We start from the raw sequence: 222,953 nt of genomic DNA, 5'->3' as shown, positions 1-222,953 counted from the left end.
GACAATTCGAACCCGGTCACGCCGAGCGCCGCGTTGATCCCGCGCGAACCCTGAAGCGACAGCGGCTGAAGGGTGACCTCGTTGTTGTTGCCGCCGACCAGCAGGTTGGCGCTGCCGCCGACCCCGACAGAGGCTCCGGCCGTCGCGCCGACATAGCGACCCGACAGCGCCCCCAGGGGAGCGCGTGCATAGGGCCCGTAGACGCGCCACGACATCGTGGTGGCGCGGTTCTTCCCGAGATCGATGCCGAAATTGCGGACGATGCCGACATAGCGCTGCGCCGGCCCGCGGCGCGGCGTGAAGGTACAGTTCATCGGCCGCTGCGAGGTGACGACTTGGCCAAGACCGGCCCCGACGTTGCACCTCAGGCGCCCCGCCGGCGATCCGGACTGGGCGGATGCGGCCAAGCCGGAAACCAGAAGGCCGGCTGCCGCGACAATAGCAGCAAGGATCGGCTTCGAAGGCCGCGTGATCATCGGGAAGCTCCTGACATGAAGGTGTCCACCAAACGCCCCACCGAGGGCACAGTTCCGCGCAAGCTGGAACGGGTCAATCTCTGCTGCGTTGTATCTGCCATGAATCATGAAGGGCCGTCAGTCGTGAGTCAGGATCAGGCACCGCCGTTTGTCGTCTCCCTCGGCGGCGAAGCCTTGCCAGCGGCCCCGTTCTGGGAGCTGGAATCCCTGATTTTGCAAGGCTTCGAGCGCGAGCTGGCACTCGACATCCTGGCGGCGCGGCGTTCCGGCGCAGCCCGTCGGGCGCGCCCGGGCGCATGGCCCGGCCCGGCGCAGGCGCCCGGCGCGCTCGCCGCAACAAAGTCCAGGGACCTCGCCGCCGCGGTTGCGGAGGCCTACTGACAGAAGCGACCGGCGGGCGAGCCACGGGGCTTGATGTCGACATGGAGATGGTCGGCATGCGCGGCGTCGGACCCCGGGCCCAGCGCCGTGGCGAAAGCCCCGCAGGCGGATTGCCGGATCGCCGCCAGAAAAGCCTGATGATCCCCTGAAGGCGTGACGGAGACCGAAAGCCGGGCCGGAGCCTCGCCGATCTCGAAGCCGAAGATGTCGAGCGCTCGGCCCGTGGCGTGCTCGCTGAGGGGGCCCCCGGCGCCCCGGTTGCGATGGCGGCACTCATACCCGCCGCCGACCCGCAGAGCCACCAGATCGCGGCCGAAATGGCCTTTGGCGAGGGGCTGGACGGTGGTTTCCAGCCATTGCGCGACCACACCCGCCATCTCGCAGCTGAGGATCGCCGGCGGCTGGAGTTCGATGCGGCGGCGGCCGGGGCCTTCCCCCACCGAGAGCGCCGCGATCTCGACGGGGTCGACCACGAGACAGGCACCGTCGGGACTCGCCGGACGAGGCGTCACACGCAGGTCGGCACCGTGCCGAGCCGTCAGCGCCGCGACGCAGGAGGAGGGCGGACCGGCAGGGTCGGGCACCGGCGGGCGGCTGTCGGCGGGCGCGGCACCGGGCGCCACGTCGGATGGTCGCGGCGGCGGCAGGACGGGGCGCGGCTGCTGTGCCTGGGCCGCAGCCAGGCTCATGGCCAGCCCGAGGACCGCGAACCCCGCGCGGCGGCGCAGGCTGCTGCTGCGACCGGCAAAAATGATCAGATGTCCAACGCAGCGGCGCTCGCGACGGCGAGCGCGGTCGTTCCCGCGAGCGCGAGCGACAGGACCTCCTCGACCGTCGCGCCGAGGGGAACGATGCCGCCGAACAGCGCGACGCTAAGCGACGATGCGCCGATGATCGCGGCGATACAGGTCATCACCATGCCTCATCCTCCCGTCTCGTGGACGACCGGGCCGACCGGTGTCCGCTGGGCGGGCAACGCCGGTCCGGACGGGATGTTCCGCGCGATGGACGGATGGGGCGGGGGCCACGGGCCACTCGTCAGCCTGCGCGTCGCGCGGGCCTTCGGCATGGAAAAGCCCGCGGCACCGGGGCACCGCGGGCTGGAAGACGGGGCGGAGAGGGTGGTCAGGCCGCCTTGCGGCCGGCGCGACGGTCGAAGAACAGGGCCTGGCTGATGGCGGCCTTCACCGCTTCCGGCTGGAAGGGCTTGGTGATCAGGAAGGCGGGCTCGGGCCGGTCGCCGGTGAGCAGGCGCTCCGGATAGGCGGTAATGAAGATCACCGGCACGTCGATGGTGGCGAGGATCTCGTTGACCGCGTCGAGTCCCGAGCTGCCGTCGGCGAGCTGGATGTCCGCCAGGACGAGACCGGGGCGCTTCTTGGCGACGAGCGCGATCGCCTCGCGCTGCGTTCGGGCGACGCCGGTGACGGTGTGGCCGAGCTCCTCGACCATGGTCTCGATGTCGAGCGCGATGATCGGCTCGTCCTCGATGATCAGCACGTCGGTCGCGACCTGCTCCGCGATCTCCTGACCCGCCGTCTGGACGAGGACGGCCGCCTCGGCGGCGGCCACGCCCATGATGGCCCCGACCTCCTCGATCGAGAAGCCTTCGACCGTGCGCAGCAGGAAGGCCTGGCGCGGCCGCGGCGTCAGCGCTTCGAGATTGCGCTCGACGGCGGTGCGGCCGAGGGTGACGGGCGCAGACGGGTCCGCCGTATTGAGCCCGACCGACGACCACAGCGTCAGGAAGGTGCGGTAGAGGCCGATGCGGGGATTGAGGTCACGCGGGAAAGCAGACGGGTCGAGCACGAGCGCTTCGAGCATGGCGACGACATAGGCGTCGCCGCTGGCCTGGGTCCCGGTCAAGGCGCGGGCGAATCGGCGCAGATAGGGCAGATGCGGCGCAATTTCCTTGGCAATCGACATAGAGATGTCCTCTGTAAATGTGCCGGAAATGAGCACCGCCGCCGTCGCGATGACAAGCGATTTATTTTTGAAAAACGGCGGAACCTTTCGTGAGATCGCCTGTTTAAGGGGACTATCCGTGTCGGAATCGCCATCTGGGGGCATCCGCCGGAGGTGTTGACGTATAGGCGCGACTTGCTGGAAAAGCAGGCGCGCGCATCGCACGAGGGCCGAGATGAGCAATGTCGATTCAGCCATGGCCGCGCCGGAGGACGGCGCGGACGCCGATGCCGAGGTCATGCTCGATCCGCGCGTGCAGGAATCGATCGGCCGCTCCCTCAAAGCGCATTACGACGACATCGTGAACGCCCCCGTACCCGACAAGTTTCTGGTGCTGCTCGCTCAGCTCGAGGCAACCGAACGTCGCGCTGCCGGAGCATCAACCGATGAGCTCAACTGAATTCAAGGACGGCCTCATCAAGGAAATTCCCAATCTGCGCGCCTTTGCGGCCTCGCTGTCGGGGTCGATCCAGCTGGCCGACGATCTCGTCCAGGACACGCTGCTGAAGGCCTGGGGCAATTCCGACAAGTTCGAGCCCGGAACCAGCCTGCGCGCCTGGCTCTTCACCATCCTGCGCAACACCTACTACTCGCTCTATCGCAAGCGCGGCCGCGAGGTGCAGGACAGCGAGGGCACCTATGCCGAGCGCATGGCGACGCATGGCAATCAGGAGAGCCATCTCGACCTGGCCGACTTCCGCAAGGCGCTGGCCAAGCTGCCGGAGGAGCAGCGCGAGGTGCTCATCATGGTCGGTGCGACCGGCCTATCCTATGAGGAGACTGCCGAGATCTGCGGCGTCGCCATCGGCACGATCAAGAGCCGGGTGAACCGCGCGCGGACGAAGCTCGCCGAACTGCTGTCGATCGGCAGCCTCGACGATCTCGGGCCGGACCGCCGAAGCGCGGCCGCGATCCAAAGGGTCAGTAGCGAAATCGTCGGAAGCTGATGCGTCTCGCGCGCTTCCCCACGGTCCGGGGACGGCTGCTCGCCCTGCTCGTGGCGATCGCGCTGCCGATTGCCTGCCTCACGGCGCTGGCGGCCGTGACCACCTACCGGACCGTGGTTGCGGCGATCGAACTCTCGCAGTCGCGCACCGCTGACGATTTCGCGGTGCGGACGCGGGTCTGGCACCGCGGGGCGCTGCGCGCGCTCGTCGCCTCGGGGTCGCTGATCGCCAAAGACGGCATCGCCGGCGCGGAGTGCGGAGCGGCGGTTGCGGAGACGCTGCTGCGCATTCCCGGCTACCAGGCGGTTCGGATTGTCCTCGCCGACGGCCGGACCTGCTTCGCCTCGGTCGATCCCGCGCTGACAGAGGCTTCGGTGGCCGCGCTGGCCGCCCAGCAGGCATCGCTGCCGCGCTCGCCCACCCGCACCCGGATCCAGCTTCCTCCGGCCCGTTTCGACCAGGTCAACATCGGCGGAGCCGAGCGGCTCGTCACCCAGGTCCGCATGGAGACCGACGCGGCCCTGCGGGAGGCGATGCTCCTGGCCGACCCAGACCTGCTCGACCAGGTCTTCGAACTCGGCGGCACAAGCGACGGCGTCAACGTCGCACTGGTCTCGCGGGGCGAGGCCGTGATCATGCATCGCCGCGAGCCCAATCCCGACGATCTGTCCTGGCTGCCGGAAGCCGACCGCTTTCCGGTCGAGGACGGGCGCTGGGAGGCGCGCAGCCGCGGGGGCCAGATGCGCGCCTACGCCGCGCGGCTGGTGACGGCGCCCGATCTCTATGTCGTCGCGAGCTTCGGCAATGCCCCCGAACGGGCCGCGCGGATGCAGTTTCTCGCCCTGCTGATCGCGCCGATCCTGACGCTGATCCTGCTCTGCCTCGTCTATCTGCGGGCGATCGACCGCCATTGCGTGCACTGGCTGCGCGGCATCGAAGCCACGGCGCGCGCCCGCTCGACCGAGCCCCATGCGCGGGCCGTCATCGCACCGGACATGCCCAGCGACATCCGCAGCGTCGCCGAAGCCTTCAACACGATGATCGACGAGCAGGAGGTTCGCCAGCGGCGGCTGCAGACGGCGCTCGACGACAACCGCTTCCTGGTGCGCGAGCTCCACCACCGCGTGAAGAACAGCCTCCAGGTGGTCCAGAGCTATATCGGGCTGACCAAGCGGGACTACCGCGACGAGGCCAGGCTCGCCCTGGCCGACGCCGAAACGCGGGTCCATGTGCTGTCGGCGGCCTATCGTTTCACGCTCGCCGACGGCGAGATGCAGCCGGTCCGAGTCGACCTGTTCGTCGAGGACGTGGTGACGATGATCACCAACCTCATCCGGACGCGCGACCAATGGGTCGCGAGCCGCCTCGACACCGATGCCACCCTCTCCGTCGATCGGATCATCCCGCTCGGCTTCCTCGTGGTCGACGTCGCCTCGCGGGTCCTCAGGAGCACGCCGGGGGTCAGCCTGACGATCATCGTGCGCGACATCGACGAAACGACGCTCGAGGTCGCGCTGGAAGCCGACCGCGACATCGCGCCGAGCGCGCCGCCGAAGATGTTCGCCGGACTGGTGGCCCAGATCGAGGCGGTCCAGTCCGCTCAGCCCGAGGGCCGCCGGCTGGGGAGCTGGCGCATCCGGCACGTGTCGTAGGGGAAAGGCGACCGTCCTGCGGAAATTCAGGCCGGGGCGTCGATGGCCTCGATGGTCACGCCGACGCCCAGGCCCAGGAAAGACCCTGTCAGGCCGGTGAAACTGCCCGCAACGGGCGAGGCGTCCTCCGGCACGCGGGCCACCGCCACCCGCAGCAGCTGCCGGTCCGCGACGAGGTCGTTGGTGGGATCGAATTCGACCCAGCCATCGCCCGGGATGAAGACATCGGCCCAGGCATGGGTCAGGCCCACGGTGGAGACCAGCCCGGCCGCGTTGGGCGTGCGGTCGTGGATGTAGCCGGTGACGAAGCGCGCGGCGAAGCCCATGCGGCGGGCCAGCTCGATGAACAGCCAGGCGTAGTCGCGGCAGGATCCCGCCTGGAGGCGCAGCGTGTCGGCAGGGTGCTGGGTTCCCTCGTCATAGCGCAGGGCGTAGCTCAACCCGGCATGGATGGCGTGGGCGAGATCGCGCAGGAGGTGGCCGGAGCCCTGCCCGATGCGGTTGCGAAAATCCGCCAGCCACTGGTCGAGCACATGGTCGGGATCAGCCGCCGCGAGGTCGAGATAAGGCTGCAGGACGGCGCGCTCGCCATCGGTGTAGACGACCCCCGTCATCGCGGCCGCCGCCTCGAGCTCGGTTCGCGGCAACGCAGAGCCGAAGCGCTGCACGACCAGCTCGCTGACGATGTCGAGCTTGTTGGCGGGCGCGTCGAAGTTGGCGATGGCGACGGAGTTGCCATAGGCGTCGTGCATCCAGCGCAGACGGGCCCGTGGCGAGATGGTCAGGGCGGTGTCGACGACCCGCAGGTCGAAGCTGTCGCGCGGTCGCAGCATCAGGCGATGCGGCCCGAACGCCACCGGCCCGCCATAGCGGTAGGTCGTCGAATGTCGAATGCGGAGATACATCGTCGCGTCCTGCTGCGCCCTGCGCCCGTGCAGGAGCGGTCTGCCGATCCAAAAAACAAGCCGCCCGAAGGCGGCTCTTGAGTGAGACACGAGGGAAGTGCCGGTGATCAAACGCGGCAGGGCGGCGCGAGTTCCCGCAGCAGCCCTGATTTCCTTACGTCAGCGCAGAACCGTGCGATCGGCCGATGGCGCCAGCGCCTGCTGGGCGCCGCCGATGGCCCGCTTCGTCACACCGACCGTCCGCTGGGCGGGATCGGCCGCCGCGAGGCGAACACCGGACGGCATCTGGCGGTCGAGCCTGGCCTGCGCGATCGCCGCAAAACTGTTGACGTTGGTCTCCTGAAAGCCGGAGCCGAGCGTGAGGGCGAGGACCGCGGCCCCCATGAATCCGAAGAAAAGGCCGGCGCGCTTGATGGGGGCAAAGCTGTTGTTCAACATCTGTCTCTCCCGACGCCTCGACCGGACAACAACATCCGGCTTCCTGATTGTTAACGCGGCGAGGTCGGGCCGGTTCCATTTCGGCACCCGGCGGCGGATACTTCGTCATCACATCGGCGCGAGCGACGGCGATCAGACCGTGGCGTCATTGGCCGCGTTGCGGTTGCGGAACAGCCGCCACAGCGACTTGCCGAGACGGCGCGAGGTGAGATGCGCGCCGGCCAGCCGCTTTTCGAGCGTGATCTTGCGGTCGTGATAGTCCTCCAGCCCCGGCCGATGTCCGACGCTGATCAACGTCGCCTGCGCCAGTTCCGCGTCGAACAGGCCGAGAAGATGGTTCTGGCTGTCCTCATCGAGGGCCGACGTCGCCTCGTCCATGATGATGATGTCGGGCCTGCGGATGACGAGCCGCGCGAAGGCGACCCGCTGGCGCTCGCCGCCGGAGAGGGTGCGGTCCCATTTGTCCTCGTCGTCGAGGCGGCGGGCGAGATAGCCCAGCCCGCAGCGCCGCAGCGCCGCGACGACGATCTCGTCGGGAACCGGCTTGTCGGCCTCGGGATAGAGCAGGATCGTGCGCAGATCGCCCATCGGGAGATAGGGCTTCTGCGGCACGAAGGCGATCGACTTGCCGCGCGGCACCGCGATGGAGCCCGAGCCCCAGGGCCAGAGGCCGGCGAGCGCGCGGATCAGCGTGCTCTTGCCGGTGCCGCTCTCTCCGACGATCAGCACCTTCTCGCCCAGCCCGATCACGATGGAGGCGTCGGTGATCACCGCCCGGCCGTTGCTGTGGGCGATCGAGAGCCGCTCGAGGTGGATCGCGCCGTCCTCGCTCTCCTTCAGGGTGATGCGGGTCTCGTCCTCCATCACGGTGGCGATGTCGAGACCCTCCAGCGCTTCCTGGAGCTCGTCGACGCGGGTGACGGAGGCGAACCATTCGGCGAGGCGCACGAAGTTGTCGACGAACCAGATCAGCGCGGCCTGGACCGCACTGAAGGCGGCCACCACCTGCATCACCGCCCCCAGGGAGACGTCTCCCGACAGATATTTCGGCGCGATCAGCAGCAGCGGAACGATCGGGAACAGCGCGCCATTGGTGTTCAGGACGATCGCGATCACCCCCTGCTGCCGGATCACCCGCAGCCAGGCGGCGACGACTCGGCCGTAATTCTCGCCGACCGAGTCGCGCTCGTCGGAGTCGCCGCGGATCAGCGCGATGCTCTCGGCATTCTCGCGCAGACGGGTCATCTCGGCACGAAACTGAGCTTCCGCCTCGTTCTTGGCGGCGATCCTGGCCACCAGCGGCCGCCCCGCGACATAGGCCGCCAGCGAGGCGACGGTGGCGTAGCCGATCGCGGCCAGGGCCATATAGCTGGGAATGACGATCTCCGTCCCGGCCAGGGTGAACCGTGCCGAGCCCGCGACATGCCACAGGATCGCAGCGAAGGTCGCCGCCGTGACGGCGGCACTGATCAGCCCGATCGCAAACTCGACCAGCGGCTCGATGGCGAGCCTGACATCCTCCGCGATGCGGTATTCCGGCGCCGCCTGTTCCTTGGCCACGAACTGCAGGCGGTAATAGCGCTGGTCGGCGATCCACCAGCCCGCCAGGCGCCGGGTCAGGTATTCGCGCCAGCGCATCTGCAGCAGCATGCGGCTGATCACCAGCGCCGACAGGGTCAGTGCCGACACCGCCACGAGCAGCGGCAGCCAGGTCGCGATGTGCCAGGCGGCGGCGCTGTCGCGCCGCTCGAGCGCATCGAAGAAGATGCGGCTCCAGGTGTTCACCGCCACCGCCGTGCCGATCTGGGCGGCGACGAAGGACAGGACCAGGATCGTCAGCACCCAGGCGCGGAGCTTCGTTTCGCCGCTCCAGAACGGCAGCGCCGCGGCAAAGAAGCGGCGCATGCGCGACCGCCTGGGAAGGCGCGGCTGGTCTGACATGGGATCGATCTCTCGGAAACGGGCGTAAAGGCTGCGGCGACGCCGTGGCCCGCCCGCACCGCGCCCGGCGCAAGGCGGTCTTCGCTAACGTTCGGGAGCGGCGAGGGTTCCGCATCATCCGCTCATGACAAAAGCGAACGGCTTGCTATGGAGAAAGCGATGGTGCCGCCCCGGCACCCGCTCCGAAGCAGGAGAACCGACGGGACCATGACGGAGAGCGCCCCCTCGAACGGCCGCAACAGCGTGCCCTGCATGGCCTGTCCGCTGCGGGCGAAGCCTGCGTTCAAGGACAAGTCGGACGATGAAATCCGCTTCATCCAGTCGATGAAGATCGAGCATCGCCATCTGCCGGCCGGCGCCGACATCATCCATCCAGGCCAGGAGGATGCCGAACTCTACACGCTGTTCTCAGGCTGGGCCTTCCGTTACCAGCTCCTGCCCGACGGGCGGCGCCAGATCCTGAATTTCCTCCTGCCGGGCGATCTCGTGGGCCTGCAGGCGTCGCTGCTCAGCGCCGCCCAGCACGGCATCGAGGCGCTGACGGAGGTCGAGCTCTGCGTCTTCCCGCGCAAGCGCGTCTGGGACCTGTTCGTGCACATGCCGGCGATGGCCTATGAAGTCGCCTGGCTCGGCTCGCGCGAGGAAAGCCTGATCGACCAGAACCTGACCTCGGTCGGCCAGCGCAACGCCGGCGAACGCATCGCGGCGCTGGTGATCTCGCTGTACCGGCGGGCCGAGACGCTGGGTCTCGTCAGCGACGGCAGCTTCCGGTTTCCGCTCTCCCAGCAGCAGCTCGCCGACGCGCTGGGGCTGTCGCTGGTCCATACCAGCAAGACCTGGTCGCGGCTGCGCAAGGCCGGCCTCTTTTCCACCCGTGAAGGGCGCCTGACGCTCTTGAACCCGCGCCTGACCTCACGCATGGCGCTGCTCTACGAGCGCGAGGTGGCGCCGCGGCCGCTGATCTGAAACGCGGGGGCCGCATCGCGCCTCCCGATCCAGGGCGCAGGCACCTCGGCAACACGCCCGCGGGCGGGGCGGCGGGTGCGTCTGCGAAAGTTCTTGGCGCACACATGCACTTGACCCCATATGTCGCGCAGGTAACGTCTCATTCCCCCCATGGTCTGGCCTTCGGTCCGGCGTCAGAGGTTTCATGTCGCTCCCCTCGTCACGCCGCCCCCTGCAGGGGCCTTCGCTGGCAGCCCGGATCGGGCAGTCCCGCGTCGCCGCGCGAATCGAGGATGAAATGCGCGTGACGGCCGCCGATCTGGTGGACAGCGTGGCCCAGGCCCGGCTGAAGGTCGCCACCGTTCGTTACAAGGTCGAGGACGAGGTCCGCAGCCACACCGAAAAGCTGCGCTCGCGGGTGAGCGAGGCGCGCGCCAAGCTCGGCGACGAAGCGCGCTTCATCAAGTCCTGGATCGACAACCCGTCGCGGACGGGTTCCGTCACGCCCTCGAGCCCCGCCCTGGCGCGGCGCATGGCGTCCTTCGTCGATCCCGCTCTGCCGGGACCGGTGATCGAGATCGGCCCCGGAACGGGTCCTGTCACCGAGGCCCTGATCGAGCGCGGCATCGCCGAGGAGCGGCTGATCCTGGTCGAGTACAGCCCCGATTTCTGCGCCCTGCTGCGGAAACGCTTCCCGCGCGCCACCGTGATCGAGGGGGACGCCTATGCCCTGTCGAAGACGCTGGCGGGCCATCTGAACGACAAGGCGATCGCCGTCGTCTCCAGCCTGCCCCTGTTCAACCAGCCGCCGGCCATGCGCAGCGCCCTGGCGAAAGAGGCCTTCACGCTGCTGATCGACGGCGCGCCCTTCATCCAGTTTACCTATTCGGTGGTCTCGCCGGTGCCGCGCAAGGGCTCGGGGCTTAAGGCCTTCGTCTCCGACTGGGTTCTGCGGAACATCCCGCCGGCTCGCGTCTGGGTCTACCGCCAGCCGGGTTGACGGCAGCCCGTCACGACGCCGGTTCGGCACCGCCGCAGCCGGGCCGCCGCCAAACACACACCCGTTGGTAACGCTTCCCTGCTAACAGCGGGCGGGCGAGGCGTCGGCCATCCGGGCCGTCGCGAAGGGCCTGGCACATGACTGGCGAGACACCGCGGTTCAGCCTGCCACGCTGGCGCCTGACCCGCTGGCTGGCCGATACGGGCCCCGACGTGCCGATGGAGATCCGGTACGCGCTCGTCGCCGGCCTGTTCGGGACGATGCCGATCTTCATCGCCGGCCTCTTCAACACCGTCGCGGTGTCGCTGCTAGTCGCGATCCGGATCCCCACCTGGCCGTTCATCCTGTGGTGCGTCTTCGATATCCTCTGCTGCTCGGCCCGGCTCGTGGTCCTTCTGATCGCCCGGCGTCGGGCCGCACGGCACGAGCCGACGCCGACCGACCTCTACATCCTGCTCGGCGTCGCCTGGGCCGCCGGCATCGGCTTCGGGGCCTTCATCAGCCTGACCAGCGGCGACTGGGTCTCGGCGACCCTGGTCTGCCTCAGCGCGACGGCGATGGTCGGCGGCGTGTGCTTCCGCAATTTCGGCGCCCCCCGCATGGCCGGGGTGATGATCGCCCTGACATTGGGCCCCTGCACCTTCGCGACGCCGTTCCTGGGCGAGCCGATCCTGCTGATCGGCTTCGTGCAGCTGCCCTTCTTCATCTACAGCATGTCCCGGGCGGCCTTCGGCCTCAACAGCATGCTGGTCGCGACCATGCAGGCGGAACGCGAACACGCCTTCCAGGCCAAGCACGACCTGCTCACCGGCCTGCCGAACCGCGTCGGGCTCAACCAGGCGCTCAAGGCCAGCCTGGCGCGCTATGACGGCACGAGGCCGCTGGCGGTGGTCTATCTCGATCTCGACGGCTTCAAGACCATCAACGATACCCATGGTCACAAGGCGGGAGACCGGCTTCTCCAGCTCGTCTCCGACCGCCTGCGCCGGCTGGTGCGCGCCGGCGACCTCGTCGCCCGCATCGGTGGCGACGAATTCATCGTGCTGTCGGAGCAGGTCGGCGGCGGCCCCCTGAAGCGGCTGGGAGACCGGCTCGTGCGCGAGCTCTCGCAACCCTATTCTCTGGACGACCAGGTCCGGGTCACGGTCGGGGCTTCGATCGGCATTGCCCGCGCGCCCGATCACGGGCTCGATCTCGAAAGCCTGATGAGCGCGGCCGACTCGGCGCTCTACCAGGCCAAGTCCGACGGCAAGTCGCGCTGCGTGATCGCGCCGCTGCCGCGCGAAGCCGCCAGCCGCCTGCTCCCTCAGGCGGCACCGCTGTCAACCGTCGCCTGAGGGCGCACTCGGGCCTGCCGTTCCAGCTTCACTCGATCCGGCATTCCCCGGTCGCGGGCGCAAGCCGCCAGACGCGGTCGTCGGGCCGCGCGGGGATCGCGACCGCGCCATCGGCGATCTCCTCCGCGTCATAGGGATTGGGGTTGGCGACGATGTCGCCATTGCGAATGTCGAGCGTGCCCCGCGGGCCCTGCACCAGCCGCCAGCTCCCCGCCTCCCATTCCGGGACGCAGCGCAACCCCTGCCCGCGCGGCCGGCAGAAGCCTCCGAGCTGATAATCGTACCCCGCCCCGGCGTTCACCCGGCGTCGAAGATTGATATAGAGCGCCACGTAGATGCCGCGCGAAGGCTCGGCCCGCCAGGTGTCGGGCAGGTGGACCAGACGAATCCGGGCGACCTTCTGCTGCGGGTGGGCGGCGAGGTGCGCCTCGTCATAGCGGCGCTCCCAGCAGGCGGCACGCGTGGGCGGCAGTTCCTCTGCGAGCGGGCGCGCGCCGGCCGAAGCGAGGCACCAGCCCTGGGCGGCCAGACAGACCATGACGCCGAGCCTCGCCTGCATGGCCCTCTCCCCGCGTTTCGGATCACCCAGAGGATGATCGGCGCAAGCGCGCCGGCGCGCAACGCCCTCCATGAGCTTGACCGAAGCCAGCCGCTCGGGCTTGCTGCGCCCGCGGGCGGAGAACCAACAGCGTGATGGATCTGGCGCGGCTCGTCGTCGACATCGCCGACGAGATGGCGACCCTGACCGAACGGGGCGAGGTCGCGACCTATATCGCGCCGCTCGCCGCCATCGATCCCAAGCGCTTCGGCCTCTGCGTCGTGACCGCCGATGGCGCCGTCCACATGGCCGGCGATGCGCTCGAGCCGTTCTCGATCCAGAGCATCTCGAAGGTCTTCGCGCTGACGCTCGCGCTCGGCAAGATCGGCGAGGCCCTCTGGCAGCGGGTCGGGCGGGAGCCTTCGGGCACGTCGTTCAACTCGATCGTCCAGCTCGAACGCGAGCAGGGCATCCCGCGCAACCCGTTCATCAATGCGGGCGCCCTCGTCGTCGCCGACGTGAACCTGGCCGGCCATGCGCCCCGGATCGCCATCGGGGAATTGCTGCGGTTCGTCCGCCATCTCGCCGACGACGAGACCATCGCGATCGACGAGGCCGTCGCCCGCGCCGAACAGGCCACCGGCTTCCGCAACATCGCGCTCGCCAGCTACATGAAGGCCTTCGGCAATATCCGCCACGCCCCGGAACTGACGCTCGGCGTCTATTTCCACCAATGCGCCATCGCGATGAGCTGCCTGCAGCTCGCCATGGCCGGACGCTATCTGATGCATGGCGGCCTGCTCGAGCGCGGCGGGATGCGCGTGGTGCCGGCCCGCCGCGCCAGGCGCATCAACGCGCTGATGCTGACCTGCGGCCATTACGACGCCTCCGGCGACTTCGCCTTCCGGGTCGGGCTGCCGGGCAAGTCAGGCGTGGGAGGCGGCATCCTCGCCGTCGCGCCGGGGCGGGCCTCGATCGCCGTCTGGTCGCCGGGGCTCAACGCCAACGGCAATTCGCAGCTGGGAACGCTGGCCCTGGAACGCCTCGCCGACGCCACCGGCTGGTCGGTCTTCGGCGCCGGCTGACGGCGCGGGAGCCGCCGAATTCCGTAAGGTTATCAAAACCTTTGCCGGTCCAAGACAATTTTAATGATTGCGACGCAAGCTCCGGGCCAGGATTTTCGGCGAAAGGGTGGTGGGAAACCTGTGCCCTGCCGCAGCGACCAGGATGGTGCCCGTGCAGCTGTTCCCCGCCTCGATCAAGAACTACCTCGTCGCCACGATGGCCTGCCTGTGCATTCCAGGCGTCGGCGCGCTGGGCTACATGGCGAGCCAGTCCTTCGACGAAGTCCGGGAGAACATGCGTCTGGCGACTTTGGTGGAGGCCGACAAGGCGCTCCTCATCGCCGGCAACAGCATCCGTGCCAATCGCGGACAGGCCCAGACCGCGATCCAGGCGGCGGATGATCCCGCGCCGATCATCGCCAAGGTCGAACAGGCGAACCGGAAAGACCTCGACGAGGCCGTCGCGCGGCTGAACGCCACCTCGCTGGCCGACCGCGCCGCCCTGGCCGATGCCGTGGCGCAGCAGCAGAGGGCGACCGACGCCAAGTTCGCGGATCTCCGCGCCGAGGCGGCCAAGCCGAAGGCGCAGCGCAGCCTGCAGGCGACGATGCCCTGGTACAACGGCGTCGGCGACATCGAGAGTGCGCTGGTGAAGGCGGCGGACGCCACCTCGCTGGCCGTGCGCATGTCAGACCCCGTCATGGCCGACCTGCAGAACTTCAAGTCGACCGGCTGGCGCACCCGGTCCTTCTACGGCATCCAGTGCTCGGTGCTGCGGCCGCACATGGCCTCGGGCAAGGCCCTCGAACCGGCCCAGATCCGCAGGCTGGGCGAGCTGCGCGGCGTCTCCGAGGCCAGCATGCAGCAATTGCGGCAGATGGGCGAGCGCAGCGGCGTCAGCGCCGAACTCGTGCGCAAGATCGGCGTCATGGGCAGCGAGATGGACGCGGCCAACAAGACGATGGACTCGCTTTCGGCCAAGCTCGGCCAGGGCACGGCGCCGCTGATCTCGGCGGAAGACTGGACGAGGCTCTGCAACGGCCCCTTCACCTCGATGCTGTCGGCGATCACGCAGTCGCTCGACGACATGGCCACCGCGACACAGGCGAAGCTCGACCAGGCCTGGACGCGGCTGGCGGTGATCGGCGTGCTGCTCGGCCTGCTTCTCGCCCTCTGCGTGGTGAGCTGGCGCGGGGTCCAGAACCGTATCGCCAAGCCCGTCGTGGCGCTGAAATCGGCCCTCGACGTGATGCAGGCCGGCGACTTCTCGCAGCCCATCCCCGCCCCGGCCTCGCCTGACGAGATCGGTGCGCTCAGCGGCGCGCTGGAAGCCTATCGCGAAAACGCCCTGTCGCTGGAGGCCAGCCGGCGCGACCGCGAACTCGCCATGCTGGCCGACAGCCAGCAGGCCGCGAATGTCCAGAGGCTGCTCGGCGAGGTGTCGGTGATCGTCAGTGCCGCCCAGAACGGCGACTTCTCCGGGCGCGCGAGCGTGGGCGACGTCGGCGGTCCGCTCGGCGATCTGGTGTCGGGAATCAACGAGATCAATGCCGTCGTCAACGGCGCCACCAGCGAGTTTTCCGAGGTGCTGCAGGCGATCGCGGCCGGCGACCTGACCCACCGGGTCGACACCGCCTATCGCGGCCGCTTCGCCGATCTGAAGGGCGCGATCAACGACACGGTCGACCGGCTGTCCTCGACGGTCAAGACCATCCAGCTGACCTCGGCCGATGTCGGGCTGGCGGCGCGCGAAATCAACATGGGCGCTGACGACCTCTCCAAGCGCACCGAGGATCAGGCCTCGAGCCTCGAGGAAACCGCGGCGACGACCGAAGAGCTCGCGGCCTCGGTCAAGGCCACCGCCCAGGCCTCGCGCCAGGCCGCCGCGATCGCGACGGAAGCGATGGAAGCCGCCCAGAACGGCGGCGCCATCGCCGGCCAGGCCGTCGACGCCATGGCCCGCATCGAGACCGCCTCGACCAAGATCGCCGACATCATCCGCGTCATCGACGACATCGCCTTCCAGACCAATCTGCTGGCCCTCAACGCAGCCGTCGAGGCCGCCCGGGCCGGCGACGCCGGCAAGGGCTTCGCGGTCGTCGCCTCCGAGGTCCGCACGCTCGCCCAGCGGTCGAGCTCGGCGGCCAAGGACATCTCGGCGCTGATCTCGTCCTCCAACAGCGAGGTCGGCGAGGGCGTGAAGCTCGTCCGCCAGGCCGGCGAGGCGCTGGAGCAGATCCTCAGCGCGTCAAGGAAGGTGGCCTCGACGATCGCGGAGATCTCCGCCGCCTCGGGCGAGCAGGCGAGCGGCATCGACGAGATGAGCCAGGCGGTGGCCCATCTCGACGAGATGACCCAGCAGAACGCGGCTCTGTCGGAACAGAGCGCGGCTTCGGCCGGCTCGCTCTCGGGCAAGATCGCCCAGCTCAACGACCTCGTCGCCGCCTTCAAGACCGGGCCGGACGCGGGCGTGTCGCGCGCCTACCCGCAGCATGGCGGCGCAAGGCGCGCCGCCTGAGGGCGAGCCGCCCCCCGGTGAGGTGGGGCGGTTTCGGCCGGGAAAGTTTCCATCAAGATTCAACAATTACCTTAGGTTAACGCCGCCCTGCTCTACGCGGCCACCGCTTCGGGGGAAGTGATGACGAAAGTTCCTGGCAAAGCGTCGATCAGGACGGTCCTGATCGGGCTGGTCTGCGCGATGGCCTTGGTGAGCAGCGGGCTCGCACTGCAGGGCATCTGGTCCGCGGTGACCCAGTATGGCGTCGCCCAACAGGTGGTCGGCCTGGCGGGCCTGAACAAGAATCTGTTCGACGCGCTCGGGGCCTGGCGGCTCGAACGCGCCTCGATGCAGAGTGCCGTCATCCTGACCAATGACAAAAACCAGTCCTCGATCGACAGCTTCCTGCAGCGTCGGAAAGTCGTCGATGAGGCGATGACGTCGGCCATGGCGACCTTCGCCGCCGCGGGGCGGCCGACACTGGCTGCGGTGCAGAGCGAACTCGCGGCGATCTACAACGACAACCGGGCGGTCCGGGCCGATGTCGAGAAGGATCTCAAGCTGCCGCTCGAGAACCGTGACAAGAAGCTGCCGGACCGGGTCATGAGCGTCGGCGAGACGTTCCTGCAGGTCCTCAACAAGGCCTCCCTCGCGGTCGACAGCGAGATCCGCGCCCTTAATCCGGCCCTGACAGAACTGGTGATGGCCCGCGCCCTCGCCTGGACGACGCGGACCTATGGCGGCACCTCAGCCGTGATGATCAACACGATCGCTGCCCAACAGCGCACCTTCGAGGCCAAGGAGACGCCGCTTGTCCTGAGCAACGATGCGAGCGCGCTGGCGACCTGGCGGGCGCTGCGCGATATGACGGACACCGCCCATACCGATCCGGCGATCAAGACCGCCGTCGCCCGTGCCCATGCGGCCTATTTCACCGGCCCGATCCACCAGATGCGTGAGAGGGTGACGGCGCTGACGACCTCGGGCGGGAAGCCCGACATGACCGTCGATCAGTGGCGCGGTCAGATCGTGCCTGCTCTGGAAACGATCGCGGCCGTGGCCAGCACCGCCCTCGACCAGGCCGTCGAGCGCGCCAACGCAGCCGCACAGGACGCATTCCTGGCGATCGCCAAATACGTCGCCGTCCTGGTCGCCAGCCTCGCGATCGCCGTGGCCGGCTACATCGTCGTGCGCTCCCGCGTCACCAACCCGCTCGCCCAGATGACGACGTCGATGACGCGGCTGGCCGAGGGCGATCTCTCGACGGCGCTGCCGTCGATCACGCGCCGGGACGAGATCGGCGCCATGGCGTCCGCGCTGGCGGTGTTCCGCGACAATCTGGTGAAGATGCGCGATCTGGAAGAGCAGGAGCGCGCAGCGGCAGCGGCGCGCCTGGCCCGGGCGCAGTCGATGGAAGCGGTAGTGTCGGATGTCGGCGAGGTCGTGGCAGCGGCCGCCGCGGGCGACTTCTCGGCGCGGCTGCAGATCGACCATGCCGACGAGCAGATGCAGAAGCTCGTCGCCGGCATCAACGAGATCAACGCCGTGGTCGACGGCGCCACCAGCGAGTTCTCCGACGCGCTGCAGGCGATCGCGGCGGGCGACCTGACCCATCGGGTCGACACCGCCTATCGCGGCCGCTTCGCCGATCTCAAGGGCGCGATCAACGACACGGTCGACCGGCTGTCCTCGACGGTCAAGACGATCCAGGTCACCTCAGCCGATGTCGGACTGGCCGCCCGCGAGATCAACATGGGCGCGGACGATCTGTCGAAGCGCACCGAGGAGCAGGCATCGAGCCTGGAGGAGACGGCGGCGACGACCGAGCAGCTCGCGGCTTCGGTCAAGGCGACCGCGCACGCGTCGCGCCAGGCGGCCAACGTCGCCAATGATGCGATGCAGGCGGCGCAGACCGGCGGCGCCATCGCCGGCCAGGCGGTCGACGCCATGGCCCGCATCGAGAGCGCCTCGACCAAGATCTCGGACATCATCCGCGTCATCGACGACATCGCCTTCCAGACCAATCTGCTGGCGCTGAACGCGGCGGTGGAAGCGGCGCGGGCCGGCGATGCCGGCAAGGGCTTCGCGGTCGTCGCCTCGGAGGTCCGGACCCTGGCGCAGCGTTCGAGCGAGGCCGCCAAGGACATCTCGGCGCTGATCTCCTCGTCGAACAGCGAGGTCGGCGAGGGCGTCAAGCTCGTCCGTCAGGCCGGCGAACAGCTCAGCCAGATTCTGGCAGCCTCCGAGAAGGTCGCGGCCACCATCGCGGAAATCTCGGCGGCTTCCGGCGAACAGGCCAGCGGCATCGACGAGATGAGCCAGGCCGTCGCGCATCTCGACGAGATGACCCAGCAGAACGCGGCGCTGTCGGAACAGAGCGCGGCCTCGGCCGGCTCGCTCTCGGGCAAGATCGCCCAGCTCAACGACCTCGTCGCCGCCTTCAAGACCGGGCCGGACACCGGCCTGTCGCGCGGCTACCCGCAGCATGGCGGCGCAAGGCGCGCCGCCTGAGGGCGAGCCGGCCCACCTTCACGGGAATCGCACGGCGCTGGCGCGATCTCCGTGAAGGCGGATCGCGGACAGGTTGAAGGCGGACAGGACCGGGGCGAGCCATGGGGCGAGACAGCGCCACTGGCACCCAGCGCGAGACAGATCCTTGAACAGGGCGGACTGCCTCTCATCCCGCTGACGGATCAGCCGGGGCGGGAGAGCGGCTGCCTCAGCGTCAGACTGGCGCGAAATGGCAATCGCGAAGGGGGCATCAGCGGGTAGCGTCAACACCCCTGACTGCCACCCGGAACCACGCCTGCCGATGGGCCCCGATCGCTTCTTTCGCCGCTCCGCCGTCACACTCCTCGCCGCCCTCGCGGTCTGCGGACCTCTGGAGCCCCTCGCCCCGCTGCTCGAGGCCGAGGCCGCGACGGCTGTCATCCGGACGCCTCCCGGCGCAGCCGTCCGGCGACCGCCGGTGCGCACCGTCCGGCGCACGGTCGTCGTGGCTCCGGTCAGGCCGGTTCCGGCCGTACGGCCCTGGTACTGGGGCAGCGTCGTCGCCGGGGTGACCATCGGCGCGATCGTGACGGTCGCCGCCGTCAATGCGGTGCCCAAGGCGCCGTCACCCGAACTCTGCTGGTTCTGGAGCGATTCCAGCAAGACCCGCGGCTACTGGAATTACTGCGTCGCGCCGAGGCAGCCATGACAAGCTTCAACGCCCTCCTGCGCGGCGCGCTCGCCGCCGCCGTTCTGGTCGGGACCACCCTCGCGGCCCGCGCAGCCGATATCCCCTCGCCCCGTCAGGAACCGGTGGCTGCCGTGCCGCTCGCGCCGGCGCTGACGTTCAAGGGCGCGGCCTATCTCTGGGCCACCGGCCTCGAGGGCCGGATGCGGACCCTGCCGCCGCTGCCGACGGTCAAGGTCGATATCGGCTTCGATCAGGTCATGAAGAATTTCGACGGCGGCATCATGGGCGCCGGCGAAATCGGCTACGGGCGCTATCTGCTGTTCTTGGATATCATCGCGTCGAAGATCTCGCCGAACAAGACCGTGTACCCGGCGGGCGTCCCGGCCGGCGTCAAGGTCGACAGCGCCTCTTTCATCGGTCTGGCGGCCGTCGGCTACCGGTTCGTGGACACCGACCGCTACAGCCTCGACGGCTTCGCCGGCGTGCGCGGCTTCTCCACCCGGAACACGCTGCGTGTCCAGCTGCTGCCCGGCACCCTCAAGCTGAGCGAGAGCGAGCAATGGGCGGACGCCGTCATCGGCGCCCGGTTCCGGCTCAATCTGACGCCCTCCTGGTATCTGACGACCATCGGCTTCGTCGGGAAGGGAGCCTCCCGCTACGAATGGGACGTGTTCGGGGGCGTCGGATACGTCATCGACGAGCGCTGGTCCGCCTTCGCCGGTTATCGCGCGATGAAGGTCGATTACCGCAACGGGAACTTCATCTTCGACGCGCTCCAGCAGGGCCCGGTCCTCGGACTGACCTCGCGCTTCTGACGCTGCCGCACCGTCAAGGACACCGCCATGATCTGTTCTCCGCTTCGCCTCGCCTGTCTGGCCCTGGCCCTGCTGGCGCCCATCGCCGCGCACGCGCAGACCGCCAGGAAGCCCCATATCCTCTACATCATCGCGGACGATCTCGGCTTTGCCGATGTCGGCTTCCGCAGCCCGGAGATCGCGACACCGACGATCGACCAGTTGGCCCGCGAGGGCGCCGAGCTGCAGCAGTTCTACGTCCAGCCGATGTGCACGCCGACGCGGGCGGCTCTCATGACCGGGCGCTACCCGATGCGCTACGGGCTGCAGAGCTTCGTCATCCTGCCCGAGCAGAGCTATGGCATTCCGCTCGACGAGAAGCTGCTGCCGCAGATCCTGAAGGAAGCGGGCTACAGCACCGCGATCATCGGCAAATGGCATCTCGGCCACGCCGACCGCAAGCTCTGGCCGAAGCAGCGCGGGTTCGACTACCAGTATGGCGCGCTGATCGGCGAGATCGACTACAACACCCACAAGGTGCACGGCGTCACCGACTGGTATCGCAACAACCGCAAGCTCGACGAGCCCGGCTATGTGACCACCCTGCTCGGGAAGGATGCGGTCCGCCATATCCGGCAGCATGATCCGGCCAAGCCGCTGTTCATGTATCTCGCCTTCACGGCGCCCCACACGCCCTTCCAGGCGCCCAAGGCGTATGTCGACCGGTTTGCGTCGATTGCCGATCCGAACCGCCGGACCTATGCGGCGATGATCAATGCCATGGACGAGCAGATCGGCGCCGTGCTGGCCGAACTCTCGCGCAAGGGCATGCGGGAGGACACGCTGGTGATCTTCCACAGCGACAATGGCGGCGTCACCTCGGCGACCTTCGCAGGTCAGATCGAGACGAAGGGCCAGCTGCCGGCCCGCAACACGCCGCTCCGCAACGGCAAGGGCTCGCTGGACGAAGGCGGCACGCGCGCGGTCGCGCTCGCGAACTGGCCCGGCCGGATCAAGCCCGGCAAGGTCGATCAGCCGATGCATGTCGTCGACATGCTGCCCACCCTGGCAGGACGCGCCGGTGCGTCGCTGTCGGGTACAAAGCCGCTCGACGGCGTCGATGTCTGGCAGACGCTCAGCCAGGGCGCGCCCTCGCCGCGGACGGAGATCGTCTACAATGTCGAGATGTTCAGGGCTGCCCTGCGTCAGGGCGACTGGAAGCTGAACCTGCGCGCGACCCTGCCGACGAAGGTCGAGCTCTACAACATCGCGAAAGACCCCGGCGAGACGACCAATCTGGCTGCGGAGAACGCGCCGCTGGTTGCAGCGCTGCAGAAGCGGATCGACGACCTCTCCAAGGAGATGAAGCCCTCCCTGTTCTTCCAGGAGACCTTCAGATCCTATCTCGGGCGGCATGCGCCCGGCCCCGTCTTCCCCAATGACGATGCCTTCTTCACCCAGGGCGACTGACGCTGCTGCGCCAGCGTGGATCGAACGGGTCACAAGTTTCGAATTGCGACGCCACGCAGCATCGGCATGATGTGGACTCGCTCCTTCCCGACGGAAGGAGCGGGTTTTCTGTTCGTCGACGGTCGTCGGAGAGCATCATGTCACGCGCGGCCGCCCGGGCGACCCTTCTGCACATGCTCCCGGGGCATCTCGCGGCCGTTGGGGAGGCCCCGGAACGGGTCCTGAACCGGGCCGGCCTCAGTGTCGAGGATGTCGAAACCGGGCGGATCGTGCCACGCGCCCAGATCCATCACGCCCTCGCACTGGCCGCACGGCATCTGGGTGTCGCCGAACTCGGGCTCGCGCTCGGTGGCAGCGCGGACGCAGCAAAGCTCGGCCCGATCGGGCATGCCCTGGCCGCCGGCCATTCCGCCGAGGCCTGCCTGCAGGCCCACATCGCCGCGATGCCGACCTTGCAGTCGCATGTCACGCTGCAGTTTCTCAAGCAGGGCCCGGACGCCGTCATGATCCACGGGCTGATCGGCGACGACGAGACGGCCTGGCTGCTCTACGAGGGCGCGGCTGCCTTCCATGTCTTCATGCTGCGCCATCTCCTCGGCGCCGACTGGGTGCCTGACAGAGTGGTCTTTCCCCATGCCTGCAAGGGCCGTCGCACGGCCTATGAGGACTGGTTCCAGGCTCCCGTCGCGTTCGGCAGCGGCTCGCAGGTCCGGATCCACATGCAGCGCGCGGCTCTCGCCAGCCCGCTCCGAGCGGCCCACTTCGCTGGCGACATCCCAGGTCCATCGAACGCTGCAGCCAAGGTCGGAACCGTCCGGCTCGGGGCGAGTGAGACCCGGACCGCCGTGGACCGCATCATCCGGTCCAGCCTGCCGGACGGGCCCGCGACACTCCGGCAGGCGGCCGAGATCCTCGGCCAGTCGGCACGCACGGTCCAGAGGCGCCTGGCCGATGACGGCACCGACTACGAAACCCTGGTCGACGACTGCCGGAGGGCGAAGGCGCGGGTGCTTCTCGCGCGGCCCCGTGCCAGCGTGACCGCCGTCGCCATGGAACTGGGCTACTCCGACGCGGCCCATTTCAACCGGGCCTTCCGGCGCTGGGAGGGCGGATCGCCTCAGGATTTTCGCCGGACGCTCAACGGGATGCCGGGCCGGAGCGAACCGTCGCCGGGCTGACGCCCAAGGCGAGCCAGGTCTTCATCCCGCTCGATCGGCTCCGTTCATGTCGCTTCCGCGCCCCGTCGCGCCGGACCCGATGTTGTCCGGTCGCATCACCTTCCGGTTGGGCACGGATGCCGACTGCCCGTCTCCCGACCGAAGCGGCAGAGCGACCCTGTCACGCCCGGACAGGATCCGCCCTCAGGTATCCACGGTCGCGTTCAGCGCGTTGGTCTGGATGAATTCGCGGCGCGGCTCGACGACATCGCCCATCAGCTTGACGAAGAGATCGTCGGCCTCGTCGTTCTGGTCGTTCTTAACCCGCAGCAGCGAGCGGACGTCGCGATCCAGCGTGGTCTCCCAGAGCTGTTCCGGGTTCATCTCGCCCAGGCCTTTGTAGCGCTGCAGCGTGACGCCCTTCTTGCCGATCGCGGTGATGGCTTCGAACAGCCCGGTCGGCCCGTTGACGGCATGGTCGTCGCCCTTGCGGCTGAGGACGCCGGGCCGCGAATAGGCCTCCTGGAGCGAGACCGACGCGGCATCGAGCTTGCGCGCCTCCGCGCTGGCGAGCAGACCGGCATCGACGGTCGCGACCTGCTTGACGCCGCGCACCATGCGCGAGAACTGGAAGCCGCCCTCGGCGACCTTGCCCTCCCAGCCCCGCTCGAGCTCGTCGGAGATCGCGTCGAGACGGGCGGCGACCTTCACCGCGGCAGCCTGGGCCTGCGCCTCGTTCTCCTCGGAGACCGGACGCAGCGCGCCCGCGATCGCCATCTGCTCGACGACCCGCCGGTCATAGCGCGAATGCAGCTGTCCCAGCGTGAAGCGGATGCCGCGCGCCTCCTCGATCAGCCCGCGCAGATCGGAACCGCCACGCTCGACGACGCTCCCGCCCCCGGCCATGCCGGTCTTGAAGACGGCGCCATCGAGCGCGGTCTCGACGAGGTAGTCCTCCAGCGCGCGCTCGTCCTTGAGGTAGACATGGCTCTTGCCGCGGGCCGCCTTGTAGAGCGGCGGCTGGGCGATGAAGAGATGGCCGCGCTCGATCACCTCCGGCATCTGCCGGTAGAAGAAGGTCAGCAGCAGGGTGCGGATGTGGGAGCCGTCCACGTCCGCGTCGGTCATGATGATGATCTTGTGGTAGCGCAGCTTCTCGATGTTGAACTCCTCGCGGCCGATGCCGGCGCCGAGCGCCGTGATCAGCGTGCCGACCTGGTCGGAGGAGAGCATCTTGTCAAAGCGCGCGCGCTCGACGTTGAGGATCTTGCCGCGCAGCGGGAGCACCGCCTGGTATTCACGCGCGCGGCCCTGCTTGGCGGAGCCGCCGGCCGAGTCACCCTCGACGATGAAGAGTTCGGACTTGGCCGGGTCGCGCTCCTGGCAGTCCGCCAGCTTGCCCGGCAGCGAGGCGATGTCGAGCGCGCCCTTGCGGCGGGTCAGGTCGCGGGCCTTGCGGGCGGCCTCGCGGGCAGCCGCAGCCTCGGCGACCTTGCCGACGATGATCTTGGCCTCGTTGGGGTTTTCCTCGAGCCAGGTCGCGAGCGCCTGGTTGACGACGTTCTCGACGACCGGGCGCACCTCGGAGGAGACCAGCTTGTCCTTGGTCTGGGAGGAGAACTTCGGATCCGGGACCTTGACCGAGACGATCGCGGTCAGCCCCTCGCGGCAATCGTCGCCGGTGAGCGAGACCTTCTCCTTCTTGGAGATGCCGGAGCTTTCGGCATAGCCGGTGACCTGGCGCGTCAGCGCGGCGCGGAAACCGGCGAGGTGGGTGCCGCCGTCGCGCTGCGGGATGTTGTTGGTGAAGCAGAGCACGTTCTCGTGGTAGCTGTCGTTCCACCAGAGCGCGACGTCGACGGTGATGCCGTCCTTCTCCGCCGACAGCATGATCGGGGCGGAGACGACCGGTGTCTTGGCGCGGTCGAGATAGCGCACGAAGGCCTCGACGCCGCCCTCATACATCAGCTCCTCGCGCACCACCTCGGCGCGGCGCGCATCGGTCAGCACGATGCGGACGCCGGAGTTGAGGAAGGCGAGCTCGCGCAGGCGATGTTCGAGCGTCTTGTAGTCGAACTCGATCATCGTGAAGGTTTCTTGGGACGGGGTGAAGGTCACCTCCGTGCCGCGCTTGTCGCCGGCCGGCCCGACGACCGCGAGCGGCGCGACCGCATCGCCATGGCGGAACTCCATGAAGTGCTCGTTGCCGCCGCGCCAGATCCGCAGCTTCAGCGAAACCGAGAGCGCATTCACCACGGAGACGCCGACGCCGTGGAGGCCGCCCGAGACCTTGTAGGAATTCTGGTCGAACTTACCGCCGGCATGGAGCTGGGTCATGATGACCTCGGCCGCCGAGATGCCCTCTTCGGTGTGAATATTGGTGGGGATACCGCGCCCGTTGTCGGTCACGGTGACCGATCCTTCGGCGTTCAGCGTCACCGTGACGAGATCGGCATGGCCGGCGAGCGCCTCGTCGATCGCGTTGTCGACGACCTCGTAGACCATGTGATGCAGGCCCGAGCCGTCATCGGTGTCGCCGATATACATGCCCGGGCGCTTGCGCACCGCATCCAAGCCTTTGAGAACCTTGATGGAATCGGCGCCGTAAGCGGCGTCTTCAAGGTCGCGGGCAGCATCGCTCATGTCGTCGTCCTTCAGCGGGCGCGCGGCGCCCGCAGTGATCTTGATTCGTTGGCGCGACTATAGCGCCCGAGTGCGGCTTTTTCACGCGTGTGCGCGCGTACACGCGTGGGGCGGCCCGGATCAAGGGTGGAAGGCGGCGATCGCCTCCAGAAAGGCCTCGCCATACTGGGCCAGCTTGCGCTCGCCGACGCCCTCGATGGCGCGCATCTCCTCCAGCCCCACCGGCCGGGCTCTCGCCATCGCGATCAGCGTGCGATCGGTGAAGATGATGTAGGCGGCCACGCCCTCTTCCCTCGCCAGGGAGAGGCGCAGCTGCCGCAGATGCTCGAACAGCCCGGCAGTGCCCTCGTCGAGGCCGTCGGCACGGGCCTGCTCGCGCCCGGAGCGGCGGCTGCGACGGTCGGCGAAGGGGTCGGCCCGCAGCGCGATCGCCTCGCGCCCGAACAGGATGTCCTCGCCCTTCCCCGTCAGGCAGAAGCCGCCATGCTCGACGCTGGCTTCGGCGAGCGCGCCCGCGGCGAAGAGCTTGCGGGTCAGCGCCGTCCAGGCGCTCTTGGGCTTGTCCTGGCCGACGCCGAAGGTCTTCAGCCCATCATGGTTCTGGCGGCGGATGGCGTCGGTCGCGGTGCCCGTCAGGATGTCGGCGAGATGGGCGGCACCGAAGCGCTGGCCCGAGCGGGCGACGGCCGAGAGCAGCTTGCGCGCATCGAGCGTGGCATCCGTCAGTTCGGGCGCATCCGCCCCGCAGAGATCGCAGCGGATCGGCGCCTTGCCATGCCGGCAGCTTTGCGTCTCCTCGCCGAAATAAGAGAGCAGCGCGCTGCGGCGGCAGAGCGCGGATTCGCACAGCTCGATCATGGCGTTGAGGCGCTTGTGCTCGATGCGGCGGCGCTCGTCGTCGATCGCCTTCTCGTCGATCTGGCGGCGGCGCAGCGCCATGTCGTCGATGCCATAGAGCGTCAGCGTGTCGGCCGGCAGCCCGTCGCGCCCGGCCCGGCCGATCTCCTGGTAGTAGCTCTCGATCGAACCCGGCATGTCGGCATGGACGACGAAGCGGACATCGGGCTTGTTGATGCCCATGCCGAAAGCGATGGTGGCGCAGACCACGACGCCATCCTCCTGCAGGAAGATGTCCTGGTTGCGGTTGCGCAGCCCCTGCTCCATGCCGGCATGATAGGCCAGCGCATTCCAGCCCTTCTCGCGCAAGCCTTCGGCAAGCTTTTCGGTGCGGCCGCGCGACGAGCAGTAGACGATGCCCGAGCCGCCGCGGTGGCTGCGCAGGAACTCGTCGATCTGGCGGCGCGGCTGGTCCTTGGGTGCGAAGGCGAGCTTGAGGTTCGGCCGGTCGAAGGAATGCACCACCAGATGCGGCGGCCGCGGAAAGAGCTGCTGGGCGATGTCCTCGCGCGTCTGCCGGTCGGCTGTCGCGGTCAGCGCCGTCACCGGCACGCCGCCCAGCGCCTCGCGCGTCTTGGCGAGCAGCCGGTATTCGGGCCGGAAATCATGACCCCATTGCGAGACGCAATGGGCTTCGTCGATGGCCAGCCGCGTCACGCCGAGACGACGCAGCCGGCCGACCAGCCCTTCCCCCGCCAGCCGCTCGGGCGAGACGAAGAGCAGGCGCAACTCGCCTGAATTGAGCTTGTCCCAGGCCTCGGCCGCCTCGCTTTCGCTGTTCATCGAGTTCAGCGAGGCGGCCGCGACGCCCGCCCGCGTCAACTGCCCGACCTGGTCGCGCATCAATGCAATCAGGGGCGAAACCACGAGCGTCAGACCGCCCGCGACCAGCGCGGGGAGCTGGTAGCACATCGACTTGCCCGAGCCCGTCGGCATCACAGCGAAGACATCGCGGCCCGCGAGCGCGGCCTCGATCACCTCCCATTGGCCCGGGCGGAAATCATCATAGCCGAAGACGGATTTGAGGATCGCGCGGGCGTCTGATTCGAAGGGCTGCGGCATGGAGAGGGTTTGCCCGAGGCGCGCCCCGATGGCCAGTCCCGCCGGCCGCTCAGCCCGCGTCGCGGATGACCGGCCCGTTGCGCTCGGCGCGAACCTGGGCGATCTCGCCGAGGAACCCGGCGATCGAGCGTTCCAGTTCCTGAGCGCGGCCCAGAGCGGCCTGGACCCGATCATCGGTCTGCGTCGCCAGCGTGGCGGCCTCGCCGGCCAGACCCTCGACGAGCGCCGCATGGCGGGCGATCGCATCGACGCCGAGCGACGACGTCTCGGCCTGTGCCGCGACCAGTTCGATGCGGCCATGCTGATCGGCCGTCGACGCCGCGACGAGGCGAGCGCTCGTCTGCATGGCCAGGACGGTCTGGGCCAGCTGGCCGACGGCCTCGTCGATCGCCTGGCTCGCCGTAACGACCTCCTCGATGCCCTGCCGGATGGTCTCGGTCGCCTGATTGGTCGCGGTCGCGAGCGACTTGACCTCGGCGGCGACCACGGCGAAGCCGCGGCCCGCCTCTCCGGCCCGGGCCGCCTCGATGGTCGCGTTGAGGGCAAGCAGATTGGTCTGCGCCGCGAGGCTGCGGATCAGCTCGACGACATGGCCGATGCGGCTGTTCGCCTGGCGCAGCATGGCGACATTGCCGGCGATCCCCTCGCAACCGGCCTCTGCCTGGTCGGCGGCCCGGCTCGACTGCGCGGTTTCGACCGAGATGTCCGCGCAGGAGGCGCCGAAGGAGCGGGTGGCGGCGACAATCTCCATCACTGATGCGGCCACCTGCTCGGGCCGCCGCTGGGTTTCGGCCACGGCGCGCAGGGTCTGGCCGGCCTTGGCCGACATCTGCGTCGAAAAGCCCGAGACATCGCCCAGGCTGAGCTCGATGGCGGAGATCCGCTCGGCGATGCCGTTGCGAAAGGCCTGCTCGACCTGCCGGAGCCGATCCGCGGTGCGGGCCTCGATCGCCCCGTCGAACTGCGCGATCGAATAGCTCATGTCGGTCAGCATCAGCTTGGCGAAGACCTGCAAGGCCGTGTCGACCTTGCCCCAGCGGCGTTTCCACTTCGCGACGATGACGGGCAGGAAGTGCGAGAAATCGGCCAGGAAGAACAGCGGATAGTCCGACAGCTCGATGCCGTTGCGGTTGGCCCGGGCCACGATGCGCTGCTTGGCGGCGATGTATGCCTCGCCGAATTCCAGCCCGAACAGCAGCCTGTACTTGGTCAGCTCGTCCTGCCGGAGTTCGGGATCCCTCTCGCGCTTGTCGAGCCCTGTCTGGATGCCCTGGAGCTGGTCGATCGACGCGCCGAAATGCGGGGAGAGCACGGCCAGCAAGCGGCTCGCGATCTCCTTCTCCGACGCCGAAAACATCGTCCGTGAAGGCTGCATGGCCGCGATCACTGGCATAAAATGGTTAACCGCCGATCAACCATGACGCCGCGTCCGCCGGGACTTGCACGCTTCAGGCGAGATCCTCGATCCGGCCGGCGGTGACGGCGAGCCGCTGCGACCCCGCCGGCAGATCGGTAAACAACGTCGGGTCGGCGCCTGTCATCCAGACCTGGCAACCGAGCGCCATCAGGCCCTCATAGAGCGCCGCCCGGCGGCGCGGATCGAGATGGGCGGCGATCTCGTCGAGCAGGACGAGGGGTTTAAGCCCGCTCATCGCCGCGACCAGCCGCGCATGGGCCAGGACGAGGCCGATCAGCAGCGCCTTCTGCTCGCCGGTCGAGCCCTGGCCGGCGGGGATGTTCTTGGGACCGTGGCGGACCTCGAGATCGGAGGTCTGCGGGCCGGCGAGCGTGCGCCCGGCGGCGCGGTCGCGGGCCCGGCCCTGGCGCAGCAGGTCGCGATAGCCATCCTCCGCGTCGAGAGCGGCGTGGCGCGCGACCAGGAGGTCGATCTCGCCCGAGAGCGCGATTCCGGCATGGGGGAAGGGCGAGGCCTCGTCGCGGCTCTCGGCGATGATGGCCGAAAGCCTCGCCACCGTCTCGGCGCGGGCGGCGGCCACCGCGACGCCGAGTTCGGCGATCTCGCGCTCGACCGCATCGAGCCACTGCGTCTGGTGCGGGCTCTCCTCGAGGATGCGGTTGCGCGAGCGCAGTGCGCGTTCGAGCGCGTTCGAGCGGGTCGCATGGGCGGGGTCGACCGCCAGCACCAGCCGGTCGAGGAAGCGGCGGCGGTCGCCGGCGGCTCCGCGGAACAGCCCGTCGAGATCCGGCGTCAGCCAGACGACGCGCAGGTGCTCGCTGAAGGCGAGCGCCGAGCCCGCGGACACGCCGTCGATGCGGGCGAGGCGCGCGCGCTTGCCCTCCATGTCGGCCGGACCCAGCCCAACCCCGAGCCGGGCCCCGTCCTGCGCCAATGCCACCGAGACGGCGAAAGCGCCCTCACCCTCCTGGCGGGCCATCTCCGCGAGGTCGGCCCGGCGCAGGCCGCGGCCCGGCGTGAAGAGCGAGAGGGCCTCGAGGATGTTGGTCTTGCCTGCGCCGTTCTCTCCGACGAGCGCAACGATTTGGCCCCCGACCGTGAGATCGAGGGCCTCGTAGGAGCGGAAATCCTGCAGGATCAGGCGCGCGACGGCGGCCACGGCGGGAGAACGCCTAGACGCGCATCGGCATCAGCACATAGAGCGCGGAAGCCCCCTCGCGATCCTGGATGACCGTCGGCGAGCCCGGATCGGCCAGCTTGAGCAGGGCGGTGTCGCCGTCGAGCTGGGCGGCGATGTCCATCAGGTAGCGCGCGTTGAAGCCGATATCGAGCGGGCTCGAATCATAGTCGACCTCGATCTCCTCGGTCGCCGAGCCGGAATCGGGGTTGGTGACCGAGAGCGTCATCCGGCCATCGGCCATGGAAAGCTTCACGGCGCGACCACGCTCCGACGAGATCGTCGAGACGCGATCGACGGAGGCGGCGAAATCGCCCTTGTCGACGGTCAGACGCTTGTCGTTGCCGCTCGGGATGACGCGCTGATAATCGGGGAAGGTGCCGTCGATCAGCTTCGAGGTCAGCACCACCGCGGCGGTGGCGACCCGGATCTTGGTGGCGGAGAGCTCGATCGTGACCTCGCTCTCGCCGTCCTCCAGCAGCTTCTGGATCTCGGCGACAGCCTTGCGCGGCACGATCACGCCGGGCATGCCGACCGAGCCCTGCGGCGCGGCGGTGTCGACGCGGGCGAGGCGGTGGCCGTCGGTCGCCACCGCACGCAGCATCGGGCGGCCGTCGACATCGATGGTGTGGAGATAGATGCCGTTGAGATAGTAGCGCGTCTCCTCGGTCGAGATCGCGAACTGGGTCTTGTCGATCAGGCGCTTGAACTCGCCGGCCGGCAGCCTGAAGCTGTGCGCCATCTCGCCGGCGGTAATGTCGGGGAAATCGCTCTCGGGCAGGGTCTGGAGCTGGAAGCGCGAGCGGCCCGAGCGCAGGACGAGCCCGGTGTCGCCGGTGGTCTCGAGCGAGACCTGGGCCCCGTCGGGGAGCTTGCGGACGATGTCGTAGAGGGTGTGAGCGGGAACCGTGGTGGCGCCCGGCTCGGGCACGTCGGCCGCGACCGTCTCGACCACCTCGATGTCGAGATCGGTCGCCTTCAGCTTCAGCCCCGCCTCCGTCCCGCTCAGCAGCAGGTTCGACAGGATCGGGATCGTGTTCCGGCGCTCCACGACGCGATGCACATGGCCAAGCGACTTCAGCAGGGTGGAGCGTTCGACAGTGACCTTCATTTTCAGTCTTCTGGCGTCTCTGCGCCCGCAGCGAATGCGCGAGCCTCATGAATGGCCCGCGACATTGCCGGAGGCCAGCGCAGGGCGCAAGGGCACCGCGCCGGCAACCACAGCCAAAATGACGCGCTGCGAAAGCCGGTAGCGGGCGCCTTACTCCTGCAGCATGCGCTTGAGGAGATCGACCTCGTCATGCAGCGAGCGATCCTCAGCGATCGCCTTCTCGATCTTGCGGACCGCATGCAGCACCGTGGTGTGATCGCGCCCGCCGAAGCGACGCCCGATCTCCGGCAGGGAGCGCGGCGTCAGCGCCTTGGCCAGATACATCGCGATCTGGCGCGGCTTGACCACGGCGGCCGTACGGCGCTCGGAGAGGATGTCGGCCCGGCTGACATTGTAGCGGGTCGCGACGAGCTTCTGGATGTCCTCGATCTTGACGCGGCGCGGCTCGCGGGTGCGCACCAGATCGCGGATCGCAGCCTCCGCCGTCTCGAGCGAGACCGGCTGGCCCGACAGCGTCGCATGGGCGAGCAGACGGTTGGCGGCGCCATCGAGATCGCGGCCATTGGTGGCGACGACGCGCGCGACATAGGCGATCACGTCCGGATGGACCTGAAAGTTCGGATGGGCCGCCTGCAGGGTCTCCAGCCGGTTCCCGAGAATCTTCGCACGCAGCGCCTCGTCGAGATCGCCGACCTCGACCACGAGGCCGCCGCCGAGCCGCGAGCGGATGCGTTCGTCCAGCGCCTCCAGATCATTCGCCATGCGGTCGCCGGCGACGACGATCTGCTTGCCGGCATCGATCAGCGCGTTGATCGTGTGACCGAACTCCTGCTGGATCGACTTGCCCTGGATGAACTGGACATCGTCCACGACGAGGAGGTCGATGCCCCGCAGCTTCTCCTTGAAGGCGAGCGCGGTCTGCGACTTCAGCGCGGCGACGAAGCCGTACATGAAGCGGTCGGCGGTGAAATAAGCGACGCGCTTGCCCTGGCTGCGCGCCTCCTGGGCGATCGCCTGCAGGAGATGCGTCTTGCCGAGGCCGACACCGGCATGGATGTAGAGCGGATTGTAGGGGCTGCTGCCGGCCGGGGCCGCCGCGATGCGCTCGGCGGCGGCGAAGGCGAGCTGGTTGGACTTGCCGACGATGAACGCCTGGAAGTTCATGCGCCGGTCGAGGCTTGTGCCACAGGCGTCGACGAGATCGCGCTCGCCGGCCTCGGCCGGGGCCGCGCCGGGCTGAACGGGCTTGGGCTCGGCGGCGGGGGCCGGCGCCGGCTGGCGACCGCGCAGCGGCACGATCTCGGCCGGCTGCTGCATCAGCTCGCGGGAGACCGGGCGCACCGACAGAATGATGCCGTTGAGGCCCGGCAGTTCGGCCATGCAGTTGACCCGCAGCCGCTCGGCATAATGCGCCTCCAGCCAGCTCTTGAGGAAGCGTGTCGGGACAGTGAGATAGGCCACGCCGTCGACGATGTTGCCGAGCTCGACGCGCGCAAACCAGCTCGAGAACACATCCTCGCCGAGCTCGGCCCGCAGGCGCCGCCGCACCCGGTCCCAGGCCTCGGCCGAACTCGCCTGCAACGCGACCGCCTCCCGCTCCACCGGCCGGGCCTGCTCCACCGCAACCACCACGCTCAACGCCGACACAACCTCCACCGTTTCGTCCATCCGCCGCCGCTCGAACATCGTCTGCCCCATTTCTTCAGTCATGCCCGCGCCTGATCCGTCCGCCGCGAGGCGAACCGGACCGGAGCTGTTCTTTCCGGTCATGGCTCAGGGTTCCCGCAAACGTGACCGTCCGCGGGCTTCCCCCGATCCAATCTGATCGATTACGCTTTCAAGGCTCGTCGCAGGACGAAACCGCACTTCATCTCAATCTCAGAAGACAAAGAGCCGCATCCTCCAACCTCCGGGTCGCGAGCCAAAGAGCGTTCATCTTGTGGAAACACCGGGTGGCCATCGCTGTCCGTCCGGCGTTGAAAAAGACCTTACAGGGCGCTCTCGAAGGGGGGCAATACGTCCTCTTCGCGATGCCCGAGAGTCACCCCCCGGACGGGCCCTACTGACCAACCGGCAGCCGGCTCGCAATTGGTTGGGGAACTTAAGATTTTCTTCATTCGGACGGGGCAGTCGGGCCCGCGATTCTTTTTTTTTCGCATGCCGGATCGAGTGCCCCGGAGTCGCCGCGATTCCCGAAGGCGCGATGCTTTGCCCGCTAACAGCTTGAGAAATCAGCGCTTTCCCTGCGCGGCTCCAGGGGGCCGCAAGGCCAATTCCGCGCCCTCAAAGGGTAGATAGAGTCAAGCCCGTAAAGGGTCGGAAACGTTGCGGAATCGCCTTGCCGCGGGGGCGTTTTCGACGATCGTTCCGATGTGGCAGAAGCGCAACAAGCCGGCATCGATCCAACGAAAAAGCCCGGCACGAGGCCGGGCTTTTCAGGGTCGAATTCGAACGCTCGCGCGAGCGAGATCAGGAGGCGAGAGCGCCGATCCGATGAGCCAGGCGCGAGACCTTCCGCGAGGCGGTGTTCTTGTGGACGATGCCCTTCTGGGCGGCCCGCATGATCTCCGGCTGAGCGGCCTTCAGAGCTTCGGCAGCGGCGCCCTTGTCGCCGGAGGCGATCGCCTCCTCGACCTTGCGCAGGAAGGTGCGCATCCGCGAGCGGCGCGCCTTGTTGACCTCGGTGCGGCGCTCGATCTTGCGCGTCGCCTTCTTGGCCGACGTCGTATTGGCCATCGGATACGTCCTCGTCTTCTGCATCGCGACCGGGCGCCTGGCATGATGCCGGCGGAACACGATCGCTACCGTGATGGAAATCCGCGAGCGATGGCCAGTGCTTGCGCAGGCCGTCGCGAGTGGGAGGCGTATAGTCGCAAGCTGGCGCGACGTCAACGCGCATTTGCTGGGGAGCCGGCGATTTCAGCCGGCGGGCGCGAGGAAGCGCGCATAGCTGCCGAGATCGACATTGCCGCCGCTGATGATGACGCCGACGCGCTGGCCCGCGACCGGCACGGCACCGGTGAAGGCCGCGGCGGCGGCGAGGCAACCGGTGGGCTCGACGACGAGCTTCATCCGCTCGGCGAAGAAGCGCATCGCATCGACCAGCGCCGCGTCGCTGACGGTGACGATGTCCTCGACCAGCGCCTGGATGATCGGGAAGGTGTAGTCCCCCAGGAACGGCGTCTGGGCGCCGTCGGCGATGGTCTTGGGCACGTCGATGCGGACGATCTTGCCCGAGCGCAGCGATTGCTGGCCGTCATTGCCGGCCTCCGGCTCGACGCCGAAGATGCGGCAGGTCGGGTTCAGCGCCTTGGCCGCGAGCGCGCAGCCGGCGAGCAGCCCGCCCCCGCCGAGGCAGACCAGCAGCATGTCGAGCGGGCCCGCATCCTCGATCAGCTCCTTGGCGGCCGTGCCCTGCCCGGCAATGACGTCGGGATGGTCATAAGGCGGGATCAGCGAGAGGCCGCGCGCCTGCGCCAGCTCGCGGCCGATGGCGAGCCGGTCCTGGGTGTAGCGGTCATAGGTCACGACCTCGGCGCCATAGCCGCGGGTGGCGGCGACCTTCGCCACGGGCGCATCGAGCGGCATGATGATCGTCGTGGGCACGCCGAGCAGCCGGCCGGCATAGGCGATGGCCTGGGCGTGGTTGCCCGAGGAGAAGGCGACGACGCCGGCCTTCTTCTGCTCCGGCGACAGCGCGGCGATGGCGTTGTAGCCGCCGCGGAACTTGAAGGCGCCCATGCGCTGCAGGTTCTCGGGCTTGAAGACGAGATTGGCGCCGGTGCGCTCATTGGCGGTGCGCGAAGTCAGCGCGGGCGTGTGATGGGCGACGCCCTTGAGCCGCGCGGCGGCGGCCTCGACATCGGCATATCCCGGCAGGACGAGACCGTCCGGGCTCTTGATCGTGAGGGTCATGTCGGTCTCAGCTGTTCTTGAAGGCGGGTTTGCGCTTCTCGGCGAAGGCGGCCATGCCTTCCTTCTGGTCGTGGGTGGCGAAGAGCGAGGAGAAGAGCCGGCGCTCGAAGCGCACGCCTTCGGCCAGCGTCACCTCGAAGGCGCGATTGACCGTCTCCTTGGCCATCAGCACGGAAGCCAGCGACTTGGCGGCAATCGAGTCGGCGGCCTTCATGACCTCCGTCATCAGATCGGCGAGCGGCACGATGCGGGCGACGAGCCCGGCGCGCTCGGCCTCGGTGGCGTCCATCATCCGGCCGGTGAGGCAGAGATCCATCGCCTTGGCCTTGCCGACCGCGCGGGTCAGCCGCTGCGTGCCGCCGGCACCCGGGATGACGCCGAGATTGATCTCCGGCTGGCCGAATTTCGCATTGTCGGCCGCGATGATGAAGTCGCACATCATGGCGAGTTCGCAGCCGCCCCCCAGCGCGAAGCCCGCGACCGCGGCGATGATCGGCTTGCGGCGCTGGCCGATCCGGTCCCAGTCGGCGAATTTGTCGTCGAGATAGGTCTCCGGATAGGTGCGATCCTGCATCTCCTTGATGTCGGCGCCGGCGGCGAAGGCCTTCTCCGAGCCGGTCAGGACGATGCAACCGATGCCGGGGTCGCGCTCGAAGCCGTCGAGCGCCGAATTGATCTCGGCGATGAGCTGGCCGTTCAGCGCGTTCAGCGCCTGGGGGCGGTTAAGCGTGACGAGCCCGACCTTGCCCTTCGTTTCGACGAGAATGGTCTCGTAAGCCATGGCGCCCTCCCGGATCTGCTCTGCGGGCAAGAGGTTTAGCCGGGCGCGCAGGCAGGGTCCATGCGCAGGATCGCACGGCGCGGTCGACGGAACGCGCCGCGCCAGCAGGGCGGGCGGCCTAGCGGCGCGGCAGCCCGGGCGGCGGAGCGGGGTTGGCCCAGCCGAGTGCGACCATGCGGCCGATCAGGCCGGGCGGGGCCCGGCGCGGGTCGCCGATGGTCCGAAGCGTCGCCTTGAGCTTCGCGATGCCCTGATCCATGCCGGTCGCGAGACGCTGGCCTGCGTTCTTGGGCAGGCGGTTGGTCGCGGCGAAGAGGATCTTGCGGTTGCGCGGCCCCAGCATGGTCTCGATGTCGGCGGCGACCTCCTCACAGAAGCGCTGCCGCCAACCGCGCTGGTCGTCCTTGAGACGGTATCCCGACCATCCGCGGTCGGGCTGGCCGGCCTTGTCGAGGGAACGGAATTCGGCCGCGCCGGCATAGGCGTCCATGCCGACGGGCCGCATGACGTTGTGCTGCAGACACAACCCCACATTGCCGGGATTGGTCAGGCGGCGCAGCCCCGGGTTGACCACCGGTTGATTGCTGAAGTCGAAGCGATCGTCATTGCCGTTGAAGGCATCGATGGCGAGGATCGCGCCGAGCTTTTCGAGCCCGCCCGGCGCCGTCAGCGCCGCCGCGATCGCACGGACGCCGCTCTTGTTGGCTTTGTCACGCGCCTCGGCGGCCGCGCCTTCCAGATTGATCAGGCCTTCGAAGAAGTTCGTCTTGACCCAGCTCACCCCGCCCGCAGGCTGCAGATCCCTCTCGAGGTCGTCGAGAGCGGTGTAATCCCCCCCGCCAAAGGGGTTCTCGTCGCCCTTCTCGCCTGCGACGAAGCGGGCGATCTCCCTGAGTTCGTTCGGCGTCAGGGGCCGCGTCGCCATCGTCCGGTCGACGGCCCGCATGTTGCGCAGCGCATGGACCATGTTGCGCGGATCATTGGGTTGGGGGGTGTTGTCACGCTTGACCACGATCTTCTCGATCGCGCCGACCAGGAGATAGACCGGGCGGTGCGTATCGAGCTTCTTCACGGCAAAGATGTCGTCGGCCATGATCTGGCCATTGACGTTCAAGCTCATTGTCCGCCCCCCATCACCGCCGATATCTGTGTCGCGGTCCGTGGAGTAAACTACACAGAAGCCACCAGCGATGTCTCGCAGGGAACAGCCGGTTCATCCGGCCGCCATGTTCACACATCTGTATTGTATCAGCCGACGAAATAACGTTTCCGGAAGCGCATTCCCCTGCGGCTTCAGAGACGAGAACCGAACCTCCAACTGCGTCATCCGGTCGGCACAGGGGGGTCATGGATCCGGCAGGGGGCCGAGCGCGTATTGTCGGGACAGCCACCGATCCCGCCGGAGGATTCCCTGATGCGCGCCCCGATCATCGCCCTCCTCGCCGGGCTCCTGCTCGCCGGCTGTGCTTCAGCGGGTCTCCAGAGCAGCAGTGCGCCGCAGCCCGCCAAGCCGGTCGCGGTCGAGCGGCTCTATACCGGGCTCTGGCATGAATTCGCGCGACGGCCGATGGCTCTGACCGATGGCTGCGTTTTCGCGACGACCGCCTACAGGCGCGACGCGCAGGGTCGGATCGATGTGCTCGATTCCTGCCGGATGGGAACGCTCGCGGGAGAGCTCAAGACGATCGGCGGGCCGGGCGAGATCCTCGACCCCGGCACCAATGCGAAGCTGCGCGTGACCTACACGCTCTTCGGCGTCGTGCCGATCGTGCGCGACTACTGGATCCTCGACCGCGCCCAGGACTACAGCTGGTTCATCTCGGCCGATCCGACCTTCACCTATCTCTACATCTTCGTGCGCGACCCGAAGATGAGCCCGGCGCTGCGCCGCCAGCTCGTCCAGCGCGCCGCCGCGCTCGGCTATGACGTGTCGAAGCTGGAATATCCGGAGTTGCCCCGGCGCTGAGGCCGGCCCTGCGCTTGGTCTCAGCGCCGCGGCGCGCGAGGCTGGCAGGTCTCGCAATAGAAGGTCGAGCGGCCGGACTGGACCAGCCGGGTGACGAGGCTGCCGCAGCCCGGCGCGGTGCAGGGCTGCCCCTCGCGGTCATAGACCTTGAAGCGGTGCTGGAAATAGCCGAGCGAGCCGTCGGCATGGGCGAAGTCGCGCAGGGTCGAGCCGCCCGACCGGATCGCCTCCTCCAGAACCTCGCGGATGATCTGCGCCAGCGCATGCGCCGCGGGGCGCGGCCGGCCGGTCGGCGTGGCGATCGAGCCGGCCTCGGCCTCAGGATGGAGGCCGGCGCGAAACAGCGCCTCGCAGACATAGATATTGCCCAAGCCGGCGACGAGGCGCTGGTCGAGGAGGGCCGCTTTCAGCGGCGCGAACTTGCCCGCGAAGAGCCGGGCCAGCGTCTCGCCGGAAAGCTCGTTGCCGAGCGGCTCGATGCCCATGCCGGCGAAGTGTTTGCAGGTCTCAAGCTCCTGGCGCGGCAAGAGATCCATGAAGCCGAAGCGACGGACATCGTTATAGGTGATGCGGGCCCCCGACCCCATGTGGAAGACGACATGGTCGTGGATCAGATGCCGGCCGATCTCGTTGTAATAGGCCCCCGGCTCGACCGGCGGGGTGCCTGGCGCCTCGACGACGAAGCGCCCGCTCATGCCCAGATGCATGATCAGCGCCTGCCCGTCGTCGAGATCGGCGATCAGATATTTCGCGCGGCGCGACAGGGCCTCGACGCGCCGGCCGGTGAGGCGCGCGGCGAAACGCTCCGGCAGCGGAAAGCGCAGATCCGGCCGGTTCTGCTCGACCCGCTGCAGCGTCTCGCCCAGCATGGCGGGCTCCAGCCCGCGCCGGACGGTCTCGACCTCGGGAAGCTCGGGCATTTCACTCACTCTCCGGTCGGCCTGCGTCGAGAGGGGCCGCGACAAGCCCCGCTCGTTTGGCTATGCATCGCCCCAGGCAAAGACAAGACAGATTGCACAGGATCGGACCGATCGTGACAGCAGCTTCCGACACCACCCATTTCGGTTTCGAGACCGTGCCGCTGGCCGAGAAGCAGGCCAAGGTCGACGACGTCTTCCACAAGGTCGCCGGCCGCTACGATCTGATGAACGACCTGATGTCGGCGGGGCTGCACCGGGCCTGGAAGAGCGCGCTGCTGACCGCCATCAACCCGCCGAAGGACCGGCCCTTCCGCCATCTCGACGTGGCCGGCGGGACCGGCGACGTCGCCTTCTCGGTGCTGGAGGCCGGCGGACCGCAGACGCAGGTCACGGTGCTCGACATCAACGCGGAGATGCTGAGCGTCGGGCGCGACCGGGCGGCCAAGCGCTTCCCCGACGACGACCGCATTGCCTTCGTGCAGGGCAATGCCGAGGCACTCGGCCTGCCCGACAACCATTTCGACGCCTATACGATCGCCTTCGGCATCCGCAACGTGCCGCGCATCGACAAGGCGCTGGCCGAGGCCTACCGGGTGCTCAAGCGCGGCGGGCGGTTCCTCTGCCTCGAATTCAGCCATGTCGACGTGCCCCTGCTGGACAAGGTCTACGAGGCCTATTCCTTCAACGTCATCCCGCCGATGGGGCGGATGGTGACCGGCGAGGCCGAGCCCTACCAGTATCTCGTCGAGTCGATCCGCAAGTTCCCGCGCCCCCAGGCCTTCGCCGGCATGATCGAGGCCGCCGGTTTCCGCCGGGCGAAGTTCACAGCCATGACCGGCGGCGTCGTGGCGCTGCATTCGGGCTGGAAGCTGTGAGGGAGCGCCTCGTGCCGTCCGCAGCCCTCATGGCTGCCCCATGATCTCCTCGCTCTTCCATCTCGCGCGCACCGCCCGCGTCGGCTTCGTTCTGGCGCGCGAGGGGGCGCTCGCCCTGGTCGACCCCTCCGTGCTGCCGCCGCTGGCGCGCGGGCTGATCCGGATCGGGCGGCTGATCGAGCGGCACGAGGCCGGCACCTCGGCGACAAGGCTCGCCGCGGCGCTGACCCGGCTCGGTCCGTCCTATGTGAAGTTCGGGCAGTTCCTGGCGACGCGGCCGGACGTGGTTGGCATGAAGATCGCCTCCGACCTCTCGGCCCTGCAGGACCGGATGCCGCCCTTCCCGATGGCGCAGGCCCGCGCCATCATCGAGGCTGCCCATGGCCGGCCGGTCGAGCAGGTCTTCGCCGCCTTCGGCGAGCCGGTGGCCGCCGCTTCGATTGCTCAGGTCCACCGCGCCCGGCTGAATGATGGCCGCGAGGTCGCGGTGAAGGTGCTGCGGCCGGGCATCCGCGACCGTTTCCAGCGTGATCTCGGCGCGATGCGCTTCGGCGCGGAGCTGGCCGAGCGGCGCTCGGCCGAGGCGCGGCGCCTGCGCTTCACGGGCGTGGTCGAGACGCTGGCGCGCTCGGTGACGATGGAGATGGATCTGCGGCTCGAGGCCGCCGCTCTGTCGGAATTCGCCGAGAACACCAAGGACGACGCCGATTTCCGCGTGCCCCAGCCCGATTGGCAGCTGACCGCACGCGAGATGCTGGTCGACGAGTGGATCGACGGGATCCGGCTGTCGGATGTCGAGGCACTGAAGGCCGCCGGCCATGACCTGCCGGCGCTGGGGCGGATCGTCATCCAGTCCTTCCTGAAGCATGCAATCCGCGACGGCTTCTTCCATGCCGACATGCATCCCGGGAACCTGTTCGTCGATGCGCAGGGCCGGCTGGTTGCGGTCGATGGCGGCATCATGGGGCGGCTCGGCCTGAAAGAGCGGCGCTTCCTCGCCGAGATCCTGCTGGGCTTCATCACCCGCGATTACCGCCGCGTCGCCGAGGTGCATTTCGAGGCCGGCTATGTGCCTGTTCATCACGACGTCGCCGATTTCGCCCAGGCGATCCGCGCCGTCGGCGAGCCCATCCACGACAAGAGCGCCGACCAGATCTCGATGGCGAAGGTGCTGACGCTGCTCTTCGAGATCACCGGCATGTTCGACATGGCGACGCGCACCGAGCTCGTCATGCTGCAGAAGACCATGGTGGTGGTCGAGGGCGTCGCCCGCACGCTCGATCCGCATCTCGACATGTGGAGCACGGCCGAGCCGGTGGTGCGCGACTGGATCACGCAGAATCTCGGCCCGCTCGGCCGGGTTCAGGAAGCCGGGCGCGGGGCCGGTTCCCTGCTGGGAAGCCTGTCGCGCCTGCCGGAGACGGTGACCCGGGCCGAGCGCGTGCTCGGCCAGCTCGAGGACGCCTCGCGCCATGGCTTCTCGCTCGACGAACGCAGCGTGGCCGCGATCGGCCGCGCCGAGGCGCAGCGCAACCGCTGGGGCAACTGGGCGCTCTGGGTCATCGCAGGCCTGCTCGCCTGGGCGGTGCTGGGGTAGGGAGGCAGGCCCCCCGCCATTGCGAGCGTAGCGAAGCAATCCAGCAGTGCACGCTCGGCGTCCCTGGATTGCTTCGTCGCTGCGCTCCTCGCAATGACGGTGGAGCTACCCGCAGTTCGCCCTGTCCGCAGGCATCTCGGCGCCGATCATCCAGTTCGTGCCGAAGCGGTCGCGCAGCATGCCGAAGCGGGGCGCCCAGAAGGTTTCCTCCATCGGCATCTGGATGATCGCGCCCTCGGAGAGGGCGGCAAAGAGGCGCTCGGCCTCGGCGATCTTGGGGACGTTGACGGACACCGAGACGCTGCGCATTGGGCCATCGCTGCGCTCGGGCGGGGCGTCGGAGGCCATCAGCATCTGGCCGTCGAGCTCGAGGCAGGCATGCATGATCTTGTCGACCCAGTGCGCAGCGACATGGGCTTCGGCCGGCGTGCCGCGATGGTCCATCATGGCGACGATCCGGCCGCCGAATATGGTTTCATAGGTGGTGAAGGCCTCGCGGCAGTTGCCGTCGAACATCAGATAGGGGGCGATCTTCATCGGTCTCTCCTGCGGACGGAAGCTGGCGATCAGGCGATGCGGCGGTATTGAGCCGTCATGAACTCGCTCCAGCCGCCTTGGCCGTCGGGCATGAAGGACGCCAGGATGCGGTGATCGGGCGAGACGAGGGTGATGACGTCGCGATAGGGGATGATGGCGCCGTCGCCCATCATGTTCGGGCCCGAGGATTCGAGCGTCAGCACGTTGGCGGCTTCGTCGAGGGTGCCCTCGTAGAGCCAGTGATGCGTCATCATCGAGCCGATGAAGCTGCCGACGAAGCGGCCCTTCGCGGGGTCGAAGCCCAGCGTCATCAAGGTCCTACCGGTCGTGCCGTCGGGCAGCTCGCCCTCGCCTTCGCCGAGCGTCCAGAGCCCGCCGAGCGAGCGCACGGTTTCCCGGCCCTTGGATTTCTGCCGCGGCTGGTCCGGCCCCATGGCACAGTCCATCTCCGAGGTCCATTCGCCGACGAGCTGCTGCAGCCAGTCATGTTCCTTCTGCGGCTTTGCGAACATGGGCATCTCCTCCTCGTAGCCTCGTTCTCGGGCTCGGCTTAAGTTAACTAATCGGTTTAGTAATGGGCGGTGATCTTCGAGTCAAGCCGAGGCCCCTGTCAGCCGCCGGCAGTTGTCACGCGAGGCAGCCCGCGGCTAAAGCTCGTGCGAACGAAAGGACGCTCCCGCCCATGACGTTCGAGACAGCCGCAAATCCCGCCGCCGCGATCGACCGGCTCGAACATCTCTATGGCGAGGCCCGGGCGGCGCTGCGCCGCGACCTGCAGCGCTTCTTCGACACGGGGCAGGCGCCGACGCCCGGCGAGCGCGCGGCTTACCGCTACCCGCTGCTGCGCGTGACCTATGAGCCGTCGCAGCTGCCCGCCGCGACCCGGCGCGGCTATGCCAAGTTCGCGGCGCCCGGCGTCTATTCGACCACGATCACGCAGCCGGCCGAGTTCCGCGCCTATCTGCTCGACCAGCTTCAGCCCCTGGTCGAGGAATACGGCGCGACGATCGAGACCGGCGTCAGTGATCAGGAGATTCCCTACCCCTATGCGCTCGACGGCGGCGACGAACTGGGCCGCGGCAAGGTCACGGCGGCCGAACTCGCCAGGCATTTCCCGACGCCGCTGCTCTCGCTGGTCGGCGACGAGATCGCCGACGGCACCTTCGACATCGTCGAGGGGCAGCCGCGGCCGCTCTCGCTGTTCGACGCGGTGCGGGTGGATTACTCGCTGCGCCGGCTGGTGCACTACACCGGCACCGACTGGCGGGCGGTGCAGCCCTGGGTGCTGCTGACCAACTACCACCGCTATGTCGACCAGTTCGTGCGGCTGGGGCTGGCCGAGATCGAGGCCGGCACGGCACAGGCGCTGGTGACGCCGGGCGGGGTGCGGATCGAGCGCGACGGGATCGATGTCAGCGCGGCGGAACGGGTGATGTCGGCGCCCTGGCACCGCTTCCAGATGCCGGCCTATCACCTGCTGCGCAAGAACGGGCAGGGCGTGACGCTGATCAACATCGGCGTCGGCCCCTCCAACGCCAAGAACATCACCGACCATCTGGCCGTGCTGCGCCCGCATTGCTGGCTGATGGTCGGCCATTGCGGCGGCCTGCGGCAGACGCAGATCATCGGCGACTATGTCCTCGCCCATGCCTATCTGCGCCAGGACGGCATCCTCGACGAGCTGGTGCCGCCGGACGTGCCCGTCCCCGCCCTGGCCGAGGTGCAGGTCGCCCTGCAGGAGGCCGCCGCCGAGGTGACGGGCGAGAAGGGCGACCATCTCAAGAACCGCCTGCGCACCGGAACGGTCGTGACGCAGGACGACCGCAACTGGGAGCTGCGCTGGACCAAGGAGCGCCGGCGGATCAACCTCTCGCGCGCCATCGCGGTCGATATGGAGTCGGGCACGATCGCGGCGCAGGGCTACAGGCTGCGCGTGCCCTACGGCACGCTGCTCTGCGTCTCCGACAAACCGCTGCATGGCGAGATCAAGCTGCCGGGCGCGGCCAACGCCTTCTACGAGCGCGCCGTCAGCGAGCACCTGCGGATCGGACTGGCAGCGCTCGAAAAGCTCAAGAAGGCTGGCTCGACCATCCATTCGCGCAAGCTGCGCAGCTTCGACGAGCCGCCGTTCCGGTAGAGCCCTCGCGATTTCCGAAAATCACGACGTCATCCCGGGCTTGCCCCGGGATCCATCGGAGGGCTCCGGATCTCTAGGATGGATCCCGGAGCGGCGCTGCTGCGCAGCTTGTCCGGGATGACGGCGTGGTTCCGAGGAAACCTAGACCGTGATCCGGTCGATCTCGGCGAGGTCGTCGACCGTCAGCGCCCAGTCGGCCGCCTTCACATTGGCGGCGATCTGCTCGGGCTTGGTCGCACCGGCGATGACGCTGGAGACGACCGGCTGGGCGGCGAGCCAGGAGAAGGCGAGTTCCACCGGCGTCCGGCCCCGCGCCTGGCAGAAATCGGTCAGCGCCTCGATCTTCGTCCAGTTCGCATCGCTGAAGATCTGGTCGGCACGCTCGGGCAGCTTGGTCAGGCGCGCGCCGTCGGGCATGGGGGCGTTGCGCTTGTACTTGCCCGTGAGGGCGCCGTTGGCGAGCGGGAAATAGGGCAGCAGGCCCATGCCGTAGTGCTGAAGCGCGGGGATCAGATCCTTCTCGGCGCCGCGCTTCAGCAGGCTATATTCGTCCTGCGCCGAGGCGAAGCCGGCGAGGCGCAGATCGCGCGCCGTCCAGTGCGCATCCGCAACCTGCCAGGCCGGCATGTTGGAGCAGCCGGTGTAGCGGACCTTTCCTTCAGTCACGAGATCCTCGAGTGCGCGCAGCGTCTCGTCGATCGGGGTCAGCGGGTCGGGCATGTGGAACTGGTAGAGGTCGATCCAGTCGGTCTTCAGCCGCGTCAAGGACTCCTCGACGGCGCTGAGGATGTAGCGGCGCGAGCCACCCTGCCCACCGTGGAACATGGTCATGCCGAACTTCGAGGCCAGCACGATGTCCTTGCGGCGCGCGCCCAAGACCTCGCCGAGCACACGCTCCGAGCCCGCCTTCTCGCCATAGATGTCGGCGGTGTCGAACAGGGTGATGCCATGCTCGATCGCGGCATCGACCACCCGGGCGGCCGCGGCATCGTCGATCCGGCCGCCGAAATTGTTGCAGCCGAGGCCGACGAGGGAGACGCGCAGGCCAGAGCGGCCGAGATTTCGGAACTGCATGGGGCTCTCCTGATCGGGAAGAGCCCAGAGGACCAGAGCCGGCTGGCCGTCACAAGGGCGCAGCGAGGCCTGCACCGCTGCGCCCAACGCAAGACGGGGCGTTCAGTGGGACATCAGGCAGCAGACCGGCGTGGCCTGGATCAGCTCCTGGGTGACGCCGCCGAAGATCCATTCGCGCAGGCGGCTATGCCCATAGGCCCCCGCGACGATCAGATCCGCCCCCTGATGCCGGACCAGATCTGTGATCTCCCCGACGATCGAGCCGGCGCTCCTCGGCCGCAGCACCGCGCGGGCGGCGATGCCGTATTGCGCGAGATAGCCGCAGGCGTCCTGGGCGCCGTCGTCGTCGGGATCGGCACCGACCGCGATCACGGAGACCATCTCCGCCCGGACCAGGAAGGGCAGCGCGTCCTGCAGGGCGCGTCGCGATTCGCGCGTGTCCTTCCAGGCCACCACCACGCTGCGCGCCGCCAGGGTCCCGATACCCGGCGGCACCACCAGGATCGGCCGCCCCAGCTCCATGACGATGTCGCCGGGCGCCACGCCCATCCGCCCCAGTGGCGGATCACCCGGTCCCTGCCGTGCGAGGACGACGAGATCGGCCGCGCGCGACTGGGTCAGGAGGAACGCGCGGGTCTGCTCGATCGCGCTGCGCCATTCGTGCGCGACGCCGTCGGCCGCACTGCGGAAGAGCGCTTCCGCCTTCGCCAGATCCTCGAGCAGGACCGCACGGCCGTTCTCGACCACCACGGCATCGACCATGCCCGCGCTGTCCCCGTAATAGGGCAGCTCGATCTGGTCGGCACCAAGACCGATCAGGCGACAGGAGAGAGCCTTCGCCAGCCTGGCCGCGAAGTGGATCGTGTGTTCGCATCCGGCCCCGAGATGCACCGGCACGAGCAGCGTGCCGATACCCAGGGGCTGGGCCGTCATGAGCGGGGTCGACATGGCTTTCGATCTCCGTGGCGACGCGGCTTCAGGACGCGTCGGCTGCCGCCGACGCCCCGACTGGCCGAATGGTGACGACCCGGTAGGGCAGGAAGTCGCCATCCTGCTCGCGGATCGAGACATATTCCCCCAGCTGGAAGCGATGCCGGTCCAGCTTGTAGCCGAACTCGTCGTCCTCGCTGGAGGCATCGTCATAGTCGATGCCCCAGTTCGCGCCGCCCTCGCCGCCGGCCCGGTGCAGGAGCCAGCCATGGCGGTCGGGCTCGCCGGGACGGAAACGCCGCACGCGGCATTTGTCGCGGGACGCCTGCCATTCCTGCGCGACGAGCCTGCCCTCGGCATCGAGCGGGGCGGTGATCTCGTAGCCGTCGCGGCTGCTGCCTTCGGGCTGCGCCGGGGTGCGCCCCAGATGAAGCGAGATGCGCTGAAGCATGGTGCCATTCCTCCGTCGATCGCCGACGAGGGCACTGTTCCACTAATCGGAGCGCGAAGGATTGATCCAGCGCAAGGGTTCGGCCGCGCATTCGGGCAAGCTGTCGGCAACATCAACCCCCTGGAGGATCCGCCATGCCCCTCTCGATCAAGAGCGTTCTCGTCGGCTTTACCGAGGACGGACGCGGCAATCACAGCTCGGCCGTCGCCTATGCGATCTCGCTGTCGCAGGCCGCCGACGCTCATCTGACCCTGGAGGCCGCCTCGATGCGCTATGCGGTGCCGGGATCGCTGGTCGGTGCCTTCGGTGCCGAGCTGATCGCGCATGAAAACCGCCGCATCAAGGAGCTGGCCGAGGCCTTCGCCGAACAGTCCAAGGGCCGGGCCGACCTCGCCGGCGTCGTCTGCACCGTCGAGACCCCGTCCCTCGTCTTCGCCAGCCTGTGCGACCGGCTGCTCGCCCATGCCCGCGTGCACGACGTCACGGTGCTCGACATGGAGACCGATCCGGTCCAGCGCGACCGCGGGCTGATCGAGGCGGCCCTGTTCGACAGCGGCCGCCCGGTCCTGATCGTGCCGCCGGGCAGCGAGCGCTACGCCGCCAGGCGCATCGTGATCGCCTGGGACGGCGGCGCTTCGGCGGCCCGCGCCGTCGCGGACGCCCTGCCCTTCCTCCAGGAGGCCGAGGAGGTCGAGATCGTGACCGTCACCGGCGAGAAGGATCTCGCCGGCCTGTTGCCCGGCACCGACCTCGCCCCGCATCTGGCGCGGCACGGGATCAAGGTGAGCGTGCGCAACATCGCGCTGGGTGAAGCCGACGTCGCCACCGAGATCCGCCAGGCGGCCGCCGGCTTCGCGGCCGATCTCATCGTCTGCGGCGCCTACAAGCACTCGCGCCTGCGCGAATGGCTGCTCGGCGGCGTGACGCAATCGCTGCTGCACGAATGCACGCTGCCGATCCTGATGAGCCACTGAGCGCGGCAGCTCCCACCCGAAACGATGAAGGGCGGGCCTTCCGGCCCGCCCTTCGGATTCGTCAGGAGCGGCCGGTTCAGGCGACGTCCTGCTTCATCTTCTGCGAGCGCTTGCGCTCGTTGGGGTCGAGGATCGCCTTGCGCAGGCGGATCGACTTCGGCGTGACCTCGACCAGCTCGTCGTCGTCGATCCAGGCCAGCGAACGCTCCAGCGTCATGCGGATCGGCGGGGTCAGGCGCACGGCCTCGTCCTTCGAGGTGGTGCGGATGTTGGTGAGCTTCTTGCCCTTGAGGACGTTCACCTCGAGATCGTTCTCGCGGGTGTGCTCGCCGACGATCATGCCCTGATAGACCTTCCAGCCGGGCTCGATCATCATCGGGCCGCGGTCCTCGAGGTTCCAGAGCGCATAGGCCACGGCCTCGCCGGTCTCCATCGCGATCAGCACGCCGTTGCGGCGGCCGCCGATCTCGCCCTTGTAGGGCATGTAGTCATGGAACAGGCGGTTCATGATCGCGGTGCCGCGGGTGTCGGTCAGGAGTTCGCCCTGATAGCCGATGAGGCCACGCGTCGGAGCATGGAACATCAGGCGCAGGCGATTGCCGCCGGAGGGGCGCATCTCCAGCATGTCGGCCTTGCGCTCGGACATCTTCTGCACGACGACGCCGGAATGCTCCTCGTCGACGTCGATGATGACCTCCTCGATCGGCTCGAGCAGCTGGCCGTTGTCGTCGCGCTTCAGCACGACGCGCGGACGCGAGACGCCGAGCTCGAAGCCCTCGCGGCGCATCTGCTCGATCAGGATGGCGAGCTGGAGTTCGCCGCGGCCGGAGACGATGTAGCTGTCCTTGTCCTTGGCCTCTTCGATCTTCAGCGCGACATTGCCCTCGGCCTCCTTGAACAGGCGGTCGCGGATCACGCGGGTGGTGACCTTGTCGCCCTCGGTGCCCGCCAGCGGCGAGTCGTTGACCATGAAGGTCATCGAGACGGTCGGCGGGTCGATCGGCTGGGCCTTGATCGCGATCTCGACGGACGGGTCGCAGAAGGTGTCGGCGACCGAGCCCTTCACGAGGCCGGCGATGGAGACGATGTCGCCGGGGATCGCTTCCTCGATCGGCGTGCGCTCGAGGCCGCGGAAGGCGAGGATCTTGGTGATGCGCCCGCTCTCGACGAGGCTGCCATCGCCGGAGAGCACCTTGATCTGCTGGTTGGGCTTGGCGGTGCCGGAGACGACGCGGCCGGTGATGATGCGGCCGAGATAGGGATTGGCCTCGAGCAGAGTGCCGAGCATACGGAAGGGCCCTTCCTCGATGCGCGGCTCCGGCACGTGGCTGAGGATGAGGTCGTACATCGGAGCGAGGCCCTGGTCCTGCGGGCCGGCCGGGTCATGGGCCATCCAGCCCTGCTTGCCCGAACCGTAGAGGATCGGGAAATCGAGCTGCTCGTCGGTGGCGTCGAGCGCGGCGAAGAGGTCGAAGACCTCGTTGATGACTTCGGTCACGCGGGCGTCGGGCTTGTCGACCTTGTTGATCGCCACGATCGGGCGCAGGCCGAGCTTCAGGGCCTTGGAGACCACGAACTTGGTCTGCGGCATCGGGCCCTCGGCGGCATCGACCAGCACGATCGCGGAATCGACCATGTTCAGGATGCGCTCGACCTCGCCGCCGAAATCGGCATGGCCCGGGGTGTCGACGATGTTGATGCGGACGTCCTTCCAGACGACCGAGGTCGCCTTGGCGAGGATGGTGATGCCGCGCTCCTTCTCCAGCTCGTTGGAATCCATCACCCGTTCGATCACGCGCTGGTTGTCGCGGTAGGTGCCCGACTGCTGCAGCAGCTTGTCGACGAGCGTGGTCTTGCCGTGGTCGACGTGAGCGATGATGGCGATATTGCGCATGGACATGCGGGAAGGGCCTTTGTCATGGCCACAAGCCGGCGAGGATCAAAGCCCTGCCGGCGCAGCCCGTCTCGAGGAAACTGGAATTCGCTGCGCTGCACATAAACGTTGACGGACGTTTGAGCAACCACGAACGGCCCGACAGCCGGGCGCAGGGTGAATCACTGCTCCGCGCGACGCGCTCAGATCTGGACGGAGGCCGACCTGATCTTGGCCTCGACCACGGCGCGGCTGACCTGATCGAAGACCAGGCGATAGGCGGCGATGGCCGAGGAATCGAGATTGCCCTGCCCGAAATCACCGAGGACCTCGAGCAGGATCGCGTCGGCCTGGGCCCTGTAGCGGTCGAGCGCCTCGACATCCGTGGTGGCGCGGATCTGCGGCAGGATCGCCAGCAGCCGGTCGAGCCCCAGCATCGCCTGCCGGCGCCGGGCCGCGCTCTCGCGCCCGAGCAGGCCGGCCGCGCCGGTGCCCAGCAGCGAGAGCGCCATCACGCCGAGATAGAACCAGTCGCCATAGCGCTCGAAGAAGGTCTTCTGCTCGCCATCGATGAAGGCGGCCGCGCCACTATGGACCGGCAGCGGCGCATCCTTGTCGGTGGCCGGCGTTTCCAGCCCCTGGATCTGTGGTAGTTCGGCTGCGAGCGTCACGCGCAGCCCCAGCAGCGCGCTGACCAGATTGCCGACGACGTCGTCGTCGAGATCCTGGGAAGCGACGAGACGCGAGGTGATGGCGATGGTCGGCAGGTTCTCCGACGGGCGCGGCGGGTCGCCGCCGAGCGCTCCGCGCACGATCTCGCCGGTCTCGATGGTGCGGATGCGGGCCGCCAGCGCATCCGCCTCGCGGATCGGGATCAGGACCGGATCCTCCCCCCAGGCCGTGCGCAGGCGCCCGGCCCCGTCCCCGCCGGCCCGCGCGCCGACCGCGTTGACGGTGAAAAAGGCATCGATGCGCCGCTCCTTCGCCGCGGGCACGATTTCGTCCGGCGTCAGCTCGACGATCTGCACATCCTCCGGCCCGACCTCGTACTGGGCCAGCACGAGCTTGAGCAGGGCGATGTTGCCCGGCGGGTTGCGCACAACGCCGACGCGCTTGCCGCGCAGATCGGCGATGCGCCCGATCGCGCTCTCCTTGTCCGTGATCAGGAAGGGGAAGGAGCGGCGGGTGATCAGCGCGGTATCCGCCTTGGCCGGCAGGGCGATGTCGGGCCGGACGATGGCGAGCTCGGCATCGCCGGCATCGACCTTGCGCGCGCTTTCCTCGGAGCCCTCGGTCAGGATCAGCCTGAGGCGGATCTGGGCCTTCTCGCGGTTCAGGCCCTGGACGAAGCCCGCAGCCATGCGGGCATCCTCGGAGCCGAGCGGGCCGACGGCGAGACGCAGCGTCCGCGGCTGGCTGGCGACATAGAAGACGGCCGCAGTGATGCCGGCCAGCGCCAGCAGCCCCGCGAGAATGGTGAAACCGCGCCGCCCCTTGCCGAACAATCGAGTCCGCCCGCCCTGTCGCCGCTTCGCTCCGCCGGCACCGCCTGGCCACGCCAGCATTGCTTCGCCCGTCATCATGTCGCAAGTGCGGCGGCGATCACCTTCGTGTAAAGCCGGGCGGATGTCCGTCCCCGCGCAGCCCCTCACCATCAAGATCTGCGGCCTCTCGACGCCCGAGACGCTGGAGGCCGCGCTGGCGGCCGGGGTCGAGATGGTCGGCCTCGTCTTCCATCCGAAGAGCCCGCGCTTCGTGCCGCCGAAAGAGGCGGCGGTGCTGGCCGCACGGGCGCGCGGCCGTGCCGAGATCGTCGCGCTGATCGTCGACCGCGCCATCGGCGAGGTGACGGAACTCGTCGAGGCCGTCCGGCCGGACTGGCTGCAGCTGCATGGTCGCGAGACGCCCGAGGCGGTGCGCGCCCTCAGGGCCGCGACCGGGCTGCGCGCGATCAAGGCGCTCGGCGTCGCTGACCGGCACGATCTCGCCGCCTTCGCTGCCTATGACGGCATCGCGGACCGCATCCTGCTCGACGCCAAGCCGCCGAAGGACGCCGCCTATCCCGGCGGGCACGGGCGCGCCTTCGACTGGTCGATCCTGGCGGCGCTCGACCGGACTTCGCCCTTCATGCTATCGGGCGGGCTCGATCCGGCGAATGTCGCGCAGGCCATCGCGATGGCACGGCCCTGGGGTGTCGACGTCTCCTCCGGGGTGGAGCGGGCGCCCGGCGTCAAGGATGTCGAGCGGATCAGGGATTTCGTCGTCGCGGCCCGCGCCGCGGCGGCCGCAACAACAGAGGCAGGCCGGACATGAACGCCCCCCAGAACCCGAACACCTACCGCTCCGGCCCCGACGAGAACGGCCGCTTCGGCCTGTTCGGCGGGCGCTTCGTCGCCGAGACGCTGATGCCGCTCGTGCTGTCGCTGGAGCAGGCCTATGAGGCCGCCAAGGTCGATCCCGGCTTCCAGGCCGACATGGCCAGCTATCTCAAGCACTATGTCGGGCGGCCCTCGCCGCTCTATTTCGCCGAGCGCATGACCGAGCACCTCGGCGGCGCGAAGATCTATTTCAAGCGCGACGAGCTCAACCACACCGGCGCGCACAAGGTGAACAACGTGCTCGGCCAGATCCTGCTGGCGCGGCGCATGGGCAAGAAGCGCATCATCGCCGAGACCGGCGCCGGCCAGCACGGTGTCGCCACCGCGACGCTCTGTGCCCGCTTCGGCCTCGAATGTATCGTCTATATGGGCGCCGTCGACGTCGCCCGGCAGGCCAGCAACGTCTTCCGCATGAAGATGCTCGGCGCCAGCGTCGTGCCCGTCCAGTCCGGCACCAAGACGCTCAAGGACGCCATGAACGAGGCGCTGCGCGACTGGGTGACCAATGTCGCGACGACCTTCTACTGCATCGGCACGGCGGCGGGTCCACACCCCTATCCCGCGATGGTACGCGACTTCCAGTCGGTGATCGGCAGCGAGACCCGCGAGCAGATGCTGGAGGCGGAAGGCCGCCTGCCGGACTCGCTGATTGCGGCGATCGGTGGCGGTTCGAATGCGATCGGCCTGTTTCACCCCTTCCTCGACGATCCGAGCGTCAAGATGTGGGGCGTCGAGGCGGCCGGCCACGGCCTCTCGACCGCGCAGCACGCGGCCTCGCTGACCGGCGGCAAGCCCGGAGTCCTCCACGGCAACCGGACCTATCTGCTGATGGACGAGGACGGGCAGATCAAGGACGCCCATTCGATATCGGCAGGCCTCGACTATCCCGGCATCGGCCCGGAGCATGCCTGGCTGCACGACACCGGCCGGGTCACCTACATCTCCGCCACCGATGACGAGGCGCTCTCGGCCTTCCAGCTCTGCTCGAAGCTCGAGGGCATCATCCCCGCGCTGGAGCCGGCCCATGCGCTGGCCAAGGTGATCGAACTCGCCCCGACCCTGCCCAAGGATCACCTGATGGTGATGAATCTCTGCGGGCGCGGCGACAAGGACATCCCGCAGGTTGCCGAGATCCTCGGCGGCATGTGAGCGAAAACGCCCGCTTCGGCGGGAAAATCGCGACCACCCCCTCGACTCATCGCCCCGATCCGGCAACCATGGGTTGTCCCGGCCCTTCCGGCCCGGGACAGTCTCGTCGTTGCGTTGGGCGGAGCCGGGCCGGTGGGGGGCAGCGGTCACGACAGACATCCGGAGTTGCCGGCGCCGGCCTCGGCCGGGCTGCCGGTCGAGATCGCTTTTCTCGCGCGCCACGGCGTCGCGCCGGCCGATCTCGCCACGGTGGCGCGACGCGCCGAACGCGACCGGACCGAGCCCGCCCGCGAGGTTCTCGCCCGCGGGCTGATCGACGAGGAAGGCTTCTACCGCGCGCTGGCGGCCGAGCTCGGCCTGCCCTTCCAGGCCGGCCGCTTCGCCCTGCGCCCGGGCGGCGAGCATGCGGCGATCCTGCGCGGCGGCATCGCGCCCGTTCTCGACGAGCCCTTCGGCCGCCTCCGCTTCATCCTGGCTCCCGAGGGACCGGCTCTGCGCGCCATGCTGGAGGCCGGGCCGCGCCGGCGCGACGACGTCGCCGTGGTGACGCCGCGGCGCTTCAGTGCGGCCTTGCGCGACGCCAATGCCGAGAGGCTCGCGCTGCGCGCCGCCAATCGCGATCTGCCGGGCCTCGCCCGCGACAGCGCCCGCACCGGCTCCAGCCGCGGCCAGCGCATTGCGGCCGCTCTGGCCGCAGCCGCCGCGCTCGCAGGCGCCGTGGTCGCGCCGATCGAGACCTTCTTTGCGGTCGCGCTGCTGCTGGGGCCGCTGTTCCTCGGGTTGATCCTGCTGCGGCTCGGGGCAGCGATCGAGCAGCCGCTGCCCGATCTCTGGCGTCAGCATCGCTGGCGCGTCGACGACAGCCGGCTGCCGGTCTACAGCGTCGCGATCCCGCTCTACCGCGAGGAAAGGGTGCTGGAGCAGATGCTCGGCGCCCTCCACCAGCTCGACTATCCGCCGGCGAAGCTCGACATCCGCCTGCTGATCGAGGCCGATGACACGGGCATGCAGAGTGCGCTCTCGCGGCTGCCCCTGCCGCCGCAGATTGAGGTCACGATCGTGCCGCCCGGGGAACCGCGGACCAAGCCGCGGGCGCTGAACCTCGCCTTGATCGAGGCCCGCGGCACGCTGTTCACGATCTTCGACGCCGAGGACATTCCCGATCCGCAGCAGCTGCGCATGGCGGCGGCGCGCTTCCTGCGCGCGCCGGAGGATCTCGCCTGCCTCCAGGCGCGGCTGGTGATCGACCATCCGGAGGAGGGCCTGCTGCCGGCCCTGTTCGCGCTGGAATATGCCGGGCTGTTCGAGGTGCTGAACCCCGGGCTGCTGCGGGCGGGCCTGCCGATCATGCTGGGCGGCACCTCCAACCATTTCCGCACGCGCGCGCTGCGGGCCGTGGGCGGGTGGGATGCGTGGAATGTGACCGAGGATGCCGATCTCGGCGTCAGGCTGGCGCGGGCCGGCTACCGCATGGGCGACCTGCCCTCGCAGACGCGGGAGGAGGCCCCGCTGACGTTGCGGGCCTGGCTGAAGCAGCGCGCCCGCTGGATCAAGGGCTACATGCAAACGCTGGTGACGCACTCGCGCGCGCCAGTGACGGTGCTGCGCGAGGCGGGGCTGCCGGCCACCTTCGCGTTCCTCTCGCTCGGGCTCGGCACCGTCGTCACCGCGCTGGCCTATCCGGTCTTTGCGATCGCGGCTTTCCTGGCCTGGCGCGAGGGCTCGCTCCTGGCGCCCACGCATGTCTTCGGCAGCGTCACCTCGGCGCTCGCCGTCGGCGTCTGGCTGTTCGGCGCGGTGGCGCTGTTCCTGCCGCCGGCGCTGGGGGCGCTGCGGCGCGGTTCACCGAAGCTCCTGCTGCTGCTCCCGTTGCTGCCGCTCTATTACGGGCTGGTCTGCGTCGCGGCCTGGATGGCGCTGCACGAATACCGCGCGCGCCGTTTCGCCTGGAACAAGACGGCGCATGGCCTGGCGCGGCGTCGCGCGCCGCTGCCGGAGAATGGTGCGCCTACAGGTGACGAAGCCATTCCTGCGCCGCCTGCGCCGGCGGCTGCTCGATGTTGAAGGCGCCGATGAAGCCGCCATCCTTGCCCATGAGATAGACCAGCGCGGTGTGGTCCATCGTGTAGTCGTCGCCCTGGAGCGGGACCTTGCGGGCATAGGCCCGGTAGGCCTTGATCATCGCGTCGATGGCGGGCCGATCGCCGCTCAGGCCGAGGATGCGCGGATCGAAGGAGCCGAGATAGCTCTTCATGATCTCGGGCGTGTCGCGCTCGGGATCGACGGTGACGAAGAGCGCGCGCAGCTTCTCGCCCTTCGGCCCGGCGGCACGCAGCACCTCCGAGATCTCGAAGAGCTTGGTCGGGCAGATGTCCGGGCAATGGGTGAAGCCGAAGAAGACCAGGAAGGGCGCGCCGCGCAGATCCTTGTCGGTCAGCTTCGACCCGTCCTGGGCGACCAGGGTGAAGGGGCCGCCGACGCTGGCGGTGCCAGAGCCGGACTGGCCCTGCCGGCCGGGCGCGAAGGTCAGCACCGCAGCCGCGGCGAGCGCGAGCGCGCCGACGAGAAAGACGACGAGGGGCAGGACGAGACGGCGGTTCACGGCAGGTATCCCGATAGAGGGCGAGGGGCGCCCGGACGGCGGTGCCCGTCAGAAGCAGGCGACGATGGCGGCGATGAGGCCATCGGTGAAAAGACGGTCGCCCTCGCGCCACCAGAGCAGGAGCCCTGCCAGCAGCAGCGTCAGGGCGGCCCCGCACAGGAGCAGGATGCCGAGCCGCGAGGCAGCCGCGTCCTGCGCCCGGTCGGCCTCCGACATCCCGGCTTCGTCACGACTGGTCATGATGACGAGCATACAGACACGGCGCGCCTGCCGGAAGCGGCATCCGTGACGCAGACCCCGCCAGCCTCGCGCCCGAGCCTCAGCGGACGCGCCCGTTTCGGGCCGCCGATCGGAACGAGGCCCGCCGCGTGCCGCGCGGCGGGCCTCTTCTGGACGTCCGCGATCAGGCTGCCTTGGCGACAGCCGCCTTGTTCGCCGGGCCGCCGAGCTGGGTCAGTGCCTTGTCGGTCTTGGTTTCCTCGGCCAGCGTCTCGTCGAGCAGCTTGACCGCATCCGCGTGGCCGAGCTGGGCGGCCCAGGCCTTCAGCGTGCCGTAGCGCGCGATCTCGTAATGCTCCACGGCCTGCGCGGAGGCGACGAGGCCGGCATCGAGCGCCGGGCTGTCGGCGTAGTCCTCCATCACGGCCTTGCCCTCGTCGAGGATGCCGAGAATGGCGTCGCAGGTCTTGCCGCGGGGCGCCTTGCCGATCAGCTCGAAGACCTCGCCGAGGCGCTCGACCTGGCCTTCGGTCTCGGCCTTGTGCGTCTCGAAGGCCTTCTTCAGCTCGGGCGACGTCGCCGCCTTCGCCATCTTGGGCAGGGCCTTCAGGATCTGCTTCTCCGCGTAATAGACGTCCTTGAGCATGTCGTGGAACAGCTCGTCGAGCGGCTTGGGGGTGGACTGCTTGGGATTGGTGGCCATCGCTGTTCTCCGGGGGTTGCCTTGGTCGCCCAACCGCAGAGGACCGGCTCGGTTCCACCCCGATGCGCCAGTTTATTTCCGGAACTCTTCCGAGTGCCCTGCCGTTTCCTTGAGCATCAGCGGCCCATGCCGCCCTGCTCACGGAGATATCCCATGAAGAAGCTGCTCATCGCGACGATGCTCGTCTCGGCGACCTCGTTTGGCGCCATGGCGCAGACCTCGACGACCTCGCCGATGCCCGCGCCGAAGGCGGAAGCCGACAAGAATGCGCCGCTGCCCGGCGCCAACAGCTTCACCGAAGGCCAGGCCAAGAGCCGGCTCGAGGCGAACGGCTATTCCAACGTGACCGAGCTGAAGAAGGACGAGAACGGCATCTGGAAGGGCATGGCGATGCATGCCGGCGCCAAGGTCAACGTCTCCGTCGACTATCGCGGCAATATCGTCCGCAACTGATCCATCCCGTCTTCAACACGTCTTCGGAGGTCCCCATGACCCGCACCATCACCCGTTCCTATGACAGCTACACGATCGCCGCCGAGGTGGTCGAAAAGCTCGAGACCGCCGGCATCCCGGCATCCGACATCAGCCTGGTCGGCCGTAACGAGCGCGGCGAGGAGAGCAATGCCGCCGAGGGCGCCGGCATCGGCGCCGGCGTCGGCGGCGCCGCCGGCCTGCTCGCCGGGCTCGGCATGCTCGCCATTCCCGGCATCGGCCCGGTCGTCGCGGCGGGCTGGCTCGCCGCCACGGCGGCGGGTGCCGTTGCCGGCGCCGCAGCCGGCGGCCTGGTCGGTTCCTTCATGAGCGCCGGCGTCGACGAGGAGGAGGCCCACTACTACGCCGAGACCGTGCGTCGCGGCGGCAGCGTTGTCTCGGTGAAGACGAGCGAGGCCCAGGCCCCGGCCGCCGAGGCGATCATGGACGGCGCCACGCCGATCGACCGCGACGCCCGTCTCGCCCAGTACCGCCAGGAGGGCTGGTCGCGCTTCGACGAGAAGGCCGAGCCCTACCGCGCCACCGCGCCGCTGGTCTGAGCCTCGCGCCCGACCGAACCACAGCCTCCGGGGTCCGCGCCCCGGAGGTTTTTTGTTTCGGGACGCCATGCTGGAGCCGGTCGGCGTTAGATGGCCCGGGCGCCGGCCTTGCGCTGGGCGAAGCCACCGCTACCCTTGCTGCTTGCCAGAACCATCATGAGGGCGCGCCTCATGACGGGGGCAGACAGGCAGGCCGACCCGACGATGACCATCGATGAAGCCGCCTATTTCGACCGCCTGCGTCAGCTTCAGACCGCGGCCTGGCCTGCCGGCATCGCCCGCGAGCCGCATTATCCTCTCGGCGAGACCGCCATCAGCGAGCATCTGCGGGAGTGGGCGCGGCGCCAGCCCGAAAAACCGGCCTGCATCTTCTACGGGCGCGACATCAGCTATCGCGAACTGGACGATCTGAGCGACCGCTTCGCTGCGCTGCTGCATGAGCACGGCGTGGGGCCGGGAGACCGGGTGGCGGTGTACCTGCCGAACTGCCCGCAGTTTATCCTCGCCTTCTTCGGCATCCTCAAGCTCGGCGCGGTGCATGTGCCCGTGAACCCGATGTTTCGCGAGGCCGAACTCGCCTATGAGCTCAACGATACCGGCGCGCGGGCCCTTCTCTGCCTCGACAGCCTGATGCCGCCGCTCCGGCAGGTGCGCGACCGGACACAGGTGGAGGCCGTCTTCGTCACGAGCCTGGCCGAGATGCTGCCCGCGGAGCCGAGCTTTCCGGTGCCGCCGGCGCTGCTGCAGCCGACAATCGCCTGCGACGATGCCATCGACCTGCTGCCGGCCCTGGCCCGGGTGACGGCGCCGGCTCCCGCCTTCGCGCCGGATCTCGATGCGGTCGCGGCGCTGAACTACACCGGCGGCACGACGGGCATGCCGAAGGGCTGCATCCACACCCAGCGCGACATGCTCTACACCGCCGGGACATCCCTGGCGGCGAGTTTCCAGCTGTCGCCCGATGATGTCGTGCTCAATTTCGTGCCGATCTTCTGGATCGCCGGCGAGGATACCGGGCTGCTGTTTCCGCTGGTGGCGGGTGCGACCGTGGTTCTGATGGCGCGCTGGGATGCGGTGGGCTTCATGACGGCGGTCGAACGCCACAAAGCGAGCTTCGCCTATCTTCTGGTCGACAACGCCGTGGAGATCCTCGACCATCCACGGACGCCTTCCTTCGACCTGAGCTCGTTGCGCAAGGTGCGCGTCTCATCCTTCGTGAAGAAGCTCAATCCGGATTTCCGGGCCCGCTGGCGGGCGCTCACCGGGGCCGACATGATCGAAGCCGCCTGGGGGATGACCGAAACCCACACGATGGACACCTTCTCCATCGGCATGCAGCAGGGCGACTTCGATCTCCTGTCGCAGCCGGTCTTCGTCGGGCTGCCGGTGCCGGGGACGGATTTCAAGATCTGCGATTTCGACAGCGGCGCGCTGATGCCGTTGGGCGAGACCGGCGAAATCTGCGTGCGCACGCCCTCGCTCTTCAAGGGCTACTGGAACAAGCCCGAAGCGAGCGCCGAGGCGATCCGCAACGGCTTCCTGCATACGGGCGACATCGGCGTCATCGACGAGCAGGGCTATCTGCACTTTCTCGGGCGCCGCAAGGAGATGCTCAAGGTCAAGGGCATGAGCGTCTTCCCGGCCGAGATCGAGGCCATGCTCGGCCAGCATCCCGACATCGCGGGATCGGGCGTGATCGGACGCGAGGATGCCGAGCGCGGGCAGGTGCCGGTCGCCTTCATCGCGCTGGGCGAACAGGCGGTGGGGCTGGACGAAGACACGCTCTCGGCCTGGTGCCGCGAGCGCATGGCTGGCTACAAGGTGCCCGAAATCCGGCTGGTGAAGGCCCTCCCGATGACGGCCACCGGCAAGGTCAAGAAGGAAGAGTTGCGGGCCCTGCTGTGACGGGCGCGGATTCGCCCGACCTGTCGCCGACAGCGCGTCATCGCAGTTCGTCACCTTTCGGAGCCGAGTTCGACCTCAATGTCACCTTGTCCCGATCCGCAGCCCGAACAGCTTCGGAATGGCAGCCGCTGCGCGCATGGTAGGGCCGGCAACATGGTCGCGCTCCTCTGCCTCTTCGCAACCGATGATGCCCCAGCGCACCAAACGCCCGCCGACGGCCCGGAATGGCTCGGGCGGGAGCGAAGGCAACGTTCGCGTGCAGAGCGGCAAGCCTGCCCAATCGTCTTTGGCCCCAAGGACGAGCGAGGCAAGGCATTGCCCGCCGATATAGGTCGGGTTGACGCCGTGGCCGGAGTAACCGCAGCCATAATGGATGCGGGTTCCTGGCACGGTGCGGAAAAAGGGCAGTCGGTCAGAAGAGACGTCGATGCCCCCGCCCCAGATTTTTGCGATGCCCACATCGCCGAGGCCCGGCAGCAGCCGGCGCAGACCCTTCTCCGCACGCACCGCCGATGCCGTATCGGTCGTCAGGCTTGGATCCGCGGTATTGGCGGCGAAGGCGATCGGGCCTGATCCAGACCCCATCAGCACCCGCCCATCGACTGTCTTGCGGAAATAATGGACGAACATTCGCATGTCGGCGAGTCCCTCATCGCCGTCCCATCCCATTGCCGCGAGCCGATCGGGCGCAGGCTCGGTCATGAGAGCGAAGGAGGAGAAGACGCTGACATGGGCCTTCACGTCGGGTCGTTTCGCGAGTTCGATATTGGTGGCCAGAACGACTTCACGCGCGGTGATCGCGCCGGCTGGCGTACTGATGCGGCTGGGGTCGCCTGAATCGAGGCCGACCATCGGGGTGTTCTCATAAACCGAGATGCCCGCCTCGATCACAGCCTGGCGCAGCGCCCGCGCAAGCCGGGCGGGATGCACGGTCGCACCCTCGGCGAGGTAGACGCCGCCGCGGAAAACCGGCGACCGGCAATATGACGCAACCTGTTCCGGCGTCAGCTCATGGGCGATATCGGGCACGCCGAGCCGCTTTGCGGTCTCCACATACCCCTTGATCTTGGCATCCTGAGCGGGCGAGGCCGAGACTCGAATGCTGGCACCGTCGCGCCACCACACGTCGCGGCCCGGCGCGGTCGCAAATGCGCGGATCGCGTCCTGTGCGCGTGCGCCGGCCCTGGCGACCGCCAGCGCACCGTCGGCGCCGATATTCGCCTCCATCCCCGCCAGCGAGCCCCAATAGCCCGAAACCTTGCCGCCGTTCTTGCCGCTTGCCCCCGACCCGCAACGCCCCGCCTCGATCAACGCAATCGAGAGGTGCGGAGCCCGCTCCTTCAGGGCGAGTGCAGTCCATAGCCCCGTAAAGCCACCTCCGACAATTGCCACATCGACCGCGATCAGGCCCGAAAGCGGCGCCGAATCCGGCCGGCCCTTCTCGGCCTTGAGGGCGTCGCTGAACCACCACGACGGATCCCCAGGGGCAACGCTCGGAAGGCAAGACGATGAGGACATGGCAGACCGGTTGCGCGAGGGAACAGGCAAATGCGGCGAGGTCGTCCCGCCCCAGGCATGCGGCGGGACGAAGTTGGGTGCGGACGATCAGACCAGGGTCTGAACCTGAATCTCGACCAGAACATCGTCTGCGGCCAGGCGCAACCCGACGGAGACCAGAACCTTACCGGCTGAACCCGGCAAACAGGCGACGGCGCAAGAGCGCTCGGTTCGGACAGCCCAAACCAGCCACAGACCCGACCGACCCTGCGACCCAAGCCGCCGATCCAGACGCCATCGCCTCAGAAAGGGGTCTATTCCATCACCCTGTTAAGGCGCACCGCACCTCGTTCGGGAACTGTCCCGCGATCTGATCCTTGCCGGTGCGAGCCTCTGTCATCCGTCCGTCCCTAGACCATTGCGCTTGTCGGTTTCTTGGTCATGCGACCGATGGCTTGTCCTCGAGCAGGCGGCCGGACCACATGCCCTGCGCCACCAGACTCGCGACGGTCGTGACGATGATCTGGCCGGCGAAGCGAGCCAGCCGAGGTGCTGGCCTGTCGGTTCGATATGACATGATCAAGCGCCGCATCGGGACGGGATTGACCAGGGGAGCGGCGCAGAGCCGGCCTTCCCGGAGCTCTTTGTGAATCGGAGCCAACGGGAGGACCGTGACGCCGTGCCCGCTCGTAACAAGGGCCTTCAGCGTCGCGTAGTTGTCCGCCTCGACCTTGATATCAAGAAGAATCCCACACTCCTCGGCGCAGCGTTCGACAATCGAACGCAGCCCGTGCCCGCGGCTCGGCATCAGCATTCGCATCTGCTTGAGCTTGGCGAAGTCGACGGGCTTCTCCATTGAAAGCTCCGAGTCTCGCGGGCCGATCAGGAACAGCGTTTCCTCGAGCAGAGGCTGAATGCGCAGGGCACGGGCCGATTTCGGATCATAGAGAATCGCCGCATCCAGCTCGCCGCGGTTCAGCCAATCCAGCAGATGCCCGGAATAGGCGCTGACGATCCGCAGCGTAGCCTCCGGGTGGGTGTCCCGGAACGCGGCGACCAGCGGTTCGGACAGAATGTCGGACGCGGTGGGTGGCATACCAATCGAGACATGGCCGCGCAGCGAGGCATTCTGATCGCCCACCACCGCTCGGATCTCGTCGAGCTCCGCCATGATCCGCAGGGCATGCCGCAAGACGTCGTGGCCTTGTTCGGTCAGGTTCATGCCGCGTCCGTGCCGATCGAACAGACGCACGCCGAGCTCGTCCTCGAGCAGCCGGACCTGGCGGCTCAGCGCGGGCTGGGCGATGTGCAGTCGGTCAGCCGCCCTCGAAAGGCTGCCGAGTTCGGCGACGTGGATGAGCGTTCTGATCTGGGAAATGTCCATAGCTATCGAATAGCGTGATAGCTGATCGTCAAAAAGGGTCGAGGTCAAAGATCACCCGGCGAGGCTACAAAGGTTGGCATCGGATCTTTCCGCGAGGAGGCGCGCCTTGGCTGCCGCTGACGTCATTCATTCGCCCGGACCTGGCAAAGCCCGCGATTTGGCCATCGACTGGCCGGCGGAGCTATACGACACGCTGAAATTGGCCGGCGTCCGCCACATGTCCTATGTGCCCGACGCAGGCCATTCGACGCTGATCAAGCTCTTCAACGCCGACCCGGACGTCGTCACCAACGTGCTGACGACCGAGGAGGAGGGCGTCGCCATCGCTGCTGGCGCCTGGCTCGGCGGCCAGCGCAGCGTTCTGCTCATGCAGTCTTCCGGGGCCGGCAACTGCATCAACATGCTGTCGCTGCCCGTCCAAGGGCGTTTCCCCTTCCTCACGCTTGTGACGATGCGCGGCGAATGGGCCGAGTTCAATCCGTGGCAGGTGCCGATGGGAAAGGCGACGCAGGCCGCCCTCGAAGCAATCGGTCTTACCGTGCTGCGCGCTGAAACCGGCGAGGATTTGGTCGAGACTGTCGCCCAGGCCGCGACGATGGCCTTCGAGGCCGATCAGCAGATCGCGGTCCTTATCGGCCAGCGCCTGCTCGGCAAGAAGAAGTGGTGAGCATCATGAGCCCTTCGACCATGGACCGCCGCGATGCCGTCAAGATTCTTCTGGATGCGCGCGACGGCGCGCTGGTCGTCACCGGCCTCGGCTCGCCGAGTTACGATGTCCACGCTGCCGGGGACCGCGACGACAACTATTATCTCTGGGGCGCGATGGGCGGGGCGGCCCTTGTCGGCTTGGGCCTCGCGCAGGCCCAGCCCGAGAAGAAGGTGATGGTCATCACCGGCGATGGCGAGCAGCTGATGGCCTTCGGTGCGCTGGCGACCATCGCTGTGGCGGGCCCCAAGAATCTCGACATCATCATCCTCGACAACCAGCATTTCGGGGAAACCGGCATGCAGGCGAGCCATACCGGGCGAGGCATTTCCTTCGACAAGGTGGCCGCCGCCTGCGGGTTCGCCGAAGCGCGCGAGTTGCGGACTCTGGATGAGGTCGCCGCGCTTTGCCCACACCTGCGCGTGCCAGCCGAGGGGCCACGGCTCTTCGTGCTCAAGATCACCGCGGAGAACCTGCCGCGCTCGCTTCCGCCGCGCGATGCCGTCTTCATAAAGAATCGGTTCCGCAGCCATCTCGGAGCCGCTGGATAGTCCTGCGCGCGGACCGACGGAGTTCGCGAGACCGTTCCGGCTGAAGCAAGAGCCGAATGGACAGGTCCATACATGCGAACGACGAAGCCGGGATCCCCTCGCTTCACGAAGCTGTCGTTCTTCGGAAAACTCTGAAGGACCGCTCCGTCTCGGAGGGAGAGGGCCCGGCCCTGCTCAGGATGGCCGCAACGACCTGTGCTCTATCCGAAGAACTGGGGGGTGATCGTCGGAGACGGCCCCTGCTGCGTCAGCCTGATCTCTGGACTGTCGCGATAGGCCACGAGGGCGGGATTGCGGCGGACGAAGAGGCGCAGGGTTACCTCTCGCCTGCTCGTCGCGGCCGCGCTCGGACGTCACCAACGCGCTGTCGCGATTTGCGTCGTTCTCGGGCGCAGCGCAGACCCGAGCATCCCTGAAGGCGAGGGCCGGCTCATGGCCGACCATGATGTCTCGCCTAGGCTGCGGTTGCCTCTTGCACCGCAAGCGCCTGCCAACCCTGCAACTCGCGCCAGTCCGGTTCAAGCTCGGCAAAGCGCGCCAGCCTGAACGACGAGATGTCGGCGAAGCTGCACGCGCCGTCGACGACGAGGTCGCGGATGGCTCGGCCGCTCGCCGGCGAGAGGCCGAAGCCGACGCTGGAGAGCGTCGCGACGACGACGTTTGCCTGCGTATCGAGCCGGTCGATCACCGGGCGGCCGTCGGGCGTGTTCTCGATGACGCCGGCCCAGGAGCGAATGACGCGCGCATGCGCCGCCTTCGGAAACAGCTCCGCAAGCCGCCTTGCCATCGGGCCCATGAGGGGGCTCGTCGGCTTGGCCGGCGTAGCGTTGCCCTCGATCTCGAGCCACTCATGCGGCCCGCCGCCATAGGCGAGGTTACCGCGCAGCGTCTGGCGGCCATAGAGCCCGTTCCCGTCGACGCCGCCATAGGGCATCAGCGGAAGCGGCTCGGTGACGATCATCTCGCAGCGTGCGGAGGCGACCGGCACCTCTTGCCCGAGCAAGCCTGAGAGAACACCCGTCTGGGGCCCGGCGGCGAGCACGAGATGGTCGCAGGCGATAAACCCACGCTGCGTCTCGACGCCGGTGACGCGGCCTCCTTGCGTCCGAAAGCCCGAGACGGCGCAATGCTGCATCACGCGGCCGCCATGGTCCTGCAGCGCCCAGGCATAGGCCTGGAGCGTCCGGTGCGGATTGGCGTGTCCGCCGAAACGGTAGAAATAGCCCCCGATCATGGTGTCGCCGGCCAGCGGCACCAGCTCCTTGATCTGCTTGACGTCGAGCACGTCGGACTGGAAGCCCTGGCGCTCGGCATTGCGCAATGCCCGGCCATAGAGCGCCATTTGTAGCTCGGTTGCTGCCAGCCGGATCCGGCCGCCGCTGAATTCGGTCGGGTAGCCGAGCAGTTCGTCCATCTGTGGCCAGAGCCGCTGCTCCTCGAGAAACAGAGGCGAATGGTGATGGGAACAACCGCCGCCATTGCGGCCCGACGCCTCCCAGCCGATCATGCCTTTGTCGATGACAAGAACATCGACGCCCTCGCGCGCCAGCCACCAACCGGCCGACAGCCCGGTGACGCCGCCGCCGACGATGACGACCGAGGCTCCGCTGGGTTGTTCCATGACTTGCTTCACGGCCTGCCTCACTCGCTCGCGACGGGACCAGCGGCGTCGTTGCCCGCCACCGTATAGAGCGCCGGCACCTCCCAGAACGGGCGCCATTGCGAGTGCATTCCGAACCAGGTGTCCCAGTGCTCGGCCTGCTCCGGCGCTTCGGGAATCTGGCCGGCGACCGAGAGCGGCAGGGGTCGAACAGGGGCCCGGTAACTCGCCAGCGGGATCGAGGAGAGCGGCACGGCCGCGCCCAGGGCCAGCAGAGCCGAGACCTGCTCGCGGCAACGGCGCCCCTGGCAGGGCCCCATGCCGGCCCGCGTCAACCGCTTGACCTGATCGGGGTTGGGCGGCCCGTCGCCAAGCAGGGCAGACAGCGACCGGTCGTTGCGGCGCTCGTCCTGCCAGCCGAGATAACGGGGCGGACGCACTTCGAGGATCTCGCGCGCCGTGACCTCCTCGCATTGGCAGACATGGACCGCCGCGCGCGCCTCGACGACGCTGGCGCGCACCCAGGCGAGCCGGTAGGCGGAGATGTCACATTCCGGCGCTCCAGGGGGCGCCGCTGCGGCCACAGCGCGGCCATCGTCGACACCGCAATCCCGGGCGATGGCGGCGGCGGCGCAGCGACCTTCAGCTTCGGCGATGCTGCGATCGCGCGTCTTGTCGGACCAGAGGCCGGCGGCGTCGCCGACGGCGAAGACGTTGTGCAGACTCGTGCGCTGATCCCCGTCGACGAGCGGAGCATAACCGCCGCGCTCGGGCTGGAAGGCAATCCGGCACCCGAGTGCATCGAGAAGGTCGACGACGGGCGTGGCGCCCACCGCGAGCACGATGCCGTCGCAGGCGAGGCCGCGTTCGGGTCCAAACGCCCGACCCTCGGTATCGACCGTGCTGACCAACGCCGCCTCGACATGATCGCGCCCCGTGGCCTCGCGGACGACATGGCGTGTCAGCAGCTGCGTGCCGCCGGCTTTCAAACGCCCGGCGAGCTCCGGGGAGCCGATGATCTCGTCCGCCTGCTCGACGATCGCCGCGACGACGACACCCGCATCACGCAGCGCAAGCGCCGTCACCAGCGCCTCGGTCGAGGAGCCGAGCATGACGATCCGGCGCGGCTCCAGAGCGCCATAGCGGCCGGCCAGCGCCAGGGCTGCCGTGGCGCCGAAAACGCCGGGCTTCTCCCATCCCGGAAAGGCGAGGCCCATGTCGCGGCGGCCGGTGGCGACGATCACCTGTTGCGCTGCCAGCATCCAGCAGCGCTCATCGTCGTTCAGGCCCGCTACCGTCCCCGGCAACCAGCCCAGGCTCGGACCATTGCTGTAGAGGCCCCAGCAGGCCGTGCCGAGCCTGAGATCGACGCCAGCCTCGAACGCCGCTTCGATCAGCGGTTCGGAGGCGATGAAGGCTTCCATCATGGCGTTGCGATTGCGCGCCTGTGCCGACATGGCCTGGCCGAAATGCAGCGGCACCTCGTCGCCCATCGTCGTGAAGGATACCGGATTTTCATCGACGAGGACGACCGACAGGCCACGCTCGGCCGCTTCGATCGCCGCAGCAAGCCCCGCCGGCCCGGCCCCGATCACCAGAAGCTGGGTGCGCTCCGCAACGGGAAGATCCTTGCCGGCGACGGATTTCGGATCATGGGCTGCCATGGCGTCTTTCGCTGCTCCAGGGTGACGCAGTGTTCCCAGTCGTGGCGCGTGTCATTTGCCGATCAGCGACGGCCTCATGCCGATCTGCGACACGCACCGGCTCGTCAGAGAACCTTGTCGAGAAAAGCCCGGGTCCGCTCCTCCCGGGGGGTGGCGAAGAGATCGCCGGGGGGGCCGTGCTCGACGATCACTCCGCCATCGGTGAAATAGACATGGTCGGCGACCTCGCGGGCAAAGCCCATCTCATGGGTGACGAGGATGCAGGTCATGCCTTCCGCGGCGAGCTCCTGAATGGTCACCAGCACCTCCTTCTTCGTCTCGGGATCGAGAGCGGCGGTGACCTCGTCGAAGAGCATGACCTTCGGGTTCATCGCGAGCGAACGGGCGATGGCGACGCGCTGCTGCTGTCCGCCGGACAATTCGCCTGGATAGGTCGCGAGCTTGTCCGACAGGCCGACCTTGGCGAGAAGCATGCGCGCCCGCGCCTCGACCTCGGCCTTGTCCTGCTTCAGCACGTGCACCGGCGCCATCATGACGTTCTGCAGCGCGGTCTTGTGCGGGAAGAGATTGTATTGCTGGAAGACGATGCCGACGTCGCGCCGCAGCGCGAGCTTGTCGAGGGCCGGGTCGTGGACCTCCCGGCCCGCGACGGTGATCGAGCCCCGGCTGATCGGCACCAGCGCGTTGATGCAACGCAGAAGAGTCGATTTGCCCGAACCGGAAGGGCCGATGATGCAGACCGTCTCGCCGCGCCGCACCGTCAAGGCGACGTCCTTCAGCACCTTCAGCGCACCAAACGCTTTCTCCACGCCCGTGACGACGACGACGGGCTCGCCCAGTTGATGCCGGCTTGCCATGGTCTTTAGGCCTTCACGTTGAAGCGGCGCTCGAGGGACAGCGTCGCCCGCGCGATCGGATAGCAATAGGCGAAGAACATCAGCAGCAGCAGGAGATACATCGGGATCATCAGCTCCGGCCGGCTCTCGGCGACGAGCGCAGCGCGCGTGATCGTGAGGCCGTCCTGGATGCCGACGACCGAGATCAGCGTCGTGGCCATTGTCAGGATGGCGTAGAGGTTCATCCAGGGCGGGATCATCCGCTTGAAGGCCTGCGGGAGGATGATCATCCACATGGTCTGGCGGCGGTTGAACGCCAGCGATTCCGCCGATTCCCACTGGCCCGACGGGATCGAGCGGATCCCGCCGCGCACGATCTCCGACACATTGGCCGCGACCGGGAGCGCCAGGCCGATGATGGCCTTGACCCAGGCGGGGAACGCGATGGTGACGCCCAGGACCCTGAACTCGAAGGGCAGCAGGAACATCGCGTAGAACAGCAGCACCAGCCAGGGCGCGTTGCGGAAGAACTGGGTCAGGCCCCAGGCGGTGCCGCGGACAGGCGCGACGACCGAAACCTGCGCGATGCCGACGAGGACACCGACCACCGTGCCCAACGCCATCGAGAGAAAGCTGATCAGGATATTGAACAGGAAGCCCTGGAAGATCAGCGGAGCCCAGCGCAACAGCACCGTCGTCGCGCTTTCGCCGATGGGGCGGGCCGTCACCTGCGCCAAAGCGAGCGAAGCCGCGAACAGGATGGCGAAGCAGGCCAGGGTCGCCCCGCCGAGGAGGATGGGTGCGGCGAGCCCCGACGGGGCGATGTCGGGCGGGGCTCGATAAGGCAGCAGCACCGGCAGATCGGTCGAGGACGCTCTCATGTCGAGTAGCCCGGGATGCGCATCGCCTTCTCCCAGCGCCCCATCACGAAGACGAGGATCGCCACCAGCAGCACATAGGTGACGAGGAGCACGTTCATCATCTCGCGGACGTTGAAGCTCTCGGACCAGATCTGCGAGGCCGCATAGAGCAGTTCCGGCACGCCGATGGCGTAGGCGAGCGTCGTCGTCTTCACCAGATTGATCAGGTTGTTGTTGAGCGCTGGCAGGCAGATGCGAAAGGCCAGCGGCATCACGACGTGGACATAGAGCTGAAGACGGGTGTAGCCGAGCGACTCGGCGGCCTCGACCGTCGTCGACGGCACGGCCTCGATGCCGGCGCGAAAGATCTCGACATTGAAAGCCCCGGCAAACAGCGAGAAGGCGATGATCGCCCAGCCGGTGCCCGACACCAGCGGCGAGCGCCCGCCGAAGCCGTCCGAGACGGTCGGCAACAGCGTCGCCACAGCGAAATAGAAGAAGGACAGCTGCACCAGAGGCGGCGTGTTGCGGAAGAACTGGACATAGCCCCGCACCACGAACCGAGCGATGCGCGACTTGCTGCCGGCCAGCCAGACGCCGAGCAGACCCAGCGCCAGCGAGGCGGCGATCGCGACGACGCAGATATAGCTCGTCGTCCACAGCCCCGTCAGGAACCGTCCCCGGTCGAGGGCATCGTAGAAGACCGAGAAGTTCAGTCCCTGCGTCTCGTTCAGGCGCTCGAAATAGGCCGCGATCATCGTGAGGAATCCTGAAGACGAGCCGTCATGGTCGGGATTGACCCGACCATCTCGTAAACCAGCGCCTTTTCGTCCTCAGATTCTCGGATCACCGCTGCGCTGCGTCCGAGAATGACGTGAAAACTACGACGCTGACTTCAGCTTCTTGTTGGTCTCGATCAGGTAAGGGCTCTGCTTGATGCCCCATTTGGTCTCGAGTTCGAGCAGCTTGCCGCTCTTGTGCCAATCGGTCGACATCTCCTTGAGAAGCTTGCCGAAGGGGCCGTCCATGTCCTCCAGCCGGATGCCGATGGCCCAGAGCTGCGGGTCCTCGGACACCAGCGGCATTTCGTAATTGGCCCATTTCGGGTCCCCGCCCGACAGCGTCGAGACGATCAGCGTGTCGTCGAACAGGAAGGCGACGCAGTTGTTGCCGGCGAGCGCGTTCAGCGCGTCGGGGACCGACGGGAACACGACCATTTCGGGCGCATACATCTGCGTGACGCGGCGATTGTAATAGGCGCCCTGCACGGCGCAGACCTTGCGGCCCTTCAGATCGTTCCAGGACTTCAGACCGGCGCTCTTGGGTGCCATCACATTGGTCGCGCCCGCGTAGTAGTTGGGCTCGACCATGCCGACGATCTTGCGGCGCTCCGCCGTGTCGCCCATCGTCGCCAGCACCATGTCGATGCGGCCCTGCTTGAGGAATTCCATGCGGTTGGCGGCAATGACGGGCAGCATTTCGAGCTTCACGCCGAGCTTGTCGGCGACGGCCTGCGCCAGGTCGATCTCCAGCCCGACGATCTTGCCGGACGGCTCGAGAAAGCCCCAGGGCTTGTAGTCGTTCTTCACGCCGACGGTGAGGACGCCCTTCTCCTTGACCTTGGCGATGGTGTCCTGGGCGAAAGCGGGCAGAGCGGAGAGGCCGGCTGCACAGGCCAGTGCGATAGCAAGCAGGCGTTTCATGGCTGTTTGTTCCCCGTTTCGTTGATCCCTTAAGGTTCGCGCGCAGGCCGGAGACGAATTGTCGCACAGCGACGGTTTCTTGACGTTCAGCGCCAAACCGGGTCGGCCGATGGCGTGCGTTCGGTGCGCGGCGCGTGGCCGAAGCGCTGACGATAGGCGCGCGAAAAATGGCTGGCACTGGCGAAGCCGCAGGCCAAAGCGATCTCCAGCACCGAGAGTGTCGTCTGACGCAGCAGGTCGCGCGCCCGGTCGAGCCGCAAGCCGAGATAGTGCTCGCCGAGCGAGCGGCCGAGATGCAGCCGGAAGAGTCGCTCGAGCTGTCGCAGCGAGACGCCGGCCGTGCGCGCCAGCTCCTCGCGGCCGACCGGGTTCTCCAGGCTCTGCTCCATGCGGCCGACGACGCGCAGGAGCGGTCCGTGGCTGATGCCGAGGCGCTCGCGCAACGGCATGCGCTGGGGGCCGGCACCCTCGCGCACATGGGTCTGCAGGAACCATTCGCTCACCGCCAGGGCCAGCTCGCTCCCGTGTTCGCGGGCAATGACGGCGTGCATCATGTCGAGCGGCGCCGTGCCGCCGCTGCAGGTCAGACGGTCCCGGTCAATCTCATAGAGCGAGCGACGCAGGTCGAGTTCGGGATAATCCTCGAGAAACGCCGGCGCATGTTCCCAGTGGATCGTGAAGCGATAGCCAGACAGCACATTGGCACGCGCCAGAACGTAAGGCCCGCCTGAGACACCACCGAGCCGGACACCGCGCCTTGCCAGTTGCCGCAGCCAGGAAAAGGTCGGTCCATGCTGGAAGGCCGCGGGATTGCCGCCAGCGCAGACGACGACATAGTCGAAGCGGCCCTCCTCAAGGCCATAATCGGCCTGAATGCTGACGCCGTTCGAAGCCGGCGCGGGGCGCCCGTCGATCGAGACGTGGCTCCACCGATAAAGGTCACGACCCGAGAGCCGGTTGGCGGCACGCAACGGTTCGATCGCCGAAGCATAGGCCAGCAGCGCGAAATCCGGAATCAACAGGAAGCCGACATGGGTCGGCCGCTCCCTGTCGTTCACGGTCAATCGGGTGTCGCTGTCGGTCATGTTGAAGAACCTATGTCCGGCAATCTCCGCGACACAAGGGTCACCACGCATACCGACCTCGCTCTCGTGCGATGCTCCCCTCGACGACGTGGACGCAAACGGAACGCCGATGCGCTATTCCATCTTCTCCCTGGCCGCACAGACGCTGAAGGGCCATCGCGGCTGGACGCCCGCCTGGCGCGACGCCGCGCCCAAGCCCGCCTATGACGTCCTGGTCATCGGCGGCGGCGGTCACGGGCTGGCGACGGCGTATTACCTGGCCAGCCAGCACGGCATCACGAATGTCGCGGTGATCGAGAAGGGCTATATCGGCTCCGGCAATGTCGGCCGTAACACGACGATCATCCGCTCGAACTATCTGCTGTCCGGCAACACACCCTTCTACGAATTGTCCCTGAAGCTCTGGGAGGGGCTGGAGCAGGACATCAATTACAACGCGATGGTCAGCCAGCGCGGCGTGCTGAACCTCTACCATTCCGATGCCCAGCGCGACGCCTTCGCCCGTCGCGGCAATGCGATGCGGCTGGCCGGCGTCGATGCCGAACTGCTCGACCGCGAGCAGGTCCGGGCCATGGTTCCATTCCTCAACTATGGCGATGGCCGCTTCCCAATCCAGGGCGGGCTCCTGCAGAAGCGCGGCGGCTCGGTGCGCCACGATGCCGTCGCCTGGGGCTATGCGCGCGCCGCCGACCGGCGCGGCGTCGACATCATCCAGAATTGCGAAGTCACGGGGCTCTCGATCGAAAACGGCCGTGTCATGGGCGTCGAGACCACACGCGGCCCGATCCGCGCCGGGAAGGTCGCGCTCGCCGTCGCGGGCAACTCATCGCGGCTGGCCGCCATGGCCGGGATGCGCCTGCCGATCGAAAGCCATGTCCTGCAGGCCTTCGTCTCGGAAGGCCTCAAGCCGGTGATCGACACCGTCGTCACCTATGGCGCGGGCCACTTTTACATCAGCCAGTCCGACAAGGGCGGGCTCGTCTTCGGCGGCGATATCGACGGCTACAACTCCTACGCCCAGCGCGGCAACCTGCCGGTGATCGAGGACGTGATGGAATCGGCCATGGCGCTGTGGCCGGGCCTCGGGCGGGTGCGGATGCTGCGGCACTGGGGCGGCGTCATGGACATGTCGATGGACGGCTCCCCGATCATCGACCACACGCCCGTCGAGGGGCTCTATCTGAACGCCGGCTGGTGCTATGGCGGCTTCAAGGCGACGCCGGCCTCAGGCTTCTGCTTCGCGCATCTGATTGCCCGCGACACGCCCCACGCGGTCGCGACCGCCTATCGGCTCGACCGCTTCGCGACCGGGCACGTGATCGACGAAAAGGGCGCCGGCGCCCAGCCCAACCTGCATTGACGGGGCGAAAGTCAGACCCATGCGCATCGCCTGCCCCCATTGCGGCCCCCGCGACGTCCAGGAATTTTCCTATCTCGGCGACGCCACGCCGCAGCGTCCCAACGGGATGGACGCGACCGAGTCCGCCATGGCCGATTATGTCCACCAGCGCGACAACCCTGCCGGCTCTCATCGCGAGCTCTGGTATCACGGTGCCGGCTGCCATGCCTGGCTGGTGGTGACGCGCGACACGCGCACGCATGCCATCGCCGCCGTCGAGACGATGGCGCAAGCCAGAGCGGGAGCGCCCGCATGAGCGCCTCGACCCAACCCTTCCGCCGCGATCAGGGCGGCCTGATCGATCGTAACCGCCCTCTCTCGTTCCACTTCGACGGCCGCAGCCATCAGGGCTTCGAGGGCGATACGCTGGCCTCAGCGCTGCTGGCCAACGGCGTCAGGCTTGTCGGCCGGTCGTTCAAATATCACCGTCCGCGCGGCATCCTCTCGGCTGGCCCCGAGGAGCCCAACGCGCTGGTCGAACTGAGATCGGGCGCGCGGCGCGAACCCAACACGCGCGCGACCGTCACCGAGCTGTTCGAGGGTCTCGAAGCCAGCAGCCAGAACCGCTGGCCCTCGCTCGCCTTCGACCTGCTCTCGGTGAATTCGCTCTTGGGTCCGGCGCTTCAGGCGGGTTTCTACTACAAGACCTTCATGTGGCCGGCCTCCTTCTGGGAGAAGCTCTACGAGCCGCTGATCCGCCGCGCCGCCGGTCTCGGCCGGGCCGCCGGGCTAGAAGATCCCGACCATTACGAAAAGGCCTTCGCCTTCTGCGATGTCCTGGTCATCGGCGGCGGGCCGGCGGGCATCGCTGCGGCCCTGGAGGCTGGTCGCAGTGGCGCCCGCGTCATCATCTGCGACGAGGACAGCCAGTTCGGCGGCCGGCTGCTGGCGGAGCGGCGCGAGATCGACGGCCGGTCCGCCACGGAGTGGCTGAGCGCCGCGCTGGCAGAGCTTGCGAGCCTGCCGGACGTCACGATCATGCCGCGCAGCACGGTCTTCGGCGTCTACGACCATGGCGTCTACGGCGTGGTCGAGCGCGTCACGGATCATTTGGCGGTGCCACCGCCGCATCAGCCAAGGCAGCGCAGCTGGCGCATCACGGCGCGCCGCGCCGTGCTGGCGGCGGGCGCAATCGAGCGGCCGATCGTCTTTGCCGGCAACGATACGCCAGGCGTCATGCTGGCCGGCGCCGTGAGGAGCTATCTCAATCGCTACGGTGTGCTGCCGGGGCGCGAGGCGGTCGTCTTCACCGCAGGCGACGATGGCTGGACGACGGCGCGCGACCTGGCGGCCGCCGGCGCGCGCGTCGCGGCGATCGTCGATCCCCGCGCCGAGCTGGATGCCGGGTTGATGGCGCTGGCCGCGCAAATCGGCGCCCGGGTGTTCGCCGGCAGCGTCGTCTGCGCCGCATCGGGTGGGCGGGCGCTGACCGAGATCGCGATCCGTGATGCCTCCCAGCGCGAGCACAAGCTCGCCTGCGACCTGCTCGCCGTCTCGAACGGCTGGAACCCGACGCTGCACCTGACCTCCCACCAGAACACACGGCCGGTGTGGAACGACGCAATCCACGCTTTCGTGCCAGGCGCGATGCCCGTCGGGCTGAGTGTCGCCGGCAGCGCGGCGGGGCGGTTCTCGCTCGCCGATGCCCTGGCAGACGGCATGAGATTGGGCCGCGAGGCCGCTGCCGACAGTGGCTTCGACAGCGCCGCGGAGCCGGCGTCTCCCAGCACCGATCCGGAGGGACTGGCGATCGCGCCCGTGTGGCGGGTCAAGGGCGGCCGGGGCCGACTTGTCGCGGGCAAGGCCTTCGTCGATTTCCAGAACGACGTGACCGATGCCGATATCGAACTGGCCGCCCGTGAAGGCTTCAAGCCCGTCGAGCATCTCAAGCGCTACACCACGCTGGGCATGGCGACGGACCAGGGCAAGACGTCGAACATCGCCGGCCTCGCCATCATGGCCGAGCAGACCGGCCAGACGATCCCGCAGACCGGCACCACGATTTTCCGCCCGCCCTACACGCCCGTCGCGATCGGGGCGCTTGCCGGCCACCATCGCGGCCGCGACTTCCGGCCGACCCGGCTGAGTCCGACCCATTCCTGGTCGCAGAATCAGGGTGCGGTCTTCATTGAAGCCGGCGCCTGGATGCGGGCACAGTATTATCCCCGGCCCGGCGAGACCGACTGGCTGACCAGCGTCAACCGCGAGGTGCTTGCGGTTCGCAACGGGGTGGGGATCTGCGACGTCTCCACGCTCGGCAAGATCGACATCCAGGGTGCGGATGCCGTCGACTTCCTCGAGCGGGTCTACTGCAACGGCTTCAGGGCCCTGCCGGTCGGCAAAGCCCGCTACGGGCTGATGCTGCGCGAAGACGGCTTCGTGATGGATGACGGCACGACCTCGCGCCTGGCCGAGACCCATTTCCTCATGACCACCACCACCGCCAATGCCGGCAAGGTGATGCAGCATCTCGAATTCTGCCATCAGGTGCTGTGGCCCGAACTCGACGTCCGCCTGGTGTCGGTCTCCGAGCAGTGGGCCCAGGCGGCGATCGCGGGGCCCAAGGCACGGGCGGTGCTGCAGGGCGTCGTCGATACCGAGCACGACATCTGCAACGAGGCCTTCCCCTATCTGGCGGCACGGGCGGTGACCGTCGGTGGCGGAATTCCGGCACGGCTGTTCCGGATCTCGTTTTCGGGCGAACTCGCCTATGAACTCGCCGTTCCCGCCGGTTATGGCGTGGCCATGATGGAAGCCCTGATGGCGGCTGGCGCCGACCATGGCATCACGCCCTATGGCACCGAGGCGCTCGGGGTGATGCGGATCGAGAAGGGCCATGTCGCCGGCAACGAACTGAGCGGCCAGACCACGGCGCGCGATCTCGGGCTCGGCAAGATGATGTCCTCGAAGAAGGATTATCTGGGCCGCCTGATGGCCCAGCGCGCAGCGCTGGTCGAGCCCGATCGACCGATGTTCATCGGCTTCAGGCCGGTCGACGCAAGCCAGCGCCTCCGTGCCGGCGCGCACTTCATCGGTGTCGGCAAGCCTGCGACGATGGAGAACGACGAGGGCTACATGACCTCGGTCGCGTATTCGCCGGTGCTCGGGCACTGGATCGGACTCGGCCTGCTTCGGAACGGGCCGAAGCGCATCGGCGAGCGCATCCGCGCCGTCGATCCGGTGCGGGACGGCGATATCGAGGTCGAAATCTGCACGGCCTGCTTCGTCGATGTGGAAGGGACGCGCCTCCATGGCTGAGCTTGCGACGACATGGCGACCCGCCAGCGCTTGGCACGGCATCCTCGCGGAGGGGCATCTAGGCGCAGAGGCGGCGAACGGAGTGACCGTGACCGCGCGCGAAAACCTCGGCATAGCCAGCCTCATTACCGGCGAGCACGATACGACTGCGCTGGCCGAGGCCATCAAGGCCCGGTTCGGACTTGACCTGCCTAGCACGCCCAGCGCGGCGATGTCGGAGACGCACAGCCTGCTCTGGTCCGGCCCCCGCCAATGGCTGCTGGTCGCCGCCTCCCATGCCCGCTTCACGGAAGACCTGGCGGCATTGTCGGGCCTTTCCGCCGTCGCCGAGCAAAGCCACGGCCGCGCGGTCCTGCGCTTGTCAGGAGCGATGGTCCGCAAGGCGCTGGCCAAGGGCTGCATGCTCGACCTGCATCCCGCCACCTTCCCGGTGGGAATGACAGCGCTGTCCAGCATCGCCTATATCGGCGTGCAACTCTGGCGGATCGAAGACGGCCCCGATGGAGCGGTGTTCGAGATCATGGTCCCGCGCAGCATGGCAGGCAGCTTCTGGTCCTGGTTCTCTGCCTCGGCTGCCGAGTTCGGCTGCCAGATCCAGACGACCGGCCGAGGTTGAGCGCATCGCGTCGCACGCCGCTGGTCTGAGCCTCGCGCCCGACCGAACCACAGCCTTCGGGGTCCGCGCCCCGGAGGTTTTTTCATGCGCAGGGCACGCCAAAACCTTCCGCGGAGTTGTGAGGGAAAGGTCGAGCCGAACATGAAGGGGGATTGGAGCGGGCGATCGGGATCGAACCGACGACATTCAGCTTGGGAAGCTGACGTTCTACCACTGAACTACGCCCGCATGCGTCGCAGCGGCCCGTGAGGCGGCGCGAAGCAGGACGTTCATAGCGCCTGCTGCGGCGGGTGTCATCCGGGAATCGCGGGCGGCGCCGCGCGATGCGCGGTGCCGGGCTCAGTCGTGGAAATGCTTGGAGAGCTTCAGGGCCTGGCCCTGATAGTTCGACTTCAGCCCGGCGCCATAGAGCGCGGCGGGGCGGCTCGCCATCGCCTCATAGACCAGCCGGCCGACGATCTGGCCGTCCTCGATGATGAAGGGCACGTCGCGCGAGCGCACCTCGAGCACGGCGCGCGCACCCTGGCCGCCGGCGCCGCTATGGCCGAAACCAGGATCGAAGAAGCCGGCGTAATGCACGCGAAACTCGCCGACGAGCGCGTCAAAAGGCGTCATCTCCGCGGCATAGTCCGGCGGGACATGGACCGCCTCCTTGGAGGCGAGGATGTAGAACTGGCCGGGATCGAGGATGAGCGCGCGCGAGCCGTCGCTCGGGATCGGCTCCCAGAACTCCGAGGCGCGGTAGGCGCCGACGCGGTCGACGTCGATCAGCGCGGTGTGGTGCTTGCCGCGATAGCCGATCAGCCCGTCGAAGCCGGACAGATCGACGCTGACGGCGACACCGCCCTGGAAGGAGGGCTCGGCCGCCGTGACCAGGGTCTCAGCCCTGTGCAGTTCGCCCAGCGCCCTGTCATCGAGCCTGGTCTCACCGGCGCGGAAGCGGATCTGCGAGAGACGCGAGCCCGAGCGCACCAGCACCGGGAAGGTGCGCGGCGAGATCTCGATGAAGAGCGGCCCCTCGTAGCCGTCTTCGACCAGATCGAATTCGCGGGCGCAATCGGTGATGATGCGGGTGAAGACGTCGAGCCGGCCGGTCGAGCTCTTGGGATTGGCCGCAGCGCGCAGGCCGGCCGGGAGCTTCAGCCCCTCCATCAGCTCGGCGATGTAGACGCAGCCGGTCTCCAGAACCGCGCCGCGGGTCAGGTCGATCTCGTGCAGGGCGAGATCATCCAGCCGGCGCCGGACCGTGCGGTCGGGACCGGGAAGGAAGCTCGCACGGACGCGATAGGCCTTCTCGCCCAGGCGCAGGTCGAGGCTGGCGGGCTGGATCTGGCCCTCGGCCGGCGGATGGGCGAGGCGGATCGCCCCGGCCTCGACGAAGGCGCGGATGCAGTGGTCGGGCTGGATGCCGGGGAGGACGTTCAGCATGCGAAATCCCGGAAGGACAATCGGTCACGCCTAGCGAAGTCGCGTGCCAAGGCCAAGCGCAGACGCCGCGGCGAGGCGGCGGTGGCGCAGGTTGTCCACGCGAGAATGGCGGGCTCCGGCATTGACCCTTGCGCCCCGGCGTCGCTAACAAGTCTGCGGCCCGCCGGGCCGGGCGCATCAGGACGGAGCCGTCGCGATGTATCAGGCTGAGACGCAGGGCGTGCGGGTGACCGCCGTGCCGAGCTTCATGGAGGGTGAATCCTCTCCGGCGCAGGGCCGCTATTTCTGGGCCTATACCATCGAGATCCTCAATCTCTCGGTGCGGACGGTGCAGCTGATGAGCCGGCACTGGTTCATCACCGACGGGCGCGGCGAGGTCCATGAGGTCCGCGGCGAAGGCGTCGTCGGGCAGCAGCCGGTGCTGCGGCCGGGCGAGAGCTACAGCTACACCTCCGGCTGTCCGCTGATGACCCCGGACGGCTCGATGCGCGGCTTCTATGCCATGCTGGCGGAGGACGGCACGATCTTCGATGTCGCGGTGCCGCTGTTTCCGCTCGATTCCCCTTATGTGAAGAAGGTCCTGCATTGACCCTGTCCTCCTCCACGGGCCAGCGCATCGCGCCGCTGGACATGCTCGCCCGGCTCGTCGCCTTCGACACGGTGAGCCACAAATCCAACCTGGAGCTGATCGCCTTCGTCGAGGCCTATCTCGCGGGCTGGGGCGTCTCCTCGATCCGCATCCCGAACGCCACCGGCGACAAGGCGGCGCTGTTTGCCACGATCGGCCCCCAGGACCGGGGCGGCGTGCTGCTGTCGGGGCATACCGATGTCGTGCCGGTCGAGGGCCAGGCCTGGAGCCGCGACCCGTTCACGCTGCACATCGAGGATGGCAAGGCCTATGGCCGCGGCGCGGTCGACATGAAGGGCTTCATCGCGCTGGCCCTCGCACTGGTGCCGGATTTCCTGGCAGCCGATCTCAAGACGCCGATCCACCTGTTCTTCTCCTATGACGAGGAGGTCACCTGCCTCGGCGTCGTCGACGGCATCGCCCGGATGGGCATCGACCTGCCCAGGCCCCGCGCCGTGATCGTCGGCGAGCCGACCTCGCTCGAACTCGCCGACGCGCATAAGGGCATCCGCACCTTCTTCACGACGATCACCGGCGTCGCCGCGCATTCCTCCAAACCGCATCTGGGGGCGAGCGCCGTGCATGGCGGCATCCGGCTCACGGCCGGGCTCGTGGCGATGGCCGACGAGCTGGAGGCCAACCCCGACGGCAGCGGGCGCTTCGACCCGCCCTACGACACCGTCCATGTCGGCAAGTTCCATGGCGGCATCGCCCGCAACATCCTGGCCGATCGCTGCGACCTCTCCTGGGAGGTGCGGACGCTGCCGGGCTCCGATCCGCAGGACGTGCCGGCGCGCTTCGCGGCGCTGTCGCAGGAGGTTCTCGCCCGGATGCGCAAGACGGCGCCTTCGGCTGCCATCGAGACGGTGATGAGCTCGGACGTTCCCGGCCTGGCGCCCGATCCGGGTTCGGAGGCCGAGACGCTGGTGATGCGGCTCGCCGGCCGCAACCGCACCATCGCGGTCGCCTATGCGACAGAGGCCGGGCATTTCCAGCGCGCGGGGCTGCCGACCATCGTCTGCGGTCCCGGCTCGATCGACCAGGCGCATCAGCCCGACGAGTACATCTCGCTGGAGCAGTTCGCCGCGGGCGAGGCCTTCATGCGCAAGCTGATGGCGGAGTGCCGGGGATAGGGCACGCCCGGCGGCGACCTACCCGGCCGCCGCGTCCGCCTCGATCAGCCCGACGAGTTCGTCGAGCGCCGACAGACGGGAGAGGCGCCGGTAGCGCGGCACACCGACCGGCTCCTCGGCATGCTCCAGCGCCCAGGTGAGCTCGTGCGGGATGTGGACGGCCCAGGCGCCGGCGGCAAGGGCCGGCAGAACGTCCGACTTCAGCGAATTGCCGACCATCATCGCGCGCTGCGGGCCGTCGCCATGGCGCTCGAAGATGCGGCGGTAGACCTCCGGCGTCTTGTCGCTGACGATCTCGACGCCGTGGAACAGCTCGCCGAGACCGGACTGCGCCAGCTTGCGCTCCTGGTCGAAGAGATCGCCCTTCGTGATCAGGACGAGGTGGTGGCTGGCGGCGAGCCGTTCCAGCGTCTCGCGCGCCTGCGGCAGGGTCTCGACCGGATGGGCCGCCATCTCGCGGCCGGCGGCGAGGATCTCGCCGATGACGGCAGCCGGGACGGTGCCGTCGGTGATCTCGATCGCGGTCTCGATCATCGAGAGCACGAAGCCCTTGATGCCGAAGCCGTAGAAGGCGAGGTTGCGGCGCTCGGCCTCGAGCAGCCGCCCGGAGATCTCGGCGGCGGCGCCATGGTCGCCGAGCAGGGCGACGAAGCGCTCCTCGGTCAGGCGGAAGAAGCGTTCGTTCTGCCAGAGCGTGTCGTCGGCGTCGAAGCCGATCGTGGTGATGGGGCGCGTCATCGGTCCCGCTCCCTGCGGCCGGCCGGTCAGGCCCCGGCGGACAGGCCGTCCTCGACCTCGCCGGGCGTGAACACATAGCGCCGCGAGCAGAATTCGCAGGTCACGGCGAGCTGCCCGTCATCGGCGACCATCGCGCCGCGGTCTTCCGGGGCGAAGCCCCGGAGCATGCCGAGCACCCGCTCGCGCGAGCAGCGGCAGTCCTCATGGACGAGAACCGGCTCGAAGACGCGGGCGCCGCGCTCGTGGAACAGGCGATAGAGCAGGCGCTCGCTCTCCAGAAGCGGGTCGAGCAGTTCGTGATCCTCGACCGTCTCGACGAGCGAGCGCGCTTCGGCCCAGGCATCGTCGCTGATGCCGTCGGGGTCCGGGGCGGTCAGGATCTCGTGGCCCTGCGGGGCATCCCCGGGGTGGATGTCGGCGGCCCGAAGGCGGTCGACCGAATGCGGCATGAACTGCACGAGCAGGCCGCCGGCCCGCCACTGGCGGCCCTCGCCGGTGACGATCGAGCCGACGCCGAGGCGCACCCGGCTCGGGATCTGCTCCGACTGGCGGAAATACTGGTGCGCCGCCTCCTCGAGGCTCTGGCGCGTCAGCGCCACGACGCCCTGGTAGCGGGTGGTGGCCGAGCCCTGGTCGACCGTCATGGCGAGGTGACCCTCGCCGAGAAGCTCGCCCGTCGAGAGGCGGCCCGCAGCCTCCGCCTCCGCCAGCCGCTCCGCATCGAAATGGGCGACGGCGCGGTAGACATCGGGCGCGTTGAAGTCGACCACGAGCATCGAGATCGGTCCGTCGCTCTTGGTCTGGAGCTGGAAACGGCCCTCGAACTTCAGCGCCGTGCCGAGCAGCACGGTCAGCGCCGCCGCCTCGCCGAGCACGCGCGCCACGGGCTCCGGATAGCCGTGCCGGGCGAGGATCGTGTCGATCGAGGCGCCCAGCCGCACGACGCGGCCGCGCACGTCCAGATCGGGCACGGTGAAGGGGACGACCCGGTCGTCGAGCGCAGCCAAGCCTTCAACCGCGGAATGCCCCGCGCCGCTGTCGGTTCCGTCCATCAGGCGGCAACCCCGCCGAAGCACCAGGCGAGGATGCCCTTCTGCGCATGCAGGCGGTTCTCGGCCTCGTCGAAGACGGCCGATTGCGGGCCGTCCATGACGGCATCGGTGACCTCTTCGCCGCGGCTGGCCGGCAGGCAATGCATGAAGATGGCGTCCTTTTCGGCCCGGCCGAGCAGGCGCTCGTCGACCTGGTAGGGCCGCAGCAGGTTGTGGCGCGTGCCTTCCTCATCGCCCATCGAGACCCAGCAATCGGTGATGACGCAGTCGGAGCCCTCGACCGCCGCTTCCGGCCGCGTGGTCAGGGACAGTTTTGCGCCCTGCTGCTTCGCCCAGGCGAGCAGCGCCGGCGGCGGGGCCAGTTCGGCGGGCGTGGCGATGGCGAGCTCGAAATCGAGCCGGCCGGCGGCGTGGATCCAGGAGGTCAGCACGTTGTTGGTGTCGCCCGTCCAGGCGATGCGCTTGCCCCTGATCGGGCCCTTGCGCTCCTCGAAGGTCATGACATCGGCCATGACCTGGCAGGGATGCTGGCGCTTGGTCAGCCCGTTGATCACCGGGACGGTGGCATGCTGGGCCATCTCGACCACGGCGTCATGGTCGAGCATGCGGATCATGATGGCGTCGACATAGCGCGAGAGCACGCGGGCCGTGTCGGCGATGGTCTCGCGCTCGCCCAGCTCGATCTCGCGACCGGTGACCATCATCGGCGAGCCGCCGAGTTCGCGGATGCCGACGTCGAAGGAGACGCGCGTGCGCAGGCTCGGCTGTTCGAAGACCATGGCGACGACCTTGCCCTCGAGCAGGCGGTCGGCGGCAGCCGCCGGGGTGCGGCGGCGGGCCTTGATCTCCTCGCCGGCGCGCAGGATCGCGCGCAGCTGGGCTTCGGAGAAATCGGAGAGATCGAGGAAATGGCGCGTCACGGGCGCATCCTTCGCTTGCCAGATGGGGGCGTGGCCGGTGCTACTCGGCCGCGGGCCGCTTCAGCGAGGCCTCGACGGCACTCGCCGCGCGGTCGAGACGGGCGACCGCCTCGGCCACATCCGCCTCGCCGATGATCAGCGGCGGGAGCAGGCGCACGACATTGTCGCCGGCGCCGACGACGAGAAGGCCGGCGGCGCGCGCCTCGGTGACGAAATCGGTGTTCGGCGTATGCAGCTTGAGGCCGAGCATCAGGCCCTCGCCGCGGATCTCGGCGATGACCTGCGGGTGCCTGTCCTTGAGCTCGGCCAGCGACTGCTTCAGCCGCAGCGCGATCTGCCCGACCTTCTCGATGAAGCCCGGCGCCAGGACGACGTCCAGCACCGCATTGCCGACGGCCATGGCGAGCGGATTGCCGCCGAAGGTGGTGCCATGCGTGCCGAGCGTCATGCCCGAGGCAGCCTCTTCCGTGGCGAGGCAGGCGCCCATGGGGAAGCCGCCGCCAATGCCCTTGGCGACCGACATGATGTCGGGCGTCACGCCCGAGAGCTCATGGGCGAAGAACTTGCCGGTGCGGCCGACGCCGGTCTGGATCTCGTCGAAGATCAGCAGCAGCCCGCGCTCGTCGCAGAGCGTGCGAAGGCCCCGCAGGCATTGCGGCGGCACCGAGCGCAGCCCGCCCTCGCCCTGGATCGGCTCGATCATGATCGCGGCCGTCTCGTCGGTGATCGCGGCCTCCAGCGCCGCATGGTCGCCGAACGGGACCTGGTCGAAGCCGTCGACCTTGGGGCCGAAGCCCTCGATATACTTCTGCTGGCCGCCGGCCGCGATCGTCGCCAGCGTGCGGCCATGAAAGGCGCCCTCGAAGGTGATGATGCGGTAGCGCTCGGGATGACCCTTCGCGGCATGGTATTTCCGCGCCATCTTGATGGCGGCCTCGTTGGCCTCGGCACCCGAATTGGCGAAGAAGACGCGCTGCGCGAAGGTCGCCTCGCAGAGGCGCCGCGCCAGCTTCTCGCCCTCGGGCATCGTGTAGAGGTTCGAGGTGTGCCAGATCTTGCCGGCCTGGGTCGTCAGCGCCTCGACCAGATGCGGATGGGCGTGGCCGAGCGCATTGACCGCGATGCCGGCGCCGAAATCGAGATAGCGGGTGCCGTCGGCGGTGATCGACCAGGGGCCCTCGCCGCGCTCGAAGGCGACAGGAGCCCGCGCATAGGTCGGCAGGAGAACGGACGGAGCGGCAGAAGCGGAAACAGGGGCAGAGGCCATGGGATGCGATCCTCGCGACGGGCGATGGTGGAAAACGGAGTGCGCCGGACTGAAAACGGTGGTCCGGGCGAGACGGCGCCAGCCTCAGCTGCGCAGCCGCATGCGACCCGGCGACGACGTTATCGTCGCAGCCAGAGTCCGGTTTCTCGTCGCGCCGTCATCCGCATCGATGAAAATGCCCTGATCCGTAAAACATAAGCGCCGCCCGAAAGGGCGGCGGCTTCACATTGCAACTATGCAAAAGGGCATGGCGCCTGTCAATTCCGCCACCCGACGGGGCCACCACCCGGCCGCTGCGGCAGTGTTGCCGAAAGGATTCGGTTTTGCCCGGATTGACGAATCGACTGGGGAAAAGGCGTTTTCGGATTCGCCGACTCTTGTCGCCGAGTCAGAGCATCTTGTAGGGTCTGCCTCGTCAGATACGACATTTCGTGTGGCGACCCCAGTATCCGTCAGTTTCGACTGTAACGGCTTCCGTCTTGCGACGGGCGCCGGGGATATCGGATTCCGCCCCGATCCGCCCAGAGGGTGGTTCCGCCAGGAGCCGTCCGGAGAAGACAGGTGAGCCGATGAACGAAGCCGGAGCATGGACGGAAGAGCGCGTCGAGCTTTTGAAGAAGCTCTGGAGCGACGGGCTCAGCGCCAGCCAGATCGCCGCCGAGCTCGGCAGCGTGACGCGCAACGCCGTGATCGGGAAGGTGCATCGCCTCGGCCTGTCCGGGCGCGCCAAGAACCCGGCCGCCGCGAGCACCCCGCGCACGGCCGCGCCCCGCAAGGCGCCGACGCGCTCGCCCAGCCATCCGATGAGCGGTCCGTCCTCCAACCCGGGCGCGATGACGCGCGGCGCCAATGCGCTCGCGCCGCAATATGCTCCCGAGCCGGAAGCCCAGGCCGAGCCGGCGCCCGCCCCGTCGGAGGATGTGGTGATCCCCTTCTCCGAGCGCGTCACCATCATGGATCTGCGCGAATACATGTGCCGCTGGCCGATGGGCGATCCGACCACGCCGGAATTCCGCTTCTGCGGCGGGCGCTCGCAGACCGGCATGCCCTATTGCAGCTACCATGCGCGCATCGCCTACCAGCCGGCCGCCGACCGCCGCCGCGACCGCAGCAAGGTCCGCGCCTGAACGCAACGCCTGCGTCTGATGCAGAAAAGCCGGCCTCGCGGCCGGCTTTTTCGTTGGGCGAATGTCGCTTCAGCGGTGCTGGCGTCGGCCCAACAGTTCGAGGTGGCGGCTCCAGCGCGAGAGGGCAAAGCAGATCAGCCAGTAGATCGAGCCCGAGAAGACATAGGCCTCCATGTTCATGCCGACCCAGGCGGGGTCGGCCAGCGAGGCCTGGGCGATGCCGAGCAGGTCGAGGATCGAGACCACCAGCACCAGCGTGGTGTTCTTCACCAGCGCGATGAACTCGTTGGTCATCGCCGGCAGCGAGATGCGCAGCGCCTGGGGCAGGATGATCAGCCCGGTCGCCTTCCAGTAGGTCAGGCCGAGCGCAGTCGCGGCCTCGCGCTGGCCGGGCGGCAGCGCCTGCAGGCCGCCGCGCACCGCTTCCGCCATATAGGCGGCGATGACGAGGCCGAGCCCGATGACGGCGCGCGCCAGCCGGTCGATGCCGACGCCGCCGGGCAGGATCAGCGGCAGCAGGAGCGAGGCGAGGAAGATCACCGCGATGATCGGCACGCCGCGCCAGAACTCGATGAAGAGCACGCTGACCAGCCGGACCACCTTCAGCTGCGACTGGCGCCCGAGCGCGAGCAGGATGCCGAGCGGGATCGCGATCAGGCTGGCATAGACCGAGATGAACAGGGTCAGCATCAGCCCGCCCCATTCGCGGGTCTCGACCGGCCGCAGTCCAAAACCACCCGCCAGAAGCCAGATCCCGAGCGGCGGCAGCACGACCAGCGCCGCGACCACCGCCTTCAGCCGCAGCCGTGGCGGCGCGAGAACGATGGCCGCGGTGGCGAGCGCGAAGAGGATGCCGGCGAGATCGGCGCGCCAGCGCTCGCCCTGCGGGTAGAGCCCGTACATGAACTGGCCGAAGCGGGCCTTGACGAAGACCCAGCAGGCGCCGCCGGCCGCGCAATCGGCGCGCGTCGTGCCGGACCAGCTCGCATCGATCAGCGCCCAGCGGATGATCGGGATCGCCAGCCAGGCGATCGCCGCCGCCAGCAGCAGGGTGACGACCGCCGTGGCGGGCGTGCCGAACAGGCGCTGACGCCAGAGTGAAGCGGAGGCTGCGCTCATCGCGTCACCAGGGCGATGCGGGCGTTGTACCAGTTCATGAAGGCCGAGACGGCCAGCCCGATGACGAGATAGACGGCGAGCGTCATCGCGATGATCTCGATCGCCTGGCCGGTGTTGTTGAGCGCCGAGCCCATGAACAGACTGACCACGTCGGGATAGGCGATCGCCGCGCCGAAGGACGAGTTCTTGAGCACGTTGAGATACTGGTTGGTCATCGGCGGGATCATCACGCGCAGGGCCTGCGGGATGGTGACGAGCCGCAGGATGCGCCCCGGGCGCAGGCCGAGCGCGGCGGCGGCCTCGGTCTGGCCGCGCGGCACGGCCTGGATGCCGCCGCGCACGATCTCGGCGATGAAGCCCGCCGTATAGGTGACGAGCGCCGCCAGCAGCGCGACGAATTCGGGGATGATCACGAAGCCGCCGCGGTAGTTGAAGCCGCGCAGCACGGGAACATCCCAGCCCGTCGCGAGGCTCGCCCAGGTCACGGCGAGAACGGGCAGGACCACGACCAGCCCGAGCCCGATCGCCAGAACCGGCGCGTCCTGCCCCGTGCGCTCCTTGCGGCGGCGGGCCCAGGCGGCGACCAGCGCCTGGGCGATCCAGGACAAGAGGATCGCCGCGACCGCCCAGCGGAAGGTCGCGGGCGCCTCGGGCAGCGGGATGGTGAGGCCGCGATTGTTGAGGAAGGCGACGCCGAAGACGCTGACGCTGTCACGCGGCGCCGGCAGGGCGGCGATGACACCGAAATACCAGAACAGCACGAAGAACAGCAGCGGGATGTTGCGAACGAACTCGATATAGGCACCGGCGATCGTCGAGAGCAGCCAGTGCGAGGAGAGCCGCGCGATGCCGACGAGGAAGCCGAGCGCGGTGGCCAGCACCATGGCGACGACGGTGACCAGCATCGTGTTGGCGACGCCGGCCCAGAACAGGTCGAGCACGGTGCTGGAGCGGGTGTAGCCCGTCAGCACGAAGGGCACGTCGATGCCCGAATTGCGCCAGAGGAAGTCGAAGCCCGAGGCGATGCCGGCCTTGACCATGTTCTCCGAGGCGTTGCGCACGAAGAACACCGTCAGGGCCGCGAGCCCGAGCAGCAGCGCGGCCTGATAGACCACGTCGCGCACGCGCTTGTCATTGAGGAGGGCGAGGGCTCTGGTCACGATGCGAGCGTCATCCTGGTCGGGGATGTCATTCCGGGGCTTCGCGAAGCGAAGAACCCGGAACCCATGACCGGGTGATCGCCCGACGCCACCGGCAGTCGAACGACCCAGTCGTGGGTTCCGGGTTCATGCCTGCGGCATGCCCCGGAATGACAGCCCTACTCTCTCATTGGAAGGGCGGGGTGAAGAGCAGGCCGCCCTTGGTCCAGAGCTGGTTCTGGCCGCGCTCGAGCTTCAGCGTCGAGCCCATGCCGACGGTACGCTCGAAGCTCTCGCCGTAATTCCCGACCTGCTTGATGGCGTTGTACATCCAGTCGTTGGACAGGCCCATCATCGCGCCGAAATTGCCCTCGGCGCCGAGCAGGCGGCGGACTTCCGAGTTCTTCGAGCTCGCCTTCATCTGGTCGACATTGGCGGAGGTGACACCCAGCATCTCGGCGGCGATGGTGCCGTTCAGCACCCAGCGCACGATCAGCTGCCAGCGCTCGTCGCCCCAGCGGGTGACCGGACCCTGCGGATCGTTCGAGATCGGCTGGGTCAGGATGATGTGGTCGCCGGGGACCTTGAGCTTGACGCGCTGGCCGGCGAGCGCGCCGACACCGGCGGTGTAGGCGTCGCAGCGGCCGGCGTCATAGGCGGCGATGGCGTCGTCGTTCTTCTGGAAATTGGTGATGGTGACCTTGAGGTTGCGCTCCAGGAACCAGTCGGAGGCGTTCTTCTCCTCGGTCGAGCCGGCGGCGACGCAGACCGAGGCGCCGTCGAGATCGGCCGCGCTCTTGGCGTTGGTCGCCTTGCGGACGATGAAGGTCTGGCCCTCGTAGAAATTGATGCCCTGGAAGTTCAGGCCGAGCGAGGCGTTGCGCGAGAAGGTGATGGTCGAGTTGCGCGAGAGCAGGTCGACCTGGCCCGACTGCAGGATCGGCCAGCGCTGCTGCACCGAGGTCGGCGTGAACTTGACCTTCTTGGCATCGCCGAGGACGGCGGCGGCCAGCGCCTTGCAGTAGTCGACGTCGAGACCGGTCCACTCGCCCTTGTCGTCGGCGAAGGAGAAGCCGGGCAGGCCGAGATGCACGCCGCATTCGATATGGCCGCGGGCCTTGATCGCGTCGAGCGTCGGGCTCGGGGCGAGCTGCTGGGCGCTCGCCACGGAGGCGCTCGCCGCCAGGGCGGCGGTGGCCGCCAGAACTGTCTTCATCATCGTCGTCTCTCCCCCGGGCCCATGCGGCCGTCGGCTTCTCGAAGGGCGCGACTATGCAACAGTCGCGCCGCCAGCGGTAGCGGGTCGATGTCGCTCAAGGCACGGTGCCCCATCGATCTCCGGCAAGCGGACCCCGGATGCCGATGCAGTTGCCCCATGGATCGCGCAGCTGACACATCCACAATTCGTGGTCGATCTTCAATGGGCCGCGGTAAAGGACCGCGCCGGCCGCCTTCAAGCCGGCCAGCGACCTCTCGAAGTCATCCGTCCACCAATAGACGACCGAACCAGCGGCGCCGCTGCCGACCTTGTCGTCGGCGGGAACGATCTCGAGCTGGGTCATCCCGATCTTCAAGAAGGCAAAGCCGGACGGGTAGCTGACCTCAAGCGCAGCATGAGGAAAAGCGTTTCGATACCACGACATACCTTCGTCCATGTCGGAGACGTGGACGAGAACGGCGCATACGCCAGCCTGCAAAGCTATCCTCCGAAGACGGTGTTGAGCTGGCTGCCGACCATGATGAAGGTGGTGCGCTTGGGCACCTCCTTGAGCCGGACCGCCCCGATATAGGTCATCGCCGAGCGCACCCCGCCCATCAGCTCCTGCATCGTGCCCTCGACCGGGCCGCGATAGGGCACCTCGACGGTCTTGCCCTCGGAGGCGCGGTATTTCGCGACGCCGCCGGAATAGCGCTTCATCGCCGTGTCCGAGGACATGCCGTAGAAGGTCATGCCGACCGGGACCCTCTCGCCGTCGCGCTCCTCATAGCGGATGTCGCCCTCGCATTCGTCATGGCCGGCGAGCATGCCGCCGAGCATCATGAAATCGGCGCCGGCGCCGTAGCCCTTGGCGAGGTCGCCCGGCACGGTGACGCCGCCGTCGCCGCAGACCAAACCCTTGAGCCCATGGGCGGCATCGGCGCATTCGATGATCGCCGAGAGCTGCGGATAGCCGACGCCGGTCATCTTGCGGGTGGTGCAGACCGAGCCGGGGCCGATGCCGACCTTGACGATGTCGGCCCCGGCCAGGATCAGCGCCTCGGTCATGTCGCCGGTGACGACATTGCCGGCCATGATCACGGCATCGGGATACTCGTCCCGGGTCGCCTTGACCGTCTCGACGAACTTCTCGGTATAGCCATTGGCGACGTCGAGGCAGATCTTCCCGATCGGCGACTGGGCATGGACGCGCGCGAGCTTGTCATGGTCCGCCTCGGTGGTGCCAAGCGAGAAGAAGGCGTTGGCCGATTCCGGCTCGCGGAAGAAGGCGGCGAGTTCCTCGGGGCCGTAATGCTTGTGCAGCGCCACCATGGCGCCGTGGCGGAACAGGGCGCGCGCCATCTGCATGGTGCCGACCACGTCCATGTTCGCCGCGATCAGCGGAAAACCGGTCCAGTCACGCCCGGTATGGGCGAAGCGCAAGGAGCGGAAGACGTCGACCTCGGCGCGGCTGCCGAGCGTCGAGCGCTTGGGGCGGATCAGGACGTCGCGGAAATCGAGCTTCGGGTCGTTCTCGATGCGCATGGGCGGCTCCTTCGCGTCGGGTCTGCACGCGCGCGAATGAGGCCGGATCGGGCCCGCGTGCGCCGATTCATAACCCCGGCGACGGGCGCCGGGCAATCCGCCGCGTGGCGGCCCTCAGGGCGTCGCCGGCTCGCGGGGAAGGGTGCGGGCGTTCTTGCGGATGGTGTAGAGCGTCGCGCCCACCACGATGCCCGCCCCGATCCAGGTCGAGAGTTCGGGGATCTCGGCGAAGAAGACGAAGCCGGTGAAGCTCGCCAGCAGCAGGCGGCTGAAGTCGAGCGGGGCGAGCGCCGCCGCCTCGCCGACCTGGTAGGCCCGCGTGATCAGCCATTGCCCGGCGGTGCCGAACAGGCTGAGCACGATCAGCCAGAACCATTGCGTGGCATCGGGCGGGACCCACCAGAGCCAGCTCGGGATGGCGAGCGCCGCGATCATCACCATGCCCTGCCAGATCAGGATCGTGTCCGTGCGCTCGGTCGCGGCCAGCATGCGGACACTGACGGTGATGCCGGCATTGAGCAGCGCGCCGGCCACCGCGAGCAGGGCGAAGGCGTCGAGGCCGTCGCCACTCGGCTTCAACATGACGAGCACGCCGAGGAAGCCGATCACGGTCGCGATCCAGCGGCGGGCGTCGACGACCTCCTTCAGCACGATGACGGCGGCGATGGTGACGAAGAGGACCTGGCTGAAGCCGATCGCGGTCGCCTGCGCCAGCGGGATCTGGATGACGGCGGTGAAGCCGCAGAGCATCGCGGTCAGCGTCAGGATGCTGCGGACGATCTGCAGGCCCGGCCGGCGCGTGCGCAGCATCGGCCGCAGGCCGCCGCGCGAGACGCCGAGCAGGACGAGGCTCATCACGATCTGCCGGATGAGCAGGATCTGCACCAGCGGGATCACCCCGCCGACATGCTTGATGGCTCCGACCATCACCGCATAGACCAGCAGCGCCGCCATCATATAGGCCGAGCCGCGCAGATTGGGGCTGGCAGTGCTCCACCAGCGCGTCAGGCGGGCCCGCCCGGAGGGCCGTGCTTCGACCGCGACGATGGCATCGGGAGCGTCGGCCGTCGCGGCGGCTGCGCCGGCCGCCACCGTGTCGGCGACGGATGCGGGAGCCTCGATCTCGACCGAACCGTCGCCATGCGCCAGACGATCTTCGCGCCCGGTCTGCCGTTCTTCGCTCATCGCCCTCGACCGTCGGTCTCGGGCGTCGAGGCCCGGCCGGGTGTTTCCCCGCAAGAGTGATCGGTGAAATCGCGGAGCGGCGCCAGAGCCGGCCGCACATGCCGGGGTTGTGTCGCGGCGATGCGCCGGACAGGCAGACGCGGCATGTCCCGCACGGACTTTCGCGCCCCGCCCCTACGGTCTAGGAGGGCACCGCATCGCCACCACGCCGGAGCCTGCATGTCGGCCGCTTCCCGATCCGCTGTCCAAGGCCTTCGCCCGGCCGTCGCGCCGGGCGTTGCGAGCCGGGCGGACTGCCTGCGGTGAGGACCCTTCTGAGCGATTTCGCCTCGGGCGTGCGGGGGCTGCATCCGGCCCGCTTTCCGTATCGGCGCTTCGCGCTGGCGCTGCTGATCGGCGGGCTGGGTGGCTATCTCTTCGTGCTCATGCGCCTGCCGCTGCCCTGGATGCTGGGCTCGATGGTGGCCTGCACGGCCGCCGCGCTGCTGCGCTGGCCGGTGGCGGCGCCTTCCGTCATCCGCCCGCCGATGACGATGGTCATCGGCGTCATGCTCGGCGCCGGCTTCAAGCCCGAGGTGGTCGCGCAACTGCCGAACTGGCTGCCGACGCTGGCAGGCCTCGTGCTGTTCATGATCGCCTGCGCCGTCGCCTGCGTCGCCTATTTCCGCAAGGTCGCGGGGTTCGACCCCGTCACGGCCTTCTTCGCGGGGATGCCGGGCGGGCTGATCGAGATGGTGACGCTCGGCGAGGAGAAGGGCGGCGACGCGCGCATCATCGCGCTGATCCACTCCGCCCGCATCCTCTTGGTCGTGATGACGCTGCCCTTCATCGTGCAATGGATCGGCGGCGTCCCGATCGGCGGCAACCGCGTGGCCGGGCCCTCCGTCTTCGAGACGCCGCTCCTGGCCGAACTCGTCCTGCTCGCCTGCGGCGTGGCGGGGATCGTGCTGGGCGAGTGGCTGCGGCTGCCGGCGAAGTTCCTGCTCGGGCCGATGATCGTCAGCGCGATCGTCCATGTCTCGGGCCTGAGCGACTCGGTGCCGCCCTTCGAGATCGTCAACGCCGCCCAGCTCATCCTCGGCATCACCATCGGCTGCCGCTTCGTCGGCACGCCGCCACGCACCATCCTGCGCGTGCTCGCCCTGTCCGCCGGGTCGACCGTGATCCTGCTGTCTCTGACGCTCACCTTCGCCTGGCTTGTGGCGAAGGTCTCGGTGCATGGCCACGTGCCGCTGATCCTGGCCTATTCGCCCGGTGGGCTGGCCGAAATGAGCCTGATCGCGCTGGCCCTGCACACGGAGGTGGCCTTCGTGGCGGCTCACCACATCATCCGCGTGTTCCTGGTGATGATCACGGCCGGCCCGCTCTTCGGGCGGACGGTCGGGCGCGGCACCAAGGACGCCCGGAAGGCCGGCGAGACGCAGCCATAGGCGAAGTCCCGGACGCCGGTCCTCCGCGTCACGCCTCGTTGACGACGAAGCCGCGCAGCTTCTGCGCCTGGTCGCCGAGGGCTGCGGTCGCGGTCGCGAGATCGCTCTGGCCGACGGCGCCCTCGCGCAGGACCAGGACGATGTCGTCGGCGACTTCGGCGAAGCGCTGGGCGAGACCATCCGTGCCGACCGCGCCGCCGTCGATGACGATCGGCCCGAAGCGACGTGCCCGGTCGAGGAAGCCGCTCTCGATCTGCTGCGCGGGGACCTGATCGGCCCGGCCGACGCGCGGCAGGAAGAACAGGTCTGTGCCCTCGTCCTGAAGCGCCGCGCGAACCAATCCGACCCGGCCGGTGACGATGTCGTGCAGGCCCGCCGCCGCTTCCGGCGCGAAGACGCGCGTCAGGCTGTCGTCGCCCGCGCCGGCATCGACCAGCATGGCGGGCAGGCCGGCCAGGGCGGCATCGAGGGCGAGATTGAGCGCCAGCGTCGAGGCGCCAGCGTCCGGTCGCAGGCCGAGGATCAGGATCCGGCGCCGGTCGGGCTCGGGGCCCCCTCCGGCGAGCGCCGTCCGCACCGCCCGGACCGCCTTGGCGAAGCCGCCATTGGGCTTGTCGAGCACGTCGACGAGATGGGTCTTGGCCTGGAACACGGAGCGGACTTCACCATCGTCGCGCCGCCAGCGGCGGTGGCGAACGGCCGGCAGGTTTGCCAGCAGCGGCGCAGCGGCCGTGCGCAGCAGGTCGGGGACGCGCTCGGTCTGGCCACCCTGGATCGAGACGAAGCGCCGCCAGCCCGCCTTCGGCGCGGCGGCCGGCGGCACGGGAGAGGCGGCCGGCGGCACGGCCATCAACGACCCGGTCGACGGCTTCGCCTCGGGCGCGGGCGTGGGGCGCCGGTCGCGACGGCCGGCTCCGCGGGCTCGGGGCCCGGCGCGGCGCGGGGCGCGGCAGCGTGCCGAAGAGGGCGAGCCCGAGCGCCAGCGCGACGCCGATCCCACCGCCGGCGACACCGCCGAGCACCGCGAGCGTGCGCCGGCTGATGCCGCTCTTCTCCAGCGGCGGCATCGCCGCGCTGATGACGCGGGCATTGGTCGTGTCGATGCCGGCGAGCTCGCCGGTTTCGCGCGCACGGCGCAGGAAGGCGTCGTAGACGACGCGCGAGGATTCGACCTCGCGCTCCAGTTCGCGCAGCTCGACGGAGGCGCGGCCGGCCGCGTATTGCGTGGCGGTCAGCCGCTCGACGCGCAGCGAGAGCTGGCGCTCGGCCTCGATCGCCCGGTCGAGCTCGACCTTGGCCGAACGCGAGATACGCGACAATTCGTCGGCGATCTGCCGGCGGGCGTCGCGGGTCTGGGCCTGCACGGCGGCGAGCGCCGGGTGGCGGGCGCCGAGCGAGGCCAGAAGATCGGCCTCGCGGGCCAGGGTGGCGCCGAGCTGGGCGCGTAGGGCCGTCATGGTCTGGGAGGCGACGGCCTCGGGAATCGCGCCGGCCTCGATGCCGGCCGGTCGGGCGGCGCTGATCTGGTCGTATTTGGCGCGCGCCTCCGTCAGCCGCGTGCGGGCCGCGACGAGCTGGGCGTTGTTGAGGGTGAGCTGCTCATCGGTCATCGAGCGGCCGGCGCCGACACCGACGATGTTGTTGGCCTCCTTGTAGCGCTCGGTCTTGTCCTCGGCGGTGCGCAGGCGGTTGCGCAATTCCTCGAGACGCGCGGTCAGGGCGTTGGTCGCGCGCTGGGCTGCGTCGGCGCGCACCGTCGCCTGGTTCTCCAGATAGGTCTCGGCGAGCGCATTGGCGATGCGGGCCGCCTTGTCGGCCTCGCGGGCGGTCACCGAAATGTCGATGACGAAGGTCCGCTCGCCACGCCGGACGCTGACATTCTTGTCGAGGACCGCCAGCGCATAGACGAGCCCGTCCCGGGAGGGGGCACCGCGCCCGGGCAGCCACCCCCAGAGCAGCTGCGACAGGCCCGAGCGCGGTGCCTCGCCGCCGAATTCCGGGTCCTTGTCCAGGCCGAGGCTCTGCACGACCGGGGTCTTGATGCTGTCGGAGGCGATGATGCGGGCCTGGCTCTCGAGATAGCTGGTGATCGAGGTCGGGTCGCCGCCGGTGACGTTGGGCGAGACTTCGTTCTGCAGCACGCGCAGGTCGCGCGGGTCGATGAAGAGCTGCGCCGTCGAGACGTATCTCGGCGGAACCATGAGGCTGGCCAGCGCCGCCAGCACGGCGCCGACGACCGCGGCCAGCACGATCAGCCCCTTGCGCGCCCAGAGCGTGCGGGCGAGCCAGACGGGATCCGTCAGACGGGAGACGATCTCGGGGGCGGCGGCGCGCACGACGCGGCGGCGCTCGCGCGGCTGCTGCCCCGGCTCCGGCTCGCTGACGACGGTCTCGGTGGTGAACATGACGCTACGCTTCACTCTTCAGGTCCTCGCCCGCCGATCGCGGGGCCCGAGGCGTCGCCCAAGTCGATGGGTCGCGAGCGACCTCGCGCTGCATCGGTCCGGCGCTGTGTCGGTCCGGTTCAAGCTGTCGCATGGGCCAGGACGGTTCCGTTTCGTTTAGGGTCGCTCAACGCCTCTCGGCTAGGACATCGTGGACGGGCGGTCGCAGGCAGGCACAGGCCGGGCCAGACGACCTCAGAAAGACGCCTGCGTCGCGAAACGGACCCCATGCTGCCAGACCGCGCCGCCATCCTCGCCTACCTCACCATCCTGAGCGGCTCCGCCGGCAGGCTCGTCATCTCCCTTGTCTACTTCCTCATCGTTGCGAATACGTTGACCCTCGGCGATTTTGGGCTGTTCGCGACAGCCTCCGCGACGGGGCTGATCCTGTCGCGGCTGCTGGCCTTCGGATTCGTCTCGCCGGTCTACCGGATCGCCACCGTCAAGCCGCGGCTTCTCGGGGCCTATCTCGCCGGTTTCGCCGGCTTGTCCCTCGCCTCGCTGCCGCTGATCCTGCTCGCCGCGGCGCTGGTCTATGGGCTGCTGTTCGCCGGAAGGCTGGCGATCCTGCCCTTTGCGCTGGTCCTGCTGGCCGAAATCCTGTGCTGGCGGCTGCTCGAGGTCGTCGCCATCGTCAACAACGGGCTGCGGCGCTTCCGTCAGGCGGCGCTGCTCGTCATCATCGGCTCGGCGCTGCGCACGCTGGCGGCCCTGCTGTTCGTCGGCTTCGGGCACCGCAGCCTGGAGATCTGGGCCTTTGCCTATCTGGCGGCGACGATGACGGCGATGGTCGTGGCGCTCGTCTTCTTCCTGCCGCGGGTGCGCCTGCGCTTCGTGCGGCGGCTCTATCCCCGCCGGATGGCCGATGCGGTCTATGCCAGCGCGGCGGAGATCGTGTTCTACGCCCAGGCCGAACTCGACAAGCTCCTGGTGCTGGCGCTCGCCGGCGAGCGCTCGGCCGGGCTCTATGTGATCGCGATGCGGGTGATCGACCTCACCGCCATGCCGATACGCAGCTTCAACCAGATGCTGGTGCAGAAGATCATGACCGAGCGCGGCCTGGCGGGCGGGCCGGGCCGGTTCGCGCTGATCGAATTCGGCATCGCGGCGATCTCGATCGGCGGCCTGGCGGCGGTGATCCTGGCGCTGAAGCCCTTTCCGGGGCTGCTCGGCCGCAATGTTTCGGAGGCCGCCTATCTGTTCCTGCCGATGCTGCTGGTGCCGGCCTTCCGCAACCTCGTCGAATATCACGCCGAGCTGCTCTATGCGCGCGAGCGCACCGGATCGCGCATCGCCCTTTTGTGCGCGATCACCGCGCTGAAGGCGGCGCTGCTGTCCTGGGTCCTGCTGCGGTTTGCCGGCGATGACGGCTGGGCGCCCTGGCTCAACCTGGTGTTCGGGCTGGTCTACGCCCTGTCGGCCGCCGTGACCTACCGGCTGATGGCGCAGGGGCAAGCTGTGCCAGCGGCAGGTCTCAAAAAGCCCTGAGAAGTAGCCCGACGACTCGCCGGCCCGGTCCCGGCGGGATGCGGGAGCCCCATTCCGATCGAATTAGCGGTTCCCACCCTTTCACCTCCTGCTTTAGGGTGCGCCTCCAACGAGTCAGGGGCCGACAATGAACCAGATCGATCTGCAGGGAAGAACCGCCATCGTCACCGGGGGCGCACAGGGCATCGGACGCGCCGTCGCCCAGCGATTCGCCGCCAGCGGCGCCCATGTCGCGATCTGGGATCTCGACGGCGAGCTCGCCGCCAAGACGGCGGCCGAGATCGGCGGGACGGCGACCGGGCTCGGCATCGACGTCACGGATGCGCAGGCCGTGAAGGCCGCGGCCGATGCGCTGGAGGCCAGGCAGGGCAGCGTCGATATCCTCGTCACCAGCGCCGGCATCGCCGGGGCCAATCTCAAGACCTGGGAATATCCGCTCGACGAGTGGGCGCGGGTGATGAAGCTCAATGTCGACGGCACGCTGCATTGCTGCCAGGCGGTGATCCCCGGCATGATCAAGCGCAATTACGGGCGTCTCGTGCTGGTCGCCTCGATCGCCGGCAAGGAGGGCAACCCCAACGCCTCGGCCTATTCGGCCTCGAAGGCGGCCGTGATCGCGCTGACCAAGTCGCTCGGCAAGGAACTCGCGACGCAGGACATCGCGGTCAACTGCATCACGCCCGCCGCCGCCCGCACCCGCATCTTCGACCAGATGACCGAGGAGCATATCGGCTACATGCTCGCCAAGATCCCGCGCGGGCGCTTCCTGCTGCCCGAGGAGGTTGCCTCGATGGTGGCCTTCCTGGCCTCGGCCGAGAACAGCTTCACCACCGGCGGCGTCTTCGACCTGTCGGGCGGCCGGGCGACCTACTAGGACCGATCGATGGCCGCCTCGCTTCCCTCCGCCGCCGTGCTCGGCGCGCGCGCCTTCGCCGCGCTCGAAGGCCTCAACCGCTTCTCCGACGAACCCGGCAAGCTGACGCGGCTCTATCTCTCCCCCGCCCATCGGCAGGCCGCGGAGTGGACGAAGGGCGCGATGGAGGTCGCGGGTCTGACCGCCTTCATCGACGCGGCCGGCTCGGTTCAGGGCCGGCGCGAGGGGCCGGTTCCCGGCGGTCCTTCCGTCATGATCGGCTCCCATATCGACACGGTGAAGGATGGCGGGCGCTTCGACGGCAATCTCGGCGTCGTCGCCGGCATCCTGGTGGCGCAGGCCCTGCGCGACGCCGGCATCGTCCTGCCCTTCGCGCTCGAGGTCGTGGCCTTCGGCGACGAGGAGAATGTCCGCTTCCCGACGCATCTGTCGACCTCCGGGGCGCTGGCGGGCGACTACGATCTGGCCTGGCTGGAGGCGCGCGACGCCGAGGGTGTGCGGCTGTCCGATGCGCTGCTGGCCTTCGGCGGCGATCCCTCCGGCATCGCCGCGCTGGCACGCAGGCGCGGCTCGGTGACCGCCTATCTCGAGCTGCACATCGAGCAGGGCCCTGTGCTCGAGGTCGAGAACGAGCCCGTCGGCATCGTCACCGCGATCAACGCCCAGCGAAAGGCCCGAATCTATGTGGCGGGGGAGGCCGGCCATGCCGGCACCGTGCCGATGGCGCTGCGCAAGGATGCGCTGACGGCGAGCGCCGAAATGGCGCTGGCCGTCGAGGCGATCGCCAGCGCCTATGAGCAGGCCGTCGGCACAGTCGGCGTCTTCCAGGTCGATCCCGGAGCAACCAATGTCGTGCCGGGCAGCGTCGCGTTCACGATCGACATCCGCTGTCCTCGCAACGAGCCGCTGGCGGCGATGGCCGCCGCCATCGAGGCGCGCTTCGGGGAAATCGCGCAGCGGCGCGGCGTCGGGCTGACCATCACGCCCTATGCCAGGGCGGACGCCGTCCCGATGGACCCGGCCTTGCAGGACGCGCTCAGCCTCGGCATCGCCCGCACGGGGGTCAATCCCGCGCCGCGGCGGCTGCCATCGGGCGCTGGGCATGACGCGATGGCGATGGCGGCGCTCTGTCCCTCCGCCATGCTGTTCGTGCGCAACGAGAAGGGCATCAGCCATTCCCCGCTGGAGGCCATGACGGAGGCCGATGCCGGCATCGCGATCCGGGCGCTGCTCGAAACCGTGCTCGAACTGGCGCGGCGCGAAGGCTGATCCTGATCAAGGCCGGGCGCGACACCGCGTGCCATTTCCCCTGTCCGGCCTTAAGCTTAGAAAGCGCGCGCCGCAGGAGGCTGGCGATGGACTACGAGACATTCTTCCGCAAGGAACTGGACGGCCTGCGCCAGGAAGGCCGCTACCGCGTCTTCGCCGATCTCGAGCGCAAGGCGGGCCAGTTCCCGCGCGCGACCTATCATGGCGAGGGTGGCCCGCGGGAGATCACCGTCTGGTGCTCCAACGACTATCTCGGCATGGGCCAGCATCCCGACGTGCTCGCGGCAATGCATGAGGCGCTGGATTCCTGCGGCGCGGGGGCCGGCGGCACGCGCAACATCGGCGGCACGAACCATTACCATGTGCTGCTAGAGCAGGAGCTCGCCGATCTGCACGGCAAGGAAGCCGCGCTCCTGTTCAACTCCGGCTACATGTCGAACTGGGCCTCGCTCGGCACGCTGGCCTCGCGCCTGCCGGGCTGCGTCGTGCTGACGGATGCGCTCAACCACGCCTCGATGATCGAGGGGATCCGCCATTCGCGGGCGGAACGGCACATCTTCGCCCATAACGACCCCGACGATCTCAGACGCAAGCTCGCCGCGCTCGACCCCGCCCGGCCCAAGCTGATCGCCTTCGAGTCGGTCTATTCGATGGATGGCGACATCGCCCCCATCGCGGACTTCTGCGACATCGCCGAGGAATTCGGCGCGATGACCTATATCGACGAGGTCCATGCGGTCGGCCTCTACGGCCCGCGCGGCGGCGGCGTCAGCGAGCGCGATGGCCTCAGCCACCGGCTCGACGTGATCGAGGGCACGCTCGCCAAGGCCTTCGGCGTGATGGGCGGCTACATCGCCGGCTCGGCGGCGCTGTGCGACTATGTCCGCAGCTTCGCCTCGGGCTTCATCTTCTCCAGCTCGCTGCCGCCGCCGGTCGCGGCCGGCGCGCTCGCCGCGATCCGCCATCTCAAGGCCAGCACCACCGAGCGCGAGCGCCATCAGGACCGCGTCGCGACGCTGCGCCAGCGCCTTGACGCCGCCGGGCTGCCGCATCTCGCCAACCCCAGCCATATCGTGCCGGTGATGGTCGGCGACCCCGTGCTGTGCAAGGCGGTCAGCGACGAGCTGCTCGAGCGCTTCGACATCTATGTCCAGCCGATCAACTACCCCACCGTGCCGCGCGGCACCGAGCGGCTGCGGATCACCCCCTCGCCCCTGCATTCCGACGCCGATATTGACCATCTGGTGGCAGGGCTGAGCGCGATCTGGGGACGGGTGGGGCTCAAGCGGGCGGCGTGAATTCCTGCAGCGACGGCAGACCTCCAGCTCAGCCCTCATCCTGAGGAGCGCTCGGTACGAGCGCGTCTCGAAGGATGCTCCAGATGGTGACGGAGCCTCCTGGATCATCCTTCGAGACGCCACTTCGCGGCTCCTCAGGATGAGGGCTGAGGGAATGGCGAGTTGGCCCTTATCGCCCCATGCACTTGATACCGGGCTTCAGCCTGAACATGTTGGCGGCTCCTGTTCACCCGAGGCCGGGCCCGAATCGCAATGCCAGAGACCAGCAACGCCCCCCTGATGCACGCGACCACCATCCTGATGGTGCGCAAGAGCGGGCGGGTCGTCATCGGCGGCGACGGGCAGGTCTCGCTCGGCCAAACCATCATGAAGGGCAATGCCCGCAAGGTGCGCCGCCTCGCCAAGGGCGCGGTGATCGCGGGCTTCGCCGGCGCCACCGCCGACGCCTTCACGCTGTTCGAGCGGCTGGAAACCAAGCTCGAGCAGTACCCCACCCAATTGCTGAGGGCCTGCGTCGAGCTCGCCAAGGACTGGCGCACCGACCGCTATCTGCGCCGGCTGGAGGCGATGCTGCTCGTCGCCGACAAGGAGGTTTCGCTGCTGATCTCGGGCACCGGCGACGTTCTGGAGCCGGAGGCCAGCGAGCATGGTTCGGTGATGGCGATCGGCTCGGGCGGCAACTACGCGCTCTCGGCGGCGCGCGCGCTCATCGATATCGAGGCGGATGCCGAGGCGATCGTGCGCAAGGCGATGAAGATCGCCGGCGACATCTGCGTCTACACGAACCACTCGCTCGTCATCGAGACATTGGACACGCCATGATCGCCGAGCAGGATCTGCAGCAGGCGGTCGCGGACGGCATCATCGACCAGGCTCAGGCCGTGCGGATCGCGCATCTGGCGCGGATGCGGCTGGCCGCGCAGAGTTCGGCCCCGCCGCAGCTGGGCGACAGCGTCAGCGCCGAGGCCGGCCGTGCCATCGATGCCGATGACGAGCGCTTCCGGCTGATCGGCGGCTTCAACGACGTCTTCGTGGCGATCGGCGTCGGCCTGCTGGCCGGCGCGCTGCTCGGATTGTCACGCGTCGTCGGCTTTGGCGATGCCTTTGCGGCGGTGGCGCTCGTCGCGGCCTGGGGGCTGAGCGAAGTCTTCGCCCGGCGGATGCGGCTCGCCCTGCCCTCGATCCTGCTGGCCGTGATGTTCAGTGCGTCGGCGGCCCTGTTGGTAGCCCAGCTCACGGCCGGCCTCAGCCTGCCCTCCCTGCTCTATGGCGGCTGGGTGTTCGCAGCGGCAGCCTTTTCGGGCGCCGCGCTGCTGCACCACTGGCGTTTTCGCGTGCCGGTGGATCTGGCGCTGGTGGCCGGAGGCGGCATCGGCGTGCTGCTCGCCCTGATCTCGGCCATCGCCCCGGCCCAGTCGCAGGCTTACATCAACCCGATCCTTGCGGTTTGCGGCCTGTCGGTCTTCGCGCTCGCGCTGCGGCTCGACATGCGCGACCCGCGCCGCCTGACGCGTCGTTCCGATGCCGCGTTCTGGCTGCATCTGCTCGCGGCCGGGCTGATCGTGCATCCGGTATTCCGGGGCCTGGTCGGCACGGCGGGCGGCTTCGGCACCGCGCAATCCCTGATCATTCTTGGCCTGTTCGCGGCGCTCGGCATCGTCGCGCTCGTCATCGACCGGCGCGCGCTCTTGGTCTCGGCCCTCAGCTATGCTGGCATCGCGGTGGCCTATCTGATCTCCCAGAGCGTCTCTGGCGATCTCAGCCTCCCGCTGGCCCTGCTGGGCCTCGCCATTCTGGTGCTCGCACTCTCCGCCGGCTGGCGGGCCTTGCGCCGGGCCCTGCTGCCGGCCCTGCCGCTGGGCCGCTGGCGCGACCGCTTGCCTCCGGTAGAGCCCGCGTGAGTGCGAAAACCCCCGACGATATCGCCTTCCGCCCGGTCGAGCCCGGCGATCTGCCGATGCTCGCGCGCTGGGTCGCGCAGCCGCACTGGCAGGAATGGTGGGGCGATCCGGAGACCGAAGTTGGCTACATCCGCGACATGATCGAGGGTCGTGACCATACCTGCTCGCCCTTCCTCATCACGCTCGACGGCGAGCCGGCCGGCTACATCCAGGCCTGGCGCGTCGGCCCGCACCAGATCCCCGAATGGACCGCGGAAAGCCCCTGGCTGCTCGAGGTCCCGGCCGAGGCCGTCGGCGTCGATCTCTCGCTGGCCGATGCGCAGCAGCTGTCGCAGGGGATCGGCTCCGCCGCTTTGCGCCGCTTCGCTAACAGCCTCGTCGCGCAGGGCCACGAGACGATCGTGATCGACCCCGACCCCGCCAATGCGCGCGCCGTCGCAGCCTATCGCAAGGCCGGCTTCCGGCCCGTTCGCCATCTCGAAGGGCGCACGCCCGGCGTCCTCATCATGCAGTTCCAGCAGGATTCAGACCTGACATGACCTCTTTCTCCCCCCGCGAGATCGTTTCCGAGCTCGACCGCTTCATCGTCGGCCAGAACGACGCCAAGCGCGCGGTCGCCATCGCTTTGCGCAACCGCTGGCGGCGCCAGCAGCTCGAAGGGCCTCTGCGCGAGGAGGTCTCGCCGAAGAACATCCTGATGATCGGGCCGACCGGCTGCGGCAAGACCGAGATCGCGCGCCGCCTCGCCAAGCTGGCGAATGCGCCTTTCCTCAAGGTCGAGGCGACGAAGTTCACCGAGGTCGGCTATGTCGGCCGCGACGTCGAGTCGATCGTGCGCGACCTCGTCGAGATCGCGATTGCGCTGGTGCGCGAGAACCGGCGCAAGGATGTGCAGGCCAAGGCGCATGTCGCGGCGGAAGAGCGCGTGCTCGATGCGCTGGTCGGCGTCAACGCCAGCCCCGCCACCCGCGACTCCTTCCGCCGGAAACTGCGCGCCAACGAACTCGACGACAAGGAGATCGAGGTCGAGATCGCGGCGGGCTCCGGCTCGTCTGCGCCGATGTTCGAGGTTCCCGGCATGCCCGGCGCCTCGATCGGCGCGATCAACCTCTCCGACATGTTCGGGAAAGCCTTCGGCCAGAAGGGCAAGCCGCGGCGCATCCTGGTGAAGGACGCCTATGGGCCGCTGCTGACGGAAGAGAGCGACAAGCTGATCGACCAGGAAGCGATCGTGCAGGCGGCGATCCGCGAGGTCGAGAACAACGGCATCGTCTTCCTCGACGAGATCGACAAGATCTGCGCCCGCGAGGGCAAGGGCGGCGCCGACGTTTCGCGCGAGGGCGTGCAGCGCGACCTGCTGCCGCTGATCGAGGGCACGACGGTGGCGACCAAGCATGGCGCGGTGAAGAGCGACCATATCCTGTTCATCGCGTCGGGCGCCTTCCACGTCTCGCGCCCATCCGACCTGCTGCCCGAGCTGCAGGGCCGCCTGCCGATCCGCGTCGAACTCTCGCCGCTGGACGTCGACGATTTCCGGCGCATCCTCACGGAAACCGAGGCCAGCCTGATCAAGCAGACGGTGGCGCTGATGGCCACCGAAGAGGTCACGGTCGATTTCACGCCCGACGCCATCGACGCGATCGCGCGCATCGCGGTGGATGTGAATTCGACCGTCGAGAACATCGGCGCGCGCCGGCTGCAGACGGTGATCGAGCGCATTCTCGACGATATTTCCTTCACCGCGCCCGACCGCTCGGGCGAAACGGTGACGATCGATGGTCCTTATGTGCAGTCGCGCATCGGCGATCTCGCCAAGAACGCCGATCTGAGCCGGTTCATCCTGTAACCGGCCGTTGAAGGGAAGGGCGGCGATGCCGGCGGAACCCGCGAAGCTCGCCCGCAACTCGCTCATCGTCGGGCTGGCGACGGTCTTGTCGCGCCTGCTCGGCTTCGCGCGCGACATGCTGATCGCGCGGATGCTGGGCGCCGGGCCGGTGGCGGATGCCTTTCTCGTCGCCTTCCGACTGCCCAACCTGATGCGCCGCGTGCTGGGCGAGGGTGGGCTGAACGCGCCCTTCGTGCCGGTTTATCTCGACCTGCGATCCACGGAGGGCGCGCAAGCCGCACGGCGCTTCGTCGGCGAGGCCTTCGCCTGGCTGGCGCTCGGCGTCGGTGCCGCCACGGGGCTCGGCCTGCTGCTCGCGCCCTGGCTCGTGCTCGCCATCGCGGGCGGCTTCCACGACGCGCCCCAGACGCTGGCGATGGCGACGGCCTATACGCGGATCGCGCTGCCCTTCCTCGCCTTCACGACGCTCGCCTCCCTGCTCGCCGCGGTGCTGAACTCGGAGGGGCGCTTCCTCGTCGCCGCGCTGGCGCCGTCCCTGCTCAACCTCGTGCTGATCGCCGCCCTGATCGTCGCGCTGACGACCGGCATGCCCTCGGCGCAGGGGGCCGCCCTGATCGCGGCTGCGGTCAGCGTCGGCGGTGCGCTGCACCTGCTGATGGTCGCCGTCGCCCTGTGGTATGGCGCCATGCCGCTTGTCCGGCCCCGCCTGCGCTGGTCGCCGGCGATGACGCGGCTGCTGCGCCTCGGCGGCCCCGCCCTGCTGGCGGCCTCGACGTCGCAGCTCGTGCTGCTGGTCTCGACGCAGATCGCGTCCGTGCAGCCCGGTGCCGTCTCCTGGCTCTACTATGCCGACCGCGTCTTCCAGCTGCCGCTCGGCTTCGTCGCGGTGGCGATGGGCGTGGTGCTGCTGCCCGCCATCGCGGTCCGCGAGACCAGCGGCGACGATGCCGGGCGCCGCGAGATGATCGACCGGGCGCTGGTGCTGGGGCTGGCCCTGGCGATTCCGGCCGCGATCGCGCTCGCCTGGCTCGCCGACCCGATCATTTCCGTGCTGTTCGAGCGTGGTCGCTTCACCGAGATCGACCGCATCCGGACGGCCGATGCGATGCAGGCCTTCGCCGCCGGCCTGCCCTTCGCCGTCATTGCCAAGGTCTTCGCCCAGGTCTATTTCGCCCGCCAGACGCCGCGGCTGCCGCTCTATGCCGGGCTGGCGGCGCTCGGCGTCGCGATCCTGGCCGGGCAGGTCGGCGCCCTGCCCATGCCCGCGACCAATGCCGCGGCGGCGGCGAGCCTCGCCTTCGTCACGCAGGCCTGCGTGCTCGGGGGCTTTCTCGTGAGAGACGGGCTGTGGCGGCCGCGCCTGCCCCTGCTCTGGCCGATCCTGGCCGTGATCGCGGCGAGCCTCCTCATGGTGATGGCGCTCATGGCGCTGACGCCCTGGCTCACCGAGAGCCTGTCGACCCAGTCGGCGCTGCTGCGGCGCACCGCCGCGCTGGGCGCCCTGTGCTGCGGCGGCGGCCTCGTCTATGCCGCGGCGGGACGGGCTCTGGGCGCCTTCCGCCTGCGCGAGCTCGGCCGCCTCGGCAAGCCGCTCTGACGGCCTCGGCCAGGCTTGCCCTTGCGCCCCGGGCGGGCTTCGGCCAGAACGCGGCACTCCAGACGACCCCATTCTTGCGGGAGCGCCCCGATGGCGACCTTTCACCAGCGCGTCTTCTCCGGCATGCAGCCGACCGCGACGCTGCATCTCGGCAATTATCTGGGCGCGCTGACCAACTGGGTCGCGATGCAGGAGACGCACGAGTGCATCTACTGCGTCGTCGACATGCACGCGATCACACAAAGCCTCGATGTCTGGGGTGGCCCCGCCGAGTTGACCCGCGCCACGCGCGAAGTCACGGCGGCCTATGTCGCGGCCGGCGTCGATCCCAAGCGCAGCATCATCTTCAACCAGAGCCAGGTGCCACAACACGCGGAACTGGCCTGGATCTTCAACACGGTCGCGCGGCTGGGCTGGCTGAACCGGATGACGCAGTTCAAGGAGAAGGCCGGCAAGGACCGTGAAAACGCCTCTGTTGGCCTCTACGATTACCCTGTCCTGATGGCGGCCGACATCCTGCTCTACAAGGCGACGCATGTGCCCGTCGGAGAGGACCAGAAGCAGCATCTCGAGCTCGCCCGCGACATTGCGCAGAAGTTCAACAACGACTTCGGCGCGCAGATCGCGGAGCGCGGGCTCGGCACGGGCGAGCTCGGCTTCTTCCCGCAGCCCGAGCCGATGATCCAGGGGCCGGCGCCGCGCGTGATGAGCCTGCGCGACGGCACCAAGAAGATGTCGAAGTCCGACGCCTCGGACAATTCGCGCATCAACCTGACCGACGATGCCGAGACCATCGCCCAGAAGATCCGCAAGGCGAAGACCGACCCCGACGCGCTGCCGTCGGAAGAAAAGGGGCTCGAGGGCCGGCCCGAGGCCGAGAACCTCGTCGGCATTTATGCCGGGCTGAACGGCGAGACCAAGGCGCAGGTCCTCGCCCAGTTCGGCGGCGGGCAGTTTTCCGGCTTCAAGGCGGCGCTGGTCGATCTCGCCGTGACCAAGCTCTCGCCGATCGCCGGGGAGATGCGTCGCCTGCTCGCCGATGTCAGGCATATCGACGGCATCCTCGGCGAGGGCGCGCAGCGGGCCGAGGCGATCGCCGCGCCGATCATGCGCGACGTCAAGGACATCGTCGGCTTCGTGCGGCGCGGCTGAGCCTAGCGGCGGGGATCGCGAGCGCGGGCTTGCGCTGACGTTGCGGCGCAGGCCACCATGACCGCTCCCGGAGCGGCGGCAGGGCAGGTTCGATGGTGAAGCGACGGCGGTCCTACGAGACGGGCCATCGGCCGAAATTCCTCGCGGTGGTCGACGATAGCGCCGAATGCGCCAAGGCGATCCGCTTCGCGGCGCGGCGTTGCGCCCGAATCGGCGCCGCCATGGTGCTTCTGGGCGTGGTGAAACCGCCCGAACACGAAACCTGGCTCGGCGTCGGGGCCGTGATGCAGGCGGAGGCCGAGGCCGAAGCGGAAAAGCTGATCGACGTCGCGGTCGAGGCGGTGCGCACCTTCGCCGGGCTCGAGCCCGAGCGCGTCGTGCGCACCGGCGACAAGGCGGACGAGGTCGTCAAGCTGATCGAGGCGGACGAGGACATCTCGCTGCTCGTACTGGCCGCAGGCGCGGGGCGCGACGGGCCGGGGCCACTGGTCAGCGCGCTGGCGGGCAAGTCGGCCGCGAGCTTCCCGATCCCCGTCGCGATCGTGCCCGGCCATCTCGAGGACGAGGAGATCGACGCCCTGGCGTGACGGCCTCCGGCGCGGCCGCCCGGATCACGCTGGAATGATTCGCGGCAGGCGCCTATATCTGCCCCATGGAACGGCGGCCTTGACCCGTCCGGGACCGGAGACTCCAGCATGTTCATCCAGACAGAAGCCACGCCGAACCCCGCCACCCTGAAATTCCTGCCCGGCCGCACCGTCATGCAGGACGGCACGCTGGAGCTGCGCGACTCGGAACAGGCCGAGCGCTCGCCCCTGGCGCAGCGCCTCTTCGGCGTATCCGGCGTGTCCGGGGTCTTCCTCGGTGCCGATTTCATCACCGTGACCAAGGCCGGCGGCGAGTGGCCGCATCTGAAGCCGGCGATCCTCGGCGCGATCATGGAGCATTTCATGTCCGGCGCCCCGGTGCTGGCGAGCGGCTCCCAGGCGGACGTGATCGAGGAGGGCGAGTTCTTCGCACCCGAGGACGCCCAGACCGTCGAGACGATCAAGGATCTGCTGGAGACGCGCATCCGGCCGGCGGTCGCCGGCGACGGCGGCGACATCACCTTCCGCGGCTTCAAGGACGGCACGGTCTATCTCGCGATGAAGGGCTCCTGCTCGGGCTGCCCCTCGTCGACCGCGACGCTGAAGCACGGCATCCAGAACCTGCTGCGCCACTTCCTGCCGGATGTGCGCGAGGTCGAGGCGATTTGATCCGCGTTCCGGCAGCGAGGCCATCAACCCGGAGCGGCGCCGCGGCGCCGCGTCTGCGGGATGATCCGCCTCTTCACTCGCACACTGGGCTCTGATGCGCATTCTCGCGATCGACACCGCGCTCGGCGCCTGCTCGGCCTGCGTTCTGGAGGCTGGCTCGGCCCAGCCGCTCGCGATCGAGCAGATCGCAATGGAGCGTGGCCATGCCGAGGCGCTGATGCCGCTGATCGAGCGCGTGATGAACGCGGTCGAGGGCGGGTTTTCCTCGCTCGACCGCGTCGCCGTGACGGTGGGGCCCGGCAGCTATACCGGCTTGCGGGTCGGCGTCAGCGCGGCGCGCGCCATCGCGCTGGCGGCGAAGATCCCGGCTGTCGGCGTCACCACGCTGGCTGCCTGCGCCGCGCCGCTGGTCGGCCGCGAGACGGGCCGCGTGATCGCCGCGGCGCTCGACGCCAAGCATGGGCAGGTCTGGTTCCAGGCGCTGAGCTCGGAGGGCCGGCCCATCGTCGCGCTGCGCCAGGTCAGCTATCGCGACGCCGCCCGCGCCATCGGGGCCGGGCCGGTCAGCCTCGTCGGCTCGGCCGCGCTCGCCGTCGCCAACGAGGCCTGGGCGATCGGGCTCGACGCGCTGGTGCTCGACGACGCCCGCGCCCCCGACGTCACCTGGGTCGCGCGGCTCGGGCTGATCGCCGACCCCGAGACGGCGCCGCCGCGGCCGCTCTATCTCAAGGCCCCCGAGACGACGCCGCAGGACCGCGCCCGGCTGCCGCGCCGGTAGCGGCACGGCTTCTGTGCAGCCGCAGGACAGCCCCGGCGGCGCCAATGACGCAACAGGACTTGCCAGACGGCCTGACTGTGCCATCAAGCGGCATGGACTGGCTTCGGCGACTTCTCCATCCTCAAGCATGCCCGGTGCGGACCGAGCGCCTCGATGCGCGCCATGCCCGGGACGTGGCCGCCCTGCACGGCGAGGGCGGCTTCGCGCGTGGCTGGGAGCCCGGGGAATGCGCGGCGATGTTGGCCGATGCGGCTGTGGTCACGGATGGCGTCTTCATGGGATCGGCGGCGCGACCGGCCGGTTTCGTGATGTCGCGCCAGGCCGCCGACGAAGCCGAGATTCTCTCGATCGTGGTGGCGCCGGCCCAGCGCGGCCACCGGCTCGGCGCCAGCCTCCTCAGTGCCCATCTGTCGCGCCTGGCGGGCCACGGCGTGACCCAGGTCTTCCTCGAGGTCGAGGACGGCAATGTCGCCGCCGAGCGGCTCTACCGCCATCTCGGTTTCCGCGAGGTCGGACGCCGCAAGGGCTACTATCCCAAATCCGACGGCAGCCGCGCGACCGCGGTCGCCATGCGGCTCGACCTGGCGTGAGCGGAACGGTCCTGGCATGAAGGGGCTCGCTCCCGGCGCGATCCTGCGTCTGACCGCCCTGGCCATGGGCATGGTCGCCCTGATGCCGGTGCAGATGCTGGTGATGCGCGTCGCCCCGTCGCGCGGGGCCGCGATCCCGCGGCTGTTCCACCGGCTGACCTGCCGCTGCCTCGGGGTGCGGCGGCATGTGCGGGGAACGCCTCCACCGGCCGGCAGCAGCGGGCTGATCGTCGCCAACCACGTCTCCTGGCTCGACATCGCCGTGCTCGGGGCCGAGCGCCCGGTCTGCTTCGTCGCCAAGAGCGAGGTCGCGGGCTGGCCGGTGATCGGCTTCCTGGCGAAGCTGCAGCGCACCGTCTTCATCGACCGCTCGCGACGGGCGGCCACGGCCGACGTCGCCGCGCAGATGGGCGAACGGCTCACGGCCGGGGAAGCCGTCGTGCTCTTCGCCGAAGGAACGACGGGCGACGGAACGCGCATCCTGCCGATGCGCTCCTCCCTGCTGGGGGCGGCGCATGAGGCGCTCGGCAAGGGCGACGCCGAATCCGTGGCGGACATCGCCGTCTACCCGCTGACGATCAGCTATACGGGCTTCCACGGCATGGCGGGCGGGCGGGTCGAGCGCGCGACGCTCGCCTGGTATGGCGACACCGAGCTCGCGCCGCATCTGAAGACGGTGCTGCGCGCCGGCGCAATCGATGTCGAGCTCGCCTGGGGCGAGCCGATCGCCATGGGCCGCGCGACCTCCCGCAAGGAGGCGACGCGGCGCGCGGAGGCTACGATCCGCAAGGCGCGGCAGGAGACCGTCAGCGGCCGGCCCGTGGCGTGAGCGGCCCCCTGCCGGGCCAGCGCCGCAACCGACGGCAAGGATCGGGCGGGAGGCCGTTTCCTCGCGGCCCGATCCGGAGTAAGGAAACGGTTTGGAGACCAGACCCGGCGCGATGAAGAAAGTCCACATCAAGTCCTTCGGCTGCCAGATGAACGTCTATGACGGCCAGCGCATGGCCGACATCCTGGGCGAACAGGGCTTCGAGGAAACGGCGACGCCGGAAGGCGCGGACCTGATCCTGCTGAACACCTGCCATATCCGCGACCGGGCGGTGCAGAAGGTCTATACCGAGCTCGGCAAGCTGCGCGATCTGAAGAATGCCCAGACCGCGGAGGGCCAGGAGACGCGCATCGTCGTGGCGGGCTGCGTCGCCCAGGCCGAGGGGGCCGAGATCCAGCGGCGCCAGCCCGCGGTGGATCTCGTCGTCGGCCCGCAGGCCTATCACCGCCTGCCCGAACTGCTCGAGCAGGCGCGCGCGAAGCGCGTCGTCGACACCGACCTGCCGATCGACGACAAGTTCGGCCATCTGCCGGCTCCGCGGCCCCAGGCGATCCGCCGGCGCGGCATCTCGGCCTTCGTCACGGTGCAGGAAGGCTGCGACAAGTTCTGCGCCTTCTGCGTCGTGCCCTATACCCGCGGCGCGGAATTCTCGCGGCCGGTCGCGCAGGTCATGGCCGAGATCGAGCGGCTGGCGGCCTCGGGCGTGCAGGACGTCACGCTGATCGGCCAGAACGTCAATGCCTATCACGGCGAGGGTTCCGACGGGCAGATCTGGGGACTGGCGCGACTGATGCATCGCGTCGCGGAGGTGCCGGGAATCGCCCGGATCCGCTACACGACGAGCCATCCCCGCGACATGGACGACGATCTCATCGCCGCGCACCGGGACCTGCCGCAGGTGATGCCGTTCCTGCATCTGCCGGTGCAGGCCGGCTCCGACCGCATCCTGGCGGCGATGAACCGCAAGCATACGGCCGACGACTACCGGCGGCTGGTCGCCCGGATCCGCGAGGCGCGGCCCGACATCGCCCTCTCCTCCGACTTCATCGTCGGCTTCCCGGGGGAAACGGACGCCGATTTCGAGGCGACGATCGCGCTGGTCGACGAGATCGGCTTCGCGTCGAGCTATTCCTTCAAATACTCGCCCCGCCCGGGCACGCCGGCCGCCGATCTCGGCGAGCAGGTACCAACCGCGCTGATGGACGAGCGGCTGTACCGGCTGCAGGCGCGGATCGAACATCACCGCCAGGCCTTCAACCACGCGATGGTGGGCCGCACGGTCGAAATCCTGCTGGAGCGGGCGGGACGTCACCCCGGCCAGCTTGCGGGAAAGTCGCCCTACCTTCAGGCTGTCCAGATCGAGACGGAGACGAATCAGATCGGCGACCGGGTGCAGGTGGTGATCGAGCGGGCGGGCTCCAACTCGCTCTTCGGCCGCAAGGCCGGGGAGCCGGCGTCGCCCGGGCTGCCGCGCCCGTCGAAGGACATGGCCGCGTGACGGCCCTTCCGCCCCCCTGTCCCGCATCGACGGCCGTCATGGCGATCCCCTGTCATCAGACTGCCAACGTCGCGTCGGCTGATAGGGGCGATTCATCTGCTCAACGACCCGGCCTCACGCTCCTGTCCGGCCGGAACAGGCGCCAGGGAGACGACGCTTTTGGCACAGGCTGACTCGACGAGACCGGAACGGGGCCCGCGGCGCGAGCTGGCGCCGACGCGCATGGACAGTCTGACGCGGGACGGTCTGCCGACGACCGAGGTGCTGCTGTCCTTCGACGACAACCGGCTGGCGAGCCTCGTGTTCGGACATTACGACCAGAACCTGGCGCATCTCGAGCGCCGTCTCGGCGTCGTCATCAGCCCCAATGGCAACCATGCGACGATCAAGGGTCCGCGCGAGACGGCCGAGCAGGCCGGGCGCGTGCTGAAGACACTCTATACGCGGGCGAAAGCAGGGGCTTCGGTGACGCTGGGCGAGGTCGACGGCGCCATCGAGGAGAGCAACGTCCAGCGCTCGCTGTTTCCGGCGGCCGACACCGGCAAGGCGTCCTTCGACGCCATCGTGACGCGCAAGCGCGGCCCCGTCCGGGCGCGCAACGCGGCGCAGGACGCCTATCTGCGCCAGCTCAAGCGCAACGAGCTCGTCCTCGCGGAAGGCCCGGCCGGCACCGGCAAGACCTGGCTCGCCGTCGGCCATGCGGTCTCGCTGATCGAGCAGGGCGTGGTCGAGCGGATGGTGCTGTCGCGGCCGGCGGTGGAGGCCGGCGAGCGGCTCGGCTTCCTGCCCGGCGACATGCGCGAGAAGGTCGACCCCTATCTGCGGCCGATCTACGACGCGCTGAACGACTTCATGGAGGCGCGCCATGTCGAGCGCGCCCTGCAGACCGGCATGATCGAGATCGCGCCGCTCGCCTTCATGCGTGGGCGGACGCTGACCAATGCGGTCGTGCTGCTCGACGAGGCGCAGAATGCGACCTCGGTACAGATGAAGATGTTCCTGACCCGTCTCGGCGAGGGCTCGCGGATGATCATCACCGGCGACCCGACGCAGATCGACCTGCCGCCGGGCCAGCGCTCCGGCCTGATCGAGGCGGTGAAGCTGCTCTCGGGCGTCGAGGGCGTCGGCTATGCGAAGTTCGAGGAGGGCGACGTCGTCCGCCACGACCTCGTGCGCCGCATCGTCATGGCCTATGAGAGCGCGGCCCGGCGCGAGCGCGAGGAACGCGAGGAACGGATGCGCGCGCCCCTGCCCGAGGCGCCGATCGAGAGCGATACCGAGGGCCTGAAGCGCACGCTCTCGCGGGAGCGCCCGCGATGAACGACCGACCTCGCGGGCGGCGTTCGGCGCCGCGACCCGCGACATCGCCCGCCAGCCCGGTGATCGCCCTGAGGGCACAATCGCGGCAATGGCGCGCGCTCGGAGACCTCGCCGCGCTGCGCGCGCGCGCGTCGCAGGCTATCGAGGCCGCGCTGGCGGTCGCGCCCGTCCAGCCTGCGGCGGGCGCCGAACTCAGCCTGCTGCTGACCGATGATCGCCGCATCCGCATCGTCAACCGGGACTGGCGCGGCTTCGACAAGGCGACCAACGTGCTCTCCTTTCCGGCCGCGCCGGCGGACAGGATCGCGGCCAGCCCCGTCCTGGGCGACATCGTCATCGCCTTCGAGACCGTCGCGTCCGAAGCCGAGGCCGAGGGCAAGGCCCTCGCCGACCATTTCAGCCATCTGGTGATCCACGGCCTGCTGCATCTGCTCGGCGAGGATCACGAGACCGACGCCGAGGCGCAGCGCATGGAGGCGCTCGAAGTGGCGGCCCTGGCCCGGCTCGGCATCGCAGACCCCTATGCCGACGGCGACCTCATCGGCGTCCCCGAGGCCGCAGCCTCGCCCGCGCCCGTTTCAACCCCGGACCGACCCCACCGATCATGAGCGACGACAGTCGACAGACCCAGCCCGAAGCCGCCGGACGCGGCCTCTCCCATTGGCTCAGCCATTTCCTTGACAGGCTCGGCCTGCGTGGCGGCGGGACGATCCGCGAGGAAATCACCGACGCCCTGGCCCAGGGCAGCGGCCAGCTCGCCGATCTCAGCGCGCAGGAGCGCGCCATGCTCTCGAACGTGCTGAGCCTGCGGGAGCGGCGCGTGGGCGACGTGATGATCCCCCGCGCCGACATCATCGCGGTGCCGGCGGACGCCACGCTGGACGAGGTGCTGGCCCGGTTTCGCACGGCGGGCCATTCCCGCCTGCCGGTCTTCGACGATTCCCTCGACGACCCCCGCGGCATGGTCCATATCCGCGACTTCCTCGAATTCATCGCCGGCCAGGCTAAGGCCGAGCCGACAGCGGGCCTGTCGGAGCCCGCCTTCCACGATCTCGCGGCGGTCGATCTGACGCGGACGCTGGCCGACACGAAGATCATGCGGCCCGTGCTCTACGTGCCGCCGTCCATGCCGGCGGTCGATCTCCTCGTCCGCATGCAGGCGACGCGGACGCATATCGCCCTGGTGATCGACGAATATGGCGGCACGGACGGGCTCGTCACCATCGAGGATCTGATCGAGATCGTCGTCGGCGACATCGAGGACGAGCATGATCTGGAGGAGGCGCCGACGATCGCGCCCGATGGCGAAGGCCGCTTCACCGCCGATGCCCGCGCGACCCTCGACGAGCTGAAACAGGCGACCGGGATCGATCTGTCGGATGACCCGGTGGCGGAAGACGTCGATACGCTGGGCGGGCTGATCGTCACGCTGGCCGGGCATGTTCCGGCCAAGGGCGAGATCGTCGCGGGTCCGGGCGGGCTCAGCTTCGAGATCCTCGAGGCCGATCAGCGCCGGGTCAAGCGGCTGAGCATCGTCCAGCGGAGCCCGGCCGACGAGGACGGCGACAGACCAGCGGAAACGGGCTGATGGGCTTTGCCAGCCTGGCCGATGGCGTCATTCTCGCCTGGGGATGGCGCCGGCGCGTGATCGCGCTCGCCGCCGGGGCGACCGGCGCGCTCGCGCTGCCTCCGCTCGACCTCTGGCCCCTGATCGTCGTGCCAATGACCGTCGCGGTCTGGCTGATCGACGGCGCCGTGGGCAAAAGCGCGGCCTCGCGGTTCCGCGCCGCGGCGGCGGCGGGGTGGTGGTGGGGCTTCGGCTTCTTCCTGGCCGGGCTGTGGTGGCTGGGCGCCGCCTTTCTCGTCGAAGCCGACAAGTTCGCCTGGGCGATGCCGCTCGGCGTGGTGGCGCTGCCGGCGCTGCTCGCCGTCTTCCCGGCGCTCGCCTTCGGCTGCGCGCGCCTGCTCTGGCCCAGCGGCACCGGCCGGATCCTGATGCTGGCCATCATGCTGTCGCTCAGCGAATGGCTGCGCGGGCATGTGCTGACCGGCTTTCCCTGGAACGTCTACGGCATGATGCTGGCCGGGCAGCCGCAGGTCGCCCAGATCGCCTCGGTGGTCGGCCTCTACGGGTTGACGCTTGTGTCCGTCGCGATCGGGGCCGCGCCTGCGACGCTGGGCACCGCCGAGCGTCCCTGGGCGCGGTGGCGGGCGCCCGTCATCGCGCTTCTCGTGGTAGCGGGGCTGGTCGGCTTCGGCCTGTGGCGCGTGCCGGCCGGGCCCGCACCGCTCGTCGCCGGCGTCAAGCTGCGCCTGATGCAGCCGAACCTGCCCCAGGACGCCAAGTTCAACGCCCGCAACGGCGAGGCGATCCTCAACCAGTATCTCGCGCTCAGTGACCGGGCGACCAGCCCCGCCACGCCGGGCGTCCAGGCGGTGACGCATCTGATCTGGCCGGAATCGGCCTTTCCCTTCCTGCTCGGGCGCACGCCGCAGGCGCTGTCGCGCATCGCGGCACTGCTGCCGCCGAACACGACGCTGATCACCGGGGCCGCCCGCGCCGGCGAACTGCTGCCCGGCGAGAGCCGCCCGCCGATCTTCAACGCGATCCAGGTCGTCGACGACGAGGGCGCGATCGTCTCGAGCTACGACAAGGTGCACCTCGTCCCCTTCGGCGAATATCTGCCGCCGGTGCTGGAACGGCTGATCCGAAGCGTCGGCCTGTCGGAATTCGTCTCGGTGCCCGGCGGCTTCGCGGCAGGCACGCGGCGGCTGCCGCTGGCGATCCGCGGGCTGCCGCCGGCCGCGCCGCTGATCTGCTACGAGGTCGTGTTCCCGGCCGAGGTCGCGCCGCAGGGTCCGCGGGCCGGCTTCATGCTCAACCTGACCAATGACGGGTGGTTCGGCCAGACGAGCGGCCCCTACCAGCATTTCGCCCAGGCCCGGCTCAGGGCGATCGAGGAAGGGTTGCCGCTGGTGCGGGTCGCCAACACCGGCATCTCCGCCGTTACGGACGGCTATGGCCGGGTTCTCGGCAGCCTGCCGCTGGGCCGCGAAGGCGTTCTGGACACGGGCCTGCCGCGGGCGGGGCCCGTCACGCCCTACAGCCGGTTCGGCGACCTCATCTATGCCGCAATGCTCGTGGGATTCTTGCTTCTGTCCCGCGGACTTCGCCGTCACTAATCCCATTTGGAACTTCTAAACCAACACGATAAGGTCCTGGCCTCCGCCGCCTCGAACCAATTGACTGTGCCGGTCCGCGAGATCATGCATCGCAGCCGGCGCCCTAGCCAAGGCCACCATCATGTTGAAGAAAGTCCCGAACCCGATCGACCGTCATGTCGGCAGCCGCGTTCGCATGCAGCGGATGCTGGCCGGCGTGAGCCAGGAGAAGCTCGGCGACGCCTTGGGGCTGACCTTCCAGCAGGTCCAGAAGTACGAGAAGGGCTCGAACCGCATCAGCGCGAGCCGGCTGCAGCAGATCGCCAAGATGCTCGACGTGCCCGTCTCCTTCTTCTTCGAGGGCGCGCCCACGGGCGACATGCCGACCGGGGGCTTTTCCGATTCCGCCGCCAACGCCTATGTCTCTGACTTCATGTCCAGCAGCGAAGGCGTGCAGCTGACCAAAGCCTTCGTGCGCATCAAGAACGCCAAGGTGCGGCGCCGGATCATCGACCTCGTCGAAACACTCGCGGAGGAAGACGGCGCAAACGGCTGATTTTCGGCCCGCGCGCGTTCTGCCTGCCGAACGAGTCTCCCGATAAACGGATTGCTGTGCTTGACGGCGAACGCATCCGCTGCAAAGAGGATGCCGTTTTCCGTCGATCGGCCCCGTCTTCGTGCCGGTCTCCGTCCACCGCTGACCAAGGGCTGCCCGACCGTGTCACGCCAGAATTACCTGTTCACCAGCGAATCCGTCGGCGAAGGCCATCCCGACAAGATCTGCGACCGCATCTCCGACGAGGTCGTGGACCTGTTCTTCAAGGAAGCCGCCAAGGCGGGAATGGACGCCGCCCAGGTGCGCGTCGCCTGCGAGACGCTGGCCACGACCAATCGCGTCGTCATCGCCGGCGAGGTCCGCACCTCGCTCGACGAGAAGGCGATGAAGAGCAAGGTCAAGTCGGTCGCTCGCCGCGCGATCAAGGCGATCGGCTATGAGCAGGACGGCTTCCACTGGAAGAAGTGCAAGATCGACGTGCTCCTGCACGCCCAGTCCGCCGACATCGCCCAGGGCGTCGACGCCTCCGGCAACAAGGACGAGGGTGCCGGCGACCAGGGCATCATGTTCGGCTATGCCTGCCGCGAGACGCCCGAGCTGATGCCGGCGCCGATCTACTACTCGCACAAGATCCTCGAGGTTCTGGCCAAGGCCCGTCACGCCAAGGAAGGCGGCGCCGCCAAGCTCGGCCCCGACGCCAAGAGCCAGGTCACGGTCAAGTACGAGAACGGTAAGCCGGTCGGCGTGACGCAGATCGTGCTCTCGACCCAGCACACCGACGAGAGCCTGTCCTCGGCGGACGTCCGCAAGATCGTCGAGCCCTATATCCGCGCGACCCTGCCCGAGGGCTGGATCTCGAAGGACACGGTCTGGCACGTCAACCCGACCGGCAAGTTCGTCATCGGCGGCCCCGACGGCGACGCCGGCCTGACCGGCCGCAAGATCATCGTCGACACCTATGGCGGCGCGGCGCCCCATGGCGGCGGCGCCTTCTCCGGCAAGGATCCGACCAAGGTCGACCGCTCGGCGGCCTATGCGGCGCGCTACCTCGCCAAGAACGTGGTCGCGGCCAAGCTCGCCGAGCGCTGCACGATCCAGCTCTCCTACGCCATCGGCGTCGCCAAGCCGCTGTCGATCTATGTCGACCTGCACGGCACCGGCAAGGTCGACGAGGCCAAGCTGGAGAAGGTCCTCGGCGAGGTCATGGACCTGACCCCGCGCGGCATCCGCACCCATCTCCAGCTCAACAAGCCGATCTATGCCAAGTCGGCGGCCTATGGCCATTTCGGCCGTAAGGCTGGCCGTGACGGCAGCTTCTCCTGGGAGAAGACCGATCTGGTCGACGCGCTGAAGAAGGCCGTCGCCGCCTGAGCCGCGCGCCTTTGACCAACCGATCGGGCCGGAGCGGATCGCTCCGGCCCTTTTTGTTTGCTAGGGACCCCTCCGACGTCGCCTCGTCGCCCGTCGAAACCGCCGTTCGATCGACCTTCCATCAAGCCAGAAGACCGCCCGATGACCCATGACCACGATCCCGACCGCTCCTTCTTCGGACGGCGCAAGGGCAAGGCGCTCCGCGAGGGCCAGAACAGCCTGATGGAGACGGTGCTGCCCCGGCTGCGCCTGCCCGAGGGCGAGATCGCCGATCTGCACGCGCTGTTCCCGCGGCCCGTCGAGATGGTGCGGCTGGAAATCGGGTTCGGCGGCGGCGAACATCTGCTCCACCGCATGCGGGAGAGCCCGCAGATCGGCTTCATCGGCGTCGAGCCCTTCATCAACGGCATGGCGAAGTTTCTCGCGGTGATCGAACGCGAGGGGCTGACCAACATCCGCATCTGGGACGGCGACGCGGCGCTGATGCTGCCGCGCCTGCCGGCCGGCTCTCTCGATGCGATCGACCTGCTCTATCCCGACCCGTGGCCGAAGCGGCGCCAGCGCAAGCGCCGCTTCGTGTCGGACCGCACGTTGGGGCTGTTCGCGCGAACCCTGCGTCCGGGCGGGCGCTTCCGCTTCGCCAGCGACATCGACGACTATGTCGGCTGGACGCTGGTACGGCTGGCACGTTCGCCGGATTTCGACTGGACCGACGCCCGGGCCGATGACTGGCGCCAGCCTTATCCGGGCTGGATCCGGACCCGCTACGAGGCCAAGGCCGTGGCGGCGGGCCGGGTGCCGAGCTATCTTACGGCTGTGCGTCGCGCATCCTGAGGAAGCCGAGCACGCGCTGCGCGGTCTCCTTGGGGATGGTGCGGAAATGCTGCCGGGCCCGCTGCACCGCGGCATCCGACTTGCCGAAATCCTTGCGCAGCGAGATGAGCGCCGCAACCGTATCCCACGACCAGCCGAGGCCGCGGGCGACGAGCAAAACCGCGTCGCGATCCGGCCCGAGAACGGCCTGTTCGGCCGCGGGCAGGCTCAGCTCCGACAGCACCGCGACGGCGCAGATCGCATGTTCGGCAGCCCCGGCCGCGGCGAAGCGGATGATCGCGGCCTCGTCGAGCTGCTTCGCCTCGTGGAGACGGTTGATCTCCGTCAGCGCCTCGTTGACCGTTTCGAGGTTGCCATGGATCTCCGCGTCTGCGGCGACGGCGCGCGCGCCACGCTCGACCGCGTCCCCGATGGCAGCGGCCATGTCCGGATCGAGGTCGGCGAAGAGGCGGCGCCGGGCCGAGTTCTTCGCCGCAGCCATCAACTGGGCGGCGAGTTCGGCCGGAAGGTCGCTGCGGTCCCCGAGCGCCGTCTGCAGCGCATCGTCCTGGTTGGCGCGCATGACGAGCACGCCCATGCCGTGATGCGAGAAGCGCGCCTTGTGATTGGCGGCGATGGCATGGGTCACCAGCCGCCCGCCGCGCAGGATCAGGAAATCGGTCACCGGCTCGGCGATATCCGCGCGCTCGGTGATGGCGAGCATGTGATCGCGCCCCTTGGCCGCGGAAATGGCGACGAGATCCTGGTCGGTGAGGCGGGGCGAGGCGACCAGGACCGGGCGCGCCACCGCGATCTCGTCCAGCGCGAGCTGGCGGACCACGCCGGCCGGCGCGTTGGGAACCGGGGCGAGCCGCTCGGAGAGCTCGATGCGCGCCCTGAGCTCGATCGCCCGCGACAGCCGGCCGATCACGACGTCGAAGATGCCGACCTGGTCCTCGTCCATCACCGCGGCGGTGCTGAGGAAGAGATCGGTCAGGCGCGACAGAATCTGGGTGCGCTCGTCGGCCGAGCCGCGCACCATCGTGGTCTCGAGATCGCGCAACAGCGAACTGACAGAACTCATACCCAATCCCCGCACACCGCGTCGCGCGTCACCATGGCGCAGAAGGATGACCAGCGGGTTAGCGTGATCCGCGACAGTGCGGCGGGCCTGGCAGGGTCCGGCGGGAAGAACCCTTGCCAGCCGGGCCGATGCGGACTAAATAGCGCGCAACAGCTCTGGTTCCGGTGTAAGCCGATGATCAAGAGCGGGCCGGAAGGCCCGCTCTTTTTTGTTGGCCGCAGCCCTGCCGGGGCCGGAGCATGAGAGCGCGGGCCGAACGGGCCGATGCGGCACCACGCGATCATGCACCATCCTTCGATCGCGGCCGGCTTCACCGGCCGAAGGCAAGGCAGCCAGGGCATGAACGAGCCGAACGCCACGGAACAGGACAGCGACCGGCGCCTCGTCGTCGAGAGCGGCGTCGCGGCGCGCGTCGCCGCGATCATCGAGCCGGCGATCGTCGATCTCGGCTACCGGCTGGTGCGCGTGCGCGTCACCGGCCAGAACGGCTGCACCGTGCAGATCATGGCGGAGCGGCCCGACGGCACGATGAACGTCGAGGGGTGCGAGGAGGTCAGCCAGGCGGTCTCGCCGGCGCTCGACGTCGACGACCCGATCCAGGTGCCCTACCATCTCGAGGTGTCCTCGCCGGGGATCGACCGGCCGCTGGTCCGGGCGGGCGATTTCGCGCGCTGGGCCGGGCATCTCGCCAAGATCGAGACCGAGACCCCGGTCCATGGCCGCAAGCGCTTCCGCGGCATCCTGCGCGGCGTCGAGGGCGAAAACGCCCTGCTCGCGCGCGACGACGCCAAGTCCGAGGAAGAGCGCGACGTCGCGATCCCGATGACGCTGGTCAGCGACGCCCGCCTGGTGCTGACCGATGCGCTGGTCACGGAATCGCTGCGCCGCGGCAAGGCCGGGCTGCCGCCCGAGATGCCGACCGCCGACGAGATCGCCGCGCCGCCCAAGGGCCGGAAGAAATCGCTGGGGCCACGGCCCGACAAGAAGCGCGGACAGACTCCGCCAGACACAACCGAAGAGGAGTGAGCGCCATGGTGGTCGCAGCCAACAGACTCGAATGGCTTCAGATCGCGGACGCCGTCGCCCGCGAGAAATCCATCGACCGGCAGATCGTGCTGGACGCGATGGAGGACGCCATCGCCCGCGCCGCCCGCTCGCGCTACGGCGCCGAGACCGACGTCCATGCCGAGATCAGCACCAAGACCGGCGAACTGCGCCTGGCGCGCCATCTCCAGGTCGTCGACAGCGTCGAGAACCCCGCCGTCGAGATCACCGTCGACGAGGCCAAGCGCCACAACCCGGCCGCCCAGGTCGGCGACGTGATCGCCGATCCGCTGCCGCCCTTCGATTTCGGCCGCATCGCCGCCCAGGCCGCCAAGCAGGTCATCGTGCAGAAGGTGCGCGAGGCCGAGCGCGACCGCCAGTACGACGAGTACAAGGACCGCATCGGCGAGATCGTCAACGGCGCGGTCAAGCGCGTCGAATACGGCAACGTCTTCGTCGATCTCGGCCGCGGCGAGGCGATCATCCGCCGCGACGAGATGATCCCGCGCGAGACCTTCAAGGTCGGCGACCGCGCCCGCGCCTATGTCTATGACGTGCGCCGCGAGCCGCGCGGCCCGCAGATCTTCCTCTCCCGCACCCATCCGCAGTTCATGGCCAAGCTCTTCGGCCAGGAAGTGCCGGAGATCTATGACGGGATCGTCGAGGTGAAGGCCGTCGCCCGCGATCCGGGCTCGCGCGCCAAGATCGCCGTGATCAGCCGCGATTCCTCGATCGACCCCGTCGGCGCCTGCGTCGGCATGCGCGGCTCGCGCGTGCAGGCCGTGGTCGGCGAGTTGCAGGGCGAGAAGATCGACATCATTCCGTGGTCGCCCGACATCGCGACCTTCGTCGTCAACGCGCTGCAGCCGGCGGAAGTCGCCAAGGTCGTGCTCGACGAGGAGGCCGACAAGATCGAGGTCGTCGTCCCCGACGAGCAGCTCTCGCTCGCGATCGGCCGCCGCGGCCAGAACGTGCGCCTGGCCTCGCAGCTCACCGGCTGGGACATCGACATCCTGACCGAGGCCGAGGAGTCCGAGCGGCGCCAGAAGGAATTCGTCAGCCGCACCGACATCTTCATGAACGCCCTGAACGTCGACGAGACGGTCGGCCAGCTGCTCGCCTCGGAAGGTTTCCGCAGCGTCGAGGAGGTCGCCTATGTCGATCTCGCCGAACTGGCCTCGATCGAGGGCTTCGACGAGGAGACGGGTGCGGAGATCCAGTCCCGCGCTCAGGACTATCTGGCCGCGGTCGAGGCCGAGTTCGACGAAAAGCGCCGTGCGCTGGGCGTCGAGGACGCGCTGCGCGAGGTTCCCGGCATCACCACCGCGATGATGGTGGCGCTGGGCGAGAACGACGTGAAGAACGTCGAGGACCTCGCCGGCTGCGCCACCGACGATCTCGTCGGCTGGACCGAGCGCAAGGATGGCGAGACCACGCGTCATTCCGGCTATCTCGACGGTTTCGACCTGTCGCGGCAGGACGCCGAGGCGATCGTCATGGCCGCCCGCGTCCAGGCGGGCTGGGTCGAGGCGCCCGCTGACGACGCCGAGCCGGCCGCCGAGGAGACGGCCGAGGCCTGAGACCGGAGCCCGCGATGAAACCGGCCGCGGCGCGCGGCGCGCGCGAGACGCAACAGGCCCGCAGGGACGGGCCGGAGCGGAGTTGCGTCGTCACGCGGACGGTGAAGTCCCCCGACGACCTGATCCGCTTCGTCGTCGGGCCGGACGGCATGCTCGTGCCGGATCTGCGGCGCAAGCTGCCCGGCCGCGGCGTCTGGGCCAGCCTCAGCGCCGCGACGGTCGCCGAGGCCGTCAAGCGGCGGGCCTTCGAGCGCTCGCTGAAGACGAAGGTCGTCGTCCCGCCCGATTTGGGTGAGATGATCGACGCCCTGATGCTGAAGGACGCGCTTCAGGCGCTGGCAATGGCGAACAAGGCGGGACTGGCCCAGGCCGGGTTCGCCAAGGTCGAGGCGGTGATCGGTTCAGGCCGCTGTGCCGCCGTGATCGAGGCCAGCGACGGCGCCGAGGATGGCCGCCGCAAGATCGCTCAGGCGCTGCGGCGGGCCGAAATCGCGCGGGAGGAAGCCCGGCTGAAGCCACGGAAGGTGCCCGTCGTGGCAATTTTCGCGGCAGCGGATTTGGAATTGGCGTTGGGGCGCGCACATGTGATACATGCGGCGCTTGCTCCGGGACCAGCGGCCGAGGGTTTCCTCTCCCGCTGGCGTCGGCTCGTTCGCTATCGGACGAACGACGCCGGTGCAACCGCCCCGGAGGAGCCGAACGGCTCCGACCCCGCAGGTGACGATTCCGTAGACCATCGAACGACCGAACCGGCTGGACCGAACGCGGCAGGACCGAGCACAGAATGAGCGATACCAAGACCCCGGGCGACAAGACCTTGACCGTCAGCCCTCCGAAGACCCTGACCCTGAAGCGCCCCGTCGAGCAGAGCACTGTCCGGCAGAGCTTCTCGCATGGGCGCTCCAAGCAGGTCGTCGTCGAGGTCAAGCGGCGTGTCGCCGGCCCCGAGGTCAAGGAGCCCGTGGCTCCCCGCGCGCCCGCGCCGCCGGTTCAGCAGGCCGCGCCGCGCCCGGCGCCCGCCGCGCCGACGCCCCCGCCCCGCCCCGCCTCCGGCATGCTGCTGCGCACGCTGTCCGAGGACGAGAAGGAGGCACGCCAGCGTGCTCTCTCCGACTCGCGAGGCCGCGAGGCGGAAGCCCGCCGGATTGCCGAGGACGAAGCCCGTGCCCGTGCGCAGGCCGCCGAGCGCGAGCGCCAGGAGCGCGAAGCCGCGCTCGCCCGCCAGCGCGAGGAAGAAGACCGCCGCCGCCAGGAAGAGGACCGCAAGCGCCGCGCCGAAAGCGCCGCCCGGCAGCGGATGGACGAGCCGCAGGCCCCGCGCCCGCCGCAGCCGCCGCGCGAGTTCACGCCTCCCGCCCCGGCGCAGCCCGAGGCCGGCGCCGCGCCGGCTGCTGGCTATGCCCCGTCGCCGCGCCCGGCCCCGTCCGGCCCGCGTCCCGATTTCGCGCCGCGCACCCCGATGCGCGACGTCGGCGCCCGTCCGCCGCGTCTCGACTCGCGCCCGCCGCGCCTCGACACACCGCGCCCGCCGCGACCGGTCGATGCGACCGCTCCGGCCGAACCCGCCATCACCCGTCCGACGCGCCAGGCGCCCTCGACGGCCACCCCGCGCAGCCGGCCCGACGACGGCGAGGCGAGGCCCGCCTTCCGCCGCCCCGGCGGCTTCGCCGGCGGTCCGCCGCGTGGCGCCCCGGTTCCCGCGCCCAAGACCCCCAAGGTCGGCGAAAAGCCGCGTGGCCGCCTGACCCTGTCGACCGCGACCGGCGGTGACGACGAGCGCACGCGCTCGGTCGCCGCCTTCCGCCGGCGCGTCCAGCGCATGACCGGCCACCGCGCCTCGGACGCGGCGAAGGAGCGCGTGATGCGCGAGGTGATCATCCCCGAGACGATCACCATCCAGGAACTCGCCAACCGCATGACCGAGCGGGGCGTCGACGTCATCCGCCTGCTGATGAAGCAGGGCGCGATGCACAAGATCACCGACGTGATCGACGCCGACACCGCCCAGCTCGTCGCGGAGGAAATGGGCCATACCGTCAAGCGCGTGGCCGAATCCGACGTCGAGGAAGGCCTGTTCGACACGCCCGATACCGATGACACGCTGAGCCAGCGCCCGGCCGTCGTCACGATCATGGGCCATGTCGACCATGGCAAGACCTCGCTGCTCGACGCGATCCGCCAGACGCATGTCGTCACCGGCGAGGCCGGCGGCATCACCCAGCATATCGGCGCCTATCAGGTGAAGACGCCCTCGGGCGCGTTCGTTACCTTCATCGACACGCCGGGCCACGCCGCCTTCACGGCAATGCGCGCCCGTGGCGCCAAGGTCACCGACGTCGTCGTGCTGGTCGTCGCGGCCGATGACGGCGTCATGCCGCAGACGGTCGAGGCCATCAATCATGCCAAGGCCGCGGGTGTTCCGCTGATCGTGGCGATCAACAAGATCGACAAGAACGACGCCAGCCCCGAGCGGGTGCGCGCCGAGCTGCTGCAGTACGAGATTCAGGTCGAGTCGCTCGGCGGCGAGACGCTGGAAATCGAGGTTTCGGCCAAGACCGGCAAGAACCTCGACAAGCTGCTCGAGGCGATCGCGCTGCAGGCCGAACTGCTCGACCTCAAGGCCAATCCGGATCGTCCGGCCGAAGGCACGGTGATCGAGGCCAAGCTCGACCGTGGTCGCGGCCCGGTCGCGACGGTTCTCGTCCAGCGCGGCACGCTGCGCACCGGCGACATCGTCGTGGCGGGTTCCGAATGGGGCCGCGTGCGCGCCCTGATCGGCGACACCGGCGCCCATATCAAGGAGGCTCCGCCCTCGCTGCCGGTCGAGGTTCTCGGCTTCAACGGCACCCCGGAGGCCGGCGACCGCGTCGCGGTCGTCGAGTCGGAGGCGCGGGCCCGCGAGATCACCGATTACCGCGAGCGCCAGAAGCGCGACCGGATCGCCGCCCGCGGCGGCGGATCGGCGGCGGGCCGTTCGCTCGCCGACATGATGCGCGACCTCAAGGAAGGCGCCGGCCGCAAGGAGTTCCCGCTCGTCGTCAAGGGCGACGTGCAGGGCTCGGTCGAGGCCATCGTCGGGACGCTGGAAAAGGTCGGCAACGAGGAGGTGCGCGCCCGCGTGCTGCAGTCGGGCGTCGGCGGCATCACCGAATCCGACATCACGCTCGCCCAGGCTTCGGGCGCCGCCGTGATCGGCTTCAACGTGCGTGCCCACAAGGAAGCGCGCGAAGCGGCCGAACGGGCCGGCGTCGAAATCCGCTACTACAACATCATCTATAACCTCGTGGACGATGTGAAGGCGGCGATGTCGGGCCTGCTGGCCCCGACCCTGCGTGAAACCATGCTCGGCAACGCGCAGATTCTCGAGATCTTCGCGGTTTCGAAGGTCGGCAAGATCGCCGGTTGCCGCGTCACCGACGGCACGATTGAGCGTGGCGCCAATGTCCGCCTGATCCGCGACAACGTCGTGGTCCACGAGGGCAAGCTCGCCCAGCTGAAGCGCTTCAAGGACGACGCCAAGGAAGTGGTGGCCGGCCAGGAGTGCGGCATGTCCTTCGAGAACTACCAGGACATGCGCGCCGGCGACGTGATCGAGTGCTACCGCGTCGAGGAGATCAAGCGCACGCTGTAAGGCGTCCGCTTCGACCCAGGCTGATCATGGCCGGGCTTGCCCGGCCATGATGCTTTTATCGACCGTCCATCCGGTCCGATCCCGGAGAACGAGAACCATGGCAAAACCCGCAAAACCCTCCGGCCCCAACCAGCGCCAGCTGCGCATCGGCGAAGTGATCCGTCATGCGCTGGCGGAGCTTTTGTCGCGCGGCGACATTCATGACGAGGTGCTGGCCAAGCACGTCATCACGGTGCCCGAGGTGCGGCTTTCGACCGATCTGAAGCTCGCGACCTGCTACATCATGCCGCTCGGTGGCGGTGACGTGAAGCCGGTGCTGAAGGCGCTGAACGACCACAAGCGCTATATCCGTGGCGAGATCGCCCACCGCGTGAACCTGAAATTCGCGCCCGATATCCGCTTCCTGCCGGATGAGAGTTTCGCCGAGGCCGAGCGCGTCGACGCCATCCTCTATTCCGACAAGGTGCGCCAGGACATCCTGAAGCAGCCGCTGCGCATCCAGACGGACGAGCAGGACGATGACTGAACCGGCGCCCACAGAAGCCAGCGAGCCGCAGGGCCAGAGCTTTGCACCGCGACCGAAAAAGCGCGACGTGCATGGCTGGGTCGTGCTCGACAAGCCCGTCGGCATGACCTCGACCCATGCGGTGGCGGTCGTGAAGCGCGCCTTCTCGGCGAAGAAGGCCGGCCATGCCGGCACGCTTGATCCGCTCGCCTCGGGCCTGCTGCCGATCGCGCTCGGCGAGGCGACCAAGACCGTTCCCTTCGTCATGGACGGGCGCAAGGCCTACCAGTTCACTGTCGCCTGGGGCACGCAGACCGATACCGACGACACCGAAGGCCGCGTCATCGCGACGGCGGAGACCCGTCCCGAAGAAGAGGCCATCACGGCCCTGCTACCGCAATTCACGGGCACGATCAGCCAGGTCCCGCCGAAGTTCTCCGCCATCAAGATCGCCGGCGAGCGCGCCTATGACCTCGCCCGCGACGGCGAGGACGTCGTCCTGGAGGCGAGGCCTGTGGAGATCGACGCGCTGCGCATCGTCTCGCATTCGCCGGAGACGACGACCTTCGAGGCGGAGTGCGGCAAGGGCACCTATGTGCGCGCGATCGCCCGCGATCTCGGCCTCGCGCTGGGCTGTCTCGGCCATGTCGTGCATCTGCGGCGGACCCGCGTCGGGCCCTTCGCCATCGATGAGGCCGTCTCCGTCGAGACGCTGCGGGAAAGCCCCGAGAGCGCGGCCGCGACCCTGCTGCCGGTCAAGGCGGCGCTGTCCCTGATCCCGGAGGTCGTGGTCCACAAGGATGCGGCGCTGCGTCTGAAGCGGGGCCAGAGCGTGCTGCTGCGCGGACGCGAGGTGCCCATCGAAAGCCCCGCCATCTATGCGACGTCGGGCGGCACCCTGATCGCGATCGGCACGGTCGAGCAGGGCGAGCTGGTGCCGCACCGCGTCTTCAACCTCTGAATTTCCCTCGCGACCGGCGTTTCGAAACGTCGCGTTAACAGCCGAATCGGTATGTGTCGGAGACAACGCTCCGGCACGTCCCGGCCCCAGCCGCGCAAAAACGGCATGGCCGCAGCCAGCTCCGGAGCGGCGGCCGTGGGGAACTCAGCGCCATGCGCGTGACACATTTTCTGATCTGCACCATCGCAGCCGGCGGCGCCGCCATCCTGGCGAGCGGCTTCGTCGCCTATCAACAGCTGCGCTCGCTCTCGACGGCCCAGGAGACGCGCAGTCTCGTCGTCGCCTCGGAGGCCGTCAGCCGCGTGATCGAGCGCGCCGCGATCGAACGCGGCGCCATCACGCAGGTGATCCTGGCGGCCGATCCCGACGGCAAGATCGCCGCCGTCGCCGCCCAGGCCGCACGCGAGACCGATGCGCGCGTCACCCAGATGCAGGCCAGCTTCGCCCAGACCGCGTTCGCGCAGCGCCAGGAGCTCGCCGGCCCCGTCTCGCAGATCGGCCCGCGTCTCGTCGAGGCGCGCCGGCTCGCGGCCGCGGAAGCCGCCAAGGCCCTGCAGCAGCGCGACCCCAAGGCGGCCCAGGCCTTCAGTACCACCGTTCTCGATCTCCTGAACCAGCAGACGGCGCTGCAACGCCAGATCGGCGCGCGGATCGGCGACCTCAACCCCGAGGTCAGCAACACCGTCTCGCTCGGCGAATTCGCCACGACGATGCGCGAGGCGGCCGGCAGCCGCTCGGTCCATTTCACACAATATGTCGGCAGCGGCGTGAAGATGACGCCGGCGGCGGTGTCGCAGGCCGACCGGCTCAGTGGCCGCATCGAGCAGCTCTGGGTCCTGATCGACCAGGCGATCGCCCAGATGGAGGTGACGCCGCAGCTCAAGGCGGCGCTGGCGACCGTCCAGACCGGTTTCCGCGAAGAGGAAGCCAAGACCTATCGCGCCATGTACGAGGCGGCCCGCGACGGCACTCCCGCCGGCATGAGCCTCGCCGACTGGCGGACCTGGACGCAGGCCTCGCTGGCGACCATCCTGCAGATGCGTGACGCCGCCTATCAGCAGGCCACGGTCGAGATCGACGGCGCACTGGCGATGGCCCGCTGGCAGCTCGCCCTCTCGCTCCTCGCGATCCTCGCCGTCACGGCGGTCGTCGTCGCCGTGGTGTTCCTGTTCAACCGTGGCGTGGTCCAGCCGCTCGGAAAGCTCGCCGACTCGGTCGGCCTGATGCTGTCGGGCGCCGACGATGCCCGCATCCCGCCCCGGGTCGGCATGGTGGAGATCGACGCGATCAGCCATGCGCTCGGCGATTTCCAGGCCAATATCCTGCGCATCCGGGCGCTCGAGCAGCAGGAGCAGGCCGCTGCGGCGGCGCGGCTGGCCCGGGCGCAGTCGATGGAAGCCGTGGTGTCGGATGTCGGTGAGGTCGTGGCGGCGGCGGCGGCAGGCGATTTCTCGGCGCGGCTGCAGATCGACCAGGCCGACGAGCAGATGCAGAAGCTCGTCGCCGGCATCAACGAGATCAATGCCGTGGTGGATTCCGCCACCAGCGAGTTCGCCCGCACGCTCTCGGCGGTCGCCGCGGGTGACCTGACGGTGCGGGTCGACGCCGCCTATCGCGGCAAGTTCGCCGAGCTCAAGGGCGCGATCAACGAGACGGTCGAGCGGCTGTCTTCGACGGTCAAGACGATCCAGGTCACCTCGGCCGATGTCGGGCTGGCGGCGCGCGAGATCAACATGGGCGCCGACGATCTGTCGAAGCGCACCGAGGAGCAGGCCTCCTCCCTGGAGGAGACCGCGGCGACGACCGAAGAGCTCGCGGCCTCGGTGAAGGCCTCGGCCCAGGCCTCCCGCGAGGCGGCCTCGATCGCCGACGAGGCGATGAAGGCGGCGCAGACCGGCGGCGCCATCGCCGGGAAGGCTGTCGACGCCATGGCTCGGATCGAGGATGCCTCGACCAAGATCTCGGACATCATCCGCGTCATCGACGACATCGCCTTCCAGACCAACCTGCTGGCGCTCAACGCAGCGGTAGAAGCGGCCCGCGCCGGCGATGCCGGCAAGGGTTTCGCGGTCGTCGCCTCCGAGGTCCGCACCCTGGCGCAGCGCTCCGGCGAGGCGGCCAAGGACATCTCGGCCCTGATCTCGTCCTCCAACACCGAGGTCGGCGAGGGCGTGAAGCTGGTGCGCCAGGCCGGCGAGGCGCTGGAGCAGATCCTCAGCGCCTCCCGCAAGGTCGCCGCCACCATCGCCGACATCTCGGCAGCGTCGGGCGAGCAGGCCAATGGCATCGACGAGATGAGCCAGGCGGTGGCCCATCTCGACGAGATGACCCAGCAGAACGCCGCGCTCGCCGAACAGAGCGCCGCCTCCGCCGGTTCGCTCTCCAACCGCATCGGACAGCTCAACGACCTCGTCGCAGCGTTCAGGACCGGGCCGAATGCCGGTTTCACCAGCAACGCTTCGGCCATGCCGGCGGCAGCCGAACCCGCCCGCCTGCGCCAGCTGGCGGAAGCCGCCTTCGCCCAGACCCGGGCCCAGCCCGCGCGGGCGCAGGCTCCGCGTCCTGCCGCAGCGCCGGCGCGAGCCCCGGCATTGGCGCCTGCCGCGCCGGCCCCGGCCAAGAAGGTCGCCAACAGCCGCGCCAGCGACACCGGCTGGGAAGAGTTCTGAGCGGCTCCTGAGGGGAACGCCGCTCAGCGGCCTCCTTCGAGAGGCCGGGCCTCGTCGAAGTGCCCGGCCCGCTGCGCTGCGAGCGCACGGATGACCATCCTTCTCCGACATCCGCGTGACGTTGCCCGATGACGCGACCCCGGCCGTTGCTCCCGACTCGGGCCACAGCCGGGCGCATCGCGGTTTCGGCCGCAGCGCTGGCATTTGCCGTCATTTCGTGTATACCGCCGCCAACCGGCCTTCTCGGCCGGCTGCGCGACCCCTCCGCGATGAGGCGGATCGCGGGCTTCGGACCCTGCTGGACGACATCCCGGCTGCGGCCCGCCAGATCAACACCCAACCGAAGGATCAGACGATGTCGATCACTGCCGAGCGCAAGACCGCGCTCATGAAGGAGCATGCCACCAAGCCGAACGACACCGGCTCGCCGGAAGTCCAGGTCGCGATCCTCACCGAGCGCATCAACAACCTGACCGGCCACTTCAAGTCGCACACCAAGGACAACCACTCCCGTCGTGGCCTGCTCAAGATGGTCTCGCAGCGTCGTTCGCTGCTCGACTACCTCAAGAGCAAGAGCGAGCCGCGCTACCGCTCGCTGATCGAGAAGCTCGGCATCCGCCGCTGATCGACCGCTGACGCCAACGCCCGGTGCGGTTCCGCTCCGGGCGCTTTCGTTAAAGGGGTTCGCCGCAATGGTGCGGCACAAGCCCCTCTCCAACGCAGCAGCCGCATGGGGCGGCCTGCCGCATGACCCGCCGGGCGCCTCTCGCCCATGGCAGGATCGCCGAGCGCTCGGGCGCGGATCGTGACCGTCCGGAACCGAGCGCTTCGCCGTCTTGCCCATGGGCTTGAGACGCGAAGGCGGGTCGCATCCGATCCGAAAGAAAATCCATGTTCGATGTCCAGACCGAAGAACTGATGTGGGGCGGGCGCAAGCTCGTGCTCGAGACCGGCAAGATCGCCCGCCAGGCCGACGCCGCCGTGCTCGCCACCTATGGCGAGACCGTCGTGCTCGCGACCGTCGTCTCCGCCAAATCGCCGAAGCCGGGGATCGATTTCTTCCCGCTGACCGTGAACTACCAGGAAAAGACCTTCGCCGCCGGCCGCATTCCCGGTGGCTATTTCAAGCGCGAAGGCCGCCCGACCGAGAAGGAGACGCTGGTCTCGCGCCTGATCGACCGGCCGATCCGCCCGCTCTTCGTCGAGGGCTACCGCAACGAGACGCAGGTCGTCTGCACCGTGCTGCAGCATGATCTCGAGAACGACCCCGACATCGTCGCGATGGTCGCCGCCTCCGCCGCCCTGACGCTGTCGGGCGTGCCCTTCACCGGCCCTGTCGGTGCCGCCCGCGTCGGCTATTTCGACGGCGCCTACAAGCTCAACCCGCTGGTCGACGAGATCAAGGAGTCGCAGCTCGACCTCGTCGTCGCCGGCACGCCCGACGCCGTGCTGATGGTCGAGTCGGAAGCCAAGCAGCTCTCCGAGGAGATCATGCTCGGCGCCGTGATGTTCGGCCACAAGCACTTCCAGCCGGTGATCGACGCGATCATCCGCCTGGCCGAGAAGGCCGCCAAGGAGCCGCGCGACTACACGCCGGCCGATAACTCCGCCGTTCTCGACGCCGTGCTCAAGCTGGTCGACGCCGACATCCGTGCCGCCTACCAGATCCGCACCAAGGCCGAGCGCTACAAGGCACTCGATGCCGCCAAGGCCAAGGTCGCCTCGCTGATCTCGGAGACCCCGGATGGCGTCACGACCTTCACCAAGGAGCAGGTCGGCAGCCAGTTCAAGGAGGCGCAGGCCAAGGTCGTGCGCTGGATGATCCTGGACGACAGCATCCGCATCGACGGCCGCGATCTCAAGACGGTCCGCAAGATCGTCGTCGAGGCCGGCATCCTGCCGCGGACCCACGGCTCGGCGCTGTTCACCCGCGGCGAGACCCAGGCGCTGGTCGTGACCACGCTGGGCACCGGCGACGACGAGCAGTTCATCGACTCGCTGGAAGGCACCTACAAGGAGACCTTCCTGCTGCACTACAACTTCCCACCCTATTCGGTGGGTGAAGCCGGCCGCATGGGTTCGCCCGGCCGCCGCGAGATCGGCCATGGCAAGCTCGCCTGGCGTGCGATCCGTCCGATGCTGCCGGCGAAGTCGGAGTTCCCCTACACGATCCGCGTCGTCTCGGAGATCACCGAGTCGAACGGCTCCTCCTCGATGGCCACCGTCTGCGGCACCTCGCTCGCGCTGATGGATGCCGGTGTGCCGCTCAAGGCGCCGGTTGCGGGCATCGCCATGGGCCTGATCCTGGAAGGCAAGCGCTTCGCAGTGCTCTCCGACATCCTGGGTGACGAGGACCATCTCGGCGACATGGACTTCAAGGTCGCGGGGACGGCCGATGGCATTACCTCGCTGCAGATGGACATCAAGATCGCCGGCATCACCGAGGAGATCATGAAGGTCGCCCTCGACCAGGCCAAGGGCGGTCGCGACCACATCCTCAACGAGATGAACAAGGCGCTCGCCACCGCGCGCGGCCAGCTCGGCGAGTATGCCCCGCGCATCGAGACGATGAAGATCCCGGTCGACAAGATCCGCGAAGTCATCGGCTCCGGCGGCAAGGTCATCCGCGAGATCGTCGAGAAGACCGGCGCGAAGGTCAACATCGAGGACGACGGCACCATCAAGATCGCCTCGGCCGACGGCAAGTCGATCGAAGCCGCGATCAAGTGGATCAAGTCGATCGTCTCCGAGGCCGAGCCGGGCATGATCTATGACGGCACGGTCGTGAAGATCATGGAGTTCGGCGCCTTCGTGAACTTCTTCGGCGCCAAGGACGGCCTGGTCCATATCTCGGAGCTCGCCGCCGCGCGCGTCCAGAAGGTCTCGGACGTCGTCAAGGAAGGCGACAAGGTCAAGGTCAAGTTCCTCGGCCAGGACGAGCGCGGCAAGATCCGCCTCTCGATGAAGGTCGTCGACCAGGAGACCGGCGAGGACATCACCGAGAAGCTCAAGGCCCAGCGCGACGCCGAGAAGACCCGCGAGAAGCAGTCGGCCGAGTAAGCCGTCGCCTCTCACGCGATTCACGTGAAACGAGAAGCCCCGCATCAACAGATGCGGGGCTTTTTCGTTGCGGATGACGGAACGGCCGAACGCGCTCGCCTCGGCTGACAGATCGAGCTGATTGTCAGCGTAGCGCTGGCCGCCGCGGCACGATCATCATAGTCTAGACTTATCGGACGCTGCTCCCGGAACCGGACATGACCGCTCACGCCATCACCTCCCTCGACCAGCTCGCGGCGCTCTACCCCAACCCGGTGGTGCCGGCGTCGATCCACAAGGAGATCGACCATGTCGATGCGAACTATGCCGCGCTGATCGCCGCCTCGCCGTTTTTCGTGCTGGCGACCAATGGTCCCGACGGGCTGGATTGTTCACCGCGCGGGGATCAGCCGGGCTTTGTCACGGTCCGGGACGCGAAAACGCTGCTGATTCCCGACCGAAGAGGCAATAACCGACTGGATTCGTTGAAGAATATCCTGTTCGATCCACGAATCGGAATGCTCTTCCTGATCCCCGGTTACGGGGAGACCTTGCGCGTCAACGGAGTCGCGTCGCTTTCCAGCGACCCTGAGTTGTGCAGGCGCTTCGCGATGGCCGGAAAGCTCCCGGCCTGCGTCATCGTGGTCAATGTGGAGAGCGTCTACTTCCAGTGCTCGCGCGCGGTCGTCCGGGCGGAGCTGTGGAACGCCGAGCGGCATGTCGACCGCAGCAGCGTGCCGAGCGCCGGCACGATCCTGCGCGACATCACGGCACGCGATGCCGCGGTCGAGACGTTCGACGGCGAGGCTTACGACAGGGTGCTGCCGGAGCGGGTGAAGGCAACGTTGTATTGAAGAGCGCGGGATCCCCTCTCCTGTAAGGAGAGGGGTAGGGGTGAGGTGTCGACCCTTGGACCCGTTTGCGCGGCATGCGTCAGAGAAGCGGCTGTGAGGTTACGGCCAAGGCGTCAAACGGCCGACCCCTCACCCTGCCCTCTCCCTACGGGAGAGGGTTCCCCGCGCCGGACCCGCAGCGCGGCCGAGCTTTCAGAGCAGCCCTTCGTTCCCAGCGAGCACCTTGAGGTTCACATCCGGCCTTGCGCCGACATGGCTGATGATCTCGGCCGCGGCGAGTGCGCCCAGGCGCAGCGAATCACGCACCTCGCGGCCCGAGGTCAGGCCGAAGAGGAAGCCGGCGGCGAAGAGATCGCCCGCGCCGGTGGCATCGACCAGGCGCTCGATCGGGAAGACGGGCTCCTCGATCACGCCGTCGGGGGTGACCGCCAGCGCGCCCTTCTCCGAGCGGGTGACGACCGCGAGGATGTTCTCCTGCCGCAGCGCCGCCAGCGCATCCTCGAAGGCCGACGCCTGGTAGAGGCTCTTCAGCTCGTGCTCGTTGGCGAAAACGATGTCGACCATGCGGTTGCGGATCAGCCCGACGAACTCATCGCGGTAGCGGTCGACGCAGAAGGAGTCCGACAGGGTGATCGCGACCTTGCCGCCGGCCTTGTGGGCGATCTCGGAGGCCTTGCGGAAGGCGTCCTTGGCCGCCGGCGGATCCCAGAGATAGCCCTCGAGATAGATGATGTCGGCGTTCTCGATCGCCTTCGCATCGACATCGGCGACGCCGAGGCCCTGGCAGGCGCCGAGATAGGTGTTCATCGTGCGCTCGCCATCCGGCGTGACGATGATGAAGGAGCGGGCGGTGGCGGGACCTTCGGTCGCGGCGGGCGTGTCGAAGGCAACGCCGAGCGAGGTCAGGTCATGGCGATAGAGCTTGCCGAGCTCGTCGGCCTTGACCTTGCCGATGAAGGCGCCCTTGCCGCCGAAGGATGCGAGGCCGGCGATGGTGTTGGCAGCCGAGCCACCCGAGATGACCTTGCCGGGCCCCATGGCCGCATAGAGCGATTCGGCGCGGGCCTCGTCGATCAGCGCCATCGCGCCCTTGGTCAGGCCGTGCCTGGCGAGGAAATCCTCTTCCGCCGCCGCGATGACGTCGACGATGGCGTTGCCGAGGGCGAGAACGTCGGTGCGCGTGCTGGTCATGAGAAGCCCGTTGCTGTTCGTCAAAAAGGGGATGTCGGAAGGGAAAGCGGTGGCGTGGCGCGGCCTGTCGCATCCATGGCGGCGCGGGTCAAGCCGCGCCGCGGGGGCGGCTGCGCCGTGCCAAGGCTTCGTCGAGCACCGCCGAGAGGCGCGCGAGGTCGTCGCCGTCGAGATCGCCGATGTCGCGGGCGAGCCGGTTCGCCACGAGGGTCGCCTCGGGCTCGAGGCCGGCGGTATCGATGACGATGCGGGGATGCGACAGATCGGCGAGGCGCACGAGCTCGTCCGCCTCGTCCCAGATCACGCCGAGCACATGGATGACGCCCTGGATCAGGGTGAAGGTCGGGCGGCCGCGCTTGCCGTGCTCGAGGGCCGAGAGATAGGCCGGCGTGACGCCGAGCACGCCGGCCATCTCGGCGAGCGTGATGCCGCGCTGCGCCCGCAGCGCGCGCACGCGCTGTCCGAACGGCGTCACGGCCCGGCCTCGCGGGCGCGGCGGAGCCGGACATAGAGCGCGCCCGAGCCGCCATGGCGGGCCTGCGCCTCCTCGAATCCGACCACGAGCGGGCGCAGGTCGGGCAGCCGCAGCCAGTGCGGCACGACCCGGCGCAGCACGCCGCGCTCCTCGCCGAAGAGCGTCGTGCCGGCCGCGCCCTTGCCCGTGACGACCAGCGCCAGGCGGGTGCCGCGGCCCTGCTCGCGGCGCAGGAAGGCGCGCAGCGCCAGATGAGCCTCGTCCTGCCGCATGCCATGAAGATCGATGACCGCCTCGACGCCCTGCTGGCCGCGCCGGAGCTGTGTCCGCAGCCGGTTCTCGAGCGGCGCCAGCGGCGGCGGGGCAGGCTTGGCGGGGGATGGACGGCCCAGGGCGACGCCCGCCACAGGCTGCGGCTCCTCCGGGAGGGACGGCGGCGTGACAGGCAGGGGTTCCGGCTCGACCGGGGCACGGCCCGGCAGCGGCTTCACGGAGCGCGCCACCTGGCGCCAGAGCGCGAGATCGGCCTCCGACAATGTCCGCCCGCGCCGCGACCGCATCGCTTAAGGCCGGAGGTCGCGCGGCCACAGGACGATGAAGTCGACCGGGTGGCGGATCAGCCCGGCGCGGTGGCCGGCCGCAGCGCCGGAGCCGACGAAGAGATCGAGCCGGGCCGGGCCCAGAATGGCCGATCCCGTATCCTGCGCCAGCATCAGCCGGGACAGCCGCTCCTCGCCACCCGCCTCGCCCGGCACGGTCGCGTCGATCCAGACCGGCAGGCCATAGGGCCAGATGCCACGGTCGATCGCGATGCTGCGCAGCGGCGTCAGCGGCAGGCCCGCGCCGCCGATCGGCCCGCTTTCGGGCGGAAGGTCGTCGCGGCGGGCGAAGAAGACGAAGGAGCGGTTGAGCCGGATCAGGTCGCGGGCGAAATCGGCATCGGCCTTCAGCCGCGCGATCAGCCGGTCCATCGTCATCTGCGCCGGGGGGATGGCCTCGCGCTCGCTCAGCACGCGGCCGAGCGAGGTGTAGGCGTGGCCGTTGCGGCCGGAATAGACCAGCCGCGTCACACGGCCGTCCGGCAGACGGATGCGGCCCGAGCCCTGGACCTGCAGCACGAAGCGATCGACGGGATCGCGCATCCAGAGGATTTCGAGGCCACGCCCGTCCAGCGCGCCTGTCTCGATCGCCGTGCGATCCGGAAAGGGCTCGAGCCCTTTGTCCGTTCGGCGGGCAGCCGACAATCCGGCATCGAGGCCGGGCCATTCGTCTCCGGGCATGCGGGTGACCAGCTCCGGCGGGCGACCGTAGAGCGGAGTCGGGAACGCCGCCGAGCGGGTCAGCGAGCCCTCGAATTCCGGCTCGAAATAGCCAGTCATGAAGCCGGTCGCTCCCGGTGCGGAGCGGATCCGCCAGAAGCCGAACTGCGTCTCAAAGAACTGCCTGGCCGCCTCGGCACTGACCGGGCCGGCGGCCTGGAGACGCCCGGCCTGGGCGCAAGCGGAAAGGAGGGCAGCAGGAACGGGAACGGCGGCGCGCAGAGGCGGCTCGGCCTGGCAGCCTGCGGCGAAGAGCGAGAGGACGATGCGATGATCGTCTCCAGCCCAGCCCGGTACCTGGGCAGGGCTCAGCGGCTCGGCCAAGGCGCCCAGCGGGAGGGGGGGAGGCGTTGTGGCCATCGCGGTCACGGGAGCCACACAGGCGACGAGCAGCGCCAGTGCGAGACCGGCGCCACGGATCACGCCGCGGATTCGGTCGCGACCAGGAGCCAGTTGGGATCGCGGCTGCCGAGCTGGCGCGAGAAGGTCCAGATGTCGTTGACCTCGGACACCGCCTCGGCGCTGCCGTCGACGACCGTGCCCTGGGCATCGCGCGTCACGCTGATCAGCTGCGAGACGAAGGCGATGGTGACCTGGGCGGTCTTGCCCTTGACGTCGACCGCGGTGATGTCGGCCTTGTCGATCGAGACGAAGCTGGACTCGGCCTTCTCGCCGCGCTTCTCGCGATCGGTGATGGCCTGCTCGAAGCCTTCATAGACCTCCTTGGCGAGCAGGCCCTTCAGCATCTTGCGGTCGCCGCGGGCGAAGGCGGTGACGATCGTCTCATAGGCGGCCTTGGCGCCGCCGAGGAACTCACGCGGATCGAAGCCCGGCTCCTGCTTGATGATGCCCTCGATGCCGGCGAGGATCGGCGAGCCTTCCGGCGCGATGTCCTTGAAGCGGTCGGCCACGGGTGCGGCCGCGGCCGGATCATTGGCGGCGCCGGGCAGACGGATGACATTGTCACGGCGCGCATCGGCAGGCGCAGCCTGATCGGGCCGCACCGGCGGCGTCTCGCGGCGGGAAAACGGGTCGGCCGGGGGCTGCTCGCTGCCGGTCTTCTGGCCGAGTACGGAACGCAGCTTCCAGGCGACGAAAACGGCCAGAGCCAGGAAGACCAGAGTCGTCATGTCGAAGGAATTTTGCATCGAAAGCTGACCCGAGGCTCCAGTCGTATTGCAGGACCAGCATCTCCTCGTGGGAGCGCCGTCACGCGTCATATGGTGACCTAGGCTCGTAACATCCACCCCCCTGCTTGTGAAGGCGAGTTCTTGTGCGGCGCTTTGGACCATGATAGCCGACGCCCGCGCCGTTGCGTGAGTGCAGAGCGCAGTCCAAGGCCTCGGACGGGTGCGGACTTCCCGAGACAGCCAGCCAAAAGCGATGGGACCGATGGCCAACGAATTTCCCAACGGCAACGGTGCCGCAGACGCAGCGCCGAGCATGAGCGCCCTGATCCAGTACACCAAGGATTTCTCCTTCGAGAATCCCAAGGCGCCACGCGCACTCGGCCAGCAGCAGGCCCAGGAAGGCCCGCAGATGTCGCTGCAGGTCAACGTCTCCAGCAGCGCGCTGGGCGAGAACGACTATGAGACCGTGCTTCAGCTCGAGGGCAAGGCCGAGCTCAACGGCGAGATGCTGTTCGCCTTCGATCTCAGCTATGGCGGCGTGTTCCGGCTCCTGAACATTCCGCAGGAGCATATCCATCCCGTGCTCGTGATCGACTGCGCCCGCCTGCTCTTCCCGTTCGCCCGCCAGATCATCGCGGAAGCGGTGCAGGGCGGCGGTTTCCCGCCCTTCTATGTGCCGTCGATCGACTTCGCGGCGCTGTATCAGCAGCGCATGCAGGAGTTCCAGGCGCAGCAGGGCGCCCCGCTCGCCTGAAGCGCGACCGACGCCATGACGACCAAGGGCCCCGCGGGGCCCTTTTTCGTTTGCGCCGTCCTGGCATTCCCGACAGGTTTGCCTGACCGGGGTGCCCACCGCTCGCCACCTCCTCTTGAGTCCCGGCGGACGGCTGAACGCTGCCCGTCGATCGTGCCGTTGCCGGAGGACAGATGGACTATCTCATGACGCTCGCCGCCGATCCCACGGTCTGGGCTGCGCTCGGCGCCCTGATCGCCATGGAGGTCGTCCTCGGCATCGACAACCTGATCTTCATCTCGATCCTCACCAACAAGCTGCCGGAGGAGCAGCGCTCGCGCGGGCGCAAGATCGGCATCGGGCTCGCCCTGTTCCTGCGGCTGGCCCTGCTCGGCACGGTCGCGATCATCGTGCAGCTGACGGCGCCGATCTTCTCGGTCTTCGGCAAGGCCTTTTCCTGGCGCGACCTCATCCTGATCGTCGGCGGGCTCTTCCTGGTCTGGAAGGCGACCGTCGAGATCCACCACAAGGTCGATCCCGATCACGGACCGGACGTGTTCGACGGCGGCCGTGCCGCGACCGTCACCTTCGGCGGCGTGATCTTCCAGATCCTGCTGCTCGACCTGGTCTTCTCGATCGATTCGATCATCACCGCGGTGGGCATGACCGACCACATCCCGGTCATGGTCATCGCGGTCCTCGTCTCCGTGCTGGTCATGCTGCTGGCGGCCGACCCGCTGGCGCTGTTCATCGAGCGGAACCCGACCATCGTGATGTTGGCGCTGGGATTCCTGCTGATGATCGGCGGCATGCTGATCGCTGAGGGCTTCGGCGCCCATGTGCCCAAGGGCTATATCTATGCGGCGATGGCGTTCTCGGCGATGGTCGAGGCGCTCAACATGCTGTCGCGCCGAGCGATGCGCCGCAAGGGCGACTGAGGAGGGCGTCAGCCCTCCTCGGCGATGCCGAGATAGCCGCGCCAGAGCTGGTTCTTGCCGAGCGATCGGATGAAGGCCTCGTGGGCGGCGATGGCGGCCTCGTCCAGCCGCGGCTGCAGCGGGCGCTGGCGCTGCGGCCGCTCGATCCGGATCGGCGCCAGGCCGCTGCCTCCGGCCTCCCCGGCCCCCAGCCCCAGCGACGCCTGCTTGCCGCCGATCAGCTCGATATAGACCTCCGCCAGGATCTCGGCGTCGAGCAGCGCGCCGTGGCGGGTGCGGCGGCTGTTGTCGATGCCGTAGCGCGTGCACAGCGCATCGAGGCTGTTGGAGGCGCCCGGATGCTTGCGGCGGGCCATGGAGAGCGTGTCGACGACCAGCGAGGACTCGATCGGCGGCCGGCCGATGCGCTGGAACTCCATGTTCAGGAAGCCGACGTCGAAGGCGGCGTTGTGGATGACCAGCCGCGCGCCGTCGATGAACCCGGCGAACTCGTCGGCGATCGCCGCGAAGATGGGCTGGGGTGCCAGAAAGGCGTCCGACAGGCCATGGACCTTGAAGGCCCCCTCCGACATCGGCCGCTCGGGATTGATGTAGGCGTGGAAGCTGCGCCCCGTCGGGCAGTGGTTGACGAGCTCGACGCAGCCGATCTCGACGACGCGGTCGCCGCCCAGCGCCTCGACGCCGGTGGTCTCGGTATCGAGAACGATCTCACGCATGGTCGTCGGTCCACCCTCGCCCGCCCCGGCCCGGACGCCCGGCGAGCGCGAGCAGGATAGACCCGACCTGCCGGCCCGCCGCCACACCGCCGCGCGACGTGTCCACAATGAAATGGGCGCGCGCGCGCTTCTGCGCATCCGGCATCTGCCGGGCCAGGATCGCGTCGAGCCGCTCGGGGGTCATGCCTGGCCGGGCCAGCACCCGGGCACGCTGGACAGCCTCCGGGGCGCTGACGACGAGGACCGCGTCGCAGCGCGACTCGCCACCCGTCTCCAGCAGCAGCGGCACGTCGAGCACGGCAAGGCCCACCCCCCTTTGCTGGCACCCGTGCAGGAAGCTGGCCTCTTCCTCGCGGACAAGCGGATGGATGATCGCCTCCAGCCGCGCCATCGCCTCCGGCTTGCCCAGCACGGCAGCCGAGAGGCTGACCCGGTCGACCGCGCCATCGCGGACGGCGTCGGGGAAAGCCGCCGCGATCAGGGGAACGGCCCGGCCGCGATAGAGCGCATGGACAGTGGCATCGGCATCATGGACCGGAATGCCGCGCGCCTGAAACAGCGCGGCGGTGGTCGACTTGCCCATGCCGATCGAGCCGGTCAGGCCGAGGATGAAGGTCATGGCGTGCCGCGTCCCGGAGCCCGAGGCGGGCTCGCCCTGCGAATCAGTGGCCGAGGATATCGGCTTCGAGCCGCGCCCGCAGCGCCGGCGTGACGGTCGGCGTCACCCCGAACCAGCGCGCGAAACCCGGAACCGCCTGGTGCAGGAGCATGCCGAGCCCATCGACGGGGATGCCGCCGCGATGCGTCGCCTCGATCAGCAGCGGCGTTTGCAGCGGGACATAGACGATGTCGTCGACGAGGGTTCCCGGGCGCAGGCGCGCGAGATCGATTTCCAGCGGCGGTTGGCCGTGCATGCCGAGCGCCGTCGTGTTGATCACGAGGTCGGCGTCGCCGACGAGCGCGTCGCGCCGTGTCCAGTCGGCCGCTTCGACGCTCCCGCCGAGCGCGGCCGCCAGTTCCTCGGCCCGCGCATGGCTGCGGTTGACGAGGATGATCCGGCCGATGCCGCGACCCTTGAGCCCGAAGGCGATGCCGCGGGCGGCGCCGCCCGCGCCCAGAACCAGCGCCGTCCCGACGCGCCCGTCCCAGCCCGGGGCCGTGGCGTCGAGATGGGCGAGGAAGCCCGAGACGTCGCTGTTGTCGCCGCAGATCCGTTCGCCCTCGCGCCAGAGCGTGTTGACCGCGCCGATGGCGCGCGCGGCATCCGTGGCATGATCCACCAGCGCGAGCATCGCCTCCTTGTGCGGGACGGTGATATTGCCGCCCGTGAACTCGCCCGCACGCAACCTTGCGACGAAGGCCGGCAGATCGGCCGGGGCCACATCGATGCGCTCGTAGCTGCCGGCGAGGCCGTACTCGGCGAGCCAGCTGCCATGGATGAGCGGCGAGCGGGAATGGGCGACAGGATGCCCGAGGACAAAGCAGCGTGGTGTCATGGATCGTCGGACTCAGCGGGCAAGGACGGAGAGATCGCGCAGTGCCGCCAGGACAGGCAGCAGCGGCAGGCCGAGAATGGTGAAATGGTCGCCCTCGATGCGCTCGAAGAACTGCACGCCCAGGCCCTCGATCTGGTAGCCGCCGACGCTGGAGAAAGCCGCATCGCCGACCGTGTCGAGATAGGATTCGATGAAGCCCGGCGTCAGCGGGCGCATGGTGAGCCGGGCGGTCTGGTGACCTTCGGCCAGCACCTTGCCACCCCGCACCAGCGCGAAGGCGCTGTGCAGCTCATGGTCGCGGCCGGCCAGAGCGGCGATCTGCCGCGCCGCCGCGGCACGGTCCGCCGGCTTGTGAAAAGCTTCCCCTGCACAGGCCAGCGTCTGGTCGGCTCCCAGGACCAGCCTGTCCGGCTGCTGTGCCGAGACGGCTGAGGCCTTGGCCTGAGCGAGGGCCAGAGCGATCCGCGCCGCGGGTTCACCGGCAGCCAGCAAGGGCGCTTCGACCGCCCTCTCATCGACCGCCGGCTTCACGGTTTCCACGGGGACACCAGCCGCCATCAGCATGTCGCGCCGGGTGATGCTGCCCGAGGCCAGCACCAACGGTTGAGGCGAGAGCCGGAGGCGGGAACCCGCTATCATGTCGCGATGAACTTCATGCGGTGGTCGCGCAGCAGATCGAGGATCGAGGCAGCCGTCTCCTCGATCGAGCGGCGTGTCACATCGATCACCGGCCAGCCCTTGCGGGCACAGAGCCGGCGCGACTGGGCGACCTCGTCGGCCACCGAGGCCGGGTCGACATAGGGCGTCTCGTCATCGGCCCGCAGCGAGAGAAGCCGGTTCTGGCGGATCTGGACGATACGGTCGGGGCTGGCGACGAGGCCGACGATGAGCGGCTTGCGGACGTGCTCGAGTTCGGCCGGCAACGGCACGTTCGGCACCAGCGGGATGTTGGCAGTCTTGATGCCGCGATTGGCGAGGTAGATCGAGGTCGGCGTCTTCGAGGTCCGGCTGATGCCGACGAGGATGATGTCGGCCGACTCGAGATCGCCGCCGAGCTGGCCGTCGTCGTGCAGCAGCGTGTAGTTCATCGCGTCGATGCGGCGGAAGTACTCAGCGTTCAGCACATGCTGCGCGCCGGGCTTCGGGGCCGAGGCCTGGCCGAGATAGGACTGGAAGAGCGCGAGCACCGGGTTGAGCACCGACAGGCAGGGGCAGCCCAGTTCCCGGCAGAAATTCTCCAGCCGCTGCGACCATTCCGGCTCGACCAGCGTGTAGAGCACGACGCCGGGGGAGGCCTCGATCTCCGCCAGGACGCGGGCGAGCTGCGCCTCCGAACGGACGAGCGGATAGACATGCTCGATCGCGGACACCGTTTCGTACTGCGCTGCAGCGGCGCGGCTGACGGCGATCAGGGTTTCGCCGGTCGCGTCCGACACCAGGTGGAGGTGAAAGTAATTGCGGTGCACGGGGCTCCCCGGGGCGATGGCGCGGTCAGCAACCTCTAGCCCGGCAGGCCGCCAAAGCAAATCGGCCGGCTCTGGGCGCTTCGACGGTGAGCCGGGCCAGGGCGCCGGCCGTTGCGGGTTGCCTGGGGAGCGCTGTGGACAAAACCGTCTCCGGAGGGCGGCGGCGTTAAGGTCTGTATAACCCTAATGATCCGTTAACAGGCCAGAGGCTGTGGGGAGAGGCTGACGTGTTTCACGTGAATCATTTTGCCGCGCCGATGGGCGGTCGCGATTCGCACGGGTTAACAAACCGTTAACGCTGGCCGGGTGGACAGCGCGCCTCGCCTGCCTCAGGCTGGACACCTGTGGACAGGTTGTGGATCGGATTGCGTCGGGCTATCTGCCCCCATCCAAGAGTCAAAAAAGAAGATTCTCTCTCTAGAAATCTATTTAAGAGAGATGGGGGATGGATCGCCGATGAGCCTCACGACACCTGACCAGCCTGCGTTCCTGCGGGCCCTTTCCGGCGAGGCCCTGCCGACACCGCCAATCTGGATGATGCGCCAGGCGGGGCGCTATCTGCCGGAGTACCGTGAGCTCCGCGCCAAGGCCGGCAGCTTCCTTGGCCTCTGCTACAATCCCGAATGGGCTGCCGAGGTCACGCTGCAGCCGATCCGGCGTTTCGGATTCGATGCCGCGATCCTGTTCTCAGACATTCTCGTCGTGCCGCAGGCGCTCGGCCAAAAGCTCTGGTTCGTCGAGGGCGAAGGTCCCCGTCTCGAGCCGGTTGCCGATCGGGAAAGGCTTGCCGAGATCGACAGGCAAGCCGGGCTTTCCGTGCTCGATCCCGTCATCGAGACGGTGCGTCGCGTCCGCGCTTCGCTGCCGAAGGAAACAGCCTTCATCGGGTTCTGTGGTGCGCCCTGGACGGTGGCGACCTATATGGTCGCGGGCCGCGGCACGCCTGACCAGGGGCCAGCCAAGGACCTCTTCACCCGCGACGAAGCGCTGTTCCGGCTGATGATCGACCGGATCGTCGACACCTCGATCGATTATCTCAACGCGCAGATCGAGGCCGGGGTCGATGCCGTGCAGATCTTCGACAGCTGGGCGGGTTCGCTGGGCGAGGCCGATTTCGAGCGCTGGTGCATCGCGCCGACGCGGCGAATCGTCGAGGGCGTGCGGGCCCGGCAGCCTAAGGCGAGGATCATCGGCTTCCCGCGTGGGGCGGGGCGCTTGATTCCGGCCTATGTCCGCGGGACGGGCGTCGATGCCGTCGGCCTCGAATCCGAAATCGATCGTGGTTTCGCCCGCGACAAAATCCAATCGCTCGTGCCGGTCCAGGGCAATCTCGATCCGCTGGTTCTGCGGGCCGGTGGTCCGGAGCTGGAGCGCGAGATTGCGGCTGTGATGGCGGCCTTCGGCAAAGGGCCCTTCGTCTTCAATCTCGGGCACGGCATCCTGCCGGATACGCCAATCGCGCATGTCGAGCGGCTGCTGGCTGCGGTCCGGGGCTGACCGCAGCGGCCATGGCGGAGCAGATGCGCGATGTATGACTGGCTGAAGGCCGTCCACGTTCTGGCGGTGATCTCGTGGATGGCCGGGATGCTCTACCTGCCGCGGCTGATGGTCTACCATGTCGATGCCGCGCCCGGGTCGGTCCAGTCGGAGACCTTCAAGGTCATGGAACGCCGGCTGCTCAAGGGGATCATGAACCCCGCGATGATCGTGACCTGGGTGCTGGGGCTTTACCTCGCCTGGGATGCGTTCGGCTTCAAAGGCGGCTGGCTGCACGGCAAGATCTTGCTCGTCATGCTGCTGTCGGGCGTCCATGGCTACCTCGTCGGACGGGTGCGGGACTTCGCCGAGGATCGCAACACGAAGTCGGGCCGCTTCTACCGGATCATCAACGAGGTGCCGGCCGTGCTGATGGTCGGCATCGTCATTCTCGTCATCGTCAAACCGTTCTGAGACCGATGCGGTTTGCCGCTTGAGCCGGACGGCGTTTCCGGTTATCAGACGGAACGCTTCTCCAGCGTTCTCCCTGTTGTCGATGGTTCGTGAGCCGACTGCCCTGGCAGCCGCTCGTGGCGCTCAACCCCAGCGCCGTCCGTCCGGGCCTGTCGATCATTTCCTTACCGTCCTGGTCCCGGCCTCCTGAGCCGAGACATTTTCGATCCGGGTGCCCCATGCGGGAAATCAAGCTCCAAGACCTCAAGGTCAAGTCGCCGACCGAACTTCTCGCCTTCTCGGAGGGGCTCGAGGTCGAGAACGCCAGCACGATGCGCAAGCAGGAGCTGATGTTCGCGATCCTGAAGCAGCTCGCCGCCCGGGAGACCGAGATCCTCGGCGAGGGCGTCGTCGAGGTGCTGCCGGATGGTTTCGGCTTCCTGCGGTCGCCCGATTCGAACTATCTGCCGGGCCCCGACGACATCTACGTCTCGCCGACGCAGATCCGGAAATTCGGCCTGCGCACCGGCGACACGGTCGAAGGCCCGATCCGCAGCCCGAAGGACGGCGAGCGCTATTTTGCCCTGCTCAAGGTCAACACGATCAATTTCGAGGATCCCGAGCGGATCAAGCACAAGATCAATTTCGACAACCTGACGCCGCTCTATCCTGATGAGCGCCTGCGGCTCGAGGTTGCGGAGCCGGCGAAGAAGGATTTCTCGGCCCGCGTCATCGACATCGTGGCCCCGATCGGCAAGGGCCAGCGCGCCCTGATCGTCGCGCCGCCGCGGACCGGCAAGACCGTCCTGCTGCAGAACATCGCGCAGTCGATCACGACCAACCACCCGGAATGCTACCTCATCGTCCTGCTGATCGACGAGCGCCCGGAAGAGGTCACGGACATGCAGCGCTCGGTCAAGGGCGAGGTCGTGTCCTCGACCTTCGACGAGCCGGCGACCCGCCACGTCCAGGTGGCCGAGATGGTCATCGAGAAGGCCAAGCGCCTGGTCGAACATGGCCGCGACGTGGTGATCCTGCTGGACTCGATCACCCGCCTCGGCCGCGCCTACAACACGGTGGTCCCCTCCTCCGGCAAGGTGCTGACCGGCGGTGTCGACGCCAACGCCTTGCAGCGCCCCAAGCGCTTCTTCGGCGCGGCCCGCAACATCGAGGAGGGCGGCTCGCTGACCATCGTCGCGACCGCGCTGATCGACACCGGCAGCCGCATGGACGAGGTGATCTTCGAGGAGTTCAAGGGCACCGGTAACTCGGAAATCGTGCTGGACCGCAAGGTCTCCGACAAGCGCATCTTCCCGGCGATCGACATCCTCAAGTCGGGCACCCGCAAGGAAGAGCTCATCACGCCGAAGGATGTCCTGGCCAAGACCTATGTCCTGCGCCGCATCCTCAATCCGATGGGCCCGCAGGACGCGATCGAGTTCCTGATGGACAAGCTGCGCCAGACCAAGCAGAACGCCGACTTCTTCGACTCGATGAACACCTGATCCACCCCGGCGGATCGATTCGTATCCGTACTGGATGAAGACGGGTCCGGCATGAGTGCCCTCGATGATCTGCCGACCATCGCGGCGCTGTCGTCGGCGGCCGGTCGCGCCGGTGTCGCCGTGGTCCGGCTGTCGGGATCGCGTGTCCGATTCGCGGTCGAAACAATCGCCGGGAACCTCCCCTTGCCCCGCCGGGCGTCCCTTCGCACGCTGCGCGACCCCGCCGGCGAGGCGATCGACGAGGCGCTCGTCCTGTATTTTCCCGCCCCTGCGAGCTTCACCGGTCAAGACGTCGCCGAGCTCCACATTCATGGTGCCCGGGCCGTATTGGCGCGGCTGCTGCAGGTGTTGTGCGACCTCCCCGGGATCCGTCTGGCGGAGCCGGGCGAATTCACCCGACGTGCCTTCGAGGCCGGAAAGCTCGACCTCAGCGAGGTCGAAGGGCTGATCGACCTGATCGATTCGGAAACGGAATGGCAGCGTCGGCAGGCGCTGCGGCAGATGGACGGCTCGCTGGGCATCGCTGCCGCGAACTGGCGGCGATCGCTGATCGAAGCGATGGCGCTGCTCGAGGCCGAGATCGACTTTTCCGACGAGGCCGACGTCACGGGTCCCCTCATCGAGCGGGCGCTCGGGACGGTCGGCGATGTTCTCGGTCAACTGCGCGAGGCCCTGGGCGGATTTGCCCGAGGTGAGCGCATCCGCGAGGGCTTCGTCGTGGTCCTGGCGGGGCCGCCGAATGCCGGCAAGTCGAGCCTGCTCAACGCGCTGGCGCGCCGCGACGTCGCCATCGTCTCCCCGATTGCCGGAACGACCCGGGACGCGATCGAAGTCCGCCTCGACCTGGCCGGGCTGCCGGTCACGCTGATCGACACAGCCGGGCTCCGCAACAGCACCGATCCCATCGAGGCGGAAGGCGTCCGCCGGGCGCGCGCGCTGGCCGAGAAGGCTGATCTCGTTTTGAGCCTCCGGGCGATCGATTCGGACCCGGACCGGCTTCATGGCGGCGAGGGTGTTATCGCCCTGGCCACCAAGGTCGATCTCGCCGGTCTGGCGAGGCCTGGCGAGGTGGCGGTGTCGGCGCAGACCGGCCAGGGCATCCCGGAACTCTTGACGTTGATGGCCGAGCGCCTCGCCGGGCAAGGCGTGGTCGAGCCCGCGCTTCTGACGCGCGAGCGGCACCGCGTCGCCGTGGGTCAGGCGATCGATGCGCTGGAGCGGGCCGGCTCCGGGCGGCATGACCAGGCCGAACTGCTCGCCGAGGATCTGCGCCTGGCCGTGCGCGCGCTGGAGCGCCTTTTGGGGCGCGTCGACATCGAGGATGTTCTGGATCAGCTCTTCGCAGGCTTCTGCATCGGCAAGTAGGCCGGCAACGACATTGTCGGATAGAGATTGACCCCCCGCCGGGGCTTCGATAGCGACATCTCATGTCGCAGAACCTCATCGAAAGCCGTTACGACGTCATCGTCGTGGGCGGCGGCCATGCCGGCGTCGAGGCGGCCGCGGCGGCGGCCCGCTATGGGGCGCGCACGGCCTTGATCACGCATCGTCTCGACACGATCGGGGTCATGTCCTGCAACCCGGCGATCGGTGGTCTGGGCAAGGGTCATCTCGTGCGCGAGATCGACGCGCTCGACGGCCTGATGGCCAAGGCGGCCGACCGCGGCGGCATCCAGTTCCGCATGCTGAACCGTCGCAAGGGTCCCGCTGTCCGCGGACCGCGCGCCCAGGCCGATCGCAAACTCTACCGCGCGGCGGTGCAGGACCTCGTCTCCGCCCAGGCCAACCTCTCCGTCGTCGCCGGAGACGTCTTCGACCTCGATGTCGCGCATGGCCGGGTCGCCGGCGTTGTCCTCGCCGATGGCCGTCGATTCGGCTGCGGAACAGTCGTGCTGACCACGGGGACCTTCCTCCGGGGCCTGATCCATATCGGCGAGACGCGGATCCCGGCCGGGCGGGTCGACGAGGCGGCCTCCGCCGGGCTGTCTGCCACCCTCGCCCGCCATGACTTCCCGCTCGGCCGGCTGAAGACCGGCACACCGCCGCGGCTCGATGGGCGGACGATCGACTGGGCGGCCCTGGAGATGCAGGCCGGCGACGAACCGCCCGAGCCGTTCTCGGCGCTGACGACGGCGATCACCAATCCCCAGATCGCCTGTGGGATCACGCGGACGACACTGGCGACGCATGAGCTGATCCGGGCCAATCTGCACCGCGCGCCGATGTTCTCGGGGCAGATCGAGGGGCGGGGGCCGCGCTACTGCCCGTCGATCGAGGACAAGGTCGGCCGCTTCGGCGACCGGGACGGGCACCAGATCTTTCTCGAGCCGGAGGGGCTGGACGACGATACCGTCTATCCCAACGGAATCTCGACCTCGCTGCCCGAGGACGTCCAGCGCGGATTGCTGGCGACGATCCCGGGTCTGGAGCGGGCCGTGATGCTGCGCCCAGGCTATGCGATCGAGTATGATTTCGTCGATCCGCGCGCGCTGCGCAATACGCTGGAGACGCGCGCCCTGGGTGGCCTGTTCCTCGCCGGCCAGATCAATGGCACCACCGGCTATGAAGAAGCCGGAGCGCAGGGCCTGCTGGCCGGACTGAACGCGGCACGGATGGCGGGTGGCGCCGAGGCGATCGTGCTGCCACGGACAAGCTCCTATCTCGGTGTCATGGTCGACGACCTCGTCTCCCGTGGCGTTACGGAGCCGTATCGAATGTTCACCTCGCGGGCGGAGTTCCGGCTTTCGCTGCGTGTCGACAACGCCGATGAGCGGCTGACGGCCCTGGGGGCGACGCTGGGCGTGGTCGGTTCGGAACGGCTTGGCGCCTTTGCCGAACGGAACCAGGCCATCAAGGCGCTGACGGCGCGGCTGCAGGCGTTGACGCTCACGCCACGACAGGCCGAAGCGGCCGGGCTGGCGGTCAATCGTGACGGCATCCGCCGCAGCGCCTATCAGATCCTCTCCTATCCCGACATCGGTTTCGAGCGTCTGGCGGCGGTCTGGCCCGAGCTGGGGGATTTCGCTCCCGGGGTGATCGCTCGCGTCACGGCCGATGCGGTCTATTCGGTCTATCTCGACCGCCAGGCCGGGGAGATCGCGGCCTATCAGCGTGACCAGTCGCTGAAAGTGCCGGATGATCTCGATCTTGACGGGATTTCCGGCCTGTCGAACGAGCTGAAGGCGAAGCTCACGGCCGAGAGACCGGCCGACATCGCCCAGGCGGGCCGGATCGAGGGCATGACTCCGGCCGCGTTGACGCTGCTGGCGGCGCATGCCCGCAGGAAACGGACCGAGTCTGTCGCCGTCCCCTGACGGAACTGTTGATAACCACGCCATGACTGTTGATAATTCCGACCGTGCCCGCGCTTTGCGCTTGACGCCTGTTTCACGTGAAACAGAGGAGCGGCTCTCGCTGCTGGTGGCGGAACTCGCGCGCTGGCAGGCGGCCAAGAATCTCGTGTCCAACACGACCCTCGCCGACGTCTGGCTGCGGCATATCGCCGATTCCCTCCAGCTGTTCCGGCTCGCGCCCGATGCCCGAACCTGGCTCGATCTCGGCTCCGGTGGGGGCTTCCCGGGCCTGGTGATCGGAATCTGCCTCGCCGAAGTCGAGGGCGGGCGCATCCATCTGGTCGAGAGCAACAGCCGCAAATGCGCCTTTCTGCGGCATGCCGCGCGCCTAACTGGGGCGCCGGTCACTGTTCATCCGGCTCGGATCGAGGACGTCATCGGGGATTTCACCGGGCGCGTCGACGTGGTGACGGCCCGGGCGCTGGCGCCACTGCCGCAGCTGCTCGACTGGTGCAAAGAGCTGTTGAGAACAGGCACCCTCGGACTGTTTCCGAAGGGACAACATCTAGATGCGGAATTGACGGAGTCGTCCAGATATTGGAAGATTCAGGCCTCAACGGTTTCCTCCGTGACGGATGGGGCCGCCCGGATCCTGATGGTCCGCGCAGCCGAGAAACGGGCCGATCCATGACCGATCTTACGCCAATCCCGATGCCGCGCCGCCCGCGCGTGCTGGCGCTCGCGAATCAGAAGGGCGGCGTCGGCAAGACCACGACGGCCATCAATCTGGGCACGGCCCTGGCTGCGATCGGCGAAAAGGTCCTGATCGTCGATCTCGACCCGCAGGGCAACGCGTCGACCGGGCTGGGCGTCGACCGGCGCAGCCGCAAATCCTCCACCTATGACGTGCTCTGCGGGGATGTCGGGCTCGGCCAGGCGATGCAGGAAACCGCTGTTCCCGGATTGTTCCTGGCGCCCTCGACGTTGGACCTGCTCGGTGTCGAACTCGAGATCGCCTCCTCCAAGGACCGGGCGCACCGGCTGAAGAACGCGATCGACGAGCTGGTCTATGACCAGCGCTGCTCGGACCTGACCTATGTCCTGATCGACTGCCCGCCTTCGCTGAGCCTGATCACCATCAACGCGATGACGGCGTCCGACGCCGTGCTGGTGCCGCTGCAGTGCGAGTTCTTCGCGCTCGAAGGTTTGAGCCAGCTCCTGAAGACCGTCGAGCAGGTTCGGGCGGGTCTCAACCCGCGCCTGATCATCCAGGGCGTCGTGCTGACGATGTACGATCCGCGCAACAACCTGTCAGGCCAGGTCATGGCCGATGTGCGCGAATTCCTCGGCGACAAGGTCTACGAGACAGTGATTCCGCGCAATGTGCGGGTGTCGGAGGCGCCTTCGTACGGGAAACCGGCGCTGCTTTATGATCTGCGCTGCTCGGGCTCGCAGGCCTATCTGAAGCTGGCGTCCGAAGTGATCCGCCGCGAGCGTGCGCTGCGCGCGGCGGCCTGAAGCATTGACCAGAGGTTGAATGATGGCGATGGCCGAAGAACAGGGGCGCTCGCGCCTGGGCCGGGGTCTGGCAGCGCTGATCGGCGATGTCGGCGAGGAGATCGGCGCGCTGGAGCGGGCTCGCGGCCAGCGTCGCGTTCCGGTCGAGTTCCTGCGGCCGAGCGCGCGCAATCCGCGCCGCAGCTTCGCGGAGGAGGATCTCGAGGAGCTGACGGCGTCCGTGCGTGAGCGCGGCATCCTGCAGCCGATCATCGTGCGGGCAATCGTCGGCATGCTTGATGCCTATGAGATCATCGCCGGCGAGCGTCGCTGGCGCGCGGCCCAGCGGGCCGGGCTGCACGATGTCCCTGTCATCCTCGTCGAGGCCGATGATCGCGAGGCGCTCGAAATCGCCATCGTCGAGAACGTGCAGCGCACCGATCTCAACGCGATCGAGGAAGCGGCGGGCTATGAGCAGCTGATCGCCGAGTTCAACTACACGCAGGCCGATCTGGCGCGGGTGATCGGCAAGAGCCGCAGCCATGTCGCCAACACGCTGCGACTGTCGAAGCTGCCGCCGTCCGTCCGGCAGATGGTCAGCGACGGCGCCGTGTCGGCCGGCCATGCCCGTGCGCTGCTTTCCGTTTCGGACCCGGAACTGATGGCGCGCAAGATCGTCGACGAGGGCCTGAGCGTGCGCGACATCGAGCGCATCGTCCAGGAGGAGTCGCGGGGCGAGACCAAGAGCATCTCGAGCAAGCCCAGGGTCGAGAAGGACCCCGATACGCGGGCGGTCGAAAGGGCGCTGGAGGAGGCGCTCGGCCTGTCCGTCTCGATCAGCCACCGCGCCACTGGCAGCGGCGAGGTCAAGATCAGCTACAAGACGCTGGAACAGCTCGACGCGCTCTGCCGCCGCCTGAAGGATTGAACGACTAGTCCCCGCGCCCGGCCACCCGGCCGAGGCGCGCCAGCGTCCACAGCGCCCGCGTCGCGCCGGCCCGGCCGAGATCGCCGTCGCGGCGCGCGGCGAGCGTGGCATTGCCCAGCAGCGTCACCGCCTCCATCAGCTTCGCCGTGCTCCAGGCCGACAGCGCCGCCTCCGTGGTGGCGATGCGCGGATAGGGCAGGCGCATCGCCGCCACCATGTCGCGGGCGCTGCGGCCGGCATCGACCCCCTGCCGGGCCTTCAGCAGCGCCAGAGCGTGCCGCAGCACGGCGCCGAGCATGACGCCGGCATCAAGTCCTTCGCTCGCGAGCTTGGCCTGTGCGAGGTCGAGGACGGGCAGCTTCCCCGCGAAGACGGCGTCGACGGGCATGGCCTGCTCGCGCTGGGCGGTGTCGCCGACGACGGCCTCGATATGCGCCTGCCCGATCGTGGGATCGTCGCCGACATAGAGCAGAAGCTTCTCGATTTCCCGGCGCGAGGTCTGCCGGTCGCCGCCGAGCAGGCCGGCGAGCAGGTCACGGCTGGTCCGGTCGATGCTTTTGCCGGCGGCGCGGACCATCTCGTCGATGATGGTGCCGAGATCGCGCGCGGCGTCGCCATAGCAGGGCACGGCGAGCGCGGTCCGTGCGCGCTCGCAGGCGGTTCGCAGCGGATTGGTGCGCTGGAGATCGCCGGCCTCGACGATGACGATGGCATCCTGCGAGGGGGTGGCCAGGAGCGGCTCGACAGCGGCGAGCAGCATCTTGGCGGTAGGCGAGACGCGGATCGCGCGCCGCCCGCCGAACATTCCAATGGTGTTGGCTTCGTCAACGAGTTTGAGCGGGTCGCCGGCAATCTCGTCGCCGCTCATCCGGACGAGCTGGAAGGCATCCTGCGGATCGTCGACATGGGCCCGGGCGAGGGCCGCGGCGCGCTCCGAGACGAGGCCGGCATCGGGACCGTAGATCAGCACCAGGCGATAGGCGGGGTCCAGCCGGGCGAGCGCGCGGTCCGCCTCATGCGCCTTGATCGAGGCCATGCGGCGTCCTGATCCGCTCAGCCGGCCACGAGGTCGGCGGCGATCTGCCCGCGAATCAGCGTGGCGAGGTTCTTCGCCGCACGAATCTGGGCGTCGCGGGCCGCCCTCACCGTGGCGAAACGCTGCGTCGAGCGCTCATAGGGAGCTCGGACGACATTGCTCCCCCTGGAGACGACCTTTCCGGAAGCCGTATCGGTGAGGGACCATGTCGCCGTCGCGACCAGAATGGCCGAATCGGCCCGGCCGTTGGCGTAGTCGACGGTCACGACCTCGATCGCCTCGGAGATCTGCGTCTGGAAGGTCAGCCTTTTGGCGCGGTCCGGCTCGTTGCCGCCATCGAGCTCGAAGACCAGCTCGTTGCGCAGGTAATGGCCGATCAGCCCCTTGATCTCGGGGACCTGGATCTCCTTGAAGGTGTCCTTGACGCTGCCGCCGGTGATGGAGCGCGTGTTTTCGGCATAGAGGGGCTGGAAACATCCGCCTGCTGCCGCTGCCGCGATCAGGGCCGCGGCGAGCATCAGGCGGGAGCCCCGCAGGGCTCCGGGGCGACCAGTCTCAGAGGACGACATTCACGATTCTCCCGGGAACCACGATGATCTTGCGGATCGCGCGGCCGTCAAGCGCCTTCGCGACGACATCGGATGCGCGCACCAGCGCCTCGACGGCGATGATATCCGCATCGGCTGGCACGGTCACCTCGGCGCGCTTCTTGCCGTTGACCTGCACGGGCAGAACGATGCTGTCGTCCTTCAGCAGCGCGGCCTCCGCGACCGGCCAGGCGGCCTCGCCGGCCAGGCCGATCTGGCCGAGTACCCGCCAGCATTCCTCCGCCAGATGCGGCATCATCGGCGCGACGAGTTGGGTGACCACGACGCCGGCCTCGTGCAGCGCGAAGGCCTGATCCGGCGGCAGGGTGGCGCTTTCGGCTGCCGCATCGAGCGCCTTCCCGATCGCGTTGGTCAGCGTGTAGACATGCGCGATGCAGCGGTTGAAGGCGAGCCGCTCGATATCGTTGCCGACGGCGTCCAGCGCCCTGTGGGTGGCCTTGCGCAGTGTCTGGGCCGCCTCTCCGGTCGCGTCAGGCGCAGTGGCGGCGTTGCCGGTCCGCTCGGCGATCTCGTTCAGCAGACGCCAGAGGCGCTGAACGAAGCGCGCGGCACCCTGCACGCCCTCGTCGGTCCAGATCACGTCGCGGTCCGGCGGCGAATCCGACAGCATGAACCAGCGGGCGGTGTCGGCGCCGTAGGAGGCGATGATGTCGTCGGGATCGACGACGTTCTTCTTCGACTTCGACATCTTCTCGATCGCACCGATCTCGATCGGCTCGCCGGATTCGACATGGAAGCCGCGACGCTCGCTGCCCTCGGTCTCGATGCGGACATCGCCAGGCTCGACCCAGTTGCCGGCCGCGTCGCGATAGGTCTCGTGAACGACCATGCCTTGCGTGAACATGCCGTCGAAGGGCTCGTCCAGCCCGGCATGGCCCGTCGCCTTCATCGCGCGGGTGAAGAAGCGCGAATAGAGCAGGTGCAGGATCGCGTGCTCGACGCCGCCGATATACTGGTCGACCGGCAGGAAGCGGTCGACGACGGCGCGGTCCGTCGGGCTCTCGGTCCGCCAGGGATCGGTGAAGCGGGCGAAATACCAGGACGAATCGACGAAGGTGTCCATCGTGTCGGTTTCGCGCCGGGCGGCCGCGCCGCATTGCGGGCAGGCGACATGCTTCCAGCTCGGGTGATGGTCGAGCGGGTTGCCCGGCCGGTTGAAGGAGACGTCGTCGGGCAGCTTCACCGGCAGGTCGGCATCGGGGACCGGAACCGTTCCGCAGGCGGAACAATGAATGACCGGAATCGGGCAGCCCCAGTAGCGCTGGCGCGAAATGCCCCAGTCGCGCAGGCGGAAATTGACCTTGCGGGCGGCGACCGGGCGATGGCCGCGGCTCTCGCTTTCGAGACGTCGGGCGACCTCCTCCTTGGCCTGCGCAATCGTCAGGCCGTCGAGGAAGCGCGAATTGATCATGCGGCCGTCGTCGACATAAGCCGTGTCGGTGATGACGAAGCTCGCCGGATCGACGCCCTCGGGCGCGACCACCGGCATGTTGCCGAGGCCGTATTTGTTGACGAAGTCGAGGTCGCGCTGGTCATGCGCCGGGCAGCCGAAGATGGCGCCCGTGCCGTACTCCATCAGGATGAAGTTCGCGACATAGACCGGCAGCGTCCAGGACGGATCGAAGGGATGCGCGACGCGCAGGCCCGTGTCGAAGCCGAGCTTCTCGGCCTTGTCGATGTTCTCCTGGGCCGTGCCGGTGCGCTTGCACTCCTCGATGAAGGCCTGCAGCGCCGGATTTTCCGCAGCGGCGGCCTTGGCGAGGGGGTGATCGGGGGCGATGCCGAGGAACTTCGCGCCGAACAGCGTGTCGGGCCGCGTCGTGTAGACCTCGACCTCTTCGGCGCCGAAGGCATTCGATTCGAGCGCGAAACGAACCAGCAGCCCTTCCGAACGGCCGATCCAGTTCTTCTGCATCAGCCGCACCTTGTCGGGCCAGCGGGTCAGACCCTCCAGCGCGTCATGCAGCTCCTGACCGAAGGTCGTGATCTTGAAGAACCACTGCGTCAGCTCGCGGATCTCGACCGGCGCGCCCGAGCGCCAGCCCTTGCCGTCGATGACCTGCTCATTGGCGAGCACGGTCTCGTCGACCGGATCCCAGTTCACCTTCGCCGTCTTGCGGTCGACGAGCCCGGCCTTGAGGAAGTCCAGGAACATCTTCTGCTGGTGGCGGTAATAGGACGGGTCGCAGGTCGCGAGCTCGCGGCTCCAGTCGAGCGAGAGCCCCATGGACTGGAGCTGCGTGCGCATCGCGGCGATGTTGGCGTAGGTCCATTCGCGCGGGTGCACGTTCTTCTGCTTGGCGGCGTTTTCCGCCGGCAGGCCGAAGGCGTCCCACCCCATCGGGTGCAGCACGGCGAAGCCCTTGGCACGCTTGTAGCGCGCGACCACGTCGCCCATCGCGTAGTTGCGGACATGGCCCATATGGATGCGGCCCGACGGGTAGGGAAACATCTCGAGCACGTAGTAGCTCGGCCGCGGGTCGTCGTTGCGCGTCTCGAAGAGCTTGCGCTCCTGCCAGACGGCGCGCCATTTCGGCTCGGATTCCTTGGGATTGTAGCGTTCGACGGCCATGGCAGCGGGCTATTCTTGCATCATCGGAGGTGCCGGGACTAGGACACCATTGAGGCGGCGCGGTCAACGCCGCGCCGGGCATACGAGGGCATGCGATGAGCGATACGGTGAAGCGATGGAGGGAAACCCGGGCGGCGATCGCGCGGGCCGCGCGCGATGTCGAGCGTGATCCCGATTCGGTGGCGCTGATCGCGGTGTCCAAGACAATGCCGGCCGAGGCGATCCTGCCGGTGCTCGAGGCCGGTCAGCGGATCTTCGGCGAGAACTACGTCCAGGAGGCGAAGGCGAAATGGCCGGCGCTGAAAGAGCGTTTTCCCGACGCGCAGGTCCACATGATCGGGCCGCTGCAGTCGAACAAGGCGAGGGAGGCGGTCGAGCTCTTCGACGCGATCCACTCGCTCGACCGCGAGAGCCTCGCCAAGGAGCTGGCCCGCGAGATCGCGCGCAGCGGCCGGGCGCCGACGCTCTATGTCCAGGTCAACACGGGTGACGAGCCGCAGAAGGGCGGCGTCAGCCCCAGCGCGATCGATGCCTTCCTCGAGAGCTGCCGCGTTCATCACGGTCTGGTGATCGAGGGGCTGATGTGCATTCCGCCCGCGGAGGATCCGCCCTCGCCGCATTTCGCGCTGCTGGCGAAGATCGCGGCCCGCCACGGCCTGCGCGGCCTGTCGATGGGCATGAGCGCCGATTACGAGGCGGCGATCCAGCTCGGGGCGACGCATGTCCGCGTCGGCAGCGCCATCTTCGGTGCACGGGGCTGAGGCGTCTATCGTCATTGCGAGCGCAGCGAAGAGATCCCGGCAGCGTCGAGCACTGCATTTCTGGATTGCTTCGCTGCGCTCGCAATGATGGCGCACCGGGCGACTACCGCTTCAGGGGTTCCCCGACGTCGATGCGGTTGCCGTCCGGATCCTCGAAGACGAAGGCGCGCAGGCCATAGTCCTTGTCGCGCAGGCCCTTGACGATGCGCAGGCCGTGGGCCCGGATAATGGCGTGCAGGGTGTCGATGTCCTCGACCAGCATGTGGGCCACAGTGAACGGCGCCGGCCTGTGGTTGCGCTGCAGCGTCAGATGCAGTTCAGCCGCATCGCGCTTCAGGATGACGAAACCGACGGGCTCGCCGTTTTCGAAGGTTTTGCTGAACCCCATCGCGCCGACATAGAAATCGCAGGCGCGCGCCATGTCGCCGACGGCAATGGTGGCGGCGATCCGGCCGAAACGGAGGGTGTCGGAGGGGGTGTCGGTCATGACAGTCTCGAGCTTGGAAACCGTGACGGGTGCGGGACGGTGCCCGCATGGCCGTCGGACGGTGCCTGGAGAGGGTCGAGACGGTGCTCGCAGCCTCCATAATCCGGCGCGACTTATCTGACCAGCATCACGCAGCGCCGTGCCAGCCGGGGCAGGACCTTCGCAAAAACGTGACGTTCGACCGCGACGCAGCCCGCCGTCGGGGTGAAGCCGGGCCGGGCGAGGTGCCAGAAGATCGCGCTGCCGCGCCCGCGCACGACCGGGGCGTCGTTCCAGCCGAGTTCGACGATGACGTCGTAGAGATGGTCCTCGCGGGTCAGCCGTTCCTCGGCTTCGCCGGGCGGGCGGTCGATCAGGCGATTGTAGCGGCGATCCGTCCTATCGTCGCACCAGGCGTCGCGCGGGGCGATCCTGCGCAGCGGCAGCAGGCTGAGCGGGCGGCCGATGCGGTCGGCGCGGTAGAGCACGCGGCGCAGCGGCAGTTCGGCGCGAGGCGTCCGGCCGTCGCCCTCGCGCTTGAGCGTGCCGATGCCGGAGCGGCCCAGCGCGCAGGGAAAGGCCGCGCCACCGGCGACCAGAAAGCCCTTCCTGCGGTCGCGGACCGAGGCGAAGACACGCAGGCTCAAGAGCAGACGGGGGCGTCCTGGAGGCAGGCGGAAGCCTGTCCGATCACGGTTTCTCACGGGAATTCCATTGCGCGTGACTTGCGGTCGCGATTCAGCGGGCTCATGGTAACGCGTCATTTCTCGTGCGAACGATCCCCATGCCCGCCGTGCATCATATCCTTCTGGTCGACGACGACCAGACCCTGCGAGACGCGCTCGCCGAGCAGCTCGCGCTCTATGACGAGTTCAAGCTCTCGACCGCTGGCACGGCCACGGGCGCGGTCAAGGCGGTGCAGGCGGAGCGCATCGACCTCGCCATCATGGATGTCGGCCTGCCCGACATGGACGGGCGCGAGGCGGTGAAGCTGATGCGCAAGAACGGCTTCAAGAGCCCGGTCATCATGCTCACCGGCCAAGGCTCCGACGCCGACACGGTGCTGGGGCTGGAAGCGGGCGCCAACGATTATGTCGTCAAGCCGTTCAAGTTCGCCGTTCTGCTGGCGCGCATCCGCGCGCATCTGCGGCAATATGAGGCGAGCGAGGACGCGGTCTTCCAGGTCGGTCCCTATACGTTCCACCCCGGCTCCAAGCTCCTCGTCAGCGAGAAGGGCTCGAAGACCAAGCTGACCGAGAAGGAAACCGCGATCCTGCGCTTCCTATACCGGGCCGGTCGCAAGCCGATCGCGCGCGAGGTGCTGCTGCAGGAGGTCTGGGGCTACAACAGCCAGGTCACCACCCATACGCTCGAGACGCATATCTACCGGCTGCGCCAGAAGATCGAGCCCGACCCGGGCAATGCCCGCCTGCTGGTGACGGATGCCGGCGGCTACCGGCTCAACCCCTAGGATATGGCCCTCGACGACGACATCGCCCTGCTGGCCCGGCAGCCGCTGCTGGGCCTGATGGAGCGCGATGCGCTGAGGCTGATTGCCTTCGCCGCGGAGAGCCGCATCCTGAGAGCGGGTGACGTGCTGTTTCGCGTCGGCGAGCCGTCGGACGGGGCGGTGCTGGTGATTTCGGGGGCGGTCGCGCTCGACAGTCGCGAGGACGGGCAACCGGCGCAGGAGATCGTCGGCCCCGGCGCCCTGATCGGCGAGATGGCCCTGTTCACGGCCGTCGCACGCCCGGTCACGGCGATCGCCCGCGAGCCGACGCAGGTGATGCGCCTGTCGCGCAGCGTGATGCGCCGCGTCCTGGCCGAATCACCTGGCTCGGCGGAGGCCGTCGCGGCGGCAATCAGCGACAGGCTGCGCGGCTTCGTCGACCAGCTGACGGTTGTGCGGGAGGCCCTGATCGCGATCGATCGGGGCTGAGCTTGCCTCAGAGCTGCAGCGTCGCCGTCACCGGGACATGGTCCGAGGGCCGTTCCCAGCCCCTCGCCTCGCGCAGGAAGGTCACGTCGCGCAGCGTCGGCCTCAGCGCGTCCGACAGCCAGATATGGTCGAGCCGGCGGCCGCGATCCGATGCTTCCCAGTCGGCGGCGCGGTAGCTCCACCAGCTGTAGAGCTTCTCCGGTTCCGGCCGCAGCAGGCGCGCCGCGTCGGTCCAGCCGCCTTCGGAGCGAAGCCGCTCCAGCGTCGTGGTTTCGATCGGGGTGTGGCTGACCACGTCGAGGAGCTGCTTGTGGCTCCAGACATCGTGCTCGTAGGGCGCGATGTTGAGATCGCCGACGAGGATCGCCGGTCGGTCGGTCGGGCGTTTCGCCACGTTCCAGGCGCCGATCTCGTCGAGGAAGGCGAGCTTATGGGCGAATTTCTCGTTCTTCGCGGGGTCGGGGATGTCGCCGCCGGCGGGGATGTAGAAATTGTGGATCGCGATGCCTGCGGCGGCACCGGCGGCGGCATCGAGCACCACGGTCATGTGCCGGGCGTCGTTGCGACCGCACATCGCCATCGCGTCGCGCTCGCTGAAGGGCAGCTTCGAGACGATGGCGACGCCGTTATAGCCCTTCTGCCCGATGAAGGCCTGGTGGACATAGCCCGCCTTCTCGAAGGCCTTGGCCGGGAACTGCTCGTCCGGCGTCTTGGTCTCCTGCAGGCAGAGGATATCGGGCGCATGGCGGCCGAGAAAATCGGTGACCATGCCGATGCGCAGCCTGACCGAGTTGATGTTCCAGCTTGTGACGGTGAGTTGCACTGAGGTCGTCCGGCGAGAAGGGTGCCGGAAACTCATCCGCTGGCGCGCAAAAGGCAAGACGCCCGATCGGGCCCCCGTCCGACGTCAGAGCTTGCGCTGGTAGTCGATCACGAAATTCTTGGCGTCGGGGCGGCGCTGCGTGTCGAGATTGTAGAGCGACACGGTGGTCTCGTAGCCCTGCGGATCGATGACGACCCATTGCCGCAGTACATTCGCCGTCAGATCGAATTTCAGCGCGATCTTCGAGGTTCCGCCCAGCGTCGAGCGATCCTCCAGCCGCAGCGTCAGCACGTCGCCATCGATCGCGGCGCCGGTGATCGTGCCCTCGCGGGCCAGATCCATGCGCTCGCGCACCAGGAACTTCAGCGGGGTCTGGCCGAGGGAGTAGATGTCCTGCGTCGCGAGGCGCTTGTCGCGCACGGCCACGGAGGTGCCGTCCGAGATCACCTCGATCGTGGCGGGCGGCTCGTATTCGAAGCGCATCTTGCCCGGTCGCTGGATATAGATGCGCCCCTCCAGCCGCCGGCCGTCGGCGGCATGCTGGATGAAGTTGCCCTGCAGGGTGGTGAAGCTGTTGAGATAGGCGTTCAGCCGCTCGATCGCCTCCTCGCGGGTCGCGGGCGCACCGGTTTTGGCGCGAACCGGGGCCGAGGCCCGCGTCGTCTCCGTCGCGGGAACGATGGCTGTGCTGGCAGGCTGCGCGACCGGGGCTTCCGCGACGCGCGGCAGCCCCAGGCCCGGCGGCCGGACGGGTGGCAGCGGCAGGGGGCGGCTGGCGGCCGGCCTCGAGACCGCCGGCTTGGGCGGCAGGATCTGGAGGGGCTGTGCCAGCAGCGAAGACGGAAGCGCGACGCAGCCGAGCCATGCCAGCATCGCAGCCTTGGCCCTGGGGGTCGGGATCAACGTCATCGGCAGGCCTTGCTCCATTCTGTCACGGCCGGCCCGTGTCGGACCTGTCGACCGTCGTGGCGGTGGCGCCCTGCTGTCCGGCTGCGCGTCGACCCGGCGCCGGACAGATAACGCAAAGTCATGCCGCAGGTTGCAGCGGCCTGATGGCAATTTGAGGACCGGGACCCGCAACGACAAGGGCTGGCGCGGGCGTCAACCCCGTTTTCAATCCTCGTCTTCCCTGGCCCTGCCGGTTTCGACGAGGATTTCGCGTTTGCCGGCGTGGTTGGCGGGGCCGACGATGCCCTCGTTCTCCATCCGCTCCATGATCGAGGCGGCGCGGTTGTAGCCGATCTGCAGGCGGCGCTGGATGTAGGAGGTCGAGGCCTTCTTGTCCCGCAGCACCACCGCCACCGCCTGGTCGTAAGGGTCCTCGCTCTCGGACTGGCCCATGCCGGTCTTGTCGAAGACCGCGCCGTCCTCGCCCTCAGTGCCGGGCTCTTCCTCCTCGGAGGTGACGGCGTCGAGATATTGCGGCCGGCCTTGCGTCTTGAGATGGGCGACGACCTTCTCGACCTCGGCATCCGAGACGAAGGGGCCGTGGACGCGGGTGATGCGCCCGCCGCCGGCCATGTAGAGCATGTCGCCCTGGCCCAGCAGCTGCTCGGCGCCCATCTCGCCGAGGATCGTGCGTGAGTCGATCTTGCTCGTCACCTGGAAGGAGATGCGCGTCGGGAAATTCGCCTTGATCGTGCCGGTGATGACGTCCACCGACGGGCGCTGCGTCGCCAGCACGACATGGATGCCCGCGGCACGGGCCATCTGGGCGAGGCGCTGGATCGTGCCCTCGATCTCCTTGCCGGCGACCATCATCAGGTCGGCCATCTCGTCGACGATCACGACGATATAGGGCAAGGGCTCGAGGTCCATGACCTCGTCCTCGTAAACAGCCTCGCCGGAATGGCGGTCGAAGCCGGTCTGGACCGTGCGGGTGATGACCTCGCCGGCGGCCTTGGCCTCGACGACGCGGGCGTTGAAGCCGTCGATGTTGCGCACCGAGAGCTTCGACATCTTCTTGTAGCGCTCCTCCATCTCGCGCACCGCCCATTTGAGCGCGACGACCGCCTTCTTCGGATCGGTGACGACGGGGGTGAGCAGATGCGGGATGCCGTCATAGACCGACAGCTCCAGCATCTTGGGATCGACCATGATCAGCCGGCACTGCTCGGGCTTGAGCCGGTAGAGCAGCGACAGGATCATCGTGTTGATCGCCACCGACTTGCCCGAGCCGGTCGTGCCGGCGACCAGGAGATGGGGCATCTTGGCGAGATCGACGATCACCGGCTCGCCGCCGATGGTCTTGCCGAGCCCCAGAGCGAGCTTGTGCTTGGAGCTCTCGAAATCCTGGCTCGCCAGAAGCTCGCGCAGATAGACCGTCTCGCGCTTGGCGTTGGGCAACTCGATGCCGATGGCGTTCTTGCCGGGAATCACCGCCACGCGCGCCGAGATCGCGCTCATCGAGCGCGCAATGTCGTCCGCCAGCGAAATCACGCGGGAGGACTTCGTGCCCGGAGCCGGCTCGAGTTCGTAGAGCGTCACCACAGGGCCGGGGCGCACCTGCGTGATCTCGCCACGCACGCCGAAATCCTCCAGCACGCCCTCGAGCAGTGTCGCGTTCTGTTCGAGCGCGTCGGTCGAGATCGCGTTGGCCGGCAGCTTCCGGGGCTCGGACAGATAGGTCAGGGGCGGCAGCTCGAACTCGTCGCGGTCGAGCAGCGAGGGCTGAGCCTCGCGCTGGATGCGCTTGCCGGGCTTGGGCCCGGGGGCCGGCGCGGTGACGCGCGGCGCGTTGAGGTCGCGCAGGTCGAGCGGCTCGTCGTCGTCGAGGTCGAAGGGCGCGTCGTCGACGGGCGCCGCCCGCGGCCCGCGCAGCGGCGGCAGCGGGGCCGGGGCGAAGGGTGGAACGGTGGGGCGCGCGCCCGCGCCGCCTCGCGCCTCCTCGGCGAACTGGGGCTCGCGGCGGACGCGGCCCGCGGCGGCAAGGGCGCCCGTTCCGGTGGCCGGCGTGCCGGCCCTCTGGGTCGCGGCCTGGGGCGGCTGCGGCAGGCGGCGCAGGATCATGCCGCGCAGGGCCATGGCGCCATGGGCGAGCCAGCCGACGAGGATCACAGCGATGCCGGGCTCGTCATCGCGGCGATCCTCGCTTTCGGACCAGGATTCGTCGGCCTCGTCCTCGTCGAGGACCGGGTCCTCGTCACTGACGAAGCCAAAGCCGGCGGCGGCGGTGACGGCGAGAATGGCGATGCCCGCATAGAGGAAGCCGACGAGCCCGCCGACCGCATTGCCGGCGATGCCGGCGAGGTTGCGCGTGCCGAAGAGGAGGCCGTCGCCGATGACGCCGCCCATGCCGGTGGGCAGCGGCCAGCGCGGCGTCGCGGGCAGGGCGCTTCCGACCGCGGCGGTGGCGGCGACGGCGACGATCCAGAGGCCGAGCTTGAGGGCGCCGCGGTCGAAGATGTGGAAGCGCACGAGCCTGAGCGACCAGACGAGCGGCGGAAACAGCAGGGCGATGACGCCGAGCCCGATGAGCTGCATCAGCAGATCGGCGACCATGGCGCCCGGACGGCCGAGCCAGTTGGCGACGGCGCCGCTGGTGGCATTGTTGAGGCTGGGGTCGTCGACCGACCAGGTCGCCAGCGAGAGGGCCACGGCGGCCATCAGCGCGAGCAGTGCGAGGCCGACCATCTCGCTGGCACGGCGCGACAGGAACTCCCGCACCGGATCGGGCAGGCGGTCCATCAGCGAGGAGGAGCGTCGGATCGTGCGCATGCGGGGTTGGGCCGTCATCCAGGACTGCGGGCCGCGTCGCAACGGCCGATGCGACCACGTTAGGAAGCCGAGGTTAAGACACGCTTAACCTTGGCGACATCGCCCCCGGCCGCCGCCGTCCGCCCATGAAAAATCCCCGGCGGTCGCCCGCCGGGGATGGTGTCGAGAGGGCCGGTTGGGCCCGGCCGTGCGCCTGTCTTCAAGCGTGGTAGGCGCGCTCGCCGTGCTCGGCGATGTCGAGGCCCTCGCGCTCCGCGTCGGGGGCGACGCGCAGGCCGACGACCACGTCGACGATCTTGAACAGGATCAGCGAGCCGACGCCGCTGAAGACCAGCGTGAACAGCACGGCCTTGACCTGAGCCATGAAGGCGGTGCCGAACTCATAGGCACCGACCGCCAGTTCGCCGGGCTTCGAGGCGTAGTCCGGGATGCCCGCGCCGCCGAGATTGACGTTGACGAGAATGCCGGTGGCGAGCGCACCCAGGATGCCGCCGATGCAGTGGATGCCGAAGACGTCGAGCGAGTCGTCGTAGCCGAGCGCGTTCTTCACCGTCGAGCAGAAGACGAAGCAGATCGTGCCGGCGACGAGGCCGAGGATGATGCAGCCCATCGGGCCGGCGAAGCCCGCGGCCGGGGTGACGGCGACGAGGCCGGCGACCGCGCCGGAGACCATGCCGAGCATCGAGGGCTTGCCCTTGACGGCCCATTCCACGAACAGCCAGGCGACGGCCGCGGCGGCGGTGGCGACGAAGGTGTTGACCATCGCCAGGGCGGCGGTGCCGTTGGCCTCGAGGTTCGAGCCGGCGTTGAAGCCGAACCAGCCGACCCAGAGCAGGGCGCCGCCGATCAGGGTCATGGTCAGCGAGTGCGGGGCCATCAGCTCCTTGCCATAGCCGATGCGCTTGCCGATCAGGATGCAGCCGACGAGGCCGGCGATGCCCGCATTGATGTGCACCACGGTGCCGCCGGCGAAGTCGAGCGCGCCCCACTTGAAGAGCATGCCGGCATCGGCGTTGACGGCGTCGAGCGCGGCCTGGGCAGCGGCCTTGCCGTCGGCGCCAGCCTCCGCGAGGGCCTTGGCGGCGTTGCCGACCGCATCCGGGCCGCCCCAGTACCAGACCATGTGGGCCATCGGGAAGTAGATGAAGGTGACCCAGAGGACGGTGAAGAGCAGCAGCGCCGAGAACTTCATGCGCTCGGCGAAGGCGCCGACGATGAGGGCCGGCGTGATGCAGGCGAAGGTCATCTGGAAGGCCAGATAGACATATTCGGGGATGACGACGCCGTTGGAGAAGGTGGCGACGGTGGTGGTGGCGTCGACGCCGCGCAGGAAGGCCTTCGAGAAGCCGCCGACATAGTCGTTCAGGCCGCCGCCATTGGTGAAGGCGAGCGAGTAGCCGAAGATCACCCACATCAGGGCGACGATGCTGACGATCGCGAAGACCTGGGTGAGCACCGAGAGCATGTTCTTGCTGCGGACGAGGCCGCCATAGAACAGGGCGAGGCCCGGGATCGTCATGAGGAAGACCAGGACGGTCGAGCTCATCATGAAGGCGACGTCACCCTTGTTGGGGACGGGAGCGGCGGGCGTCTGGGCGAGCGCGCCGCCGGCGGCGGCCAGCGCCAGCGCGACGAGCCCGACCCGGCTGATGGTCTTGAAATGCATGGTTTGAAACTCCTCGGAAGGATCGCGTGTGATCAGAGGGCGTCGCCGTCGGTCTCGCCGGTGCGGATGCGCACGGCCTTCTCGATCGACGACACGAAGATCTTGCCGTCACCGATCTGGCCGGTGCGGGCGGCTGCCGTGATCGCCTCGATCACCTTGCCGACGAGCTCGTCGGAGACGGCGACCTCGATCTTGATCTTGGGCAGGAAGCTCACGGCGTATTCGGCGCCACGGTAGATCTCGGTATGGCCCTTCTGCCGGCCATAGCCCTTCACCTCGGTCACGGTCAGGCCGTGCACGCCGATGGCGGTGAGCCCGTCGCGCACCTCCTCCAGCTTGAACGGCTTGATGATAGCCATCACGATCTTCATTGTTGGGTTTCCCCGTTCCGCCGCCCGGAAGTCAGCCCCGGCGATCCTGTTGCGCCTCGCGCGCCTGTCATCGCGGCGCGTCGGCGGACGCAATTCAAGGCCCGTGCCAACTGGCGACGAGGGGGCATGGAAACTCGGCATGCAGCGGGAATCGCCGCGCCGGAGTGATTCCGGCGCGGGCAACCTGCCCAGAAATCGAGCGGATGATGAATTTGGAGGCTATTGCCTAAAACGGCGTCAGGCGCGGTCGGGCCGCGGCCGGACCAGGCCCTCCTGCGCGACCGAGGCGACGAGCTGGCCCTGCCGGTCGAAGACCAGCCCGCGCGAGAAGCCGCGCGCGCCCGAGGCCGAGGGGCTGTCCTGCGCATAGAGCAGCCAGTCATCGGCCCGGAACGGCCGGTGGAACCAGAGCGCATGGTCGAGGCTGGCGGCCTGGACCTGCGGATCGAAGACCGTGGTGCCGTGGGCGATCAGGCTCGAATCGAGCAGCATCAGGTCCGAAGCATAGGCGAGCACCGCCTGGTGGATCGCCGGGTCGTCGGGAAGCGGCTGCATCGCCCGGATCCAGACATGGAAGCGCGGCTCCATCGCCTCGCCCGTGCCGGCATAGCGCCGGAGCTCGACCGGGCGGATCTCGATCGGCCGTTCGCGCTGGTAATAGGCGCGGACCGCCTTGGGCATGTTGGGCAGGATATCGCGGCTCATCGCGTCGCGATCGGGCAGATCCTCCGGCGGGGGGACGTCGGGCATCGGCATCTGGTGCTCGTAGCCGGGCTCCTCGACCTGGAAGGAGGCGGACATGGCGAAGATCGCCTCGCCCTTCTGGATCGCCAGCACGCGCCGCGTCGTGAAGGAGCGGCCGTCGCGCAGCCGGTCGACCTCGTAGATGATCGGGATTTCGGGATCGCCGCCGAGGAGGAAATAGGCGTGCAGCGAATGCGGCTGGCGGCCCTCCACCGTCTTGCAGGCGGCGTAGAGCGACTGCGCGATAACCTGCCCGCCGAAGACGCGCGGCCAGCCGACACGGGGGCTGCGACCCCGGAACAGATTGCGCTCGAGCGGCTCGAGGTCGAGGATCGACATCAGGGAGTCGCTGATCTGGGACATGGTCGAACAGGCTCTGGCGGCGGGCGGGTTGACGGTGAAGCCGGCTTGCGCGCACAGCAGCCGCCGGTTCCGCCGCATCAGCACCGACCCGTCCCGGATCGTCAAGGCGGGAGGGGCGCGCGCTCCCGTGGCGATGAGGAGGATGGCGCATGAGCGAGCAGACACGGCCGGGCGAGGCGATCGTCATCGCCGGCGGCGGCATTGCCGGGCTTTCGCTGGCGCTCGCGCTGAAGCAGGTGCTCGGTCGCGCCTTCGCGGTGATCGTCGCCGATCCCGCCTTCGCACGCCCGGCGCGCCCCGATACGCGCGCCTATGCGGTCGCCGCCGCGGCGCAGGTGATGCTCCAGTCGCTCGGCATCTGGGACAAGATCGCGGGTGACGCACAGGCCATGACCGAGATGGTCGTGTCCGACAGCCGCAGCGGCGATGTCGTGCGCCCGGTCTTCCTGACCTTCGACGGCGAGGTCGAGCCGGGGCAGCCCTTCGCCCATATGGTCGGCAGCGGGGCGCTGATCGAAGCGTTGACCGCCGCCTGCCGCGAGGTGGGCGTCGAGCTGCGGGACGAAGGCGTCACGCGCTTCGACAGCGGCGATGCCGGCGTCAGCGTCGCGTTTGCGGGCGGCGAGACGCTGCGGGCCCGGCTGCTGGTCGCGGCCGACGGCGCCCGGTCCCGGTTGCGCGAGCAGGCCGGCATCGGCTGGGTCGGCTGGGATTACGGCCAGTCGGGGCTGGTGGCGACGATCGGCCATGAGCGGCCGCATGGTGGGCGGGCCGTCGAGCATTTCCTGCCCTCGGGCCCCTTCGCGATCTTGCCGCTGAGCGATGGCGGGCGGCTCGGCCATCGCTCCTCGATGGTCTGGAGCGAGCGCAACGAGAATGTGCCGGCGCTGCTCTCGCTCGATGAGGAGGGCATGCTGGCGGAGATCGAGCGGCGCTTCGGGCTGGAACTCGGCGAGATCGCGCTGGAGAGCCCGGTCACGGCGCATCCGCTCGGCTTCGGCGTGGCGCGCCGCTTCGTCGGCGAGCGCCTGGCCCTGCTCGGCGACGCCGCCCATCTGATCCATCCGATCGCCGGCCAGGGCCTCAATCTCGGCCTCAAGGACGTCGCGGCGCTGGCGGAGGTGATCGTCGATGCCGCCCGTCTCGGGCTCGATCCGGGCGCTGCCGACGTGCTGGAAGGCTATGAGCGGGCGCGCCGCTTCGACACGGTGGCGATGGGCGCGGCCACCGACGGGCTCAACCGGCTGTTTTCCAACGACGCGACGCCGCTGCGGCTGGCGCGCGACCTGGGCCTGGGGCTGGTCGACCGGCTGCCGGGGCTGAAGCGCTTCTTCATCCGCGAGGCGGCCGGCGTCGCGGGCGCGCCGCCCCGGCTGCTCCGTGGCGAGGCGCTCTGACGGAAGACCATTGTCCCGTCATGGTCGGCCTTGTGCCGACCATCCCCGTCTTTGCCGGTCTCTTGCGGTGTTCCAGACGTGGATGCTCGGGACAAGCCCGAGCATGACGGCGCGGCTCGACGAGTGGCCGGCCGAGCGACTCACTCGTCCAGCGGACGCGCTTCCTCGGGCAGCATGATCGGGATGCCGTCGCGGATCGGGTAGGCGAGCCTGGCCGCGCGGCTGACCAGCTCCTGCTTCGCGGCGTCATACTCCAGGGTGGTCTTGGTCAGCGGGCAGACGAGGATTTCCAGCAGCTTGGGGTCGATGCGGGTGGCGGTTTCGGTGACGGACTCGGTCATCGCGGGGCTTTCGGTTGGGCGGGCGCTCAGGCGCTCTTGCGGGCAGATCGGCCAGCATGCCGGCCGCCACCATGAGTTTCGGGAGGGACAGGCCCGAGGCGGCGATGGCCTGGACGGTGGTGCGGCAGCGCTCGACGTCGCTGCGGCGCGCCTCCTGCCAGGCGTCGAGGCTCGTGCCGCCGGCCGCGATCTCGCGGGTCAGGCCGGCCTGGGCGTCGAACAGCGTCTCGACGGCGCGTTCGCGGGCGAGACGCTCGTAATCATCGGTGGCGGGAACCGCGGCGGCGGCGGCCGCGAGAGCCGACAGGCCGAAGATCGAATCGACGCCGAAATGAATCGCGGCGACGGAGGCGATGTCGCCGCCGGTCTGCCCGGCGATGTCGACGATCTCGGTCGCCTGGGCCAGGGTCGGCAGGCTGGCGATGCGCGCGGCGAGGGCCGCCGGCACGCCTTCGGCCGTCAGCACGGCGATGCGGGCCTGGCGGGCATGGGCCTGGACCTCCGGCAGGAGCATCTCGAGGGTCTCGGCCAATGCGCTGACGCCGGCGCGGTAATGCGAGACCGTGGCCTCGATCGTGCCCGGCCGCGCCGCGCCGCGCCGCAGGAACCAGCCCATGCGGTCGCGCAGCAGGTCCTGTACGGCGCCATAGAGCCCGAGCTGGATCTTGCCGGGCAGTTTCGCGTCGAGCGCGTCGATCGTGCCGTTGAGCGAGATCAGGTCGAAGGCGTCGCGCGCCACCGCATAGGCGGCGGCGATGGCGGGGATCTCGGCATGGGTGAGCGCCGAGAGCACCGGCACCAGGGTCGGCCCGCCACGGTTGACGATGGCGTTGGCGAGCTGCGTCGCGACGATCTCGCGGCGCAGCTTGTGGCCGGCGATGTCGGAGGCATAGCGCTCGCGCAGCGCCTGCGGGAAATAGCGGATGAGCTCGCTGTTGAGATAGAGGTCGTCGGGAACGTCGGATTCCAGCAGCGCGTCGTGCAAGGCGAGCTTGGCATAGGCGATCAGCACCGCGAGTTCGGGCCGCGTCAGCGCCTCGCCGCGCTTCTCGCGCTCTGCCAGCACGGCGTCGCTCGGCAGGTATTCGACCGCGCGGTCGAGCCGCCCCTGCGCCTCCAGCGTCTGCATCAGGTAACGCAGGCCCGGAGTCGCGCCGGTGCCGCGGGCCTCGGTGAGGGACAGCGCCAGCGTCTGCAGGTAGTTGTTGCGCAGGACGAGGTCACCGACCTCGTCGGTCATCTCCGCCAGCAGCGTGTTGCGGGCCGCTTCCGGCAGGCGGCCGTCCTGGACCGGGCCGGCGAGCGCGATCTTGATGTTGACCTCGACGTCGGAGGTGTTGACGCCGGCGGAGTTGTCGATCGCGTCGGTGTTCAGGCGGATGCCGGCGCGGGCGGCCTCGATGCGGCCGCGCTGGGTGCAGCCGAGATTGGCGCCCTCGCCGATCACACGGGCGCCGACCTCGCCGCCCGTGATGCGGATCGGGTCGTTGGCGCGGTCACCGACCTGCGCGTCGCTCTCGTCGGAGGCGCGGATATAGGTGCCGATGCCGCCGAACCAGAGCAGGTCGACATGCGACTTCAGGATCGCGGTCATCAGCTCCGGCGGCGAAACCTCGGCCTTGGACAGGCCCAGGAGGGCCTGCACGGCCGGCGAGAGCGGGATGCTCTTGGCCTGGCGCGAGAAGACGCCGCCACCGGCTGAGATCAGGCTCTTGTCATAGTCCTGCCAGGAGGAGCGCGGCAGATCGAACAGGCGCTGGCGCTCTGCCAGCGACTTGGCCGGGTCGGGATCGGGATCGAGAAAGATGTCGCGGTGGTCGAAGGCGGCGACGAGCCGGATCGCCGGCGACAGCAGCATGCCATTGCCGAAGACGTCGCCCGACATGTCGCCGACGCCCGCCACGGTGAAGGGCGTCGTCTGGATGTCGATGTCGATCTCGCGGAAATGGCGCTTCACCGCCTCCCAGGCGCCGCGGGCGGTGATGCCCATCTTCTTGTGGTCGTAGCCCTGCGAGCCACCCGAGGCGAAGGCATCGCCGAGCCAGTGGTGCTTCTCCAGCGAGAGCGCGTTGGCGGTGTCGGAGAAGGTCGCCGTGCCCTTGTCGGCGGCGACGACGAGATAGGGATCGTCGCCGTCATGGCGCACGGTGTCGGCCGGCGGAATCACCGTCTCGCCATCGAGATTGTCGGTGAGCTCGAGCAGGGTGCGCACGAAGATGCGGTAGCTCTCGGTGCCCTCGGCGAACCAGGCCGCCCGGTCCGAGGCCGGCGGCAGGTGCTTGGGCACGAAGCCGCCCTTGGCGCCGACGGGCACGATCACCGCGTTCTTGACCTGCTGTGCCTTGACGAGGCCGAGCACCTCGGTGCGGAAATCCTGCGGCCGGTCGGACCAGCGCAGGCCGCCGCGGGCGACCTTGCCGAAGCGCAGATGGATGCCCTCGACGCGCGGCGAATAGACGAAGATCTCGTAGAGCGGGCGCGGCAGCGGCAGCGAATCGACCTTGGCGCAGTCGTACTTGATCGAGATCGTGCCGCGGGGCTGCCCGTCGGGGCCGATCTGGAAGAAATTGGTGCGCAGGGCCGCGTCGATCAGGTTGACGAGGCGGCGCAGGATGCGGTCTTCGTCGAGGCTGCTGACGGCGTCGAGTGCGGTCTCGATCGCCCGGCGCTCGGCCTCCATCCCTGTCCGGCGCTCGGCTTCGGCCAGGCGGGGATCGAACTTCGCGGTGAACAGCGCGACCAGGCCTGCCGCGATCGCGGGATGCCGGGCCAGCGCGTCGGCGATGTAGCCCTGCGCATAGGGCGCCCCGACCTGGCGCAGATAGCGCCCGAGCGCCCGCAGCAGCGAGGCCTCGCGCCAGGCGAGGCCCGCCGCCAGGACGAGCTGGTCGAAGCGGTCCGACTCCGCCAGCCCGCGGAACTGCGCCATCATCGCCGCTTCGAGCGCGGGCCCGAGGCGGGACACGTCGATCTCGCCGTCGTCGGCGCGCTCCAGCGTCATGTCGTGGAGCCAGACGCGGGTGGTGTCGGCGGCTTCGCCGGCGGCCGGCTGCGGCGTGATGTTGTAGGTCCGCTCGTTGACGACGCGGAAGCCCATGTTCTCCAGCACGGGCACGCGGGCCGAGAGCGAGATCGCCGCGCCGCGGGAGAAGACCTTGAGGTTGGCCCGGGTCGCCGGGTCGCCCTCGCGGCGGTAGAGGTCGACGGCCCGCGCGCGCTCGGCCGAGAGCTTCTGCAGCAGGTCGATGTCGGCCAGCGTCTCGGAGGGCGAGAAGCGGTCGCGATAGGCGGCGCCGAAGGCCTCGGCATAGCGCTCGGCCAGCGCGCGGGCGGCGGGCCCGGATCGCTGCGCATCGAGCACGTCCTTCAGGCCGTCGCTCCAGGTCCGCACGATCGCGGTGATGCCGGCTTCCAGCGTGGCCCGGTCGATCTTCGGGGTTTTCCCCTCGTCGCGGCCGATGATGTAGTGGGTGCGGGCGAGCGGCCCCTCCGGATAGGCGGGATAGGCAGCCGAGATCCGGCCCTGGTAGATGCTCGCCAGGAACTCGCCGACGCGGCGGCGCACGCGGGTGTCGTAGCGGTCCTTCGGAATGAAGACGAGGATCGAGACGAAGCGGTCGAACTCGTCAACGCGGGCCAGCGCGCGGATGCGTGGCCGCTCGGTGAGCTGCAGGATGGCGAGCGCGAAGCTTTCCAGCGTCGCACCGTCGATCTGGAAGAGCTCGTCGCGCGGATAGGCATCGAGCACGTTGTAGAGGGCGCGGCCGGAATAGCTCGCCGGATCGAAGCCGATGTTCTTGGCGACGCGGGCGACCTTGAGGCGCAGATAGGGAATGGCGAGCGCGCTGCCGGTGTAGGCGTTCGAGGTCAGCAGGCCGACGATGCGCAATTCGCCGTCGAGCCGCCCGTCCGGCGTGAACAGCTTGACCCCGACATAATCGAGATGGACGCGGCGGTGGACCCGGCTCTTGACGTTCGCCTTGGTGATGATGAGCGCCTGGGGCTTGGCCAGGAAGGCGCGGATCTCCGGCGTGACGGTGACCATCTCGCGGTTCTTGCGGAGCACCTTGACGGCAGGATCGCGCAGGATGCCGAGGCCGGAGCCCTCGATCGGATCGGCCGCCGCATCGCCGTTGGGGAAGCGGTAGGCGCGGATGCCGAGCAGGGTGAAGTTGTCGCCGGCGATCCATTCGAGAAACTGCAGCGCCTCGCCGACCTCGTCTTCCGGCAGTGGCGGCGGATTGGCGCGATAGGCCTGGATCACCTCGGTGATTCGGCCGCGCATCGCGGCCCAGTCCTCGACCGCGAGCCCGACATCGGCATAGACGCGCTCCAGCCCCGCGCAGAGCCGGTCACGTGCCTCGGGCGCATCGATGCGTTCGAGCACGATCTGGATCAGGCTCTCGCGGCGCGTGCCTTCGGGGGCCCGGCCCGCCGCCTCGCCGGCCAGCGAGAGGAAGGCACCGTCGGCGGCGCGGGCGACCGCCAGGATCGGATGCGAGACGAGACGCGGCTCGTAGCCCTGCTCGGCGAGTTCGGACAGCGTCGAATCGAGCAGGAACGGCTTGTTTTCGTTGACGACCTCGAGAATCGTGGCCTGGCGCTGCCGGCCATCGCTGTCGAAGGCCTCGTCCCGCAAGCGGAGATTGATCGCCTGGGGTGCGCGTGGCGCCAGCAGATGCGCATGGGCTGCGGCTGCGGCCCGGGCCAGCATGTCGGCGGGAAGGGCCTCGAGATCCTCGGCGACGGCGCGGCCGTAGAGCAGGCGCGGAAATTCGGGCGGCATCGCTCCGGGATGGTCGGCTGCTGCGCTCTCGATTGCGAAAACGGCGGCAGCCGTCGCATTGGTCACGCGCTTGCCCATGGTCCACCCCTGTTATTTTGTCCCAGCGATGACATAGGCTGGGACGCCTTTCAATTGCGGCGCAGCGCTGGGCGACGACCCGGGCGACACGACAGGACGAACCATGATGGCCAATCATGACAAACCGAAGCCCGGGGAGCGGCCGGCGCCACAGGATGTCGCCCCGCCTGCGATGGCGCTCGATCTGCCGCCGGGGGCGCTTGGCGCGGAGAACCAGGCCTATTTCGACAAGTGCATGGACAAGCTCGGCTTCGTGCCGAACGTGCTCGTGGCCTACGCCCATGACGACGCCAAGCTTTCGGCCTTCGCCGCCTTCTACAACGACCTGATGCTGGCCCCGTCCGGGCTGTCGAAGCTCGAGCGCGAGATGATCGCGGTCGCGGTGTCGAGCGTGAACCGCTGCTATTACTGCCTGACGGCCCATGGCGCCGCGGTGCGGCAGCTCTCGCAGGATCCGGTGCTGGGCGAGCTGATGGCGATGAACCACCGCGCCGCCGATCTGTCGGCGCGCCACCGCGCCATGCTCGACTTCGCGGTCAAGCTGACGGAGACACCCCATCTCGTCGGCGAGAGCGATCGGGAAGGCCTGCGAGCGGTCGGGTTCGGCGAGCGGGACATCTGGGACGTCTCGGCGGTGGCCGCCTTCTACAACATGTCGAACCGTATGGCCTCGGCCGTCGACATGCGCCCCAATGCCGAATATCACCGCCAGGCCCGATGAAACGGGCGGTCGCGACAAAGAAAAACGGCCGGCGCAGGACGCCAGCCGCTGAGTTGGCCTCGATTGAACTGGCCCGGCTCCGCACGATCCGCGGGGGGCTGGGGGGCTGACAAACCGAAGATCGGCGACGCCGGGCCATCGAGGCAACATCGGTATCAGACCCACGCAACAGGGCGGACGCTTGGCCCGATCGCGGCGAAAATGCGGCGCCGCTGACGAAGCCGTGATGGTGGACGGCGCCAGCCGCGCCCCGATCCGGCGCGGTGGGCTGAGCCTTGCCGATTGCTTGCCAGCGTAGCATCGGGCGGGCATCATCGGCTGCGATGCATCGAGGCCGCCACGGCGGCGGCCATCGGGAGGCGCAATGAGCGAGAGCGAGACGCCGCAATCGCAGGCGGCAAACGGGGTCATTCCGTTCCCGGTCGCTGCGAAACCCGCGACGGTCACCTTCGACCGCAAGGAGCTGTCCGAGCTGCTCAATCTCTACGGCCGCATGGTCGCGGCCGGCGAATGGCGCGACTACGCGATCGATTTTCTCAAGGATCAGGCGCAGTTCTCGGTCTATCGCCGCTCGTCGGAGGTGCCGCTCTACCGCATCGTCAAGGATCCCGCGCTGGCCAAGCGCCAGGGCGCCTATTCGGTCGTCGCGGCGACGGGGCTGGTGCTGAAGCGCGGCGCGGAGTTGTCGCGGGTGCTGCGGGTTCTCGACAAGAAGCTCAGCGTCGTCGGCTGATTCGGGGCCGTTCCCTCAGGCCGGCGGCGTGCGGTCGCCCTCGCCGAGGTCCTTCTGCATCAGCATCTGGTCGAGCCAGCGGCCATGCTTGAAGCCGACCTTCTCGGCCACCCCGATCAGGCGGAAGCCGGCGCGCTCGTGCAGGCGCCTTGAGCCGACAGATGCGCCCGTGCCGTCGCCGATCACGGCGATCATCTGGCGGAAGCCGCGGCTCGCGCAGGCCTCCATCAGGGCGGCGAGAAGCGCGCTGCCGGCGCCCTCTTTCTGGGCGTCGGCCGCGATGTAGATCGAGTTCTCGACGGTGGCGCGGTAGGCGGGCCTGGGCCGGTAGGCGCTGGCATAGGCATAGCCGAGCACCCGTCCGTCGCGCTCCGCCACGAGATAGGGGTAGCCGCCGGCCCCGATCGCCTCGAAGCGTTTCAGCATCTCGGCCTCATCGGGGGCTTCCAGCTCCCAGGAGGCCGTGCCGTGACGGACGGCGTGCCCGTAGATCGCGGTGATGGCGGGGATGTCGGCCGATGTGGCGGGGCGGATCGCAGGCGCTGTCATGCCGCGATGTTCCGTGCGCAGGGCCAAAAGGCAAGCTTTCCGGTCGTTTGGTCCGAGGCAGTCTGGACAGGGAGATTAAAAGGGCAGTCCCCGTTCTTCGCAATGTGCGGCTGGCCGTGAAACGCACTCAAGAAGTGGCTCCCGCGAACAGGTCGGTTGCGACGGCTGCCAACGACACTGTGGCCGGGGACCTCTCCCGCCGGGCAGAAGCGGAATGCTTCCTCTCGAATGTGCGGGCAGCCTGAGAGTTCACTTATCTCGGCTCCCGAGCCGCTATGCTGATCAGCGAGGCGCGACGGGAAGCCTTTCGATTTCGCTAGAAAATGAAATAGCTGTCGGTCAGGTTCGACGCGGTCACGCCCTCCAGTGTCGCGAGATGGAAGAGGTTCGCACCGGTCGCAAAGCCGTTTGGATCGACAAAAACCTCGGTATTGGCTCCGTTCTGGAGGACATAGAGGTATCCGGCCGCCCTTGGCGTGTTTCCAAGATAGCCGAACGCGTCGAGCAGCGAGCTGATGTCGATACCATCTCGGCCCGTCGCGGTATTCAAGTCGAAGCCAAAAATCCTGTCGCCGCCATCGAACAGGTTGGAATAGGAGAAAAGGTCGCCCCCGGCCGATGCCGCGCCAAAGGCAGACGCGCCAGAGCCCAGGATGATATCGGCGCCAGCGCCGCCGACGATGAAGTCTGACTCGACACCACCGTTGATCACATCGGCCCCATTGCCGCCATAGATCACGTCGTTGCCAGCACCGCCAAAGATCGTGTCGTTGCCATCATCCCCGTAGAGCGTATCACCCAGGCCGCCCACGTTGGCGTTGTTGCTCTCGCCGCAGATCGTGTCGTTTCCGGCGCCGCCGAAAATGGTATCGCTGCCGAAGAACTGGGTCGCGTTGGCCAGTCCATCGCCGAAAATCACATCGTCGCCATCGCCACCGTTCAGAATGTCGTTGCCGCTCCTTCCATCGATCGCATCCGCGTCGCCCTCGCCCGCGACGATATCGTTGCCGTCATCGGCGATGATGACGTCCGAACCGACGCCACCGAGGATCACATCGTTTCCGCCACCCCCGAAAATCGTGTCGTTCCCGGCTTCGCCATACAGTGCATCGCCGCCATCCGCCCCGAGGCCCGAATCGCCATAAATGGTATCGTTGCCGCCCCCGCCAAAAATCGAGTCGCCCCCGCCCGCGCCCCAGAGCGTATTCGCGATGCTCGATCCGTAAATGATGTTTGCGCCGGTATTTCCAGCAAAGAAATAACCTGAATACCCTTCGATGAAGCGCAGTATTTCAACGGGTGAGCTTTCAGCCATCGAGCCATTGTAGCCGACCCACAACGTATCCAGCCCCGAGGCATCGACGATGGAACTGGGTGCTACGATCACAAAGTAATTGTCATCGCCCGTGCCACCATTCAGCGTGTGTGTGCCGGCCTCCATTGCATAGAGCACATCATCACCGGCGCCGCCGTTCAACGTGTTCGTTCCCGCCCCACCGTTGAGCGCGTCGTTGCCATCGTCGCCATTGAGGACATCCGTTCCACCCTCACCGGCAAGAACGTCATTTCCGACACCACCAAAAAGGCTGTCGTTGCCCTCGCCGCCGATCAGAATGTCGTGCCCGGTATCACCAATGAGGGTATCATTCCCAAGCTGCCCATAGAGAACATCGTTGTCGGCACCGCCATTCAGAGCGTCATTTCCCCCTCCGCCAAAAATGGTGTCGTCTCCACCAAAACCGGCGATGGTGTCGTTGCCGCCGCCCAGCGTGAAAACGTCACCCAAAAACGTCCCGGACAAGATGCGGTCTGCATTTGCGATCAGATTGTCGTTGGACGCGATCCAGTTCAGGACTTGCGTATAATTCGCCCCGGAGAACTGCGCCCCCCATGATGCGGTCGAGACGACACTGACGACGGTTGGCACACCATTCAAATAGTACCAGACCGGTCCGCCCGAATTGCCGCCGTGGATTTCCAGACCAGCAAAACGGATCACGAAATCAACGGGGTCCTCGTAAACGAACCCGACTTCGTTCATCGGATTCCTGTTGTAGACTCCAGGATAGCCCGTGACATTGACGTAGCCAGAGCCAAAATTCGGATCGATGCCCATCCACCCCGTGCGATCGCCAATCGCAACGGAAAGGTTGATCACGGCGTAATCGATTTCGGAACCTGCGAGCCCAGGACCGCCATTGCCAGCAAACAGCAGGCCGTCATTGTCGGGATCAAATCCAGTCCAGTACGACCAGGAGGTCGCGTTGATCGATCCATAGGGTTGCTCGAGCGGACTCGGATCATAAGCTGGAATGACACGAACCGATGTGGCAGCGCCTCCATATCTACCGTCATAAACAACATGCGAAGCGGTCAGCACATCATTGGGGCCAACCAGTACACCGCTTCCTGTGGCGACGGTCCCATTTGGGAATGTACTGACAACGTAAACAACCTGGTTGAATGGGTAGGCGAGATTATTGATTTCGACTTGCGCCATTATTGTACATCCCAGCCTACTGCGCCCTGACTAACCAATCCAAACGCTGCGCCGCCACTTCCGAGGCGGCCGCAAAATCTGCCAACCGAGTATCTTCTGAAATCGTGATGAAAAACAAGTCGCGCCCAGCCAAAAGAAAAGCCCCGGCCGTGAGGCCGGGGCTCGGTGTTTTCGCAGGCCTGCCCCAGGTGAGGGGCGGGCGGCGGCTCACTCCTGCTTGCTGCCGAACAGCGAGAGCAGCATCTGGAACATGTTGATGAAGTTCAGGTAGAGCGACAGCGCGCCGTTCACCGAGAGCTTCGCAGCCTCCTCCGGGTTCATGTCGGAGTAGAGGTACATTTCCTTCAGACGCTGGGTGTCCCAGGCGGTCAGGCCGGCGAAGACCAGCACGCCGATCGCCGAGACGGCGAAGGACAGGGCGCTGGACTGCAGGAAGATGTTGACCACCGAGGCGATCACCAGGCCGATCAGGCCCATGATCAGGAACGAACCCATCGCCGACAGCGACTTCTTGGTGGTGTAGCCGTAGAGGCTCAGCGCACCAAAGGTCGCGGCGGTGATGAAGAACACCTTGGTGATCGACTCACCCGTGTAGACCACGAAGATCGACGACAGCGACACGCCCATCACCGCCGCGAAGGCGAAGAACATGGCCCGCGCCGACGAGGAGCTCATGCTCTCCGCCTTGAACGAGAAGAACAGGATGAAGGCGAGCGGCGCCAGCATCACGACCCACTTCAGCGGGCTGAGATAGAGCGCCTGGCCGAGCGGGGTCAGCGCCGTGACCTTGCCGGTCGGCGAGACACCGGCGATCGCCAGCATGGAGATGCCGATCGCGGCGAGGCCGGTGATGGCCAGGCCGATCGACATGTTGTTGTAGACGCCGAGCATGAACGAGCGCAGGCCCTGATCCATCTCGACGGCGCTGGTCTGCTGTGCGCGGCCGGCACCCCAGACTGGAGCATTGCGGTCGAAGTTGCTCATCGAGCGAGTTTCCCCTGACAGTGATTCCGAAGACGGCCATCGCGTCCGGCGATGCCCTGTCGTCGCGCACAACCGTGGCGATGACGGGAATATGAGGGGGTTTGGCGGTTCTTACAAGGGGGCCACATGGTTAAACGCCGAGCGCCATAGAAACGCGACGCCCGGCTCATGCAAAGTTACAACCCTGTAATGTCTATCCAGAGTCCTTCGCAGCTAGTCATCACAAATTCCGCAGATGAGAAGCCGGCGCTTTCGATAGTATTTTCAGCGTGCCGGCGAGCCCGAACAGGACGGTAACGCCGACGGCCGCAGTCGCGGCCAGTAACGCGCCGGTCGGGTCACTGACGAATTCGATCTTCATCACTTGCGTCACGACGCCCCAGCCGGCGAGAGCGCCTGCGACAACGCCGAACAGCGCCGAGACGAGGCCGATGGCCGCGTATTCAAGGGCGTACGACGAAAGTATGAAGCGCCGCGTGGCGCCCAGCGTCTTCAGGATCATGGCGTCGTAAAGCCGCGCCCTCTGGCCGGCTGCCAAAGCGCCGCCCAGCACCAGCAGGCTCGCGGCGATGGCGAGCCCGGATGCGCCGCGAATGGCGGTGGCGAGCTGGGCGACGATGGTGTTCACCGCCTCCAGCGCGTCCTTCACCCGCACGGCCGTCACGGTCGGGAACTCGACGGCCAGCCGGCGCAGGAGGGTGGCGTCCGTGCCGGCGGGGGCCGCGGCGGTGTCAGCCGCGGGCGTGATCGTGGCGAGGTTGGTATGCGGTGCCCCGGCGAAGGTGTTGGGCGAGAACAGCATCACGAAATTGATGCCGAGCGAGCGCCACTCGACGGTGCGCAGATTGGCGACGCGGGCCGTGATGTTGCGGCCGAGCACGTTGACGGTGAGGCTATCGCCGATCTTCAGGCCGATGCCGGCGGCGATCTGCGCGTCGAAGGACACCAGCGGCTCGCCGCGATGATCGGCCGGCCACCACTCGCCCTGGGCGACACGCGAGCCCTCGGGGATCGCCTGCGCATAGGTGATGCCGCGGTCGCCATCGAGAATCCAGGCGGCCTGTTCGCTCGCCTTGATGTCCTCGGCGCGGACGCCGTTGATCGAGACGATGCGGCCGCGCATCATCGGCACGCGGGTCAGCGTGGCGCCCGGCCGCTCCTGATGGAGCAGCGCGTCGAAGCGGCCGGCCTCCGCATTCGGGATGTCGAGGAAGAAGAAGCTCGGCGCCTTCTCCGGCAGGGACTGGGTCAGCTGCCGGGTCAGGCTGTTGTCGATGAAGGCCAGCGCCGAGAGCAGGGCGACGCCGAGCCCCAGCGACAGCACCAGCGACGGGGTGAGCGCGCCGGGGCGGTGGCTGTTGGCCAGCGCCATGCGCAGCGAGGGGTTCTTCGGCCGCGGCAGCCTACGCGCCAGCGCCATCAGCCCCCAGGAGACGCCGCGCAGCAGCAGGAAGATGCCCGTCATCACGGCGATGTAGATCAGCGCGATGCGACGGTCATAGGCGAAGAGCAGCGCGACGCCGACGAGTCCGGCGACCGCGAGCAGGCAGATGGCGAGATAGATCGCGCGCGGGCGGCGGGCATCAGGCGCGATCTGGTCGCGGAACAGCGCCGAGACAGGGACGTCATGCGCGCGGCCGAGCGGCAGGATGGCGAAGACCAGCGCGGTGAGCAGCCCATAAAGGGCGGCAACGCCGAGTTCACCGGGCGCCAGCGTCGGCTCGAAGGGAACCGGCAGGACGGATTTCAAGGCGGCGCCGAGCGCGAAGGGGGCCGCGGCGCCCAGAGCCAGGCCGATGGCGGTGCCGAGCGCCGCGACGAGCATGACCTCGGTCAGGTGGATCGCGACGACGCGCCCGCCCGTGGCGCCGACCGCCTTCATGGTGGCGAAGTCGAGCTTCTTGGCCTCGACGAAGCGGCGCACCGCATTGGCGACGCCGACGCCGCCGACCAGCAGGGCGGTCAGGCCGACCAGCGTCAGGAACTGGGTGAAGCGTTCGAGATTGCGCTGGAAGCCGGGATTGGCGTTGGCGCGGGAGCGGATCTCCCAGCCGGCATCGCGGGCTTGCGTGCCGGCATCGGCGATCAGGGCCGCGAGAGCGGCATCGCTCGAGGCCTGCGGCGGCAGCGCGACGCGGTAGGTCCAGCGCACCAGGCTTCCGGGCTGGAGCAGGCCGGTGGCGCGCAGCGCCTCCTGCGAGATCAGCAGCCGCGGGCCGAAGCCGACGCCGGCGGCGATCTTGTCGGGCTCGGAGACGAGGTTGGCGCGCAGCTGAACGCGGGCCGAGCCGACGAGGATCGTGTCGCCCGGCTTCAGGTCGAGCCGGCCGAACAGGACGGGATCGGCGACGGCGCCGAAGACGCCGTCGCGCGCCGCAAGCAGATCGGCGACGGGGGCTTTCGGCTCGGTGATCAGTTCGCCGATGCCGGGATAGCCTGCATCCACGGCCTTGATCTCGACGAGCGCCGCGCCCTTGTCGCCGGCATTGGCCATGCCGCGCATGGTGGCGATGGTGGAGACCGTGCCACGGCTGGTGAGGAAGGCCAGTTCCTGCGGCGTCGCCTCGCGGTGGATCAGCCCGAAGGCCGCGTCGCCGCCGAGGATGCGCCGGCCCTCGCGGGAGAGGCCCTCGGTCAGGCCGCGCGAGGCCGAGGCGACGGCGGCGATCGTCATCACACCGAGCGCGAGGCAGGCGATGAAGACGCCGAAGCCGCGAAAGCCGCCGCGCAGGTCGCGCCAGGCGAGGCGCAGCGCCAGCGCAGCCAGCGGGGCGCCGGCCGGAGAGGCGGGAAGCGGTTTGACGGTCCCGTGCATCTCAGAGCGCCGCCACATCCGCCGCGGCCGGGGCGGGGCCGGCGGCCTCGATTCGGCCGGCGCGCAGCCGCACCGTGCGGTCGCACAGGGCCGCCAGCGAGAGGTCGTGCGTGACGAGCACCAGCGTCGCGCCGCGCTCGCGCCGCAGGGCGAAGATCAGATCGACGATCGAGCGCCCGGTGCTCTCGTCGAGATTGCCGGTGGGCTCGTCGGCGACGAGGATGGCGGGGTCCGGCGCGACGGCCCGCGCGATGGCGACGCGCTGCTGCTCGCCGCCCGAGAGCTGGGCCGGGTAATGGTCCATGCGGTCGCCGAGGCCGACATTGCGCAGCTCGGCCTCGGCCCGGGCGAAGGCGTCGCCGACGCCGGCGAGCTCCAGCGGCAGGGCGACGTTCTCGCGGGCCGTCATGGTCGGGACGAGGTGGAAGGACTGGAAGACGATGCCGATATGGCGGCCGCGGAAGACGGCGAGACCGTCCTCGTCGAGGGCGCCGAGATCCTGGCCCGCAACCTTGACGAGGCCGCTGTCGGGCCGTTCCAGACCCGCCATCGTCATCAGCAGCGTCGACTTGCCGGAGCCGGAGGGGCCGACGAGCCCGGTGGCCTGCCCCGCCGCCAGCGACAAAGAAACGCCCTTGAGGATATGGACGCGGGCGGCCGCACGCCCCAAACTAAGCTCGACATCCCGCAATTCGATCGCCGGCTGATCCGTCGGCGGGACGCGCGTATCGCTCATCATCCAATGATCCTGACTTCGAAATCCACCAGCGGCCCTGCTCTCAGCCAAACGCGGCCCGAGCAGGGCAAGCCGTCATGTCGTGCCGCAGAGCCGCGATATGGGCGCGGTCTCGCCCTTGTCCAATCTCTCTGCGCCGCTTTTCTGCTCTGTCTCTCCCTGCTGCCGGTCGCGACCATGGCCCAGACGCCCCCTTCGAACCCCGGTTTCAAGCCGGCGCGGACGCTCAAACTCGTGGCTCTCGGCGACAGTCTGACCGCCGGCTACAATCTTCCGGCCAGCGCCGCCTTTCCGCCGGCGCTGGAGCAGGCGCTGCGGGCCAAGGGCCATGCTGTCGAGATCGTGAACGCCGGCGTCTCCGGCGACACCGTCCAGGGCGGGCTCGAGCGGCTCGACTGGTCGGTGCCTGATGGCACCGACGGCGTCATCCTCGAACTCGGCGCCAACGACGCGCTGCGCGGGCTCGACCCGGCGGTGACGCGCAGGGGTCTGGAGGCCATCATCGCCCGGCTGAAGGCGCGAGGCATCCCGGTGCTGCTCACGGGCATGTATGCTCCGCGCAATCTCGGCACGGAGTATGCAACGCGCTTCGACAGCATCTATCCCGAGCTTGCGAAGGCCCACGGGCTGGTGCTCTACCCCTTCTTCCTGGAGGGCATCGCGGGCGACCGCGTGCTCAACCAGCCCGATCTGCTCCACCCCACGGCCGAGGGCGTCCGCGTCATCGTCCGCAACATCCTGCCCACGGTCGAGCGCTTCCTCGCGACGCTGCCGGCCAAGTCCTGATCCGCGCGGGCGTTTACGCCCGCCCGACCGCCTTCCCCCATCTGCTCGACGCGCGTCCTTCGCCCGCCGCTTCCGGAGTTGCTTCGCCATGGAATATCGTCGTCTCGGCCGCACCGATCTCGAGGTCTCGGTGATCTGCCTGGGAACCATGACCTATGGCGAGCAGAACACCGAGGCCGAGGGCCATGCGCAGATGGACTACGCGCTCGACCAGGGCGTGAACTTCTTCGACACGGCCGAGCTCTACTCGATCCCGCCCAAGGCGGAGACGCAGGGCTCGACGGAGCGGATCCTCGGCAGCTGGTTCAAGGCGCGCGGCAACCGCGACAAGGTCATCCTCGCCTCGAAAGTCTGCGGTCGCGGCGCCAACACCTGGTTCCGCGACGACAAGAGCCCGACGCGTGTGACGCGCAAGCAGATCCGCGAGGCGGTCGAGAAAAGCCTGCAGCGGCTGCAGACGGACTATATCGACCTCTACCAGATCCATTTTCCCGAGCGGCCGATGCCCTGGGGCTCGAACCCGACGCGTTTCTCGAAGGCCGCCTTCGAGCGTCCTGCGGACGAGACGCCGATCGCCGAGCAGCTCGACGCCTTTGCGGAGATCGTGAAGGAGGGCAAGATCCGCCATCTCGGCCTCTCCAACGAGAGCGCCTGGGGCACGATGAGCTTCGTGCGCGACGCCGAAACGCGCGGCGGCCCGCGCGTGCAGTCGATCCAGAATTCCTACAACCTGCTCAACCGCACCTTCGAGACGGCGCTGGCCGAAATCGCCATCCGCGAGGATGTCGGGCTGCTCGCCTATTCGCCGCTCGGCCAGGGCTTCCTGACCGGCAAATATCTCGACGGCGCGCGGCCGGCCGGTGCGCGCACGACGCTGTTCGACCGCGGCCAGCGCTACCAGACTGCGGGCGCCGAGGATGCGATCAAGCGCTACATCGCGCTGGCGCGGGAGAACGGGCTCGACCCGGCGCAGATGGCTCTGGCCTTCGTGAACTCCCGCGCGTTCGTCACCGCCAACATCATCGGCGCGACCTCGATGGAGCAGCTCAAGACCGACATCGCCTCGATCGCGGTCACGCTGTCGCCGGAGGTCGAGGCCGGGATCGACGCGATCCACCAGCTTGTCGGCAATCCCTGCCCCTGATCCGGGCTCGATCGAGGCGCTGCCCTGTCGGGCAGCGCCTGCCCGGCATTTCGTCTCGCCAGAGTCACAAAAAACTGGCACTGATTCGGCATGCCGAGGCTGTTCACAGCGCTTGAGATTCCCGCCGAGGTCGCTTCGGCCCTGACGCCGCATCGGGGCGGGCTGGCCGGGGCGCGCTGGATCGATCCAGCCGACTACCACATCACCCTGCGTTTCCTGGGCGATGTCGACCGGCGCACCGCCAACGATGTCGATGCCTTCCTCGGCGACATCCAGTCCTATCCCTTCGAGGTCACACTGGACGCGCTGGGCACCTTCGGCGGGGACAAGCCGCGCGCGGTCTATGCGCGGGTCCAGCCGACGCCGCGGCTGACCGAGCTCCAGGCCGATCTCGAGCGGCTGATGCGGCGGCTGGGCCTGCCGGCGGAGGGCCGCAAATTCGTGCCGCATGTGACGCTGGCGCGGCTGCGCGACACCTCGCCGCTCGATGTGGCGCATTTCCTCAGCCTGCACCCGATCGTCCGGCCGATCAGCTTCACGGCGCGGCGGCTGGCCTTGATGTCGTCGCGCGATTCGGTCGGCGGCGGGCCCTATGTGCTGGAGGCGGCCTATCCGCTCGGCCCGTCCTATCCGAACCGGCCGATTCGGGCAGACCATCAGCGGAGATGACCATGCCCAAGCGACTCGGCCCCGATGCCCTGCAGGAGGCGCTGACGACGCTGACCGGGTGGAAACTCGTCGAGGGGCGCGAAGCCATGACCAAGCGCTATGTCTTCCGCGATTTCAGCGAGGCCTTCGGCTGGATGACGCGGGTCGCGCTGCTGGCCGAGGCGATGGGTCACCATCCCGAGTGGTTCAACGTCTACCGCACCGTGGAGGTGACGCTGGCAACGCATGATGCGGGCGGGCTGACGGAACTCGACGTCCGCCTCGCCCACGCCATGGATGCGCTGCGCCCGTAGTTTCAGGCGCTATTCACGCCAGCCGCAGGCCCGCAGGGCGGCCAGCATATGCGGCGGCGGCGGCGCCTCGACCCGGATCGGCGGCTTCTTGCGATAGAGCGGCACGGTGACGGAGCGGGCATGAAGCTGCAGGCCCGGCCCGCCCTCGCGCGGGGCATCGCCATAGATCTCGTCGCCCAGCATCGGCCAGCCCGATTCCGCGCAATGGACGCGCAGCTGGTGGGTGCGGCCGGTCAACGGCTCGAGCTCGAGCCAGGCGAGCGGGCCGGCCTCGCCCTGTCCGCGCCCCATCACCCGGTAGCGCGTCTGCGAAGGCAGGCCGTCGGGATCCACCTTCATCCACCAGCCGCGATCGGGTGCGCGCTTGGCCAGCGGCAGGTCGATCAACCCTGACTCGGCGGCCGGGCTGCCCTGCACGATCGCCCAGTAGCTCTTGGCGATTCCGCCGTCGCGGAACATCTGGTTGAGCTCGGCCATGGCGCGGGGATGGCGGCCGAGGATCAGGCAGCCCGACGTGTCCTTGTCGAGCCGGTGTGCGGCTTCGGGCCGGCGCGGCAGGCCGAAGCGCAGCGCGTCGAGATGGTCGGTCAGGACGGGGATGACCCGGCGCTTGGCCTGGGGCCCGCGATGCGAGGGCAGGCCGGCCGGCTTGTCGATGACCAGCATCATGGCGTCGCGGTAGAGCAGCGGAAAGGGCAGTGGCAGCTCGTCGCGCTGCGATCCGGAGGGGTGCGCGCCCGGGCTCGCTTGCGAAATTTCTGGTCGGTCGGGCGTGGTCATGGCATTGCGCTAGCGAAGGCCATCCTGTCGCGCAAGCACGAGCCGTGGCGCGGCAAGGCCACGGGAAGAATGATGAGCGAGAACGAACCGAAGAAGCGCGGCTTCTTTTCGAGACTGTTCGGCAGCGAGCCGGAACCGGCCGCTTTCCCCCCGACGCCGGATGCGGTGCCGCCGGAGGCTCCGCTGGCGGACGCCGCGATCGCGCCCGAGCTGCTGACCGGCGAGGCCGCGCCGCTGCCGATCGCGATGCCGGAGCCGGCTCCCGTACAGGCCGCGTCGGTCCCGAGCGCCCCGGTTCCCGTGCCCGAGCCCAAGCGGAGCTGGTGGCGGCGCCTGACGGAGGGGCTGTCGCGGACCTCCTCGGCGCTCACGACCGGCATCACCGACCTCTTCACCAAGCGCAAGCTCGATGCCGGTACGCTGGAAGACCTCGAGGACATCCTGATCCAGGCCGATCTCGGGCTGGCCACCGCCGCCCGCGTCGCCAAGGCCGTCGGCGATGGACGCTACGACCGGCAGATCGAGCCCTCCGAGGTCAAGGCCATCCTGGCGCGCGAGGTCGAGGCGATCCTGTCGCCGGTCGCCCAGCCGCTGGTGATCGACGCCACGAAAAAGCCGTTCGTGATCCTGATGGTCGGCGTCAACGGCTCCGGCAAGACGACGACGATTGGCAAGCTGGCCGCGAAATTCCGGGCCGAGGGCCGGTCGGTCATGCTAGCGGCAGGTGACACCTTCCGTGCGGCGGCGATCGAGCAGCTCAAGGTCTGGGGCGAGCGCACGGGGGCGGAGGTCGTCTCCGGCAATCAGGGGGCGGACGCCTCGGGGCTCGCCTTCGAGGCGCTGCAGAAGGCGAAAGCCGCAGGCACCGATGTGCTGCTGGTCGACACGGCCGGGCGGCTGCAGAACAAGACCGGGCTGATGGACGAACTCGCCAAGGTTGTCCGCGTTATCCGCAAGCTCGATCCGGAGGCACCGCATGCGGCGCTGCTGGTGCTCGACGCCACCGTCGGGCAGAACGCGCTCAGCCAGGTCGAGGCCTTCGGCGATACGGCCGGCGTCACCGGGCTGGTGATGACCAAGCTCGACGGCACGGCGCGCGGCGGCATCCTGGTGGCGCTGGCGGCGAAATTTGGCCTGCCCGTGCATTTCATCGGCGTCGGCGAGGGTGTCGAGGATCTGGAGCCGTTCTCGGCGCGCGATTTCGCGCGGGCGGTGTCCGGTTTGGACGAAGCGGCGTGACAGCCCGCGGCATGACGCCGCCGGCGCAGACAGGCAGGACGAGATGAGCGACAGCATGGCACAGCCCCCCGCGGCGAAGGGCAGGCCGATCAACCCTCTGCTCAAGCTGGCGCTGGAATTCGGGCCGCTCGCGATCTTCTTCTTCGCCAATTCCTATGGCGACCGGCTGTTCGGCGTCGCCTCCGACCGGCGCATCTTCGTCGCCACCGGCATCTTCATCGTCGCCTCGCTGGTGGCGCTGGCGGCGTCGCGCATCCTGATGGGCTATCTGCCGCGCATGGCGATCGTGAACGCGGTCGTGGTCACCGTCTTCGGCGGGCTGACCATCGCGCTGGACGACGCCTTCTTCATCAAGGTCAAGCCGACCATCGTGAACGCGCTGTTCGGCTGCGTGCTGCTGGGCGGGCTGTATTTCGGCCGCTCGCTTCTGGCGCTGGTGCTGGAATCGGTGATGCAGCTCGACGAGGAGGGCTGGCGCAAGCTGACCCTGCGCTGGGGGCTGTTCTTCTTCGTTCTGGCGGCGCTGAACGAGATCGTCTGGCGCACGCAGACCCAGGATTTCTGGGTCGCCTTCAAGGTCTGGGGCGTGATGCCGCTGACCATGGTCTTCGCGCTCGCCCAGACACCACTGATCCTGAAGCACGAGATCAAGGCGGCGAAGGCAGGCGAATAAGCGCCGCGGCGGGCAGCCTTGCCATATGGCTCTGAAGCTATCATCTCTAGCCAGATGGCGGAGGATGGGTGATGGCCCTGCTGGAGATCGACACCGCGGCGCGCGGCTTCGCGCCGGAACCCATCACCGATGGCGAAGCGGCCGCGATGTTTCGGGCCGCGGTCAACCTGTTCCGGCACTGGCGGCTGACGGACGAGCAGGCTGCCACGCTGCTCGACATGCCGCCCCGCAGCTATGGCCGCTGGAAGGCCGGGCAGATCGGCCGCATCTCGCGCGACGGCAAGGCCAGGCTCTCGAACCTGATGGGCATCCACAAGGCGCTGCGGATCATCTTCCGCGAGCCCCAGCGCGGCTATGACTGGATCCATGCTGCGAACACGGTCTTCGCCGGGCGCTCGGCGCTGCAGGTGATGCTCGGCGGCGAGCTCACCGACCTGATGCGGGTGCGGCGCTATCTCGACGACGAGCGGGGCGGCTGGTGATCGACCCCGGCGGCCTGCCGGTCGCGGCGGTCCACTGGCGCGGGGCGGTGCGGATCATCCGCAGTCTCTTCCCGCCGATCGACCTGTTCGAGGACATCGCCGACCCCGCCGACTGGCCGCTGCTGCTCTCGGCCGAGCAGAAGACCAATCCGCGCCTGATGGAAACGATCGGCCAGCTCGATCTCGTGCCGCCCGAGCGGCGGGTGGCGGGGCCGGGCGCGACCTGGCTGATGGCGCCCTTCACCCATGTCAGCACGGATCGTCCGAGCCGCTTCTCGGCGGGTGCCTTCGGAGTGCTTTATGCCGGGGAGAGCTTCGAGACGGCGCTGTTCGAGACGGTGCATCACCATGCCCGCTTCATGGCGGCGACGCGCCAGCCGCCGGGCTGGACCTCGCAGTTTCGAGAAATCCGGCTCGATATCGCCGCGCAATTGCATGATCTGCGGGGGCCGCAATCGGAGCTCGAGGCGGTCCTGAAGCCGGATGACTATGTCGCCAGCCAGGCGGTGGGGGCGGCGCTGCGGGCAGCCGGCTCGGATGGCGTGGTGTACCCCAGCGTCCGGCATGCGGGCGGGCAATGCGTCGGGTTGTTCTATCCGGATCGCGCCTCGCAACCGGTGCAGGGCCGCCATCTCGACTATCACTGGAACGGCGAGCGCGTGGATCTCTGCCGCGACCGCAGCGCCGGGACGGTCTATCGGATCGTCCCGGAGGATAGGGCGCGCGACGGCTAGCTTCCGGGCTCGCCGCCTATTTCGGGGCCATGCGTAGGGCGCCGTCGAGGCGGATCGCGCTGCCGTTGAGCATGTCGTTCTCGATGATGGTCTTCACCAGCGCGGCATATTCCGCCGGCTTGCCCAGCCGCGAGGGGTGCGGGACGGAGACAGCGAGCGAGGCGCGGGCCTCCTCGGGCAGGCCGTCGAACATCGGCGTCTCGAACAGGCCGGGCATGATCGTCATGACGCGGATGCCGGAGGCGGCGAGTTCGCGCGCGATCGGCAGGGTCATGCCGGCGACGCCCGCCTTCGAGGCGGCATAGGCGGCCTGGCCGATCTGGCCGTCCTCGGCCGCGATGGAGGCGGTGCAGATGAAGACGCCGCGCCCGCCATCGGCGGTGACCGGGTCGAGAGCCGCCAGCGCCGCAGCCGACTTGGCGAGCATCCGGAAGGTGCCGGTCAGGTTGATGGCGAGCGCCTTCTCGAACAGGGCCGTGTCATGCGCGACGAGTTCGCCGGTCTCGCGCTTCTTCGAGACGATGCGGCGCCCGGGCGCGATGCCGGCACAGTTCACCAGGATGCGCGCCACGCCCTGGGCCGCTCGCGCCTTGGCCAGCGCTTCGTCGACCGAGGCCTCGATGGTGACGTCGCAGGGGACGAAGAGGCCGCCGATCTCGGTGGCGACCTTGTCGCCCCGTTCGGCGTTGAGGTCGAACAGCGCGACGCGGGCGCCCTGGGCGGCCAGCATACGGGCCGTGGCCTCGCCGAGGCCCGAGGCCCCGCCGGTGACGATCGCGGCGACGGAGGAATCGATCTGCATGGCGTGTCCCGGGGTCTGATGCGACGCCTCCAGCGTTTAGCGGCGCTGGCTTCATCGTCCAAGGCGGTTTCTTGCACTGCCCGCTGGGCAGACCTCTTGCAGCGGGTTTCGGCGGGGCCACATCTTTCGACATGGCGGGGCCAGCCGTATCGCGGCAGGATGGCGTCCCGCAACGTGCCCTCAGGAGGGGCCAGATGAGCGACGGTTTCACCTCCCGCTTCACGGACGAGGAAATGGCGGCGATCCGCAAGAGCCTGCGCGACGAGGCCCGCTTCGGGGCCGAGTTCCTCGGCCGGCTGAAGCGCGTCGCCCGGCGCATTCCCTTCGCGGAGGACCTCCTGGCCGCCTGGTTCTGCGCCCGCGACCCGGCGACGCCGCGGCGTGTCCGGATGACGCTGCTCGCGGCGCTCGGCTATTTCGTGCTGCCGCTCGATGCGCTGCCCGACATCATGCCGCTGCTCGGCTTCACCGACGATGCGGCGGTGATCGCGGCGGCGCTGGCGGCGGTCGCGAGTTCGATCACGCCCGGCCACCGCGAGAAGGCGAAGCAGACGATGACGGAGCTCTGAGGCTGCGTCACAGCGTCAGGACGATCTTGCCCTGGGCCTTGCGGTCGCCGATGAGCGCATAGGCCTCCGTCCAGCGCTCGAGCGGGATCTCGGCATGGACATGGGCGCGGATCCGGCCCTCCGCGACCCAGCCCAGCAGCCGCTCCATATTGGCGCGCTGGGCGCTCGGCTCGCGCTTGACGAAATCGCCCCAGAAGACGCCGCGCAGGTCGCAGCCCTTCAGCAGCAGCAGGTTGAGCGGGATTTTCGGAATGCCGCCGCCTGCGAAGCCGACGACGAGATAGCGCCCCTCCCAGCCCATCGAGCGGAGAGCCGGCTCGGCGAGGTCGCCGCCGACCGTGTCGTAGAGCACGTCGACGCCGCGGCCCTCGGTGAGGCGGCGCAGCGCGGCGCGGATGTCCTCGCTGCCGTAGTCGATGCCCTCGCCGGCACCGTGCGCGTGGGCAAGGGCCAGCTTCTCCGGCGAGGAGGCGCAGGCGATCACGCGGGCCCCGAGCAGAGCGCCGATCTCGACCGCAGCCAGCCCCGCCCCGCCGGCCGCGCCGAGCACCGCCAGCGTCTCGCCCGGCTTCAGCCCCGCGCGCTGGATCAGCCCGTGCAGCGCGGTGCCATAGGTGACGAAGAGACCCGCCGCCTGCGCGTCGGAGAGCCCGTCCGGGATCGGGATCGCGCTTTCGGCGGGAACCACGACGCGCTCACGCGCGGCGCCATACCCGAGCCAGGCGGCGACGCGCTCGCCGATCCGCCAGCCGGAGACACCCTCGCCCAGCGCGACGACCATGCCGGCGCATTCCGCGCTCGGCGAGAACGGCAGCCCGGGCTTGGTCTGGTAGCGATTCTCGATGATCAGCGTGTCGAAGAAGTTGAGCGCGGCGGCCCTGACCGCGATCGCGATCTCGCCCGGGCCCGGCTGAGGTTCGGGGATGTCGCGGATGACCAGCGTTTCCGCCGGCCCGTGCGTCTCGCAGAGCAATGCCTTCATCGTTCTCCACCTCGGGTGGGGCTCGCGGCCCTCTCGCAGGATTGTGCCATGGGACAGGAGTGTTCGAAATGCGGATGCGGCCGGCGCCGCCATTCGCATTTTCGCCAGGATCGTGGCACTCTATCCGCCTGCCCCAGCCATCGCGCCCGTCAACGGGTGGTAAAGGCAGTGTTAAGATTTTTAATGATTGATGGCGGCCATGATCAGCTCGTTTCTCCGTTCCGGCGCTCCCGCCTCGCGCCGTGTCCTCCTCCTGCCGACGCTGCTCGCGGGCTGCCTCGGCGCCATGGTCCTCGCTTCGGCCGCACAGGCCCAGCAGCAGCAGCGCGGGCGCCCCGCGGCTGCCGCAGCGGCGCCAGCCGCCGCCGGCCAGGGCCAGGCGATGCTGCTTGAGACGGCCGGCAAGTGGCAGGCCTTCTCGTCGCAGCAGGGCCGTTCCAAGGTCTGCTACGCGCTGTCCAAGGCGGAAAGCCGCCTGCCGGCGAATCTCAAGGACGTCGAGGGCCTGCTCTTCGTGGCCACGCGCCCGGCCGAGGGCGTGCGCAACGAGATCAGCTTCGTGATGAATTTCGACCTCAAGGAAGATGTCGAGCATCAGGCCATCATCGGGTCGGAGCGCTATGCGCTCGTCGCCAAGGGCCAGAACATGTGGCTGAAGAACCCGGCCGAAGAGCCGCGCATGCTCGAATCGCTGCGCAAGGGCGCCGGGCTCGAGATCAAGGGCACGTCGAAGCGCGGCAACCCGACCGCCGACAAATACTCTCTCGCCGGCATGAGCCAGACGGTGAAGCGCGCCGAAGACGCCTGCAAATAGGCCGGCGATTTCTCTGGCGCGCGTTCTCGTGCTATGAGCGCGCCCCAATGCGGGACGCCACCGCCCGCCCCGAGCCAGAGTTCCGATGACCTTGACCGTCCTTGAACCCGCCGCCCCGGCGGCCGAACCCGTTTTGCAGCGGCCCTCGCTGGTCGGGCGCACGCGCGCCGGGCTGGCCGAGGCGCTGGCCGAGATCGGTATCCCCGAGAAGGAACGGCGCATGCGCGTCGGCCAGCTCTGGAACTGGATCTATCATTACGGCGTGCGCGATTTCGCGGAGATGACCACGATCGGCAAGGGCTTGCGCGGCGCGCTCGCCGAGCGCTTCACGCTCGATCTGCCGGAGGTCACCGCCGAGCAGATCTCGACCGACGGCACCCGCAAATGGCTGATCCGGATGGCGCCGACCGGCCCGCGCGACCGCGGCGCCGAGATCGAATGCGTCTACATCCCCGAGGTCGACCGCGGCACGCTCTGCGTCTCCAGCCAGGTCGGCTGCACGCTGACCTGCACCTTCTGCCACACCGGCACCCAGCGCCTCGTGCGCAACCTCACAACCGAGGAGATCGTGGCGCAGCTGATGGTGGCGCGCGACCGGCTCGGCGATTTCCCGAATCGGAGTGCGCCGGGCGGCGCCTTCGTGCCCAAGGATGGCGGGCGTTTCGTCTCCAACATCGTCTTCATGGGCATGGGCGAGCCGCTCTACAATTTCGACGGCGTGCGCGACGCCATCGACGTCATTTCCGACAATGAGGGGCTGTCCCTCGGGCGCCGGCGCATCACCGTCTCGACCTCGGGCGTCGTGCCCCAGATCGGCCCGCTCGGCGACGAGATGGGCACGATGCTGGCGATCTCGCTGCATGCGGTGCGCGACGATCTGCGTAACGAGCTGGTTCCGCTGAACAAGAAGTACCCGATCGCCGATCTGCTCGAGGCCTGCCGGACCTATCCCGGCGTCTCGAACGCGAAACGAATTACGTTTGAGTACGTCATGCTCAAGGGCGTCAACGACAGCGACGCCGAGGCGCGCGAGCTGGTGCGGCTGCTCAAGGGCATCCCCGCCAAGATCAACCTGATCCCGTTCAATCCCTGGCCCGGCACCAAATACGAATGCTCGGACTGGGACCGCATCGAGCGCTTCTCCGAAATCGTCTTCCGCGCCGGCTATGCCTCGCCGGTGCGCACGCCGCGCGGCCGCGACATCCTCGCCGCCTGCGGCCAGCTCAAGAGCGAGACCGAGAAGCTCTCCGCCCGGGCCCGGCTGATGCTGGACCAGGACGAGGCGCCCGCGGCGAACGCCGGCTGATCCGATGCTGCGCTGGCTCCTGCTGATTCCGTTCGCGCTGGTGATGGCGATGACGGCGGGCCTCGTCGCGATGATGCTCGCCAGCGTGGTCTCGCCGGGGCTCGCGCTGCTGATCGGCGGCGGCTTCGAGCGCCTGCTCGACGCGCTGTTCGGGCTGGCGGATATGGGCATCGATCCCGGGCCGACCGCCGAGGCCGCCTTCGTGCTGCTCGGCCGGCTGGGCTTTGCGATCATCGTCGCGCCGGTCGTGCTGGTCGCCGTCGCCTGCGAGCTGTTCTCGCTGCGCAGCGGCCTGATCCAGAGCGGGCTGACCGGTCTGCTCGCGGCGCTGCTGCCGCTCGGCATGCTCGGGCTGGCGCGTGCCCCGACGGGAGCCGAGGTGCAGGTGCTCGGCGGGCTCGTGCTGATCGGCGCCGCGACGGGCTTCGTCTATTGGCTGATCGCCGGGCGCAGTGCGGGCGGCGAGCGGCGCGAACCGGTCTGACCGGCAGGGTTGGACCCGGTCTGACCGGGTATGACCAGGGGCTACCGCTCCGCTAGCATGTTGTTTTTTCAGCGAGATCTTCCGGTCGGGCCGAAATTCAGCTTGGCTGCGCCCAGCATGACGCGCGGTTCAGGCAGCGCAGCCCCTCGCTAATCCCCGATCGCGACGCCCTCCCGGCGTCCATCCGCCCCGCCGACGAAGCCCTCCGGCGTCTTGACGATGGCCTGGATGCCCGAGGTCATGTCGATCAGGCGGACCTCATGTCCCTTGGCCTCCAGCGCCGCCTTCCAGCCCTCGGCTTCCGTGCTCTTTTCCAGTTCGGTCGGGCCGTTGCGGCTGCCGAAATTGCCGAGATCGACGGCGGCTTGCGGGTCCATCTTCCAGTCGAGCAGCGCGACCAGCGTCCTGGCGACATAGCCGATGATCTGGCTGCCGCCGGGCGAGCCGACCACGGCGTAGAGCCGGCCGAAGGCGTCGAAGACCAGCGTCGGCGCCATCGAGGAGCGCGGCCGCTTACCCGGCTCGACGCGGTTGGCGACCGGCTTGCCGTCTTCCTCCGGCACGAACGAGAAATCCGTCAGCTCATTGTTGAGCAGGAAGCCGCCCGCTGTCATCAGCCGCGCGCCGAAGCCATCCTCGATCGTCGTGGTCATCGAGACGGCGTTGCCCTGCGCATCGACGACCGAGATGTGGCTGGTGCCATTCTCGATGCCCTCCGAGGGGGCCAGCAGCTGCGCCCGCTTGTTGGGCGGCTCGCCGGCCTTGGCGCGGCCCATCGAGCGTTCGGGGCTGATCAGCCCGGCGCGCGAGCGGATATAGTCGCGGTCGATCAGCCCGGGCAGCGGGATACCGACGAAGGCGGGATCGGCGAGATAGAGGTTGCGGTCGGCGAAAGCGAGGCGCCCGGCCTCCGAAAACCAGTGCGCGGCATCCGCGCCGGCCTGCATGCGGGCGAGATCGCGCGTTTCCAGCATGCCGAGGATCTGTTGCACGGCGACGGCGCCCGAACTCGGCGGGCCCATGCCGCAGAGGCGCCAGACCCGGTAGGTGCCGCAGACGGGCTCGCGCTCCTCGACCCGGTAGGCGGACAGATCGGCTGCCGTCATGTCGCCGGGATTGGTCGTGTGGCCTGTCACGGTCGCGACGATGTCGCGCGCGATCTCGCCCTCGTAGAAGGCGCCCGCGCCGCGTTCGGCCAGCGCGCGCAGCGTCGCGGCGAAGGCCGGGTTGCGAAGGATCGTGCCGACCGCCTTCGCCTGGCCGTCGGCCTCGTAGAAATAGGCGGCGGCGCGGGCGTCCTTCGCCAGATTCTTTTCGCCGGACAAAAGCCCGTTCAGGCGCGGCGAGATCGCAAAGCCGTCTTCCGCCAGCTTGATCGCCGGAGCGAGCACCTTTGGCCAGGGCAGTTTCCCCCAGCGGCGATGCGCCTCCTCCAGCAGCTTGGGCGTGCCGGGAACCCCGACCGAACGCCCGCCGACGACCGCCTCGACGAAGCGCATCGGCTTGCCGTCTTTCCCGATGAAACGGTCGGGTTTCGCCGCGGCGGGCGCCGTCTCGCGCCCGTCGAGCGTGACCACCCGCCGGGCGGCTTCGTCCCAGTGGACGAGGAAAGCGCCGCCGCCGAGGCCGGAACTCTGCGGCTCGACCAGGTTCAGCACGAGCTGGACGGCGATGGCGGCGTCGACCGCGCTGCCGCCGTCGCGCAGGATGTCGCGCCCCGCGGCGGCGGCCAGCGGATTGGCGGCGGCCACCATGAAGCGCTGGGCGGTGGCGGTGGCCTTCGCGATCTTGCCCGTCGCCGCCTCGGGCGCCGGGGCGAGCGGCTGGGCCGTGGCCGGTGCCACCATCAGCAGGAGCAGGGCGCAGGTCAGGATGCGGGGGCGGTGGCCGGGAAACAGGGGCATGGGGCGATCATCCGCTGACGGGTGCTGCCGCCAGCCTAGCGCAACGGCGCGACCGCGCCATCTCCTCGCGCCGCTTGGAGTGGTGCCCTGCCGCGGCTAAGATCGCCCCACGTCTTTGTTTCCCGATCGTGCCAAGGGGGCCCGGCATGTCGCTTTCGTCCGTCTCATCTGTCCGCCGGCCCTTCGCCGTCGCTGCCATGGCCCTGCTCGGGCTGGTCCTGGCCGGCTGCGGCGTCAACAACGTGCCGACGCTGGAGGAAAAGGCCAAGGCGAGCTGGAGCGAGGTGCAGAACCAGTATCAGCGTCGCGCCGACCTGATTCCCAACCTCGTCGAGACGGTGAAGGGCTATGCGGCGCAGGAGCGCGAGGTTCTGACCGCCGTGGTCGAGGCCCGGGCCAAGGCGAGCCAGGTCAAGGTCGATGCCTCGACGATCACCGATCCCGCCAAGTTCAAGGAATATCAGGAGGCGCAGAACCAGCTCAGCGGCGCGCTGGGGCGGCTGCTGGTCACGGTCGAGCGCTATCCCGATCTGAAGTCGAACCAGAACTTCCTGGCGCTCCAGTCCCAGCTCGAAGGCACCGAGAACCGGGTCACCGTGGCGCGGCGCGACTACATCCAGGCGGTCCAGGCCTTCAACACGGAGATCCGCACCTTTCCGGGCGTGATCTGGGCGCGGCTGTTCTGGGGCGCCAAGGCGATGGAGACCTTTGCCGCGACGGCGGGAGCGGAGCGGCCGCCGGCCGTGAAGTTCTGAGGGCGCTCGACGGGGCCGGGCCATGCTGCTGACCCAGCCGTCATGCTCGGGCTCGACCCGAGCATCTCTTGGGAGAGATTCTCGGGTCTTCGCTTCGCTGCGCCCGAGAATGACGGCTGTGTGCCTCGCTCTGCTGACGGCCTTGTTCGGCTCGCTCGCGCTGGCCGCCGATCCGTCCTACCCCGCGCTCTCCGGCCGCATCGTCGATGGCTCGAACCTGATCGCGGCCGAGGCGCGCCAGCGGATCGAGACCAAGCTCAAGGCCCATGAGGACAAGACCTCCGACCAGATCGTCGTCGCGACGGTGCCCTCGCTGCAGGGGCTGAGCATCGAAGACTATGCCAACGGCCTGTTCCGGTTCTGGAAGCTCGGCCAGGCCAAGACCAACAACGGCGTCCTGCTGCTGGTCGCGCCGACCGAGCGCAAGGTCCGCATCGAGGTGGGCTATGGGCTGGAAGGGGCGCTCACCGACGCGCTCTCCAAGGTCATCATCACCACGGCGGTGGCACCGAAGTTCAAGGCGGGCGACTTCGCCGGCGGCATCGAGGGCGGCGTCGACGCGATCGTGACCATCCTCGCCGGCGATGCGGAAGAGTGGCAGCGGCGCGCGAGCGTGCGCAGCGACGAGACATCGTCGGTCGACATCATCGCGATGGTGGTCATGATGGCGCTGGTCCTGATCATCGTCGCCGCCTTCATCCGGGAGTTCGGCGGCACCGACGCGTCGCGCCGGCACCGCCTGCGCAACGGGCGCTGGGTGACGCTGCCGCAAAGCTCCGGCTGGAGCACGGGTTCGGGCGGAAGCTGGAGCTCGGGATCCGGTGGGGGCTCGGGTTCGAGCGGCGGCTTCTCCGGGGGCGGCGGATCATCGGGCGGCGGCGGGGCTTCGGGAGACTGGTGATGGACGAGCAGGACCGGGAGGCGATTGCCGAGGCCGTGCGCGAGGCCGAGGGCCAGACGGCGGGAGAGATCGTCGTCATGATCGACCGGGCGGCGGCGAGCTATCGCATGGTGCCGGTGGCGATGGCGCTGACGCTCTCGCTGCTGGTGCCCTGGCCGCTGCTTGCGATGACGGAAACGAGCGCGCCGCGGATCTTCCTGATCCAGCTCGTCTGCGCCGTGCTGCTGCTGGCGAGCCTGCTCTGGTATGGCCGCGGCGGGCGCTTCGTGCCCGGTTTCGTCAAGCGCCGGCGCGCCCATGACGTCGCGCTGCGCGAATTCACGGCGCGGGGCCTGAGCCGCACGCGGCAGCGGACGGGGGTGCTGCTCTACGTCGCGATCCAGGAGCGCTATGCCGAGATCATCGCCGACAGCGGCATCGACGGCCGGGTCGAGCAGGCGGTCTGGGACGGGATCGTCGAGTCGGTCGTGCTCGCGGGCCGCGAAGACCGGCTGCGCGAGGGGATCGTCACCGCGGTGCGCGCGATCGGCGCCGTCCTGGCGAACCATGCTCCGCGCTCGCCCGACGACGTCGACGAACTGCCGAACAATGTCGTGATCCTGTGAGTGCCGCTCAGCGCGGGCTGCGGGCCGCTGCGAGCACCGCGGACGGCATGACGCCGGATTTGCCCTGACGCTCGGCCTGGACGAGGACGACATAGCTGTCGACCTCGGCCCCCTGCGTGACGGCGATCGGCGCCGTGAGGGTCGCCTGCCGGCCATCCCAATCGCCGATGCGCGTCATGCCGCGCACGACATTGGCATAGGCCACGGTCTTGCCCTGGTTCTCGCCGCGGCCGATCGGCACGGTGACCATCTTTGTCGTGGTCGCAACCCAGACGCCGGCCGTCCGCTCCTGTGCGTCGCCGATCGGGGCGAGGGTCACCACGAGCTGCCCGCTGTCTTCCTTCACCCCGAGCTTCGCGACGAAGCCGCCGCCGGGGGGCTGCTTCGATGCCCGCTCGATCTCGCCGCGGTCGGACCCGACGACATGCGCCGCGCCGTTGATCACGGCCTGGGGGGTGTAGACCTGCCCGTCCCCGCGGGCCTTGGCGTAGTATTTCTGGCGCTTGGCGAAGCTGTCCTTGCCGAGCGTGTCCTTCCAGCCGAGATAGTCCCAGTAGGTCACCGGCAGGGTCAGGGTGATGATGTCCGGCTGCTTCGCCAGATCGACGAAGAGGGCGTCCGCCGGCGGGCAGGACGAGCAGCCCTGGCTGGTGAAGAGCTCGACCACGGCCCGGGGCTGGAGGTCCGGGGCCTGCGCGCGCGCGGTGGCGGCGCCCAGCACGAGCAGGGCGGCAGCGGCGGACAGGAGGGGCGCGGAACGTTTCATGGCTTGAACTCGGCGAGACCTTACATCTCAGGCGTTACCAAAGCGCCCCATTCGTCTCACTTCAAAATCACGTTGCCTTGAAAACAGGGGATGGTGCAACGGCCGGTGCCTCCGCGGCGGCGGCGGCCGAGATCATGTTCGGGCGCCAGCGGCGGTGCATCCAGAGCCATTGCTCGGGATGTTCGCGGACCCAGCCCTCGACCACGGCCGTCATCATCGCCATCGCGCCCTGCACGTCGATCTCGCCCTGCGCATCGCGGGGCAGGTCGAGCGCTGGCGTCAGCTGCAGCCGGAAGCGCTGGTTCGGCAGGCGGATGACGCGCACGCCGTGCACCGGGCATTCGAAGCGGCGCGCGAACTTGCCGAGAATCGGGTTGGTCAGGGCCGGGCGGCCCATGAAGGGCACGACGACGCCTCGGGTGAAGTGCTGGTCGATGAGCATGCCCAGATGACCGTCGCGCTCGAGCACGCCCTGCATGGCGAAGGCGGCGCCCTGTTTGGCGGCGGCGAGCCCGCCCATCGCGCCGGAGCGGATCTCGTGGACGACCGCGGCGATGGCGGGGTCGTTCGGCGCCCGGAAGACGGCGGTCGTGTCGAGATCATAGGCCTGGGCGCAGATCGCCGGCAGTTCCCAATTGGCGAGATGCGCCGAGAAGATCAGGCCGGGCTTCGCGTCGTCCTTCAGCGCGATGAAATGCTCGATGCCCTCGACTTCGACGCGGGAGGGCGCGTCGGGATGGAGGTAATCGTAGTCGAAGAGCGTCTTGAGATGGGCGTATTCGGCGGCGGTGCGGCCGAGATTCTCCCAGGCGCCGCGCGCGATCCGGCGCACCTCGGGCTCGGCCATGCCGGGAAAGGCGGCCCGGATATTGGCCAGCGCGACGCGGTTGACCGGAATCAGCGGGCTCGCCGTGCGCAGCAGCCAGCCGCCGAGGTCGCTCGAGCGCTCGGGGCCAAGCAGGCGCAGGGAGGCGAACAGGGCCCGGATCAGGCCGATCATCACCGCCGCGCCGGCGCGTGCGGCGATTGCTTTCAAGCGTCTCAAGATCGGCCCGGTCCCCACGCGCCCCTGTGGCCGCTGCGGCCGGGCTGGAGCCGCGACTTGCGGCAGGACGGCGGTTTCGTCAAGTTTTCAGCCGAAGCCGCCGGGTTGCGGCCCGTCGGCCCGCCGCGCCGTCAGAAGGTCACGACGACCTTGCCGAAGACCTGCCGGCCCTCGAGGCGCGCCAGTCCCTTCTCGAAATCCTCGAGCGGAAACACCGAATCGATCACCGGCTTCATGCCGGCCGCCATCTTGTCGAGCGACTGGCGGATGTTCTCGATGCGGCAGCCGAAGGAGCCGGTGATGCGGTACTGCTGCTGGAACAGCTGCATCAGGTTGATCGTGGCCGACGCCCCCGAGGTCGCACCGCAGGTGACGAGGCGGCCGCCGCGCTTGAGGCAGAGCAGCGAGCCGTTCCAGGTGTCGGCGCCGACATGCTCGAAGACGACGTCGACGCCTTTCCGCTTCGTCAGGCGGCGGACCTCGCCCTCGAAGCGCTCGGTCTTGTAGTTGACGACGTAGTCGGCGCCGAGCTCGGCGGCCTTGCGGCCCTTCTCGTCGTCGCCGACGGTCGTGTAGACGGTGCAGCCGATCGCCTTGGCCATCAGGATCGCGGCGGTGCCGATGCCGGAGCCGCCGGCATGCACCAGGACTGATTCACCGGGCTCGAGCTTGGCATTGTCGAACAGCATGTGCTGGACCGTGCCGAAGCCGATCGGCGCGCAGGCGGCGTCTTCGAAGGAGACGCCGGCCGGCGCCTTGACGACGAGCCTTGCCGCCTTGTTCAGGTATTCGCGGGCGAAGCCGTCGATATGGAAGCCCATGATCCCGGCGACGTTCTCGCAGAGATTGTCGCGGCCCTCGCGGCAGGCCTTGCAGTGGCCGCAGGTCTCGGCGCCATAGGCGGTAACGGTATCGCCAACGGCGAGCCCGGTGACGCCCTCGCCGACGCAGACGATCTCGCCCGAGGCCTCGACGCCGGCGGCCTGGGGCATCTTGCGCTTGGCGAAGGCCATGCCGCGGAAGCCCCAGACGTCGAGATAGTTCAGCGCGACGGCGCGGATGCGGATCTGGACCTCGCCGGCGGCGGGAGGCGGCGGCGGGTCGATCTCCTCGAGACGGAGGTCGCGGTCGCCGTGAAGTTGAAGTGAACGCATGGGAAGACGGGGTCTCTTTTTCAGTCGCTGCAGCGCGGCGCGGGGTGCCACCGGTCCATCACAGTTCAAGGCAATCTGTTGTTGTGACGGCGCGACAAGGGGTCTGATCAGCGGCTCAGGGACTGTTCGTCGCTGTGCCATGCGGAAAGGCGGTCTGCTCTGGGCTTTTGTGGTGAACCGCATCGACGTAATTTTCGATCGCGGTCGCAATAATCCATTCCGGCGAACGATCCGTTTGAGCAGCCAGTTCTTTTACGATGGCGGCGATCTGAGGCTCCAGCTCGATTGTTATGTCCATAGCACGACTCCTCATGTCGCCATTCCGAGCAGAGCGAAGCCATCACTTCGCGGCCGGAGGCGACTAGATTGCGCCGTAGACACGCTCCCCGCAACGACGGATGCGGGTCATCTCAGCGGTGGACGCCGAGCTGCGCGGTCACGCCGCCGTCGATCGGGATGACCGTGCCGGTGATGTAGGCGGCGGGTTCGCTCATCAGGAAGGCGGCAAGGCCACCGACCTCGTCTGGCCTAGCGAAGCGCCCCGCCGGGATCTGCGCCTGCATCTTGTCGCGATAGGCGGCATAGGGCGCCATCATGTCGGTGTCGACGAAGCCCGGCGCGATGACGTTGACGGTGACGCCGCGCTTGCCGGTCTCGACCGCGAGCGTCTTCGCATAGGAGATCAGCGCGCCCTTGGAGGCGGCGTAAGCCGCGTTGCCGGGGTTGCCGCGCAGCGCCGCGACCGAGCCGATGGCGACGATGCGCCCGGAGCGGGCACGGATCATGGACCGCATCAGACTCTTGGCGAGGCGGGTGAAGGCCCAGAAATTGACCTGCATGGCCGCTTCCGCCTTGTCCTGCGCCATCATCGCGGCGAGCGAATCATAGGGCTGGCCGGCATTGTGGACGAGGCCGAAATAGCTCTCGCCCTCGCGCTCCTCGCAGAAGGCGTCGAGCGCCGCCTTGTCGGAGAGGTCGAGCGGCAGGGCCTGGATGGCGCGGCCGGGATGCGCGGCGGCGATCTCGGCGGCGAGCGCCAGCGCCTGCTCGCCCGAGGCGCGATAGGTGAAGTCGACATTGTGGCCGGCCGCGGCCAGCGCCCGGACGATGGCCGCGCCGACGCCCTTGGCGCCGCCGGTGACGAGAATTTTGGTCATGAGCGGGTGGGCTCCGCGGTCAGGACGAGGCTGGTGTTCTGCCCGCCGAAGCCGAAGGAGTTCGACAGCACCGTCCGCACCCGGGCGTCGCGGGCGACGTTGGGCACCACATCGAGCGCGATCGCGGGATCGGGCGTGACATAGTTGATCGTCGGCGGGATGCGACCATGCGCGATGGTGAGGAAGGAGATCACCGCCTCGACTGCGCCGGCCGCCGTCAGCGTGTGGCCGATCATCGACTTGTTGGACGACATCGGCAGGCGCGCCATGCGCTCGCCGAAGACGGCAGCGCAGCTCATCGCCTCCATCTTGTCGTTCTCCGGCGTCGAGGTGCCGTGGGCGTTGATGTAGTCGACGTCGTCGGGGCTCAGGCCGGCATCGGCCAGCGCATCCTGCATGGCGAGGATGGCGGGCTTGCCGTCCGGGCTAGAGCGGGTGCGGTGGAAGCCGTCGCCGCGCTCGCCGCAGCCGGCGACGATGCCGAGGATGGTCGCCCCGCGCGCCAGGGCGTGGTCGTAGTCCTCCAGCACCAGCGCGCCCGCGCCTTCGCCCATGACGAAGCCGTCGCGGTTCTTGGAGAAGGGTTTGGCGGCGGCTTCGGGCGGGTCGTTCTGGGTCGAGAGCGCCGAGAGCAGCGAGAAGCGGATCAGCGCCTCGGCATGGATCGAGCCGTCGGTGCCGATGCAGAGCGCGGCCTGCGTTTCGCCGCGGCGGATCGCCTCGACACCCATCTGGATCGCGGTGGCGCCCGAGGAGCAGGCGGTCGAGAGCGAGATCGGCGAGCCTTTTGTCCCGAAAGCATCGGCGACATGGTCGGCGACGGTGCCGAACAGGAACATCTCGTGCATCGCCTTGAAGCGCAGCGAGGCGGCGGCGCTGAGCAGGCCGCGATAGTCGACGTCGCCCTCCAGCGTCGCGGCGAGCTCCTGCTTCTGCGGCCACTCCATCTCGACGGGAGGCACCGCCATGAAGAGCTCACCCGGGAAGTCGCCCGGCCGGCCGATGCCGCTCTGGCCGACAGCCTCCTCGGCCGCCAGCATGGCGAGCTTTTCGGAGAGCTGCGGAGCGGAGAAGGGGCCGTCGAAGAGGAAATCGACCGTTCCGCCGATCGTGGTGCGCAGCCCCTGCGTCGGGAAGCGCTCGATGGCATGGATGCCCGAGCGGCCGGCGGTGAGCGCGTCCCAGTTCGCGTCCTTGCCCTGGCCGAGCGAGGTGACAATGCCCAGCCCGGTGACGGCGACGACGGGTCGGCCCTTGGAATCGCGGTGGGCGGTGGCTGGGGTCTTGGCAGAGGCGGGCTTGGCGCTCATCGGACGCTCCTCACAGGGCCACCAGGCGGGCGGCGCCTTCGCCGCGCCAATGGCCGGCGCCGGTGACGACGGCCTCGCGCGCCTGGCCCTTCGACAGGGCGGCGGCGGCGAGCGCGACCGAGACGGGGAAGGCGGCCTCGACCGCGTGGCCGAGCAGATCACCGGCCGCGACGCGGCGCGCCTGCGGCAGGGTCGCCAGCGCAGCCGCCTCCTCGGCGGTGATGCCGGCGACGCCGGTGGCGGCCGAGACGGCGAGCGCGCCGGGGGCGATGGGGCCGAGATCGGCGAGCAGGCCGCGCAGCGCCGCCTCGACCGCGCCGGGCTGGCGCTTCGAGCGGGTCGCGACGACGGCGTCGAGCCGGGCCAGGACGGTGGCGCCGCGGGCGGCCGCGCGCTCGGCCGATTCCAGCACGAGGAAGGCCGAGGCGCTGCCCGTGATCAGGCCCGGTGCGGCCTGCCGCTCGAAGACGGGGGCGAAATCGCCCTTGCGCAGATAGCCGCCGAGCTCGAACAGCAGCAGCATGTCCTGCCGCTCGGCATTGTAGGAACCGCCGACCAGCATGATTTCGGCCTGGCCCGCGGCGATGCGGGCATGGGCGGTGCGGACCGCGTCGACCCCGGCCTGCTCCTCGCCCATGAAGGTGCGCGAGGCACCGGTGATGCCGTGGACGATGCCGATATTGCCGGCGAGCAGGTTGGAGAGCTGGGCCAGGAACAGCGTCGGGCGCAGGTCGCCCATCAGCCGCTCGTTGAGGAAGGCGCCGGGCGCGTTGGCGCCACGCAGACCGGTGAGGATGGCGCTGTCGACGGCATGGTCGCGCTCGCCGCCGCCGGCGGCGACGATAACCTGGAGCACCGCCTTGGCCGCGGCATCGTCCTTCAGCCCCGCGCCGTCGAGCGCGAGGCCGGCGGCATAGACGCCGAGGCGCTGCCAGGGCTCCATCTGGCGCTGGTCGGACTTCTTGGGGATCTGCCGGTCGAGTTCGAGGGCTTTCAGCGGATGAACCGGATAGGGCGCGAAGCTCGTCGCGTCGACGACGGGCGCGGCCATGGCCGCCAGCGCGTCCGCATGGGTGTCGATGCCCTCGCCCAGGCTGGAGGCGAGGCCGATGCCGGTGATGACGACGCCGTGCTTCATGATCGGGCCTGTTCCGGAACGAGGCCGATGGCGGCCAGGCGTGCCTCCATCAGGCTGCGCATGTCGGCGGGGAAGGGCATCAGGCGGAAGCGCAGTTCCGCATCGCAGATCGGCTTGCCGTCGATGGCGATGCGCGCCTTGGTCGCGGCATAGCCCGAGCCCTCGATGACGAGTTCGGCGGCGATGTCGAGCACGGCGTCCGGCTCGACGAAGGTGCGAAAGCGGGCCTTGTCGACGGTCATCAGGAAGGGCATCTGCGTCAGCCCGTTGAGGGCGAGCAGCAGATAGCCCGACGCCTGCGCCATCGTCTCGGTCAGGAGCACGCCGGGCACGAGCGGATGGCCGGGAAAATGGCCCTCGAAGACGGGGCTGGCATCGGCTGCCGGCACGGTCGAGCGCGTCGTGATCCGCTTCTCGCCCGGCTCGAAGGCGACGACGCGGTCGATCATGTCGAAGTATTCGAGGCGCATGCGCTTCCGATCGTCGGTCTCGGGGCGTCGAAGCCGGCCCCGACGCGGCTCTGCTCTAAACGCTGATCCGGCGCGGCTCAAGCCGGCGCCCTCGCCAAAGCAGGACGGCCCCCATCCCGGGGTGTCGCGGACATCGCGTCCGCGCCCCGGGTGAGGGCCGTGATCACAGCGGTGATGGAGCTCAGGCCGCCTTGGCGGCGACGAGGTCGTCGATGCGCTTGCAGAGGTTTTCGAGCACGAAATACTGCTCGGCGGGCGCCTTGCCCTCGTTGACTTCCTGCGTCCACTGCTCGAGCGGGAGCTTGATGCCAAAGGCCTTGTCGATCGCGAAGGCGATGTCGAGGAAGGCCAGCGAGTCGATGCCGAGATCGTCGATGGCGTGGCTTTCGGGCGCGATCTTCTCGCGCGGAATGTCGCAGGTCTCCGAAATGATTCCGGCGACCGTCTCGAACGTGGCGGACATGCGGGTGCTCCCGTCGTGATGATGGAGGCGGACGACATCCGGGCGCGGACGATCGTCCTGCGCCTGCCCCAAGCCCCCCGCCAAGGATGACTGTGACGCCCCCTTACACCGCGGGGGGTAAGAGGACAACTCCGACGAGTCCGAAGCCGGGATCGCCTCACGGGCGTGGGGTCAGCGGATTGTACGCAGAAATTGTGTGATTGACCTTGCGTTAACCATCCGGTGCGACCCTGTGCTGCTTTCGAGCCAAATGGGGGGATAGGCCGTGGTTTCGCTGAAAACGCGCTTTGCCTTGCTATGCCTGTTTCTGGCCGTCATCACGAGCGCTGTGGCGGGCATCGGGATCCACTCCTCGTCGCGCATGGGCTCGGCCATCGACGACCTCGCCAATTCCGCGACCGCCATCCGCAACCACACCATCGGCGACATGCTGCATGACGGTTTGCGCGCCGATGTCTATGCGGCGCTGATCCGCTCGGACGCCGGGCAGGACGGTGCCGAGACCATCGCCGAGACGCGCACCCACGCCCAGGAGTTCTCCGAACGGATCGCCGCCACAAAGGCGATCGTGAGTTCGCCCCAGACGCTCGCGCGGCTGCAGGCGCTGGACGAGCCCCTGAAGAACTACATCGCCCAGGCGGTGACGCTGGTCGAACTCGCCTTCAGGGACCGCAAGGCGGCGCTCGCGGGCATGGCCCTGTTCGACGAGCGCTTTGAGGCGCTCGAAACCTCGATGAAGGAGGCGGGCGATGCGCTGGAGGCGGAGGCGCTGGCGGCGCAGACCGGCGCGGGCAGCGCCCGCCAGCTCGCCGCCGGCGTTGCGATCGCGGGACTGATCATCGCGCTGCTGACGGCCATGGGTCTCTATGCCGCGGTGCTGCGCAGCATCATCAGGCCGATCGCGGAGATCGTCGCGACGATGCGGCAGCGCGGTTCGGACGCGATGGCGGCCGTGATCCCCCATCGCGACCGGCGCGACGAGATCGGCGAGATGGCCCGCACCATCGGCTCCTATCAGGACGTACTGGCCGGGCGTGCGGCCGAGGAGCGGCTGCGGCGCGACGAGGACCTGCGGGCCTCGCAGCGCCAGGCCGAGGCCTTCGCCGAAACCGCACAGCAGATCAGGCGGGCGGTCGATGCGGCGGTCCATGGCGATTTCAGCCAGCGCGTCGACCCCGGGGCGCAGCAGGGCGAGATGACGGCACTGGTGACCGGGATCAACCAGATCAATGTCGCGATCGACGGCGCGACGACGACCTTCGCGGATATCCTGGAAGCCATCGCCGAGGGCGACCTGACCCGCAGCGTCAGCGCCGACTATTCGGGCAAGCTCGGCTCGGTGAGCGCATCGATCAACGGGATGGTCGAGAAGCTCGCCATGACGGTGAGCGTGATCAAGCAGACGGCGCGCGAGGTCGCGGCGGCCGCCGAAGAGATCAAGGCGGGGGCGGAGAACCTGTCGACCCGCACGGAAGAGCAGGCCTCGTCGCTGGAAGAGACCGCGGCCACCACCGAGCAACTCGCGGCCTCGGTGAAGGCCTCGGCCAATGCCTCGCGCCAGGCGGTCGATCTCGCCGAGAACGCAACGCGGGTCGCCCGCAATGGCGGGGCGATCGTGACCGACGCGATCGGCGCGATGAACCGCATCGAGCAGGCCAGCGGCAAGATCACCGACATCACCTCGGTCATCGACGGCATTGCCTTCCAGACCAATCTGCTGGCGCTGAACGCGGCGGTCGAGGCTGCGAGGGCGGGCGATGCCGGCAAGGGCTTCGCGGTCGTGGCTTCCGAGGTCCGGGCGCTGGCGCAGCAATCCGCGGATGCGGCCAAGAGCATCTCCGGCCTGATCAGCGACACCACGCAGGAGGTGGCTGCCGGGGTCAAGCTCGTGCGGAGCGCGGGCGAGGTGCTGGGCGAGATCGTCGAGGCGACCCAGAAGGTGGCCGGCACGGTGACGGAGGTCGCCGCCGCCTCGGGCGAACAGTCGAACGGCATCGACGAGATGAGCCAGACCGTCGCGCGGATGGACGAGATGACGCAGCAGAACGCGGCGCTGGCCGAGGAAAGCGCGGCTTCCGCCGTCCTGCTCGGACGCAAGATCGCGGAACTCGATGCGCTGGTGGCCGCGTTCCGCACCGCGGGCGTCGCCCGGGCCGCGGTCCGTCCGGCGGCTGCCGTGCCGCTGCGCCTGGCGGGTTGACGGGCGGCCCGCCCGCTTCGACCCCTCTCAAGCGAAAAGGGCTGCGGCATCGTGCGATGCCGCAGCCCTCGATTGTTTCGACCAGTCCGCGCGTGCGGACTATGGCTGCGCTCAGGCGGCGAGGCCGCGCAGCACGTAGTGCAGGATGCCGGCGTTCTTGAAGTAGTCGATCTCGTCCAGCGTATCGATGCGGCAGAGGATCGGCACCTTCTTGACCGAACCGTCGGCCGAGGTGATCTCGGCCTCCAGCATCTGGCGCGGCTTGACCGTGGCCAGACCCTTGATCGAGACGGTCTCGTCGCCCTTCAGGTCGAGCGAGGCCCAGCTCGTGCCCTCCTGAAGGGTGAAGGGGACGACACCCATGCCGACCAGGTTCGAGCGGTGGATGCGCTCGAAGCTCTGCGCGATCACGGCCTTGACGCCGAGCAGGTTGGTGCCCTTCGCCGCCCAGTCGCGCGACGAGCCGTTGCCGTATTCGACGCCGGCGAAGACGACCAGCGGCACCTTCTCCTGCTGATAGCGCATCGCCGCGTCGTAGATCGGCAGCTCTTCCTTGCTCGGATAGTGGATGGTGTAGCCACCCTCGCGCCCGTTGGGGCCCATCATGTGGTTGCGGATGCGGATGTTGGCGAAGGTGCCGCGCATCATCACCTCGTGATTGCCGCGGCGCGTGCCGTACTGGTTGAAGTCGGCCACGGCGACGCCATGCTCGGTGAGATAGGCGCCGGCGGGCGAGGCGGCCTTGATCGAACCGGCCGGCGAGATGTGGTCGGTGGTGATCTTGTCGCCGAAGAGGCCGAGGATGCGGGCGCCCTTGATGTCGGTGACCGGCGTCGGCGTCTTGCTGATGCCCTGGAAGTAGGGCGGGTTCTGGACGTAGGTCGAGGCGTCCTCCCAGGCGTAGGTCTGGCTTTCCGGGGTCTTCACCGCCTGCCAGTGCGCATCGCCCTTGAAGACGTCGGCATATTTCGCCTCGAAGATGGCGCGCGTGACGTTCTTGGCGATGAAGTCCTGGATCTCCTTGTTGGAGGGCCAGATGTCCTTGAGGAACACCGGCTTGCCGTCGGAGCCGGTGCCGAGCGGCTCGGTCGTCAGGTCCATCTGGACCGAACCGGCCAGCGCATAGGCGACGACCAGCGGCGGCGAGGCGAGGTAGTTCGCCTGCACGTCGGGCGAGACGCGGCCCTCGAAGTTGCGGTTGCCGGAGATGACGGCGCCCGCGATCAGGCCCTGATCGTTGATGGCCTTCGAGATCGGCGCCGGCAGCGGGCCGGAATTGCCGATGCAGGTGGTGCAGCCGAAGCCGACCAGGTTGAAGCCGAGCTTGTCGAGATCGGCCTGCAGGCCGGCCTTGGCGAGGTATTCGGCGACGACCTGCGAGCCGGGCGCCAGCGAGGTCTTGACCCAGGGCTTGACGGTCAGGCCCTTGGCGACCGCGTTGCGGGCGAGCAGGCCCGCCGCCATCAGCACGGACGGGTTCGAGGTGTTGGTGCAGGAGGTGATGGCGGCGATGACGACGTCGCCATGGCCGAGATCGAAGGACTGGCCCTCGACCGGCACGCGGCGCGAAATCTCGCCGCCCTTCTTGTACTCGGTGTCCATCGCCGCCTTGAAGCCCTTGGCGACGCCGTTCAGGTCGATGCGGCCCTCGGGGCGCTTGGGGCCGGCCATCGAGGGCTGGACGGTCGAGAGATCGAGTTCGAGCGTGTCGGTGAAGACCGGATCGGCGGTCTCGATCGTCGCGAACAAACCTTGCGCCTTGCTGTAGGCCTCGACCAGCGCGATCCGGTCGGTCTTGCGGCCGGTCGTGGTGAGGTATTCGAGCGTCTCGGCATCGACCGGGAAGAAGCCGCAGGTGGCGCCGTATTCCGGGCCCATGTTTGCGATGGTGGCGCGGTCGGCCAGCGTCAGGTTGTAGAGGCCCGGGCCGAAGAACTCGACGAACTTGCCGACGACGCCCTTCTTGCGCAGCATCTGCGTGACGGTCAGCACGAGGTCGGTGGCGGTGATGCCTTCCTTGAGCGAGCCGGTCAGCTTGAAGCCGATTACCTCGGGCAGCAGCATCGACTGCGGCTGGCCGAGCATCGCGGCCTCGGCCTCGATGCCGCCGACGCCCCAGCCGAGCACGGCCAGGCCATTGACCATGGTGGTGTGCGAATCAGTGCCGACGACGGTGTCGGGATAGGCGACCTCGACCTCGGCGCCGTCGATGGTCTCCTTGCGGGTCCAGACCGTCTGGGCGAGGTATTCGAGATTGACCTGGTGGCAGATGCCGGTGCCGGGCGGGACGACGCGGAAATTGTCGAAGGCGCCCTGGCCCCATTTCAGGAAGCGGTAGCGCTCGCCATTGCGCTCATATTCAAGCTCGACGTTCTGGGAGAGCGCCTTGGGCGTGCCGAACTCGTCGACGATGACCGAATGGTCGATGACGAGATCGACCGGCACGAGCGGGTTGATCTTGGCCGGGTCGCCGCCGAGCGCGACGACGCCGTCACGCATGGCGGCGAGGTCGACCACGGCGGGGACGCCGGTGAAGTCCTGCATCAGCACGCGGGCGGGACGGAAGCCGATCTCCTTGCCGGCGGTGCCCCTGTCGGTCAGCCAGGCGACGAAGCCCTCGATGTCGGCCTTGAAGACCGAGCGGCCATCCTCGAAGCGCAGCAGGTTCTCCAGCAGCACCTTCATCGAGAAGGGCAGCTTCGAGATGCCCGGCAGGCCGTTCTGTTCGGCCAGCGGCAGGGAGTAGTAGACATAGGTCTTGTCGCCGACGGTGAGCGTCTGGCGGCATTTGAAGGAATCGAGCGAAGCCATGCGGGCTGATCCTGATCAAGGGGTTGCGGTCGCGAACCGGCGGACACCCTTGCGGGATCGCCAGATCGAAGGCCTATTGCGCATGTCGCGCGCGCCGCCCCGGGAGTGCCCGAGCCCCGCGCCGGATCGGCGTGCGGCGTAGCCACGGGCTCTATAGAGCAATTCCAAGAAGCCCGCTACATGAACGAAGCGCGTTCTTGCGCAATCCTGACGCTCCGGAAGATGCTCCTGTCTTGACGCGCCCGCCCTATCCCACCCTCGTCCTCGACGTCGACCGGCTGGCCTGCCGCCGCGGCGGTCGCCTGATCTTTTCTGATCTCGGCTTCCGGCTCGGCAATGGCGAGGCGATCGCGCTGACGGGGCGCAACGGGGCCGGCAAGTCGAGCCTGCTCGCCATGCTGTGCGGGCGGCTGCGGCCGGATGCGGGCACGATCAAGATCGTGGGGGCCGAGGAGGTCGCGCCGGTCGAGGTCAGCCATGTCGTCGGCCATCGCGATGGGCTGAAGACGGCGCTGACGGCGCAGGAGAACCTGGTCTTCGCGCAGGCGCTGCTGGGGGAGGCGTTCCTCTCGCCGGCCGAGGCGCTGGCCGCGGTCGGCCTGCCCCATGTCGCGGCGCTGCCGGTCGGCTATCTCTCGGCCGGACAGCGCCGCCGCGTCGCGCTCGCCCGGCTCCTCGTCGCACGGCGGCCGATCTGGCTGCTCGACGAGCCGATGTCGGCGCTCGATGCCGCGGCCCAGTCCATGCTGAGCGGTCTGATGCGGGATCATCTGGCGCAGGGCGGGGCGATCCTGGCCGCGACGCATGGTCCGCTCGGGCTGGACGGCGTGCGCGATGTAAGGATCGGGCCGTGACCCGCGCCTTCCTCGCCATCCTGAAGCGCGATCTTGCGCTCGCCTCGCGGGCCGGTGGCGGCGGCGAACTCGCGCTCGTCTTCTTCCTGACCATCGTCGTGCTCGTGCCCTTCGCGCTCGGGCCCGATCTCAACCTGCTCTCGCGAATCGGCCCCGCCATCCTGTGGCTGGGCGCGCTTCTGTCGATGCTGATCGGGCTCGACCGGCTGTTCCAGGGCGACGAGGAGGATGGCTCGCTCGACCTGATCCGCGCGTCCGTGCTGCCGCTGGAACTCGCCGTGCTGGCCAAGGGCTTGGCGCATTGGCTGACGACGGGCCTGCCGCTGGCGCTGGCGGCGCCGCTGCTCGGGCTCCTCGTGGCGCTGCCGGGCGAGGCGATGCTGCCGGTGGCTGCGACGCTGCTCGTCGGCACGCCGGCGCTCAGCTTCATCGGCGCCGGCGCTGCGGCGCTGACGGCGGGCCTGCGGCGCGGCGGGCTGATCCTGCCCGTGCTGGTGGCGCCGCTGACGGTGCCGGTGCTGATCTTCGGCGTTTCGGCGTCGAATGCCGCGCTGGGCGGGACGATTCCCTTCCGCACGCCGTTCCTGATCCTGTGCGCGCTGTCGCTGGCGGCGATCGTCGTCGGGACACTGGCGGCCGCGGCGGCGCTGCGGCAGGCGGAGTAGCGTCTCAGCGAGCCGCGATTCGACCGGAGCCGTGGTGCCGGCCGCCGAGCTGGACGGCGCAGCCATACTGGCTGGCGAGGCGGGCCACGCTGGCGGCGACCGTGCCGATCTCGAGACCCAGCCCGCCATGGCGGCCGAGAATCTCCCTCGCGGTCGCGTCGACGTCGAGCACGCGCGATTCGCCGGCCTTGGCGCGAACCATGGTCTCGACGTCACGCTGGATCGCGTCCGGCAGATGCCGCGTCATGACCATTCCTTTTCGGATTCGCCAGACCCTACCAAGCAAACCGGGAGTGGACAACCGCAAGCGACGATATATCAATCGTCTCAATCTCTTAGCATTTGAATGAAGGTGTATCGGCATCGGCGCGGGTTCCGCCTGCCGTGGGGCTGGAGGCGAGATGGCGGGGCGAGACCCGGCGCAACCGTCCCACCGCGGCGGCCACCGGCCGGGTGCGAAAGGGGGCGGACGTCCCGATGTCGCATGGCCGGCTAGCGGATTGCTGCGGCTGGCCTGCCTTGATAATGCTGCGTCGGCCGCTTTGGGGGCAGCCTCCGAGCATGATGCGATGACATGGCTGGCCTGATCGATCTCGCAAATCCGACGCGCTTCATGCGCCTCTCCGCCGTGCTGCTGCCCTGGTCGACGGGCGTGGCCGGTGTTTTGCTGACCGTGGGCTTCTATCTCGCCTGGTTCGTGGCGCCGGCCGACTATCAGCAGGGCGAGACCATCCGCATCATGTTCGTGCATGTGCCGGCCGCCTGGCTCGCCATGATGTTCTACACGATGATGACGCTCTCGGCGCTCGGCACGCTGGTCTGGCGGCACCCGCTCGCCGATGTCGCGCAGAAGGCCGCAGCTCCGATCGGCGCCGCCTTCGCCCTGATCTGCCTGCTCACCGGCGCCTTCTGGGGCAAGCCGATGTGGGGGACCTACTGGGTCTGGGATGCGCGGCTGACCTCGATGCTGGTTCTGCTCCTGATCTATCTCGGCATCATGGCGCTGTGGCGCACGCTGGACGAGCCGTCCCAGGCCGGGCGTGCGGTGGCGATCCTGACGCTGGTCGGCTTCGTCAACGTGCCGATCATCAAGTTCTCGGTCGACTGGTGGAACACGCTGCACCAGCCGGCCTCGGTGCTGCGGCTGGACGGGCCGACGATCCATCCCTCGATGCTCTGGCCGCTGCTGATCCTGGCGCTTGGCTTCACCCTGATGGCGATCACGCTGCATCTGGTGGCGATGCGCGCCGAGATCATGCGGCGGCGCGTGCGGACGCTGACGATCCTGGAAGCGGAGCGGCTCGACCGTCTGGCGGCGGGGAGCGCGCCGGCATGAGGACCGATCGGTCATGAGCGGGCTCGGGCCGCATGCCGGCTTCATCCTAGCGTCCTACGCTGCCGTCGCAGTCGTGCTGGGCGGGCTCGTGGCGTCCGTCCTGCTCGATCACAGGGCCCAGAAGCGGGCGCTGGCCGAGCTCGAGCAACGTGGCGCCGGCCGTCGCGCGGAACGGGAATCGCCATGAGCCAGCTCGAGAACCAAGCCGAGAGCCAGCTCGAGGGCCAGGCGGAGGCGGCGCCGCGCCGCCGCTCGCCGCTGCTGTTCCTGCTGCCGCTGGTCCTGTTCGGCGCGCTGGCGGTCGTCTTCCTCGTCGGGCTCTTCGCCGGCGACGCCAGCAAGGTGCCCTCCGCGCTGATCGGGAAGCCGGCGCCGCCCGTCACTCTCACCGCGCTGGAGGGGCTGCAGCGCGACGGGCGTCCGGTTCCCGCCTTCGGCATGGCCGATCTCACGGCCGGCCGCGCGACCATCGTCAACGTCTTCGCGAGCTGGTGCGCGCCCTGCCGGGTCGAGCATCCCTTCCTGGTGGCGCTCGCCGATTCGCCGCAGGTCAAGGCGGGGCGCGTCGCCGTGGTCGGCATCAACTACAAGGACGAGGCGGAGAATGCGCGCCGGTTCCTCGGCGCGCTCGGCAATCCCTATTCCGCGGTCGGCGTCGATCGGTCGGGCCGCGCCGCGATCGAATGGGGCGTCTATGGCGTTCCGGAAACCTTCGTGATCGGGCCCGACGGGCGCATTCTCGAAAAGCATGTCGGCCCGCTCGACGCCGCGAGCGCCGGCCGGCTGCTGGCGCGGGCGGTGGCGGGCAAGTGATACCGATCGCTTCGCCGAAGCCTTGACCGTGACGCGTCATTCCGGACGCAGCGAAGCGGAGATCCGGAGTCCATCATCGAGCGTCGGCGCCCTTCGATGGATCCCGGGGCAAGCCCGGGATGACGGGGATGGTTCCGAGGGGAGTGACGGCTTCAGGCCGCCTTCTTGCCGCCCATCAGGCTTTCGAACATCCCGCGACCATCGGTGCCGCCGGTCAGCGAATCGATCAGGTTCTCGGGGTGCGGCATCAGGCCGAGCACGTTGAAGCCGGGCGAATAGATGCCGGCGATGTTGTTGAGCGAGCCGTTGGGATTGGCCTGCGCCGTGACCTGCCCCTGCGCGTCGGCATAGCGGAAGGCGACGAGGCCTTCGCCCTCGAGCCGCGCCAGCGTCTCCGGGTCGGCGACGTAGTTGCCCTCGCCATGGGCGATGCAGACATCGATGACCTGGCCCCGCGCATAGGCGGAGGTATAGGGCGTGTCGGCGCGCTCGACCGTGAGGTGCTGGCGCCTGCAGACGAATTTGAGATCGGCGTTGCGCATCAGGATGCCCGGCAGGAGCCCTGCCTCGCAGGCGATCTGGAAGCCGTTGCAGATGCCCAGCACATAGCCGCCGCGGGCGGCGTGCGCCCGGGTCGCGTCCATGACGTTGGCGCGGCCGGCGATGGCGCCGGTGCGCAGATAGTCGCCATAGGAGAAGCCGCCGGGCAGTACGACGAGGTCGGTTCCCGCTGGCAGTTCGGTGTCGGCGTGCCAGACATGGGCGACGCTGGCGCCGGCCTGCTTCAGCGCCTTGGCGACGTCGCCGTCACGGTTGGAGCCGGGGAAGGTGATGACGGCGGCTTTCATCGGATTAGGCCCCGATCTCGACGCGGTAGTTCTCGATCACGGTGTTGGCGAGCAGCTTCTCGCAGGCGGTCTTGAGCGCGGCTTCCGCCGCGGCCTTGTCGGAGCCCGACAGCTCGATGTCGAAGACCTTGCCCTGGCGGACCGAGCCGACACCCTCGATGCCGAGGGACTTCAGCGCGCCCTCGATCGCCTTGCCCTGCGGATCGAGCACGCCGGTCTTGAGGGTGACGGTGACGCGGGCTTTCATGGCGATCTCCAGAGGGGCGTTCTGCGGCTGCCTTAACGGCGAATCGAACCGGGCTCAACCGGAATGGCCGGTTTCACGTGAATCAGCGGCTGCGCCATGCGGCCACCGCATCGCGGCGGGCGCTCTCGGCCTCCGCGGAGACGGCGATGGCGAGCACGAGCTGGTCGCCCTCGCGCGCATGCAGGATCGCGGTCGCGGCGCTCTTGCTGCCAAGATCCTTGGTGTTCGTGTCGCTGGCGCCCGTGTCGCGCGCGCGGATCTCGACGAGGAGGCCACTCGCGCCCTCGGCCTCGAAGCGGCTGACGCGGGTCGTGCTCTTGGGCCGCGCATCCGCCTTGCCGGTAGTGGGCTTCGGCGCGGCCGGCTTTCGCGCGGGATCGGATGGCGGCTTCGAGAACAGGCGGGCGAGGCGCTCCGGATCGGCCTTCAGGGCCTGCTCCATCTTGTCCGCCTCGCGGCCGGAGAAGGCGATGACCGAGGCGAAGCCCTGCCGCGCGCAGCTCTCGCGTGGGCAGACCACCATGGTGCGCGCCTCGATGCCGTCGTTCAGCACCCAGCCGCCGATCGGGAGCGGCTGCCAGCCCTGGGCGGCGGGCAGCTCGGCGATCCCTGCGCCGAAATCGCCGGCGCAGCCGGACAGCAGCAGCGCGGCGGTGAGCGGGCCCATGACGCGAAAACGGGAGCGCAGGCGCTCCCGTTTCAGGATCTGGCGCGGCGGCGAGCCGGCGTCCATGGCAGCCGTCGACGGGCTTACTGGACGAGGCGGGGGCCGGCCGGGCCGGCCTTCTCGTTCTCGCCGAGGATGCCGAGGCGGCGGGCGACTTCGGTGTAGGCCTCGATGAGGCCACCCATGTCGCGGCGGAACCGGTCCTTGTCGAGCTTGTCCTTGGACTTGATGTCCCAGAGACGGCAGGAATCGGGGCTGATCTCGTCGGCGACGACGATGCGCATCATCTCGCCCTCCCAGAGCCGGCCGCATTCCATCTTGAAGTCGACGAGACGGATGCCGGCGCCGAGGAAGAGGCCGGAGAGGAAGTCGTTGACGCGGATGGCGAGCGCCATGATGTCGTCGATCTCCTGGGGCGTCGCCCAGCCGAAGGCGGTGATGTGCTCTTCCGAGACCATCGGATCGCCCAGCGCATCGTTCTTGTAATAGAACTCGATGATCGAGCGCGGCAGCTGCGTGCCCTCCTCGAGCCCCAGCCGGGTCGAGAGCGAGCCGGCGGCGACATTGCGCACGACGACCTCGAGCGGAATGATCTCGACCTCGCGGATCAGCTGCTCGCGCATGTTCAGCCGGCGGATGAAATGCGTGGGAACGCCGATGTCGTTCAGGTTGGAGAAGATGTGCTCGCAGATGCGGTTGTTGAGCACGCCCTTGCCGTCGATGACTTCGTGCTTCTTGGCGTTGAAGGCGGTGGCGTCATCCTTGAAGTGCTGGATCAGCGTTCCGGGCTCGGGTCCCTCATAGAGGACCTTCGCCTTGCCTTCGTAGATGCGACGGCGGCGATTCATTGGGATATACCGTGGCTTGAGGAAATCCAAAGGTCGGCCTTTCTCTGGACGCGGGTCGCCCCGCGGCGGGATCTGGGCCCCTGGTCAGCCGGTCCAGCTCGAATCCGGGCTGATTCCGACCAGGTTGGAATCAGCGTAGACCGCGCTGCCGGCCGGCTCAATGTGCGGGCCGCCCAGCAGGGCCGCCCGTGCGCCCGCTATATGGCGCTTCTGCACCGCAAACGCAACAAACCGCTCCGCGCCGCCGGTTTTCCGCGCCACCGGCCGGCGCTCGCAGCGGAGCATCCGCATTCGGACTGGTCTGTTCCCGCGCGACATCCTATATGGCGGCGGCGTGTCTCCCAGAGCCGTTCCAGCCCTGCCCGCAAAGGACTTTACCGCATGACGACCTTCGATCAGCGCAAGGATGCCTTCGAGAACAAGTTCGCCCATGACGAGGAGCTGCGCTTCAAGGCCACCGCGCGGCGCAACAAGCTGCTCGGGCTGTGGGCGGCCGAGAAGCTTGGCAAGGCCGGCGCCGATGCCGACGCCTATGCGAAGGCCGTGGTCGTGGCCGATTTCGAGGAAGCCGGCGACGACGACGTGCTGCGCAAGGTCCGCGGCGATTTCGCGGCGGGCGGCGTGTCGGTCGGCGACGACGAGATCCGCCGCGTGATGGGCGAGCTCTTGATCCGGGCGGCCGAGGAGATCCAGGCGGGCCGCTGAGCGGTCCGTCCGGTCCGAGGCGCCCCGAGAGCGTCGAGCCCGCGCAAACGCAGGGCGTGATTGAAGCGGGCGCATGGGCGCCCGTTTGCATTTGGGGCGCGGGCCGGTCCAACGTGGCGCACCCGCCGGCCGAGCCAAGAGCGGGGCCCGCAACGGATGAAACGCGCCATGGCCACACAGACTGTCCTGTCCTCCCTCGCCGATCGCCTCGCCCGGGGGGACAGCCTCGTTTCCGCCTGGTGCGGGCTTCAGGACCCCGCGATCGCGGGCGTGCTCGCCAAGGAAGGCTTCGACGCCGTCACCCTCGACATGCAGCACGGGCCGATCACGCTGGGCGAGGTCATCCGGGCCGTGCCGCTGATCAACGCCGCCGGCAAGCCGGCGCTGGCGCGCATTCCCGTCGGCGAGTTCCAGAACGTGTCGCGGCTGTTCGATGCCGGCGCGTCGGGCGTCATCGCGCCGATGATCAACACCATGGCGGATGCCCGCGCGTTTGCCGCCTATGCCAAGTATCCGCCGATGGGCGAGCGGAGCTGGGGCAGCTATGGCGGGCTGGGGGCCTCGGGGCTCGACCAGAACGGCTATCTGCGCGAGGCCAACCGCTTCTCGCTGACCTTCGCGATGATCGAGACGCGCGAGGCCATGGCGATCCTCGACGACATCCTGGCGCTGGACGGGATCGATGCCGTCTTCGTCGGTCCCTCCGACCTCTCGATCGCGCTCTCCGGCGGCAAGGAGGTCAATCCGCTCTCGGCCGAGGTCGACGAGGCGATCCGCCACATCGTGGCGCGGGCATCGTCGGTCGGGAAGCCGGTTGCGATCTACGCGCAGTCGGCCGAGCGGGCGAAGGCCTTCCTGGCGATGGGTGCGAAGCTGGTGACGGTGATGAGCGACACCGCCTTCCTGCGCGGCGCGGCCCAGACCGCGCTGACCCAGCTCGGGCGCTGAAGGCCGTCCGTCAGGCGTTCACGCCCTCGCGGGATTTGAGCACGGCGTATTCGGCCCAGAGCAGCCGGGCGGCGACGCCCCGCCAGGGGCGCCAGGGTTCAGCCAGCGCCTCGAGCGCAGCCGCAACCGGCCGCGCCGGCAGGCCGAAGGCGACCCGGGCCGCCTCCTGGATCGCCAGATCGCCCGGCGCGAAGCCGTCGCGATGACCGAGGCAGAACAAGAGATAGATGTCGGCCGTCCAGGGGCCTATCCCCGGGACGGCCGTGAGATGACGGTGGACCTCCTCGGCCGTCGCGTCCTCCAGCCGGTCGAAGCGCAGTCGGCCCTCGGCGATGGCCGCGGCGACGGCGCGCATCGCGCGCTGCTTCGGGCGCGTCAGGCCCGACAACCGCATCGCCTCGTCGTCGGCTGCGAGGATGCGGTCAGGGGTCAGGGGTGACAGCACCGACTCGACGCGCGCCCAGACGGCCCGCGCGCTGGCGACGGAGAGCTGCTGCGAGACGATGATCGCCGCCAGCCCCGGAAAGCCGCCCTCCCGCCGTCGCAGCGGCGGGATGCCTGTGCGCGCGACGATGGGATACCAGCGGGGGTCGAGCGCGCAGAGCGCCGCCATGCCCTCTTCGAGATCGGCTGTCGTGGTGATGAGGTTTGTCATGGCGTCCCGATCTGCCAGATGCCGCCACCCGCAGGCGTCAGCAGCATCGCCACCTGGCCTTTCCCACCCTCGAGCCTGCCCCCGCTTGGCGGCCCCTCCCGGTGATTCTAGACAGGACGCATGCCGCCGTCGCCTCCCACCTCTGAACCGCCGGTCCTGCGCTTCGCGCCGAGCCCGAACGGGCGGCTGCATCTCGGGCACGCGCTGTCGGCGCTGACGAATGAGCGCCTGGCCCGGGCGATGGGCGGGCGCCTGCTGCTGCGCATCGAGGACATCGACCGCGCGCGCTGCACGCCCACCTTCGAGCAGGGGCTGCGCGACGATCTGGATTGGCTGGGCGTCCCCTTCGCAGGCGAGGTCCGGCGGCAGTCCGAGCATTTCGGCGATTATCGCGTCGCGCTCGAGGGGCTGCGCCGGCACGGCCTGGTCTATCCCTGCTTCTGCTCGCGGCAGGAGGTGCGCGCCGCCGCATCCGCCCGGGCCCAGGAGACGGGCGAAGCCTGGCCGGTCGATCCGGACGGCGCGCCGCTCTATCCGGGATGCTGCCGCGGCCTCGATTCGGGGCAGGCGGAGGGCCGGATCGCCTCGGGCGCGCCGCATCTGCTGCGGCTCGACCTCGAACGCGCGCTGGCGGCCGTCGGGGAGGACCTCGACTATGGCGTCTTCGACGCTTCGGGCGGCGTCACGCGCGTCGTCGTGCAGCCGCGGCGCTGGGGCGACGTCGTGCTGGCGCGCAAGGACGTCCCGACGAGCTATCACCTGTCCGTCGTCGTCGACGATGCGCTGCAGGGCGTGACGCATGTGGTGCGCGGGCGCGATCTCGAGGCCGCCACCGACATCCATGTCCTGCTGCAGCGGCTGCTCGGCCTGCCGACTCCGCTCTATCATTTCCATGACCTGCTGGCGGATGCGGAGGGGCGCAAGCTCGCCAAGAGCCGGGGATCGCGGAGCCTGGCCGATCTCAGGGCCGAGGGTGTCACCGCGGCGCAGATCCGGCACGATCTCGGCTTCGGTTGAGCGGCGTCAGCCGACACCCAGCCAGGTCAGCCAGGCGGCGGTGGTGAACAGCGAGATCAGCGTCGAGAGCGTGATCGCGCTGGAGGCGTCGGCGACGCCCTGGCGATAGCGCTCCGCGAAGAGATAGGCGTTGATGCCACAGGGGCAGGCGGCGAACAGCACCGCCACGCCCGACCAGTGCGGCGGCATGTCGAAGACCTTCGTCGCCAGCACATAGACGATCAGCGGATGCAGGCCGAGCTTGAGCGCGCTCAGCGCCACCGGCAGCCCGAGCCCGGACTCCAGCCCGTAGCGGCGCATGCTGATGCCGAGGCTGATCAGCGCGCAGGGGACGGCTGCCGCCGCGATCAGATCGATCAGCGTCCAGAACGGGGCGGGCAGCTGCCCGACGACGGGGCGCGCCAGCATGCCCAGGATGATGCCGATGATGATCGGGTGGGTGAAGAGCCGCCGGATCATCATCGCGGGCGAGGCCGAGCGACCTTCCGCCAGCAGCGTCGCGACCGTCATCGTGACGGGCAGGTGGATCGCCAGCAGCAGGCCGAGCGGCACGGCGCCGGCGTCGCCATAGGCCTTCAGGATCATCGGGACGCCGACGAAGACCGTGTTGGACTGGGCGGCGGCGAAGCCGGAGACGACGAGCTCCGGCCCCTTGCGGGCGAAGACGCGGCTCGCGATCAGCATGGCCAGTGCCCAGACGATGGCGAGGCCGGTGAAATAGGCGATCCAGTAGCCCCAGGGCTGGGTCTGCGGAACGTCGGCTGTGGCCAGGGTGCGGAAGAGCAGGCAGGGCACGGCCAGAACGAAGACGAAATCGGAGAGGCCTTCGCCGGTGGTCTCGCGCAGGAGCTTCGTCCAGCGCGCCAGATAGCCGAGCGCGATCAGGCCGAAGACGGGCAGGACGACGAGCAGGGCGGCGAGCATGGTGCGGCACCGGCGCAGGAGGAGGACCGTCCCTGCGCGTGTCCGCTCGGCCGGCGCAAGTCAAGCGTCGTGAGCGGGTCGAGACGAGGCGAAGACGCCTGTCATGCGTTCAACGCAGTTGCGCGACCGCCCCGCCGGCGCGTTCGATCAGGACCTGAATCTCGTCGCGCTGGCGCTTGTATTCGGCCAGCGCCGGGCCCTGGAGCTCGCGGCCGCGCGGCACGCGGATCTTCATCGGGTTGACGAAGCTGCCATTGACCAGGACCTCGTAATGCAGATGAGGCCCGGTCGAGAGGCCGGTCGAGCCGAGATAGCCGATGACCTGGCCCTGGCGCACCTTGACGCCGGGCGCGATGCCCTTGGCGAAGGCCGACTGGTGCGAATAGGTCGTGACATAGCCGTTGGCGTGCTGGATCTCGATGCGGCGGCCATAGCCGGAATCCCATTCCGCCTTGATCACGGTGCCGTTGCCGGCGGCGAGGATCGGCGTGCCGATGCGGTTGGCCCAGTCGACGCCGGTATGCATCTTCGAATAGCGCATGATCGGGTGGTAGCGCATGCCGAAGCCCGAGCGCATCTCGCCATCGGCGATCGGCTTGCGCAGCAGGAACTTCTTCAGCGACTTCCCCTCCTCGTCGAAATAATCGATGAGGCCGTCCTCCGGCGCCTGGAAGCGGAAGACCCGGCGCGTCTCGCCGCCGATGGTCAGCGAGGCCGACAGGATCTCGGCGCGCTCGCCTTCGTCCTCCTCGGTGAAGATGACCTCGAGATTGTCGCCGCCGCGCACGCGCTGCTGGAAATCGAGATCATAGGAGAAGATGCGGACGAGCTCGTCGATCAGCGGCCGCGGCAGGTCATGCCGCATCCCGGTCTCGTAGATGCTCTCATAGAGACGCGCGCCGCCGCTTTCCTCGTCATCCCCGTCCTCGTCGTCCTCGGACCGGCGCTGCGGCCGCTGCGGACTGGCGAGCTCCTGCCGCGGCAGGTTGACGAGGACGAAGAGGCCGCGGTCGTTGACCGCCACCGTGCCATCCGGCTGGCCATTGGTCATGAGCGACACGCGCACGATCTGGCGCGGGTCGCCCGGGTTGAGGCCCGGCGCATAGAGAGCCTGCAGAACCTGGCCGTCCGGCAGCGGGGCGGTGCGGACGCGGCCGGCGAAGGCGGTCATCATGGCGC

At 68.6% G+C, this 222,953-nt stretch carries 210 protein-coding genes, 1 tRNA gene and 1 pseudogene (2 of these 212 only partly in view); 108 read left to right on the top strand and 104 right to left on the bottom strand.

Annotated elements, in window-relative coordinates; translation table 11 throughout:
- A protein-coding gene (locus tag BSY19_RS05705; protein WP_069053303.1) for a DUF992 domain-containing protein crosses the window boundary here: on the bottom strand, positions 1–476 show its 5' portion. Its footprint begins 28 nt before the window's first position; only the first 476 of its 504 coding nucleotides appear in the window; its start codon is at positions 474–476; its stop codon lies beyond the left edge, outside the window.
- Positions 477–491: 15 nt separating this feature from the next.
- Between BSY19_RS05705 and BSY19_RS05700 the strand changes: the two genes are divergently transcribed.
- Positions 492–857 (top strand): hypothetical protein, encoded by a 366-nt coding sequence (locus BSY19_RS05700; RefSeq protein WP_150129509.1) that lies wholly within the window; start codon positions 492–494, stop codon positions 855–857.
- Here BSY19_RS05700 and BSY19_RS05695 read toward each other — a convergent pair.
- The 3 genes from BSY19_RS05695 to BSY19_RS05690 all read right to left on the bottom strand — a co-directional run bounded on the left by BSY19_RS05695 (position 851) and on the right by BSY19_RS05690 (position 2,783).
- Positions 851–1,546: an extensin-like domain-containing protein gene (locus tag BSY19_RS05695; protein WP_083247414.1), complete on the bottom strand. Its 696-nt coding sequence runs from the start codon at positions 1,544–1,546 to the stop codon at positions 851–853. The genes BSY19_RS05700 and BSY19_RS05695 overlap by 7 nt on opposite strands.
- Positions 1,547–1,611: 65 nt before the next feature.
- Positions 1,612–1,770 carry a hypothetical protein gene (locus BSY19_RS27900; RefSeq protein ID WP_171905091.1) on the bottom strand — a complete coding sequence of 53 codons (159 nt, stop codon included), beginning with the start codon at positions 1,768–1,770 and terminating at the stop codon, positions 1,612–1,614.
- A 212-nt stretch (positions 1,771–1,982) separates the two neighbouring features.
- Positions 1,983–2,783 (bottom strand): response regulator, encoded by an 801-nt coding sequence (locus BSY19_RS05690; protein WP_069053300.1) that lies wholly within the window; start codon positions 2,781–2,783, stop codon positions 1,983–1,985.
- A 214-nt stretch (positions 2,784–2,997) separates the two neighbouring features.
- On the opposite strand from BSY19_RS05690, the gene BSY19_RS05685 reads away from it, so the two are divergent.
- From BSY19_RS05685 to BSY19_RS05675, 3 genes are read left to right on the top strand one after another with little or no spacing between them, the layout of a single operon-like run.
- Positions 2,998–3,222 (top strand): NepR family anti-sigma factor, encoded by a 225-nt coding sequence (locus BSY19_RS05685; protein ID WP_069053299.1) that lies wholly within the window; start codon positions 2,998–3,000, stop codon positions 3,220–3,222.
- Positions 3,209–3,769 carry a sigma-70 family RNA polymerase sigma factor gene (locus BSY19_RS05680; protein WP_069053298.1) on the top strand — a complete coding sequence of 187 codons (561 nt, stop codon included), beginning with the start codon at positions 3,209–3,211 and terminating at the stop codon, positions 3,767–3,769. The genes BSY19_RS05685 and BSY19_RS05680 overlap by 14 nt, the downstream gene beginning before the upstream one ends.
- A complete protein-coding gene (locus tag BSY19_RS05675; protein WP_069053297.1) occupies positions 3,769–5,421 on the top strand; it encodes a histidine kinase dimerization/phosphoacceptor domain -containing protein in 1,653 nt (550 codons plus the stop codon). The genes BSY19_RS05680 and BSY19_RS05675 overlap by 1 nt, the downstream gene beginning before the upstream one ends.
- 26 nt (positions 5,422–5,447) lie before the next feature.
- On the opposite strand, the gene BSY19_RS05670 is transcribed toward BSY19_RS05675, so the two are convergent.
- The 3 genes from BSY19_RS05670 to BSY19_RS05660 all read right to left on the bottom strand — a co-directional run bounded on the left by BSY19_RS05670 (position 5,448) and on the right by BSY19_RS05660 (position 8,669).
- The gene (locus BSY19_RS05670) at positions 5,448–6,326 is read right to left on the bottom strand and encodes a transglutaminase family protein (RefSeq protein ID WP_069053296.1); all 879 of its coding nucleotides are present in this window, start codon (positions 6,324–6,326) and stop codon (positions 5,448–5,450) included.
- Between the two features lie 159 nt (positions 6,327–6,485).
- Entirely contained in the window at positions 6,486–6,851 is a 366-nt protein-coding gene (locus BSY19_RS05665) for a hypothetical protein (RefSeq protein WP_210184407.1), read from the bottom strand.
- Positions 6,852–6,896: 45 nt separating this feature from the next.
- Entirely contained in the window at positions 6,897–8,669 is a 1,773-nt protein-coding gene (locus BSY19_RS05660; RefSeq protein WP_171905090.1) for an ABC transporter ATP-binding protein/permease, read from the bottom strand.
- 243 nt (positions 8,670–8,912) lie between these two features.
- Between BSY19_RS05660 and BSY19_RS05655 the strand changes: the two genes are divergently transcribed.
- The 3 genes from BSY19_RS05655 (at position 8,913) to BSY19_RS05645 (ending at position 11,987) form a co-directional block, all read left to right on the top strand.
- The gene (locus tag BSY19_RS05655) at positions 8,913–9,671 is read left to right on the top strand and encodes a Crp/Fnr family transcriptional regulator (RefSeq protein ID WP_069053293.1); all 759 of its coding nucleotides are present in this window, start codon (positions 8,913–8,915) and stop codon (positions 9,669–9,671) included.
- Between the two features lie 283 nt (positions 9,672–9,954).
- Entirely contained in the window at positions 9,955–10,650 is a 696-nt protein-coding gene (locus tag BSY19_RS05650; protein ID WP_335622325.1) for a class I SAM-dependent methyltransferase, read from the top strand.
- A 137-nt stretch (positions 10,651–10,787) separates the two neighbouring features.
- Positions 10,788–11,987 carry a GGDEF domain-containing protein gene (locus tag BSY19_RS05645; protein WP_069053292.1) on the top strand — a complete coding sequence of 400 codons (1,200 nt, stop codon included), beginning with the start codon at positions 10,788–10,790 and terminating at the stop codon, positions 11,985–11,987.
- A gap of 28 nt (positions 11,988–12,015) precedes the next feature.
- Here the strand turns inward: BSY19_RS05645 and BSY19_RS05640 are convergent, their stop codons facing one another.
- Entirely contained in the window at positions 12,016–12,546 is a 531-nt protein-coding gene (locus BSY19_RS05640; protein WP_069053291.1) for a hypothetical protein, read from the bottom strand.
- Positions 12,547–12,680: 134 nt separating this feature from the next.
- Here BSY19_RS05640 and BSY19_RS05635 point away from each other — a divergent pair, with 134 nt between their 5' ends.
- From BSY19_RS05635 to BSY19_RS05605, 7 genes are all read left to right on the top strand, one after another.
- Complete coding sequence (locus tag BSY19_RS05635; RefSeq protein WP_069053290.1) at positions 12,681–13,610, top strand: glutaminase; 930 nt, start codon at positions 12,681–12,683, stop codon at positions 13,608–13,610.
- A 151-nt stretch (positions 13,611–13,761) separates the two neighbouring features.
- A complete protein-coding gene (locus tag BSY19_RS28285; protein WP_150129508.1) occupies positions 13,762–16,107 on the top strand; it encodes a methyl-accepting chemotaxis protein in 2,346 nt (781 codons plus the stop codon).
- Between the two features lie 120 nt (positions 16,108–16,227).
- Positions 16,228–18,597: a methyl-accepting chemotaxis protein gene (locus BSY19_RS05625; protein WP_069053288.1), complete on the top strand. Its 2,370-nt coding sequence runs from the start codon at positions 16,228–16,230 to the stop codon at positions 18,595–18,597.
- Positions 18,598–18,898: 301 nt separating this feature from the next.
- On the top strand, positions 18,899–19,285 hold the full coding sequence (locus BSY19_RS05620) for a hypothetical protein (protein ID WP_069053287.1): 387 nt from the start codon (positions 18,899–18,901) through the stop codon (positions 19,283–19,285).
- Positions 19,282–20,082 carry a hypothetical protein gene (locus tag BSY19_RS05615; RefSeq protein WP_069053286.1) on the top strand — a complete coding sequence of 267 codons (801 nt, stop codon included), beginning with the start codon at positions 19,282–19,284 and terminating at the stop codon, positions 20,080–20,082. The genes BSY19_RS05620 and BSY19_RS05615 overlap by 4 nt, the downstream gene beginning before the upstream one ends.
- A 27-nt stretch (positions 20,083–20,109) precedes the next feature.
- Entirely contained in the window at positions 20,110–21,531 is a 1,422-nt protein-coding gene (locus BSY19_RS05610; protein WP_069053285.1) for an arylsulfatase B, read from the top strand.
- A gap of 137 nt (positions 21,532–21,668) precedes the next feature.
- Positions 21,669–22,709 carry an AraC family transcriptional regulator gene (locus tag BSY19_RS05605; protein WP_069053284.1) on the top strand — a complete coding sequence of 347 codons (1,041 nt, stop codon included), beginning with the start codon at positions 21,669–21,671 and terminating at the stop codon, positions 22,707–22,709.
- A 183-nt stretch (positions 22,710–22,892) separates the two neighbouring features.
- Here BSY19_RS05605 and gyrB read toward each other — a convergent pair whose 3' ends face one another.
- The 10 genes from gyrB to BSY19_RS05555 all read right to left on the bottom strand — a co-directional run bounded on the left by gyrB (position 22,893) and on the right by BSY19_RS05555 (position 36,811).
- Positions 22,893–25,331 (bottom strand): DNA topoisomerase (ATP-hydrolyzing) subunit B, encoded by a 2,439-nt coding sequence (gene gyrB, locus BSY19_RS05600; RefSeq protein WP_069053283.1) that lies wholly within the window; start codon positions 25,329–25,331, stop codon positions 22,893–22,895.
- Between the two features lie 120 nt (positions 25,332–25,451).
- Complete coding sequence (recQ, locus tag BSY19_RS05595) at positions 25,452–27,290, bottom strand: DNA helicase RecQ (protein WP_069053282.1); 1,839 nt, start codon at positions 27,288–27,290, stop codon at positions 25,452–25,454.
- Positions 27,291–27,339: 49 nt separating this feature from the next.
- Positions 27,340–28,665 (bottom strand): methyl-accepting chemotaxis protein, encoded by a 1,326-nt coding sequence (locus BSY19_RS28560; protein WP_269466158.1) that lies wholly within the window; start codon positions 28,663–28,665, stop codon positions 27,340–27,342.
- A 73-nt stretch (positions 28,666–28,738) separates the two neighbouring features.
- The gene (gene recF, locus BSY19_RS05585) at positions 28,739–29,866 is read right to left on the bottom strand and encodes a DNA replication/repair protein RecF (RefSeq protein ID WP_069053280.1); all 1,128 of its coding nucleotides are present in this window, start codon (positions 29,864–29,866) and stop codon (positions 28,739–28,741) included.
- A gap of 13 nt (positions 29,867–29,879) precedes the next feature.
- Positions 29,880–30,995: a DNA polymerase III subunit beta gene (gene dnaN / locus BSY19_RS05580; protein ID WP_069053279.1), complete on the bottom strand. Its 1,116-nt coding sequence runs from the start codon at positions 30,993–30,995 to the stop codon at positions 29,880–29,882.
- A gap of 150 nt (positions 30,996–31,145) precedes the next feature.
- On the bottom strand, positions 31,146–32,705 hold the full coding sequence (gene dnaA, locus BSY19_RS05575; protein ID WP_236840476.1) for a chromosomal replication initiator protein DnaA: 1,560 nt from the start codon (positions 32,703–32,705) through the stop codon (positions 31,146–31,148).
- Positions 32,706–33,464: 759 nt separating this feature from the next.
- On the bottom strand, positions 33,465–33,731 hold the full coding sequence (rpsT, locus tag BSY19_RS05570) for a 30S ribosomal protein S20 (RefSeq protein WP_069053278.1): 267 nt from the start codon (positions 33,729–33,731) through the stop codon (positions 33,465–33,467).
- A 183-nt stretch (positions 33,732–33,914) separates the two neighbouring features.
- Positions 33,915–34,910, bottom strand: a complete 996-nt coding sequence (locus BSY19_RS05565; protein WP_069053277.1) for a threo-3-hydroxy-L-aspartate ammonia-lyase — start codon at positions 34,908–34,910, stop codon at positions 33,915–33,917.
- Between the two features lie 7 nt (positions 34,911–34,917).
- Complete coding sequence (locus BSY19_RS05560) at positions 34,918–35,691, bottom strand: enoyl-CoA hydratase (protein WP_069053276.1); 774 nt, start codon at positions 35,689–35,691, stop codon at positions 34,918–34,920.
- A gap of 118 nt (positions 35,692–35,809) precedes the next feature.
- Positions 35,810–36,811, bottom strand: a complete 1,002-nt coding sequence (locus BSY19_RS05555) for a hypothetical protein (protein WP_069053275.1) — start codon at positions 36,809–36,811, stop codon at positions 35,810–35,812.
- 294 nt (positions 36,812–37,105) lie between these two features.
- Here BSY19_RS05555 and BSY19_RS05550 point away from each other — a divergent pair, with 294 nt between their 5' ends.
- Positions 37,106–37,657 carry a lipocalin family protein gene (locus BSY19_RS05550; RefSeq protein ID WP_069053274.1) on the top strand — a complete coding sequence of 184 codons (552 nt, stop codon included), beginning with the start codon at positions 37,106–37,108 and terminating at the stop codon, positions 37,655–37,657.
- A 20-nt stretch (positions 37,658–37,677) separates the two neighbouring features.
- On the opposite strand, the gene mutM is transcribed toward BSY19_RS05550, so the two are convergent.
- Positions 37,678–38,577, bottom strand: coding sequence for a bifunctional DNA-formamidopyrimidine glycosylase/DNA-(apurinic or apyrimidinic site) lyase (mutM, locus tag BSY19_RS05545; RefSeq protein ID WP_069053273.1), 900 nt, complete (start codon positions 38,575–38,577; stop codon positions 37,678–37,680).
- Between the two features lie 62 nt (positions 38,578–38,639).
- Here mutM and ubiE point away from each other — a divergent pair, with 62 nt between their 5' ends.
- Both ubiE and ubiB read left to right on the top strand, forming a co-directional pair.
- Positions 38,640–39,452 carry a bifunctional demethylmenaquinone methyltransferase/2-methoxy-6-polyprenyl-1,4-benzoquinol methylase UbiE gene (gene ubiE, locus BSY19_RS05540; RefSeq protein WP_083247413.1) on the top strand — a complete coding sequence of 271 codons (813 nt, stop codon included), beginning with the start codon at positions 38,640–38,642 and terminating at the stop codon, positions 39,450–39,452.
- 40 nt (positions 39,453–39,492) lie between these two features.
- Positions 39,493–41,049, top strand: a complete 1,557-nt coding sequence (gene ubiB, locus BSY19_RS05535; protein WP_069053271.1) for a 2-polyprenylphenol 6-hydroxylase — start codon at positions 39,493–39,495, stop codon at positions 41,047–41,049.
- Positions 41,050–41,154: 105 nt separating this feature from the next.
- Here the strand turns inward: ubiB and BSY19_RS05530 are convergent, their stop codons facing one another.
- Both BSY19_RS05530 and BSY19_RS05525 read right to left on the bottom strand, forming a co-directional pair.
- Complete coding sequence (locus tag BSY19_RS05530; protein ID WP_069053270.1) at positions 41,155–41,586, bottom strand: VOC family protein; 432 nt, start codon at positions 41,584–41,586, stop codon at positions 41,155–41,157.
- Positions 41,587–41,615: 29 nt separating this feature from the next.
- Positions 41,616–42,098, bottom strand: a complete 483-nt coding sequence (locus BSY19_RS05525) for a DUF1579 domain-containing protein (RefSeq protein WP_069053269.1) — start codon at positions 42,096–42,098, stop codon at positions 41,616–41,618.
- Positions 42,099–42,268: 170 nt separating this feature from the next.
- On the opposite strand from BSY19_RS05525, the gene BSY19_RS05520 reads away from it, so the two are divergent.
- Positions 42,269–43,723: an AMP nucleosidase gene (locus tag BSY19_RS05520; RefSeq protein WP_069053268.1), complete on the top strand. Its 1,455-nt coding sequence runs from the start codon at positions 42,269–42,271 to the stop codon at positions 43,721–43,723.
- Between the two features lie 141 nt (positions 43,724–43,864).
- Here BSY19_RS05520 and BSY19_RS05515 read toward each other — a convergent pair whose 3' ends face one another.
- From BSY19_RS05515 to BSY19_RS05505, 3 genes are all read right to left on the bottom strand, one after another.
- Positions 43,865–44,797: an aldo/keto reductase gene (locus BSY19_RS05515; protein WP_069053267.1), complete on the bottom strand. Its 933-nt coding sequence runs from the start codon at positions 44,795–44,797 to the stop codon at positions 43,865–43,867.
- 102 nt (positions 44,798–44,899) lie between these two features.
- Positions 44,900–45,745 carry a universal stress protein gene (locus tag BSY19_RS05510; protein ID WP_171905089.1) on the bottom strand — a complete coding sequence of 282 codons (846 nt, stop codon included), beginning with the start codon at positions 45,743–45,745 and terminating at the stop codon, positions 44,900–44,902.
- Between the two features lie 28 nt (positions 45,746–45,773).
- The gene (locus BSY19_RS05505; protein WP_069053266.1) at positions 45,774–46,178 is read right to left on the bottom strand and encodes a hypothetical protein; all 405 of its coding nucleotides are present in this window, start codon (positions 46,176–46,178) and stop codon (positions 45,774–45,776) included.
- A gap of 134 nt (positions 46,179–46,312) precedes the next feature.
- Between BSY19_RS05505 and BSY19_RS05500 the strand changes: the two genes are divergently transcribed.
- Complete coding sequence (locus BSY19_RS05500) at positions 46,313–47,152, top strand: universal stress protein (protein WP_069053265.1); 840 nt, start codon at positions 46,313–46,315, stop codon at positions 47,150–47,152.
- Between the two features lie 76 nt (positions 47,153–47,228).
- Here BSY19_RS05500 and typA read toward each other — a convergent pair whose 3' ends face one another.
- The gene (gene typA / locus BSY19_RS05495) at positions 47,229–49,052 is read right to left on the bottom strand and encodes a translational GTPase TypA (RefSeq protein WP_069053264.1); all 1,824 of its coding nucleotides are present in this window, start codon (positions 49,050–49,052) and stop codon (positions 47,229–47,231) included.
- 176 nt (positions 49,053–49,228) lie between these two features.
- Positions 49,229–50,530, bottom strand: coding sequence for a TAXI family TRAP transporter solute-binding subunit (locus tag BSY19_RS05490; protein WP_069053263.1), 1,302 nt, complete (start codon positions 50,528–50,530; stop codon positions 49,229–49,231).
- Between the two features lie 121 nt (positions 50,531–50,651).
- Here BSY19_RS05490 and BSY19_RS05485 point away from each other — a divergent pair, with 121 nt between their 5' ends.
- From BSY19_RS05485 to BSY19_RS05475, 3 genes are all read left to right on the top strand, one after another.
- On the top strand, positions 50,652–51,338 hold the full coding sequence (locus tag BSY19_RS05485) for a phosphoribosylanthranilate isomerase (protein WP_069053262.1): 687 nt from the start codon (positions 50,652–50,654) through the stop codon (positions 51,336–51,338).
- Positions 51,335–52,552: a tryptophan synthase subunit beta gene (gene trpB, locus BSY19_RS05480; protein ID WP_069053261.1), complete on the top strand. Its 1,218-nt coding sequence runs from the start codon at positions 51,335–51,337 to the stop codon at positions 52,550–52,552. The genes BSY19_RS05485 and trpB overlap by 4 nt, the downstream gene beginning before the upstream one ends.
- 165 nt (positions 52,553–52,717) lie before the next feature.
- Positions 52,718–54,616 (top strand): glycosyltransferase family 2 protein, encoded by a 1,899-nt coding sequence (locus tag BSY19_RS05475; protein WP_069053260.1) that lies wholly within the window; start codon positions 52,718–52,720, stop codon positions 54,614–54,616.
- Here BSY19_RS05475 and BSY19_RS05470 read toward each other — a convergent pair.
- From BSY19_RS05470 to BSY19_RS05460, 3 genes are all read right to left on the bottom strand, one after another.
- Positions 54,561–55,154, bottom strand: a complete 594-nt coding sequence (locus BSY19_RS05470) for an SCO family protein (RefSeq protein ID WP_416378970.1) — start codon at positions 55,152–55,154, stop codon at positions 54,561–54,563. The genes BSY19_RS05475 and BSY19_RS05470 overlap by 56 nt on opposite strands.
- 48 nt (positions 55,155–55,202) lie before the next feature.
- Positions 55,203–55,394 carry a hypothetical protein gene (locus tag BSY19_RS05465; protein WP_150129503.1) on the bottom strand — a complete coding sequence of 64 codons (192 nt, stop codon included), beginning with the start codon at positions 55,392–55,394 and terminating at the stop codon, positions 55,203–55,205.
- Between the two features lie 163 nt (positions 55,395–55,557).
- Positions 55,558–56,076 carry a YciE/YciF ferroxidase family protein gene (locus BSY19_RS05460; RefSeq protein WP_069053257.1) on the bottom strand — a complete coding sequence of 173 codons (519 nt, stop codon included), beginning with the start codon at positions 56,074–56,076 and terminating at the stop codon, positions 55,558–55,560.
- A 153-nt stretch (positions 56,077–56,229) separates the two neighbouring features.
- Between BSY19_RS05460 and BSY19_RS05455 the strand changes: the two genes are divergently transcribed.
- The 3 genes from BSY19_RS05455 to BSY19_RS05445 all read left to right on the top strand — a co-directional run bounded on the left by BSY19_RS05455 (position 56,230) and on the right by BSY19_RS05445 (position 59,012).
- Positions 56,230–56,529: a hypothetical protein gene (locus tag BSY19_RS05455; RefSeq protein WP_069053256.1), complete on the top strand. Its 300-nt coding sequence runs from the start codon at positions 56,230–56,232 to the stop codon at positions 56,527–56,529.
- 35 nt (positions 56,530–56,564) lie between these two features.
- Positions 56,565–57,107, top strand: a complete 543-nt coding sequence (locus BSY19_RS05450) for a hypothetical protein (RefSeq protein ID WP_069053255.1) — start codon at positions 56,565–56,567, stop codon at positions 57,105–57,107.
- Positions 57,108–57,311: 204 nt separating this feature from the next.
- Entirely contained in the window at positions 57,312–59,012 is a 1,701-nt protein-coding gene (locus BSY19_RS05445; protein ID WP_083247874.1) for an AMP-binding protein, read from the top strand.
- Between the two features lie 81 nt (positions 59,013–59,093).
- Here the strand turns inward: BSY19_RS05445 and BSY19_RS05440 are convergent, their stop codons facing one another.
- Positions 59,094–60,530 carry an NAD(P)/FAD-dependent oxidoreductase gene (locus BSY19_RS05440; protein WP_069053254.1) on the bottom strand — a complete coding sequence of 479 codons (1,437 nt, stop codon included), beginning with the start codon at positions 60,528–60,530 and terminating at the stop codon, positions 59,094–59,096.
- A 418-nt stretch (positions 60,531–60,948) separates the two neighbouring features.
- Positions 60,949–61,893 carry a LysR family transcriptional regulator gene (locus BSY19_RS05435; protein WP_069053253.1) on the bottom strand — a complete coding sequence of 315 codons (945 nt, stop codon included), beginning with the start codon at positions 61,891–61,893 and terminating at the stop codon, positions 60,949–60,951.
- A 124-nt stretch (positions 61,894–62,017) separates the two neighbouring features.
- Here BSY19_RS05435 and BSY19_RS05430 point away from each other — a divergent pair, with 124 nt between their 5' ends.
- Both BSY19_RS05430 and BSY19_RS05425 read left to right on the top strand, forming a co-directional pair.
- Positions 62,018–62,560, top strand: a complete 543-nt coding sequence (locus BSY19_RS05430; RefSeq protein WP_069056878.1) for a thiamine pyrophosphate-binding protein — start codon at positions 62,018–62,020, stop codon at positions 62,558–62,560.
- Positions 62,561–62,565: 5 nt separating this feature from the next.
- Entirely contained in the window at positions 62,566–63,150 is a 585-nt protein-coding gene (locus BSY19_RS05425) for a thiamine pyrophosphate-dependent enzyme (RefSeq protein ID WP_069056879.1), read from the top strand.
- A 454-nt stretch (positions 63,151–63,604) separates the two neighbouring features.
- Here the strand turns inward: BSY19_RS05425 and BSY19_RS05420 are convergent, their stop codons facing one another.
- The 7 genes from BSY19_RS05420 to BSY19_RS05390 all read right to left on the bottom strand — a co-directional run bounded on the left by BSY19_RS05420 (position 63,605) and on the right by BSY19_RS05390 (position 70,877).
- Positions 63,605–64,771, bottom strand: a complete 1,167-nt coding sequence (locus tag BSY19_RS05420) for an NAD(P)/FAD-dependent oxidoreductase (RefSeq protein WP_069053252.1) — start codon at positions 64,769–64,771, stop codon at positions 63,605–63,607.
- Positions 64,772–64,791: 20 nt separating this feature from the next.
- Positions 64,792–66,414: an FAD-dependent oxidoreductase gene (locus BSY19_RS05415; protein ID WP_069053251.1), complete on the bottom strand. Its 1,623-nt coding sequence runs from the start codon at positions 66,412–66,414 to the stop codon at positions 64,792–64,794.
- A gap of 104 nt (positions 66,415–66,518) precedes the next feature.
- On the bottom strand, positions 66,519–67,271 hold the full coding sequence (locus BSY19_RS05410) for an amino acid ABC transporter ATP-binding protein (RefSeq protein WP_069053250.1): 753 nt from the start codon (positions 67,269–67,271) through the stop codon (positions 66,519–66,521).
- Between the two features lie 5 nt (positions 67,272–67,276).
- Positions 67,277–68,131, bottom strand: a complete 855-nt coding sequence (locus BSY19_RS05405) for an amino acid ABC transporter permease (protein ID WP_069053249.1) — start codon at positions 68,129–68,131, stop codon at positions 67,277–67,279.
- Entirely contained in the window at positions 68,128–68,868 is a 741-nt protein-coding gene (locus BSY19_RS05400) for an amino acid ABC transporter permease (protein WP_069053248.1), read from the bottom strand. Before BSY19_RS05400 ends, BSY19_RS05405 begins: the two co-directional genes overlap by 4 nt.
- Before the next feature lie 123 nt (positions 68,869–68,991).
- Complete coding sequence (locus BSY19_RS05395) at positions 68,992–69,813, bottom strand: transporter substrate-binding domain-containing protein (protein ID WP_069053247.1); 822 nt, start codon at positions 69,811–69,813, stop codon at positions 68,992–68,994.
- A gap of 86 nt (positions 69,814–69,899) precedes the next feature.
- Complete coding sequence (locus tag BSY19_RS05390; protein WP_371126602.1) at positions 69,900–70,877, bottom strand: GlxA family transcriptional regulator; 978 nt, start codon at positions 70,875–70,877, stop codon at positions 69,900–69,902.
- Positions 70,878–71,007: 130 nt separating this feature from the next.
- Here BSY19_RS05390 and BSY19_RS05385 point away from each other — a divergent pair, with 130 nt between their 5' ends.
- The 4 genes from BSY19_RS05385 to BSY19_RS05370 are packed head-to-tail and all read left to right on the top strand — an operon-like array spanning position 71,008 to position 76,171.
- Complete coding sequence (locus BSY19_RS05385; protein ID WP_069053245.1) at positions 71,008–72,258, top strand: sarcosine oxidase subunit beta family protein; 1,251 nt, start codon at positions 71,008–71,010, stop codon at positions 72,256–72,258.
- 19 nt (positions 72,259–72,277) lie between these two features.
- Positions 72,278–72,553, top strand: a complete 276-nt coding sequence (locus BSY19_RS05380; RefSeq protein WP_069053244.1) for a sarcosine oxidase subunit delta — start codon at positions 72,278–72,280, stop codon at positions 72,551–72,553.
- Entirely contained in the window at positions 72,550–75,555 is a 3,006-nt protein-coding gene (locus BSY19_RS05375; RefSeq protein ID WP_069053243.1) for a sarcosine oxidase subunit alpha family protein, read from the top strand. The genes BSY19_RS05380 and BSY19_RS05375 overlap by 4 nt, the downstream gene beginning before the upstream one ends.
- Complete coding sequence (locus BSY19_RS05370; RefSeq protein ID WP_069053242.1) at positions 75,548–76,171, top strand: sarcosine oxidase subunit gamma; 624 nt, start codon at positions 75,548–75,550, stop codon at positions 76,169–76,171. The genes BSY19_RS05375 and BSY19_RS05370 overlap by 8 nt, the downstream gene beginning before the upstream one ends.
- Positions 76,172–76,324: 153 nt before the next feature.
- Here BSY19_RS05370 and BSY19_RS05365 read toward each other — a convergent pair.
- Both BSY19_RS05365 and BSY19_RS05360 read right to left on the bottom strand, forming a co-directional pair.
- Positions 76,325–76,399: transfer RNA gene (locus BSY19_RS05365), tRNA-Gly, on the bottom strand.
- A 111-nt stretch (positions 76,400–76,510) separates the two neighbouring features.
- Positions 76,511–77,599, bottom strand: a complete 1,089-nt coding sequence (locus BSY19_RS05360; RefSeq protein ID WP_069053241.1) for a 2'-deoxycytidine 5'-triphosphate deaminase — start codon at positions 77,597–77,599, stop codon at positions 76,511–76,513.
- Between the two features lie 196 nt (positions 77,600–77,795).
- On the opposite strand from BSY19_RS05360, the gene apaG reads away from it, so the two are divergent.
- Entirely contained in the window at positions 77,796–78,188 is a 393-nt protein-coding gene (apaG, locus tag BSY19_RS05355; RefSeq protein ID WP_069053240.1) for a Co2+/Mg2+ efflux protein ApaG, read from the top strand.
- A complete protein-coding gene (gene argE, locus BSY19_RS05350) occupies positions 78,185–79,360 on the top strand; it encodes an acetylornithine deacetylase (protein ID WP_257785736.1) in 1,176 nt (391 codons plus the stop codon). The genes apaG and argE overlap by 4 nt, the downstream gene beginning before the upstream one ends.
- Positions 79,361–79,378: 18 nt before the next feature.
- On the opposite strand, the gene BSY19_RS05345 is transcribed toward argE, so the two are convergent.
- The 4 genes from BSY19_RS05345 to BSY19_RS05330 are packed head-to-tail and all read right to left on the bottom strand — an operon-like array spanning position 79,379 to position 83,337.
- Positions 79,379–80,098 (bottom strand): HAD family hydrolase, encoded by a 720-nt coding sequence (locus BSY19_RS05345; protein WP_069053239.1) that lies wholly within the window; start codon positions 80,096–80,098, stop codon positions 79,379–79,381.
- Positions 80,099–80,124: 26 nt separating this feature from the next.
- A complete protein-coding gene (locus tag BSY19_RS05340) occupies positions 80,125–81,150 on the bottom strand; it encodes an Hsp33 family molecular chaperone (RefSeq protein WP_069053238.1) in 1,026 nt (341 codons plus the stop codon).
- Positions 81,150–82,070 (bottom strand): ornithine carbamoyltransferase, encoded by a 921-nt coding sequence (argF, locus tag BSY19_RS05335; RefSeq protein ID WP_069053237.1) that lies wholly within the window; start codon positions 82,068–82,070, stop codon positions 81,150–81,152. Before argF ends, BSY19_RS05340 begins: the two co-directional genes overlap by 1 nt.
- A 40-nt stretch (positions 82,071–82,110) precedes the next feature.
- The gene (locus BSY19_RS05330) at positions 82,111–83,337 is read right to left on the bottom strand and encodes an aspartate aminotransferase family protein (protein ID WP_069053236.1); all 1,227 of its coding nucleotides are present in this window, start codon (positions 83,335–83,337) and stop codon (positions 82,111–82,113) included.
- Positions 83,338–83,906: 569 nt separating this feature from the next.
- On the opposite strand from BSY19_RS05330, the gene BSY19_RS05325 reads away from it, so the two are divergent.
- Positions 83,907–84,464: a GcrA family cell cycle regulator gene (locus tag BSY19_RS05325; protein ID WP_069053235.1), complete on the top strand. Its 558-nt coding sequence runs from the start codon at positions 83,907–83,909 to the stop codon at positions 84,462–84,464.
- 69 nt (positions 84,465–84,533) lie between these two features.
- Here BSY19_RS05325 and BSY19_RS05320 read toward each other — a convergent pair whose 3' ends face one another.
- The 6 genes from BSY19_RS05320 to BSY19_RS05295 all read right to left on the bottom strand — a co-directional run bounded on the left by BSY19_RS05320 (position 84,534) and on the right by BSY19_RS05295 (position 90,650).
- Positions 84,534–85,583, bottom strand: coding sequence for an amino acid ABC transporter permease (locus BSY19_RS05320; RefSeq protein WP_069053234.1), 1,050 nt, complete (start codon positions 85,581–85,583; stop codon positions 84,534–84,536).
- Entirely contained in the window at positions 85,580–86,743 is a 1,164-nt protein-coding gene (locus BSY19_RS05315) for an amino acid ABC transporter permease (protein WP_236840475.1), read from the bottom strand. Before BSY19_RS05315 ends, BSY19_RS05320 begins: the two co-directional genes overlap by 4 nt.
- A gap of 166 nt (positions 86,744–86,909) precedes the next feature.
- Positions 86,910–87,941, bottom strand: coding sequence for an amino acid ABC transporter substrate-binding protein (locus tag BSY19_RS05310; RefSeq protein WP_150129502.1), 1,032 nt, complete (start codon positions 87,939–87,941; stop codon positions 86,910–86,912).
- A gap of 94 nt (positions 87,942–88,035) precedes the next feature.
- Entirely contained in the window at positions 88,036–88,377 is a 342-nt protein-coding gene (locus BSY19_RS05305) for a VOC family protein (protein WP_069056875.1), read from the bottom strand.
- 44 nt (positions 88,378–88,421) lie between these two features.
- Positions 88,422–89,465: a GMP reductase gene (locus tag BSY19_RS05300; RefSeq protein ID WP_069053232.1), complete on the bottom strand. Its 1,044-nt coding sequence runs from the start codon at positions 89,463–89,465 to the stop codon at positions 88,422–88,424.
- A 114-nt stretch (positions 89,466–89,579) separates the two neighbouring features.
- On the bottom strand, positions 89,580–90,650 hold the full coding sequence (locus BSY19_RS05295; protein WP_069053231.1) for a DMT family transporter: 1,071 nt from the start codon (positions 90,648–90,650) through the stop codon (positions 89,580–89,582).
- Between the two features lie 302 nt (positions 90,651–90,952).
- On the opposite strand from BSY19_RS05295, the gene BSY19_RS05290 reads away from it, so the two are divergent.
- On the top strand, positions 90,953–92,080 hold the full coding sequence (locus BSY19_RS05290) for an AbrB family transcriptional regulator (RefSeq protein WP_210184406.1): 1,128 nt from the start codon (positions 90,953–90,955) through the stop codon (positions 92,078–92,080).
- A 28-nt stretch (positions 92,081–92,108) separates the two neighbouring features.
- On the opposite strand, the gene BSY19_RS27445 is transcribed toward BSY19_RS05290, so the two are convergent.
- Together BSY19_RS27445 and BSY19_RS05285 are read right to left on the bottom strand one after the other, a co-directional pair.
- Complete coding sequence (locus BSY19_RS27445) at positions 92,109–92,732, bottom strand: hypothetical protein (RefSeq protein WP_150129500.1); 624 nt, start codon at positions 92,730–92,732, stop codon at positions 92,109–92,111.
- 10 nt (positions 92,733–92,742) lie between these two features.
- Complete coding sequence (locus BSY19_RS05285; RefSeq protein WP_150129499.1) at positions 92,743–94,500, bottom strand: GumC family protein; 1,758 nt, start codon at positions 94,498–94,500, stop codon at positions 92,743–92,745.
- 252 nt (positions 94,501–94,752) lie between these two features.
- Between BSY19_RS05285 and BSY19_RS05280 the strand changes: the two genes are divergently transcribed.
- The 23 genes from BSY19_RS05280 (at position 94,753) to trmB (ending at position 118,143) form a co-directional block, all read left to right on the top strand.
- Positions 94,753–96,012, top strand: coding sequence for a lipopolysaccharide biosynthesis protein (locus tag BSY19_RS05280; RefSeq protein ID WP_069053229.1), 1,260 nt, complete (start codon positions 94,753–94,755; stop codon positions 96,010–96,012).
- A 127-nt stretch (positions 96,013–96,139) separates the two neighbouring features.
- On the top strand, positions 96,140–96,886 hold the full coding sequence (locus tag BSY19_RS05275) for an SDR family NAD(P)-dependent oxidoreductase (protein ID WP_069053228.1): 747 nt from the start codon (positions 96,140–96,142) through the stop codon (positions 96,884–96,886).
- Positions 96,887–96,895: 9 nt separating this feature from the next.
- Entirely contained in the window at positions 96,896–98,155 is a 1,260-nt protein-coding gene (locus BSY19_RS05270) for an allantoate amidohydrolase (protein ID WP_069053227.1), read from the top strand.
- 86 nt (positions 98,156–98,241) lie between these two features.
- Positions 98,242–99,453, top strand: a complete 1,212-nt coding sequence (gene hemA / locus BSY19_RS05265; protein ID WP_069053226.1) for a 5-aminolevulinate synthase — start codon at positions 98,242–98,244, stop codon at positions 99,451–99,453.
- A 252-nt stretch (positions 99,454–99,705) separates the two neighbouring features.
- On the top strand, positions 99,706–100,275 hold the full coding sequence (gene hslV, locus BSY19_RS05260; protein WP_069053225.1) for an ATP-dependent protease subunit HslV: 570 nt from the start codon (positions 99,706–99,708) through the stop codon (positions 100,273–100,275).
- Positions 100,272–101,354 carry a hypothetical protein gene (locus tag BSY19_RS05255; RefSeq protein WP_069053224.1) on the top strand — a complete coding sequence of 361 codons (1,083 nt, stop codon included), beginning with the start codon at positions 100,272–100,274 and terminating at the stop codon, positions 101,352–101,354. The genes hslV and BSY19_RS05255 overlap by 4 nt, the downstream gene beginning before the upstream one ends.
- Positions 101,351–101,893 (top strand): GNAT family N-acetyltransferase, encoded by a 543-nt coding sequence (locus tag BSY19_RS05250; protein WP_236840474.1) that lies wholly within the window; start codon positions 101,351–101,353, stop codon positions 101,891–101,893. Before BSY19_RS05255 ends, BSY19_RS05250 begins: the two co-directional genes overlap by 4 nt.
- On the top strand, positions 101,890–103,200 hold the full coding sequence (hslU, locus tag BSY19_RS05245; RefSeq protein ID WP_069053223.1) for an ATP-dependent protease ATPase subunit HslU: 1,311 nt from the start codon (positions 101,890–101,892) through the stop codon (positions 103,198–103,200). Before BSY19_RS05250 ends, hslU begins: the two co-directional genes overlap by 4 nt.
- Positions 103,201–103,225: 25 nt before the next feature.
- Complete coding sequence (gene murJ, locus BSY19_RS05240; protein WP_069053222.1) at positions 103,226–104,797, top strand: murein biosynthesis integral membrane protein MurJ; 1,572 nt, start codon at positions 103,226–103,228, stop codon at positions 104,795–104,797.
- Between the two features lie 90 nt (positions 104,798–104,887).
- The gene (gene trpS, locus BSY19_RS05235) at positions 104,888–105,949 is read left to right on the top strand and encodes a tryptophan--tRNA ligase (RefSeq protein ID WP_069053221.1); all 1,062 of its coding nucleotides are present in this window, start codon (positions 104,888–104,890) and stop codon (positions 105,947–105,949) included.
- Between the two features lie 92 nt (positions 105,950–106,041).
- On the top strand, positions 106,042–106,536 hold the full coding sequence (locus BSY19_RS05230; protein WP_069053220.1) for a universal stress protein: 495 nt from the start codon (positions 106,042–106,044) through the stop codon (positions 106,534–106,536).
- A 108-nt stretch (positions 106,537–106,644) separates the two neighbouring features.
- Positions 106,645–107,205: a NifU family protein gene (locus BSY19_RS05225; RefSeq protein WP_069053219.1), complete on the top strand. Its 561-nt coding sequence runs from the start codon at positions 106,645–106,647 to the stop codon at positions 107,203–107,205.
- A 94-nt stretch (positions 107,206–107,299) separates the two neighbouring features.
- Positions 107,300–107,983, top strand: a complete 684-nt coding sequence (tsaB, locus tag BSY19_RS05220; RefSeq protein ID WP_069053218.1) for a tRNA (adenosine(37)-N6)-threonylcarbamoyltransferase complex dimerization subunit type 1 TsaB — start codon at positions 107,300–107,302, stop codon at positions 107,981–107,983.
- A gap of 134 nt (positions 107,984–108,117) precedes the next feature.
- The gene (locus BSY19_RS05215; RefSeq protein WP_236840473.1) at positions 108,118–108,573 is read left to right on the top strand and encodes a GNAT family N-acetyltransferase; all 456 of its coding nucleotides are present in this window, start codon (positions 108,118–108,120) and stop codon (positions 108,571–108,573) included.
- 16 nt (positions 108,574–108,589) lie between these two features.
- Entirely contained in the window at positions 108,590–109,402 is an 813-nt protein-coding gene (olsA, locus tag BSY19_RS05210; protein WP_069053216.1) for a lyso-ornithine lipid O-acyltransferase, read from the top strand.
- A gap of 112 nt (positions 109,403–109,514) precedes the next feature.
- Complete coding sequence (gene miaB / locus BSY19_RS05205) at positions 109,515–110,900, top strand: tRNA (N6-isopentenyl adenosine(37)-C2)-methylthiotransferase MiaB (RefSeq protein WP_069053215.1); 1,386 nt, start codon at positions 109,515–109,517, stop codon at positions 110,898–110,900.
- 222 nt (positions 110,901–111,122) lie between these two features.
- The gene (locus BSY19_RS05200; protein WP_083247409.1) at positions 111,123–112,220 is read left to right on the top strand and encodes a PhoH family protein; all 1,098 of its coding nucleotides are present in this window, start codon (positions 111,123–111,125) and stop codon (positions 112,218–112,220) included.
- Entirely contained in the window at positions 112,217–112,828 is a 612-nt protein-coding gene (gene ybeY, locus BSY19_RS05195) for an rRNA maturation RNase YbeY (RefSeq protein ID WP_083247408.1), read from the top strand. The genes BSY19_RS05200 and ybeY overlap by 4 nt, the downstream gene beginning before the upstream one ends.
- Positions 112,825–113,808, top strand: coding sequence for a hemolysin family protein (locus tag BSY19_RS05190; protein WP_069053213.1), 984 nt, complete (start codon positions 112,825–112,827; stop codon positions 113,806–113,808). The genes ybeY and BSY19_RS05190 overlap by 4 nt, the downstream gene beginning before the upstream one ends.
- Positions 113,808–115,403 carry an apolipoprotein N-acyltransferase gene (gene lnt / locus BSY19_RS05185; RefSeq protein WP_069053212.1) on the top strand — a complete coding sequence of 532 codons (1,596 nt, stop codon included), beginning with the start codon at positions 113,808–113,810 and terminating at the stop codon, positions 115,401–115,403. Before BSY19_RS05190 ends, lnt begins: the two co-directional genes overlap by 1 nt.
- Before the next feature lie 124 nt (positions 115,404–115,527).
- Positions 115,528–115,938, top strand: coding sequence for a helix-turn-helix domain-containing protein (locus tag BSY19_RS05180; protein ID WP_083247873.1), 411 nt, complete (start codon positions 115,528–115,530; stop codon positions 115,936–115,938).
- 162 nt (positions 115,939–116,100) lie between these two features.
- Positions 116,101–117,309 carry a methionine adenosyltransferase gene (metK, locus tag BSY19_RS05175; protein WP_069056872.1) on the top strand — a complete coding sequence of 403 codons (1,209 nt, stop codon included), beginning with the start codon at positions 116,101–116,103 and terminating at the stop codon, positions 117,307–117,309.
- A gap of 141 nt (positions 117,310–117,450) precedes the next feature.
- Positions 117,451–118,143 (top strand): tRNA (guanine(46)-N(7))-methyltransferase TrmB, encoded by a 693-nt coding sequence (trmB, locus tag BSY19_RS05170; RefSeq protein ID WP_069053210.1) that lies wholly within the window; start codon positions 117,451–117,453, stop codon positions 118,141–118,143.
- Here trmB and BSY19_RS05165 read toward each other — a convergent pair.
- Complete coding sequence (locus BSY19_RS05165) at positions 118,118–119,206, bottom strand: DUF2336 domain-containing protein (protein ID WP_083247407.1); 1,089 nt, start codon at positions 119,204–119,206, stop codon at positions 118,118–118,120. The two genes, trmB and BSY19_RS05165, sit on opposite strands and share 26 nt — an antisense overlap.
- A 339-nt stretch (positions 119,207–119,545) precedes the next feature.
- On the opposite strand from BSY19_RS05165, the gene rimP reads away from it, so the two are divergent.
- The 10 genes from rimP to BSY19_RS05115 all read left to right on the top strand — a co-directional run bounded on the left by rimP (position 119,546) and on the right by BSY19_RS05115 (position 133,489).
- Positions 119,546–120,232, top strand: coding sequence for a ribosome maturation factor RimP (rimP, locus tag BSY19_RS05160; protein WP_069056871.1), 687 nt, complete (start codon positions 119,546–119,548; stop codon positions 120,230–120,232).
- A gap of 5 nt (positions 120,233–120,237) precedes the next feature.
- Positions 120,238–121,830 carry a transcription termination factor NusA gene (nusA, locus tag BSY19_RS05155; protein ID WP_069053208.1) on the top strand — a complete coding sequence of 531 codons (1,593 nt, stop codon included), beginning with the start codon at positions 120,238–120,240 and terminating at the stop codon, positions 121,828–121,830.
- Between the two features lie 14 nt (positions 121,831–121,844).
- Complete coding sequence (locus BSY19_RS05150) at positions 121,845–122,618, top strand: RNA-binding protein (protein ID WP_069053207.1); 774 nt, start codon at positions 121,845–121,847, stop codon at positions 122,616–122,618.
- On the top strand, positions 122,615–125,461 hold the full coding sequence (infB, locus tag BSY19_RS05145) for a translation initiation factor IF-2 (protein ID WP_069053206.1): 2,847 nt from the start codon (positions 122,615–122,617) through the stop codon (positions 125,459–125,461). The genes BSY19_RS05150 and infB overlap by 4 nt, the downstream gene beginning before the upstream one ends.
- Positions 125,462–125,558: 97 nt before the next feature.
- The gene (rbfA, locus tag BSY19_RS05140) at positions 125,559–125,987 is read left to right on the top strand and encodes a 30S ribosome-binding factor RbfA (protein WP_069053205.1); all 429 of its coding nucleotides are present in this window, start codon (positions 125,559–125,561) and stop codon (positions 125,985–125,987) included.
- Positions 125,980–126,927 (top strand): tRNA pseudouridine(55) synthase TruB, encoded by a 948-nt coding sequence (gene truB / locus BSY19_RS05135; RefSeq protein ID WP_069053204.1) that lies wholly within the window; start codon positions 125,980–125,982, stop codon positions 126,925–126,927. The genes rbfA and truB overlap by 8 nt, the downstream gene beginning before the upstream one ends.
- Before the next feature lie 152 nt (positions 126,928–127,079).
- On the top strand, positions 127,080–129,596 hold the full coding sequence (locus tag BSY19_RS05130; RefSeq protein ID WP_069053203.1) for a methyl-accepting chemotaxis protein: 2,517 nt from the start codon (positions 127,080–127,082) through the stop codon (positions 129,594–129,596).
- Positions 129,597–129,951: 355 nt separating this feature from the next.
- Complete coding sequence (gene rpsO, locus BSY19_RS05125) at positions 129,952–130,221, top strand: 30S ribosomal protein S15 (protein WP_069053202.1); 270 nt, start codon at positions 129,952–129,954, stop codon at positions 130,219–130,221.
- Positions 130,222–130,487: 266 nt separating this feature from the next.
- The gene (gene pnp, locus BSY19_RS05120; protein WP_069053201.1) at positions 130,488–132,656 is read left to right on the top strand and encodes a polyribonucleotide nucleotidyltransferase; all 2,169 of its coding nucleotides are present in this window, start codon (positions 130,488–130,490) and stop codon (positions 132,654–132,656) included.
- Between the two features lie 197 nt (positions 132,657–132,853).
- Positions 132,854–133,489: a pyridoxamine 5'-phosphate oxidase family protein gene (locus BSY19_RS05115; protein ID WP_069053200.1), complete on the top strand. Its 636-nt coding sequence runs from the start codon at positions 132,854–132,856 to the stop codon at positions 133,487–133,489.
- 192 nt (positions 133,490–133,681) lie between these two features.
- Here BSY19_RS05115 and BSY19_RS05110 read toward each other — a convergent pair whose 3' ends face one another.
- The 5 genes from BSY19_RS05110 to BSY19_RS05090 all read right to left on the bottom strand — a co-directional run bounded on the left by BSY19_RS05110 (position 133,682) and on the right by BSY19_RS05090 (position 137,622).
- Complete coding sequence (locus BSY19_RS05110) at positions 133,682–134,680, bottom strand: adenosine kinase (protein ID WP_069053199.1); 999 nt, start codon at positions 134,678–134,680, stop codon at positions 133,682–133,684.
- An 88-nt stretch (positions 134,681–134,768) separates the two neighbouring features.
- Positions 134,769–135,155 (bottom strand): helix-turn-helix domain-containing protein, encoded by a 387-nt coding sequence (locus BSY19_RS05105; protein WP_069053198.1) that lies wholly within the window; start codon positions 135,153–135,155, stop codon positions 134,769–134,771.
- Positions 135,152–135,715 (bottom strand): Smr/MutS family protein, encoded by a 564-nt coding sequence (locus BSY19_RS05100; protein ID WP_069053197.1) that lies wholly within the window; start codon positions 135,713–135,715, stop codon positions 135,152–135,154. The genes BSY19_RS05105 and BSY19_RS05100 overlap by 4 nt, the downstream gene beginning before the upstream one ends.
- A gap of 3 nt (positions 135,716–135,718) precedes the next feature.
- A complete protein-coding gene (gene mltA, locus BSY19_RS05095; protein WP_069053196.1) occupies positions 135,719–136,897 on the bottom strand; it encodes a murein transglycosylase A in 1,179 nt (392 codons plus the stop codon).
- The gene (locus BSY19_RS05090) at positions 136,894–137,622 is read right to left on the bottom strand and encodes a Tim44/TimA family putative adaptor protein (RefSeq protein WP_069053195.1); all 729 of its coding nucleotides are present in this window, start codon (positions 137,620–137,622) and stop codon (positions 136,894–136,896) included. The genes mltA and BSY19_RS05090 overlap by 4 nt, the downstream gene beginning before the upstream one ends.
- A 244-nt stretch (positions 137,623–137,866) precedes the next feature.
- Here BSY19_RS05090 and secB point away from each other — a divergent pair, with 244 nt between their 5' ends.
- Together secB and BSY19_RS05080 are read left to right on the top strand one after the other, a co-directional pair.
- Positions 137,867–138,358, top strand: coding sequence for a protein-export chaperone SecB (gene secB / locus BSY19_RS05085; RefSeq protein WP_069053194.1), 492 nt, complete (start codon positions 137,867–137,869; stop codon positions 138,356–138,358).
- A 173-nt stretch (positions 138,359–138,531) separates the two neighbouring features.
- Complete coding sequence (locus BSY19_RS05080; RefSeq protein WP_069053193.1) at positions 138,532–139,275, top strand: TerC family protein; 744 nt, start codon at positions 138,532–138,534, stop codon at positions 139,273–139,275.
- Positions 139,276–139,283: 8 nt separating this feature from the next.
- Here BSY19_RS05080 and dnaQ read toward each other — a convergent pair whose 3' ends face one another.
- From dnaQ to BSY19_RS05055, 5 genes are read right to left on the bottom strand one after another with little or no spacing between them, the layout of a single operon-like run.
- On the bottom strand, positions 139,284–139,991 hold the full coding sequence (gene dnaQ / locus BSY19_RS05075; protein ID WP_069053192.1) for a DNA polymerase III subunit epsilon: 708 nt from the start codon (positions 139,989–139,991) through the stop codon (positions 139,284–139,286).
- Complete coding sequence (coaE, locus tag BSY19_RS05070) at positions 139,984–140,610, bottom strand: dephospho-CoA kinase (RefSeq protein WP_069053191.1); 627 nt, start codon at positions 140,608–140,610, stop codon at positions 139,984–139,986. The genes dnaQ and coaE overlap by 8 nt, the downstream gene beginning before the upstream one ends.
- Before the next feature lie 43 nt (positions 140,611–140,653).
- The gene (locus tag BSY19_RS05065) at positions 140,654–141,487 is read right to left on the bottom strand and encodes a shikimate dehydrogenase (RefSeq protein WP_069053190.1); all 834 of its coding nucleotides are present in this window, start codon (positions 141,485–141,487) and stop codon (positions 140,654–140,656) included.
- A 12-nt stretch (positions 141,488–141,499) separates the two neighbouring features.
- Complete coding sequence (locus BSY19_RS05060; protein WP_069053189.1) at positions 141,500–142,126, bottom strand: Maf family protein; 627 nt, start codon at positions 142,124–142,126, stop codon at positions 141,500–141,502.
- Positions 142,123–142,953, bottom strand: a complete 831-nt coding sequence (locus tag BSY19_RS05055) for a pyruvate, water dikinase regulatory protein (RefSeq protein WP_069053188.1) — start codon at positions 142,951–142,953, stop codon at positions 142,123–142,125. The genes BSY19_RS05060 and BSY19_RS05055 overlap by 4 nt, the downstream gene beginning before the upstream one ends.
- Before the next feature lie 438 nt (positions 142,954–143,391).
- Between BSY19_RS05055 and hemE the strand changes: the two genes are divergently transcribed.
- The 8 genes and pseudogenes from hemE (at position 143,392) to BSY19_RS05015 (ending at position 152,105) form a co-directional block, all read left to right on the top strand.
- Positions 143,392–144,450, top strand: coding sequence for a uroporphyrinogen decarboxylase (gene hemE / locus BSY19_RS05050; RefSeq protein ID WP_442856698.1), 1,059 nt, complete (start codon positions 143,392–143,394; stop codon positions 144,448–144,450).
- Between the two features lie 30 nt (positions 144,451–144,480).
- Positions 144,481–144,903: pseudogene (gene hemJ / locus BSY19_RS05045) on the top strand (protoporphyrinogen oxidase HemJ); the annotation flags it as partial.
- Between the two features lie 218 nt (positions 144,904–145,121).
- Positions 145,122–146,387: a transcription termination factor Rho gene (rho, locus tag BSY19_RS05040; RefSeq protein WP_069053186.1), complete on the top strand. Its 1,266-nt coding sequence runs from the start codon at positions 145,122–145,124 to the stop codon at positions 146,385–146,387.
- A gap of 51 nt (positions 146,388–146,438) precedes the next feature.
- The gene (gene mnmE / locus BSY19_RS05035) at positions 146,439–147,752 is read left to right on the top strand and encodes a tRNA uridine-5-carboxymethylaminomethyl(34) synthesis GTPase MnmE (RefSeq protein ID WP_069053185.1); all 1,314 of its coding nucleotides are present in this window, start codon (positions 146,439–146,441) and stop codon (positions 147,750–147,752) included.
- A 62-nt stretch (positions 147,753–147,814) separates the two neighbouring features.
- Complete coding sequence (gene mnmG / locus BSY19_RS05030; protein WP_069053184.1) at positions 147,815–149,701, top strand: tRNA uridine-5-carboxymethylaminomethyl(34) synthesis enzyme MnmG; 1,887 nt, start codon at positions 147,815–147,817, stop codon at positions 149,699–149,701.
- A gap of 22 nt (positions 149,702–149,723) precedes the next feature.
- The gene (rsmG, locus tag BSY19_RS05025; RefSeq protein ID WP_069053183.1) at positions 149,724–150,371 is read left to right on the top strand and encodes a 16S rRNA (guanine(527)-N(7))-methyltransferase RsmG; all 648 of its coding nucleotides are present in this window, start codon (positions 149,724–149,726) and stop codon (positions 150,369–150,371) included.
- The gene (locus BSY19_RS05020) at positions 150,368–151,198 is read left to right on the top strand and encodes a ParA family protein (RefSeq protein WP_069053182.1); all 831 of its coding nucleotides are present in this window, start codon (positions 150,368–150,370) and stop codon (positions 151,196–151,198) included. The genes rsmG and BSY19_RS05020 overlap by 4 nt, the downstream gene beginning before the upstream one ends.
- Before the next feature lie 28 nt (positions 151,199–151,226).
- Entirely contained in the window at positions 151,227–152,105 is an 879-nt protein-coding gene (locus BSY19_RS05015; RefSeq protein WP_069056870.1) for a ParB/RepB/Spo0J family partition protein, read from the top strand.
- Between the two features lie 4 nt (positions 152,106–152,109).
- Here BSY19_RS05015 and holA read toward each other — a convergent pair whose 3' ends face one another.
- Genes holA through leuS form a run of 3 tightly spaced genes read right to left on the bottom strand, consistent with a single transcriptional unit; the run spans position 152,110 to position 156,321 of the window.
- A complete protein-coding gene (gene holA, locus BSY19_RS05010; protein WP_069053181.1) occupies positions 152,110–153,141 on the bottom strand; it encodes a DNA polymerase III subunit delta in 1,032 nt (343 codons plus the stop codon).
- A gap of 17 nt (positions 153,142–153,158) precedes the next feature.
- A complete protein-coding gene (locus tag BSY19_RS05005; protein WP_069053180.1) occupies positions 153,159–153,710 on the bottom strand; it encodes an LPS assembly lipoprotein LptE in 552 nt (183 codons plus the stop codon).
- Positions 153,697–156,321: a leucine--tRNA ligase gene (gene leuS, locus BSY19_RS05000; protein ID WP_069053179.1), complete on the bottom strand. Its 2,625-nt coding sequence runs from the start codon at positions 156,319–156,321 to the stop codon at positions 153,697–153,699. The genes BSY19_RS05005 and leuS overlap by 14 nt, the downstream gene beginning before the upstream one ends.
- Before the next feature lie 95 nt (positions 156,322–156,416).
- On the opposite strand from leuS, the gene BSY19_RS04995 reads away from it, so the two are divergent.
- Positions 156,417–157,082, top strand: coding sequence for a YggS family pyridoxal phosphate-dependent enzyme (locus tag BSY19_RS04995; RefSeq protein WP_069053178.1), 666 nt, complete (start codon positions 156,417–156,419; stop codon positions 157,080–157,082).
- Between the two features lie 103 nt (positions 157,083–157,185).
- On the opposite strand, the gene BSY19_RS04990 is transcribed toward BSY19_RS04995, so the two are convergent.
- Positions 157,186–157,569 carry a VOC family protein gene (locus BSY19_RS04990; RefSeq protein WP_069053177.1) on the bottom strand — a complete coding sequence of 128 codons (384 nt, stop codon included), beginning with the start codon at positions 157,567–157,569 and terminating at the stop codon, positions 157,186–157,188.
- Between the two features lie 113 nt (positions 157,570–157,682).
- A complete protein-coding gene (locus tag BSY19_RS04985; protein ID WP_236840472.1) occupies positions 157,683–158,195 on the bottom strand; it encodes a L,D-transpeptidase family protein in 513 nt (170 codons plus the stop codon).
- Between the two features lie 137 nt (positions 158,196–158,332).
- On the opposite strand from BSY19_RS04985, the gene BSY19_RS04980 reads away from it, so the two are divergent.
- Together BSY19_RS04980 and BSY19_RS04975 are read left to right on the top strand one after the other, a co-directional pair.
- On the top strand, positions 158,333–159,019 hold the full coding sequence (locus BSY19_RS04980) for a response regulator transcription factor (RefSeq protein ID WP_066733763.1): 687 nt from the start codon (positions 158,333–158,335) through the stop codon (positions 159,017–159,019).
- Positions 159,020–159,022: 3 nt separating this feature from the next.
- Positions 159,023–159,487 carry a Crp/Fnr family transcriptional regulator gene (locus BSY19_RS04975; RefSeq protein WP_069053176.1) on the top strand — a complete coding sequence of 155 codons (465 nt, stop codon included), beginning with the start codon at positions 159,023–159,025 and terminating at the stop codon, positions 159,485–159,487.
- 7 nt (positions 159,488–159,494) lie between these two features.
- On the opposite strand, the gene xth is transcribed toward BSY19_RS04975, so the two are convergent.
- From xth to tesB, 6 genes are all read right to left on the bottom strand, one after another.
- Positions 159,495–160,310, bottom strand: a complete 816-nt coding sequence (gene xth / locus BSY19_RS04970) for an exodeoxyribonuclease III (protein ID WP_069053175.1) — start codon at positions 160,308–160,310, stop codon at positions 159,495–159,497.
- Positions 160,311–160,394: 84 nt separating this feature from the next.
- Positions 160,395–161,219 (bottom strand): LolA family protein, encoded by an 825-nt coding sequence (locus BSY19_RS04965; protein WP_171905088.1) that lies wholly within the window; start codon positions 161,217–161,219, stop codon positions 160,395–160,397.
- A 204-nt stretch (positions 161,220–161,423) separates the two neighbouring features.
- Positions 161,424–164,027 (bottom strand): FtsK/SpoIIIE family DNA translocase, encoded by a 2,604-nt coding sequence (locus BSY19_RS04960; RefSeq protein ID WP_069053173.1) that lies wholly within the window; start codon positions 164,025–164,027, stop codon positions 161,424–161,426.
- 199 nt (positions 164,028–164,226) lie between these two features.
- Positions 164,227–165,693 (bottom strand): ammonium transporter, encoded by a 1,467-nt coding sequence (locus BSY19_RS04955; protein ID WP_069053172.1) that lies wholly within the window; start codon positions 165,691–165,693, stop codon positions 164,227–164,229.
- Positions 165,694–165,725: 32 nt separating this feature from the next.
- Positions 165,726–166,064: a P-II family nitrogen regulator gene (locus BSY19_RS04950; protein ID WP_054141588.1), complete on the bottom strand. Its 339-nt coding sequence runs from the start codon at positions 166,062–166,064 to the stop codon at positions 165,726–165,728.
- Between the two features lie 237 nt (positions 166,065–166,301).
- Positions 166,302–167,171 (bottom strand): acyl-CoA thioesterase II, encoded by an 870-nt coding sequence (gene tesB, locus BSY19_RS04945; protein WP_069056868.1) that lies wholly within the window; start codon positions 167,169–167,171, stop codon positions 166,302–166,304.
- A gap of 149 nt (positions 167,172–167,320) precedes the next feature.
- Between tesB and BSY19_RS04940 the strand changes: the two genes are divergently transcribed.
- The gene (locus BSY19_RS04940) at positions 167,321–168,568 is read left to right on the top strand and encodes a ubiquinone biosynthesis hydroxylase (protein ID WP_069053171.1); all 1,248 of its coding nucleotides are present in this window, start codon (positions 167,321–167,323) and stop codon (positions 168,566–168,568) included.
- A gap of 140 nt (positions 168,569–168,708) precedes the next feature.
- Here BSY19_RS04940 and BSY19_RS04935 read toward each other — a convergent pair whose 3' ends face one another.
- Both BSY19_RS04935 and BSY19_RS04930 read right to left on the bottom strand, forming a co-directional pair.
- A complete protein-coding gene (locus tag BSY19_RS04935; RefSeq protein ID WP_069053170.1) occupies positions 168,709–168,909 on the bottom strand; it encodes a Trm112 family protein in 201 nt (66 codons plus the stop codon).
- Positions 168,815–173,773 carry an NAD-glutamate dehydrogenase gene (locus BSY19_RS04930; RefSeq protein WP_069053169.1) on the bottom strand — a complete coding sequence of 1,653 codons (4,959 nt, stop codon included), beginning with the start codon at positions 173,771–173,773 and terminating at the stop codon, positions 168,815–168,817. Before BSY19_RS04930 ends, BSY19_RS04935 begins: the two co-directional genes overlap by 95 nt.
- Before the next feature lie 172 nt (positions 173,774–173,945).
- Here BSY19_RS04930 and BSY19_RS04925 point away from each other — a divergent pair, with 172 nt between their 5' ends.
- Positions 173,946–174,494, top strand: a complete 549-nt coding sequence (locus tag BSY19_RS04925) for a peroxidase-related enzyme (protein WP_236840544.1) — start codon at positions 173,946–173,948, stop codon at positions 174,492–174,494.
- A gap of 364 nt (positions 174,495–174,858) precedes the next feature.
- A complete protein-coding gene (locus tag BSY19_RS04920; protein ID WP_083247404.1) occupies positions 174,859–175,227 on the top strand; it encodes a DUF2794 domain-containing protein in 369 nt (122 codons plus the stop codon).
- A gap of 15 nt (positions 175,228–175,242) precedes the next feature.
- Here the strand turns inward: BSY19_RS04920 and BSY19_RS04915 are convergent, their stop codons facing one another.
- From BSY19_RS04915 to BSY19_RS04895, 5 genes are all read right to left on the bottom strand, one after another.
- Positions 175,243–175,776, bottom strand: coding sequence for a GNAT family N-acetyltransferase (locus BSY19_RS04915; RefSeq protein WP_069056865.1), 534 nt, complete (start codon positions 175,774–175,776; stop codon positions 175,243–175,245).
- Between the two features lie 316 nt (positions 175,777–176,092).
- A complete protein-coding gene (locus tag BSY19_RS04910; protein WP_083247403.1) occupies positions 176,093–178,276 on the bottom strand; it encodes a trypsin-like serine protease in 2,184 nt (727 codons plus the stop codon).
- 207 nt (positions 178,277–178,483) lie between these two features.
- The gene (locus tag BSY19_RS04905) at positions 178,484–179,260 is read right to left on the bottom strand and encodes a Bax inhibitor-1/YccA family protein (RefSeq protein ID WP_069053167.1); all 777 of its coding nucleotides are present in this window, start codon (positions 179,258–179,260) and stop codon (positions 178,484–178,486) included.
- Between the two features lie 220 nt (positions 179,261–179,480).
- Positions 179,481–182,075 carry an ABC transporter permease gene (locus tag BSY19_RS04900; protein ID WP_069053166.1) on the bottom strand — a complete coding sequence of 865 codons (2,595 nt, stop codon included), beginning with the start codon at positions 182,073–182,075 and terminating at the stop codon, positions 179,481–179,483.
- 1 nt (position 182,076) lies between these two features.
- Entirely contained in the window at positions 182,077–182,814 is a 738-nt protein-coding gene (locus BSY19_RS04895) for an ABC transporter ATP-binding protein (protein ID WP_069053165.1), read from the bottom strand.
- A gap of 174 nt (positions 182,815–182,988) precedes the next feature.
- Between BSY19_RS04895 and BSY19_RS04890 the strand changes: the two genes are divergently transcribed.
- The 4 genes from BSY19_RS04890 to BSY19_RS04875 all read left to right on the top strand — a co-directional run bounded on the left by BSY19_RS04890 (position 182,989) and on the right by BSY19_RS04875 (position 185,703).
- Entirely contained in the window at positions 182,989–183,597 is a 609-nt protein-coding gene (locus BSY19_RS04890) for an arylesterase (RefSeq protein WP_069053164.1), read from the top strand.
- 88 nt (positions 183,598–183,685) lie between these two features.
- Complete coding sequence (locus BSY19_RS04885; RefSeq protein ID WP_069053163.1) at positions 183,686–184,741, top strand: aldo/keto reductase; 1,056 nt, start codon at positions 183,686–183,688, stop codon at positions 184,739–184,741.
- Positions 184,742–184,831: 90 nt separating this feature from the next.
- Complete coding sequence (gene thpR / locus BSY19_RS04880) at positions 184,832–185,410, top strand: RNA 2',3'-cyclic phosphodiesterase (RefSeq protein ID WP_069053162.1); 579 nt, start codon at positions 184,832–184,834, stop codon at positions 185,408–185,410.
- A gap of 2 nt (positions 185,411–185,412) precedes the next feature.
- The gene (locus tag BSY19_RS04875) at positions 185,413–185,703 is read left to right on the top strand and encodes a 4a-hydroxytetrahydrobiopterin dehydratase (RefSeq protein ID WP_069053161.1); all 291 of its coding nucleotides are present in this window, start codon (positions 185,413–185,415) and stop codon (positions 185,701–185,703) included.
- Between the two features lie 9 nt (positions 185,704–185,712).
- On the opposite strand, the gene BSY19_RS04870 is transcribed toward BSY19_RS04875, so the two are convergent.
- On the bottom strand, positions 185,713–186,372 hold the full coding sequence (locus tag BSY19_RS04870) for an RluA family pseudouridine synthase (protein ID WP_236840543.1): 660 nt from the start codon (positions 186,370–186,372) through the stop codon (positions 185,713–185,715).
- A 183-nt stretch (positions 186,373–186,555) separates the two neighbouring features.
- Between BSY19_RS04870 and ftsY the strand changes: the two genes are divergently transcribed.
- The 4 genes from ftsY to BSY19_RS04850 all read left to right on the top strand — a co-directional run bounded on the left by ftsY (position 186,556) and on the right by BSY19_RS04850 (position 189,611).
- Positions 186,556–187,722, top strand: a complete 1,167-nt coding sequence (gene ftsY, locus BSY19_RS04865; RefSeq protein WP_069056863.1) for a signal recognition particle-docking protein FtsY — start codon at positions 186,556–186,558, stop codon at positions 187,720–187,722.
- Positions 187,723–187,777: 55 nt separating this feature from the next.
- The gene (locus tag BSY19_RS04860) at positions 187,778–188,395 is read left to right on the top strand and encodes a septation protein A (RefSeq protein ID WP_069056862.1); all 618 of its coding nucleotides are present in this window, start codon (positions 187,778–187,780) and stop codon (positions 188,393–188,395) included.
- Between the two features lie 71 nt (positions 188,396–188,466).
- Positions 188,467–188,877: an MbcA/ParS/Xre antitoxin family protein gene (locus BSY19_RS04855; protein ID WP_210184405.1), complete on the top strand. Its 411-nt coding sequence runs from the start codon at positions 188,467–188,469 to the stop codon at positions 188,875–188,877.
- Positions 188,874–189,611, top strand: a complete 738-nt coding sequence (locus BSY19_RS04850) for an RES family NAD+ phosphorylase (protein WP_069053159.1) — start codon at positions 188,874–188,876, stop codon at positions 189,609–189,611. Before BSY19_RS04855 ends, BSY19_RS04850 begins: the two co-directional genes overlap by 4 nt.
- A gap of 16 nt (positions 189,612–189,627) precedes the next feature.
- On the opposite strand, the gene BSY19_RS04845 is transcribed toward BSY19_RS04850, so the two are convergent.
- Entirely contained in the window at positions 189,628–190,413 is a 786-nt protein-coding gene (locus BSY19_RS04845; protein ID WP_069053158.1) for an SDR family NAD(P)-dependent oxidoreductase, read from the bottom strand.
- A gap of 194 nt (positions 190,414–190,607) precedes the next feature.
- On the opposite strand from BSY19_RS04845, the gene BSY19_RS04840 reads away from it, so the two are divergent.
- Positions 190,608–190,982, top strand: a complete 375-nt coding sequence (locus tag BSY19_RS04840; RefSeq protein ID WP_069053157.1) for a YkvA family protein — start codon at positions 190,608–190,610, stop codon at positions 190,980–190,982.
- 7 nt (positions 190,983–190,989) lie between these two features.
- On the opposite strand, the gene BSY19_RS04835 is transcribed toward BSY19_RS04840, so the two are convergent.
- Entirely contained in the window at positions 190,990–191,964 is a 975-nt protein-coding gene (locus tag BSY19_RS04835; protein ID WP_069053156.1) for an NADPH:quinone oxidoreductase family protein, read from the bottom strand.
- 199 nt (positions 191,965–192,163) lie between these two features.
- On the opposite strand from BSY19_RS04835, the gene BSY19_RS04830 reads away from it, so the two are divergent.
- The 3 genes from BSY19_RS04830 (at position 192,164) to BSY19_RS04820 (ending at position 194,568) form a co-directional block, all read left to right on the top strand.
- Positions 192,164–192,778 (top strand): hypothetical protein, encoded by a 615-nt coding sequence (locus BSY19_RS04830; protein WP_236840471.1) that lies wholly within the window; start codon positions 192,164–192,166, stop codon positions 192,776–192,778.
- 85 nt (positions 192,779–192,863) lie between these two features.
- Positions 192,864–194,084, top strand: coding sequence for a dual-specificity RNA methyltransferase RlmN (gene rlmN / locus BSY19_RS04825; RefSeq protein WP_069053155.1), 1,221 nt, complete (start codon positions 192,864–192,866; stop codon positions 194,082–194,084).
- Positions 194,085–194,088: 4 nt separating this feature from the next.
- The gene (locus BSY19_RS04820; RefSeq protein WP_069053154.1) at positions 194,089–194,568 is read left to right on the top strand and encodes a hypothetical protein; all 480 of its coding nucleotides are present in this window, start codon (positions 194,089–194,091) and stop codon (positions 194,566–194,568) included.
- 149 nt (positions 194,569–194,717) lie between these two features.
- On the opposite strand, the gene ggt is transcribed toward BSY19_RS04820, so the two are convergent.
- Positions 194,718–196,472 (bottom strand): gamma-glutamyltransferase, encoded by a 1,755-nt coding sequence (ggt, locus tag BSY19_RS04815; protein ID WP_069053153.1) that lies wholly within the window; start codon positions 196,470–196,472, stop codon positions 194,718–194,720.
- Between the two features lie 146 nt (positions 196,473–196,618).
- On the opposite strand from ggt, the gene BSY19_RS04810 reads away from it, so the two are divergent.
- From BSY19_RS04810 to BSY19_RS04800, 3 genes are all read left to right on the top strand, one after another.
- Complete coding sequence (locus tag BSY19_RS04810) at positions 196,619–197,227, top strand: LemA family protein (RefSeq protein WP_069053152.1); 609 nt, start codon at positions 196,619–196,621, stop codon at positions 197,225–197,227.
- A gap of 109 nt (positions 197,228–197,336) precedes the next feature.
- Positions 197,337–198,128 (top strand): TPM domain-containing protein, encoded by a 792-nt coding sequence (locus BSY19_RS04805; RefSeq protein WP_069053151.1) that lies wholly within the window; start codon positions 197,337–197,339, stop codon positions 198,126–198,128.
- Complete coding sequence (locus BSY19_RS04800) at positions 198,128–198,733, top strand: TPM domain-containing protein (protein ID WP_083247400.1); 606 nt, start codon at positions 198,128–198,130, stop codon at positions 198,731–198,733. The genes BSY19_RS04805 and BSY19_RS04800 overlap by 1 nt, the downstream gene beginning before the upstream one ends.
- 7 nt (positions 198,734–198,740) lie before the next feature.
- Here BSY19_RS04800 and BSY19_RS04795 read toward each other — a convergent pair whose 3' ends face one another.
- The 9 genes from BSY19_RS04795 to BSY19_RS04760 all read right to left on the bottom strand — a co-directional run bounded on the left by BSY19_RS04795 (position 198,741) and on the right by BSY19_RS04760 (position 206,236).
- Complete coding sequence (locus BSY19_RS04795) at positions 198,741–199,499, bottom strand: DUF1223 domain-containing protein (RefSeq protein ID WP_069053149.1); 759 nt, start codon at positions 199,497–199,499, stop codon at positions 198,741–198,743.
- A 67-nt stretch (positions 199,500–199,566) separates the two neighbouring features.
- Entirely contained in the window at positions 199,567–200,544 is a 978-nt protein-coding gene (locus BSY19_RS04790; RefSeq protein ID WP_257785735.1) for a lipid A biosynthesis lauroyl acyltransferase, read from the bottom strand.
- A gap of 131 nt (positions 200,545–200,675) precedes the next feature.
- A complete protein-coding gene (locus BSY19_RS04785) occupies positions 200,676–201,698 on the bottom strand; it encodes a zinc-binding dehydrogenase (protein ID WP_069053148.1) in 1,023 nt (340 codons plus the stop codon).
- A gap of 115 nt (positions 201,699–201,813) precedes the next feature.
- Positions 201,814–201,996, bottom strand: coding sequence for a CopG family ribbon-helix-helix protein (locus BSY19_RS26935; RefSeq protein ID WP_171905087.1), 183 nt, complete (start codon positions 201,994–201,996; stop codon positions 201,814–201,816).
- A gap of 112 nt (positions 201,997–202,108) precedes the next feature.
- Positions 202,109–202,855 (bottom strand): SDR family oxidoreductase, encoded by a 747-nt coding sequence (locus BSY19_RS04780; RefSeq protein WP_069053147.1) that lies wholly within the window; start codon positions 202,853–202,855, stop codon positions 202,109–202,111.
- Entirely contained in the window at positions 202,852–204,165 is a 1,314-nt protein-coding gene (locus tag BSY19_RS04775; RefSeq protein WP_069053146.1) for a beta-ketoacyl-ACP synthase, read from the bottom strand. The genes BSY19_RS04780 and BSY19_RS04775 overlap by 4 nt, the downstream gene beginning before the upstream one ends.
- A 10-nt stretch (positions 204,166–204,175) precedes the next feature.
- Positions 204,176–205,303, bottom strand: coding sequence for a beta-ketoacyl-ACP synthase (locus BSY19_RS04770; protein ID WP_069053145.1), 1,128 nt, complete (start codon positions 205,301–205,303; stop codon positions 204,176–204,178).
- Complete coding sequence (locus BSY19_RS04765) at positions 205,300–205,773, bottom strand: 3-hydroxyacyl-ACP dehydratase FabZ family protein (protein WP_069053144.1); 474 nt, start codon at positions 205,771–205,773, stop codon at positions 205,300–205,302. The genes BSY19_RS04770 and BSY19_RS04765 overlap by 4 nt, the downstream gene beginning before the upstream one ends.
- A 181-nt stretch (positions 205,774–205,954) precedes the next feature.
- Positions 205,955–206,236: an acyl carrier protein gene (locus BSY19_RS04760; RefSeq protein ID WP_069053143.1), complete on the bottom strand. Its 282-nt coding sequence runs from the start codon at positions 206,234–206,236 to the stop codon at positions 205,955–205,957.
- Between the two features lie 265 nt (positions 206,237–206,501).
- Between BSY19_RS04760 and BSY19_RS04755 the strand changes: the two genes are divergently transcribed.
- The gene (locus tag BSY19_RS04755) at positions 206,502–208,436 is read left to right on the top strand and encodes a methyl-accepting chemotaxis protein (protein WP_069053142.1); all 1,935 of its coding nucleotides are present in this window, start codon (positions 206,502–206,504) and stop codon (positions 208,434–208,436) included.
- A 111-nt stretch (positions 208,437–208,547) separates the two neighbouring features.
- On the opposite strand, the gene acnA is transcribed toward BSY19_RS04755, so the two are convergent.
- Entirely contained in the window at positions 208,548–211,247 is a 2,700-nt protein-coding gene (gene acnA, locus BSY19_RS04750; RefSeq protein ID WP_069053141.1) for an aconitate hydratase AcnA, read from the bottom strand.
- A gap of 233 nt (positions 211,248–211,480) precedes the next feature.
- Between acnA and ccmA the strand changes: the two genes are divergently transcribed.
- Both ccmA and ccmB read left to right on the top strand, forming a co-directional pair.
- On the top strand, positions 211,481–212,101 hold the full coding sequence (gene ccmA / locus BSY19_RS04745) for a heme ABC exporter ATP-binding protein CcmA (RefSeq protein WP_069053140.1): 621 nt from the start codon (positions 211,481–211,483) through the stop codon (positions 212,099–212,101).
- Positions 212,098–212,766, top strand: coding sequence for a heme exporter protein CcmB (gene ccmB / locus BSY19_RS04740; RefSeq protein WP_069053139.1), 669 nt, complete (start codon positions 212,098–212,100; stop codon positions 212,764–212,766). Before ccmA ends, ccmB begins: the two co-directional genes overlap by 4 nt.
- Before the next feature lie 4 nt (positions 212,767–212,770).
- Here ccmB and BSY19_RS04735 read toward each other — a convergent pair whose 3' ends face one another.
- Positions 212,771–213,013: a hypothetical protein gene (locus BSY19_RS04735; RefSeq protein WP_150129496.1), complete on the bottom strand. Its 243-nt coding sequence runs from the start codon at positions 213,011–213,013 to the stop codon at positions 212,771–212,773.
- Between the two features lie 327 nt (positions 213,014–213,340).
- Here BSY19_RS04735 and BSY19_RS04730 point away from each other — a divergent pair, with 327 nt between their 5' ends.
- Genes BSY19_RS04730 through BSY19_RS04720 form a run of 3 tightly spaced genes read left to right on the top strand, consistent with a single transcriptional unit; the run spans position 213,341 to position 214,915 of the window.
- Positions 213,341–214,102: a heme ABC transporter permease gene (locus BSY19_RS04730; RefSeq protein ID WP_069053137.1), complete on the top strand. Its 762-nt coding sequence runs from the start codon at positions 213,341–213,343 to the stop codon at positions 214,100–214,102.
- A gap of 13 nt (positions 214,103–214,115) precedes the next feature.
- On the top strand, positions 214,116–214,289 hold the full coding sequence (gene ccmD, locus BSY19_RS04725; protein WP_069053136.1) for a heme exporter protein CcmD: 174 nt from the start codon (positions 214,116–214,118) through the stop codon (positions 214,287–214,289).
- Entirely contained in the window at positions 214,286–214,915 is a 630-nt protein-coding gene (locus BSY19_RS04720; protein WP_069053135.1) for a DsbE family thiol:disulfide interchange protein, read from the top strand. The genes ccmD and BSY19_RS04720 overlap by 4 nt, the downstream gene beginning before the upstream one ends.
- 152 nt (positions 214,916–215,067) lie before the next feature.
- Here BSY19_RS04720 and purQ read toward each other — a convergent pair whose 3' ends face one another.
- From purQ to BSY19_RS04695, 5 genes are all read right to left on the bottom strand, one after another.
- Positions 215,068–215,763: a phosphoribosylformylglycinamidine synthase subunit PurQ gene (gene purQ / locus BSY19_RS04715; protein ID WP_069053134.1), complete on the bottom strand. Its 696-nt coding sequence runs from the start codon at positions 215,761–215,763 to the stop codon at positions 215,068–215,070.
- Between the two features lie 4 nt (positions 215,764–215,767).
- Positions 215,768–216,010 (bottom strand): phosphoribosylformylglycinamidine synthase subunit PurS, encoded by a 243-nt coding sequence (gene purS, locus BSY19_RS04710; RefSeq protein WP_069053133.1) that lies wholly within the window; start codon positions 216,008–216,010, stop codon positions 215,768–215,770.
- A gap of 82 nt (positions 216,011–216,092) precedes the next feature.
- Entirely contained in the window at positions 216,093–216,743 is a 651-nt protein-coding gene (locus BSY19_RS04705; RefSeq protein WP_069053132.1) for a hypothetical protein, read from the bottom strand.
- A 17-nt stretch (positions 216,744–216,760) separates the two neighbouring features.
- Entirely contained in the window at positions 216,761–217,555 is a 795-nt protein-coding gene (gene purC, locus BSY19_RS04700; protein ID WP_069053131.1) for a phosphoribosylaminoimidazolesuccinocarboxamide synthase, read from the bottom strand.
- A gap of 54 nt (positions 217,556–217,609) precedes the next feature.
- The gene (locus BSY19_RS04695) at positions 217,610–217,816 is read right to left on the bottom strand and encodes a hypothetical protein (RefSeq protein WP_069053130.1); all 207 of its coding nucleotides are present in this window, start codon (positions 217,814–217,816) and stop codon (positions 217,610–217,612) included.
- Positions 217,817–217,906: 90 nt separating this feature from the next.
- Here BSY19_RS04695 and BSY19_RS04690 point away from each other — a divergent pair, with 90 nt between their 5' ends.
- Positions 217,907–218,230, top strand: coding sequence for a DUF1476 domain-containing protein (locus BSY19_RS04690; protein ID WP_069053129.1), 324 nt, complete (start codon positions 217,907–217,909; stop codon positions 218,228–218,230).
- A gap of 168 nt (positions 218,231–218,398) precedes the next feature.
- Complete coding sequence (locus BSY19_RS04685) at positions 218,399–219,178, top strand: HpcH/HpaI aldolase family protein (protein WP_069053128.1); 780 nt, start codon at positions 218,399–218,401, stop codon at positions 219,176–219,178.
- A 10-nt stretch (positions 219,179–219,188) separates the two neighbouring features.
- On the opposite strand, the gene BSY19_RS04680 is transcribed toward BSY19_RS04685, so the two are convergent.
- The gene (locus BSY19_RS04680) at positions 219,189–219,833 is read right to left on the bottom strand and encodes a DNA-3-methyladenine glycosylase family protein (protein WP_069053127.1); all 645 of its coding nucleotides are present in this window, start codon (positions 219,831–219,833) and stop codon (positions 219,189–219,191) included.
- Positions 219,834–219,953: 120 nt separating this feature from the next.
- Here BSY19_RS04680 and gluQRS point away from each other — a divergent pair, with 120 nt between their 5' ends.
- Positions 219,954–220,850 (top strand): tRNA glutamyl-Q(34) synthetase GluQRS, encoded by an 897-nt coding sequence (gene gluQRS, locus BSY19_RS04675; RefSeq protein ID WP_069053126.1) that lies wholly within the window; start codon positions 219,954–219,956, stop codon positions 220,848–220,850.
- Positions 220,851–220,856: 6 nt separating this feature from the next.
- Here the strand turns inward: gluQRS and BSY19_RS04670 are convergent, their stop codons facing one another.
- Positions 220,857–221,774: an AEC family transporter gene (locus BSY19_RS04670; RefSeq protein ID WP_069053125.1), complete on the bottom strand. Its 918-nt coding sequence runs from the start codon at positions 221,772–221,774 to the stop codon at positions 220,857–220,859.
- A gap of 109 nt (positions 221,775–221,883) precedes the next feature.
- A protein-coding gene (locus tag BSY19_RS04665; RefSeq protein WP_069053124.1) for a M23 family metallopeptidase crosses the window boundary here: on the bottom strand, positions 221,884–222,953 show its 3' portion. The gene runs 958 nt beyond the window's last position; only the last 1,070 of its 2,028 coding nucleotides appear in the window; its start codon lies off the right edge, out of view; the stop codon is at positions 221,884–221,886.

The organism is Bosea sp. RAC05, assembly GCF_001713455.1.
GTDB lineage: Bacteria > Pseudomonadota > Alphaproteobacteria > Rhizobiales > Beijerinckiaceae > Allobosea.
The sequence above is the reverse complement of the archived record's forward strand: the minus strand, read 5'-3'. Positions and strand labels throughout refer to the sequence as shown.

What these genes read in the sequence shown, in the direction of transcription:
- BSY19_RS05700 (WP_150129509.1), top strand. Translation starts at nt 492, where the DNA reads ATGAAGGTGTCCACCAAACGCCCCACCGAGGGCACAGTTCCGCGCAAG.
- BSY19_RS05695 (WP_083247414.1), bottom strand. Translation starts at nt 1,546, where the DNA reads ATGAGCCTGGCTGCGGCCCAGGCACAGCAGCCGCGCCCCGTCCTGCCG.
- BSY19_RS27900 (WP_171905091.1), bottom strand. Translation starts at nt 1,770, where the DNA reads ATGACCTGTATCGCCGCGATCATCGGCGCATCGTCGCTTAGCGTCGCG.
- BSY19_RS05690 (WP_069053300.1), bottom strand. Translation starts at nt 2,783, where the DNA reads ATGTCGATTGCCAAGGAAATTGCGCCGCATCTGCCCTATCTGCGCCGA.
- BSY19_RS05685 (WP_069053299.1), top strand. Translation starts at nt 2,998, where the DNA reads ATGAGCAATGTCGATTCAGCCATGGCCGCGCCGGAGGACGGCGCGGAC.
- BSY19_RS05680 (WP_069053298.1), top strand. Translation starts at nt 3,209, where the DNA reads ATGAGCTCAACTGAATTCAAGGACGGCCTCATCAAGGAAATTCCCAAT.
- BSY19_RS05675 (WP_069053297.1), top strand. Translation starts at nt 3,769, where the DNA reads ATGCGTCTCGCGCGCTTCCCCACGGTCCGGGGACGGCTGCTCGCCCTG.
- BSY19_RS05670 (WP_069053296.1), bottom strand. Translation starts at nt 6,326, where the DNA reads ATGTATCTCCGCATTCGACATTCGACGACCTACCGCTATGGCGGGCCG.
- BSY19_RS05660 (WP_171905090.1), bottom strand. Translation starts at nt 8,669, where the DNA reads ATGCGCCGCTTCTTTGCCGCGGCGCTGCCGTTCTGGAGCGGCGAAACG.
- BSY19_RS05655 (WP_069053293.1), top strand. Translation starts at nt 8,913, where the DNA reads ATGACGGAGAGCGCCCCCTCGAACGGCCGCAACAGCGTGCCCTGCATG.
- BSY19_RS05645 (WP_069053292.1), top strand. Translation starts at nt 10,788, where the DNA reads ATGACTGGCGAGACACCGCGGTTCAGCCTGCCACGCTGGCGCCTGACC.
- BSY19_RS05640 (WP_069053291.1), bottom strand. Translation starts at nt 12,546, where the DNA reads ATGCAGGCGAGGCTCGGCGTCATGGTCTGTCTGGCCGCCCAGGGCTGG.
- BSY19_RS05635 (WP_069053290.1), top strand. Translation starts at nt 12,681, where the DNA reads ATGGATCTGGCGCGGCTCGTCGTCGACATCGCCGACGAGATGGCGACC.
- BSY19_RS05625 (WP_069053288.1), top strand. Translation starts at nt 16,228, where the DNA reads ATGACGAAAGTTCCTGGCAAAGCGTCGATCAGGACGGTCCTGATCGGG.
- BSY19_RS05620 (WP_069053287.1), top strand. Translation starts at nt 18,899, where the DNA reads ATGGGCCCCGATCGCTTCTTTCGCCGCTCCGCCGTCACACTCCTCGCC.
- BSY19_RS05615 (WP_069053286.1), top strand. Translation starts at nt 19,282, where the DNA reads ATGACAAGCTTCAACGCCCTCCTGCGCGGCGCGCTCGCCGCCGCCGTT.
- BSY19_RS05610 (WP_069053285.1), top strand. Translation starts at nt 20,110, where the DNA reads ATGATCTGTTCTCCGCTTCGCCTCGCCTGTCTGGCCCTGGCCCTGCTG.
- BSY19_RS05605 (WP_069053284.1), top strand. Translation starts at nt 21,669, where the DNA reads ATGTCACGCGCGGCCGCCCGGGCGACCCTTCTGCACATGCTCCCGGGG.
- gyrB (WP_069053283.1), bottom strand. Translation starts at nt 25,331, where the DNA reads ATGAGCGATGCTGCCCGCGACCTTGAAGACGCCGCTTACGGCGCCGAT.
- recQ (WP_069053282.1), bottom strand. Translation starts at nt 27,290, where the DNA reads ATGCCGCAGCCCTTCGAATCAGACGCCCGCGCGATCCTCAAATCCGTC.
- BSY19_RS28560 (WP_269466158.1), bottom strand. Translation starts at nt 28,665, where the DNA reads ATGCAGCCTTCACGGACGATGTTTTCGGCGTCGGAGAAGGAGATCGCG.
- dnaN (WP_069053279.1), bottom strand. Translation starts at nt 30,995, where the DNA reads ATGAAGGTCACTGTCGAACGCTCCACCCTGCTGAAGTCGCTTGGCCAT.
- dnaA (WP_236840476.1), bottom strand. Translation starts at nt 32,705, where the DNA reads ATGACTGAAGAAATGGGGCAGACGATGTTCGAGCGGCGGCGGATGGAC.
- rpsT (WP_069053278.1), bottom strand. Translation starts at nt 33,731, where the DNA reads ATGGCCAATACGACGTCGGCCAAGAAGGCGACGCGCAAGATCGAGCGC.
- BSY19_RS05565 (WP_069053277.1), bottom strand. Translation starts at nt 34,910, where the DNA reads ATGACCCTCACGATCAAGAGCCCGGACGGTCTCGTCCTGCCGGGATAT.
- BSY19_RS05560 (WP_069053276.1), bottom strand. Translation starts at nt 35,691, where the DNA reads ATGGCTTACGAGACCATTCTCGTCGAAACGAAGGGCAAGGTCGGGCTC.
- BSY19_RS05555 (WP_069053275.1), bottom strand. Translation starts at nt 36,811, where the DNA reads ATGAGCTTGAACGTCAATGGCCAGATCATGGCCGACGACATCTTTGCC.
- BSY19_RS05550 (WP_069053274.1), top strand. Translation starts at nt 37,106, where the DNA reads ATGCGCGCCCCGATCATCGCCCTCCTCGCCGGGCTCCTGCTCGCCGGC.
- mutM (WP_069053273.1), bottom strand. Translation starts at nt 38,577, where the DNA reads ATGCCCGAGCTTCCCGAGGTCGAGACCGTCCGGCGCGGGCTGGAGCCC.
- ubiE (WP_083247413.1), top strand. Translation starts at nt 38,640, where the DNA reads ATGCATCGCCCCAGGCAAAGACAAGACAGATTGCACAGGATCGGACCG.
- ubiB (WP_069053271.1), top strand. Translation starts at nt 39,493, where the DNA reads ATGATCTCCTCGCTCTTCCATCTCGCGCGCACCGCCCGCGTCGGCTTC.
- BSY19_RS05530 (WP_069053270.1), bottom strand. Translation starts at nt 41,586, where the DNA reads ATGAAGATCGCCCCCTATCTGATGTTCGACGGCAACTGCCGCGAGGCC.
- BSY19_RS05525 (WP_069053269.1), bottom strand. Translation starts at nt 42,098, where the DNA reads ATGTTCGCAAAGCCGCAGAAGGAACATGACTGGCTGCAGCAGCTCGTC.
- BSY19_RS05520 (WP_069053268.1), top strand. Translation starts at nt 42,269, where the DNA reads ATGACGTTCGAGACAGCCGCAAATCCCGCCGCCGCGATCGACCGGCTC.
- BSY19_RS05515 (WP_069053267.1), bottom strand. Translation starts at nt 44,797, where the DNA reads ATGCAGTTCCGAAATCTCGGCCGCTCTGGCCTGCGCGTCTCCCTCGTC.
- BSY19_RS05510 (WP_171905089.1), bottom strand. Translation starts at nt 45,745, where the DNA reads ATGTCGACCCCGCTCATGACGGCCCAGCCCCTGGGTATCGGCACGCTG.
- BSY19_RS05505 (WP_069053266.1), bottom strand. Translation starts at nt 46,178, where the DNA reads ATGCTTCAGCGCATCTCGCTTCATCTGGGGCGCACCCCGGCGCAGCCC.
- BSY19_RS05500 (WP_069053265.1), top strand. Translation starts at nt 46,313, where the DNA reads ATGCCCCTCTCGATCAAGAGCGTTCTCGTCGGCTTTACCGAGGACGGA.
- typA (WP_069053264.1), bottom strand. Translation starts at nt 49,052, where the DNA reads ATGTCCATGCGCAATATCGCCATCATCGCTCACGTCGACCACGGCAAG.
- BSY19_RS05485 (WP_069053262.1), top strand. Translation starts at nt 50,652, where the DNA reads ATGTCCGTCCCCGCGCAGCCCCTCACCATCAAGATCTGCGGCCTCTCG.
- trpB (WP_069053261.1), top strand. Translation starts at nt 51,335, where the DNA reads ATGAACGCCCCCCAGAACCCGAACACCTACCGCTCCGGCCCCGACGAG.
- BSY19_RS05465 (WP_150129503.1), bottom strand. Translation starts at nt 55,394, where the DNA reads ATGACCAGTCGTGACGAAGCCGGGATGTCGGAGGCCGACCGGGCGCAG.
- BSY19_RS05460 (WP_069053257.1), bottom strand. Translation starts at nt 56,076, where the DNA reads ATGGCCACCAATCCCAAGCAGTCCACCCCCAAGCCGCTCGACGAGCTG.
- BSY19_RS05455 (WP_069053256.1), top strand. Translation starts at nt 56,230, where the DNA reads ATGAAGAAGCTGCTCATCGCGACGATGCTCGTCTCGGCGACCTCGTTT.
- BSY19_RS05450 (WP_069053255.1), top strand. Translation starts at nt 56,565, where the DNA reads ATGACCCGCACCATCACCCGTTCCTATGACAGCTACACGATCGCCGCC.
- BSY19_RS05445 (WP_083247874.1), top strand. Translation starts at nt 57,312, where the DNA reads ATGACCATCGATGAAGCCGCCTATTTCGACCGCCTGCGTCAGCTTCAG.
- BSY19_RS05440 (WP_069053254.1), bottom strand. Translation starts at nt 60,530, where the DNA reads ATGTCCTCATCGTCTTGCCTTCCGAGCGTTGCCCCTGGGGATCCGTCG.
- BSY19_RS05435 (WP_069053253.1), bottom strand. Translation starts at nt 61,893, where the DNA reads ATGGACATTTCCCAGATCAGAACGCTCATCCACGTCGCCGAACTCGGC.
- BSY19_RS05425 (WP_069056879.1), top strand. Translation starts at nt 62,566, where the DNA reads ATGAGCCCTTCGACCATGGACCGCCGCGATGCCGTCAAGATTCTTCTG.
- BSY19_RS05420 (WP_069053252.1), bottom strand. Translation starts at nt 64,771, where the DNA reads ATGGAACAACCCAGCGGAGCCTCGGTCGTCATCGTCGGCGGCGGCGTC.
- BSY19_RS05415 (WP_069053251.1), bottom strand. Translation starts at nt 66,414, where the DNA reads ATGGCAGCCCATGATCCGAAATCCGTCGCCGGCAAGGATCTTCCCGTT.
- BSY19_RS05410 (WP_069053250.1), bottom strand. Translation starts at nt 67,271, where the DNA reads ATGGCAAGCCGGCATCAACTGGGCGAGCCCGTCGTCGTCGTCACGGGC.
- BSY19_RS05405 (WP_069053249.1), bottom strand. Translation starts at nt 68,131, where the DNA reads ATGAGAGCGTCCTCGACCGATCTGCCGGTGCTGCTGCCTTATCGAGCC.
- BSY19_RS05400 (WP_069053248.1), bottom strand. Translation starts at nt 68,868, where the DNA reads ATGATCGCGGCCTATTTCGAGCGCCTGAACGAGACGCAGGGACTGAAC.
- BSY19_RS05395 (WP_069053247.1), bottom strand. Translation starts at nt 69,813, where the DNA reads ATGAAACGCCTGCTTGCTATCGCACTGGCCTGTGCAGCCGGCCTCTCC.
- BSY19_RS05385 (WP_069053245.1), top strand. Translation starts at nt 71,008, where the DNA reads ATGCGCTATTCCATCTTCTCCCTGGCCGCACAGACGCTGAAGGGCCAT.
- BSY19_RS05380 (WP_069053244.1), top strand. Translation starts at nt 72,278, where the DNA reads ATGCGCATCGCCTGCCCCCATTGCGGCCCCCGCGACGTCCAGGAATTT.
- BSY19_RS05375 (WP_069053243.1), top strand. Translation starts at nt 72,550, where the DNA reads ATGAGCGCCTCGACCCAACCCTTCCGCCGCGATCAGGGCGGCCTGATC.
- BSY19_RS05370 (WP_069053242.1), top strand. Translation starts at nt 75,548, where the DNA reads ATGGCTGAGCTTGCGACGACATGGCGACCCGCCAGCGCTTGGCACGGC.
- BSY19_RS05360 (WP_069053241.1), bottom strand. Translation starts at nt 77,599, where the DNA reads ATGCTGAACGTCCTCCCCGGCATCCAGCCCGACCACTGCATCCGCGCC.
- apaG (WP_069053240.1), top strand. Translation starts at nt 77,796, where the DNA reads ATGTATCAGGCTGAGACGCAGGGCGTGCGGGTGACCGCCGTGCCGAGC.
- BSY19_RS05345 (WP_069053239.1), bottom strand. Translation starts at nt 80,098, where the DNA reads ATGACGCGCCCCATCACCACGATCGGCTTCGACGCCGACGACACGCTC.
- BSY19_RS05340 (WP_069053238.1), bottom strand. Translation starts at nt 81,150, where the DNA reads ATGGACGGAACCGACAGCGGCGCGGGGCATTCCGCGGTTGAAGGCTTG.
- BSY19_RS05330 (WP_069053236.1), bottom strand. Translation starts at nt 83,337, where the DNA reads ATGGCCTCTGCCCCTGTTTCCGCTTCTGCCGCTCCGTCCGTTCTCCTG.
- BSY19_RS05325 (WP_069053235.1), top strand. Translation starts at nt 83,907, where the DNA reads ATGAACGAAGCCGGAGCATGGACGGAAGAGCGCGTCGAGCTTTTGAAG.
- BSY19_RS05320 (WP_069053234.1), bottom strand. Translation starts at nt 85,583, where the DNA reads ATGAGCGCAGCCTCCGCTTCACTCTGGCGTCAGCGCCTGTTCGGCACG.
- BSY19_RS05310 (WP_150129502.1), bottom strand. Translation starts at nt 87,941, where the DNA reads ATGATGAAGACAGTTCTGGCGGCCACCGCCGCCCTGGCGGCGAGCGCC.
- BSY19_RS05305 (WP_069056875.1), bottom strand. Translation starts at nt 88,377, where the DNA reads ATGGACGAAGGTATGTCGTGGTATCGAAACGCTTTTCCTCATGCTGCG.
- BSY19_RS05300 (WP_069053232.1), bottom strand. Translation starts at nt 89,465, where the DNA reads ATGCGCATCGAGAACGACCCGAAGCTCGATTTCCGCGACGTCCTGATC.
- BSY19_RS05295 (WP_069053231.1), bottom strand. Translation starts at nt 90,650, where the DNA reads ATGAGCGAAGAACGGCAGACCGGGCGCGAAGATCGTCTGGCGCATGGC.
- BSY19_RS05280 (WP_069053229.1), top strand. Translation starts at nt 94,753, where the DNA reads ATGCTGCCAGACCGCGCCGCCATCCTCGCCTACCTCACCATCCTGAGC.
- BSY19_RS05275 (WP_069053228.1), top strand. Translation starts at nt 96,140, where the DNA reads ATGAACCAGATCGATCTGCAGGGAAGAACCGCCATCGTCACCGGGGGC.
- BSY19_RS05270 (WP_069053227.1), top strand. Translation starts at nt 96,896, where the DNA reads ATGGCCGCCTCGCTTCCCTCCGCCGCCGTGCTCGGCGCGCGCGCCTTC.
- hemA (WP_069053226.1), top strand. Translation starts at nt 98,242, where the DNA reads ATGGACTACGAGACATTCTTCCGCAAGGAACTGGACGGCCTGCGCCAG.
- hslV (WP_069053225.1), top strand. Translation starts at nt 99,706, where the DNA reads ATGCCAGAGACCAGCAACGCCCCCCTGATGCACGCGACCACCATCCTG.
- BSY19_RS05255 (WP_069053224.1), top strand. Translation starts at nt 100,272, where the DNA reads ATGATCGCCGAGCAGGATCTGCAGCAGGCGGTCGCGGACGGCATCATC.
- hslU (WP_069053223.1), top strand. Translation starts at nt 101,890, where the DNA reads ATGACCTCTTTCTCCCCCCGCGAGATCGTTTCCGAGCTCGACCGCTTC.
- murJ (WP_069053222.1), top strand. Translation starts at nt 103,226, where the DNA reads ATGCCGGCGGAACCCGCGAAGCTCGCCCGCAACTCGCTCATCGTCGGG.
- trpS (WP_069053221.1), top strand. Translation starts at nt 104,888, where the DNA reads ATGGCGACCTTTCACCAGCGCGTCTTCTCCGGCATGCAGCCGACCGCG.
- BSY19_RS05230 (WP_069053220.1), top strand. Translation starts at nt 106,042, where the DNA reads ATGGTGAAGCGACGGCGGTCCTACGAGACGGGCCATCGGCCGAAATTC.
- BSY19_RS05225 (WP_069053219.1), top strand. Translation starts at nt 106,645, where the DNA reads ATGTTCATCCAGACAGAAGCCACGCCGAACCCCGCCACCCTGAAATTC.
- tsaB (WP_069053218.1), top strand. Translation starts at nt 107,300, where the DNA reads ATGCGCATTCTCGCGATCGACACCGCGCTCGGCGCCTGCTCGGCCTGC.
- olsA (WP_069053216.1), top strand. Translation starts at nt 108,590, where the DNA reads ATGAAGGGGCTCGCTCCCGGCGCGATCCTGCGTCTGACCGCCCTGGCC.
- miaB (WP_069053215.1), top strand. Translation starts at nt 109,515, where the DNA reads ATGAAGAAAGTCCACATCAAGTCCTTCGGCTGCCAGATGAACGTCTAT.
- BSY19_RS05200 (WP_083247409.1), top strand. Translation starts at nt 111,123, where the DNA reads ATGGACAGTCTGACGCGGGACGGTCTGCCGACGACCGAGGTGCTGCTG.
- ybeY (WP_083247408.1), top strand. Translation starts at nt 112,217, where the DNA reads ATGAACGACCGACCTCGCGGGCGGCGTTCGGCGCCGCGACCCGCGACA.
- BSY19_RS05190 (WP_069053213.1), top strand. Translation starts at nt 112,825, where the DNA reads ATGAGCGACGACAGTCGACAGACCCAGCCCGAAGCCGCCGGACGCGGC.
- lnt (WP_069053212.1), top strand. Translation starts at nt 113,808, where the DNA reads ATGGGCTTTGCCAGCCTGGCCGATGGCGTCATTCTCGCCTGGGGATGG.
- trmB (WP_069053210.1), top strand. Translation starts at nt 117,451, where the DNA reads ATGACCCATGACCACGATCCCGACCGCTCCTTCTTCGGACGGCGCAAG.
- BSY19_RS05165 (WP_083247407.1), bottom strand. Translation starts at nt 119,206, where the DNA reads ATGAGTTCTGTCAGTTCGCTGTTGCGCGATCTCGAGACCACGATGGTG.
- rimP (WP_069056871.1), top strand. Translation starts at nt 119,546, where the DNA reads ATGAACGAGCCGAACGCCACGGAACAGGACAGCGACCGGCGCCTCGTC.
- nusA (WP_069053208.1), top strand. Translation starts at nt 120,238, where the DNA reads ATGGTGGTCGCAGCCAACAGACTCGAATGGCTTCAGATCGCGGACGCC.
- BSY19_RS05150 (WP_069053207.1), top strand. Translation starts at nt 121,845, where the DNA reads ATGAAACCGGCCGCGGCGCGCGGCGCGCGCGAGACGCAACAGGCCCGC.
- infB (WP_069053206.1), top strand. Translation starts at nt 122,615, where the DNA reads ATGAGCGATACCAAGACCCCGGGCGACAAGACCTTGACCGTCAGCCCT.
- rbfA (WP_069053205.1), top strand. Translation starts at nt 125,559, where the DNA reads ATGGCAAAACCCGCAAAACCCTCCGGCCCCAACCAGCGCCAGCTGCGC.
- truB (WP_069053204.1), top strand. Translation starts at nt 125,980, where the DNA reads ATGACTGAACCGGCGCCCACAGAAGCCAGCGAGCCGCAGGGCCAGAGC.
- BSY19_RS05130 (WP_069053203.1), top strand. Translation starts at nt 127,080, where the DNA reads ATGCGCGTGACACATTTTCTGATCTGCACCATCGCAGCCGGCGGCGCC.
- rpsO (WP_069053202.1), top strand. Translation starts at nt 129,952, where the DNA reads ATGTCGATCACTGCCGAGCGCAAGACCGCGCTCATGAAGGAGCATGCC.
- pnp (WP_069053201.1), top strand. Translation starts at nt 130,488, where the DNA reads ATGTTCGATGTCCAGACCGAAGAACTGATGTGGGGCGGGCGCAAGCTC.
- BSY19_RS05115 (WP_069053200.1), top strand. Translation starts at nt 132,854, where the DNA reads ATGACCGCTCACGCCATCACCTCCCTCGACCAGCTCGCGGCGCTCTAC.
- BSY19_RS05110 (WP_069053199.1), bottom strand. Translation starts at nt 134,680, where the DNA reads ATGACCAGCACGCGCACCGACGTTCTCGCCCTCGGCAACGCCATCGTC.
- BSY19_RS05100 (WP_069053197.1), bottom strand. Translation starts at nt 135,715, where the DNA reads ATGCGGTCGCGGCGCGGGCGGACATTGTCGGAGGCCGATCTCGCGCTC.
- BSY19_RS05090 (WP_069053195.1), bottom strand. Translation starts at nt 137,622, where the DNA reads ATGCAAAATTCCTTCGACATGACGACTCTGGTCTTCCTGGCTCTGGCC.
- secB (WP_069053194.1), top strand. Translation starts at nt 137,867, where the DNA reads ATGGCCAACGAATTTCCCAACGGCAACGGTGCCGCAGACGCAGCGCCG.
- BSY19_RS05080 (WP_069053193.1), top strand. Translation starts at nt 138,532, where the DNA reads ATGGACTATCTCATGACGCTCGCCGCCGATCCCACGGTCTGGGCTGCG.
- dnaQ (WP_069053192.1), bottom strand. Translation starts at nt 139,991, where the DNA reads ATGCGTGAGATCGTTCTCGATACCGAGACCACCGGCGTCGAGGCGCTG.
- coaE (WP_069053191.1), bottom strand. Translation starts at nt 140,610, where the DNA reads ATGACCTTCATCCTCGGCCTGACCGGCTCGATCGGCATGGGCAAGTCG.
- BSY19_RS05065 (WP_069053190.1), bottom strand. Translation starts at nt 141,487, where the DNA reads ATGACACCACGCTGCTTTGTCCTCGGGCATCCTGTCGCCCATTCCCGC.
- BSY19_RS05060 (WP_069053189.1), bottom strand. Translation starts at nt 142,126, where the DNA reads ATGATAGCGGGTTCCCGCCTCCGGCTCTCGCCTCAACCGTTGGTGCTG.
- hemE (WP_442856698.1), top strand. Translation starts at nt 143,392, where the DNA reads ATGGGGGATGGATCGCCGATGAGCCTCACGACACCTGACCAGCCTGCG.
- rho (WP_069053186.1), top strand. Translation starts at nt 145,122, where the DNA reads ATGCGGGAAATCAAGCTCCAAGACCTCAAGGTCAAGTCGCCGACCGAA.
- mnmE (WP_069053185.1), top strand. Translation starts at nt 146,439, where the DNA reads ATGAGTGCCCTCGATGATCTGCCGACCATCGCGGCGCTGTCGTCGGCG.
- mnmG (WP_069053184.1), top strand. Translation starts at nt 147,815, where the DNA reads ATGTCGCAGAACCTCATCGAAAGCCGTTACGACGTCATCGTCGTGGGC.
- rsmG (WP_069053183.1), top strand. Translation starts at nt 149,724, where the DNA reads ATGACTGTTGATAATTCCGACCGTGCCCGCGCTTTGCGCTTGACGCCT.
- BSY19_RS05020 (WP_069053182.1), top strand. Translation starts at nt 150,368, where the DNA reads ATGACCGATCTTACGCCAATCCCGATGCCGCGCCGCCCGCGCGTGCTG.
- BSY19_RS05015 (WP_069056870.1), top strand. Translation starts at nt 151,227, where the DNA reads ATGGCCGAAGAACAGGGGCGCTCGCGCCTGGGCCGGGGTCTGGCAGCG.
- holA (WP_069053181.1), bottom strand. Translation starts at nt 153,141, where the DNA reads ATGGCCTCGATCAAGGCGCATGAGGCGGACCGCGCGCTCGCCCGGCTG.
- BSY19_RS05005 (WP_069053180.1), bottom strand. Translation starts at nt 153,710, where the DNA reads ATGTCGTCCTCTGAGACTGGTCGCCCCGGAGCCCTGCGGGGCTCCCGC.
- leuS (WP_069053179.1), bottom strand. Translation starts at nt 156,321, where the DNA reads ATGGCCGTCGAACGCTACAATCCCAAGGAATCCGAGCCGAAATGGCGC.
- BSY19_RS04995 (WP_069053178.1), top strand. Translation starts at nt 156,417, where the DNA reads ATGAGCGATACGGTGAAGCGATGGAGGGAAACCCGGGCGGCGATCGCG.
- BSY19_RS04990 (WP_069053177.1), bottom strand. Translation starts at nt 157,569, where the DNA reads ATGACCGACACCCCCTCCGACACCCTCCGTTTCGGCCGGATCGCCGCC.
- BSY19_RS04980 (WP_066733763.1), top strand. Translation starts at nt 158,333, where the DNA reads ATGCCCGCCGTGCATCATATCCTTCTGGTCGACGACGACCAGACCCTG.
- BSY19_RS04975 (WP_069053176.1), top strand. Translation starts at nt 159,023, where the DNA reads ATGGCCCTCGACGACGACATCGCCCTGCTGGCCCGGCAGCCGCTGCTG.
- BSY19_RS04965 (WP_171905088.1), bottom strand. Translation starts at nt 161,219, where the DNA reads ATGACGTTGATCCCGACCCCCAGGGCCAAGGCTGCGATGCTGGCATGG.
- BSY19_RS04960 (WP_069053173.1), bottom strand. Translation starts at nt 164,027, where the DNA reads ATGCGCACGATCCGACGCTCCTCCTCGCTGATGGACCGCCTGCCCGAT.
- BSY19_RS04955 (WP_069053172.1), bottom strand. Translation starts at nt 165,693, where the DNA reads ATGCATTTCAAGACCATCAGCCGGGTCGGGCTCGTCGCGCTGGCGCTG.
- BSY19_RS04950 (WP_054141588.1), bottom strand. Translation starts at nt 166,064, where the DNA reads ATGAAGATCGTGATGGCTATCATCAAGCCGTTCAAGCTGGAGGAGGTG.
- tesB (WP_069056868.1), bottom strand. Translation starts at nt 167,171, where the DNA reads ATGTCCCAGATCAGCGACTCCCTGATGTCGATCCTCGACCTCGAGCCG.
- BSY19_RS04940 (WP_069053171.1), top strand. Translation starts at nt 167,321, where the DNA reads ATGAGCGAGCAGACACGGCCGGGCGAGGCGATCGTCATCGCCGGCGGC.
- BSY19_RS04935 (WP_069053170.1), bottom strand. Translation starts at nt 168,909, where the DNA reads ATGACCGAGTCCGTCACCGAAACCGCCACCCGCATCGACCCCAAGCTG.
- BSY19_RS04930 (WP_069053169.1), bottom strand. Translation starts at nt 173,773, where the DNA reads ATGGGCAAGCGCGTGACCAATGCGACGGCTGCCGCCGTTTTCGCAATC.
- BSY19_RS04925 (WP_236840544.1), top strand. Translation starts at nt 173,946, where the DNA reads ATGGCGCTCGATCTGCCGCCGGGGGCGCTTGGCGCGGAGAACCAGGCC.
- BSY19_RS04920 (WP_083247404.1), top strand. Translation starts at nt 174,859, where the DNA reads ATGAGCGAGAGCGAGACGCCGCAATCGCAGGCGGCAAACGGGGTCATT.
- BSY19_RS04915 (WP_069056865.1), bottom strand. Translation starts at nt 175,776, where the DNA reads ATGACAGCGCCTGCGATCCGCCCCGCCACATCGGCCGACATCCCCGCC.
- BSY19_RS04910 (WP_083247403.1), bottom strand. Translation starts at nt 178,276, where the DNA reads ATGGCGCAAGTCGAAATCAATAATCTCGCCTACCCATTCAACCAGGTT.
- BSY19_RS04905 (WP_069053167.1), bottom strand. Translation starts at nt 179,260, where the DNA reads ATGAGCAACTTCGACCGCAATGCTCCAGTCTGGGGTGCCGGCCGCGCA.
- BSY19_RS04900 (WP_069053166.1), bottom strand. Translation starts at nt 182,075, where the DNA reads ATGCACGGGACCGTCAAACCGCTTCCCGCCTCTCCGGCCGGCGCCCCG.
- BSY19_RS04895 (WP_069053165.1), bottom strand. Translation starts at nt 182,814, where the DNA reads ATGATGAGCGATACGCGCGTCCCGCCGACGGATCAGCCGGCGATCGAA.
- BSY19_RS04890 (WP_069053164.1), top strand. Translation starts at nt 182,989, where the DNA reads ATGGCCCAGACGCCCCCTTCGAACCCCGGTTTCAAGCCGGCGCGGACG.
- BSY19_RS04885 (WP_069053163.1), top strand. Translation starts at nt 183,686, where the DNA reads ATGGAATATCGTCGTCTCGGCCGCACCGATCTCGAGGTCTCGGTGATC.
- thpR (WP_069053162.1), top strand. Translation starts at nt 184,832, where the DNA reads ATGCCGAGGCTGTTCACAGCGCTTGAGATTCCCGCCGAGGTCGCTTCG.
- BSY19_RS04875 (WP_069053161.1), top strand. Translation starts at nt 185,413, where the DNA reads ATGCCCAAGCGACTCGGCCCCGATGCCCTGCAGGAGGCGCTGACGACG.
- BSY19_RS04870 (WP_236840543.1), bottom strand. Translation starts at nt 186,372, where the DNA reads ATGATGCTGGTCATCGACAAGCCGGCCGGCCTGCCCTCGCATCGCGGG.
- ftsY (WP_069056863.1), top strand. Translation starts at nt 186,556, where the DNA reads ATGAGCGAGAACGAACCGAAGAAGCGCGGCTTCTTTTCGAGACTGTTC.
- BSY19_RS04860 (WP_069056862.1), top strand. Translation starts at nt 187,778, where the DNA reads ATGGCACAGCCCCCCGCGGCGAAGGGCAGGCCGATCAACCCTCTGCTC.
- BSY19_RS04855 (WP_210184405.1), top strand. Translation starts at nt 188,467, where the DNA reads ATGGCCCTGCTGGAGATCGACACCGCGGCGCGCGGCTTCGCGCCGGAA.
- BSY19_RS04845 (WP_069053158.1), bottom strand. Translation starts at nt 190,413, where the DNA reads ATGCAGATCGATTCCTCCGTCGCCGCGATCGTCACCGGCGGGGCCTCG.
- BSY19_RS04840 (WP_069053157.1), top strand. Translation starts at nt 190,608, where the DNA reads ATGAGCGACGGTTTCACCTCCCGCTTCACGGACGAGGAAATGGCGGCG.
- BSY19_RS04835 (WP_069053156.1), bottom strand. Translation starts at nt 191,964, where the DNA reads ATGAAGGCATTGCTCTGCGAGACGCACGGGCCGGCGGAAACGCTGGTC.
- BSY19_RS04830 (WP_236840471.1), top strand. Translation starts at nt 192,164, where the DNA reads ATGATCAGCTCGTTTCTCCGTTCCGGCGCTCCCGCCTCGCGCCGTGTC.
- rlmN (WP_069053155.1), top strand. Translation starts at nt 192,864, where the DNA reads ATGACCTTGACCGTCCTTGAACCCGCCGCCCCGGCGGCCGAACCCGTT.
- BSY19_RS04820 (WP_069053154.1), top strand. Translation starts at nt 194,089, where the DNA reads ATGCTGCGCTGGCTCCTGCTGATTCCGTTCGCGCTGGTGATGGCGATG.
- ggt (WP_069053153.1), bottom strand. Translation starts at nt 196,472, where the DNA reads ATGCCCCTGTTTCCCGGCCACCGCCCCCGCATCCTGACCTGCGCCCTG.
- BSY19_RS04810 (WP_069053152.1), top strand. Translation starts at nt 196,619, where the DNA reads ATGTCGCTTTCGTCCGTCTCATCTGTCCGCCGGCCCTTCGCCGTCGCT.
- BSY19_RS04805 (WP_069053151.1), top strand. Translation starts at nt 197,337, where the DNA reads ATGACGGCTGTGTGCCTCGCTCTGCTGACGGCCTTGTTCGGCTCGCTC.
- BSY19_RS04800 (WP_083247400.1), top strand. Translation starts at nt 198,128, where the DNA reads ATGGACGAGCAGGACCGGGAGGCGATTGCCGAGGCCGTGCGCGAGGCC.
- BSY19_RS04795 (WP_069053149.1), bottom strand. Translation starts at nt 199,499, where the DNA reads ATGAAACGTTCCGCGCCCCTCCTGTCCGCCGCTGCCGCCCTGCTCGTG.
- BSY19_RS04785 (WP_069053148.1), bottom strand. Translation starts at nt 201,698, where the DNA reads ATGCGTTCACTTCAACTTCACGGCGACCGCGACCTCCGTCTCGAGGAG.
- BSY19_RS26935 (WP_171905087.1), bottom strand. Translation starts at nt 201,996, where the DNA reads ATGGACATAACAATCGAGCTGGAGCCTCAGATCGCCGCCATCGTAAAA.
- BSY19_RS04780 (WP_069053147.1), bottom strand. Translation starts at nt 202,855, where the DNA reads ATGACCAAAATTCTCGTCACCGGCGGCGCCAAGGGCGTCGGCGCGGCC.
- BSY19_RS04775 (WP_069053146.1), bottom strand. Translation starts at nt 204,165, where the DNA reads ATGAGCGCCAAGCCCGCCTCTGCCAAGACCCCAGCCACCGCCCACCGC.
- BSY19_RS04770 (WP_069053145.1), bottom strand. Translation starts at nt 205,303, where the DNA reads ATGAAGCACGGCGTCGTCATCACCGGCATCGGCCTCGCCTCCAGCCTG.
- BSY19_RS04765 (WP_069053144.1), bottom strand. Translation starts at nt 205,773, where the DNA reads ATGCGCCTCGAATACTTCGACATGATCGACCGCGTCGTCGCCTTCGAG.
- BSY19_RS04760 (WP_069053143.1), bottom strand. Translation starts at nt 206,236, where the DNA reads ATGTCCGCCACGTTCGAGACGGTCGCCGGAATCATTTCGGAGACCTGC.
- acnA (WP_069053141.1), bottom strand. Translation starts at nt 211,247, where the DNA reads ATGGCTTCGCTCGATTCCTTCAAATGCCGCCAGACGCTCACCGTCGGC.
- BSY19_RS04735 (WP_150129496.1), bottom strand. Translation starts at nt 213,013, where the DNA reads ATGACGCGGCATCTGCCGGACGCGATCCAGCGTGACGTCGAGACCATG.
- BSY19_RS04730 (WP_069053137.1), top strand. Translation starts at nt 213,341, where the DNA reads ATGGCTGGCCTGATCGATCTCGCAAATCCGACGCGCTTCATGCGCCTC.
- ccmD (WP_069053136.1), top strand. Translation starts at nt 214,116, where the DNA reads ATGAGCGGGCTCGGGCCGCATGCCGGCTTCATCCTAGCGTCCTACGCT.
- BSY19_RS04720 (WP_069053135.1), top strand. Translation starts at nt 214,286, where the DNA reads ATGAGCCAGCTCGAGAACCAAGCCGAGAGCCAGCTCGAGGGCCAGGCG.
- purQ (WP_069053134.1), bottom strand. Translation starts at nt 215,763, where the DNA reads ATGAAAGCCGCCGTCATCACCTTCCCCGGCTCCAACCGTGACGGCGAC.
- purS (WP_069053133.1), bottom strand. Translation starts at nt 216,010, where the DNA reads ATGAAAGCCCGCGTCACCGTCACCCTCAAGACCGGCGTGCTCGATCCG.
- BSY19_RS04705 (WP_069053132.1), bottom strand. Translation starts at nt 216,743, where the DNA reads ATGGACGCCGGCTCGCCGCCGCGCCAGATCCTGAAACGGGAGCGCCTG.
- BSY19_RS04695 (WP_069053130.1), bottom strand. Translation starts at nt 217,816, where the DNA reads ATGCGGATGCTCCGCTGCGAGCGCCGGCCGGTGGCGCGGAAAACCGGC.
- BSY19_RS04690 (WP_069053129.1), top strand. Translation starts at nt 217,907, where the DNA reads ATGACGACCTTCGATCAGCGCAAGGATGCCTTCGAGAACAAGTTCGCC.
- BSY19_RS04685 (WP_069053128.1), top strand. Translation starts at nt 218,399, where the DNA reads ATGGCCACACAGACTGTCCTGTCCTCCCTCGCCGATCGCCTCGCCCGG.
- BSY19_RS04680 (WP_069053127.1), bottom strand. Translation starts at nt 219,833, where the DNA reads ATGACAAACCTCATCACCACGACAGCCGATCTCGAAGAGGGCATGGCG.
- gluQRS (WP_069053126.1), top strand. Translation starts at nt 219,954, where the DNA reads ATGCCGCCGTCGCCTCCCACCTCTGAACCGCCGGTCCTGCGCTTCGCG.
- BSY19_RS04670 (WP_069053125.1), bottom strand. Translation starts at nt 221,774, where the DNA reads ATGCTCGCCGCCCTGCTCGTCGTCCTGCCCGTCTTCGGCCTGATCGCG.